Annotated in this window: 213 protein-coding genes, 6 tRNA genes, 2 pseudogenes and 1 other annotated feature (1 of these 222 cut by a window edge); of the genes and pseudogenes, 94 read left to right on the forward strand and 127 right to left on the reverse strand. The window is 54.8% G+C overall.

All coding sequences use genetic code 11. The features are described 5' to 3' along the window. Positions 1-37: 37 nt before the first annotated feature. Complete coding sequence (tal, locus tag C1N58_RS14615; protein ID WP_006117626.1) at positions 38-991, reverse strand: transaldolase; 954 nt, start codon at positions 989-991, stop codon at positions 38-40. Between the two features lie 207 nt (positions 992-1198). Between tal and yaaA the strand changes: the two genes are divergently transcribed. Next, positions 1199-1972 (forward strand): peroxide stress protein YaaA, encoded by a 774-nt coding sequence (gene yaaA / locus C1N58_RS14620; RefSeq protein WP_054634518.1) that lies wholly within the window; start codon positions 1199-1201, stop codon positions 1970-1972. A 52-nt stretch (positions 1973-2024) separates the two neighbouring features. Here the strand turns inward: yaaA and thrC are convergent, their stop codons facing one another. From thrC to C1N58_RS14645, 5 genes are all read right to left on the reverse strand, one after another. Beyond that, positions 2025-3308, reverse strand: coding sequence for a threonine synthase (gene thrC / locus C1N58_RS14625; protein WP_006117624.1), 1284 nt, complete (start codon positions 3306-3308; stop codon positions 2025-2027). 3 nt (positions 3309-3311) lie between these two features. Beyond that, the gene (gene thrB, locus C1N58_RS14630) at positions 3312-4241 is read right to left on the reverse strand and encodes a homoserine kinase (RefSeq protein ID WP_006117623.1); all 930 of its coding nucleotides are present in this window, start codon (positions 4239-4241) and stop codon (positions 3312-3314) included. Positions 4242-4243: 2 nt separating this feature from the next. Then, on the reverse strand, positions 4244-6706 hold the full coding sequence (thrA, locus tag C1N58_RS14635) for a bifunctional aspartate kinase/homoserine dehydrogenase I (RefSeq protein ID WP_205951269.1): 2463 nt from the start codon (positions 6704-6706) through the stop codon (positions 4244-4246). Positions 6707-6731: 25 nt separating this feature from the next. Further along, positions 6732-6851 (reverse strand) — a sequence feature (Thr leader region). Then, positions 6790-6858, reverse strand: a complete 69-nt coding sequence (thrL, locus tag C1N58_RS14640; RefSeq protein WP_071988721.1) for a thr operon leader peptide — start codon at positions 6856-6858, stop codon at positions 6790-6792. Its footprint overlaps the feature before it by 62 nt. 187 nt (positions 6859-7045) lie before the next feature. Beyond that, positions 7046-7750 carry a tRNA/rRNA methyltransferase gene (locus C1N58_RS14645; protein WP_006117621.1) on the reverse strand — a complete coding sequence of 235 codons (705 nt, stop codon included), beginning with the start codon at positions 7748-7750 and terminating at the stop codon, positions 7046-7048. A 601-nt stretch (positions 7751-8351) separates the two neighbouring features. On the opposite strand from C1N58_RS14645, the gene arcA reads away from it, so the two are divergent. Continuing rightward, positions 8352-9068 (forward strand): two-component system response regulator ArcA, encoded by a 717-nt coding sequence (gene arcA / locus C1N58_RS14650; RefSeq protein WP_006117620.1) that lies wholly within the window; start codon positions 8352-8354, stop codon positions 9066-9068. Positions 9069-9106: 38 nt separating this feature from the next. Here arcA and creA read toward each other — a convergent pair whose 3' ends face one another. Further along, positions 9107-9580: a protein CreA gene (gene creA / locus C1N58_RS14655; protein WP_006117619.1), complete on the reverse strand. Its 474-nt coding sequence runs from the start codon at positions 9578-9580 to the stop codon at positions 9107-9109. A gap of 197 nt (positions 9581-9777) precedes the next feature. Between creA and robA the strand changes: the two genes are divergently transcribed. Further along, the gene (gene robA / locus C1N58_RS14660; protein WP_006117617.1) at positions 9778-10644 is read left to right on the forward strand and encodes an MDR efflux pump AcrAB transcriptional activator RobA; all 867 of its coding nucleotides are present in this window, start codon (positions 9778-9780) and stop codon (positions 10642-10644) included. A 46-nt stretch (positions 10645-10690) separates the two neighbouring features. Here robA and gpmB read toward each other — a convergent pair whose 3' ends face one another. After that, positions 10691-11338 carry a 2,3-diphosphoglycerate-dependent phosphoglycerate mutase GpmB gene (gpmB, locus tag C1N58_RS14665; RefSeq protein WP_033740218.1) on the reverse strand — a complete coding sequence of 216 codons (648 nt, stop codon included), beginning with the start codon at positions 11336-11338 and terminating at the stop codon, positions 10691-10693. Between the two features lie 60 nt (positions 11339-11398). On the opposite strand from gpmB, the gene yjjX reads away from it, so the two are divergent. After that, entirely contained in the window at positions 11399-11914 is a 516-nt protein-coding gene (gene yjjX / locus C1N58_RS14670; protein WP_006117615.1) for an inosine/xanthosine triphosphatase, read from the forward strand. On the opposite strand, the gene trpR is transcribed toward yjjX, so the two are convergent. Together trpR and sltY are read right to left on the reverse strand one after the other, a co-directional pair. Continuing rightward, positions 11892-12239 carry a trp operon repressor gene (gene trpR / locus C1N58_RS14675; protein WP_033740217.1) on the reverse strand — a complete coding sequence of 116 codons (348 nt, stop codon included), beginning with the start codon at positions 12237-12239 and terminating at the stop codon, positions 11892-11894. The two genes, yjjX and trpR, sit on opposite strands and share 23 nt — an antisense overlap. Before the next feature lie 45 nt (positions 12240-12284). Then, positions 12285-14204 (reverse strand): murein transglycosylase, encoded by a 1920-nt coding sequence (sltY, locus tag C1N58_RS14680; protein ID WP_394564274.1) that lies wholly within the window; start codon positions 14202-14204, stop codon positions 12285-12287. Between the two features lie 270 nt (positions 14205-14474). Here sltY and atzF point away from each other — a divergent pair, with 270 nt between their 5' ends. The 9 genes from atzF to C1N58_RS14725 all read left to right on the forward strand — a co-directional run bounded on the left by atzF (position 14475) and on the right by C1N58_RS14725 (position 28509). Then, positions 14475-16271: an allophanate hydrolase gene (atzF, locus tag C1N58_RS14685; protein WP_394564275.1), complete on the forward strand. Its 1797-nt coding sequence runs from the start codon at positions 14475-14477 to the stop codon at positions 16269-16271. A 2-nt stretch (positions 16272-16273) separates the two neighbouring features. Next, positions 16274-19891 carry an urea carboxylase gene (gene uca / locus C1N58_RS14690; protein ID WP_394549915.1) on the forward strand — a complete coding sequence of 1206 codons (3618 nt, stop codon included), beginning with the start codon at positions 16274-16276 and terminating at the stop codon, positions 19889-19891. A gap of 9 nt (positions 19892-19900) precedes the next feature. Next, entirely contained in the window at positions 19901-20602 is a 702-nt protein-coding gene (locus C1N58_RS14695) for a GntR family transcriptional regulator (protein ID WP_394564276.1), read from the forward strand. A gap of 30 nt (positions 20603-20632) precedes the next feature. After that, entirely contained in the window at positions 20633-21901 is a 1269-nt protein-coding gene (urtA, locus tag C1N58_RS14700; RefSeq protein ID WP_033740212.1) for an urea ABC transporter substrate-binding protein, read from the forward strand. Positions 21902-21978: 77 nt separating this feature from the next. Next, a complete protein-coding gene (urtB, locus tag C1N58_RS14705; protein WP_394549917.1) occupies positions 21979-23544 on the forward strand; it encodes an urea ABC transporter permease subunit UrtB in 1566 nt (521 codons plus the stop codon). After that, positions 23544-24620, forward strand: a complete 1077-nt coding sequence (gene urtC / locus C1N58_RS14710; protein WP_033740211.1) for an urea ABC transporter permease subunit UrtC — start codon at positions 23544-23546, stop codon at positions 24618-24620. Before urtB ends, urtC begins: the two co-directional genes overlap by 1 nt. Further along, the gene (gene urtD / locus C1N58_RS14715) at positions 24613-25404 is read left to right on the forward strand and encodes an urea ABC transporter ATP-binding protein UrtD (protein ID WP_394549918.1); all 792 of its coding nucleotides are present in this window, start codon (positions 24613-24615) and stop codon (positions 25402-25404) included. Before urtC ends, urtD begins: the two co-directional genes overlap by 8 nt. Further along, positions 25405-26103, forward strand: a complete 699-nt coding sequence (gene urtE / locus C1N58_RS14720; RefSeq protein WP_325991656.1) for an urea ABC transporter ATP-binding subunit UrtE — start codon at positions 25405-25407, stop codon at positions 26101-26103. A 288-nt stretch (positions 26104-26391) separates the two neighbouring features. After that, positions 26392-28509 carry a TonB-dependent siderophore receptor gene (locus C1N58_RS14725; RefSeq protein ID WP_394564277.1) on the forward strand — a complete coding sequence of 706 codons (2118 nt, stop codon included), beginning with the start codon at positions 26392-26394 and terminating at the stop codon, positions 28507-28509. A 38-nt stretch (positions 28510-28547) separates the two neighbouring features. On the opposite strand, the gene C1N58_RS14730 is transcribed toward C1N58_RS14725, so the two are convergent. The 5 genes from C1N58_RS14730 to C1N58_RS14750 all read right to left on the reverse strand — a co-directional run bounded on the left by C1N58_RS14730 (position 28548) and on the right by C1N58_RS14750 (position 37095). Beyond that, entirely contained in the window at positions 28548-29780 is a 1233-nt protein-coding gene (locus tag C1N58_RS14730) for an MFS transporter (RefSeq protein ID WP_394564890.1), read from the reverse strand. Between the two features lie 79 nt (positions 29781-29859). After that, positions 29860-32211, reverse strand: a complete 2352-nt coding sequence (locus tag C1N58_RS14735) for a GNAT family N-acetyltransferase (RefSeq protein ID WP_394564278.1) — start codon at positions 32209-32211, stop codon at positions 29860-29862. Position 32212: 1 nt separating this feature from the next. Further along, entirely contained in the window at positions 32213-33505 is a 1293-nt protein-coding gene (locus C1N58_RS14740) for a lysine N(6)-hydroxylase/L-ornithine N(5)-oxygenase family protein (RefSeq protein WP_394564279.1), read from the reverse strand. Positions 33506-33515: 10 nt separating this feature from the next. After that, complete coding sequence (locus tag C1N58_RS14745) at positions 33516-35069, reverse strand: pyridoxal phosphate-dependent decarboxylase family protein (RefSeq protein WP_054634526.1); 1554 nt, start codon at positions 35067-35069, stop codon at positions 33516-33518. 439 nt (positions 35070-35508) lie between these two features. Beyond that, a complete protein-coding gene (locus tag C1N58_RS14750; protein ID WP_394564280.1) occupies positions 35509-37095 on the reverse strand; it encodes a methyl-accepting chemotaxis protein in 1587 nt (528 codons plus the stop codon). A gap of 550 nt (positions 37096-37645) precedes the next feature. On the opposite strand from C1N58_RS14750, the gene deoR reads away from it, so the two are divergent. Beyond that, positions 37646-38410 (forward strand): DNA-binding transcriptional repressor DeoR, encoded by a 765-nt coding sequence (gene deoR / locus C1N58_RS14755; RefSeq protein WP_033740198.1) that lies wholly within the window; start codon positions 37646-37648, stop codon positions 38408-38410. A gap of 197 nt (positions 38411-38607) precedes the next feature. Beyond that, positions 38608-40275 carry an energy-dependent translational throttle protein EttA gene (ettA, locus tag C1N58_RS14760; RefSeq protein ID WP_006118292.1) on the forward strand — a complete coding sequence of 556 codons (1668 nt, stop codon included), beginning with the start codon at positions 38608-38610 and terminating at the stop codon, positions 40273-40275. Positions 40276-40311: 36 nt separating this feature from the next. On the opposite strand, the gene C1N58_RS14765 is transcribed toward ettA, so the two are convergent. Beyond that, the gene (locus C1N58_RS14765; protein ID WP_394564281.1) at positions 40312-41208 is read right to left on the reverse strand and encodes a LysR family transcriptional regulator; all 897 of its coding nucleotides are present in this window, start codon (positions 41206-41208) and stop codon (positions 40312-40314) included. Between the two features lie 96 nt (positions 41209-41304). Between C1N58_RS14765 and C1N58_RS14770 the strand changes: the two genes are divergently transcribed. Next, on the forward strand, positions 41305-42306 hold the full coding sequence (locus C1N58_RS14770) for a zinc-binding alcohol dehydrogenase family protein (RefSeq protein ID WP_394549925.1): 1002 nt from the start codon (positions 41305-41307) through the stop codon (positions 42304-42306). Between the two features lie 43 nt (positions 42307-42349). Here the strand turns inward: C1N58_RS14770 and C1N58_RS14775 are convergent, their stop codons facing one another. From C1N58_RS14775 to serB, 10 genes are all read right to left on the reverse strand, one after another. Further along, complete coding sequence (locus tag C1N58_RS14775; RefSeq protein ID WP_394564282.1) at positions 42350-43105, reverse strand: fimbrial biogenesis chaperone; 756 nt, start codon at positions 43103-43105, stop codon at positions 42350-42352. A 1-nt stretch (position 43106) separates the two neighbouring features. Then, the gene (locus C1N58_RS14780) at positions 43107-44390 is read right to left on the reverse strand and encodes a fimbrial protein (protein ID WP_394564283.1); all 1284 of its coding nucleotides are present in this window, start codon (positions 44388-44390) and stop codon (positions 43107-43109) included. 14 nt (positions 44391-44404) lie between these two features. Beyond that, entirely contained in the window at positions 44405-46927 is a 2523-nt protein-coding gene (locus C1N58_RS14785; protein WP_394564284.1) for a fimbria/pilus outer membrane usher protein, read from the reverse strand. Next, complete coding sequence (locus tag C1N58_RS14790; protein ID WP_394564285.1) at positions 46924-47625, reverse strand: fimbrial biogenesis chaperone; 702 nt, start codon at positions 47623-47625, stop codon at positions 46924-46926. Before C1N58_RS14790 ends, C1N58_RS14785 begins: the two co-directional genes overlap by 4 nt. Before the next feature lie 39 nt (positions 47626-47664). Further along, positions 47665-48219: a fimbrial protein gene (locus C1N58_RS14795; protein WP_375124411.1), complete on the reverse strand. Its 555-nt coding sequence runs from the start codon at positions 48217-48219 to the stop codon at positions 47665-47667. Between the two features lie 244 nt (positions 48220-48463). Next, the gene (locus C1N58_RS14800) at positions 48464-48913 is read right to left on the reverse strand and encodes a hypothetical protein (RefSeq protein ID WP_394549931.1); all 450 of its coding nucleotides are present in this window, start codon (positions 48911-48913) and stop codon (positions 48464-48466) included. After that, on the reverse strand, positions 48913-49830 hold the full coding sequence (locus C1N58_RS14805; RefSeq protein WP_394564286.1) for a winged helix-turn-helix domain-containing protein: 918 nt from the start codon (positions 49828-49830) through the stop codon (positions 48913-48915). Before C1N58_RS14805 ends, C1N58_RS14800 begins: the two co-directional genes overlap by 1 nt. 322 nt (positions 49831-50152) lie before the next feature. Continuing rightward, positions 50153-51391 (reverse strand): multifunctional transcriptional regulator/nicotinamide-nucleotide adenylyltransferase/ribosylnicotinamide kinase NadR, encoded by a 1239-nt coding sequence (nadR, locus tag C1N58_RS14810; RefSeq protein ID WP_039338797.1) that lies wholly within the window; start codon positions 51389-51391, stop codon positions 50153-50155. Positions 51392-51483: 92 nt separating this feature from the next. Next, positions 51484-52866: a DNA repair protein RadA gene (radA, locus tag C1N58_RS14815; RefSeq protein ID WP_394564287.1), complete on the reverse strand. Its 1383-nt coding sequence runs from the start codon at positions 52864-52866 to the stop codon at positions 51484-51486. A gap of 13 nt (positions 52867-52879) precedes the next feature. Next, on the reverse strand, positions 52880-53857 hold the full coding sequence (gene serB / locus C1N58_RS14820; RefSeq protein ID WP_394549933.1) for a phosphoserine phosphatase: 978 nt from the start codon (positions 53855-53857) through the stop codon (positions 52880-52882). Between the two features lie 107 nt (positions 53858-53964). On the opposite strand from serB, the gene C1N58_RS14825 reads away from it, so the two are divergent. Continuing rightward, positions 53965-54633: a YtjB family periplasmic protein gene (locus C1N58_RS14825; protein WP_394564288.1), complete on the forward strand. Its 669-nt coding sequence runs from the start codon at positions 53965-53967 to the stop codon at positions 54631-54633. A 113-nt stretch (positions 54634-54746) separates the two neighbouring features. Here C1N58_RS14825 and yjjG read toward each other — a convergent pair whose 3' ends face one another. From yjjG to C1N58_RS14840, 3 genes are read right to left on the reverse strand one after another with little or no spacing between them, the layout of a single operon-like run. After that, positions 54747-55427 (reverse strand): pyrimidine 5'-nucleotidase, encoded by a 681-nt coding sequence (gene yjjG / locus C1N58_RS14830; protein ID WP_394549934.1) that lies wholly within the window; start codon positions 55425-55427, stop codon positions 54747-54749. A 19-nt stretch (positions 55428-55446) separates the two neighbouring features. Continuing rightward, positions 55447-55887, reverse strand: a complete 441-nt coding sequence (rimI, locus tag C1N58_RS14835) for a ribosomal protein S18-alanine N-acetyltransferase (protein WP_006121834.1) — start codon at positions 55885-55887, stop codon at positions 55447-55449. After that, the gene (locus tag C1N58_RS14840; RefSeq protein WP_006121833.1) at positions 55859-56269 is read right to left on the reverse strand and encodes a DNA polymerase III subunit psi; all 411 of its coding nucleotides are present in this window, start codon (positions 56267-56269) and stop codon (positions 55859-55861) included. Before C1N58_RS14840 ends, rimI begins: the two co-directional genes overlap by 29 nt. Positions 56270-56374: 105 nt before the next feature. Between C1N58_RS14840 and rsmC the strand changes: the two genes are divergently transcribed. From rsmC to C1N58_RS14860, 4 genes are all read left to right on the forward strand, one after another. Further along, the gene (gene rsmC, locus C1N58_RS14845) at positions 56375-57406 is read left to right on the forward strand and encodes a 16S rRNA (guanine(1207)-N(2))-methyltransferase RsmC (protein ID WP_394564289.1); all 1032 of its coding nucleotides are present in this window, start codon (positions 56375-56377) and stop codon (positions 57404-57406) included. A gap of 159 nt (positions 57407-57565) precedes the next feature. Beyond that, positions 57566-57652, forward strand: a tRNA-Leu gene (locus C1N58_RS14850). Positions 57653-57682: 30 nt separating this feature from the next. Then, a tRNA-Leu gene (locus C1N58_RS14855) sits at positions 57683-57769 on the forward strand. Between the two features lie 28 nt (positions 57770-57797). Then, positions 57798-57884: transfer RNA gene (locus C1N58_RS14860), tRNA-Leu, on the forward strand. 45 nt (positions 57885-57929) lie between these two features. Here the strand turns inward: C1N58_RS14860 and C1N58_RS14865 are convergent. Next, positions 57930-58163, reverse strand: a complete 234-nt coding sequence (locus tag C1N58_RS14865; protein WP_006121831.1) for a DUF1435 family protein — start codon at positions 58161-58163, stop codon at positions 57930-57932. Positions 58164-58420: 257 nt separating this feature from the next. Between C1N58_RS14865 and C1N58_RS14870 the strand changes: the two genes are divergently transcribed. Together C1N58_RS14870 and C1N58_RS14875 are read left to right on the forward strand one after the other, a co-directional pair. Next, the gene (locus C1N58_RS14870) at positions 58421-59515 is read left to right on the forward strand and encodes a GGDEF domain-containing protein (protein ID WP_039338799.1); all 1095 of its coding nucleotides are present in this window, start codon (positions 58421-58423) and stop codon (positions 59513-59515) included. A 192-nt stretch (positions 59516-59707) separates the two neighbouring features. Beyond that, positions 59708-60172 carry a YbaK/EbsC family protein gene (locus tag C1N58_RS14875; RefSeq protein WP_006121828.1) on the forward strand — a complete coding sequence of 155 codons (465 nt, stop codon included), beginning with the start codon at positions 59708-59710 and terminating at the stop codon, positions 60170-60172. Here C1N58_RS14875 and C1N58_RS14880 read toward each other — a convergent pair. The 4 genes from C1N58_RS14880 to C1N58_RS14895 all read right to left on the reverse strand — a co-directional run bounded on the left by C1N58_RS14880 (position 60169) and on the right by C1N58_RS14895 (position 65051). Continuing rightward, positions 60169-61389, reverse strand: a complete 1221-nt coding sequence (locus C1N58_RS14880) for an MFS transporter (protein ID WP_033740181.1) — start codon at positions 61387-61389, stop codon at positions 60169-60171. The genes C1N58_RS14875 and C1N58_RS14880 overlap by 4 nt on opposite strands. A gap of 200 nt (positions 61390-61589) precedes the next feature. Further along, complete coding sequence (locus C1N58_RS14885; protein ID WP_394549935.1) at positions 61590-62576, reverse strand: nucleoside hydrolase; 987 nt, start codon at positions 62574-62576, stop codon at positions 61590-61592. A 9-nt stretch (positions 62577-62585) separates the two neighbouring features. Further along, positions 62586-63611, reverse strand: coding sequence for a LacI family DNA-binding transcriptional regulator (locus C1N58_RS14890; RefSeq protein WP_394549936.1), 1026 nt, complete (start codon positions 63609-63611; stop codon positions 62586-62588). 45 nt (positions 63612-63656) lie between these two features. Further along, positions 63657-65051, reverse strand: coding sequence for an MFS transporter (locus C1N58_RS14895; RefSeq protein WP_006121824.1), 1395 nt, complete (start codon positions 65049-65051; stop codon positions 63657-63659). A gap of 585 nt (positions 65052-65636) precedes the next feature. Between C1N58_RS14895 and C1N58_RS14900 the strand changes: the two genes are divergently transcribed. Then, a complete protein-coding gene (locus C1N58_RS14900) occupies positions 65637-66191 on the forward strand; it encodes a histidine phosphatase family protein (protein ID WP_039338802.1) in 555 nt (184 codons plus the stop codon). Here C1N58_RS14900 and C1N58_RS14905 read toward each other — a convergent pair. Continuing rightward, positions 66188-67138, reverse strand: coding sequence for a YncE family protein (locus C1N58_RS14905; protein WP_054634545.1), 951 nt, complete (start codon positions 67136-67138; stop codon positions 66188-66190). The genes C1N58_RS14900 and C1N58_RS14905 overlap by 4 nt on opposite strands. Before the next feature lie 502 nt (positions 67139-67640). On the opposite strand from C1N58_RS14905, the gene C1N58_RS14910 reads away from it, so the two are divergent. The 3 genes from C1N58_RS14910 to C1N58_RS14920 all read left to right on the forward strand — a co-directional run bounded on the left by C1N58_RS14910 (position 67641) and on the right by C1N58_RS14920 (position 71887). Further along, positions 67641-68654 (forward strand): capsular polysaccharide synthesis protein, encoded by a 1014-nt coding sequence (locus C1N58_RS14910; RefSeq protein WP_054688182.1) that lies wholly within the window; start codon positions 67641-67643, stop codon positions 68652-68654. A 180-nt stretch (positions 68655-68834) separates the two neighbouring features. Next, positions 68835-71126 carry a phosphatidylglycerol--membrane-oligosaccharide glycerophosphotransferase gene (gene opgB, locus C1N58_RS14915; RefSeq protein ID WP_394564290.1) on the forward strand — a complete coding sequence of 764 codons (2292 nt, stop codon included), beginning with the start codon at positions 68835-68837 and terminating at the stop codon, positions 71124-71126. 233 nt (positions 71127-71359) lie between these two features. Then, a complete protein-coding gene (locus C1N58_RS14920; RefSeq protein WP_253275869.1) occupies positions 71360-71887 on the forward strand; it encodes a coiled-coil domain-containing protein in 528 nt (175 codons plus the stop codon). Between the two features lie 21 nt (positions 71888-71908). On the opposite strand, the gene C1N58_RS14925 is transcribed toward C1N58_RS14920, so the two are convergent. The 3 genes from C1N58_RS14925 to C1N58_RS14935 all read right to left on the reverse strand — a co-directional run bounded on the left by C1N58_RS14925 (position 71909) and on the right by C1N58_RS14935 (position 74501). Further along, positions 71909-72616: a GNAT family N-acetyltransferase gene (locus C1N58_RS14925; protein WP_039338805.1), complete on the reverse strand. Its 708-nt coding sequence runs from the start codon at positions 72614-72616 to the stop codon at positions 71909-71911. Positions 72617-72768: 152 nt separating this feature from the next. Next, a complete protein-coding gene (locus C1N58_RS14930; protein ID WP_394549940.1) occupies positions 72769-73284 on the reverse strand; it encodes an RcnB family protein in 516 nt (171 codons plus the stop codon). A 131-nt stretch (positions 73285-73415) separates the two neighbouring features. Then, positions 73416-74501: a serine hydrolase domain-containing protein gene (locus C1N58_RS14935; RefSeq protein ID WP_394564891.1), complete on the reverse strand. Its 1086-nt coding sequence runs from the start codon at positions 74499-74501 to the stop codon at positions 73416-73418. A gap of 442 nt (positions 74502-74943) precedes the next feature. Between C1N58_RS14935 and C1N58_RS14940 the strand changes: the two genes are divergently transcribed. Then, entirely contained in the window at positions 74944-75612 is a 669-nt protein-coding gene (locus tag C1N58_RS14940; RefSeq protein WP_039338808.1) for a YecA/YgfB family protein, read from the forward strand. Positions 75613-75662: 50 nt separating this feature from the next. On the opposite strand, the gene C1N58_RS14945 is transcribed toward C1N58_RS14940, so the two are convergent. The 4 genes from C1N58_RS14945 to C1N58_RS14960 all read right to left on the reverse strand — a co-directional run bounded on the left by C1N58_RS14945 (position 75663) and on the right by C1N58_RS14960 (position 79883). Continuing rightward, positions 75663-76403 (reverse strand): FadR/GntR family transcriptional regulator, encoded by a 741-nt coding sequence (locus tag C1N58_RS14945; RefSeq protein ID WP_033740167.1) that lies wholly within the window; start codon positions 76401-76403, stop codon positions 75663-75665. A gap of 102 nt (positions 76404-76505) precedes the next feature. Then, positions 76506-77903 (reverse strand): MFS transporter, encoded by a 1398-nt coding sequence (locus tag C1N58_RS14950; protein WP_394549942.1) that lies wholly within the window; start codon positions 77901-77903, stop codon positions 76506-76508. A 141-nt stretch (positions 77904-78044) separates the two neighbouring features. Further along, a complete protein-coding gene (idnD, locus tag C1N58_RS14955) occupies positions 78045-79073 on the reverse strand; it encodes an L-idonate 5-dehydrogenase (protein ID WP_394550892.1) in 1029 nt (342 codons plus the stop codon). A 42-nt stretch (positions 79074-79115) separates the two neighbouring features. Next, positions 79116-79883, reverse strand: a complete 768-nt coding sequence (locus tag C1N58_RS14960; RefSeq protein ID WP_394549943.1) for an SDR family oxidoreductase — start codon at positions 79881-79883, stop codon at positions 79116-79118. 325 nt (positions 79884-80208) lie between these two features. Between C1N58_RS14960 and C1N58_RS14965 the strand changes: the two genes are divergently transcribed. Continuing rightward, a complete protein-coding gene (locus tag C1N58_RS14965) occupies positions 80209-81462 on the forward strand; it encodes an enolase C-terminal domain-like protein (RefSeq protein WP_394549944.1) in 1254 nt (417 codons plus the stop codon). A 135-nt stretch (positions 81463-81597) separates the two neighbouring features. Here the strand turns inward: C1N58_RS14965 and C1N58_RS14970 are convergent, their stop codons facing one another. Both C1N58_RS14970 and C1N58_RS14975 read right to left on the reverse strand, forming a co-directional pair. Further along, complete coding sequence (locus C1N58_RS14970; protein WP_033740160.1) at positions 81598-82935, reverse strand: ABC transporter ATP-binding protein; 1338 nt, start codon at positions 82933-82935, stop codon at positions 81598-81600. 10 nt (positions 82936-82945) lie between these two features. After that, positions 82946-84682: an ABC transporter permease gene (locus C1N58_RS14975; protein ID WP_394564291.1), complete on the reverse strand. Its 1737-nt coding sequence runs from the start codon at positions 84680-84682 to the stop codon at positions 82946-82948. Between the two features lie 290 nt (positions 84683-84972). On the opposite strand from C1N58_RS14975, the gene C1N58_RS14980 reads away from it, so the two are divergent. Next, positions 84973-85311, forward strand: coding sequence for a hypothetical protein (locus C1N58_RS14980; protein WP_394564292.1), 339 nt, complete (start codon positions 84973-84975; stop codon positions 85309-85311). A 164-nt stretch (positions 85312-85475) separates the two neighbouring features. Here C1N58_RS14980 and C1N58_RS14985 read toward each other — a convergent pair whose 3' ends face one another. Continuing rightward, positions 85476-86816 carry an aspartate aminotransferase family protein gene (locus C1N58_RS14985; protein WP_394549947.1) on the reverse strand — a complete coding sequence of 447 codons (1341 nt, stop codon included), beginning with the start codon at positions 86814-86816 and terminating at the stop codon, positions 85476-85478. Positions 86817-86879: 63 nt separating this feature from the next. Then, positions 86880-88244 (reverse strand): ethanolamine permease, encoded by a 1365-nt coding sequence (eat, locus tag C1N58_RS14990; protein WP_394549948.1) that lies wholly within the window; start codon positions 88242-88244, stop codon positions 86880-86882. 244 nt (positions 88245-88488) lie between these two features. Between eat and C1N58_RS14995 the strand changes: the two genes are divergently transcribed. Together C1N58_RS14995 and C1N58_RS15000 are read left to right on the forward strand one after the other, a co-directional pair. Then, on the forward strand, positions 88489-89493 hold the full coding sequence (locus C1N58_RS14995; RefSeq protein ID WP_033740148.1) for a phosphotransferase enzyme family protein: 1005 nt from the start codon (positions 88489-88491) through the stop codon (positions 89491-89493). 138 nt (positions 89494-89631) lie between these two features. Beyond that, positions 89632-90699, forward strand: a complete 1068-nt coding sequence (locus C1N58_RS15000; protein ID WP_033740338.1) for an AraC-like transcriptional regulator QhpR — start codon at positions 89632-89634, stop codon at positions 90697-90699. A gap of 83 nt (positions 90700-90782) precedes the next feature. On the opposite strand, the gene C1N58_RS15005 is transcribed toward C1N58_RS15000, so the two are convergent. Both C1N58_RS15005 and C1N58_RS15010 read right to left on the reverse strand, forming a co-directional pair. Continuing rightward, positions 90783-91457, reverse strand: a complete 675-nt coding sequence (locus tag C1N58_RS15005) for an EAL domain-containing protein (RefSeq protein ID WP_233255761.1) — start codon at positions 91455-91457, stop codon at positions 90783-90785. Positions 91458-92078: 621 nt separating this feature from the next. Then, the gene (locus C1N58_RS15010) at positions 92079-93221 is read right to left on the reverse strand and encodes an alpha/beta hydrolase-fold protein (protein ID WP_054688471.1); all 1143 of its coding nucleotides are present in this window, start codon (positions 93219-93221) and stop codon (positions 92079-92081) included. 276 nt (positions 93222-93497) lie between these two features. On the opposite strand from C1N58_RS15010, the gene C1N58_RS15015 reads away from it, so the two are divergent. After that, a complete protein-coding gene (locus C1N58_RS15015) occupies positions 93498-93926 on the forward strand; it encodes a GNAT family N-acetyltransferase (RefSeq protein WP_394564293.1) in 429 nt (142 codons plus the stop codon). Positions 93927-94111: 185 nt separating this feature from the next. Continuing rightward, positions 94112-94324: a hypothetical protein gene (locus C1N58_RS15020; protein WP_033740144.1), complete on the forward strand. Its 213-nt coding sequence runs from the start codon at positions 94112-94114 to the stop codon at positions 94322-94324. A gap of 151 nt (positions 94325-94475) precedes the next feature. Here the strand turns inward: C1N58_RS15020 and acpT are convergent, their stop codons facing one another. The 19 genes from acpT to C1N58_RS15115 form a co-directional block, all read right to left on the reverse strand. Beyond that, on the reverse strand, positions 94476-95060 hold the full coding sequence (acpT, locus tag C1N58_RS15025; protein ID WP_039338821.1) for a 4'-phosphopantetheinyl transferase AcpT: 585 nt from the start codon (positions 95058-95060) through the stop codon (positions 94476-94478). A gap of 1 nt (position 95061) precedes the next feature. Further along, the gene (locus C1N58_RS15030; RefSeq protein WP_262959815.1) at positions 95062-96291 is read right to left on the reverse strand and encodes a beta-ketoacyl-ACP synthase; all 1230 of its coding nucleotides are present in this window, start codon (positions 96289-96291) and stop codon (positions 95062-95064) included. Then, complete coding sequence (locus C1N58_RS15035) at positions 96288-97019, reverse strand: 3-ketoacyl-ACP reductase FabG2 (RefSeq protein WP_058702122.1); 732 nt, start codon at positions 97017-97019, stop codon at positions 96288-96290. Before C1N58_RS15035 ends, C1N58_RS15030 begins: the two co-directional genes overlap by 4 nt. After that, positions 97016-97492, reverse strand: coding sequence for an ApeP family dehydratase (locus tag C1N58_RS15040; protein WP_394564294.1), 477 nt, complete (start codon positions 97490-97492; stop codon positions 97016-97018). The genes C1N58_RS15035 and C1N58_RS15040 overlap by 4 nt, the downstream gene beginning before the upstream one ends. After that, on the reverse strand, positions 97489-98658 hold the full coding sequence (locus C1N58_RS15045; RefSeq protein WP_039338825.1) for a beta-ketoacyl-[acyl-carrier-protein] synthase family protein: 1170 nt from the start codon (positions 98656-98658) through the stop codon (positions 97489-97491). Before C1N58_RS15045 ends, C1N58_RS15040 begins: the two co-directional genes overlap by 4 nt. A 1-nt stretch (position 98659) precedes the next feature. After that, the gene (locus tag C1N58_RS15050; RefSeq protein ID WP_394550897.1) at positions 98660-99265 is read right to left on the reverse strand and encodes a DUF3261 domain-containing protein; all 606 of its coding nucleotides are present in this window, start codon (positions 99263-99265) and stop codon (positions 98660-98662) included. A gap of 44 nt (positions 99266-99309) precedes the next feature. After that, entirely contained in the window at positions 99310-101628 is a 2319-nt protein-coding gene (locus C1N58_RS15055; RefSeq protein WP_394564295.1) for an MMPL family transporter, read from the reverse strand. Next, entirely contained in the window at positions 101597-102202 is a 606-nt protein-coding gene (locus tag C1N58_RS15060; RefSeq protein ID WP_394549953.1) for a LolA family protein, read from the reverse strand. The genes C1N58_RS15055 and C1N58_RS15060 overlap by 32 nt, the downstream gene beginning before the upstream one ends. Next, positions 102199-102621: an acyl-CoA thioesterase gene (locus tag C1N58_RS15065; RefSeq protein ID WP_039338828.1), complete on the reverse strand. Its 423-nt coding sequence runs from the start codon at positions 102619-102621 to the stop codon at positions 102199-102201. The genes C1N58_RS15060 and C1N58_RS15065 overlap by 4 nt, the downstream gene beginning before the upstream one ends. Before the next feature lie 3 nt (positions 102622-102624). Then, the gene (locus C1N58_RS15070; protein ID WP_394564296.1) at positions 102625-104316 is read right to left on the reverse strand and encodes a glycosyltransferase family 2 protein; all 1692 of its coding nucleotides are present in this window, start codon (positions 104314-104316) and stop codon (positions 102625-102627) included. Further along, the gene (locus C1N58_RS15075; RefSeq protein ID WP_394564297.1) at positions 104307-104660 is read right to left on the reverse strand and encodes an ApeI family dehydratase; all 354 of its coding nucleotides are present in this window, start codon (positions 104658-104660) and stop codon (positions 104307-104309) included. Before C1N58_RS15075 ends, C1N58_RS15070 begins: the two co-directional genes overlap by 10 nt. After that, positions 104647-106008, reverse strand: coding sequence for an AMP-binding protein (locus C1N58_RS15080; RefSeq protein ID WP_394564298.1), 1362 nt, complete (start codon positions 106006-106008; stop codon positions 104647-104649). The genes C1N58_RS15075 and C1N58_RS15080 overlap by 14 nt, the downstream gene beginning before the upstream one ends. Further along, positions 106008-106586, reverse strand: coding sequence for a COG4648 family protein (locus tag C1N58_RS15085; RefSeq protein ID WP_394564299.1), 579 nt, complete (start codon positions 106584-106586; stop codon positions 106008-106010). Before C1N58_RS15085 ends, C1N58_RS15080 begins: the two co-directional genes overlap by 1 nt. Before the next feature lie 6 nt (positions 106587-106592). Next, positions 106593-106844: an acyl carrier protein gene (locus tag C1N58_RS15090; RefSeq protein ID WP_039338833.1), complete on the reverse strand. Its 252-nt coding sequence runs from the start codon at positions 106842-106844 to the stop codon at positions 106593-106595. Positions 106845-106856: 12 nt separating this feature from the next. After that, a complete protein-coding gene (locus C1N58_RS15095; RefSeq protein ID WP_039338834.1) occupies positions 106857-107114 on the reverse strand; it encodes a phosphopantetheine-binding protein in 258 nt (85 codons plus the stop codon). Beyond that, entirely contained in the window at positions 107095-107928 is an 834-nt protein-coding gene (locus C1N58_RS15100; protein WP_394564300.1) for a lysophospholipid acyltransferase family protein, read from the reverse strand. The genes C1N58_RS15095 and C1N58_RS15100 overlap by 20 nt, the downstream gene beginning before the upstream one ends. After that, complete coding sequence (locus C1N58_RS15105) at positions 107907-108629, reverse strand: beta-ketoacyl synthase chain length factor (RefSeq protein ID WP_058702133.1); 723 nt, start codon at positions 108627-108629, stop codon at positions 107907-107909. Before C1N58_RS15105 ends, C1N58_RS15100 begins: the two co-directional genes overlap by 22 nt. Positions 108630-108669: 40 nt before the next feature. Further along, complete coding sequence (locus C1N58_RS15110) at positions 108670-109740, reverse strand: class I SAM-dependent methyltransferase (RefSeq protein WP_394549957.1); 1071 nt, start codon at positions 109738-109740, stop codon at positions 108670-108672. A gap of 66 nt (positions 109741-109806) precedes the next feature. After that, positions 109807-110196, reverse strand: coding sequence for a lipoprotein (locus C1N58_RS15115; protein WP_058702135.1), 390 nt, complete (start codon positions 110194-110196; stop codon positions 109807-109809). Positions 110197-110423: 227 nt separating this feature from the next. Here C1N58_RS15115 and C1N58_RS15120 point away from each other — a divergent pair, with 227 nt between their 5' ends. After that, positions 110424-110843, forward strand: a complete 420-nt coding sequence (locus C1N58_RS15120; RefSeq protein ID WP_394549958.1) for a hypothetical protein — start codon at positions 110424-110426, stop codon at positions 110841-110843. A gap of 72 nt (positions 110844-110915) precedes the next feature. On the opposite strand, the gene C1N58_RS15125 is transcribed toward C1N58_RS15120, so the two are convergent. The 5 genes from C1N58_RS15125 to C1N58_RS15145 all read right to left on the reverse strand — a co-directional run bounded on the left by C1N58_RS15125 (position 110916) and on the right by C1N58_RS15145 (position 115403). Continuing rightward, on the reverse strand, positions 110916-112208 hold the full coding sequence (locus C1N58_RS15125; protein WP_394549959.1) for an MFS transporter: 1293 nt from the start codon (positions 112206-112208) through the stop codon (positions 110916-110918). After that, entirely contained in the window at positions 112205-112696 is a 492-nt protein-coding gene (locus C1N58_RS15130) for a YhcH/YjgK/YiaL family protein (RefSeq protein ID WP_394549960.1), read from the reverse strand. The genes C1N58_RS15125 and C1N58_RS15130 overlap by 4 nt, the downstream gene beginning before the upstream one ends. A gap of 60 nt (positions 112697-112756) precedes the next feature. After that, positions 112757-113677, reverse strand: a complete 921-nt coding sequence (locus C1N58_RS15135; protein ID WP_394549961.1) for a dihydrodipicolinate synthase family protein — start codon at positions 113675-113677, stop codon at positions 112757-112759. A gap of 35 nt (positions 113678-113712) precedes the next feature. After that, positions 113713-114909, reverse strand: coding sequence for a PfkB family carbohydrate kinase (locus C1N58_RS15140; RefSeq protein WP_394550899.1), 1197 nt, complete (start codon positions 114907-114909; stop codon positions 113713-113715). A 278-nt stretch (positions 114910-115187) separates the two neighbouring features. Further along, a complete protein-coding gene (locus C1N58_RS15145) occupies positions 115188-115403 on the reverse strand; it encodes a hypothetical protein (RefSeq protein ID WP_394549962.1) in 216 nt (71 codons plus the stop codon). Between the two features lie 717 nt (positions 115404-116120). Here C1N58_RS15145 and C1N58_RS15150 point away from each other — a divergent pair. The 3 genes from C1N58_RS15150 (at position 116121) to C1N58_RS15160 (ending at position 119138) form a co-directional block, all read left to right on the forward strand. Continuing rightward, on the forward strand, positions 116121-117407 hold the full coding sequence (locus tag C1N58_RS15150; protein WP_394549963.1) for an MFS transporter: 1287 nt from the start codon (positions 116121-116123) through the stop codon (positions 117405-117407). A 238-nt stretch (positions 117408-117645) separates the two neighbouring features. Next, positions 117646-118272 (forward strand): LysE family translocator, encoded by a 627-nt coding sequence (locus C1N58_RS15155; RefSeq protein ID WP_394549964.1) that lies wholly within the window; start codon positions 117646-117648, stop codon positions 118270-118272. Positions 118273-118655: 383 nt separating this feature from the next. Then, complete coding sequence (locus C1N58_RS15160; RefSeq protein WP_152998366.1) at positions 118656-119138, forward strand: hypothetical protein; 483 nt, start codon at positions 118656-118658, stop codon at positions 119136-119138. A 108-nt stretch (positions 119139-119246) separates the two neighbouring features. Here the strand turns inward: C1N58_RS15160 and C1N58_RS15165 are convergent, their stop codons facing one another. Both C1N58_RS15165 and C1N58_RS15170 read right to left on the reverse strand, forming a co-directional pair. Further along, positions 119247-119654, reverse strand: coding sequence for an MFS transporter (locus C1N58_RS15165; protein WP_394551562.1), 408 nt, complete (start codon positions 119652-119654; stop codon positions 119247-119249). A gap of 2 nt (positions 119655-119656) precedes the next feature. Then, positions 119657-119971, reverse strand: coding sequence for a hypothetical protein (locus C1N58_RS15170; RefSeq protein WP_394551564.1), 315 nt, complete (start codon positions 119969-119971; stop codon positions 119657-119659). A 970-nt stretch (positions 119972-120941) separates the two neighbouring features. On the opposite strand from C1N58_RS15170, the gene C1N58_RS15175 reads away from it, so the two are divergent. Together C1N58_RS15175 and C1N58_RS15180 are read left to right on the forward strand one after the other, a co-directional pair. Continuing rightward, positions 120942-121268, forward strand: a complete 327-nt coding sequence (locus tag C1N58_RS15175) for a SymE family type I addiction module toxin (protein WP_394551566.1) — start codon at positions 120942-120944, stop codon at positions 121266-121268. Positions 121269-121344: 76 nt separating this feature from the next. After that, entirely contained in the window at positions 121345-122142 is a 798-nt protein-coding gene (locus C1N58_RS15180; protein ID WP_394551568.1) for a phosphotransferase family protein, read from the forward strand. 789 nt (positions 122143-122931) lie between these two features. On the opposite strand, the gene C1N58_RS15185 is transcribed toward C1N58_RS15180, so the two are convergent. Both C1N58_RS15185 and C1N58_RS15190 read right to left on the reverse strand, forming a co-directional pair. Next, the gene (locus C1N58_RS15185; protein WP_394564301.1) at positions 122932-123309 is read right to left on the reverse strand and encodes a putative T6SS immunity periplasmic lipoprotein; all 378 of its coding nucleotides are present in this window, start codon (positions 123307-123309) and stop codon (positions 122932-122934) included. Positions 123310-123314: 5 nt separating this feature from the next. Next, a complete protein-coding gene (locus C1N58_RS15190) occupies positions 123315-123854 on the reverse strand; it encodes a type IV secretion protein Rhs (RefSeq protein ID WP_210451692.1) in 540 nt (179 codons plus the stop codon). A 567-nt stretch (positions 123855-124421) separates the two neighbouring features. Here C1N58_RS15190 and C1N58_RS15195 point away from each other — a divergent pair. From C1N58_RS15195 to C1N58_RS15230, 8 genes are all read left to right on the forward strand, one after another. Then, entirely contained in the window at positions 124422-125255 is an 834-nt protein-coding gene (locus tag C1N58_RS15195) for a TerY-P anti-phage system-associated VWA domain-containing protein (RefSeq protein ID WP_394564302.1), read from the forward strand. A gap of 7 nt (positions 125256-125262) precedes the next feature. Beyond that, positions 125263-125982, forward strand: coding sequence for a TerY-P anti-phage system serine/threonine phosphatase (locus C1N58_RS15200; RefSeq protein ID WP_394564303.1), 720 nt, complete (start codon positions 125263-125265; stop codon positions 125980-125982). Positions 125983-125995: 13 nt separating this feature from the next. Beyond that, complete coding sequence (locus C1N58_RS15205; RefSeq protein WP_394564304.1) at positions 125996-127681, forward strand: TerY-P anti-phage system serine/threonine kinase; 1686 nt, start codon at positions 125996-125998, stop codon at positions 127679-127681. Between the two features lie 146 nt (positions 127682-127827). Then, positions 127828-129537 carry a class I SAM-dependent DNA methyltransferase gene (locus C1N58_RS15210; protein ID WP_394564305.1) on the forward strand — a complete coding sequence of 570 codons (1710 nt, stop codon included), beginning with the start codon at positions 127828-127830 and terminating at the stop codon, positions 129535-129537. Beyond that, the gene (locus C1N58_RS15215; RefSeq protein WP_394564306.1) at positions 129527-130870 is read left to right on the forward strand and encodes a restriction endonuclease subunit S; all 1344 of its coding nucleotides are present in this window, start codon (positions 129527-129529) and stop codon (positions 130868-130870) included. Before C1N58_RS15210 ends, C1N58_RS15215 begins: the two co-directional genes overlap by 11 nt. Then, the gene (locus C1N58_RS15220) at positions 130863-132038 is read left to right on the forward strand and encodes a DUF4268 domain-containing protein (protein WP_394551009.1); all 1176 of its coding nucleotides are present in this window, start codon (positions 130863-130865) and stop codon (positions 132036-132038) included. Before C1N58_RS15215 ends, C1N58_RS15220 begins: the two co-directional genes overlap by 8 nt. Further along, on the forward strand, positions 132038-135169 hold the full coding sequence (locus C1N58_RS15225; RefSeq protein ID WP_394551011.1) for a type I restriction endonuclease subunit R: 3132 nt from the start codon (positions 132038-132040) through the stop codon (positions 135167-135169). Before C1N58_RS15220 ends, C1N58_RS15225 begins: the two co-directional genes overlap by 1 nt. Positions 135170-135413: 244 nt before the next feature. Next, a complete protein-coding gene (locus C1N58_RS15230) occupies positions 135414-135686 on the forward strand; it encodes a type I restriction-modification system subunit M N-terminal domain-containing protein (RefSeq protein WP_394564307.1) in 273 nt (90 codons plus the stop codon). A 9-nt stretch (positions 135687-135695) separates the two neighbouring features. On the opposite strand, the gene C1N58_RS15235 is transcribed toward C1N58_RS15230, so the two are convergent. The 5 genes and pseudogenes from C1N58_RS15235 to C1N58_RS15255 form a co-directional block, all read right to left on the reverse strand. Beyond that, positions 135696-136816 (reverse strand): IS3 family transposase gene (locus C1N58_RS15235; RefSeq protein ID WP_394551013.1). Its coding sequence is split into 2 segments (ribosomal slippage): positions 135696-136558 and positions 136558-136816, totalling 1122 coding nucleotides; the frame shifts between segments, so codons are not numbered across the junction. Positions 136817-136874: 58 nt separating this feature from the next. Then, positions 136875-137201: pseudogene (locus C1N58_RS15240) on the reverse strand (tyrosine-type recombinase/integrase); the annotation flags it as partial. A gap of 8 nt (positions 137202-137209) precedes the next feature. Then, a protein-coding gene (locus C1N58_RS15245; RefSeq protein ID WP_394551015.1) for an IS3 family transposase occupies positions 137210-138378 on the reverse strand; the annotation gives its coding sequence in 2 pieces (ribosomal slippage) (positions 137210-138129 and positions 138129-138378; 1170 coding nt in all). 45 nt (positions 138379-138423) lie between these two features. Then, positions 138424-138912: pseudogene (locus C1N58_RS15250) on the reverse strand (tyrosine-type recombinase/integrase); the annotation flags it as partial. 199 nt (positions 138913-139111) lie between these two features. Next, positions 139112-139196: transfer RNA gene (locus C1N58_RS15255), tRNA-Leu, on the reverse strand. Positions 139197-139427: 231 nt separating this feature from the next. Between C1N58_RS15255 and C1N58_RS15260 the strand changes: the two genes are divergently transcribed. From C1N58_RS15260 to C1N58_RS15280, 5 genes are all read left to right on the forward strand, one after another. Further along, positions 139428-139919: a DUF2501 domain-containing protein gene (locus tag C1N58_RS15260; RefSeq protein ID WP_394551017.1), complete on the forward strand. Its 492-nt coding sequence runs from the start codon at positions 139428-139430 to the stop codon at positions 139917-139919. 181 nt (positions 139920-140100) lie between these two features. Continuing rightward, entirely contained in the window at positions 140101-140736 is a 636-nt protein-coding gene (locus C1N58_RS15265) for a hypothetical protein (protein ID WP_006121820.1), read from the forward strand. Between the two features lie 12 nt (positions 140737-140748). Continuing rightward, complete coding sequence (locus tag C1N58_RS15270) at positions 140749-141417, forward strand: MarC family NAAT transporter (protein WP_054634575.1); 669 nt, start codon at positions 140749-140751, stop codon at positions 141415-141417. A 129-nt stretch (positions 141418-141546) separates the two neighbouring features. Beyond that, entirely contained in the window at positions 141547-143115 is a 1569-nt protein-coding gene (locus C1N58_RS15275; protein WP_394551020.1) for an ABC transporter substrate-binding protein, read from the forward strand. Between the two features lie 91 nt (positions 143116-143206). Next, positions 143207-144709, forward strand: coding sequence for a helicase HerA-like C-terminal domain-containing protein (locus C1N58_RS15280; protein WP_394564308.1), 1503 nt, complete (start codon positions 143207-143209; stop codon positions 144707-144709). 32 nt (positions 144710-144741) lie between these two features. Here C1N58_RS15280 and C1N58_RS15285 read toward each other — a convergent pair whose 3' ends face one another. Beyond that, on the reverse strand, positions 144742-145236 hold the full coding sequence (locus tag C1N58_RS15285; protein WP_006121814.1) for a hypothetical protein: 495 nt from the start codon (positions 145234-145236) through the stop codon (positions 144742-144744). Between the two features lie 248 nt (positions 145237-145484). Here C1N58_RS15285 and C1N58_RS15290 point away from each other — a divergent pair, with 248 nt between their 5' ends. After that, positions 145485-146774, forward strand: coding sequence for a DUF445 domain-containing protein (locus tag C1N58_RS15290; RefSeq protein ID WP_205952555.1), 1290 nt, complete (start codon positions 145485-145487; stop codon positions 146772-146774). A gap of 623 nt (positions 146775-147397) precedes the next feature. On the opposite strand, the gene C1N58_RS15295 is transcribed toward C1N58_RS15290, so the two are convergent. Continuing rightward, positions 147398-148243, reverse strand: a complete 846-nt coding sequence (locus C1N58_RS15295) for a BtpA/SgcQ family protein (protein WP_205953989.1) — start codon at positions 148241-148243, stop codon at positions 147398-147400. A gap of 29 nt (positions 148244-148272) precedes the next feature. On the opposite strand from C1N58_RS15295, the gene C1N58_RS15300 reads away from it, so the two are divergent. Beyond that, complete coding sequence (locus tag C1N58_RS15300; protein ID WP_394564309.1) at positions 148273-149154, forward strand: PfkB family carbohydrate kinase; 882 nt, start codon at positions 148273-148275, stop codon at positions 149152-149154. On the opposite strand, the gene C1N58_RS15305 is transcribed toward C1N58_RS15300, so the two are convergent. Beyond that, a complete protein-coding gene (locus C1N58_RS15305) occupies positions 149147-150097 on the reverse strand; it encodes an ABC transporter substrate-binding protein (protein WP_394564892.1) in 951 nt (316 codons plus the stop codon). The two genes, C1N58_RS15300 and C1N58_RS15305, sit on opposite strands and share 8 nt — an antisense overlap. 324 nt (positions 150098-150421) lie before the next feature. Between C1N58_RS15305 and C1N58_RS15310 the strand changes: the two genes are divergently transcribed. The 7 genes from C1N58_RS15310 to C1N58_RS15340 all read left to right on the forward strand — a co-directional run bounded on the left by C1N58_RS15310 (position 150422) and on the right by C1N58_RS15340 (position 157095). Next, positions 150422-151444, forward strand: coding sequence for a LacI family DNA-binding transcriptional regulator (locus tag C1N58_RS15310; protein ID WP_054688220.1), 1023 nt, complete (start codon positions 150422-150424; stop codon positions 151442-151444). A gap of 376 nt (positions 151445-151820) precedes the next feature. Continuing rightward, complete coding sequence (locus C1N58_RS15315; protein ID WP_161784123.1) at positions 151821-152567, forward strand: ATP-binding cassette domain-containing protein; 747 nt, start codon at positions 151821-151823, stop codon at positions 152565-152567. Between the two features lie 22 nt (positions 152568-152589). Further along, positions 152590-153591, forward strand: a complete 1002-nt coding sequence (locus tag C1N58_RS15320; protein WP_161784121.1) for an ABC transporter permease — start codon at positions 152590-152592, stop codon at positions 153589-153591. Positions 153592-153594: 3 nt separating this feature from the next. Continuing rightward, on the forward strand, positions 153595-154674 hold the full coding sequence (locus C1N58_RS15325; protein ID WP_394564310.1) for a phosphotriesterase family protein: 1080 nt from the start codon (positions 153595-153597) through the stop codon (positions 154672-154674). A 12-nt stretch (positions 154675-154686) separates the two neighbouring features. Continuing rightward, entirely contained in the window at positions 154687-155442 is a 756-nt protein-coding gene (locus C1N58_RS15330; protein WP_033739233.1) for a glutamine amidotransferase, read from the forward strand. Continuing rightward, a complete protein-coding gene (locus tag C1N58_RS15335; protein WP_394550906.1) occupies positions 155442-156551 on the forward strand; it encodes a M20 family metallopeptidase in 1110 nt (369 codons plus the stop codon). The genes C1N58_RS15330 and C1N58_RS15335 overlap by 1 nt, the downstream gene beginning before the upstream one ends. A 211-nt stretch (positions 156552-156762) precedes the next feature. Then, entirely contained in the window at positions 156763-157095 is a 333-nt protein-coding gene (locus C1N58_RS15340) for an SH3 domain-containing protein (protein ID WP_241492924.1), read from the forward strand. A gap of 63 nt (positions 157096-157158) precedes the next feature. On the opposite strand, the gene lptG is transcribed toward C1N58_RS15340, so the two are convergent. After that, on the reverse strand, positions 157159-158235 hold the full coding sequence (gene lptG, locus C1N58_RS15345) for an LPS export ABC transporter permease LptG (protein WP_054634584.1): 1077 nt from the start codon (positions 158233-158235) through the stop codon (positions 157159-157161). Next, positions 158235-159335 (reverse strand): LPS export ABC transporter permease LptF, encoded by a 1101-nt coding sequence (gene lptF / locus C1N58_RS15350; RefSeq protein ID WP_033739230.1) that lies wholly within the window; start codon positions 159333-159335, stop codon positions 158235-158237. The genes lptG and lptF overlap by 1 nt, the downstream gene beginning before the upstream one ends. 268 nt (positions 159336-159603) lie before the next feature. Between lptF and pepA the strand changes: the two genes are divergently transcribed. From pepA to C1N58_RS15370, 4 genes are all read left to right on the forward strand, one after another. Next, complete coding sequence (gene pepA / locus C1N58_RS15355; RefSeq protein WP_033739229.1) at positions 159604-161115, forward strand: leucyl aminopeptidase; 1512 nt, start codon at positions 159604-159606, stop codon at positions 161113-161115. Between the two features lie 69 nt (positions 161116-161184). Then, positions 161185-161643, forward strand: coding sequence for a DNA polymerase III subunit chi (locus C1N58_RS15360; RefSeq protein ID WP_033739228.1), 459 nt, complete (start codon positions 161185-161187; stop codon positions 161641-161643). Between the two features lie 5 nt (positions 161644-161648). Then, positions 161649-164504 (forward strand): valine--tRNA ligase, encoded by a 2856-nt coding sequence (locus tag C1N58_RS15365; protein WP_394564311.1) that lies wholly within the window; start codon positions 161649-161651, stop codon positions 164502-164504. A gap of 81 nt (positions 164505-164585) precedes the next feature. Next, a complete protein-coding gene (locus C1N58_RS15370) occupies positions 164586-165083 on the forward strand; it encodes a GNAT family N-acetyltransferase (RefSeq protein ID WP_050504827.1) in 498 nt (165 codons plus the stop codon). A gap of 5 nt (positions 165084-165088) precedes the next feature. On the opposite strand, the gene C1N58_RS15375 is transcribed toward C1N58_RS15370, so the two are convergent. Both C1N58_RS15375 and rraB read right to left on the reverse strand, forming a co-directional pair. Then, entirely contained in the window at positions 165089-165850 is a 762-nt protein-coding gene (locus tag C1N58_RS15375; protein WP_394564312.1) for a tRNA isopentenyl-2-thiomethyl-A-37 hydroxylase MiaE, read from the reverse strand. 57 nt (positions 165851-165907) lie between these two features. Then, a complete protein-coding gene (gene rraB, locus C1N58_RS15380) occupies positions 165908-166330 on the reverse strand; it encodes a ribonuclease E inhibitor RraB (RefSeq protein ID WP_006121795.1) in 423 nt (140 codons plus the stop codon). A 163-nt stretch (positions 166331-166493) separates the two neighbouring features. On the opposite strand from rraB, the gene argF reads away from it, so the two are divergent. The 4 genes from argF to ridA all read left to right on the forward strand — a co-directional run bounded on the left by argF (position 166494) and on the right by ridA (position 169623). Beyond that, positions 166494-167501, forward strand: a complete 1008-nt coding sequence (argF, locus tag C1N58_RS15385) for an ornithine carbamoyltransferase (protein WP_006121794.1) — start codon at positions 166494-166496, stop codon at positions 167499-167501. A 242-nt stretch (positions 167502-167743) separates the two neighbouring features. Next, complete coding sequence (pyrB, locus tag C1N58_RS15390; protein WP_006121792.1) at positions 167744-168679, forward strand: aspartate carbamoyltransferase; 936 nt, start codon at positions 167744-167746, stop codon at positions 168677-168679. Between the two features lie 10 nt (positions 168680-168689). Further along, the gene (gene pyrI / locus C1N58_RS15395) at positions 168690-169154 is read left to right on the forward strand and encodes an aspartate carbamoyltransferase regulatory subunit (protein WP_054688225.1); all 465 of its coding nucleotides are present in this window, start codon (positions 168690-168692) and stop codon (positions 169152-169154) included. An 82-nt stretch (positions 169155-169236) separates the two neighbouring features. After that, a complete protein-coding gene (ridA, locus tag C1N58_RS15400) occupies positions 169237-169623 on the forward strand; it encodes a 2-iminobutanoate/2-iminopropanoate deaminase (protein ID WP_006121790.1) in 387 nt (128 codons plus the stop codon). Between the two features lie 98 nt (positions 169624-169721). On the opposite strand, the gene C1N58_RS15405 is transcribed toward ridA, so the two are convergent. From C1N58_RS15405 to C1N58_RS15425, 5 genes are all read right to left on the reverse strand, one after another. Next, positions 169722-171371, reverse strand: coding sequence for a methyl-accepting chemotaxis protein (locus C1N58_RS15405; protein ID WP_054688226.1), 1650 nt, complete (start codon positions 171369-171371; stop codon positions 169722-169724). A 307-nt stretch (positions 171372-171678) separates the two neighbouring features. Next, positions 171679-172872, reverse strand: coding sequence for a lysophospholipid transporter LplT (gene lplT, locus C1N58_RS15410; RefSeq protein ID WP_054688227.1), 1194 nt, complete (start codon positions 172870-172872; stop codon positions 171679-171681). Then, positions 172869-175019 carry a bifunctional acyl-ACP--phospholipid O-acyltransferase/long-chain-fatty-acid--ACP ligase gene (aas, locus tag C1N58_RS15415; RefSeq protein WP_110267940.1) on the reverse strand — a complete coding sequence of 717 codons (2151 nt, stop codon included), beginning with the start codon at positions 175017-175019 and terminating at the stop codon, positions 172869-172871. Before aas ends, lplT begins: the two co-directional genes overlap by 4 nt. A gap of 334 nt (positions 175020-175353) precedes the next feature. After that, entirely contained in the window at positions 175354-177093 is a 1740-nt protein-coding gene (locus C1N58_RS15420; RefSeq protein WP_054688229.1) for a penicillin-binding transpeptidase domain-containing protein, read from the reverse strand. A 274-nt stretch (positions 177094-177367) separates the two neighbouring features. Then, positions 177368-179641 (reverse strand): molybdopterin guanine dinucleotide-containing S/N-oxide reductase, encoded by a 2274-nt coding sequence (locus tag C1N58_RS15425; protein WP_039339105.1) that lies wholly within the window; start codon positions 179639-179641, stop codon positions 177368-177370. A gap of 187 nt (positions 179642-179828) precedes the next feature. On the opposite strand from C1N58_RS15425, the gene galR reads away from it, so the two are divergent. Then, positions 179829-180839, forward strand: a complete 1011-nt coding sequence (galR, locus tag C1N58_RS15430; protein WP_039338882.1) for an HTH-type transcriptional regulator GalR — start codon at positions 179829-179831, stop codon at positions 180837-180839. A 220-nt stretch (positions 180840-181059) separates the two neighbouring features. Here the strand turns inward: galR and C1N58_RS15435 are convergent, their stop codons facing one another. After that, complete coding sequence (locus tag C1N58_RS15435; protein ID WP_394564313.1) at positions 181060-183435, reverse strand: beta-N-acetylhexosaminidase; 2376 nt, start codon at positions 183433-183435, stop codon at positions 181060-181062. 247 nt (positions 183436-183682) lie between these two features. Between C1N58_RS15435 and nrdD the strand changes: the two genes are divergently transcribed. Both nrdD and nrdG read left to right on the forward strand, forming a co-directional pair. Then, positions 183683-185821, forward strand: a complete 2139-nt coding sequence (gene nrdD, locus C1N58_RS15440) for an anaerobic ribonucleoside-triphosphate reductase (RefSeq protein WP_394564314.1) — start codon at positions 183683-183685, stop codon at positions 185819-185821. Continuing rightward, complete coding sequence (gene nrdG, locus C1N58_RS15445; RefSeq protein ID WP_033739209.1) at positions 185818-186285, forward strand: anaerobic ribonucleoside-triphosphate reductase-activating protein; 468 nt, start codon at positions 185818-185820, stop codon at positions 186283-186285. The genes nrdD and nrdG overlap by 4 nt, the downstream gene beginning before the upstream one ends. Here the strand turns inward: nrdG and C1N58_RS15450 are convergent. Next, the gene (locus tag C1N58_RS15450) at positions 186277-186909 is read right to left on the reverse strand and encodes an NAD-dependent epimerase/dehydratase family protein (RefSeq protein ID WP_394564315.1); all 633 of its coding nucleotides are present in this window, start codon (positions 186907-186909) and stop codon (positions 186277-186279) included. The two genes, nrdG and C1N58_RS15450, sit on opposite strands and share 9 nt — an antisense overlap. Positions 186910-187054: 145 nt before the next feature. Here C1N58_RS15450 and C1N58_RS15455 point away from each other — a divergent pair, with 145 nt between their 5' ends. Next, positions 187055-187576, forward strand: a complete 522-nt coding sequence (locus C1N58_RS15455) for a type 1 glutamine amidotransferase domain-containing protein (protein WP_006121777.1) — start codon at positions 187055-187057, stop codon at positions 187574-187576. A 37-nt stretch (positions 187577-187613) separates the two neighbouring features. Here the strand turns inward: C1N58_RS15455 and C1N58_RS15460 are convergent, their stop codons facing one another. Then, positions 187614-188042, reverse strand: a complete 429-nt coding sequence (locus C1N58_RS15460; RefSeq protein WP_033739205.1) for a YhbP family protein — start codon at positions 188040-188042, stop codon at positions 187614-187616. 82 nt (positions 188043-188124) lie between these two features. Between C1N58_RS15460 and C1N58_RS15465 the strand changes: the two genes are divergently transcribed. Next, positions 188125-188412, forward strand: coding sequence for a GIY-YIG nuclease family protein (locus C1N58_RS15465; RefSeq protein ID WP_006121775.1), 288 nt, complete (start codon positions 188125-188127; stop codon positions 188410-188412). Here the strand turns inward: C1N58_RS15465 and C1N58_RS15470 are convergent. Together C1N58_RS15470 and C1N58_RS15475 are read right to left on the reverse strand one after the other, a co-directional pair. Then, positions 188396-188902: a GNAT family N-acetyltransferase gene (locus tag C1N58_RS15470; RefSeq protein ID WP_324029198.1), complete on the reverse strand. Its 507-nt coding sequence runs from the start codon at positions 188900-188902 to the stop codon at positions 188396-188398. The genes C1N58_RS15465 and C1N58_RS15470 overlap by 17 nt on opposite strands. Further along, positions 188896-189420, reverse strand: a complete 525-nt coding sequence (locus C1N58_RS15475; protein ID WP_006121773.1) for a ubiquinone anaerobic biosynthesis accessory factor UbiT — start codon at positions 189418-189420, stop codon at positions 188896-188898. Before C1N58_RS15475 ends, C1N58_RS15470 begins: the two co-directional genes overlap by 7 nt. Before the next feature lie 205 nt (positions 189421-189625). Here C1N58_RS15475 and C1N58_RS15480 point away from each other — a divergent pair, with 205 nt between their 5' ends. The 3 genes from C1N58_RS15480 (at position 189626) to C1N58_RS15490 (ending at position 192638) form a co-directional block, all read left to right on the forward strand. After that, positions 189626-190621: a ubiquinone anaerobic biosynthesis protein UbiU gene (locus C1N58_RS15480; protein WP_262959876.1), complete on the forward strand. Its 996-nt coding sequence runs from the start codon at positions 189626-189628 to the stop codon at positions 190619-190621. Between the two features lie 9 nt (positions 190622-190630). Then, positions 190631-191515, forward strand: coding sequence for a U32 family peptidase (locus tag C1N58_RS15485; protein ID WP_162286120.1), 885 nt, complete (start codon positions 190631-190633; stop codon positions 191513-191515). Between the two features lie 112 nt (positions 191516-191627). Beyond that, positions 191628-192638 carry a luciferase-like monooxygenase gene (locus tag C1N58_RS15490; RefSeq protein WP_006121770.1) on the forward strand — a complete coding sequence of 337 codons (1011 nt, stop codon included), beginning with the start codon at positions 191628-191630 and terminating at the stop codon, positions 192636-192638. Between the two features lie 181 nt (positions 192639-192819). Here the strand turns inward: C1N58_RS15490 and C1N58_RS15495 are convergent, their stop codons facing one another. The 17 genes from C1N58_RS15495 to rlmE form a co-directional block, all read right to left on the reverse strand. After that, positions 192820-194676, reverse strand: coding sequence for a DEAD/DEAH family ATP-dependent RNA helicase (locus C1N58_RS15495; RefSeq protein WP_054634600.1), 1857 nt, complete (start codon positions 194674-194676; stop codon positions 192820-192822). Continuing rightward, the gene (yrbN, locus tag C1N58_RS15500; RefSeq protein WP_100208641.1) at positions 194669-194749 is read right to left on the reverse strand and encodes a protein YrbN; all 81 of its coding nucleotides are present in this window, start codon (positions 194747-194749) and stop codon (positions 194669-194671) included. The genes C1N58_RS15495 and yrbN overlap by 8 nt, the downstream gene beginning before the upstream one ends. Positions 194750-194852: 103 nt before the next feature. Beyond that, the gene (gene nlpI, locus C1N58_RS15505) at positions 194853-195737 is read right to left on the reverse strand and encodes a lipoprotein NlpI (RefSeq protein ID WP_033739194.1); all 885 of its coding nucleotides are present in this window, start codon (positions 195735-195737) and stop codon (positions 194853-194855) included. 129 nt (positions 195738-195866) lie between these two features. After that, the gene (gene pnp / locus C1N58_RS15510; RefSeq protein WP_006121767.1) at positions 195867-197996 is read right to left on the reverse strand and encodes a polyribonucleotide nucleotidyltransferase; all 2130 of its coding nucleotides are present in this window, start codon (positions 197994-197996) and stop codon (positions 195867-195869) included. A gap of 305 nt (positions 197997-198301) precedes the next feature. Beyond that, positions 198302-198571 (reverse strand): 30S ribosomal protein S15, encoded by a 270-nt coding sequence (rpsO, locus tag C1N58_RS15515; RefSeq protein WP_006121766.1) that lies wholly within the window; start codon positions 198569-198571, stop codon positions 198302-198304. A gap of 123 nt (positions 198572-198694) precedes the next feature. After that, the gene (gene truB, locus C1N58_RS15520) at positions 198695-199639 is read right to left on the reverse strand and encodes a tRNA pseudouridine(55) synthase TruB (RefSeq protein WP_006121765.1); all 945 of its coding nucleotides are present in this window, start codon (positions 199637-199639) and stop codon (positions 198695-198697) included. After that, positions 199639-200046, reverse strand: a complete 408-nt coding sequence (gene rbfA, locus C1N58_RS15525; protein WP_006121764.1) for a 30S ribosome-binding factor RbfA — start codon at positions 200044-200046, stop codon at positions 199639-199641. Before rbfA ends, truB begins: the two co-directional genes overlap by 1 nt. Before the next feature lie 65 nt (positions 200047-200111). Further along, positions 200112-202796, reverse strand: a complete 2685-nt coding sequence (gene infB / locus C1N58_RS15530; RefSeq protein WP_028723648.1) for a translation initiation factor IF-2 — start codon at positions 202794-202796, stop codon at positions 200112-200114. A 17-nt stretch (positions 202797-202813) separates the two neighbouring features. Continuing rightward, complete coding sequence (gene nusA / locus C1N58_RS15535; protein ID WP_006121762.1) at positions 202814-204301, reverse strand: transcription termination factor NusA; 1488 nt, start codon at positions 204299-204301, stop codon at positions 202814-202816. A gap of 24 nt (positions 204302-204325) precedes the next feature. After that, on the reverse strand, positions 204326-204778 hold the full coding sequence (gene rimP / locus C1N58_RS15540) for a ribosome maturation factor RimP (protein WP_006121761.1): 453 nt from the start codon (positions 204776-204778) through the stop codon (positions 204326-204328). Between the two features lie 211 nt (positions 204779-204989). Beyond that, positions 204990-205066 (reverse strand) — tRNA-Met (locus tag C1N58_RS15545). Between the two features lie 59 nt (positions 205067-205125). Further along, positions 205126-205212, reverse strand: a tRNA-Leu gene (locus C1N58_RS15550). A gap of 48 nt (positions 205213-205260) precedes the next feature. After that, entirely contained in the window at positions 205261-205596 is a 336-nt protein-coding gene (secG, locus tag C1N58_RS15555; RefSeq protein ID WP_394564316.1) for a preprotein translocase subunit SecG, read from the reverse strand. 218 nt (positions 205597-205814) lie between these two features. Then, positions 205815-207149, reverse strand: a complete 1335-nt coding sequence (gene glmM / locus C1N58_RS15560) for a phosphoglucosamine mutase (RefSeq protein WP_033739188.1) — start codon at positions 207147-207149, stop codon at positions 205815-205817. A gap of 6 nt (positions 207150-207155) precedes the next feature. After that, positions 207156-207989 carry a dihydropteroate synthase gene (folP, locus tag C1N58_RS15565; protein ID WP_006121758.1) on the reverse strand — a complete coding sequence of 278 codons (834 nt, stop codon included), beginning with the start codon at positions 207987-207989 and terminating at the stop codon, positions 207156-207158. Between the two features lie 80 nt (positions 207990-208069). Continuing rightward, complete coding sequence (gene ftsH / locus C1N58_RS15570) at positions 208070-209998, reverse strand: ATP-dependent zinc metalloprotease FtsH (RefSeq protein ID WP_033739186.1); 1929 nt, start codon at positions 209996-209998, stop codon at positions 208070-208072. Positions 209999-210111: 113 nt separating this feature from the next. Continuing rightward, on the reverse strand, positions 210112-210741 hold the full coding sequence (rlmE, locus tag C1N58_RS15575; RefSeq protein ID WP_006121756.1) for a 23S rRNA (uridine(2552)-2'-O)-methyltransferase RlmE: 630 nt from the start codon (positions 210739-210741) through the stop codon (positions 210112-210114). 126 nt (positions 210742-210867) lie between these two features. On the opposite strand from rlmE, the gene yhbY reads away from it, so the two are divergent. Then, positions 210868-211161, forward strand: coding sequence for a ribosome assembly RNA-binding protein YhbY (yhbY, locus tag C1N58_RS15580; RefSeq protein WP_006121755.1), 294 nt, complete (start codon positions 210868-210870; stop codon positions 211159-211161). Between the two features lie 106 nt (positions 211162-211267). On the opposite strand, the gene greA is transcribed toward yhbY, so the two are convergent. Continuing rightward, positions 211268-211744, reverse strand: coding sequence for a transcription elongation factor GreA (gene greA, locus C1N58_RS15585; RefSeq protein ID WP_006121754.1), 477 nt, complete (start codon positions 211742-211744; stop codon positions 211268-211270). Positions 211745-211989: 245 nt separating this feature from the next. Here greA and dacB point away from each other — a divergent pair, with 245 nt between their 5' ends. Together dacB and C1N58_RS15595 are read left to right on the forward strand one after the other, a co-directional pair. After that, positions 211990-213423 (forward strand): serine-type D-Ala-D-Ala carboxypeptidase, encoded by a 1434-nt coding sequence (gene dacB, locus C1N58_RS15590; RefSeq protein ID WP_033739262.1) that lies wholly within the window; start codon positions 211990-211992, stop codon positions 213421-213423. A gap of 20 nt (positions 213424-213443) precedes the next feature. After that, the gene (locus C1N58_RS15595) at positions 213444-213605 is read left to right on the forward strand and encodes a hypothetical protein (RefSeq protein ID WP_205951111.1); all 162 of its coding nucleotides are present in this window, start codon (positions 213444-213446) and stop codon (positions 213603-213605) included. Positions 213606-213867: 262 nt separating this feature from the next. On the opposite strand, the gene cgtA is transcribed toward C1N58_RS15595, so the two are convergent. The 3 genes from cgtA to rplU form a co-directional block, all read right to left on the reverse strand. Beyond that, positions 213868-215040, reverse strand: coding sequence for an Obg family GTPase CgtA (cgtA, locus tag C1N58_RS15600; RefSeq protein WP_033739183.1), 1173 nt, complete (start codon positions 215038-215040; stop codon positions 213868-213870). Positions 215041-215283: 243 nt separating this feature from the next. Continuing rightward, on the reverse strand, positions 215284-215541 hold the full coding sequence (gene rpmA / locus C1N58_RS15605; protein ID WP_006121751.1) for a 50S ribosomal protein L27: 258 nt from the start codon (positions 215539-215541) through the stop codon (positions 215284-215286). Positions 215542-215556: 15 nt separating this feature from the next. Further along, entirely contained in the window at positions 215557-215868 is a 312-nt protein-coding gene (gene rplU, locus C1N58_RS15610; protein ID WP_006121750.1) for a 50S ribosomal protein L21, read from the reverse strand. A 255-nt stretch (positions 215869-216123) separates the two neighbouring features. Here rplU and ispB point away from each other — a divergent pair, with 255 nt between their 5' ends. Further along, entirely contained in the window at positions 216124-217095 is a 972-nt protein-coding gene (gene ispB / locus C1N58_RS15615; RefSeq protein WP_006121749.1) for an octaprenyl diphosphate synthase, read from the forward strand. 221 nt (positions 217096-217316) lie between these two features. Continuing rightward, on the forward strand, positions 217317-217598 hold the full coding sequence (locus tag C1N58_RS15620) for a helix-turn-helix domain-containing protein (RefSeq protein ID WP_006121748.1): 282 nt from the start codon (positions 217317-217319) through the stop codon (positions 217596-217598). A 73-nt stretch (positions 217599-217671) separates the two neighbouring features. On the opposite strand, the gene murA is transcribed toward C1N58_RS15620, so the two are convergent. From murA to mlaF, 7 genes are all read right to left on the reverse strand, one after another. Then, positions 217672-218931, reverse strand: a complete 1260-nt coding sequence (gene murA, locus C1N58_RS15625) for a UDP-N-acetylglucosamine 1-carboxyvinyltransferase (RefSeq protein WP_006121747.1) — start codon at positions 218929-218931, stop codon at positions 217672-217674. A 63-nt stretch (positions 218932-218994) separates the two neighbouring features. After that, positions 218995-219252 (reverse strand): BolA family iron metabolism protein IbaG, encoded by a 258-nt coding sequence (gene ibaG / locus C1N58_RS15630; protein ID WP_006121746.1) that lies wholly within the window; start codon positions 219250-219252, stop codon positions 218995-218997. A gap of 122 nt (positions 219253-219374) precedes the next feature. Continuing rightward, positions 219375-219671: a lipid asymmetry maintenance protein MlaB gene (mlaB, locus tag C1N58_RS15635; RefSeq protein WP_006121745.1), complete on the reverse strand. Its 297-nt coding sequence runs from the start codon at positions 219669-219671 to the stop codon at positions 219375-219377. Beyond that, complete coding sequence (gene mlaC, locus C1N58_RS15640) at positions 219671-220303, reverse strand: phospholipid-binding protein MlaC (RefSeq protein WP_006121744.1); 633 nt, start codon at positions 220301-220303, stop codon at positions 219671-219673. Before mlaC ends, mlaB begins: the two co-directional genes overlap by 1 nt. Before the next feature lie 15 nt (positions 220304-220318). Beyond that, complete coding sequence (gene mlaD, locus C1N58_RS15645) at positions 220319-220870, reverse strand: outer membrane lipid asymmetry maintenance protein MlaD (RefSeq protein WP_006121743.1); 552 nt, start codon at positions 220868-220870, stop codon at positions 220319-220321. A gap of 4 nt (positions 220871-220874) precedes the next feature. Continuing rightward, positions 220875-221657 carry a lipid asymmetry maintenance ABC transporter permease subunit MlaE gene (gene mlaE / locus C1N58_RS15650; RefSeq protein ID WP_006121742.1) on the reverse strand — a complete coding sequence of 261 codons (783 nt, stop codon included), beginning with the start codon at positions 221655-221657 and terminating at the stop codon, positions 220875-220877. A 4-nt stretch (positions 221658-221661) separates the two neighbouring features. After that, entirely contained in the window at positions 221662-222477 is an 816-nt protein-coding gene (mlaF, locus tag C1N58_RS15655; protein ID WP_006121741.1) for a phospholipid ABC transporter ATP-binding protein MlaF, read from the reverse strand. Positions 222478-222689: 212 nt separating this feature from the next. Between mlaF and C1N58_RS15660 the strand changes: the two genes are divergently transcribed. The 11 genes from C1N58_RS15660 to npr all read left to right on the forward strand — a co-directional run bounded on the left by C1N58_RS15660 (position 222690) and on the right by npr (position 230681). Further along, positions 222690-223670, forward strand: coding sequence for a calcium/sodium antiporter (locus tag C1N58_RS15660; protein WP_006121740.1), 981 nt, complete (start codon positions 222690-222692; stop codon positions 223668-223670). Positions 223671-223686: 16 nt separating this feature from the next. Then, positions 223687-224673: an arabinose-5-phosphate isomerase KdsD gene (kdsD, locus tag C1N58_RS15665; protein ID WP_006121739.1), complete on the forward strand. Its 987-nt coding sequence runs from the start codon at positions 223687-223689 to the stop codon at positions 224671-224673. Positions 224674-224686: 13 nt separating this feature from the next. After that, a complete protein-coding gene (gene kdsC / locus C1N58_RS15670) occupies positions 224687-225253 on the forward strand; it encodes a 3-deoxy-manno-octulosonate-8-phosphatase KdsC (protein WP_039338895.1) in 567 nt (188 codons plus the stop codon). Continuing rightward, positions 225250-225831, forward strand: a complete 582-nt coding sequence (lptC, locus tag C1N58_RS15675) for an LPS export ABC transporter periplasmic protein LptC (RefSeq protein WP_006121737.1) — start codon at positions 225250-225252, stop codon at positions 225829-225831. The genes kdsC and lptC overlap by 4 nt, the downstream gene beginning before the upstream one ends. Next, positions 225800-226354 carry a lipopolysaccharide ABC transporter substrate-binding protein LptA gene (gene lptA / locus C1N58_RS15680; RefSeq protein ID WP_033739170.1) on the forward strand — a complete coding sequence of 185 codons (555 nt, stop codon included), beginning with the start codon at positions 225800-225802 and terminating at the stop codon, positions 226352-226354. The genes lptC and lptA overlap by 32 nt, the downstream gene beginning before the upstream one ends. A gap of 5 nt (positions 226355-226359) precedes the next feature. Further along, the gene (gene lptB / locus C1N58_RS15685; protein WP_006121735.1) at positions 226360-227085 is read left to right on the forward strand and encodes an LPS export ABC transporter ATP-binding protein; all 726 of its coding nucleotides are present in this window, start codon (positions 226360-226362) and stop codon (positions 227083-227085) included. 48 nt (positions 227086-227133) lie between these two features. Beyond that, a complete protein-coding gene (gene rpoN, locus C1N58_RS15690) occupies positions 227134-228570 on the forward strand; it encodes an RNA polymerase factor sigma-54 (protein WP_033739167.1) in 1437 nt (478 codons plus the stop codon). A gap of 18 nt (positions 228571-228588) precedes the next feature. Beyond that, on the forward strand, positions 228589-228876 hold the full coding sequence (gene hpf, locus C1N58_RS15695; RefSeq protein WP_394564317.1) for a ribosome hibernation promoting factor: 288 nt from the start codon (positions 228589-228591) through the stop codon (positions 228874-228876). 152 nt (positions 228877-229028) lie between these two features. After that, positions 229029-229508, forward strand: a complete 480-nt coding sequence (gene ptsN, locus C1N58_RS15700) for a PTS IIA-like nitrogen regulatory protein PtsN (protein WP_033739256.1) — start codon at positions 229029-229031, stop codon at positions 229506-229508. A gap of 49 nt (positions 229509-229557) precedes the next feature. Further along, complete coding sequence (gene rapZ, locus C1N58_RS15705; RefSeq protein ID WP_006121731.1) at positions 229558-230412, forward strand: RNase adapter RapZ; 855 nt, start codon at positions 229558-229560, stop codon at positions 230410-230412. Next, entirely contained in the window at positions 230409-230681 is a 273-nt protein-coding gene (gene npr / locus C1N58_RS15710; protein WP_006121730.1) for a PTS phosphocarrier protein NPr, read from the forward strand. Before rapZ ends, npr begins: the two co-directional genes overlap by 4 nt. Positions 230682-230683: 2 nt before the next feature. Here npr and mtgA read toward each other — a convergent pair whose 3' ends face one another. Further along, a protein-coding gene (gene mtgA, locus C1N58_RS15715) for a monofunctional biosynthetic peptidoglycan transglycosylase (RefSeq protein WP_033739165.1) crosses the window boundary here: on the reverse strand, positions 230684-230686 show its end. 717 nt of this gene lie beyond the right edge of the window; the window shows 3 of its 720 coding nt (coding positions 718-720); its start codon lies off the right edge, out of view — the gene reads right to left on this strand; its stop codon occupies positions 230684-230686.

Here is a 230686-nt window from a genome sequence, read left to right on the forward strand (position 1 = left end):
GGGAAAACCGTGGCGACGGTGCCGCCACGGTGAACGATTACAGCATTTCTGCCAGCATCTTCTCAAGTTTGCCCTGGTCGATGGCAAAGTTGCGGATACCTTCCGCCAGCTTGGTCACCGCCATCGGATCCTGGTTGTGCTGCCACAGGAACTCTGACTCGGTCATTTTCTCCGGACGCGCTTTCACTTCACCGCTGTAGCTCAGCTTACGCTCCAGCGAGCCCTCGCTTTCAGCCAGCTCCTTCAGCAGCGCAGGTGAAATGGTCAGACGGTCACAGCCAGCCAGCTCAATGATTTCACCGACGTTACGGAAGCTTGCCCCCATAACCACCGTTTCATAACCGTGTTGCTTGTAGTAGTTATAGATTTCAGAGACGGATACCACGCCTGGATCTTCGTGTGGCGCGTACTCTTTTTTGTCGGTGTTCGCTTTGTACCAGTCGAGGATACGGCCTACAAAAGGCGAAATCAGATACACGCCCGCTTCCGCACAGGCACGCGCCTGGGCGAAGGAGAACAGCAGCGTCAGGTTACAGTTGATGCCTTCTTTTTCCAGCTGTTCTGCTGCACGAATACCCTGCCAGGTTGACGCCAGTTTGATCAGGATACGATCGTTGCTGATACCGGCATCGTTATAGAGTTTGATCAGGCTGCGTGCCTTGGCAATGCTGGCTTCTGTGTCGTAAGAAAGACGCGCATCCACTTCGGTCGAAATGCGGCCCGGGACCAGTTTAAGGATTTCCAGACCAATGTTTACGGCCAGTTTGTCAGAGACCAGTTGCAGTTGTTGCTCTTTATCGTTGCTCTGCTGACGTGCCCACGCGATCGCTTCATCAATCAGTTTACGGTATTCAGGGATTTGAGCAGCGTTAAGAATCAGAGAAGGGTTGGTGGTGGCATCCTGGGGTTGATACAGCTTCATCGCTGCGATATCACCGGTGTCGGCCACTACGGTGGTCAGTTGACGCAGGGAGGTCAGTTTGTCCGTCATGTTCTTTTCTCTTAGTTAACTGTCAGGGTGATAAAAGGCTGTTGGGATAATATCACGCGGCAACGGCGGTGCAAGGTCGGGGAATGCCGTTTACGATAGCGCGAACGAATGGGAGTGATTTGCCGATCCTTGCGGCTTTTTTGCTACACTCGCAGCAACAATGACTGGCTCTCCCCTTTCTGAAAGGGACTTACTGAGGACGCGACGATGTTGATGGTGATCTCGCCCGCCAAAACGCTGGATTATGAAAGCCCCCTGGCCACGCAGCACTTTACCCAACCTGCCCTGTTAGAAAAGTCACAACAGTTGATTCAGATTGCGCGTACGCTGTCGCCTGCGCAGATCGCGTCATTAATGAGTATCAGCGATAAACTGGCCCATCTGAACGCCGAACGTTTCAACAGCTGGCATCCCGACTTCAGCCTGGATAATGCCCGTCAGGCTATTCTGGCGTTCAAAGGCGATGTCTACACCGGTTTGCAGGCTGAAACCTTTAGCGAACACGATTTCGACTTTGCGCAGCAACATCTGCGGATGCTGTCGGGCTTATACGGTTTACTGCGTCCGCTGGATCTGATGCAGCCGTATCGCCTGGAGATGGGCATCAAGCTGGCGAATCCGGCAGGCCAGGATCTTTACAGCTTCTGGGGCGACCTGCTCACTGAAAAACTGAATGAAGCCCTTGCCCGCCAGGGCGATGACGTGTTGATTAATCTGGCGTCAGACGAATACTTCAAAGCGATCAAACCGAAAAAACTGCAGGCGCGCCTGATCAAGCCGGTGTTTCTGGATGAGAAAAACGGCAAGTATAAAGTCATCAGTTTCTATGCGAAGAAGGCCCGGGGATTGATGAGCCGCTTTATTATTCAGCAGCGCCTGACCCAACCTGAGCAGTTAACCCGGTTTGACCTTGAGGGTTATCGGTTTGCAGCAGAGGAAAGCAGAGACAACGAACTGGTGTTTAAACGCGCCGAACAGTAAACCTGCCCGACGCGCGACTGAATGCAGGAAGGTGGCACGAGCCACCTTTCTTTTATTTCAGCAAAAAGGCACGCAGTGAGGCAAAATCTGCCTTCATGGTATGCGACAGCAACGGCAGATCGGCACGCTCTGCCAGTTCAGTCGGCAGCGCCAGCTTCTGCTCCAGAATACTTTCCACGCTCTCCAGGAACTTCGCCGGGTGCGCCGTGCCAAGGAATAAGCCGTACTCGCCGTCCTGTAACTGGTCACGCAGCAAGCGCCAGGCAATCGCCGCGTGCGGCTCTGATACGTAACCCAGTTTCGCCAGATCACGCATCGCTTCGCGCGTCACCGCGTCGGATACCGCGCCGTAGGCTAAATCACTCAGGCGCCAGGTTTTGCGACGGAACAGCTCCTCAACGCGCGGCCAGTTATTCGGCTGGCTCACATCCATGGCGTTCGACAATGTCGCGACGGTCGCGTTAGGCTGCCATTCGCCGTTGCCAAGAAAGCGTGGCACCGTGTCATTGGCATTCGTTGCCGCAATAAACCGCTTGATCGGCAGCCCAAGTGACTTCGCCAGCAGACCTGCCGTCAAATCACCAAAGTTGCCACTTGGTACAGAGACGACCAGTTGATTACGTTTTTCCTGCGGCAGCTGCGCGACGGCTTCAAAGTAATAACAAATCTGCGCCAGCAGACGGCTGATATTAATGGAGTTGGCTGAGTTCAGGCCGATAGCTTTCTTCAGTTCCTGATCATCAAAGGCCTGTTTGACCAATGCCTGGCAGGCATCAAAATCGCCGTCAATCGCAATGGTTTCGATGTTGCCGCCCAGCGTACAGAACAATTTCTCCTGCAACGGGCTGATTTTGCCCTGCGGATACAGGATCACGACGCGCACATTTTCCATGCCGTAAAACGCATGGGCGACGGCGGCACCGGTATCGCCAGAGGTTGCCGTCAGAATCGTGATCTGCTCATCTGAACCACTTACATAGGACAGCATCTGCGCCATAAAACGGCCGCCAAAGTCTTTGAACGCCAGGGTTGGGCCGTGGAACAGTTCAAGACAGGCGACATCATCGGTCACCGCTTTGATCGGTGCCGGAAAGGTAAAGGCCGTTTTCAGGCGTTCGGTCAGATGCGCCGCCGGCACTTCGTCGCCAATATAGGCAGAGAGGATTTTGCTGCTGCGTGTAACAAAATCCATCTCCAGCATGGCATCGATGTCGGTCAGTTCAAATTCAGGCAGCTCAAGCGGGAAAAACAGCCCTTGCTGTGAACCCAGACCTTGTTTCACCGCCTGGGCGAAGCTGACCTGCTCGTTATGATCCTTAAGATTGTAGAGTTTCATGCGTTATCCCAGTTTACGTGCGCCAGCCGTATCAAGACGGCAGATATGGACGAAGCCTTCATCGTTCTGCAGATAGTGCTGGCTCAGCCAGTCGGCCATCTGCTGTGCCGTTTCCATCTGGTTGCAAATGGCAAAGAGCGTGGGGCCAGAGCCCGAAATACCGCAGGCCAGCGCCCCGATATCCTGAGCAGCTTGACGTGCCTGGGCAAAGCCCGGTAACAGCTGAGTCCGGTACGGCTCAGCAATCACATCCTGCATCAGTTTAGCCGCCAGCGCGGGTTGGCGCGTATGGCAGGCGTGAATGAATCCGGCCAGCAGTCGGCCGTGCTTGATGCAGTCCTGCTTCGCGTACTGCGCCGGTAAAATCGCCCGCGCCTCCGCTGTTGACACTTTGATGCCCGGATAGGCCATCACCCACAGCCAGTCGTCAAAGCCTGGCACCGCCTGGGTAATGATCCCATTTTCCTCGATCATCAGTTGAATACCGCCAAGGAAGCACGGCGCGACATTATCGTAATGTACGCTACCGGAAATGCGCCCTTCCAGCTCCCCCATTAACGTCAGGAGCTGGTTGTCATCCAGCGGTTTGCCACAAAATTCGTTCATGGCCATCAGACCCGCAACCACGGAACAGGCGCTGGAGCCCAGCCCCGAGCCTATAGGCATGTTTTTTTCCAGCGTGATCGCCACCGGCACGCTTTTGCCAATGGCTTCGCAGAACCGCTCCCAGCACTGATAAACGATATTCTCTTTAGGATCGCTGGGCAGTTTGCTGACAAAGCGGCCAGTATTGCTCAGGCTAAAGCTGTCGGCCGCCTCGACCGAGACGCAATCTCCCAGCAATGAACCATCCACTGGCGAGACCGCCGCGCCCAGCACATCAAAGCCCACGCTGACATTGCCTATTGAGGCCGGCGCATGAATTTTTACCATCATTACACTCCCAACTTCCACGACAGTGTGCGCAGCAGATCGGCGAACACGCCCGCTGCTGTCACGTCATTTCCTGCACCGTATCCGCGCAACACCAACGGAATGGGCTGATAATAGCGGCTGTAGAAAGCCAGTGCATTCTCACCGTTTTTCACTTTAAAAAGCGGATCGTTACTGTCTACTGCCTCGATCTTGACTTTGCACGCCCCGCCTTCTTCGATCACGCCGACCAGACGCAACACTTTGCCCGCCTCACGCGCCTGCGCCACTCGGGCGGCAATCGCCGCATCGACGTCGGGCAGTTGCTGCATAAACTGCTCGACATCGGCAATGGCGGTCAGGTGCGCTGGCAGCAACGGCTCAATCTCAATGTCGTGCATTTCGTGTTGATAGCCGGCTTCGCGGGCCAGAATGAGCAGCTTACGCGCGACGTCCGTGCCGGATAAATCGTCACGCGGATCCGGCTCAGTGAATCCCATTTCGCGCGCCATGCGCGTGGCCTCCGACAGCGAGACACCTTCATCCAGTTTGCCAAAAATATACGACAGCGATCCCGACAGAATACCGGAGAAGCGGATCAATTCATCGCCTGCATTCAGCAAATTTTGCAAATTTTCAATAACGGGCAAACCGGCGCCCACGTTAGTGTCGTACAGGAACTTACGGCGCGATCCGGCAGCGGCGGCGCGCATCTTTTGGTAATATTCCCATGACGCGGTATTCGCCTTTTTATTCGGCGTCACTACGTGGAAGCCCTCAGCCAGGAAATCCGCGTACTGGTCGGCCACCGCCTGACTTGATGTGCAGTCCACAATGACCGGATTGAGCAAATGATACTCTTTTACCAGACGAATTAAGCGTCCCAGATTGAACGGCTCTTTGGCCTGCTCCATCTCGCCTTTCCAGTTACTGAGATCAATACCGTGTACATTGGTTAACAGCGCACGGGAATTGGCGATACCGCATACGCGCAAGTCGATATGCTTCTGTTTGAGCCAGGCCTGCTGGCGATGCAACTGATCCAGCAGCGCGCCGCCCACACCGCCAACGCCCACCACGAAGACTTCAATCACCTGATCGGTGGCAAACAGCATCTGGTGCACCACGCGAACACCGGTGGTGGCGTCGTCATTGTTTACCACGACGGAAATTGATCGTTCAGACGAGCCCTGAGCAATCGCAATGATATTGATATTGGCCCGCGCCAGCGCAGAGAAGAACTTGGCTGAAATCCCGCGCAGGGTACGCATTCCGTCACCCACGACCGAGATCACCGCCAGATTTTCGATAACGTCCAGCGCATCCAGCAGACCATCTTTCAGTTCAAGATAGAATTCGTCCTCCAGCACGCGACGGGCGCGGGCCTGCTCGCTCTGAGGAACGCAGAAGCTGATGCTGTATTCAGACGAAGACTGGGTAATGAGCACCACAGAAATGCCGGTGCGCGACATGGTGGCAAAGACGCGGGCCGCCATGCCCACCATGCCTTTCATGCCCGGGCCGGAGACGTTAAACATCGCCATATTGTTCAGGTTGGTGATGCCTTTGACCGGATACTCATCCTGCTCGCCGTTGCCGCTAATCAGCGTACCTGGCGCCTGGGGATTGGCCGTGTTTTTGATCAGGCAAGGGATTTGAAACTGCGCGATAGGTGCGATAGTGCGAGGATGCAGAACTTTGGCCCCGAAATAGGACAGCTCCATTGCTTCCTGGTAAGACATGGATTTGAGCAGGCGCGCGTCCGGAACCTGGCGCGGATCGCAGGTATAAACCCCGTCCACATCGGTCCAGATCTCACAGCAATCGGCCCGCAGGCAGGCCGCCAGCACCGCCGCTGAATAGTCAGAACCGTTGCGGCCCAGCACCACCAGTTCACCCCGTTCGTTACCGGCGGTGAAACCAGCCATCAGGATCATGTTTTCTGTTGGGATCTGACTGGCTTCAATGCGGCGGGTTGACTCGGCGATATCCACGGTTGATTCCAGATAATGACCGATGGCCAGCAGTTTTTCGACCGGGTCGATCACGCTGACGCCATAGCCACGGGCTTCTAACAGCTTTTCCATAATGGCAATGGAGAGCTTCTCGCCCCGACAGATAATGGCCGCATTGACGCTGTCAGGGCACTGTCCTAACAGGCTGATGCCGTGCAGAACCTGTTTAAGTTGCGCAAATTCGCTGTCAACACGGCTTTTCAGCTCCTCATAGTCGAAACCGGGTTGTGCCTCGGCCAGCCCCTGCAGCAGTTCTGCGAAGATGCGCGTCGCATCACTCAAATTGGGCAACGCATCCTGACCGCTAATGGTTTTTTCAATCATCGCAACCAGGTGGTTGGTAATCTTTGCAGGTGCAGAAAGCACGGTAGCAACCTGTCCCTGTTGCGCATTACTTTCCAGAATATCGGCGACGCGCAGAAAACGCTCTGCATTGGCCACCGAGGTCCCACCGAATTTCAGCACTCGCATGATGTCAACTCTCCTGATTTTGAGTCAAAAAAAAACCCGCACTCGTGAGGTGCGGGCTTCTTTTTTTGTTTTTCCTGGATGCGTCAGCCCGCCCCGTTACCCATGGTAATGGTGGTGGTAATAATTGTGGTGTTCAGGCTGTGATTACGCATTCAGATTTATTTTCTGTCTGTCATTGATTGTCCGTCTGGTTCTAAGAAGTAAATCAAAGCGCACATCAAGTCAACGGTTTTATCCTTTGTGCAAAAAAAACTCGCCATGTTTAGCGTGTGATTGCAGGAAAAAAACCTGGCGAATCGTTTGGTATCGTGCGCTTAATTAACATCTGTCACTAAATAGTTACGCATTCCCCGAGGATTTCTCTGCGAGTTTTTTTTCCACATCATGTAACAGGCGATGCAGCATTGCACTGTCGCGCTGTTCCAGCAAACCAATACGCTGATTAATCCAGTCTGACATTTTGATGTCGTCGCTGACATCCAGTTGCTGGAGTAGCTGCGTCAGACGCTGGCGCAACGCATGCAATTGCTGCGCATCGGCAAGCGGCGTAACGGGTGCTGTGACCTGGTTAAGGGCCGCTAACTGATAACAGTACACCATCACCGCCTGCCCGAGATTTAATGAAGGATAGTCCTGCGCCATAGGGATCCCGGTGAGCAGGTCAACCTGATCCAGTTCCTCGTTGGTCAGCCCACTGTCTTCGCGACCAAACACCAGCGCCATGCTGTTTACCCACTGCCGCTTTTCAAGCAACCGGGCTTCAACCTGCTGGGGCGTGGCGTAGTAACGGAACCTGGCACGACTGCGCGCGGTGGTGGCGACGGAAAAATCAATATCCGCCAGCGCATCAGCCAGCGTAGCAAATGTTTTCACGTTATCCAGGATGTCCCCCGCGCCGTGCGCCACACGGCGTGCAGCCGGGTCCTGCCAGGCATCGCTGGCGACAATGCGCAGTTCACTAAAACCCATGGTTTTCATGGCACGGGCCGCTGCGCCGATATTTTCCGGCCGGGCGGGCGAGACGAGGATAAGAGGAAAAAGCATGATCATTCCATCAGTAAATGTAGACGGTGCAGTGTAACATGTAGCGTGATATTAAGAGGTATAAGCTTTGAGGTTAACACCCTGAAATACATGTTAAAACACGTTAAAAAAAGCCATTGCGTCCTTTTTTACCATAAAGTGCACATTATCAGAAACTTCAAAATAAAAGCCTTTCAATTCAGCCCCCTGTGATAGTAAGTTTCTAACATCCCGTTTTGTGCTGTGCTGTGCCTGTCGGTACAAAAATGACGTGTAATCGCCTTCTGCGTCAATTTTTCGGGATGTTTTTCACAGAAATGTTAACGTGCTACAATTGCATTTGATATAAGTCAACGAAGCGTTGTTTTTATGCTTAGCAGTTGTTGTTATTGCTGTTAGGTTGCTGTTAAGACAGTTAGTATATGTTTCAATTTATTATTCCGCAGGGCATGGAATTGTCGTTACGGCTGGCTGAGCGAACACGGTTGTTGACCTTGATAAAAGCTTATCACAATGACTTTCGTACAACGGTTCAGCAAAGCTTGCCGTTCTCCGCACTGGAGAGCACCTAACCGCTGTACGCCCTGTTTTCAATTTAGTTGGCAAAATTAGGTAGCTAAACATGCAGACCCCGCACATTCTCATCGTTGAAGACGAACTGGTCACGCGTAATACCCTCAAAAGTATTTTTGAGGCGGAAGGTTATGTCGTGTATGAAGCGACCGATGGTGCAGAAATGCATCAGGTATTGACCGACAATGATGTCAACCTGGTTATCATGGACATCAACCTGCCGGGCAAAAACGGCCTGTTACTGGCGCGTGAACTGCGTGAGCAAGCTAATGTGGCATTAATGTTCCTGACAGGACGCGATAACGAAGTTGATAAGATCCTTGGACTGGAAATTGGCGCAGACGACTACATCACGAAGCCATTTAATCCGCGTGAGTTAACTATTCGTGCACGTAATCTGCTGTTACGCACCATGAACTTACCGCTGCCTAATGAAGAGCGTCGTCAGGTCGAGAGCTATAAGTTCAACGGCTGGGAACTGGATATCAACAGCCGTTCATTGATCAATCCCAACGGTGAGCAGTACAAACTGCCGCGCAGTGAGTTCCGCGCCATGCTGCACTTCTGCGAAAATCCCGGCAAAATTCAGACCCGTGCTGATTTGCTGAAAAAAATGACCGGACGCGATCTGAAACCTCACGATCGTACCGTTGACGTCACCATCCGCCGTATTCGTAAACATTTCGAATCCACACCGGATACGCCAGAAATCATCGCTACCATTCACGGTGAAGGCTATCGTTTCTGCGGTGACCTGCAAGAGTAACGGCCTCAAAAAAACGCCCTTTCGGGCGTTTTTATGCGTTAATGCCAGGGCATAATCGGCACGGCACTCAGCGCATTTTTCGGCGAACCATCCACCACCTTATCCGAATACGCCAGGTAGACCAGCGCATTGCGCTTGCTGTCAAAGAAGCGAACAACCTGCAACTTCTTGAAAATCAGTGAAGTACGCTGGCGAAATACAACGTCACCCTGCGCTTTTCCTTTGGCGATCTTATCACTTAACTCAACCGGTCCGGTTTGCTGACAGGAAATAGCGGCGTCAGACGTATCCTCTGCGAGTCCCAGTCCGCCCTTAATCCCGCCCGTTTTCGCCCGACTGATATAGCAGGTTACATTTTTAACATCAGGATCATCGAACGCTTCCACCACAATTTTGTGGTCCGGCCCAAACATCTTAAATACGGTATCGACCGAGCCGATCTCTTCGGCCAGCAGCGAACTGGAAAATAGCAGACCAGCGAAGGTGGCGATCGCAAGACGAGTTATTGTCATGAGTTACCATTGCAAATGTAATAGATGAGCATGTAATGTACTGTCAATTGATACAATAACCAATGCAAAAAGGGTATAAACTCCCGCGTTAGTGAATAGTACAACTACCCCAATCAAAGCCGATCACGTCTTTACGCTATAAGTACTATTATTCGTCGACTTCATTTAGCTGCGCCACCAGAGTATGAGGATGTTTTATGGACCAAGCCGGTATCATTCGCGATTTGCTTGCCTGGCTGGAGAGCCATTTGGATCAACCCCTTTCACTGGATAACGTTTCCATTAAGGCAGGTTATTCTAAATGGCATCTACAACGGATGTTCAAAGATGTCACCGGGCACGCCATCGGCGCTTACATCCGGGCACGGCGTCTTTCTAAAGCCGCCGTCGCGCTTCGCCTGACCAGTCGCCCGATTCTTGATATCGCCTTACAGTATCGGTTCGATTCCCAGCAGACCTTTACGCGTGCCTTTAAAAAGCAGTTTAATCAAACCCCTGCATGGTATCGCCGTTCATCTGACTGGAACTCCTTCGGCATTCGCCCACCGATTCGCCTGGGCAATGACACGCTGCCGGAACACCAGTTCGTTACGCTGCCGGAAACCGTACTGTTTGGTCAGACACAGAGCTACACCTGCACGCTGGAACAAATTTCCAAATATCGTGATGAAATGCGCCTCCACTTCTGGCGGCAGTTTCTGCTGGAAACGGATACGGTGCCGCCAGTGCTTTACGGTCTGCACCAGGTCCGTGCCAGTCATGAAAAGGATGATGAGCAGGAGATTCTGTATACCACGGCGGTGCCTGTGGACAGCGCAACGAATATGCACTCCGGGCAGAACGTCAGCCTGGAAGCAGGCGACTATGTGCAGTTCAACTATGCAGGTCCCCGCGTAGATTTGCAGGAATTTATCCTGTTACTGTATGGCACCTGCATGCCGACACTGGGACTGACTCGCCGTCAGGGCCAGGATATTGAACGTTTTATTACCCATGGCGGAAAGAAACGGACCGAACCCCCAGCAGATATTAAGTGCGAGTATCTGATCCCGATTCGCCGTTAATCGCGTTTGTGATTATGCCGTCGCGATGACGGCATGATCTGTCAACTTACCGCTGAAGTTCGTCCAGCGCGGGCTCGTCAAGATGCGAAATATCTCCCGCCGTTTCGACCACCCAGCCCGCTGCCAGCCAGGCGCTTTGTTGATGATCAACGCGGGAAATCGAACAGTTACGCAGACGAAGACGACGTTCCGCATACGCAGGCAATCCCAGAATGGTGCTCACCAGCACGCCCAGCGCCATACCATGGCTGACAATCAAGGGGCGGCTGCCAGCCGGTAACGCCAGGCAGGCATTCAGGGCATCCTGCATACGCTGCGCCAGTTCTGTCATAGATTCGCCCTGCGGAATACGGCCACCCTCAGTGCCGTTAACCAGCGACGCGCGCCAGCCCTCTTCTTCCGCACTCAACTCGTCCAGCAGGCGTTTTTCCAGCACGCCCATATTCAGTTCGCGCAGGCGGGCGTCAAAGGTGACATCGCAGCCGCAGGCATCGGCAATGATTTCTGCCGTACGTCGGGTACGTCCTAAGTCGCTGGAAATGATATGGGTGATACCTGCGTGTTTAATCCGTTCACCGACCTGACGGGCCTGGTGCTCGCCTTTTGCCGTCAGCGGACTGTCGGAGTGCCCTTGAATGCGGCGTTCTGCATTCCATACCGTTTCACCGTGACGAACAAGATAGACCTGTAGCATGCGTAGTTTCCGTTATACTGCGACCAAAATCGCCTTTATTACCTGAGGGTTCAATTAATTATGTACCATGTCGTCGCAGCTACCACCAATCCAGCGAAGATTCGTGCGATTGCTCAGGCATTCAACGACGTTTTCGGCGAGGGATCCTGCCATACAGAAGGGGTGGAGGTCGAGAGCGGCGTGGCAGCACAGCCCCTCTCTAACCTTGAAACCCGCACCGGCGCACGTCAGCGCGTCATGAATGCCCGTCAGGTTCGCCCGGAAGCCGATTTTTGGGTCGCGATTGAAGCAGGCATTGAAGAAGAGAGCGCGTTTGCCTGGATAGTGGTGGAAAACCACAAGCAGCGGGGTGAATCACGTTCAGCCAGCTTTACGCTGCCGCCGCCCGTGATGGCGGGTTTACGTGAAGGCCGTGAACTGGGCGACGAGATGGCGCGCCTGACCGGCATAGAAAACATTAAACACAAAGGCGGTGCGATAGGCACGTTAACCCATGGTCTGCTCAGCCGCTCCAGTGTGTATCATCAGGCGTTAATTCTGGCGCTCTGCCCGTTTACACATCCTTATTACGCGTAATCGACTCCGGGTGGCGCAGTTGGGCCTCCAGCCAGCGCTTGAGTGCGGGAGGCGCCTCTTTCAGGCTGTTCGATCCCCGGGTGATGGTCGCGATGCCGACGCCAAGCTCATTTTTCAACTCACGCTGGCTCATGTCGCCGTTCAGCAGCGATTCGATGATACGCAGACGTGTGCCAAAGGCTTCACGCTCATCGGGCGTCATCATGAGTTGCAGGAGCGGTAACGCATGCTGGTCGGCAAACGCCTGCTGAATCAGATCAACAAAACGTAGCCAGTTCGACTCCGCAGCCTGTTCAGTTTCGGGTGGCACAGCAGGTTGGTTCATGAGAGGGCTTCCGTACTCACTAAAGAGTACGGAAGCTTAACACAGCTAGTAACGGCGATTCCACTCAGCATCTGACAGGATCTTGTCAGGCTGGCCCAGGAAGTAGCGATAGTAGGCATCATAAGCCAGCACATTCTTCACGTAACCCCGCGTTTCGGAAAACGGAATGGTTTCGATGAAGGCGACGGCACTCAGATTGCCCGCGGTGCTGTTTTGCCAGGTCCGTACGCGACCGGGCCCGGCGTTGTAGGCCGCCGAGGCGAAGATCCGGTTCTTATCAAACTGCTGATAGACATAATCCAGATACTGCGTGCCAATCTGGATATTGGTTTGCGGATCGAACAGCTGAGACGGATTCACATAGCCAGGAATGCTAAACATCTTCACGGTATGCGTGGCGGTGGCGGGCATAATTTGCATCAGGCCACTCGCACCGACCGGGGAACGCGCTTTCGGGTTCCACGCACTTTCCTGACGGGAAATCGCCATCGCATAGCTCTGCGGAATGGTTTTCCCCTGTGTGTTCTGCTTATAAAGATCCTGCCATGCCAGCGGGAAACGTTCTTTCAGGCTGTCCCACATTTTTGCGGTGATGGTGGCCTGTACGCTGAGATCCCACCAGTCCTGCTCGCTTGCGTAACGCGCCAGCATCTGCTGCTGGACATGGGTTTTGCTGTTAATCAGGTTGGCCCATTCGCTTCGCGCCAGATTATCCAGCCCCCAGTACATCAGCTCGCGTACCCGGGCCAGCTCGGGCCCCTGTATCGTGGCGCTGTCGGGTTTCGGTGCGGCATCTACCTGCAGAGGATAATTCACGCCCAGACGCTGTGCAGCCACCATCGGGTAAAAGCCGCGTGACGTCATCAGTTTGCGCAGAATCTCATCGGCTTCTTCTTTGCGATCTTTGGAATAGAGCAGATCGGCCTGCCAGTATTGCCATTCGTCTTTCTCTTTCGCTTCTACCGGCAGACGGGCAATCCAGGTATTCAGGCCACGACGGTCATTTTCACTCAGCGCCAGGCGGACGCGCCGCTCCAGCAAGGCAGTTGATTCGCTGTTCATCACCACCGCATCGCGCCAGCGCGCTTGCTCAGAAGTCAGATCGCTGCCCATCATGCGCCAGACCACAATCTCCTTCAGCGCCTGTTCATCCTCCGGCCCCATTTTTTGCGCCCGGACCAGTTCGGGAATCATGCTGCGGGCATTTTCCATATCGGCACGCGCCACACGGGCGAAGGCAAAGATAGTGGCCTGGCGCGTAAAGTCGGTGGCGCCAACGCCGTTGGCAAAAGTCGTTACGGACTGGGGATCTTTCTGCAGCGTCAGTAAGGCATCCGACATCGTCTTATAATCAGCGGGCAGCATCTTCGCCAGATAGCTGACCAGGCTGTCATTGCCCGCTTTCATCGCCAGACGAATGCGCTCCAGCACCGTAATAGGCGAGAGCTGCCCTGAGGCCTGCCAGACTGAAAACAGCTTGTCACAGTCATTCGGCAAGGCGGTGCCGCGCAGCCAAATCGCTTTTGCGCCCGCAAAGGCCGCCTGCTGCTGACCGGTAGACCATTTTGCATAATACCAGTTGCAGCGCGCCTGCACCGGCGTCGGTTCATCCGGGCTGAAATTCAGTACGCCTTGCCAGTCCTGACGATGGGCCAGCACGTTCACAAACCGTGTTTTCAGCGACCGTGCCGGGGGCAAGGTGGGGTACTTTTGAATGAAGTTCTGCACCGCCAGGCTGGTTTCCTGATCGAGATCCTGCGCCAGCAAACGGTATTCTAAGTAGGGATAAAGCGGATAATCCTGCAGCGTCGGTAACAGTTGATCGACTGTCGCCATCTGGTTACTGTCCCACGCCTGTTTAATCTGTTGATATCGTTGCCGTTGTTGATCAAGCGAATCAGCCCATGCGCTGCCGGCCATGCTCACCAGGCAGATCCCTATCATCCCGTTACGCCATTTCTCCACGTAAATCTCCTCTGTTGCTGGGCCCTGGCAGGGTGCCAGACGTTATTCATGCTAACCAGGGGAAGCCACTCTTGCCATGTTCTTCACAAAATTTACCTTTGCGCAGGCGTGGCGCACCGCGATATCACACGTTCTGCGCTACCGTTGTGCATTTTATCATCACATAAACTTATGGCATGCCGCTTTATCTCTTTGATTCATCAAGTTAAAAATCTGGCACAGCCTTTGCTTTGTTGAATGCCATCTTGTATACCAGTTGGAATTTATTGCATGGCTTCAACATCTGGCTTGACCCTTAGCGAATGGCAGCAACGCGCCCGGCTGCACCCACAGCAGCTTCACACGTTGCTGGCAACCCACCTGGCGGAACAGGAACCCAGTGATAATGCCTGGATCTGTCTTGCCAGTCCGGCGCAACTCGAAGCACAAATCACGCCGCTTCTGGCACGCTATCAGCAGGATCCCGACGCGCTTCCTTTGTTCGGTGTGCCGTTCGCGGTCAAAGACAATATTGATGTCGCAGGCTGGCCGACCACCGCCGCCTGCCCGGCGTTTAGCTACACCGCTGAAGAGGATGCCTTTGTGGTGGCGCGCCTGAAAGCAGCAGGTGCGGTGGTCATCGGCAAAACCAACCTTGATCAGTTTGCAACCGGCCTGGTGGGCACAAGGTCACCTTATGGCGCGGTGTGTAATACCTTCGATCCGGATTTTGTCAGTGGCGGATCCAGTTCCGGATCAGCCTCGGTACTGGCCCGTGGCCTGGTGGGTTTCTCACTCGGCACTGACACCGCCGGGTCAGGTCGGGTGCCGGCAGGGTTTAACAATATTGTCGGCCTGAAACCGACAAAGGGCTGGTTCTCTGCCCGTGGTGTGGTCCCGGCCTGTCGCCTGAACGATACGATTTCGGTGTTTGCGCTGACGGTTGAAGACGCCTTTACCGTGGCCAGCCTGGCCGGTGGCTACGACGAGAAAGACGCCTATTCGCGCGTGAATCCCCGTACGGCCCCAGCAGGCATGAAAGCCCGTCCTGATTTCGCCATTCCGGCTACACCGGAATTTTACGATGATACCGCCGCCGAAGCCGCCTGGGATGCCGCGCTCAGCGCACTGAAGGCGACCGGCGCGACGTTGCATCCCATTGACTTTACCCCTTTCCGCCAGCTCGCCGAGCAGCTTTATCAGGGTCCGTGGGTCGCCGAGCGCACCGTCACCGTAGGCGAGATGCTTAACCAGCCAGAGAACATGGATCCGGTGGTCCACGGCATTGTGGCGAATGGCCTGAAGTACAGCGCCGTAGATGCCTGGCAGGCCGAATATCAGCGTGCCGAACTGGCCCGGCACATTCAGCAGGTTCTGGCCTCGTTTGATGCGCTGGTGGTGCCCACCTCGCCCACCATTTACACGCTGGACGAAATGCAGCAGGAGCCGGTGCTGTATAACGCGCATTTTGGCACTTATACCAACTTCACTAATCTGGCCGATCTTGCTGCAATGGCCCTGCCCGCCCCGTTCAGAAACGACGACCTGCCGGCGGGCATTACGCTCATCGCTCCCGCCTGGCATGACCGCGCGCTGGCGCAGTTTGGCCTGCGCTGGCAGCAGGCTCTGGCCCTGCCTCTCGGCGCAACCGGCCTGCCACTGCCGCCCTCCCCGATGGCGCTTCCTCCATCCCACGATCATGTTCGGGTGGCCGTCGTCGGCGCACACCTGACCGGGATGCCCCTTAATTTCCAGCTCACCACGCGCCAGGCCGTTCTGGTGGAAGAGACGCAGACCGCCAGCCAGTATCGTCTGTTTGCCTTATTAGAGGGTCCGATTAAGAAACCCGGCCTGATGCGCACAGAACAGGGGGCGGCCATTACCGTTGAACTCTGGGATATCCCGCTGGCGCGCTTCGGTGAGTTTGTGGCGGAAATCCCTGCCCCACTGGGCATTGGCAATCTGACGCTTGCCGATGGACGTGTGGTGAAAGGCTTTATTTGTGAAGGTGCCGCGCTAACCGGCGCGCTGGAAATCACTGAATTTGGCGGCTGGCGTAACTGGCTTGCCTCGCCTGGGAGTAACTAATTATGTTCAGCACAGTCCTGATTGCTAACCGGGGTGAAATTGCCTGTCGCGCCATCCGCACGCTGAAACGTCTGGGCATTAAAAGCGTGGCCGTGTTTTCCGATGCCGACCGCAACGCACAGCATGTGAAAGAGGCGGATATCGCCGTGGGTCTGGGCGGCGGCAAAGCCAGTGACAGCTATCTGCGCATCGACAAAATTCTGGCGGCGGCGCAGGAAACGGGCGCCCAGGCGGTCTGGCCCGGCTATGGTTTTCTGTCAGAAAGTCTGCCCTTTGCTGCCGCCTGTGAAGAGGCCGGTATCGTGTTTGTCGGTCCCACGGCTGCGCAAATTGGTGAGTTTGGGCTGAAACATCGCGCCCGTGAGTTAGCCGCGCAGGCCGGAGTACCGATGACGCCAGGCACGCCGCTGCTCAACACACTTGATGACGCCCTCAGCGCAGCCGAATCCATCGGTTATCCGGTGATGTTAAAAAGCACGGCAGGCGGCGGAGGCATTGGGCTGACGCGCTGTGCCGACGCCGGGGCACTGCGCAATGCCTGGGAGAGCGTCCGTCGACTGGGCGAACAATTCTTTAGTGACGCAGGCGTTTTCCTCGAACGCTGTATCGATCATGCCCGCCACGTGGAAGTGCAGATCTTCGGTGATGGCAAGGGCACCGTGGTGGCGCTGGGTGAGCGCGACTGTTCGCTGCAACGCCGCAACCAGAAAGTGGTGGAGGAAACCCCCGCGCCCTGCCTGCCCGCGGCCACGCGCGCGGCGTTGCTTGCCTCAGCCGTTCGGCTGGGTGAGGTAGTCAATTACCGCAGCGCGGGGACCGTGGAATACATTTATGATGCACAGCAGGACGCCTTCTATTTCCTGGAAGTGAATACCCGCCTGCAGGTTGAGCATCCGGTCACCGAATGCGTCACCGGCCTCGACCTGGTGGAATGCATGTTGCGCGTCGCCGCTGACGAAGCGATCGACTGGCCGCGCCTGCAGCAGGCACCGCAGGGCGCGTCGATTGAAGTCCGTTTGTACGCCGAAGATCCGTTAAAAAACTTCCAGCCCAGCCCCGGCGTGCTCACGCATGTCAGTTTTCCTGACGATGTCCGTGTGGACAGTTGGGTGACGACCGGCAGCGAGGTTTCCAGCTATTACGATCCGATGATCGCCAAGCTCATCGTCCATGCGGACACGCGAGAGGCGGCGCTGGAAAAACTGCAATGCGCACTGAACGCCACACAACTGCACGGTATCGCCACCAATCTTGATTATCTGCGGCAGGTCGTGGCCACCGAGGCGTTCCGTAGCGGCAAGGTCTGGACACGTTTTCTGGACAGCTTTACGCCCGCGGCAGCCGTGGTCGAAGTGCTGCAGGCGGGCACGTTCAGCTCCATCCAGGACGTGCCGGGCCGGCTGGGTTACTGGAATATCGGCGTACCGCCGTCAGGGCCGATGGATGATTATGCCTTCCGCCTTGCCAACCGCATCGTCGGAAATCACGAGTCGGCGGCCGGGCTGGAATTTACCCTGCAGGGCCCAACGCTGCGCTTTCATTGCGCGGCGACCCTTGCTCTCACAGGGGCAGACTGCGGTGCCACGCTGGATGGCATCCCTGTCAGCAACTGGCAGCCGATAACGGTCAATGCTGGCCAAACGCTGACACTGGGTCGCGCCCAGCGCGGTTGCCGCTGTTATCTGGCTATCCGTAACGGCTTTGATGTCCCGGAATACCTTGGCAGTCGTTCCACCTTTTCTCTGGGCCAGTTTGGCGGGCACGCCGGTCGCACGCTTCGGGTTGCCGATATGCTGCCAGTCTCACAACCGTCACTGGCAGCCTGCACCACGCCCGCGCCGGTCAGCGCTCCGCAGGCACTCAGCCCGGCGCTGATCCCAACGTACACCAGCGAATGGCACATTGGTGTCCTGTACGGACCGCACGGCGCACCTGACTTTTTCACCCAGGCCGCCATCGATGAATTCTTTGCCAGCGACTGGCAGGTTCACTACAACTCCAACCGCCTTGGTGTACGTCTGGTCGGGCCTAAACCGACCTGGACGCGCGCTAACGGCGGTGAAGCGGGCCTGCATCCGTCTAACGTGCACGACTGTGAATACGCGATTGGCGCGATCAACTTCACCGGTGACTTTCCGGTCATCCTGACCCACGACGGTCCCAGCCTCGGCGGCTTTGTCTGCCCGGTGACGATAGCCAAAGCCGAACTGTGGAAGGTCGGCCAGGTCAAACCGGGCGATAAAATTCGCTTCCATCCCATCAGCGTCGAAGAAGCCGTCGCGCTGGAAAATGCCCGGTTGCAGGTCATCGCCACGTTGCGTCCGCACACGGCGCAGACGTTTGACGTACCGTCGCTGGCTGACAACCGCTTTGGCTCCGCTACCTTGCTCGCCGCCGTTGCCGCCACCGACACCACACCGCAGGCGGTATATCGTCAGGCCGGCGATAAATACATTCTGATCGAATATGGCGACAACGTGCTGGATCTGGCGCTCCGCCTCCGTGTTCATCTGCTGATGGCGTCGCTGCGTGAGCGACCGGTTGACGGCATCGAAGAGCTCTCCCCCGGCGTGCGTTCACTGCAAATTCGCTATGACAGCCTTACCCTGTCGCAGTCCCAGTTAATGTCCGAGCTGCTGGCCCGGGAAGCCATGCTCGGTGATGTCAGCACGCTGAAAGTGCCCTCTCGCATTGTCTGGATGCCGATGGCGTTTGAAGACAGCGCTACGCTCGGTGCCGTCGAACGTTATAAAGAAACCGTGCGCGCCAGCGCGCCCTGGCTACCCAATAACGTCGATTTTATTCAACGTATCAATGGATTATCCGATCGTGAACAGGTTCGCGATACGCTGTTCAATGCCAGCTACCTGATTTTGGGCCTGGGCGATGTTTATCTGGGTGCACCCTGCGCGGTGCCGATTGATCCTCGCCATCGCCTGCTCAGCTCCAAGTACAGTCCGGCCCGTACCTTTACCGCAGAGGGCACCGTCGGCATCGGCGGCATGTACATGTGCATTTACGGCATGGACTCTCCCGGCGGTTACCAGCTGGTCGGCCGTACGTTACCCATCTGGAACACCTTCCTGAAAAACCCGCAGTTCGGTGCCGGTGAGCCCTGGCTCCTGCGCTTCTTCGATCAGGTGCGCTTCTATCCGGTGAGCGAAGAGGAACTGGCGCAACTTCGTGATGATTTCCGCGAGGGCCGTGCTGCGCTGCGTATCGAAGAAACTGAATTCGATTTTGCCGCTCACCAGGCGTTTCTGGCGGCGAACGCCGACGACATTGCGGCGTTTCGCCAGCGCCAGGCCGCGGCATTTGAGCAGGAGGTTCGGCTCTGGTCGCAGGAGGAGCCGGAAGCCCCCGCTTCCACTGAGGCCGAGTCAGACGCGCCCGCTGAGGATAACAGCGCGCAGGCTGTACAGGCAGATATGAACGGCAACATCTGGAAAGTGCTGGTGCAGGCGGGCGAGACGGTGAGCGCCGGACAAACGCTGGTGATTGTTGAGGCAATGAAAATGGAACTGGCCATTACGGCTCCCTGCGCGGGTCGGGTGAAACGCGTGGCCTGTCAGGCCGGCCGCCCTGTCAGCCCTGGCGACACGCTGCTTTGGCTGGAATAAGGAGCGCCGATGACGACCCGATCAACACGAAGCAAAGCCCGCCCGGAAGCACTGGCAGAACGGGTTTACCAGGCACTGAAAAACGACATTTTTGAGTTCCGCCTGATGCCCGGCGACCGCTTCAGCGAAAGTGAGATTGCAGAGCGCATGGCGGTCAGCCGCACTCCGGTTCGCCAGGCCCTGTTCTGGCTGGAGAGTGAAGGCTATGTCGACGTGTGGTTTCGCAGCGGCTGGCAGGTGAAAGCCTTTGATTTTGCCTACTTCGAAGAGCTGTACGATTTGCGTACCGTCCTGGAGTGCGAGGCGGTCACGCGCCTGTGTGCGTTGCCGCCGACCCAATGCGCCGACCGACTACGCGAGCTGTATCAGTTCTGGTGCGAAGCCGCGCAGGTAGAAGATGGCAAACGGGTTTCACAGCATGATGAGGCGTTTCATATGACGCTGGTCGCCGCTGCGGGCAATGCGGAAATGGCGCGGATCCATGCCGAGCTGACAGAGAAAATCCGCATTATCCGGCGACTTGATTTTACCCGGGAAGATCGTATCGCGGCGACCTATCGCGAACACGCACATATTTTGCGAGCCATTTTATTGCAAGAGACCCGCGACGCCCGCCAGATCCTGACCGGGCACATTGCCGTCAGTAAAGCGGAGGTCAGAAAAATCACGCTACACATGCTCCAGCAGGCCCGGCTTCAACCCATTGAATAACGTATCCATACCATTAGGGGTTTACCATCGATGAAAAGACGTTCATTGCTTAAAGCTTTTGCTCTCTCAGCTACCGTCGCGGGCATGGGGTTCGCCTGGAGCGCTCAGGCGGCTGACACCATCAAAGTAGGCATCATGCACTCCCTTTCCGGCACCATGGCCATTTCTGAAACGCCACTTAAAGATGTCGCCCTGATGACCATCGATGAAATTAACGCCAAAGGCGGCGTGCTGGGGAAAAAACTGGAGCCCGTAGTGGTGGATCCGGCCTCAAACTGGCCGCTGTTCGCCGAGAAAGCCCGGCAACTGCTGACCCAGGACAAAGTGGCTGTGGTGTTTGGTTGCTGGACCTCGGTATCGCGCAAATCCGTGCTGCCGGTCTTTGAAGAACTGAATGGCCTGCTCTTCTATCCGGTGCAGTACGAAGGTGAAGAGATGTCGCCGAACGTCTTTTATACCGGTGCAGCACCAAACCAGCAGGCGATTCCGGCGGTGGAATACCTGATGAGCCAGGATGGCGGCGGGGCCAAACGTTTCTTCCTGCTGGGAACAGATTATGTTTATCCCCGCACCACCAACAAGATTTTACGCGCCTTCCTGCATTCAAAAGGCGTGCAGGATAAAGATATCGAGGAAGTGTACACCCCGTTTGGCTACAGCGATTACCAGACCATCGTCTCTAATATCAAGACGTTCGCCGCTGGCGGCAAAACCGCGGTGGTCTCCACCATCAATGGCGATTCCAACGTACCGTTCTACAAGGAACTGGCTAACCAGGGCATCAAAGCCACCGATATCCCGGTCGTAGCCTTCTCGGTGGGTGAAGAGGAACTTCGTGGGATTGATACTAAACCGCTGGTCGGTCAGCTGGCAGCCTGGAACTATTTTGAATCCTTAGATAACCCGACCAACGCGAAATTTGTTGCCGACTATCGGGCTTATGCAAAAGCGCACAATCTGCCGAATGCCAGCACCGTGGTAACCAATGACCCGATGGAAGCCACCTACGTAGGCATTCATATGTGGGCGCAGGCCGTCGAGAAAGCCGGTACGACCAATGTGGATAAAGTGCGTGCGGCCATGGCCGGTCAGACCTTTAAGGCCCCGGACGGGTTTACCCTGACGATGGATCAGACCAACCACCATCTGCACAAACCCGTGATGATTGGCGAAGTTGAAGAAAACGGTCAGTTTAACGTGGTCTGGCAGACGGACAAACCGGTACGTGCCCAGCCCTGGAGCCCGTATATTCCCGGCAATGATAAAAAACCGGATCATCCCGTGAAAACGACGCAGTAAAACTCAGACCGCCCTCGCGCTGGCTGTGAGGGCGGCCGTCAGGACATCCTATGCTCGCCCTTTTGATGAGGCTCACCATGATGCTTCGCCTGAATTTTTTAGCGTTATTGCTGCTTCTGCCGCTGTTTGCCAGCGCCGGACCCGCTACGGATTTTGCCGCCGCCAGCCGAACTCAGCAGGCCGATCTGCTGCAACAGTGGGCCGCTGCGCCAGATGCCCGCCGTTTACCCTTGCTGGAAGCGTTAAAAGCCGAAACCGTCGTAACGGATCAGAACCACCATCCCTTTAGTAAAACCGGGAATACGCTTCAGCCACTGGATGACGCCGCACAGCCCAACGGCGACGTTAAAAAGCTGTTTATGAACAACCGCCTGCGTGTACTGGTCGCCAGTGCTCTCGCCGCCCATCAGCTGGTAAGCCCTGATGCCGGCGTGCGCCTGCGCGCGGCGCAGCAGTTACAAAACGACGCGGCCGCTGACCTGCTTCCGCTCATAGAGAAACGCCTCAGTGTTGAAACGGATCCTCAGGTTCATGCTGCGCTGGCCATGACGGCGGCCAGTCTGCAGCTGACCAGCCCGCAGCCGATAGTGCGGCTGCGAGCGGTCAAACTGCTGGGCGAATCCAGCGATCCTAATACTCAGGCCAGCCTGCAGCGCCTGACGCAGCCCGCAGCCGAGCCCGATGAAACGGTGCGAGAGGCAGCGGCAGACAGCCTGAAGCAGATGAAAAGTCGCCTGATGTGGGGCGATCTGCTGGGGCAGGCATTCAGCGGGCTCTCGCTGGGATCGATCCTGCTGCTGGCCGCGCTGGGCCTGGCCATCACCTACGGTCTGCTGGGGGTGATCAATATGGCGCACGGTGAAATGCTGATGCTGGGCGCGTATGCCACCTGGCTGGTACAAAACCTGTTCCAGCAGTTTGCACCGCAGTATATCGCCTGGTATCCGCTGCTGGCGCTGCCGGTCGCGTTTCTGATGACGGCAGCCATTGGAATGGCGCTGGAGCGCACCATCATTCGCCATTTGTATGGCCGCCCACTGGAAACCCTGCTCGCGACCTGGGGCATCAGCCTGATGCTGATTCAGCTGGTGCGTATGCTGTTTGGTGCGCAGAACCTGGAGGTCGCCAATCCCGCCTGGCTGTCGGGCGGATTGCAGGTGCTGCCCAATCTGGTTCTGCCCTGGAACCGCATTGCAGTCATCCTGTTCGTGGTGTTTGTGCTGATACTAACCTGGCTGCTCCTCAACCGTACGCGGCTGGGGATGAACGTGCGCGCCGTCACCCAAAACCGGGCCATGGCCGACTGCTGTGGCGTGCCGACGGGCCGCGTGGACATGCTGGCATTTGGTCTGGGTTCCGGTATCGCGGGGCTGGGCGGCGTCGCTCTGTCGCAGTTAGGCAATGTCGGGCCAGAACTGGGCCAGGGCTACATCATCGATTCTTTCCTGGTAGTGGTGCTGGGCGGCGTCGGCCAGCTTGCCGGAACCGTGGTCGCCGCACTGGGACTGGGCATTCTCAACAAAGTGCTGGAGCCTCAGATGGGGGCCGTATTGGGGAAAATCCTTATTCTGGTGTTGATCGTGCTGTTTATTCAGAAACGTCCGCAGGGACTGTTTGCCGTGAAAGGAAGGGTGACTGACTGATGACGCAACCTCTCACCTTACGTCTGACGCGTCAGGCACCGCGCCTGACGCTGGGCATTGGCGCAGTCGTTACGCTGCTGCTGCTGATCATGCCGTTCCTGGCACTGCTGCCCGCCTCGCATCCGCTGGCGATCTCCACCTATACCTTAACGCTGGTCGGTAAAATTCTGTGCTACGCCGTGGTCGCGGTGGCGCTGGATCTGGTGTGGGGTTATGCGGGCTTACTTTCTCTGGGGCATGGCCTGTTTTTTGCGCTGGGCGGCTATGCGATGGGCATGTACCTGATGCGCCAGGCCTCCGGGGACAGCCTGCCCGCGTTTATGACCTTCCTGTCCTGGGATCGGCTGCCGTGGTTTTGGGCAGGCACGCAGCATTTCGCCTGGGCGCTGTGTCTGATTGTCCTCGTGCCGGGCCTGCTGGCGCTGGTGTTTGGTTTTTTTGCCTTCCGCTCGAAAATCAAAGGCGTGTATTTCTCAATCATGACCCAGGCGCTGACCTATGCCGGCATGCTGCTGTTCTTTCGCAACGAAACCGGTTTTGGCGGTAACAACGGCTTTACCGGTTTTACGACCCTGCTGGGCTTTAGTGTGACCTCAACCAACACGCGCATCGGCTTGTTTATTGCTACCGTCATGCTGCTGTTAGCAAGCCTGGTGCTGGGCTTCGCGCTGGCCCGCAGTAAATTTGGCCGGGTGCTGACCGCTGTTCGGGATGCCGAAAACCGCCTGATGTTCTGCGGTTACGATCCCCGGGGTTTTAAGCTGTTCGTCTGGACCCTCTCGGCCATGCTATGTGGCCTGGCAGGCGCGCTCTATGTGCCCCAGGTTGGCATTATTAACCCCAGTGAAATGTCCCCGACCAACTCCATTGAAGCCGCTATCTGGGTCGCACTTGGCGGGCGCGGTACGCTTATCGGTCCGTTGCTCGGGGCCGCCATCGTCAACGGCGCGAAAAGCGTCTTCACCGTGGCTTTTCCGGAGTACTGGCTGTTTTTCCTGGGGATGATGTTTATTTTGGTCACGCTGTTTCTGCCGCGTGGCGTGATGGGTTTACTGCGCCGGAGAAAAGATGACTGAGACCCTGTTCACCCAAACTCTGCCAGCCGATCGTTATCGTGCCCAGCGCGATCCGGTCCTGCAGTTGGCTAACATCACCGTAACCTTTGAGGGGTTTCGTGCGCTTAACAATCTCTCTTTACAGATTGGCGTCGGTGAACTGCGCTGCATCATTGGCCCTAATGGCGCAGGTAAAACTACGCTGATGGACGTTATTACCGGCAAAACGCGTCCCGACACAGGGCAGGTCATTTACGATCAGGATAAAAACCTCATCGCCCTGTCTCCGGTGGAGATTGCCCGTAGCGGAATTGGGCGCAAATTTCAGAAGCCGACAGTGTTTGAAGCGCTGACGGTATTTGAGAATCTGGAGATTGCCCTGAAAACCACCAAAACCGTCTGGGCCAGCCTGCGTGCGCGCCTTGACAGCGCGCAACGGGATCGGATCGATGAGATCCTGACGCTGCTGCGGCTTAGCGCCGCCCGCCAGCGAACGGCAGGTCTGCTGTCGCATGGCCAAAAGCAATTTCTTGAAATCGGCATGCTGCTGGTGCAGGAACCGCACCTGCTGCTGCTTGATGAGCCCGCTGCGGGCATGACCGATGCGGAAACTGACTACACCGCAGAACTGTTTCGCAGTCTGGCGGGCAAGCATTCACTTATGGTGGTTGAGCACGATATGGGCTTCGTGGAAACTATTGCCGATCACGTCACCGTTTTGCATCAGGGAGCCGTACTGGCAGAAGGTTCCCTGCGCGAGGTACAGGCCAACGAGCAGGTCATTGACGTTTATTTGGGGCGCTAAATGTTACAGGTATCTGAACTGCATCAGTATTATGGCGGCAGCCACATTCTGCGTGGCCTGTCTTTTGAGGTTAAACAGGGTGAAGTCACCTGCCTGCTCGGCCGCAACGGTGTGGGGAAAACCACGCTGCTGAAATGCCTGATGGGCTTAATACCGGCTAAATCGGGCGAGGTGTGCTGGCAGGACAATATCATCAACGGGCGAAAGCCCCACCAGCGCGTGCAGGCCGGCATGGCTTACGTGCCGCAGGGGCGGGAGATTTTTCCGCGTCTGACGGTTGAAGAGAATCTGCTGATGGGTCTGTCACGCTTCTCATCCTCGCAGGCAAAGCAGGTGCCTGAAGAGATTTACCAGCTGTTTCCGGTATTGTTCGATATGAAATCCCGCCGGGGCGGCGATCTGTCCGGCGGCCAGCAACAGCAGTTGGCCATTGGCCGGGCGCTGGCCAGCCGTCCACAGTTGCTGATCCTCGACGAGCCTACCGAAGGGATTCAGCCTTCAGTGATCAAAGAGATTGGCCTGGTGATCCGCCAACTGGCACAGCGCGGCGACATGGCGATTCTGCTGGTCGAGCAGTTTTATGATTTTGCCGCGGACCTGGCCGACCGCTATCTGGTCATGTCGCGCGGTGAAATTATCCAGCGCGGGCGCGGTGAAGAGATGGAAACGGATAACGTGCGGAGCCTGGTCGCCATCTGATTCTCCTCCTGTCAGGCAGGTCGGCGCGCAGGCTGACCTGCCTGGATCGCGGCACCCTGCGCTTTCTTCCCACCTGAGCCATGCACGCCCACGGTACGCATCCGTGACCGGCCCGTTTCTTTTCCGTCGTTAAATTCTTGTGTAATAACGCACAAGACATCTTGTAATAAATAACAGTAAGTATAATAATTCTCATTTGCATTCAATATGCATAACACCTTTGTCACATGACTTTCTGCGCCTTTCTTCTACCGGGCGCGTTGTATTTGCCTTTGTAAGGGATAAACAATGAGAATGCCTTTTGGCCCGAAACGGTTAGCGCTACTGTGTTCCATCGCCATTGCCGCCCCTGCGGTCTCCTTTGCCGCCGATACGCTGGTGGTGACAGCAAAGCCGGAAGAAACGTCGACCACGCCCACCGAAGGCTACACGGCGACCGTCAGTAAAGGGGCAACCAAAACCGATCGTCCTTTGATCACCACCGGTCAGTCCGTTTCGGTCGTGACGCGCCAGCAAATGGCCGATCAGGGCGCAATGGATGTGAATCAGGCGCTTAACTACACCGCCGGTGCCTTCACGAACTTCGCTGGCGCAGCCACCCGCTACGACACGGTCTCTCTGCGCGGCTTCCACGGCGGCGATGTCGATAACATTTTCCTGGACGGTCTGCGCCTGATGAGCGATCCCGGCAGCTATAACGTGCTGCAGGTCGATCCCTGGTTCCTCGACCGTATTGATGTGATTAAAGGCCCCTCTTCTGCCCTGTATGGACAGACGGTGCCGGGTGGTTTAGTGATCGAAAGCTCCAGACGTCCGCAGTATGCGCCTGAGGGACATTTCCGTTTGTCTACCGGCAACCATAACACCAACAGCGCTGCGTTTGATTACACCAATGCCATCAACGATCAGTGGGCGTTTCGCCTGACCGGCATAACACGCAACAGTGATACGCAGTACGATCATACACGCGAAGAAAAATATGCGATTTCGCCTTCACTGCTGTGGCAACCTGATGAGGATACGTCACTCCTGCTGCGCGCTTATCTGCAAAAAGATCCGTCCGGCGGCTATCACAGTGCCGTGCCAGGGGACGGCAGCATCACCGAACATAACGGGCGTAAGCTCAGCACCGGTTTCTATGATGGCGACAGCGCGCTGGATCAGTTTAAGCGGCGGGAGCAAATTTACAGCGCGGAATTCGCTCACCGCTTTAATGAAACCTGGGCGTTTCGCTCGAATGCCAGTTACTCCCATTCCAATGTCGATCTGGATCAGGTTTATCAGATTGGCTGGGCATCACCGCAGTCCGAACTGCTCAATCGCTACTATTCCGGCTCGCGTTCGTCGCTGCAGGCGTACGCGATTGATAACCAGCTGGAAGCCGACTTTGATACCGGTCCGGTGGATCACAAGGTGGTGCTGGGTGCGGAATACCATCAGTACACGAACGATTTACGGGATGCCAGCGGCCCAGCCAGTTCACTCAATGCGCTGACAGGTCAGGCCGTGGGCGTGAATCCGGCTTACGTGTTTACAAATTCACAGCGTCGTTACTATCAAACCGGCGTGTACCTGCAGGATGAGCTGAAATGGGACAAATGGCATCTGGATCTCTCAGGCCGCTACGATCGCATCGTGTCTGAAAACCGCCAGTACAGCACCGATACCCAATATCGTCGTCAGGATGATCACGTCAGTGGCCGGGCGGCGCTGCTGTATGCCTTTGATAACGGGATTTCGCCCTACGTCAGCTACAGCCAGGCGATTACGCCACAGTCCCTTTCCGGACGGGATGGCAACCTGCTGAAGCCAACGACCTCGGAGCAGTATGAGACCGGCATTAAGTACCAGCCCGTGGGCACGTCCGATCTCTACTCCGCCGCGATCTACGACCTGACACAGAATGATGTCGGTAACCGCGTGGTAGTAGGCTCCTATTATGAACCGGCTGGCAAAGTGCACTCTCAGGGCCTCGAACTGGAAGCGCATAATCAGCTCACCCCGCGACTGAGCACGCTGGCGAGCGTGACGGTGAACCATGTGCGCTTCAAAGATTCCATTGACGGCAATAACGGCCACACGCCTTACGTGACGCCTGACTCGATGGCGTCTGCCTGGGCGAAATACCAGTTTGATGCGGGAATCAGCGTCGGTGCTGGCGTGCGTTACATTGGTCGGCAGTGGGCAGACAATGAGAACATCACACGTCTGCCTTCCGCTACGCTGTTTGACGCCTCGGTCCGCGCTGATTTGGGTGCCTGGAACAGCAGCCTCAAAGGCGCGTTTGTGCAGCTTAATGCCAATAACCTGACCGATCGCGACTACGTTTCTGCCTGCTATGGCACGGGCTTCTGCTACTGGGGCGCAGAGCGCACCGTGGTGGCGACCGTCGGCTACGATTTCTGATCCCTGCCAGGGCGGCAATCCGTGCCGCCTGTCACCGCTTATGCCACAGCGGCGCAATATCGCCGCTGTTTTTCTCGCAGAAAAACACGTACCAGCCACAGCCACAGCACACCACAGATCAGATTCAACAGGCTGAAGCCTGCGGTACCGCCATGAAAATAGGCCGCTTTGCCTGCCTCAATCCCAAAAGCAAAGACCACCATACTGACCATGCCCAGCATCGCTGCCACGCTGCCCTTCCCTGCCTGACTGGAAAATAACGTCAGTCGGTACAGTCCGGCATTGACCATCCCGCTGCCGAAGCCGTACAGGCTGAGGCCTGCCGTGAGCCCAATGTAGCTGTCCGCCTGCCATAACGTGCTCAGCGCAGCGATTAAAAGCCCTGTAACCACAGGCCAGGCCCCCAACCGTAACGGCTGCTCGACGGAGAGACGGCTGGCCAGTCGTCCCAGCGTGAGATTCCCGGCAATCATTGCCATAAAGACCGGCAGTTGAAGCAGCGCGTAATCCAGTCGGCTCAGGCCCAGACCGTGGATCAGGATAACAGGCGAAAGCGCGACCCATGTCAGGCAGGGAATCGTCACCAGGCCAATAGCCAGCGAACCGCACATCACCTGGCGGTCTTTTAGTAACGCATAATAGCCCGCCGCCAGCGACGGCAGCGATACGGAGGTGCGTCTGTCACCGGCGGTTTCCGGCATCGACAGGCCCAGGCCAATGAGCGACAGCGCGGCCAGAGCAGCGAAAAACAGAAACAGTGTGCGCCAGTCTGCGACGGCCAGAAACGCCGTACCCGCCAGCGGCCCGGCCAGCGGAGCCAGCAGCGCAACGTTCGCCATCAGCGCCATCATCTTTACGCTGAGTGCCTCGTCAAAAGCCTCCTGAATGGCGGCATAGCCCACCGCACCGATAAAGCACAGGCTGATGCCCTGCAGAAAGCGCAGCAGGATAAATGGCCCGATGCCCTGCACCCAGTGCGTCGCCAGACAGGTCAGCATAAAAAACGCAACACCGGTCAGCAGGACCGGACGGCGGCCCAGCTTGTCGGACAGCGGCCCCAGGAGCCACTGTAACAGCATCCCGCCCATCAGATAGGCGGTCAACGAGGTGGCCACCCACTCCGGGCCCACGTGAAAAGCCTGTGTGACCCGCAGCATGCCGGGCTGAATCATGTCATGCGCGAGATAGGTGGCAAACTCAAACAGCACCAGCGATAAAGGAAATAACAGATGTCGTCGCGTCAGGCGCGAGACAGGTTGAAAACGAGCCATCGTCAGTATTATCCAGTAAAACGAGAAAAACGCGGCCGCCAGGGCGACCGCGCTGATGGGAAAGGCGATGATGATCCCGTTAACGCCACCGGGCGACAGGATTCTCCAGCGTGCCGGCAAACTTGAGGTTTTCGGCAGGATCGGACAGGTTGATCATCTGCTGATTATTGGCCAGCTGCAGGCGGTTCAGACAGGAGCGGGTAAAGGTGGGCGCAAACATATCGTAGCGGGCAAATTTACTGGCCAGCTGCGGATGCGCCTGCTGATAATCCTTCACGCACTGTGCCACCAACTGCCAGAACTGACTCTCGGGCAGCGTACCTGACTGGTGCAAAATCGCGCTGATAAAGCGGAAGATACAGTCAAAGACGTCGGTAAAAATCGACAACAGCTTCAGTTCTTCAGGCACGTCTACCGCCAGACGCTGGACGTTCTCCGGCAGTACCGCCTCCGGGTTCATGACGGCGATTTCTTCGCCAATGTCTTTCATGTAGGCGCTGACCGGCACATTGTTTTCCAGCAGCAGGATCAGATTTTCGCCGTGGGGCATAAACACCAGATCGTGTTGATAGAAGCAGTGCAGCAGCGGACTGAGGTAACAGTTAAGGTAACGTTCAACCCACTGTGCCGCGGGCAGGCCTGAGTCGGCGATCAGTGCGGGCAGTAACGGCTGCTGATGATGATCAACATGCAGGAACGCCGCCATGGTCATCAAGCGCTGGCCGGGCTGCAAATCAGGAACCGGATTATCGCGCCACAGGGCCGCAAACATTTTCTTATAGGCGGAATCGCCCTTAATGGCACGTTCGTAATGGCGGTTGTGATAGCCCACGGCGGCCACCTCGCGCAGGATGCGGAAGTTGCAGCGCTGAAGCCAGCTGTCGTTTGCCACCAGCGTTTCCAGCCATTCATTAATCGCAGGCGTGGTCGCCATATAGTACGGCGACAAGCCGCGCATAAAGCCCATGTTGAGCACCGACAGGGCAGTTTTCACATAACGCTTGTGGGGCTGGCTGCGGTTAAAGAAGGTACGAATCGACTGCTGCGCCTGATACTGGTCATCACCGATGCCCAGATAAATAATGTCCCGACTGGCAATATCCGCCGCAAACACCGTCAGCAGCTTGTTCTGCCACTGCCACGGATGCACGGGCATAAAGATATAGTCCTCGGGTTCCACCCCGTGGCTTGTCAGCTGAGCCGCGAACCGATCCAGAATGGACTGCCCTAGCTCCTCCTGCAGCAACTGCGTATAGCTCAGCGCGCTGAGGCTGGAGAAATGGGCATGACGACGGTGCACGGCTACCCAGATGAGATTTACCGGCGCGGCGGCCTCTGGAGCATAAGCCAGGTAATCCCGCGCATCGAAGCCGATGCGGCCGTTATTGGCGACGAAGCAGGGATGCCCTTCCGTCATGGAGGATTCCACGGTCTGGAAGTCCGCTTTTACCAGCGCCTGGCTGTCTGGATTCTGCTTCTGCAACTTAAATACGCTGCTGCATAAGGTGCTGCTGATCTCTTCCATGTAGGTGGCTAACAGCGCCTGAGGAATGCCGATCTGCGCATTAAACTCCTCAATAAACTGCAGCGCATCCAGCGGTAACGCCCGACCATTCTCCTGCTTTTCCAGTGAGGCAACGTCGATATCCCAGTGGTCCAGCGCCAGACGCTGAGCGGAAAAATGGTACTCTGCCTCGGCACCCGGCACGGCCAGGCGATAACGTCCTGGGTGCATTTCGTCGGGGACGATCAGCTTTTCATGCGCGAATTCGGCAATCGCTTTACGAATCAGTAAACGGTTAACCTGCAGCCAGTGAGGTCCGGTGAGATGGGCACCGGTTAACAGTGAGGTGGCGTGATTCATTCGTGAGTCCTGCAGTAAAGCCTGTTGATAATCGTCGCGCTGACAGAAGGCGAGCCAGGCGGTTTTGTGGCCCATATCAATGGTGTGCTGGTAGCGAAAACCCGCACGTTTGTTCAGGCGATGGATTTTGTCGTTGCGCACATCCGGTTCGACCACCACGCGACTGACCTCGGGGCGGCTGAACAGGTAGTCCATAACGGTGCTGAAGACCTGCCAGCTAAATTCCCTGACCGGGGTTTCCGCGGGCGCGATCAGAATATGCATGCCGTAGTCGTCCGGCTGAGCGGGATAGTATTTACCTACTTCATCCTCGCGGGCGCGATAGCATTCGACAAGGAAGGCCGGTTCACCATTGCAGCAGCCGATCAACGCCGCATGCGGATCCCTGGCCGTCAGCTGGTGGTAAAAGTCGGCGACCTGCTCTGGTGTGTCATTCTGCATTCCCCAGAAGCGGGCATAGTCGCGCGTCACCCAGCGATGAATCAGCGTGGCGTCAGCGGCCTGCATAGGGCGGAGGGTAAACTGGCCTGCCGGGCGGGCGGCAGTGAAAAGCGTTAACTGTGACATATTACGATTCCGATTGAGCCGGGAAAGTCTGGAAGGCAATCTGCCGTTCGACGGGATAGATCTCTTTGCCGGTGATTTCACGCAGCAGCACCGAATTGCGATAGCAGGCCATACCCAGATCCGGTGTAACGAAGCCGTGCGTGTGCAGCTCCGCGTTCTGCACGAAGATCTGGTTGTGGCGATCAATGCTGTAGTTACGCTGAACGTCGTAACGGCCCTTCTCGTCCCAGCGCAGACGCTGGCTGATGCCTTCAATAAACATCGGCGGACGATACTGATAGCCCGTTGCCATCACCAGACCGTGCGTACGGCGGGTAAAGGCACAATCCTGCTCCTGCTGATGCAGCGCGAGCTCGAACTCTCCGTTGGGTAATGCGCGCATTCCGGTCAGTTCTGAATGGGTGAACAGGTTAACGTTCAGCGCGCCATCCAGTTGCTTAACGTACATCAGATCGTAGATAGCGTTGATCAGCGTGCTGTTGATGCCTTTATAGAGATTTTTGTGGCGCGCATTCAGCACATCGCGTTTCTCACCCGGCAGCGCGTGGAAATAGTCCACCCATTCTGGCGAGGTCATCTCCAGCGTCAGTTTGGTATATTCCAGCGGATAAAAGCGTGGCGCACGGGTTATCCAGTTCAGCTGATAGCCAAACCGATCGATCTCCGTAAGCAGATCGTAATAGATCTCTGCCGCGCTCTGCCCGCTACCCAGTACGGTAATGGACGGTTTTTTCTGCAAATCCGCCTTATTCGCCAGATACTGACTGGAGTGCGTAAAACGCGACCGGAATGGATGGCTGCAGGCAGGCAGCCAGGCTTCAGGACCGGTGCCTAACACCAGCCTGCGGGTCAGCCAGTCCTGCTGCTGCCCACTGACCGTATCGACTGCCCGCACGCGGTAGCACTGCAACGCTTCGTCGTAGCTCACATAGTCCACGCGCGTGTTCCAGCGCAGGTTACTCAGCTTTGAACAGGCCCACTGACAGTACTGGTTGTACTCTTTACGCATCAGGAAAAAGTCTTCGCGGATATAGAACGAATACAGTTTTCCTTTCTGCTTCATATAGTTCAGCAGACTGTAAGGACTGGTGGGATCGGCCAGCGTCACCAAATCGGCCATAAACGGCGTTTGCAGATGCGCACTTTCCAGCATCATGCCGGTATGCCAGTCAAAGCCCGGATTCTGATCCAGAAAGAGGCCATTCAGCCCTTCAACAGGTTCACTCAGACAGGCCAGGCTGAGATTGAAAGGACCGATGCCAATTCCGATAAAGTCATAAATGTTGTCGTTCATCGTACCGTTCTCACTGGTTAGCGGCTTGCAAAGTCAGGTCACGTGCCTGCTCCCGGCCGTAATGGACAATCAGGGCAATGACGTCTTCCATGTCAGCCACCGTAGTGGTGGGATTCAGCAGGGTAAATTTGAGGTACTGGTGACCCTCGACTTTCGTACCGGCGATCACCGCGTTACCCGAGCGGAACAGCGCCTTGCGGATACCGGCATTGATGGCATCCAGCTGTGCGGCCCGCATGTCAGGCCGGGGTACGAAACGGAAGATTTGTGTGGTCAGTTCAGGCGCATGCAGCACCTCAATAGACGGATGGGCTTTCAGCAACTGATGGGTTGCCTCGGTCAACGTCAGGATGGTATCGAATGCTTCCCCCAGCGCCGCCGGGCCCATGATGCGCAACGTCAGCCACATTTTCAGCGCGTCAAACCGGCGCGTCGTCTGAATACTTTTGTTGACCAGGTTTGGCGTCCCTTCCTGCTGGGCGCTGAGCGGATTGAGGTAATCGGCATGGTGCGTCACATGGCTGAGGTGCTGTTTATCGCGCACGAAAAACGCCCCGCAGCTGACGGTCTGGAAAAATGACTTGTGGTAATCCACCGTCACCGAGTCCGCTTTTTCGATACCACTGAGGCGCTGCCGCTGCGTTTCAGATACCAGCAGGCCACAGCCGTAAGCCGCATCGACGTGCATCCAGATGCCGTACTGCTGACACAGATCCGCGATAGCGTTCAGCGGATCGATACTGCCAAAATCGGTGGTGCCACTGGTGGCCACGACGGCGATGGGAATCAGGCCCTGCGCATGGCAGTGCTCAATTTCGCGCTCAAGCTGTACGCTGTCCATGCGGTAGTGTTCGTCGTAATCCACGGAAATCACCGCATCGTAGCCCAGGCCAAGAATTGCCATCGACTTCTGAATACTGAAATGACTCAGTCGGGAGGTCAGCACGCGCCATTTCGCGGCCTCCGTCGGCAACCCCTTATGCTTGATCAGGTGACCCGGATGGTGCGTGGCGCACCAGCTGTCCCGCGCCAGCAGCATCGCCATCAGGTTGGACTGCGTACCGCCACTGGTAAAGATGCCGTCTGCGCTCGCAGGCAGGCCGATGCGGCCCAGCGTCCAGTCAATGACCTTCTGCTCAATCAGCGTGCCGCCCGCGCTTTGATCCCAGGTATCGACGGAGCTGTTTACCGCCGCCATGATCTGCTCTGCCAGCAGCGAGGGCAGCACAACCGGGCAGTTAAGATGGGCGACATATTTGGGGTGATGAAACCAGACGGCATCGCGCAGGTAAAGTGACCGCAGCTCTTCCAACGCGGCTTCGTTGCTGCCCAGAGGCTGATCAAGGTCGACGGCGCTGAACGCCGGGGCCAGCTCATGGGGCAGGATTCCGCTGAACGGCTTCTCCACGCGCTGCACCGTGCTGCTGATCAGCGCCAGCGCCGCGTGCGTTTGCTGCTGCCACGCCGTAATCTGCGCCTCGTTAAAGATGACGTCCTGAGCCGCAGGAATATCTTCAGACAGATGTCGGCGCGGGACCGACAGAGTTTGCTTACGTAACACCATATCCTGTTCCTTTGTTTAAGACGTAAGTCGCCTGGCCGCCCCGGTAAAAGGGCAGCAGATCGTGCCAGACCGCACGTGTCAGTTCAGATTCGGTAATCTTTAGCCGGTACAGCTAACCCATCAGCCCTGAAAAATTGAGAATTTATGTTCGCAAAAATCCAAAAAACTACATTTTGTGTGGTTTATTTGTATTTACTGAGTAATTATTAACGAAAATGACAACATAAATAATAATCATTATCATTCAATTTTTGGAAGTGTAACCATTCTCATAAGTATAACTAATATCTATTTACGTGATCTTGATCACAAAAAGTAGGCGAAAGGAGCCGCCAGGCTAACAAAACAGGCTTCCCCACGGCCTGATGCCGTAGGGAAGTGCTGTTTTCAAGATGTAAATACAGATGACGGGATGCAGAGGCTCAGCCCCGGCACGGTTCTACATTGCGGTCTGGGCATCAAGCCTGAATACACTGACGTTCTCAACCAGCGCGCTGACCTGCTGGTCTAATGCCCGTGCGGACTGGGCTGACTGCTGTGATAAGGTTGCGTTTTGCTGCGTCGCGGCATCCATATGCGTCACCGCCAAATTGACTTGTTCAATACCGGCACTCTGTTCAGCGCTGGCAGCAGAGATATTCTCCATGAGCGTACACAGCTGTTTTACGCTCTCAACGATCGCCTGCATGGATGCCCCCGCGCCTTTTACAAGTGAATTGCCTTGCGCAACCAGCGTCACCGATCGATCCGTGAGTCCCCGAATCTCGCGGGCCGCCGTAGCGGAACGCTGCGCCAGTGCACGGACCTCTGAAGCGACAACGGCAAAACCGCGTCCGTCGTTACCAGCACGGGCGGCTTCTACCGCCGCGTTAAGGGCCAAAATATTCGTCTGGAAAGCAATGCCGTCAATTACCGTAACGATGTCATTAATTTCGCGTGAAAACTGATGGATATCTTCCATGGCAATGACCACTTTTTCGACCACCTCACCGCCATCATCGGCGCGCTGGCGCGTATCACGTGCAATGATGCTGGCATGATGGGCATTTTCTGCATTGATTTTTACAACAGAGGTCAGTTGTTCCATTGACGCCGCCGTTTCTTCCAGCGCACTGGCTTGCGCTTCATTACGTGAAGAAAGCTCACGGCTGCCATGTGCCACCTGATCTGTCGTGGCCGCAATGGCCTCTGTTCCACCGCGAACACCGATCACAATGCGTGTCAGGCTCGTATTCATATCGCGCAGTGCGGCCATCAATTGTGCCGTTTCATCATATCCGCTGACGCTAATATGGGCGCGCAGGTCACCCGCTGCTACCGTTTTGGCTATCGTGATTGCCTGTTTCAACGGTTGCGTAATGCTCTGGATAAGCCACCATGTAATTCCCACGCCCACTAACAGGATGCATCCCATTGCGATCAGCAACAGCAGGCGCGTTTGTTGGTAATGCGCAAGGTTACTCGCATCAATGTCCCGATGCATTTCCTGCGCACGCGCTAAGGTCGACGTGACCAGCGCATCGATTTGCTGGGTGGGCGCACGATCAATGCCCGTTACCTGATGATCGACCCGCGCGGGGCTGCTGATGTCGTTGATAACAGAGCTGTTCAGCGCCGTCAGGTACTGGCGTTCCAGCCCGGCATGCGCCGCGCGCGCCTGCTCAACCGGGGCAACTGGCAGGTTCAGCATGGCCTGAATCTGACTGAGCCGGGTCAATAATTGCTGCGTTTTCTGGCTTTCATTCAAAAAGGCCGTTTTATATTTATCAAATGTATTTTGTCCTTGTGTTCCACGCAGCAGAATATTCTTCCACTCCTGCACTTGTATTTTGAACTGCACCTGCGCGCTGCGCGCAGTATCAATACTTTCTGCAATGAGCATCTCCTTTGCCATAACGGCCTGACTGTTCTCTAAAGCCTGTCCGTTAACACGTAATCCGTTCACCCCCATCAACAGGGTTGCAAGCAGCAGCAACGTGGCAAGAAAACCGAGTCTTTGACCAATTTTAAATCGATTGAGCTTCATAAAAACTGTTACCTGGTGAATAAATAGGAGAACAAACGTGACTTTCGTCACATTGATTATCGTCCTGGCGGGTAGCAACCTTTATGGAGCCGGATGAGGAAATAACGTGACACTTTTGTGACAGAAAGCCCCCAAATAGCGACATTTTGACCCATAATATCTTGCCTTGCGCTTTCACAGCCTGTGCGCTTTGACCTGTAACGGAGGTTGCTCAGCGGGCATTACCGGTGCGACCTGCGCACTGGCATATTGCGCTGCGGTACAAACCGTCCGATATCGCGCAAAGACATTGTTAAAATTTCAACATCACACATCGGCTTATTGCAGGTTACAGTACGGTTCCCCGGGTGGCATGCCAGCGATTTACGGGATAATCGCTTTGCAGGTAAGATAAAAAACGGATGCGTCGAGCATGCAACGCCTTCTTTTTTGCCTTTATCAAAGGTCACGAAGTGAAAACGGGCGAGTTGAACGCCCCCGTTACCGGCCACCTTCACGGTGTAACAGACATATGACGTCCTCCTCAAGGAATACAGGTTCAGAGATGACAATGGAAACCCGCCGCGACGAACGTCTGCGCAAACTCGCTCTGGCACTGAAGCGCACCGATAAACTTCACCTGAAGGATGCCGCCCGGTTGCTGGACGTCTCAGAGATGACGATTCGTCGGGATCTGAGCGAACCGACATCCAGCGTCGTCCTGCTCGGCGGCTATATCGTCAGCGATCCCAGAAGCCAACCCGGTCACTATTTTGTCTCCGATCAGCACGGGCAAAACGCCACCCGCAAACAGCAGCTGGCGCAGGCGGCGGCAGGTCTGATCGGGGAGAACGATACCGTCTTTTTCGACTGCGGGACGACCTTGCCCTATGTAGTGGATGCCATTCCGGATGCCCTGCCCTTCACCGCCATCTGCTGTGCCATGAATACTTTTCTGGCGTTAAAAGAAAAGCCCGCCTGCCATGTCATCCTGAGCGGCGGTGAATTCCATGCGGATAACGCCTTATTCACGCCGGTGGGCGGACAGTGCATTCTGGATGACCTGTGCCCTGACCTGGCCTTTATTTCTGCGGCAGGCGTCAGCCACGATCAGGGCGCGACCTGCTATAACCTCAATGAACTGCCCATGAAACACCACGCGATGCGGCGCGCCCGCCAGCGAATTCTGGTGGCGGACAGCAGCAAATACGGGAAAGTGTTACCGGCCCGCATTGGCGCACTTTCACGCTTCGACCTGCTGGTCAGCGACAGCGCACCAGATGCCACGCTGAGTCAGTGGTTAGCGCAACAGTCTATTCCCGTGCGCCTGCCCTGACTTCAGCCTGTCCACCGGCGTTCTGATGCGCGTTGCCCTTTGCCGGATCGGTCTGACAACGGACATAAATCAAACAGTTATTCTGAACCCGCGGCCGCCATCGAATAATCCCATCCCCTCGGCTGTGATTAGGCGGCGAAAAAGGCTAAACTTCGACATCATCCAAACGACAAACAGACCCAGAGGCTCAATACAACGTGGCTCAATTCGTCTATAGCATGCATCGCGTTGGCAAAGTGGTACCGCCAAAGCGTCATATTCTGAAAAACATCTCCCTCAGCTTCTTCCCCGGTGCGAAAATTGGCGTACTCGGCCTGAACGGTGCCGGTAAATCGACGCTGCTGCGCATCATGGCAGGCATCGATAAAGACATCGAAGGGGAAGCCCGTCCACAGCCCGGTATCAAAATTGGTTACCTGCCGCAGGAACCGCAGCTCAACCTTGAGCACACCGTGCGTGAATCCGTTGAAGAAGCGCTGTCGGAAGTGGTTGGCGCGCTGAAACGCCTTGATGAGGTTTATGCGCTTTACGCCGAAGAAGATGCGGATTTTGACAAGCTGGCAGCTGAGCAGGGACGTCTGGAAGAGATCATTCAGGCACACGACGGCCATAACCTGAACACACAGCTGGAACGTGCAGCCGATGCGCTGCGCCTGCCAGACTGGGACGCCAAAATCGCGAACCTGTCCGGTGGTGAACGCCGCCGCGTTGCGCTGTGCCGCCTGCTGCTGGAAAAGCCAGACATGCTGCTGCTGGACGAACCGACGAACCACCTGGACGCCGAATCGGTCGCCTGGCTGGAACGCTTCCTGCATGACTTCGAAGGCACCGTGGTCGCGATTACCCACGACCGTTACTTCCTGGATAACGTTGCCGGCTGGATCCTGGAACTCGACCGTGGTGAGGGGATTCCGTGGGAAGGTAACTACTCTTCATGGCTGGAGCAGAAAGATGCCCGTCTGGCACAGGAAGCCTCGACTGAAGCGGCCCGTCGTAAATCTATCGAGAAAGAGCTGGAGTGGGTACGTAAAGGGCCAAAAGGCCAGCAGTCTAAAGGCAAAGCCCGTCTGGCACGCTTTGAAGAGCTGAACAATACCGACTACCAGAAACGTAACGAAACCAACGAACTGTTTATTCCGCCGGGTGCCCGCCTGGGTGATAAGGTGCTGGAAGTCAGCCACCTGCGTAAATCCTACGGTGACCGCGTGCTGATTGACGATCTGTCGTTCTCGGTACCGAAAGGTGCCATCGTTGGCATCATCGGTCCGAACGGGGCCGGTAAATCCACGCTGTTCCGCATGATGTCCGGTCAGGAACAACCGGATTCCGGTGAGATCGTGCTGGGTGAAACCGTGAAGCTGGCCTCTGTCGATCAGTTCCGTGACAGCATGGATAACGCCAAAACCGTGTGGGAAGAAGTCTCCGGCGGCCAGGACATCATGCGTATCGGCAACACGGAAATGCCAAGCCGCGCCTATGTCGGGCGCTTTAACTTTAAAGGCGTCGATCAGGGCAAACGCGTCGGTGAGTTATCCGGTGGTGAGCGGGGCCGCCTGCATCTGGCAAAACTGCTGCAGGTTGGCGGCAACATGCTGCTGCTCGATGAACCGACCAACGACCTGGACATTGAAACCCTGCGCGCGCTGGAAAACGCCCTGCTTGAATTCCCTGGCTGTGCCATGGTGATCTCGCATGACCGTTGGTTCCTTGACCGCATCGCGACGCACATTCTGGACTACCAGGATGAAGGGAAGATCGAGTTCTTCGAAGGTAACTTTACCGAATACGAAGAGTACAAGAAACGCACGCTGGGCGCGGATGCGCTGGAGCCGAAGCGCATCAAGTACAAGCGTATTGCCAAATGATTCAGGGGCGGCAGCAATGCCGCCCTTTTCTTTTCCTCAGTGGTAAAAGTCGCGAAACACCGACGACTGCAACGCAAATTCAATAAACCTCATCAACGCGGGCGAATTCAGTTTACGACTGGGATAGACCAGCCACAGCTCGTTTCCCTCAACCGTCCATTCCGGTAACACCTGCACCAGGCGCGCATCGCGCATCTCCCCGTCCGTTAAGAAACGCGGCAGTAGCGTAATGCCGGCATGCCCCAGCGCCGATTCGCGGGCGTAGAGCAAATTGTCGGTCAGGTGCGCGGGCGGCAGCAGCCAGCGATGATACTGACTGTCGCGTTTAAGCACCCACTCGTTCCAGGCGCGGTGCGCGATACAGCGATGTTCAGCCAGCTGCTGCGGATGAGTAACCGGCGGATGCTGATCGAGATAAGTCTGCGAGGCCACCAGCAATCGCTCGCAGTACCCGACACGTCGCCCAATCAGAGACGATTCCTGTGGCTGGCCGGTGCGTAAGGCAAGATCAAAGCCATCCTGTACCAGGTCGCGAATCTCGTCTGAAACGGAAATGTCCAGCGTGACATCAGGATAACGCCGTAAAAACGCGGCGTTACAGCGCGCCAGTAAGGTTGCCCCAATGCCTGCCGGGCTGGTGATGCGCAGGCGACCGCTGGGATTTTCCCGCAGGTTGGCAATCGCCTGTTCGGCACGTTCGCTGGCCTGCATCATCTCCTGACAGTGCAGCAGATAACGCTCCCCGGCAAAGGTCAGGTTAAGCTGGCGCGTCGTTCGGTTTAACAGCCGGATGCCCAGCCGCTGCTCAAGCTGGCTGATACGTTGACTGACGCTGGATTTGGGCAAACCTGCCCGCTCTGCCGCAGCGGTAAAGCTGCCGCACTCCGCCACCAGCGCAAACAGCGCCATATCCTGCCACTCACGAAACGCCATTGTTCACCTCAGACGAACACTCTAATAACTATTGTCCATCTTATCAGCCTGGCGGTGGGGTTCTACACTTGAAGAAACACTAGAGGAGAATAAATTATGTCTGTCCGCGCGATTGCTGTTGATCCCGAAAACCCAAAAAACTTCACCGAAATTTTCCCGGAAACGCCTGTACCCGGCGAGTATGACCTGCGTGTCCAGGTAAAAGCCGCCTCGGTCAACCCGGTGGATACCAAGGTGCATAAAGGCGCGATCAAAAATGGTTTGCAGGTGCCGCGTATCCTCGGCTGGGATGCCAGCGGCGTGGTGCTGGAAACCGGCAGCAAAGTCACGGGCTTCAAGCCCGGGGATGAAGTGTACTATGCAGGCGATATTACCCGCCCGGGCAGTAACAGCACCGAACAGTTAGTCGATTCCCGTATCACTGGCCATAAGCCGAAAACGCTCGACTGGGCGGCCTCTGCGGCGATTCCTTTAACGGCGCTTACCGCCTGGGAAGGTTTGTTCGAGCGACTGGATATGGCAGCCGCGCGTGACGATCAAACGCTGTTGATCGTTGGCGGCGCAGGCGGTGTAGGCTCTCTGGCGATTCCGCTGGCGAAAATGCGCAGCAAGGCGAAAGTGATTGCCACCGCGTCACGGGAAGACTCTGCCCAGTGGTGCCGCGATCGCGGGGCCGACCTGGTGATCAACTATAAAGACATGCCCGCTGAGCTGGAAAAGCACGGCATTAAGCAGGTCGACTACATTTTCTGCCTTAACGACACTGACGGCCACTGGGAAACCATGAGCCAGTTCATCGCGCCCCAGGGTCATATCTGCACCATCGTCGAGAACGAACATCCGCTGTCAATGGATCAACTGAAGCTTAAGAGCGCCTCGCTGCACTTTGAGTTTATGTACACTCGCAGCATGTTCACCACGCCGGATATGGCGCAACAGGGTGAGATTCTGAATAGCGTTGCCCGCCTGTTAGATGACGGAAAACTGCAAACCACCCTGAGTGAAACCCTGCACGGGTTAAGTGTGGAAACCCTGGAAGCGGCCCACCAGCGTGTACTGGAAGGCCATATGCGCGGCAAAGTGGTCATGGTTTACTGATCACCTGCGGATGCCGGTCCGTGCGGCATCCGCTCGCCCCGTTTCACGGGGCTTCCTCGGAGGGAGCCACAGGCGCGGTAAAAGCCTGCGGGTTCCCCTCATCGTCCAGCGCCGTGTAATCAACAAGGATCTGGCTCGCCGCGGAAGGCGACGCGTTTCCCATCAGGGGATACTCTTTGCTGGAAAAAGGCGCGAGCGTTTTATCCCCGTCCAGATAAACGGTGTAGCCTTTTCCGCCTGCCCGCACGGTCATTTTGCCCGGCGTGAAAAAGTAGCCACTACGGTTGGTGGCACGAATGAAAACCTGCCCCTGCATTTTCCTGACCTGAAAGGTGACGGCGTTCACCCGTGCCGTAAACGGTATCGCCTTCTTAAACGGTCTGTTGATCACTTTAAGTTGGGTATTCAGCGCCATGCTGATCTTATCGCTGCCCGGCTGTATCGTTCCTTTTTTTACGGCGCTGATTTCGTACAGATTGAGCCAGTAAAGGGATTCCCGATCCTGTGGCAGCGTTGCGGCCAGCTCAGTGCGTAAAACGGTAATCTGTTTTTTTTCATCTTTGTTCAGCGTAAAAACGCCGGGAAGCGCGACAAAAGGAAAGGCTTTACTGCCCGGCGATTTTTCCGGTGCGCCGCTGTCGACCCAGGTCTGGATCAGCACGGGTGCGTCGCCGCTGTTAACCAGCAGTAACGGGGTTTGCACCTCGCCGGGATGGAAGATCAGTCGGCTTTGCTGCGGAATTACCGCGGCCTGGGCGTTAATCACGATACACATACATAACCAAAGAAACGTTTTCATCTTATTGCAGCCGAATGAGGATAGATGCGGTTGCATCAACATGGCCCGCCGTCACCGTTTTACCCGGGAGCTTTGCAAGACGGGCGTTGAAAGTACGCTGATACAGTTTCTCGTCATTCTGCTGGCTGCCGCTGATCACCTGCGCGTCCTCCAGCACCGGTCGCCAGCCCGCACTCCCGCTGAAGCTGCTCCAGCTTAAAAAGGAGACGGGCTGACCACCTGACGTTTCCAGCTCAATGCCCACGCCTTTCGCCAGCGACGGTAAACTGTCGTAATGATCGGACACCAGGTAGCGCGAAAGACCGTCTCCCGTCGTCAGTCCCAACTGCTGCGCCTGCAGCCACGCGGCGTAGCTCGGTTGAAACCCCAGAGACAGCTGACCCGACTGAACGCCAGAGAGGTTTTCGGTTCCGTTCGCACAGGCCAGCGTAATGCTGAGCGGCGCCGTCACCGCCTGGCCCTCATTGAGCGCATTGATGCTGATGCCGGGGAAAAGGACGTTTGCGGTATAATTCTCCACCCGGCAGCCCTGGGTCATATTTTGCGTCAGAGTGGCGACCGGCGCGGTATTCATCCCAAAGGCCATGTAACGTCCGGTTCCCCAGGTTTCAAAATGGTTCCAACTGTCCTGACCCGCTTCGGGCACATTCATCCCCGGCCCCATAAACACCACATAACCATTGGGCTGGTTGCAACTGTAGGAGCCAGTGTAATTATCGGCCGCCGCCCAGAGGCAGCCCCACGACCCGTAACCCGGCGTGCGGTTGTTTCTGTCGGTACGAATGAGCTCCGCACTGATGGGGCTGAAGTCGCGTCCCCGGATCAGGATTTTATTTCCCTGTATTTCATACTGGGTGAGCGGTACTTTTTGCCAGATACGGGTAAAGGGCCTGCCACTGCGCACGTGAACCAGTTTTAACGCGGTATAGGGAAAGTAGGTCTGGAAATAACTGTCCCCCATGTCCCAGGCGCCGCCAACGTTACTGTCGCCATTGGTGGCGAAGACCTCATACAGCTGATCTTTATCGGCAAGATCACACTGGTACAACACACGGTCGGGATTGCTGTTATTGACAGCCGGTACGACCCGGAACACCGAGCGGGCCAGCACCGTGCCGGCCGGCTGATAACGCAGATTCATTAATGCGATATTGCCGAAGTTAAGTGGCGCACCGCAGGCATCACAGCCCTGATCGACCGGGTTGACCCGGGTGCAGGTCGCGTAAGCCGGGAGCCATGCGGTCAAAAAAAAGAATGTCATTACCGCTAAAACGCGTTTCATCATTAACACCTTAGAATCTAAAAACGACAGACGGCATCCGCGTAGGTCATCACCGCGTCAGGTTCAGGTTGAGGAATGTGGTAATCCATCACACAGGACGATTGCGCATCGTCACCCCAGACGGCTTTCAGTCGGCCCTGGGTTTTCGCCACACGTAACCAGGCATTGCCGCCCTGGCCAAACGTGCCCACGCGCTTGCCCGTCTCATCCAGCAGATCCGCGCCCACAGGCACCATAGCATCGCGATTCGTGCGGGTTTTCAGCATCAGGGGATAACCGCGTAAGGTTCTGAACGACACCTTCACCATCGCACCGGCATAAGGCGCGACACTTTTTTCGCTGTCCTGAATTTCCACATGACCGTCGCTGCCGCTGGCACCCAGCGTAATGGTGTTGTAGTGATACGGGTTGAGCGAAGGGACCAGCGCATAGCCAAAGCGATCGATTTCACTGCCCTGGCTGTTCAGGATCCGTGCGCCCCTGGCCCCTTTCGCCTCGACGAGGGCGAAGGTATCGCCCAGATAATGGCCTAACGTCACACCACCGCTGTGGATCACCGCCGCCCCCATGGCGTTAACGGACATCTGATTAAACCGTGAAGAGGTCGAGGCAGTACCGGTCACGCTGGCCTCAGAAAAGGTTTTGCCCAGGCTGCCGCTTACTGTCGTGTCACGCTGCTGCTGATCGCGATTCACATTCAGGCTGTAGCTGGTGCCGCTCTCACCACTCAGCCCGCTGAGCGACGCTGTGTAATTACTGCCGTTCTGGCTTCCACGGGATCCCCCCAGAGCCAGGTAAGGTGAAGTGGCGTCCGTGCCCAGCGGCACAGAGACGCTGACCTGTAACTGGGTATCTTTATAAAACGTCTCGTCTGCGTACTGAGCCATGACAGCTCTGCGCGGATCGGTGGCATAGGCTCTACGCGAATACTGGCGGGACAGGGAAATATTCAGTGCGATGTTTTTGGGCAGCACCGTGCCATAACCGACCTGAAACTGTGTCGTCCGCGAGCGACCGTCATAGTAATTTTGCTTCGAGCCGGAGAGATAGATGTTGCCCCACTGCCCCAGCGTCTGATTCAGGGTCATCTGCAGGCGGGTACGCTGCATATATTCGCTGGTAATACTGTTGCGGCCCGGTGTTTCCGCATTATTCAGTGCAATCACGTCGTTGAGATCGCGGTAACCCTGGGTGGAATACTGGTAGCCCGCAAACGTCAGAGTGGTATTCGTGGGCTGAAAGGTTCGACTGTAACTCAGTGCGTAACGCCATCCCTGGGTCGACTCACCGCTGTTCAGAACCGCGCTGGAATACGCGCTGTTAAATCCCACGGCCCCTATGTCTGAAGCCCAGACGCCGCCAGCCAGCACGGCATGATAGCGTTCGCCCAGCCTGACGCCGCCGTTCAGCGTAATGGCATTGCTCAGGCCGTGCCTGACGGTTAACTCAGTAAAGGTGTTGGCTTTGCTGTAATCCCTGACTTTACCGGCGGCAAAGTTGTAGTCTGTCCGGCCTGGACGCAGCGACTGCGGTAAGACCGCATACGGCACGCTAAAACGATGCAGGCTGCCGTCAGACTCCTGAACCTCCACGCTGAGATCGCCGCCATAGCTCACCGGGCTCAGGTCATTGATCGTAAACGGCCCTGGCGGCACGGTTGTCTGATATATCCGTTGCTTGCCCTGCCAGACCGTCACGCGGGCATTGCTGTTTGCCACGCCGCGCACCAGCGGTGCATAACCCCGAACAGAATCCGGCAACATACGGTCATCAGAGTCCAGACTGACCCCGTTGAAACTGACCGCCGTAAACAGATCGCCGTTACTGAAAAGCTCGCCTATGCCCGCCTCACTTCGTAATGACGGCAGCGCACGTTGTACCCAGGCCCTGGCGCTTTGCCAGCGATTGCCGACCTCGTCATGCGTAAAGTTTCCCTGTTGACGAAAACGCCACATGCCGACATTGATGCCACTGTTAATACCCAGATACGTGGATTCGAAACGCTGCGCATTTTTATAATCGGAATAGAACTGGTTCAGGTTGTAATTCACGAACCCCATGGTCGTGCCCGCCGTCAGGTTTTCGGGCGCGATATAGCCGACGGGCCGCTGAACCCGCATCGCCTGTGGGACGGTAACGTCTACACGCAGGCTGCCCGTATTCACGTTAACTGACGCGCCCGTCAAAAGCGCATCGGGTCTGGCACAGTCTTTCGCCTTGAGCGCAGTGAGATAGTGGGCCTTGACGCCAAAGGCCTGATAAAAGGACAACGGCAGGCATACCGAAAGCGCTCTGCCCGCGCGAACGATATCAACCGACGTGGACCGTTGAAACTTACCGTTGAGATAAAGATCGACATCATAGCGGCCGGGCTGGAACCAGGCGTCCTGCACACTGTCAGGCATCGCAATCTGTCCAGGCAGCATTTCGCGCACTAAGGCAGGATCAAACAGATAGTCATCCTGACCTTCAGCCGCCTGACCGCCCCTGAGGAAAAGCAGACTCAAAGCGAACAATAAGAATAATGAGACTCTATTCATTTCTGCGATTTTTCGTTCACGTTGATTTTTTCGTCGGCACCGAAATCATTTATCAGGATGGCATTAAGCGCGTATCCCGAGAGCGCTGAGCGGTTTTGCAACGTGATGCGCTGTTCACTAAACGGCGCCAGCGTGACAGCATCGTCCCAAAGGACGGTGTTATTCCCTTTGACCAATGCAAAAGATCGAATATTGGCGTAAAAGGGCGAGGCATTGCGGAAGACGATGTCATGCCCCTGAATATGGTATGAGAGCGCATTCTTCAGGTTATCCATGGAAAAATTCAGGCCCTTTGGGCGAACGATAACCTTTACTCTGTTCTTAATAATCAAATAGAGTTTATTCTTATCCTCCAGCCCTTTTTTTAACGAGGGAATCTCAGTGTAATCCATATAAAACAGTGACTCTCTGTCCTGAGGAAGATTATTCTCCGTCACGTTGAGCTTTACCGTTTGGCCGGCCTCAGGAGCAATCCTGAATATTTGCGGCAACGCCACAAAAGGCGGGACAGAATGATTATTGAGATTGATCGCCTGAATCTGAATCAGCGCTGGCTGATCGCCAGTATTCGTAAACTGAAGCGTTTTTTCTTTTTTCGCACCGTCTACAATGACACGCGTGCCATTTAATACAACGCTTGCCTGACAAAACATGGCTGAAAAGGCCAGAAAGAGAAGAAGAAGAAGAGACTTCAACACAGGGTTCTCCTGCCCCCTTAAAATAAGGGGGCCTGATGATTAGGGATAGCTGACAGAATATTGCACACTACTTAAAACCGTACCGGCGGCCGCATTTCCAGAGTCGCTGTAATATTCGACCGAGAAATCCTGGGATGCGCTGGTGCTTCCACTTTCCAGCTTCATTCCGGAAACTGTTGCCGTTCCACCCGACAAATCGATCGTTTTGTCACTACTGTCCAGCAAACGCAACGCCACATTGTTGGCCGTTCCGGTATTGAGTAAATCGCCGGTGGACGAAATATTATTGCCAACCAGATTAATAGTTATTGCCTGTGTTGTTCCGGAAGCCGGTGCGACACAACCGGTTAAGTTAATCGTAAATGGCGTTTTTCCGGCGGTTGATTTTGCCGAACTCAGCGCGGCCGTTGAAACGGTCGGCAGCAGAATAATCGGGCTGCCGGTTGCATCATTAACATTAACGCTACAGGTTTGTGCATTTACCTCGCCCTGAAAGCGAATCGTATTTTCTGACGCAGAAAAAGCATTAAAAGAAATAAAACCCGCACCACACAAAAAAAGTGTCATGCAGCGTGATAAAGAGCTGGCTTTCATTGGATTCCCTCTTATGATTTTGGTAAGTAAAGATGCGCATTGGCGACGAGGATCATAAGGGGCACGGTGGGAAAACTGTGTGTGAAGTGTTCTGAGCTTTTGTGAAGAAAGACACCATCAAATATAAATATATTTAAATTCAATAGGATGGTGTTAGGACAGTGTTGCTGAAATGAGATAGTCCATAAGGTAACAACAGGCCAGGAATCCCCCTGCGGCGATAAAAATCGCCACGTTTACGGCATTATTTTTCGCAAAGATAAAGCGGAACAGGGCCTGAATAAAATGTCCAGGTGTCAATACCTGTCCTTTTAATGACAAACGGAAACGTCGCTCCCACGGTAATAAAAAATGCCGGCAGCCACTTTTGTTGTTCCTGCTGGGACATTTGGTTATCCGGTGAAGGTTCGATTAATGTTGACCGGGCAAGATACAGATCGCCCTCGCGCTGATAAGTAAACCGGATTATTTTACTCAAACTGATGACATTATGATTGCTATCGGTGAGTCGGCCGGTGATGGCGATAACACCGTGCCCCTCTCGCATATCGTGAGAGGCGATCACGGAAAATGTCTCACCATTTCTGATGTAGTTAATATTTGCAATACAATGGACAGAATCCTGTCTAAATAAAAACACGACAATGCCTGCTGCTGTCATCATTATTAAAGCCAACAGAAACGTTAACTTCACTACTTACTCCTTATATAATAATACGAAATACAGTCGGGGGAACCGAAAAGCGAGAGTGCATTTTTACATTGCAGTACCGAAATGCGTCCACCATTGGTAAATGCCGTGATATAAATCTTTCGTCGTTCTGTACAACTGACTTTACTGTCAACGGCGATGCGCGCGACCAGGCCATTACCGGCTTTATCATTGGCGTATATTTCACATCCATTCATCTCAAACCGTTTAATAAAAATCATCTCGTGGCGGTGAAGTGAAAAGGTCATGATGGCAAAACCACAAACCAGTATCGTCATCACCGCCAGTCCCGTGATAAAAAGATGCCGTGTCGAAATAGCATAGCGATAAGCGCCTTTGCTGGCAGTGAATTCAGCAGGCTCAGGACGGCTGATGGGCTGTTGAGATTCTGATTCAGAATACGGTGCGTTCTTAATAAGGTTTTCTGAAATATCCTCATCATCCTGAATAACGGATTCCGTTGTATCGCACGCACTCGCCTCTTCACCGGACGTAGCGAAGGGCGGAATATTCTGTTCGTCTTTCTGGTCGTTTTTTCCTGCCCCAGCGTCCTCATCAGCAGGCGCAATTGTCGACTCCTCAATAAGAATCGCATTTGCCAGCATGAAGCCACGGCGTGGAATGGTCCTGATCACATCCTGACGGATATTGCATGCCAACAGCGCTTTTCTGATGAGCGAAATACTTTGATATAACGCATTGGCACTGACCTCCATCCCAAACCGTCGCCAGGCATACTGATAAAACGCCTCATGATCGACAATTTCGCCCTGCCGCGCGATCAGCAATTCAAAACAATATGAGACTGAAGAATGCAGCTTCAGCACCTGATTATTACCAACAATTTCCCTTTTCCCAGGATAAAAAACCACTTCATTACCAATACTTATCTTTTTCATATTATTAAATCCGGATATATCCTTATTTCTGTCTTATGAATACTCCCTTAATATAAGCCAGTAAATAATATTGAACTTACATTTAACATAAACAAACAGAAGAAATAAAATAATTTCAGACTTTAAATACGAAATAATGTTACTCAGGAATTCAAAATTCTTTATTTTGTTTGTGTATGTTACGTACGTTATTTGGAGGGCGCGGTATTTTGCAAAGCATTATTTTTTGTAATCAAAAAGGCGGGAAAATAACAGGCGCAGAAAACAGGACGTGAGGAGCGGCAGGGTGTCCCCTCACCGCCCCGGCGTGCAGGCAAAAATCTCAAAGGGCGCTTTGTTCTCCCAGCATACCGTTCACCAGTTCAATACAGCGCAGGAAGCGCGCGTCATAATCTTCTTCCTGCACATGAACGAAGTCGATGTTGTTTTCACCCAGCATCGCTATCAACATGCTCTGGAACTCGCGGCGATCGACAGAGCTGCCCAGGCTGCGTAACCCGTCCGCTACCCAGGGTACGTTGTTTTCCAGCAGGATCACCAGATCGAAGCGATACTCGTCAATCATGGCCTGAACAAACGGATGCTCACGGCCTTCATACTTTTTACAAAATGCCTGGGTCGTGACGAAATCGGTATCAATAAATGCCACTTTATTGGCATATTTCACCGCAAAATCGATGTACTGTGCATGGCCCAGCGCGATCTTGTCGTAGTCCGAATACTGAAGCGCCATCTCATCGCCGCCCAGATGTGAAAAGACATAGTCGCGGCCATATTCCCAGGCGCTGGACGTGTTAAATATGTTCGCCAGCTTATTCACCAGCATAGATTTCCCACTCGACTCACCGCCCAGAATAGCCACGGTGCGCACAAAGAAGGGCTTCACTTCGGTGGGGATGTAATCCCAGAAGCGGAAAGGATCCTGACGAATCTGCGCGCCGCTGATATTCATAAACGATCGGTTCGGATCGATCAGTATGGTTTGAATGCCCAGATGCTGTTGATACATCTCTGCATCAGGCGCCTCACTGGTATAGACGCAGTCTGCCGCAATCCCCTGCTCTTCCAGAAAGATCTTTACCCCTGCGCTCCACACATCCCAGCCATGAGGATAGGGCTCAATCCCCTCTTCATCGAAGGCGTGAATGCGAATATTTTTCTGGTACTTAAAGGTTTGCAGTAACCAACGCAGACGATCACTGACGGTGGGCTGCTGCGACATGGCGCTGTTTTCAAACAGGCTCAGATCGCGCGGCTCGTCGTAGCCCATGATGATATGCAGCTCATCGACCTGGCTACAGGCACGCTGAATCAGATAGATGTGGCCAGTATGAAGCGGATAAAACTTGCCAAAGATCACCCCTATTTTTTTATCGCGACGGGGGAATTCCAGGCCGAGAAAACGGTGCAGTGCCTCCAGCTTTTGCGCGCTGGGGCTTTTAATTTTCGCGTTAAGCAGTTGGCTTAAATACCCTTTGGTCATGCCACTGGCATCGGCCACCTGTTGAAGCGTGTGGCCCTGCTGGCGAATCGCCGTTTTTAAATAATCAAACGCCGACATGTGGTGCCTCCTGCAAGCAATGTTCAACGAGGGGAAGAGCGTAGCCTGTCGCCTGCCCGGTGACCTTACGGCCTCCGGACAAACGGACTCGCTTAGAGATCATCAAGGATAGCCAACGCATCCGCCAGCTTCTTCGCGCTGTATACGCGCATGCCCTCAATCGGCTTTTTCGGTGCGTTACCCGCCGGCACGATCGCCCGCTTAAAGCCATGTTTAGCCGCTTCAGCAATGCGCTCCTGTCCGCTGGGCACCGGACGAATCTCTCCGGCCAGTCCGACCTCGCCAAAGATAACCAGATCCTGCGGCAAAGGGCGATCGCGCAGGCTGGACACCATCGACAGCATCAGGGCCAGGTCAGCACTGGTTTCCGTGACTTTCACGCCACCGACCACGTTGACGAACACATCCTGATCCGCCATTTGCAAACCGCCATGACGATGCAGCACTGCCAGCAGAATGGCGAGGCGGTTCTGTTCCAGACCGACCGCAACCCGACGCGGATTGCCCATCATCGAATGATCCACCAGCGCCTGAATCTCAACCAGTAAAGGACGGGTGCCTTCCCATAACACCATGACCGAACTGCCGGACGTGATCTCTTCACCACGCGACAGGAAAATGGCGGACGGGTTGCTCACCTCACGCATGCCCTGCTCGGTCATGGCAAATACGCCAAGTTCATTGACGGCACCAAAGCGGTTTTTATGGCTACGTAACATCCGGAAGCGGGAATCGGCATCGCCGTCCAGCAGGACGGAGCAGTCAATGCAGTGCTCCAGAACTTTTGGCCCGGCCAGCGATCCGTCTTTGGTCACATGGCCCACCATGATAATTGCCACGCCACGGGTTTTAGCGAAACGCGTCAGATAGGCGGCCGTTTCACGCACCTGTGCCACGCTGCCCGGCGACGACTGGATATCCGCCATGTGCATCACCTGAATCGAGTCGATCACCATGATTTGCGGCTGCTCCTGCTCCGCAATCAGGCAGATCTGCTCAATGCTGGTTTCCGACAGCATGTTCAGATTGTCACTCGGCAATCCCAGACGATGGGCGCGCATAGCGACCTGCTGTAATGACTCCTCCCCGGTGACGTAGAGGGTTTTCATGCTCTCGGCTAAACGGCACATCACCTGCAACAGCAGCGTCGATTTCCCGGCGCCGGGGTTACCGCCAATCAGAATGGCACTGCCCGGCACCACACCGCCACCCAGCACGCGGTCAAACTCTTTAAAACTGGTCGAAAAACGGGGCAAGGCTTCCAGACTGATTTCGGACAGCTTTTGCACCCGACTGGTTCCGGCATTGCCTGCATAACCGCTGAGGCGCTCATTGCGCGCCGCCGCCGGTGAAGCCGCAATACGCACCTCGGTAATCGTGTTCCAGGCGTGACAGGCGCTGCACTGCCCCTGCCAGCGTGGATAATCTGCGCCGCACTCGTTACAGACAAATGCGCGTTTTGCCGCTTTGGCCAAAACAACTCCTCAGTTAACGCTCTTCGTGAATCAGGCTACCGGTCAGGATGCAAAACACGCCCATCAAATCGGCATGGCGAATCGTGACGGCGGTTTGCTCATTGACTTTCGGTTTGGCATGGTAAGCAATGCCCAGCGCCGACGCTTTTATCATCAGCAAATCATTAGCACCATCGCCGATCGCCACGGTCTGCTCTGGCGCAATCTCAAAACGCTTCGCCAGCTTTTTCAACGTCTCTGCTTTGTACTGTGCGTTAACGACAGGACCCAGCACCTCGCCGGTGAGTTTTCCGTCCCGGATTTCCAGTTCATTAGCGGCTATTGCCGCCAGATGCAGCTTATCGCGCAGGAACTCGGCAAAATAGGTGAAGCCACCTGAGGCAATCGCGACCTGCCAGCCCAGCGCCTGTAATTTTTTGGTCAGCGTGGTCAGACCCGGCATTAAGGGCAGTTCGTCGCGCACCTGCTTAAGAATATTGGCATCCGCCCCTTTCAGCGTCGCCACGCGCTGGCGCAGGCTGGCGGTAAAATCCAGCTCGCCGCGCATCGCCCGCTCGGTGACTTCTGCCACCTGCTCGCCGCAGCCCGCCAGTTTGGCTATCTCATCAATACATTCGATTTGGATGGCGGTGGAATCCATGTCCATGACCAGCAGGCCCGGCGTTTTCAGGTGGGGGATTTTCCCCAGCGGCGCTACGTCCAGCGCCAGCTCGTGCGCCAGTTTGCTGGCAAACGGCGTCAGGGAGCCCGCCAGGCGGATGACCTGATAGTCGTCAACGTTCCAGGCGCTGACGATCACCATGGCGGCCCCAAGCTGATGCTGGTAATCGGTCAGACGCTGTTTATCCAGACCGCGACCATAGAGTAACCAGCCGGTTCGGCCAGCACGGTAATCCAGCGGCATGACTTCATCACCGCTCAGTGAAAGGGGCAACCCCGGCCATAGAGAGACATCAGCAGGCAGGTCGCACCAGGTAAGATGATTTGACATCAGGGCTCCTGTAGGAACAACAAAACCACGCAAGAGGCTACCTTGTCTGCGCTGCTTCTGGCAACATAATATCCAGGCTTTCTGTCGTCACGTGATTCGGATAATTAATGGCTAAAACCGCAATGAAATTTCGCTTACATCGCACGGTGATTGTTTTGATTTCACTGGCGCTGTTAGTGGTGCTTATGCAAGGCGCATCCTGGTTTAGCCTTGGCCATCAAATGGCCCGTTCTGAACAGGCAGAAGAGCTGGCCCAGACGCTGACCCGGCAAGTGGCTTTCAGTCTGAAACCCTTGATGGATAACAGCGAAGACAATCGTAGCCAGATTGAGGCCATCATCAGTCAGATGACCGACAACAGCCGTATTCTGGATGCGTCCGTCTATGCAGGCGATGGCAGCCTGGTGGCGCACAGCGGCGAAAATATCAACGTGCGCGATCGGCTGGCGCTGGATGGCAAGCGCGCGGGCAGTTACTTTAATCATCAAATTGTCCAGCCGCTCAGCGGCAGCAATGGCCCTGCTGGCTTTCTGCGCGTTACGCTGGATACGCACGTGCTGGTCACCGAATCACGCCAGGTAGATAACACCACCAATATTCTGCGCCTGATGATGCTGCTGGCGCTGGCCATTGGCATCATCCTGAGTCGCACGTTACTGCGCGACCGTCGCACGCGCTGGCAGCAGTCTCCGTTTCTGCTCACGGCCAGTACGCCTGTGAAAGAGGATGACGAAGAGGACGAGAAAAAAGACGACGCCGCGAAACCCTCCGCGTGACGGAAGGGTTTACAGGTCAACGTCTGACAGCCCTTTCCTGCCTTCCTTAACGCTTAGCCCAATGTAAAAGGCCCGTTTCACGGGCCTTACTGACGTTGCACTTCGGGCGAGAGTCAGCCTCTGAGCAGCGCTTCCAGCTCTGATAACGTGTTCACCCGCCAGTCGGGTTTAATTGCGTCAGGCAAGGGGCGCGTCCCATGGTCAACCCAACAGGTTTTAATACCGGCATTCATGCCGCCGAGGATATCGGATTCCGGCGTATCGCCGACCATCAGCACCCGATCGCGCGGTGGGTTTCCCAGTTGCGCGAGCGCATAGTCAAAGATTCTGGCTTCAGGCTTAGGCACGCCCACTTCTTCTGACACCACCAGCGCAGAGAAGTAATCAAGAAAGCCGGTACGCTCCAGACGGCGCTGCTGCAGGGCGGTAAAACCGTTGGTAATGATGCCCATTTTGACGCGGCCGTGCAGCAGCGTCATCAGGCTGTCTGCGCCCTCCAGCGGCAGGCAAATTTCCGCCATCGCTGACAGAAAGCCATCGTTAAGAATGGCCGGCGCCACGCTCAGCTTTTGCCCCCAGCCGGCAAAGCGGCGAGTCTGAAGCTCCAGTGCGGATAACTGGCCATTCTGGTATTCCACCCATAACGGCTTGTTGACCGCCTGGTAATCTGCAAAATCCTGGTCGGTAAACCGGACATCGTACCCGGCAAACAGGCGTTGCAGGCCGGCATACGAATCAAAGTGAAACAGCGTGTCATCTGCATCAAACAGAATGCAATCCCAGTTATCTAACATCGACATTCCTTACAAGCGGCTACAGCGTCAGCGCCATGATCAGGGCATCTTCACGGCCACTGGCGCAAGGGTAATAGTTGGGACGGCGGCTGACCTGGTTGAAATCCAGCTGTTCGTACAGCGCGATGGCCGGTGCATTGGACGCACGCACCTCCAGCCACAGCGTCATCACATCGCGTGCAAGCAGTTGATCGATTAAATGCTGCAGCAGCGCCCGCCCGAAGCCGCGCCGTTGATACGCCGGATCGACAGCGATATTAAACAGCGAAGCTTCATCCAGCACCACCTGGGTAATGGCAAAGGCGGCCATCTGGCCTTCGACATCCAGCCGCAGGTTGAGAAACCGCTCGCCCTGGTTGCTGATAAAGGTCTCTTCGCGCCATGGAAACGCATGGCTACGGCACTCAATCGCGAAAGCCTGGGGAATCGCGTCAGGCGTGAGAAAAGAAATGGCTGTCATGTTCACACATTTGTTGCCAGAGCGCGCGCCGGGCGGCACCGCTACTCAGGAGTTCATTGAAAGACGCGCTCGATAACGCCACGCCGTTAAAGGATTGCTCGCTCTCAACGCCCAGCAACCACCCTGCACAGTTCAACGTTTCCGGCAGCATTTGCAGCTGATCCGGCGTAACGGTCATGACCTGCGTGGGTTTCAGACCGAGCGTGTGCAGAACATCACGCAGGAAAGGCTCCTGCAAACCGGGCGGATTTTCCGCCACGATAATCAGTTGGGTATCCGGCAAAAGCCGCACGGCGATTTCGCCCTGGAGCACGCGCGGGCGGCGCAGTTGATACTGCGTTATCCCCATTTGCTGTAAAAGCCAGTCGCGCCTGGACGTCATGGTATACCTGCTTTGCTCGCGGAATGCGACGCTATGCTAGCAAACCCATCGAACATGCGCCAACAAACCACTATAATCTCCGCTCAGATCTTACAGGAGCCCGACATGTCTGCTTTTACCCCGGCCAGTGAAGTCATTCTGCGCCACAGTGATGAATTTTCCACCCGCCACGTTTTATTTGCTGGCGACCTGCAGGATGACCTGCCCGCACAGCTGGAGACCGCCGCTTCCCGTGTGCATACCCAACAATATCATCACTGGCAAAACCTGAGCCGCCGTCTGGGCGACCAGGCGCGTTATGGACTGGTTGCGCAGGCCGACGATGTGCAGGGTTGCGATACGCTGGTTTACTTCTGGACCAAAAACAAACCTGAAGTGCAGTTTCAGTTGCAGAACCTGCTGTCGTTACTGCCCGTCGGCTGTGATGTGTTTGTCGTCGGTGAGAACCGCAGCGGCGTGCGCAGCGCAGAAGGCATGCTGGAGCAGTGGGTGACCCTGGAAAAAATCGACAGTGCGCGTCGCTGCGGTCTTTATCACGGACGTCTGGAGAAGCAGCCCGCCTTTGATGCTTCGGCCTTTGGCAACCGCTATCAGCTGGATGACCTGACCATCCATACCTTACCTGGCGTTTTCAGCCGCGACGGCCTGGATGCCGGCAGCGCGTTACTGCTTTCAACATTCACGCCCCATACCAAAGGCAAAGTGCTGGATATCGGCTGTGGTGCAGGCGTGATTGCGGCGTCGTTACCGGCGCATTCGCCCAAAGTGCGCCTGTGGTTATGCGATGTCCATGCCGCCGCAATCGAGGCCAGCAAAGCCACCCTGGCCGCTAACGGTCTGGAAGGCGAAGTGTTTGCCAGTAACGTCTTTTCCGATGTCACCGGGCGCTTTGACATGATTATCTCCAACCCGCCGTTTCATGAAGGCACACAGACCAGCCTGGATGCAGCACAAACGCTGATTCGTGGTGCCGTTAAGCACCTTAACAGCGGCGGAGAACTGCGCATTGTGGCGAATGCCTTCCTGCCTTATCCCCAGGTGCTGGACGAAACCTTTGGCAATCATGAAGTGCTGGCGCAGACCGGTCGCTTCAAAGTTTACCGTGCCGTTTACGGTCGCGAAGCGAAAGCCCGTTAATCTTTTTTCTGCCTTTTTCGCCCTTTTTGCGTGTTGCCAGGCTGAAAACGTTGCTTTTTGCAGCGATCGTTTCCGTCTGGCGAAATATGTGTTGACGCATTGAGTAAAATCTCTAAAATGCGCCTCCGTGGTTGTAATACGGTAACGTATTACGGGTATGCGAAGGTGGCGGAATTGGTAGACGCGCTAGCTTCAGGTGTTAGTGTCTTAACGGACGTGAGGGTTCAAGTCCCTCTCTTCGCACCAAAATCACAGATTTCATATCGCGAGCACTGCGCGAAGGTGGCGGAATTGGTAGACGCGCTAGCTTCAGGTGTTAGTGTCTTAACGGACGTGAGGGTTCAAGTCCCTCTCTTCGCACCAATGCGGTGATATGAAAAGACAACAGGATGCGAAGGTGGCGGAATTGGTAGACGCGCTAGCTTCAGGTGTTAGTGTCTTAACGGACGTGAGGGTTCAAGTCCCTCTCTTCGCACCAACGTTGTCCTCCCTCTCTTTTTCTTCTGCTCCCTTTTTACTGTTACTATCCGGTTAATCTCACGCTAATCGCGGCCAGCACGCTTGCCAGCGCCAGACAGGAAGGCAGTAACACATAATGCCGCATCCGCTGATTAAACAGCATCAGCACTGTCAGCAGTAACGCCACCAACATCATCATACGCCACTGCCCGAAGCTGGGTTGCCACAGCGTCATAGCTGGTATTACCGCACAGGCCAGTACGCCCGCCCATGCACTGTCCAGTTTTATCCCGCGCATCATCGTCTCCTCATCTGTCATCGCTGTCAGGACAGTACCTGATCACATGGATGATAACCATTCCCATTATCATATGATAACTATTCTCAATGCGCAGCTTGTTTTTTGTGGCCCGGCGGGAAGATGACAGAGAAACAAGAAAATGCTAAATTGCGGCTGATTACACAATTTATAACAGCAATATTAAATCTGTCGATCGGCTGAAATCATTTGCCGGCTTTTGCTTTGTTATTTCAGGGCCGTCACGAGTATCAATAATGAAAATAGAATCTTATGATGAATTGAAACACAGCAAATACCGCCTTTCTTTCATGCTCTTTTTGTTTTTAAACGCTGCAGTTTCACTATTTTGTCTGCTCCCTTTAGCAGAAAACAATGAAACACAAGTTACTTTACCGGTGATTATGGTGGCTTTCTTCAGTATGACGATGCTGGCCACGTGTTTAATAAAGGCAAAACTAAAATTACCCCTGTTAAATCCTGTGGCGTTGATTTTAGGCGGGTTATGGGCGTGGCATATTCAGCACCGCTACCAATTTGTTTCTTTGACGGATGGTGGATTTCTGATTGTCAGTCTGCTGTGCGTTTTTTTTATCAGTGCGATTGCCTTAAGCGATTATTTAGTGGCGTTTTGTTTGCACATCACGCCCGCAATGCTCACCGTGCTGATGCTGGATCACGGACAGCATTTGCCCTTGATTTTATTGACCATTGCCCTGCCGCTGATCGGGTTTTCTTTACAACATTTAATGCGCCGACGTTCGGAAGATTTTACACTGCGCTTAATGTATCAATTATATGAAGAGAAAGAATCGTTTAGCGATCTCAGTATGCTCGATCCGTTAACCGGTTTATATAACCGCCGCGGACTGAAGAACCGCCTTGATAACATTCTGGATAATCATGCGGGTAGCCATTATGTGTTATTGCTTGATATCGACCATTTTAAGGCCTACAACGATAATTACGGCCACGCGATGGGCGATCAGGCGCTGGCCCGCGTTTCTGTCGCTATTCGTGACGCCGTTCGGTCACGTGATGTGGTAACCCGTTATGGCGGCGAAGAATTTCTTGTGCTGATGACCAATGTGAATGCCTCGATTGCCATGAAACTGGCTGAACGTATTCGGCAATATGTCGTCAACCTGGAAATACCGCATATGTTTAATGAGCGCGTTTCTACGCATGTGACTATCAGCGCAGGCATTGCCCCTATTTACGATGATGAATTTGATCAGGCGGTTGCGAACGCCGACCGTGCGCTTTACGTGGCAAAAAATCAGGGGCGCAATACCATCCTCGCCTGGGAAGATCTCCCCGTACTTCACAATACCGTCAGCGAGATCGGCTAACCGCCGAGCCGGGTCGCAGGACCACCAGCCGTCGGCACGTACATCACCGGGGGCTGTCTGTCCCCGGCCTGACGGCCATAGCTCTCTGTTAACGTACCGTTATGCATTCTGTTACCTATTCTTTCGCTCTGCCGTTTACACCACCGCGGGCTTATGGCAATTTCTACGCCTTCGATTAGTCGGGAGTAAAAAATGAGCCTGGAGTCTGTACGCCAGTTTTTTGCCGAGCGTGCGCCGGAAATAGACATCATTGAGATGCCATACAGTACGGCAACGGTAGAAATGGCGGCACGTGTTCACGGTGTTGAACCGGGACAAATTGCGAAAACGCTGTCACTCAAAGTGAAAAATGAGGTGATCCTGGTGGTCACACGCGGTGATGCACGGTTAGATAATCGTAAGCTGAAAGCGGTGATGGGTGCGAAAGCGCGCATGCTGAGTGTGGACGAAGTGATTAGCTGGACCGGGCATCCTGTGGGCGGCGTCTGCCCTTTTGGCCTGGAAAACCCGGTGACCGTGTATTGCGATATCTCGTTAAAAAGCTTTGATGAAGTGTTGCCTGCCGCAGGATCGATTCACAGCGCTGTCCGCATTTCGCCGCAGCAAATGGCTGAACTCACTGCGGCAAAATGGGTAGATGTCTGTGAAACGCGCTAGTGCGTCTGCTTTGCCACCGTTCCCGAAATTGTCATGCCGCGCGTTTCCCGGCCAAAGGCGACAAACAGGCAAATCAATACTGCCACCGTCCCGGCTACAATGGCCATACCGAGACCGTAATTGCCGCCATGCGCTTCAGCAATGCGCGACTGCAGCGTCGCGTTGACGGACGCAATGAGATTCCCCAACTGATAAACAAAGCCGGGCAACACTGCTCTTGCGTTTCCCGGAACCAGTTCGTTCAGGTAAGTCGGGATCACGCCCCAGGCGCCCTGCACCATAAACTGCATCAGGAAGGCACCAAGACCAATCGTCCAGGAACCGCTGGAAAAGGCCCACAACGGCAACACAGGCAGCGTCAGCAGCGCCGCGATAATAATGGCTCGCTTGCGCCCAATGCGTTCTGACAGCGTACCGAAGAAAATGCCCCCCAGCATCGCAGCAATATTGTAGGCGATAGCAATAATACTGACCGTGTGCGCATCAAACTGATGCTGCACTTTGAGGAAAGTCGGATACAGATCCTGCGTGCCGTGGCTGAAAAAGTTAAAACAGGCCATCAGCAGCACCATGTAAATACATATTTTCCAGTGCTGGCGCAGGACGGGCATCAGGGCACTGCTTTCTTTACGTTCACGCGCGGCCAGCCAGACCGGGGATTCCGGGACTTTAAAGTAGATGAACGGCAACAACAGAATCGGGACAGCGCCGATAAGAAACATGCCGCGCCAGCCTACCATGTCGAAAACCAGACCGAACACAATGGACGCCAGCAAATAGCCACAGGGATAACCCGCCTGGAACAGGCCCGACATCAGACCGCGTGAACGATCGGGTATTGTCTCCATCGCCAGCGAGGATGCCACGCCCCAGATTCCGCCCATGGCAATACCGTAGAAAACACGAAAGGCCAGAAATGCGGTGAAGGTGGGTGACCAGGCGGACAACAGCTCAAACGCCGAGAAAAAGACGATATTCAGCATCAGGATGGGCTTGCGGCCATATTTTTCCGCCATCCGGCCAAACAGTAAGGCACCCAGCGGGCGCACCGCCAGCGTCAGCATGATAGCGACCGACACGTCGGTGACGGAATTATGGAAGTACTGAGCAAGATTACTCAGGACAAACACCAGAATAAAAAAGTCGAAAGCGTCCAGCGTCCAACTGGCAAAACAGGCGAAAGCCACATTGCGCTGGGTCGATGTCCAGTCAAGCATACAAGTCTCCTCTCTGAGACACTCTGGCGCTCCGCCCAAAAATTTTCTGGTGGCTAACGAAGAGTGATGTGATTGTTAATCAAATGTATACATCATGTTTAGGAGGAGAGCGTATTGCGTAATTGTGAGGCAGTGGATCAGGCTGTAAGAAAGCGTGTCTGACTTCCTGCCAGCAGGTCAGGCGACGAATCGCCTGTACGTTATTCAGGAAGGTGTTGAAATGCCGACTCAATGATGGACAGCAAAAGAGCGTTATCCACACTGTGCAGCACATGTACCAGCGCACCGCTGTCCGGTGGGATACCGATATCCAGCCGCAGGGGTTGACGATAACGCCAGCTTTTCCCGCGTGTGGCTCCCGCACGAAGCTCAATATCGACCCGGTAATCCGTGCCCCAGGCGACACGCTGATTAAGCAACCAGGCGACAACCAGCGCATCATGAATCCAGCAACCTGGCAGATGCCGGGTCTGCATTGAATAATCTATCCAGGGCTGCAACGTCTCCCGCACGAAACGGGTCAGCGGATGAGCGTGCCGGGTAAGACGTTTGAGATCGGCCTGGGTCAGCATGGTTTGTGTTGTCACATCCATCGGCACCAGGGTAATGGCGGCACCGCTGTGCAACACCTGATGAGCCGCCTCGGGATCCACACCGAAATTCGTGTCTTTGATGTAATCTTCCAGCGCAAAGACACCCCCCATAATCACAATCTCGGCTACCGATTCGGCCATTGCGGGAAAACGCTGCATGGCCAGCGCCACATTGGTCAACGGGCCAATCGCAATCAGGGTGATCTCGCCGGGATTATCACAGATGAGCTGCCCCATCGCCACAGCAGCATCGTTTCCGTCAGCCGGTAATGCCGCAGGCTGAGGAACGCCCTGCCATAACGCCATCAGGTCGAGTTGTTCGACCCGCTTATCCAGTAGCGCGCGCCAGGGCGCAGGGTCTTCGCACAACGCCCGCGTAGCCCCCTGTACGACAGGAACCGCACAGCCCAGCCGCGCCATTAAGTCTTTAGCGACTCGTGCACCGACATCACTCGGGGTATTCCCGGCGACCGTCGTAATTAACTCCAGCGAGAGCCCTGGTGAGGCTAACGCCAGGGAAAGGGCCAGGCCATCATCAGTATTGGCCCCGGCAATCCCGTTCCCCGGATCACAATCAATAATCAGTCTTTTCATTAGGTCGCTTTATTTGTTTTGTTCTGATGGCCGACAGCCACAAGATTCACCAATCTCAAGTTGGTGTGGAAATGCTTCAATCCGTGCCTCGCCATTCCACGCTTTCAGCATATGAATCGCACAGCGTGCCATCTCTTTAACCGGCTGGCGCACGGTGGTTAATGCCGGAACATGGTAGGCGGATTGATCGGTTCCGTTAAAACAGACCAGGGCCACATCGTCCGGCACACGAAGGCCATGCTGGCTGAAGGCGCGAATACAGCCAATCGCCTGACCTTCGTTGCTGGCAAACAGGGCGCGCGGCACCCGTTTACTGGCAATCATACGTAAAGCAGCCTGATAGCCGCCCTCACGTGTATAGGTTGCGGGGAAAATGTTGGCATCATCGGCTGGTAAACCATACGCCCGCAGCGCATCGCGCCAGCCCTGAATACGATCCTGCGCATTCAGCATGTCCCGGGGACCGCTGATCATCCCGACCTGCTGATAGCCATGGCTGAGTAAATGCGACGTCACCTGAAACGCCGCGTCACGCTCATCTACCCGCAGCATGCTGACACCGGGTTGTGGGTTGACCCGATCCAGCATGACCAGCGGTGTCCCGCTGGCTTTGATGATATCGATGAAAGGATGGCGATCGACACTGGTGTAAAACAGACCGTCGACCTGACGGTTCAGCAGCCCCTGAATCAGCTCCAGTTCACGCTTGCGATCGTCGCCGGCATCACCCAGCAGCATCACATGGCCGTGGTTGAGCGACTCCTGAAGCAGCATATGCGCCATGGAGGCGACGAAGGGGTTACTGATATTGGGCACCACCAGACCAAAGGTTTTGGTATTCCCTGACGCCAGGGCACGCGCGGCGGCATTCGGGCGATAGCCGGTCTGCTCTATTGCCGCCAGTACCCGTTGCCGGGTCGCGTCCGCGACCGGACGCGGGCCATTATTGATGACATAACTCACCACAGCGACGGAGGTCCCGGCAGCTTTAGCAACGTCACTCCGCGTCACGGCGGTTTTCACCTGTTTCGCCACTTCCCCTTCCTCACTTAACGTGCACTGCCTTTAGCATAGCCTGTTTCAGATAGCGTCCTCTGGCAGGTTAAGGTCGCGCCCACGTGTTTCCGGTGCCACAAACGTAGTCAGGAAACCAATCGTGGCCATCACGGAAAAATAGACGGCGATCGACCACCAGTGTCCGGTATAAGAGAGCATGGCCGCCGCTACTAACGGGGCAGTGCCGCCTGAAATAATAGAACCCAGCTCTTTCGCGACCGCCATCTTGGTATAACGGTGATTCACGCCAAACATCTCCACGCCCCAGGCCGCCTGTACGCCAAAGATGCCCAGAGAAGCCAGCGCCATGCCGACCACAATCACCGGAATCACGATGGCCGGTTCACGCGTATCCAGCAGGGTAAAAGCAGGCCAGGCATAGATCATCAGCAGCAGGCAGAACATGCGATAGACCACACGGCGACCAAAACGGTCAGACAGCCAGCCTGCAAACGGAATAATCAGGAACCCCAGCAATGAGGCGATAAACACCGCCGTGGTGGGCACGGATTTATCTACCATCAGCACCTTGGCGACATAGCCCACAATAAAGCCCTGGGCCAGATAAGAGGGGCCGTTTTCACCGATGCGCAGCCCGACCATTGTCCAGAAGGCACGTGTGCGCTGAAAGAAGGGGCGTGTATCCGCTTCAGAACGATGCGCGGCAATCACCTGGGCGCGCGTTTCGGCAAGCTCTGCTTTCTTACGCTCGAATACCGGTGTTTCACGCAGATTACGACGGATCCACAAGGCCACCAGAGCGATCACCGCACTGCTCAGGAACGGAATGCGCCATCCCCACTCCAGCAGACTCTGCTTGTCCATTTGCACCACCAGCAGCCAGACCAGCGAGGCCAGCAACGTGCCGCTGTTAGAGCCGAGTGCAATGACCGATGACACCAGGCCACGGCGCCTGACCGGTGCATATTCACCCAGCATAACGGTTCCGCCTGAGAGTTCGGCGCCCGCCCCAAAGCCCTGACTGAAGCGTAACAGCACCAGGCAGGCCGGCGCCCAGATGCCAATCGAAGCATAGCTGGGAATCAGCCCAATCAACGTGGTGGAGGCGCCCATCAGGATAATGGTGGTGACCATGACGACCTTGCGGCCTTTACGATCGCCCAGCCAGCCGAAAAACAGGGCACCGATCGGACGGGCAATAAACCCAACGGACCAGGTGGCAAAACTGGCAAGCAGTGCCATCGCGGGCGTTTGTTCGGGGAAAAAGACATCACCAAAAATGATGCCCGCAGCCAGGCCATAGAGCGCAAAATCTGCATACTCCATTGCCGTGCCTAACCAACAGGAAACCGTAGCGCGCCAAAAATCTTTGCGGCCGGCTGAGGTGTTAAACCGCTCATCTGCGGCGGAGGTAGAAGGCAGTGATGCCTGTGTCGTAACGGAGTGCTGTGCCGTCATAAACGCTGTCCCTTGAAAACATGCAGATAGATAAATGCCATTCCGAGAGACAATTCCCTGACTGTAAGCAGAAGAATCGCTCTGGTGGCGACATTCAGTTGGCTAACCATGATGAAAGGAAAGTTAAAAGATTCCCTGGTGTTGGAATCCGCAGTATCGCGAGCTTCGCCGCTGTATTTTTCAGCGGTCGTATAAGTCTGGCGAATGTAACTTGTTCCTCGATCGGCCTACCGTGCATCGGGCACCGAGAGCAATCACTGGAAGCCAGTTTATCTACGCGCGTAGATAAATCAATAGCACTTGAGTAAATTTGTTAGATTTTCTTTAGTATCAAGCTGCATCAGATGCTATTTTTAACGCAAAATCAGTTGGTTAATTGTAACCTGACGCGCAAAAAAACAGCATAACGCTAGACCCGGTTCACTTTTCTTTTATCATTAAGCCAAACTGGCCGTCAGAACCTTTCATCAGATGCTGTTGTCGCATACTGGTGTGACTGCAAAATGACAACGCACCACGTTTGTATCGCGTACAGTCGCGCAGAGCCCTGTCCGCACCTGACCTGGAGGACGCTGTTTACACGTTATGACCATTATCCTGATGCGACACGGCAAACCCGCCCACCCTTTTGCCCGCCGTTTGAGTGCGCAGGGCATGGCGGACTGGTGCGAAGCCTATGATCTTTCGCTGGTCAGCGATGGGCCGCCTGAGCGCAGCATCAATATCGCGCGCAACGCCGCGGTTGTCGTCTGCAGTCCGTTACCCCGCGCCCACTCCTCGCTGGCGCACCTGGGGCTGCGCCCGCATCATGTCGATGCGCTGTTCAGTGAAGTCGGCATTCCGCTGCTGCGGGCCGATCGCCTTCAGTTACCCACCTTTGTCTGGCAGGCCATTCTGCGTGCGATGTGGTTGTGTGGTTACGCGGGCGAGACCGAATCACTGCAACATGCGCGCGCACGGGCGTCGCGCGCCGCTGACAGGCTGATCGCCTTATCGGAGAAAGGCACGGTTTTATTGCTGGGTCACGGCATTATGAACAAAATGATTGCCCGCGAACTGCGTAAGCGTGGCTGGCAGGCCGAAAAGCATGCCAGCAGCCGTCACTGGAGTTCCGCGATTTACCATCGCCCGTTTATTTAATCGATTTGGAAGTAGCTCAGCGTTTCATAACCCGCGCCCACTTCTGCGGTCATCACCACGGTCTGGCGCATCAAATCAATCACGCTTAACGTCTTATTGTCATCATGCGTGATCAGCAGCTTTTTTTTGTCCGGGCTGAAACAGCCATCGAGCGGTTGTCCAGCCAGCGTGATTCGCCCCAGCGGATTAAGCAACTCGTCAAACAGCGTCACAGTCGGCTCCTGATCACCCATCGCCATAAGGTAGTCTCCGTCCGGACTAAAGCGCACTTTCTGGCAGGGATGCTGATGATCGGGCAAAGCCAGCCGCTGGCGGATACGATGACTCTGGCGATCCACCACATACAGCAAGGGCGCATCGGCGGCGCTGGCGATCAGGTAGGGATGTTTGGGTGAGGCTGTCAGACCCGAAACGGGGCCCGGCATAAGCACCGTATCAATGACGCGCCCTTCCGCCTCACAGAGATCCACCACGGTGATAGTGGCGTCCTGCTCGTTGTCGGTAAATAATTTGCGGCCGCTCGGAGAGAGCGTCAGGCGATGGGTATTATCCAGCGGAATAGGAATGGTCTTTTCAACACGATGCGTTTGGGGATCGATCACCACGACGGCCGTTGGATTCTCGCAACACAAATAGACTTTGCCATCCCGCCCTAACTGACCGCTGTGGGGCGCTTTAGACGGCGACAGATCAATGTAGTCGGTAATTTCCCGCCGTCGAAGATCAATTACGGCGACTTTGTGCCCGGGATGCGGGAGTTCACTTCGCATCGCATCGCCGTACAAGGGCAAAAAAGCTTTTCCCCAGGGCGCAAGCATCAGCAGTTCATGCAGCCGCGTCGGAATCACGTCCACGGCCTGGCTGACGGCAAACGTGTCGGGATCGAGAAACAGCGCACGGCGGGTTTGTCTGTCGATCGCCAGTAATCCTCGAGAGTCAAACGACATGGCATCTCCTTTATCATCGGTAAGCTTAAAGCGTAGACAAGGGTTATCGGGCTGCGTACACCTGAGAATTGATAAAATATGCTAAATAATTTTTTTATCCCGATTTAGCCTGTATCCCTTTGACAGCTTCACAGTGTATCGGTTTTTTTTGAAGTTAAATGTTCAGCATGACGACAGACTCAGTTTGTCATAAACAAATAAACCATTAGCGTGAATAAATATTTATTTTTGTTTCCGGCTGAGCGTTATTTCCGTTTTATCCTAAAGTGTTTATCAGGCATAGCGAATGACTACATTGTGTTCTATTAAATAACCTGGCGTGGTTGATTTCGCCTGTTCAAAACGTCGTTGCCACGTGCCATCGTCACATCACCCGGCAAGACGAATAAGCATTGCAGTACAGCGATGTCTGCTTTAATAGCGGTTCAGATACAGGCTGGCAGTTAAGCACGTTATTTCGACGACCGGCATAAAACACAATAACCAAAATAACAGGTGAAATATGACTTCGCATCGCCGTTCTTTGCTTCCGCTCTGGCGCCATTGGGAAAAACTCGCCTTCACCAGCCGTATGCTGCTGACGATGAAACAGCACCGTGCACTCAGTGCGCCAGAATATGATCCTGGCCTTGAACACGATGTGGAACTGACCGCGGTGCCTAAGTCACTGCCTGCCATTGCCAGAACGGTCTGGCTCTATTGGCCTGGCGAGCGGTTACCTGCCTCTGTCGCCTTAACAATTCGCAAACTTCGTCGCGATAATCCGGATCATGATGTTCATCTGGTGACTCCGCAAACGCTGAGTCATTGGCTGCCTGAGTTGCAGTTCATCTCTTCAGATCTGACGCAGGCGCTGAAAAACGACATCATCCGGCTGGAACTGCTGCTCCGTTATGGCGGCATCAGCATTGATTGTCATACCTTACTGTTTGAAGATCTGGCGTGGATACATCAGGCCCACAGCCTCAGCCCCAGGGATTTGATCGGCTATTACCGCCAGGAATCCACCTGTCATTCACTCAGGCCGGTAATTGATACCAGCGTTCTCGCTGCGCCCGTCCAAAACCCGTTTATCCGGGAATGGCTCAAACAACTGGCACCGGTAAAATATGTCGGTATGCATAACTACCTGCTGGAGTTAAAGAAACGCAGTGACTTCCCTGCGCTGAGACAAAACCTCAGCCATCCTGATAGTGAGCTGCCGTCCCTGGCCCACCAGCTGGCGATGGACGAACATCGTCGGGTCAATTTTCTTTTGCGTAAAGCCGAAGCGAGCGCCGGGTATTATCACAGGGTTGATGCCGGTAACAGCACGGCGTTTGTCCGCTCTGTTTTATTCCAGCAACGTCCTCTGACGCCTCCTCCGGTGATCAAACTGAGTGCCCGCGAACGCACACATCTTGATTTCAACCTTAAGCTGCGCTTTTACAATCGCTCCAGCCTGATAGGTGAAGTCATGCATCAAACTCTGTCGTCGCCCGCCAGACTGCTGGCCCCCCAGGAGCAACGCGCGTAATCCGTCACGGGTTCTTCAGCATTCGCTATGGCGTGTTTTTATCTGTTGGCAATGTGAATCTGCCGCCAAAATGGCGGCAGACAGGTTGCAGCCCGATGACAGCCAAGCTAGATTGAGCCGCAATTTAATGAAAATGTCCCCCTTAGAAGAGACAGGTTCACATAATAAGAGGATGTGACGTTGCCCGAATTCGTGTCAGTGCTCCTTTTTCTGACCGCGATTGCTGTTTATTCCTGTAAAGCAGGCCGAAACAGAATCTGGTTTTGCCTCGTCCTGGTGTTGCTCATGCTGTTTGTCGTGCTGAATGCCACGCTGTTTGCCAGCAATTATTTTACGGGCGAGGGCATTACCGATGCCGTGGTGTATACACTGACAAACAGCCTGACCGGTGCGGGCCTGAGCAAATATGTTGTGCCCGGTCTTGGCCTGCTCATCGTGCTGTTTTTACTCTTTTGCGCCTTATCATGGCTGCTCCGACGCAGTAAGCGCCCTTTTCACCCTGGCTGGAGCCTGGTCGCATTTATCTGCGCCGCCGGTGCGGTGCAGACCACGCCGGCTTTTCATCAGGTCAGCACACTGATCACCTCTTACTCACTGCGGGACGACTCTGACTTCGACACCGTTTATAAGGTACCGAAGAACCGCATTGAGCGGCCTGCGCTTAATGTCGTGTATATCTACGCTGAAAGCCTGGAGCGCACCTATTTCGACCAGATGGCCTTTCCGGGTCTGGCCCCCGAATTGAATCGCGAGAAAGAGCAAAGCCTGGACTTCAGTCAGACCGAACAACTGCCCGGCACGGATTACACCATTGCCGGTATGGTCGCATCGCAATGCGGCATTCCCCTTTTTGCCCCTTTCGACGGCAATGCCTCCGCTTCCCTTTCCAGCTTTTATCCACAAAATATCTGCCTGGGCGATATCCTGAAGAACTCGGGCTATGAGAACTGGTTTATTCAGGGGGCCGATTTACGCTTTGCAGGCAAAGATGTCTTTTTGCATTCCCACGGTTTCGATGCCGCACATATGTACGGTGCACAGGAGCTAAAAGACCAGGTGCGCGATCCCACGTACCGCAATAACTGGGGATATTATGACGACACGGTGCTGGATAAGGTTTACGACACTTATGCCTCGCTGTCACGCCAGCAAAAACGGTTTGCGCTGTTTGCGCTCACCGTCGACACGCACCATCCCGACGGTTTTATTTCTCGCGGTTGCCAGCGCAAAAGCTATAGCTATGCGGGTAAACCCAACCAGTCGTTCAGCGCGGTATCCTGCTCACAGGAACATATCGCCCGACTGATCGCCCGTATCAAAGCGTCCCCGTGGTTCGCTGACACGGTGATTGTGGTTGCCTCCGATCATCTGGCGATGAACAATACTGCGCACCCTTTTCTGATAACGCATCCCCGCCACGATTTGTTTATGGTGATTCGCGGCGATCGGCCTGAGACCGACGTGATTGATATGAAACGCAGTACGCTGGATAACGGCGCCACGTTGCTGGATATCCTGGGCGGGGATAATGCGATTGGCCTGGGCCGCAGCAGTCTGTCAGCGGTGTCGTTATCCAGTCAGTTTGAGGACATGAAAACCAAAGTCTTAAGCTGGAAGCCCGATATTATTCAGCTCTGGAATTTTCCCAGCAAAATCGACAGTTTTATTATCAATCAGGCCAAAAATACTTTCAGCTTTTCCGGAACCAGCTTTAAATTGCCGATTCTGTTGCGCGTAACAGATAAACATATAGAGCCGCTGCCGGAAGGGGAATATTCCGCGCCGTTGCGTTTCCAGCTGGCCGATTTCAAAGCAGATGAGAAGTTTATCTGGGTCGATCGCTGTTTCAAAATGGGCCGCATCTGGCAACCTTCTCTGGCACTGTCCGGTGACTGGTGCGTTGCGATGGGGCAACCTGCGGGTCAGCCCACCGTCACACGCGTTGATACGCCTCAGTGGAAAGGTCAAGCCCGGTTCCCGGCAGACACCCTCAGCAATGCCCGCTACCAACTTGCTGTGGCACAGCTGCGCATCGAAGATAATGCGATTCGTTATGACGCTGAAAGCTTTCTGTTTGCGATCCCCGGCGCGCCAGCCAGTGTGAAGCAGTTTAGCGGCATTTCGCGCCAGGAAAGTTGGGGACGCTGGTCGAATGCCAGTCTTGCCCCCGACGTGACGATTGAGTTTGTCGATCCGTTGCCCGCGCACTTTGATCTGGTGATCACCGCTCGTGCCTACGGTCCGAACATCCACCGGCCAATACCGGTCAGGGTGGGCGATACTGAGCAGTTGCTGACGCTGGGGGAGATTCCCTCTACCCATACGCTACGTTTTGACAATCCTGAAGGAAGCCACCGGTTAACGCTCTCGCCGCCCGAGCCGCAACTCAGTAACCTCAACAACATCGCCGGACAAGATCCGCGCAAACTCGGTATTGGTCTGGTCGAGCTCAAGGTCGTTCCCCTTCCCTGAGTGGTCACGCCACTGACGTTGGCTGCCGACATTGAAATGGCGATGTTGGCAGCAGCAAAACGCTCATCTTTTTGCGAAGCGCCACGCAAAAAAATGATTATTACCTGTTTAACTAATTGATATTTTGGATTTAATCCGCAAGATGTTGCCTCTGTACTGTGACTGTTTCGGCTTGCCTGTCATGATGCCATCACGGTGTGATGAAACGGGAAGAGGCATGAATGGCGACCGCAATGATGAATACACATAAAGCGTTTAAACGTCTGCAACGGGCAGGCATCAATGACCGTCAGGCCGAAGTGATGGTCGATATTTTTGCGCAGATACAGCAGGACAACGCACTCTCGCGCGCTGATGTCATGCAGGCTTTTACGCGTCATAACCAGCATATTCTCAGGCTGAGTAAGCAGTCTGAGAATATGGAGACCGATCTCAGCGTGTTGAGAACGGACTTCGATAGCCTGAAGAGTGATGTCAGCATACTGAGAACGGACTTCGATAGCCTGAAGAGTGATGTCAGCGTGCTGAGAACGGACGTTGACAGCCTGAAGAGTGATGTCAGCGTGCTGAGAACAGACGTTAATAGCCTGAAAACCGATGTGAACAGGCTGACTATGGATGTCAGTACGCTGAGAACCGATGTGGATGAAATCAGGACGGATGTCGGCGGGTTAAAAAACGATATGTGCTGGGTTAAACGTCTGCTTATGGTCATGACCACCACTCTGCTTATGGCGGCCATGAAATACATGCTTGTCTGAACGACCAGGCAGGGGCAGATCTCAGCCCCGAAGCGTTTCCAGCTTTTCTCGTTGCTGGCCTTCACGGGTGAAGTTGGTCTCTGCCAGCCAGCGTTCAAAACCCGCTTTCACCTGCGGCCATTCGCTGTCAATGATCGAAAACCAACTGGTATCGCGCGTGCGACCTTTATAGATGCGGGCCTGGCGAAAATCCCCTTCAAACTGGAACCCCAGACGTAACGCGGCCCGGCGAGAAGGCAGATTGCAGCTGTCGCATTTCCATTCATAACGTCGGTAGCCAAGCTGTTCAAAGGCGTAACGCATTAGCAGAAAATGTGCCTCTGTTGCCATTCTTGTCTGCCGAAGTAAGCGGGAGAAGGTGACGAATCCCACCTCCATCACACCATTCGCCGCGTCAATACGCATCAGCGACAGCGTCCCCACAGCCCTGTCGGTTTTTCGATCAACCACACTGAAATGCAGTGGATCCCGACTCGCCTCCATGGTTCTGGCATGAGCTAACCATGCGGCCTCATCATCAAAAGGGCCATCTGAAAGGTAAGTCCAGTCACGACCATCTTCCGCCAGTGACCAGGCCTGCCAGAGTGCCGCCCCATGCGCAGCGACGCTAAAAGGTTCAAGCCGACAGACCTGTCCCTGAAAAATCTCGCGTTGTGGTAAAGGGCGTGACTGCCAGTCGGGCATTGATTGCCCTACCGGTTGACCATACTGATTGAGGTGCTGTGCCATCGTGCCTCCTGCGTTTCGGTTAATCAAAACACGTTGCCACGTTACGCAGAGGGTGAGAAGTCTTACTCTGATAAAACGAAAAAAAACGGCCCCGTGACGAGGCCGTTATTTCACATTCTCCGGTTGCGTCGTGCCAACGTCCGGCGACGGGCTTATCCGCGGAAGAAGATATCGCCTGATTTACCCATGACGATCTTACCGGTGTCATCGGTGATCAGGATATAATTGGCATTGATATAAGCCCAGTGCGTACCGGGCTGAGGCGCAGGCAGGTTACGTTTCTGCCACTCCGTGATGGTATAGGTCTTGCTGCGGTATTTATCTGGCACGGTATCACCGATTTTATGCTCTTTGTAATCAATGATGATGGTGCTGAGATCGTAGTTCGGCTTACCGGGATTACCCTCCGCATGCGATGGCGTGGTTGGCGTAATACCGTCGTTAGAGTCAGAACTCGCAGGTGCCTGGGACTGAACGGGTGCCGTTTCGGGTTGAGCCGCATTACTGCCTGGCTGTACATTCGTCTCGCCAGACGGCGCAACAGGCTGAACCTGTGGCGGCGGTGGCACGTAGTCGGTGGTTTCGCCTGCGGCCTGAACAGCAGGGATAAGGCTCAGCGAGCCGAACAGTAAACCCGCTGAAATTAAAGCAATTTGAGTTCTGCGCATAATAATTTCCACATTGAATTGATTTTAATAACAGTAGACCACTCTGAAGACAATCTGAACAGGATTACGGTTCCATCACTCATAAAGGTAAGTGTAAGGATTCGCAACGTATTCCGGCTCCTGCTTACACCTTACCTGTCTTTTTCTGCCAGGTTAAGCAGCAATGTGATACCCAGGTAGTTACTCCAGTTAAACGCGTTTTGCAGCACCACAATCGCATTGCCAGCCTCTCTGTCAAAACCGATAAATGCCGAATAACCACCAATATAGCCTACCTGGTAAGTGATGTTTCGCCCTTCCAGCCGATCCGTTACCCAGGCGATATTCTGCGTCTGGTTGCCCTGTTGGTACACGCGTTTATTCACTCCGGCAAACGCGCGATTGATTTCAGGATACGGACCGGGCGTCAAATACGCCCGCAGATAGACGCTGAGATCGCGTGCATTGCTGTACAGGCTGCCTGCAGCCATCATGTTACGTCTGAAGCGCCAGTCCGGTGTGATATCGCCGCGCGGAATAAACTTTGGCTGATCGCCAGCATGGCCCAGCGCCCGCGTGGGGAAACCGCTGAGGCGCTCAGGCACAAAACTCGTTTGCGTCATTCCCAGCGGACGAAAGATTTGCTGACGGGCCAGGCTGTCAATATCACAGTGGCATCGGGTGCGTAAGATGTAGCCCAACAGCGCATAACCCAGATTTGAATACTGCGGAATACGGTGACGGGGTGCCCTAAAGTCGGCCAGATAGCTGAGCACACGGTCATCGTCTAGATTGCCGTAAAAATTCTGCCCGGTGCGAAGATAAGTCATGAACTGCATAAACATGGCCAGGTCCATATCCTGACGCGGCAATCCTGACGTGTGCGTCACCAGTTGTAACAGCGTGATACGGCGGGCATCCGGGCTCAATGCCACCGTTGCGGGTAGCAGGGTTGCCAGCGTATCTTCCCAGCGCAGTTGTCCCTCATCGACTTGTTGCGTAATCACCTCTGCGGTTACGCCTTTACTCAAGGAGCCCAGCGCAAACAAGGTATCAGGCGTAATCGGATAACGATGGACATCGTCCGTCACGCCAGCGCTGTAGAACAACGTGGGCGCATTTTTGTGGATAATGGCAATGCTGATGCCGGAGACCTGTTTGCGCTGCATGTAATGGCGCACCAGGTCATCCAAATTATCGTGGAAGGCGCTGTGAGTCAGATAAAGCCTGTCGCCCATGGGGGCGGACGTTTGCGACAGTGTGCCGCAGGCGGTTAACCCTATCGCACCGAGTATTACTATGCCGCACCGGGTCAGCAAGCCGGATAACGTCCGGATGAGCGTCTTTTTTCTGGTCACGTCCTCGCGCCCGTCTTATTGTCGTATCAGGGCGCTGACGAAAAGCTTCATCGCGATCCTGCAAGATGATACCGCTGTGCTTATATCGGCACAGTCAGCTAAATCTTTATTCGGTTGCCCGGCGGCGTTCCGCCTGTCGTTCCCTCTGGCATCAGGCCTTGCGGGGCCGGGAGAGTAACATAGCGACAGAGAGAATGCCTCTGTCGTGTGCCTTATTGGGTTGTGCATCTGATGGCACTGCCATCGCATCCATAAGCGTGTACACTGCGCGCTTTTATATGCAGTCAATTTTCTGCTGAACCAGAAACGCCCGGAGAGAACCATGAAAGAAGGTCCATTAAGCGAGAAAGAACTGCAATGGCTTGATGATATGCTGGAAAAATACGGTAGCGAAGCATCTATTCTTGATGTGTCCGAACTGGATGGCCTGCTCACCGCCGTACTGTCAGGCCCGACAACGGTTGAACCCAGCCGCTGGCTGGTTGCGCTCTGGGGCGGCGAAAAGCATATCCCTAAATGGAGCAATGAGCGCGAAATGACGCGCTTTATGGAGCTCTGCTTTCAGCATATGAATGATATCGCTGACCGCCTGTCCGAGTTTCCGGAGCAATTTGAGCCGTTGTTTGGCGTGCGTGAAATGGAAGGTCTGGAATTCACCGTGGTGGAAGAGTGGTGCTATGGCTATATGCGCGGCGTAGCGCTGACGGACTGGTCTGCGCTGCCTGCCGAACTGCACGAATCACTGGACGTCATCGCGCTGCATGGCAAGGAAGAAAACCTCGAAAAAGTCGATGCGTTAACGCCGGAAGAGATGGAAAGCAGCATGGATGCCATACGTCCTGCCGCTCTTGCGCTGCACGATTACTGGATTGCGCAGCCTGAGGCGATTCCTCAGGTTCAACAGCCTGTCACGGCAGCAAAGCAGCCTGGTCGCAACGATCCCTGCCCGTGTGGCAGCGGTAAAAAATACAAGCAGTGCTGTCTGCACTAAGCCACCCGGGGCCGGTAACCGGCCCCATTCACTGTTACAGGTACATGACATTAACGCGGCGCGGGAACTGGCTGCGCAGGTGACAGACCTTCGCCGTTCTTAATCCTGTCGATAGCCACCACGTTGTGCTTCATCGCGTCATTCAGCACCTGCACTGCCGAAGACGCATCGCGGTTTTTAATCGCCATAAACACCTTAATATGCGCTTCCACGCTCTCAAGGGTGATACCCAGCGAGCGATTCAGCTCTTCCAGGTAATAGTAGTAAATGTCCTTAATTGACTTCATCACGTTGTAAAACACGCTGTTATGGGAAGCCCGGATAATCGCCAGATGAAATTCATAATCGGCCTCCGAGTATTTCTTGTAATCCCCTTTGTTGATGAGCATGTTATTCAGGGCCTGCTCAAGCAGGGTAATGTCGTCTTCCGTCGCGTGTTCAACTGCCAGCTCGACACATTTAAACTCGACGGTCTGACGAAACACCATCATGTCATTAAACGCTTCCCGACTCAGGTGCATCAGCGGTCTGGCACTGCTGTTCAGCATCTGCGGCGTGAAATCTTCGCACACATAGCTGCCGCTGCCCTGACGGGTGATGATAATGCCAAGATCACGCAACCGCTGCACCGCACTGCGCACACTCACCCGGCTGACATTGAAAGAGTGTGTCAGCTCCGCTTCAGAAGGCAAGCGAGCGCCCGCGGGCCAGCTACCGTCCAGTAGCCGGGCCTTGATTTGCTCGAACACTTCGTTAACAACGTTCTGTTTCTGAATGGATTTTATGCTCACAACACCTTCTCATATGATGTCCTACATGATGCCATTCTATCTCATCCTTTCAGACAAAGTCCTGTGTTGACACCGTAAAGCACGTCGTTCGAAAACAGGCCATTATTCGCCGCGACGCGGGCTGAGCGCGGACACCCTGTGCTGACTGATGGCAGACTGTGCCTCCACCGCATCGGCTTCTGCGGTCAGATCGCGATCGGCCACCTCAGGCATGATCAGTGACGCCAGCAGACCGATGCAGGAATAACAGATTAACATCACCGCAATCGGGTGCCAGGAGCCGGTAAGTTGACAAAATATCCCCGCCAGCAGAGGACCTAATCCGGTGGCAAACAACCCGCCAATTTCTTTTGAAATCGCCATTTGTGCGAAGCGGTTTTGCGAACCAAACATCTCTGCCATGGTGATCCCTTCAATAGCGGCCTGGCCCAGCACCGCGATGTTATGAATCACGATCAGGCACACCATAATGGTGCTGACAGCCTGGGACTTGTCGACGATCAGTGAAATCATCGGGTAGGCCAGGAGGATCGAGCCGACGGTCAGTATGCGATAGGGAATGCGCCGCCCGACCCTGTCTGAGAGCCAGCCGAGCAGGGGAATCGTCAGAAAACCAATCACGGAACTGACCATGATGGCATCGGTGGGAATCGCTTTATTAAATAACAGCGTTTGCACCATATAGCCTGCCAGGAAGGTCTGAATAATCCCCGAATTTCCGGCCTGGCCAAACCGCAGGCCGGTTGCTATCCAGAACGCTTTCCCCTGAATTAACTGAAAAATGGACTGACTTTTCTTCGACCGGAGCGTAACGGTTGCGGATGCTGCCACATTTTCAAACACCGGGCTTTCTTTCAAATTAAAGCGCAGCCAGAGCGCAAACCCCATCACGACAAAACTGGCCAGAAAAGGAACACGCCATGCCCACGCGACGACCTCTTCATTAGTGAAAAACAAGAACATGACGGCCCAGATAGCGGTGGCGCTCAAGGTGCCGCAGTTAGTGCCCATGGCAACCAGGGAAGCGATAAGGCCTTTTTTCCCTTTGGGCGCATATTCCGCCAGCATCGTACTGGCCCCGGCAATTTCTGCCCCTGCCCCTAATCCCTGTATTACGCGCAACGCGACCAGCAATAAAGGCGCCAGAATACCGACCTGCTGATAGGTCGGTAACACACCAATTAATGTGGTGCATATGCCCATTAATGCGATGGTCATAAACAGCACTTTTTTTCGGCCCACGCGGTCGCCCATTTTGCCAAAAAAGACGGCGCCCACAATACGCGCGATATAACCTGCGCCGTAGGTGCCCATAGCCAGAATTAACGCCATTGCGCCTGATTGCCCGGGAAAAAAGACTTCATGAAAAACCAGAGCCGCACCGAGGGAATATAACTGGAAATCCATAAACTCCAGCGTGGTACCCAACCATCCTGAAACAGAGGCCCTGACAAGATCAGACGTATTACGTTCTTTTGTACGCGTATGTGAATGACTCATGTTTTACCCCGAGGCCAACCCGGCGTTGACAGGTGAATAAAAGACAGGCGAGCGCAGTCCACGCGAGACGTGAGAGCATTTCACTCGCCCTGATCATTAAAGTTATTTGCACGCTGAATAACAGCGCTGTTGTGAATGAACTTAAAAGACGACTAACACTTTTGAATGCTGCGTTTTATCACTGGCGGCCTGCAAAGCCACTTCAATATCCTGATGCGCATACTGACCGGACAGGATCGGTCGCGGATCGATAATGCCTTTTTCCAGCCATTTCACTGCAACCGCAAATTCATCAATAAAACGAAAGGAACCTTTCCAGCTAATTTCTTTTACCAGCATCTGCGCGACGGGAAAATGAAGCGGGCTTTTTCCCATGCCAATTTGAACCATCGTGCCACCTGGCCGCGTCGCCAGGATACTGGTGCTGATGGCTGCCTCTGCCCCGCTGGCCTCCAGTGTGACGTCAAAGTAGCCCCGGTGTTCACAATAGCGGGCCATGGCCGCCGTATCGGCCGGGTCCACGGCGACATCGGCACCCATTTCACACGCAATACGACGACACCGCTCGCTGAGATCACAGGCCACTATTTCCGCTGCGCCCGATGCTTTTGCTGCGGCAATGGCTAACGCGCCTATGGGGCCAGCGCCCATTACCAGCACCTTTTTGCCCACGATACTGCCTGCCACATTAAGCGCATGAATGACGACCGCGGTGGGCTCGGCAACCGCCATCACGCTGGCCGGAACCTGCTCGTCGTAGGGCACACACTGCTGCGCGGACACCACGACATACTGTGCAAACCCGCCTTCCACATGCGGCGTGAACTGCGCACTGCCCATGAAGCGCATGGTTGGGCAGGCATTTTGTTTCCCGGCCTGACAATATTCACATCGCCCGCAGGGCTGCGACGGGTTAACCGCCACTTTCTGTCCGGGTTTGAGGGCAGAAGATTCCGGCGCATGATAAATCCGCCCCACAAATTCGTGTCCGATAATAAAAGGGTGCTGAATGACGGATAACCCGGCCCGCCCTTCGTGATAATAATGAATATCGGATCCGCAAATGCCGCCGCACTCCACTTTTATCACGACGTCATCCTCTGCGTAATGCAGCTCGCGCTCTTCTACCACAATGTCTTTTTTACCCTTTGCCACACAGGCCTGGGTCATTAAGCTATGCACGATGGGTTCCCCTTTGCAGGTCAGTAAGGCTCACAACACGGCCAGCCAGCCGCCATCAACGTAAATCATCTGCCCGTTGATATAATCTGACGCGCGCGAAGCGAGGAAAACGGCGGTACCGGCCACTTCGTCTGGCCGGCCCCAACGTTGAGAGGGATTGCTGCTTTTCACCCAGCTATCAAACCGGGCGTCGTCCACCAGCGCACGGTTCATGTCGGTTAAGATATAACCCGGCCCAATCGCGTTGGTCTGGATATTAAACTGCGCCCATTCGGCCGCCATTGAGCAGGTCAACATCTTGATTCCGCCCTTGGCCGCCGTATAAGGCGCAACCGTCGGACGCGCGGCCTGACTGGTTAACGAACCGACATTGATGATTTTTCCGCCCTGGTGACGGGCGATCATGCGCTTTGCCGCCGCGCGTGAAACCAGGAAGGCGCTGGTCAGGTTGGTATCAATGACTTTTTGCCACTGTTCAAGCGCCAGTTCCAGCATCGGTTTACGGTACTGAATGCCGGCATTATTGATAAGGATATCCACCGCAATCGCCTGCTCATCCAGCGCGGCAAATGCCTGTTCAATTTCGCCTTCATCTTTCACATCGAATACCCGCCCCGTGGCGTGATAGCCTTTCGCCACGAGTTGTTCAACCGCCTCATCCAGCCCCGCTTTACGCGTGCCGTTCAAAATCACCTGTGCCCCGGCCGCCGCCAGGGCTTCAGCATAGGCATAACCCAGCCCACGAGATGAACCGGTGATTAATGCCGTTTTCCCGGTCAGATCGAACAGTGCAGTCATATTCCACCCTTAAATATGTATGACAACTATCTTATTAAGGTGAATTTACGCGCAGATTAAATCAATACGTAATGATGCGTTATGAGGCGTCTATCACAAAGCCCTCACCCTGAAATTGATTAGGATGCTGTATTTTAAGAAAATAAATCTTAACTACGTGCATAAAGTTCAGTCATTAGATCCCCATCACAGAATCGAAAGCTAATAAGGGCAACGACCCGGCTTTGTGATAAAACAGTCATGTTGTATGACAACATACCTGTTAGCCATGAGCAGCAACGAGCACGACGGTGGCGGTAAGTGGCCTGATAAAAGAGGAGCGATTGTGAGTAATCTGTCCATCACGAATGTTAAAACCATTCTGACTGCGCCCGGCGGCATCGATCTGGTCGTGGTTAAAATCGAAACCAACGAGCCGGGCCTGTACGGCCTTGGCTGCGCCACCTTTACCCAACGCATCTATGCGGTACAAAGCGCCATTGATGATTACCTGGCGCCATTTCTGAGGGGCAAGGATCCGGCAAGAATCGAAGATATCTGGCAGTCTGCCGCCGTCAGTGGCTACTGGCGCAATGGTCCGGTCATGAATAACGCCCTGTCCGGTGTCGATATGGCGCTGTGGGACATTAAAGGCAAACTGGCCGGATTGCCGGTTTATGAACTGCTGGGCGGCAAGTGTCGCGATGGCATTGCGCTCTATGTGCACACCGATGGCGCAGACGAAGTCGAAGTGGAAGACAGTGCCCGGGCCAAAATGGAGGAAGGTTATCAGTATATCCGCTGCCAGATGGGCATGTATGGCGGTGCCGGTACCGACGATCTCAGGCTCATCGCGAACCGCATGGTCAAAGCGAAAAATATCCAGCCTAAGCGTTCACCGCGCAGCAAAACAGCGGGCATGTACTTTGATCCGGAAGCCTATGCGAAAAGCATTCCACGCCTGTTTGATCATCTGCGCAATAAGCTGGGTTTTGGCGTAGAGCTTCTGCACGATGCGCATGAACGCATTACGCCGATTAACGCTATTCATATGGCTAAAGCCCTGGAGCCGTACCAGCTGTTTTTCCTGGAAGATCCGGTTGCGCCAGAGAACACGGAGTGGCTGAAGATGCTGCGCCAGCAGTCCTCTACGCCGATCTCAATGGGCGAGCTGTTCGTGAATGTGAACGAATGGAAGCCGCTGATCGACAATAAGCTGATTGACTATATTCGCTGCCATATCAGTTCCATTGGCGGAATTACGCCGGCGAAGAAAATTGCTGTTTACAGTGAATTAAACGGTGTCCGCACGGCCTGGCACAGCCCCGGCGATATTTCACCGGTCGGCGTGTGTGCGAATATGCATCTGGACCTGAGCTCACCAAATTTTGGCGTTCAGGAATACACGCCGATGAACGATGCCCTGCGTGAAGTGTTTCCCGGCTGCCCGGACGTCGAGCAAGGCTATGCATACGTTAATGACAGGCCGGGATTGGGTATCGACATTAATGAAACGCTGGCGGCGAAATTCCCCTGCGAAGGCGGTAACCCCACCTGGACGATGGCCCGTACGCCCGATGGCACGGTCTGGCGTCCCTGAGTCCGTTAACGGGAAGCAAAGGCGCAACAGGGTGCCTTTGCTTTATTCTCTCCGGTCCTGTAAACGAAACGAGCTCGCGTTCTGACCAGGGACCGGGTCAGTACCCCCGAGTCGCTACCGGTTCATCCACCCCAATCAGAATTCGACGTCTTCCAGGCTAAAGTACTCGGTCTGGTCGTTATAAGAGAAGATCTCCGCATAACGGCCCCAGTTAATCACACTATCCAGCGTCTCTTTAGCCGCACTGTCGGAAAGCGAATCTTCCAGTTCCTGTTCAAAACGCACGCGCGGTGCACGATGTCCCGGACGCTCATCCAGTACCGTTTTAATCAGGGCGGCCAGCGGCACGTAACGCAGCAGATGATCGGCAAACATCACCTTACGCTGCTGCGTGTCTGACTCGGCAAACACCCGGGCGGGCGGCGTCAGGAAGATGTCCCCTTCCCGCACGTCCGCAAAGCCCAGCGACTGAAGCACTTCGGCTATCGGGAACAGTTCATCGACTTCCAGATGCAGCGAACGGGCCACCTCTGGCATGTCGGCGCGGCCGTGGTACGGTGCTGCTGCCAGGGTTTCGATCAACCCGGCCATCAGGTTGGTTGACACATGCGGCAGCCGCGTTCCCAGTCTGAGGCTCTTTTTCACATTATCGCTGGTAGGCCGTGCGGTCATTTGGGTATAAACATCATCGACCAGCCGACGAAAAGCCGGATCCAACCGGTTACGCGGATGGCCAAAGGGCACTTTGATTTCTGCCACTACGCGCCCGGGGTTAGAGGACAGCACCAGAATGCGGTCACACATAAAGACGGCTTCTTCGATATTGTGGGTGACGATAAGCACCGATTTCATCGGCATCTGTCCCTCATTCCACAGATCGAGTAAATCGGTACGCAGCGTTTCGGCGGTTAACACATCCAGCGCGGAAAACGGCTCATCCATCAACAATAAGGTGGGATCGACGACCAGTGCGCGTGCAAAACCCACACGCTGACGCATGCCGCCCGATAATTCACGCGGATAGGCGTTTTCGAAACCGTCCAGGCCGATAAGGTCAATGGCCGCCAGCGCACGCTTTCTGCGTTCCGCTTTTTCCACGCCCAGCGCTTCAAGCCCGGCTTCTACGTTCTGTAGCACCGTTAACCAGGGAAACAGCGCAAAGGTCTGGAACACCATCGCCACGCCTTTGGCGGGGCCGTTCAGCGGTGCGCCCAGGTAGTCAACGGAACCCGAGCCGGGCGTAATCAGACCAGAAATAATGCGCAGCAGTGTCGATTTTCCCGAACCAGAGCGGCCCAGCAGCCCCACTATCTCGCCTTCCTGCAGAGTCAGATTAACGTCATCCAAAATCAGCACTTCACCGTGCGCTTTATCGTAACCGTGCTTAATGTCTTTTACCGTCAGGACCGCCTGGCGACCGTCCGTTTTTTTGGTCGACACGTCTGCATGGTGTGTGGGTTGATTGTTTAACATCTCGGGTCCCTTAATTAGCACGGAATTTTGATTCAGCGTAGACGTACAGCGGCCGCCACAGCAGACGGTTGAACAAGGTGACAAACAACGACATCACGGCGATACCAAGAATAATCCTCGGGAAGTCCCCAGCGGCCGTGGTTTGCGCGATATACGCCCCCAGGCCGTGGGCGGTGACCTGCGTATTTCCCCATTGTACAAATTCGGACACGATGCTGGCGTTCCAGGCTCCGCCGGAAGCGGTAATGGCACCGGTAATGTAGTAGGGGAAAATGCCGGGCAGCATCACCTGACGCCACCAATGCCAGCCGCGAATATGAAAGTTTGCGGCAGCCTCTTTGTAATCATTGGGAAAGGCGGTGGTGCCCGCCACGACGTTAAACAGGATGTACCACTGCGTACCAAGCACAATAAGCGGAGACAGCCAGATATCCGGATTCAGCCTGAAGTGCACAATCATAATGACGAACACCGGAAACATCAGGTTGGCCGGGAACGCCGCCAGGAACTGGGCAACCGGCTGAATTTTTCCGGCCAGTGCAGGACGCAGGCCAATCATCACGCCCAGCGGGGCCCAAATCAGCGATGAAATCAGAATCAACACGGTGACGCGCAGAAGCGTAATCAGCCCCAGGCCGAAGACATGTTTCACGTCCGCCAGCGTGACACCGATTTGCACATAGGTAATAACCCGCCAGACCACATACAGGGTCAGTAAAATGACGAAGGCGCCCCAGATAAAGTCACCCAGACGCGAGCGGGATTCCGTGCTGCTTTCGGCCCGGACCGACCTGGAGGCAGGCCAGCGCCACGAGATACGCGCCAGCGCAGACAGCAGCAGGCGCAGCGGCGTAAAGATCTGGTGAATCAGGCGTGTACGGCGCATCAGATCACGCACCCATGAGGTCGGCGCACTCCCCGAACGTGTGTTTTCCATGCGGAACTTATCCGCCCAGGCCACCAGCGGCCTGAACAACAGTTGATCATAAGCCAGAATCACGATCACCATCGTAAGCAGTACCCAGCCCACCGCATGGATATCTTTATGCAGAATCGCCTGTGCCAGATAGCCGCCCACGCCCGGTAAGGTAAAGGTATTGTTACCCACCGTGATCGCCTCTGAGGCGACAATAAAGAACCAGCCCCCCGACATCGACATCATCATATTCCACACCAGTCCCGGCACGGCGAAAGGCGCATCCAGCTTCCAGAAACGTTGCCAGCCGGTCAGATGAAAGCCACGTGAGACTTCCACCAAATCGGCCGGTACGGTACGTAGCGACTGGTAAAAGCTAAAGGTCATGTTCCAGGCCTGACTGGTAAACAGGGCAAATATCGCCGCCAGTTCTACGCCCAGCACCTGCCCGGGAAACAGGGCAATAAAAAAGGTCACGGTAAAAGAGATATAACCCAGCACCGGAACGGACTGCAGGATATCCAGAATGGGCACTAACACCTTTTCTGCCCGGCGACTTTTGGCCGCCAGCGTGCCGTAGATCAGGCTGAACACCAGTGACGCCAGCATCGCCACCAACATCCGCAGCGTGGTACGCATGGCATATTCCGGCAGATTAGTCGGATCAAGGGAGATGGCCTGGGTTTTCAGGCTGTCAATCGGCATCAGCGTTTGATGAAAGCCCACCGCCACCATTGCAATCAGGCAAATAATCAGGGGAAATGCCACGGCATCCCAGACGTTTGGCAGCAACCGTCTGTTAGCCGCCAGCATGGTGAATCGGAAGTTCATGAGCCCTCTCTTCTTTTCATCACGGAGCGACTGAAGTATTTCAGGTGAGGGATTATCAGTCAGGATTATTAAACGTATGCTCACCTGATGGCGGGGTTTTTATTAATTTTTTATGAAAGCCCACTCCCGGTTTTTGCTGGCATACTCAATGCAGCCCTTTTCTTAATACAAACAGACTGAATAATTCGGCAAAGGCCCCAACAATTTACGCCCATGCCTGGCTGCCGCAGCGCTATTTCGATGAGATGCGCGTCTGTGAGCAACGCATTTTGCTCCGCAGCGGTAACGGCATGGTGCAAATCTCGGGCAACCAGCCTTTCCGGCTGACAACCCGCGGTCCCGCGCAGCACTGTGAAGCCCGCTTAGCGGGAAAAGAGACCTGCTGGCTGATTCGTCTGAATGACGATCCGCAACTCAGCACGTTGGAAGAATTTGACTCGCGCTTCGCCCAGATTAGTGTCGAACAGCGTGAGGACGGCACGATTTGCGTGAACGATCCCCTTTACGGCGACGTGTTCTTCCAGCCGAATGGTTGTGTCTTTGGCCAAGGCCGGTTGCGGGATCCTGACAGCGGGACCCTTGCGGGGGAAAGCCCTGAACTGGAGCTGCCTTCGGGCGCCCACGCTTAAGCTGAGAATGCGCAGGCCCGGCGGCAGCCAGGCCTGCGCGGCCACCTAAAGGACAGGACGCTCAGCGCCAGAGGATTTTTCTCTGGCGCTGCAAACGGATGGGACTCACTGTCGCAGACCGGTTGCGTTCCGTCTGCGCGGTCCCTGGTTTTTTGTAATCGCGTTCAGCTTTGTAATTTCCTCAGGCAGCGATCCATGGCACTGACCACCCAGTCGATATCGTGCGTCTGGAAACAGAGCGGTGGGCGGATTTTCAGCACGTTTCCGTATGGTCCGGCAACGGAGGTCAGCACAAAGGCCTCACGTAACGCCTCCACCAGATCGAGTGCCAGACGTTTGTCAGGCGCTTTGCTTTCTCTGTCCTTCACCAGCTCAAAGCCGATAAACAGCCCTGCTCCACGGACTTCACCGATGCACGGATACGTTGCCTGCAGGGATTGCAGCGCCGCCAGCAGTGCAGCGCCGGTTTTCAGGCTGTGCGCCTGAAGTTCTTCCTGTTCAATGACATCCATCACCGCGTGCGCCGCCGCCATGGAGACCGGGTTACCACCAAAGGTATTAAAGTAAGGTAGTGCATCGCTAAACGCCGCCATGACCGGCGCTTTCGCCATCAGCCCCGAGACCGGAATGCCGTTCCCCATCGGTTTGCCGGTAGTCACGACATCCGGAACCACGCCGTGTCGGGCAAAGCCCCAGAATGCCTCGCCGGTGCGGGCAAAGCCAGGCTGCACTTCATCGGCAATAAAAATGCCGCCGTTCTGATGCACCACATCAATCGCCGGTTTTAAAAAGCCGGGCTGACCGGGTAAAACGCCGTCTGACGAGAAAATCGAGTCGGCCAGGAACCCCGCAAATTTAATGCCGTGCGCAGCCATATCATCAATTTGCTTCTGAATTTCCTGCGCAAACCAGGCACCCTGATCCGCCGTCTGAATACGATAAAAGTCAGGCGGGGCCACCAGCCGCGTATGCGGTGATAACGGCTGACCGCTGCCCAGCGCGGGCGAAACGCCGGAGGTGAGCGCACTGGTGCCGTGATAGGCTTCTTTGGACACGATGATGCCCGTACCACCGCTCCAGCACTGGGCAATGCGGATCGCCAGATCGTTTGCCTCGGATCCGGTACACATATACATGGCCCGATCGATCTCGGCCGGCATCGTGGCCAGAATGCGATCGCTGTACGCAAGGATCGACTCATGCAGATAGCGCGTATGGGTGTTTAACTGCATCATCTGTTTATGTACGGCATCCACGACCACCGGATGACAGTGACCAATACTGGCAACGTTGTTATACATATCCAGATACTGGTTGCCCGCCTTATCCCACAGATACTGGCCCTTTCCGCGCACCAGATGCACCGGATTGCGGTAAAACAGCCGATAGGACTCGCCCAGTACCTGGCTGCGCTTATCGGTCAGTTGTCGAATGTCCGGTGCCAGCGTTTCCGCGTTTTCAGCACGAAAGCTGTTGGTATCCATTATGGTTGAACGTACCGTCATTGTGACTCCTTGGTCTTTGTGCTGCCCGGCGGCACGCTACGCACCGCCAGGCGGGTATAAACGTTAATCGGTTTCTGCGGCAACAGAGCGCTGCGCGACAGCACCGCGGCGGGAGTGCGTGGTCAGGAAGTAGAGATAGCCTGCCACCATAAAGCCCACGAACAGTGCGCCGATCTGTGGGTTAAACCACAGCATTGCGATCAGGCAGATCACCGAGCCACACAGGGCGATGGCGGGGATTACCGGATAACCCGGTGCACGGTAGCTACGTGCCAGTGTCGGATCCGAGCGACGCAGTTTAAACAGGCTCAGCATACTCATGATGTACATGACGATCGCCCCAAACACCGACATGGTGATCATCGCGGCGGTCAGGCTCATTCCCTGAAAGCTGATGCCATCAGAGAAAATGGCAACAATGCCGACCACACCGCCCGCCAGGATCGCCCGGTGGGGGGTATTAAAGCGCGACAGTTTTGCCAGTGAAGGCGGCAGATAACCTTCCCGCGCCAGCGCAAAGAACTGACGCGAATAGCCCATGATAATGCCGTGGAAACTGGCAATCAGGCCGAACAGGCCAATCCACACCAGCATGTGCATCCAGCGTGAATCGTTACCGACCAGCATTTTCATGGCCTGCGGCAGCGGATCGTTAATGCCTGACAGCGTGCGCCAGTCACCTGCCCCTCCGGCAAACACCATGACGCCCATCGCCAGCACCACCAGCGTTAAAATACCGCTGATGTAGGCGCGGGGAATGGTCCGGCGTGGGTCTTTTGCCTCTTCGGCCGCCATGGCAACGCCTTCAATGGCGAGGAAAAACCAGATGGCAAAAGGAATGGCGGCAAACATCCCGGATACCGAGGCCAGAGAGAACGTATCCTGCCCAGCCCAGCCGTGGGCGACAAAATTCGTCAGACTGAAGCCCGGTGCGACCACGCCCATAAACACCAGCAGTTCAATCACCGCCAGCAGCGTCACCAGCAGCTCAAAGGTTGCCGCAATGCTGACGCCGATGATGTTCAGTCCCATAAAGATCAGGTAGGCACAGACCGCAATGAGCTTAGGATTCACTTCCGGAAACTGCACATTGAGGTAGGCGCCTATCGCCATCGCAATGGCCGGGGGCGCAAACACAAACTCGATTAAGGTGGCAATGCCCGCAATCAGCCCGCCGGTATCACCGAAAGCACGGCGACTGTAGGCAAACGGTCCTCCGGCCTGCGGAATGGCGGTCGTCAGTTCGGTAAAGCTGAAGATAAAACAGGTGTACATGGCGGCGACAAAAAACGTCGTGACCAGAAAACCCAGCGTACCCGCGGCTCCCCAGCCATAGCTCCAGCCGAAATATTCTCCCGATATAACCAGTCCCACAGCGATGCCCCAGAGTTGCAGGGTACCAAGGGTGGGTTTCAGTTTCTCTTTCATCACTGCGTTCCCCGTCTGTGTAAAGTGAAAAGGCGATGCCTAAAAAGCTGACGGGTAGATGATGGACACAGCCGCAACAGAAAAACTTGACCGCAGAAAACAGAAACACGTCGGCTGGGGTCAAGTTGACCCGGGTCGGGTTGTGACGCCCCTGCCGAAGTCAATTTTTGCCTGCTCTCAGGTCAAGCGCGCCAGGCCGGTTCAGCGCCATGCTGCCTCCACACGCAGAGAAAGGGAGACAGACATGAGCATTAAGCAATATGACACCTTAACGAACGACAGCATTCTTCAGCTTGCCCACCAGGCGTTGCAGGCGTATCCGGCCTGTTTGCATGCAGAGGTCAAACTTCTGTGCCGTTCCGAGAACGCCACCCTGTCTGTCAGCACGCCGCAGGGCCGGTACGCGTTACGTATTCACCGCGGCGATTACCACGCTAAGCAGGATATTGAAAGCGAGCTGCACTGGCTGGATGCGCTTCAGGCCGCAGACATCTGCGTGCCGGTGGCGGTGCGCGACGGGCACGATAACCGCATTCAGACGCTGCCGCTGCCGGACGGCAGTGAACGCTATGCTGTGCTGTTTCACTGGATCGAGGGCGATATGCTCACCGATGCGGTCGATCCGGCCGCCTTTCGCCAGTTAGGCCGCATCACCGCGCAGCTCCACCACCACAGTCGGCGCTGGCAAAAGCCACAAACCTTTCGCCGTATCGTCTGGGATCATCACACGATGGTTTCCCCTACAGGTCACTGGGGTGACTGGCGCGATGTGGCCGGTTTAGCGCCATCACAACATGGCGTGATCGAAGAAACGCTGTCGCATGTCGGCCGTGAGATGGCAGCGTTTGGCCAGTCGCCCGACCGCTATGGTCTGATTCACGCCGACCTTCGCCTGACCAATCTGCTGGTACACAAAGGCGAAACGCGGGTCATTGATTTTGATGACTGCGGAATGGGCTGGTATCTGCACGATCTTGCCGCTGCGATCAGCTTTGTCGAACACCATCCCAGCGCCCCACAGTGGGTGGAAAACTGGCTAAACGGCTACGAACAGGTGGCGCACGTTAGCGATGAAGAGCTGGCGATGATCCCGTCCATGCTGATTCAGCGCCGCATTCAGCTGACCGCCTGGGTCGCTTCCCATCGCGAAACAGAAATGGCGCGCAGCCTGGGCGACGGTTGGGCGAACGACACGGTACGCCTGTGCCACCGCTATCTCGAAGGGGCCCGATTGCCGATTGGCGTCTAGCGCACTCTGGCGGTGCCTGAATGACAGATCGCGGTGCAATCTTCACGGGGGCGATGCTAAGTGCCTGTTAACTGGTGCCTGACGGCTGGTATGTTTCTTGCAGAAGCTAACGATGTTCAGTTGCAGGCGGAAAACATCATGACCAGCAGATTTCCAGAGGCCGCCATAACGGCCATGTCCAGCGCGGGTAGCAGTCACCGTGGCGTCCTGTCGGCCGCCGCGACGGGACTGGGTGATTTCATTAACGCCCAGGGTGGCGATGTGGATCGTATTTTCGGCATCAGCGGGATCGATCCGGATACGCTCGCCTGCCCGACGCTGAGCCTGGACCTGGTCAATTACTGTCGGGTGCTGGAAGAAGCGGCCAGCCAGGCGGGCGTGGACAACTTCGGTTTACAGTATGGTCATCAGTTCCGGCCACAGTCTCTGGGTCTGATTGGCTATATTGGTCTGTGCTCGGCCACGCTGGAACAGGCGCTGCAAAACGTGGTCAATGCTTTTCCCTACCATCAACACAACACCTGTATTCGTCTGACAGAGCGCAGCGACTGCTGGCAGCTGGATTATCAGGTGCGTCACGGCGCGATTCTGCAGCGCCGTCAGGATGCAGAACTGACGTTAGGCATGTTTCTTAACCTGATTCGCCACGCGGCAGGACGCCACTGGGCACCGCGTGAAGTGCATTTCGAGCATCCGCGCCCTGAGCACTGGCACGAACACTGTAAAGTCTTTGATGCGCCGGTCTATTTCGATCAGCCCTTTAACTCGATGATCATCGCCAAAACGGATCTGGGCCGCAAAATGCCGGATCACGATCCCATGCTGCTGCTGGTGATGCAGGATGCGATCCGTCGGCTCAGCCCACCCGTCATCATTCAGGATACCGTTAATCAAACCCGCACCGACATTCACCTTCAGCTACTCAATGGCGAACCCTCACTGGACATTATCGCCGAAAAACAGGGACTGTCTGCCTGGTCGTTACAGCGGCGACTGCGCGATGAGCAAACCAGTTTTTCCGCCCTGGTCGACAGCGTCCGCAAAGAGATGGCGACGCATTACCTGAAACAACACCATCTGTCGGTCTCTGAAATGGCCTTGCTGTTGGGCTATTCTGAAGTCAGCGCCTTCTCACGCGCCTTTCGCCGCTGGTTCGGTTGTAGCCCACGCGACTGCCGTAAATCGCAGGGCACGGTTTTTCTTTGACAGCATCAGGCTGTCTGGCCAACGCATTATGCGGGCCTTTCTTATTGAAGAAAGAAAACCCGGTATGAATTATCGCTGAGCGCTTACGCGAGCGTATCGAATAAAAACGCCTCAAACAGATAGCCCTGAAATGCCGCAGCGTGCGGTCTGGCGAATTCGAAGTGTTGCGCCGTTTCGACGCCTTCTACAATAATAAATTCACAATAGTGTTTAATTTCCGCCAGCGTGGCTTGCCAGACGGGGCTGTTTTGATGCCGCCAGAAAAAATGCTTATCCATTTTCACGGCTTCATACATTCCACGCTGTAAACAGGGAAAGTGGGAAGCCGCACTGCCAAAATCATCCAGCCATAACGTGTATTTATTATGTAGTTCCCGGAGTAAGGGATTATTTAATCCCTGCGCAAGATCGGGAAAGTGTTCCGCGACTTCAATGCGAAGAAAAGAGTGCGCTGTGGCGAGCTCAACAATATCCCGTTCTTCCAGCAGCGCAAAAGCCATTTCCAGATCGACATTTACAGAACACAGCAACTGGTTTTCTTCAAAAAAATGATGCTTCTTATCGATTAAAGAAAGTTGTTCTCGTAACAGCTTTATTTTCTGTTGTTTATTTAATTTCGCAATATGAAAACAGGGGGTTCCCGGTGCGGCGAATCGCGTCAGAACTTCTACTGCAATTAATGTCGACGCGTTGTTAACGACAGGTTCAGCAATGAACCACCAGGCACGGTTGTTATTATCGAGATTGTGGATTTCCATTCCCATGCTCTGATTCAACGCGATGAAGTAGCCTGATTATTGATCGCTACAGACTATCAATCAAATGTTATTTATCGGGTTAAGCTATGATTTAACCTATCAAAATTAAAAGATTGATCGTTAATCCCTTGTTATTTAATAAGGTTTCAGGAATTAAAATCTTTATTTTATGCTGGCCCGGATTGCGAAGCCTTTTACAACGCCTGCTGCATAAGGTATTGACCTCATTTCCTGCCCGCAGCTCAACGCGCCTGTATCCTTCGCGTGCTAAGAATTAAGCATTGCAGACCAGTGAAAAATGGAGACAGTGAGAGAAAATAAAAAGGATAATATTGCCGCATCCGGTTAACGGGTAACTTAAATACATCAATACCGGTCATTTTGAAAAATGGCTGACGCAGGTTTTTCCCACACGGCGTTTGCAGCATTTACTGTCGACATAGGCAGTGATTTTTTACTTACCTGACACGGCAAGCTGAAGAAATAAATAAAAACGCTTTTTAGAGGACGTGCAGGGTATTTCAGCGACGTTGTTTAGCGTCGCCGGAAAAAATGCTGTGAATAACGGTCATTCCGTAAATGCTGCCCTGAATCACCGTCACAGGAAGGGATCGGGCCTGACTATGGCTGCTGCGGTTTAAATACCTGCTGCACAAATTCGATATACGCAGGTCGCCAGACATCCATCTCATGCCCCAACCCCGGATATTGAGTGTAATGGAAGTTTACGCCCTGCTTTTCCAGCTCGGCTTTGAGTCCGGCAATGTCTTTGCCGGTCACGATATCTTTATCGCCCACCGCCAGCGTAACGTTTTTCAGCTGCTTATTCACCGCCTGCGCCTGACTCAGCTGGCGTGTCACAGCCTCATTCGGCACCGTACTGGTGGTCACGCCGCTAAAGCTGGCCAGCCAGCCAAAGTCGTTCAGGTGCGTCATGCCTGACACCAGCGCCTGATAGCCGCCCTGAGACAGTCCGGCAATCGCCCGGTCTGCCGGTTTGCGACTGACGGTAAAGCGCTTTTCCACCAGCGGGATAATGTCCTGCATCAGTTCCTTATCGGCGGCGGCGGCATTGAGGGGATAAAAGTCTTTGCGGCGGTCGGCTGGGGGAAAGTTTTCAGGAATGGCCTGCACGATGTCCGTTTCGGTATCGGGCACCACAACCAGCATCGGCGTGATTTTGCCTTCGGCCAGCAGGTTGTCCATGATCTGCGGCAGGCGGAGCTGCGAGATGGCGGACAGCCCGGTATCGCCAAAACCGTGATAGAAGTAGAGCACCGGTAACGGTTTGCCGTCTGCCTTATAGCCCGGCGGTGCCCAGACAAAGACCTGACGTTCGGATTTCAGTGCGGTGGAATGATACGTCAGCGTCAGCACATCGCCGTGCGCCACGTTACGCTCATCCAGAATGCTGCCCGGCACCAGAATCATACTGGTGTTCACCTGGCGCTGCGGTTTGGTAAAGCGGCTGCCGGTATCCGGCGTGCGGAAACCATCCACATCAAAATAGTACTCATATAAATCGGGCTTCAGCGGCTCGCTGGTCCACGACCAGATGCCGGCACTGTCCTTTTTCATATCATGGGATTGCTGACTCAGCGGCGTGGCCCCCGTGACCACAGCAACCTGCTTCGCGGCGGGCGCAAACAGGCGAAAGGTAATGGAGTGATCGGGATTCAGCGCGGTGATATAGCGGCTCACGGGGATGTGAGTATCCGGGGTTTGCGGTAACGGTGCGGCAAGCAGTGCGGGTCCATATCCCATCAGCAGGCTTCCGGCCAACAGAGATAAACAGGTTAATTTTTTCTTCATTTTGCGTCCCGATAATTGAATTGATCACGCGGTATTTATTACATTTTTTCTCCGGGAAGCGAGGTGATAGCGTCGCAAAAAGCGCAGGCTGTGATGAACGTCAAAGAATGGCGTTAACCTGCCGTCAGCCTCACCGGTACGCGATCGCCCCGGCGCGTTGAGATGCTGTTCAGGCGCAAACCGGTAAGGTCATGACATCAACGGTTCGATGATGATTTGCGAGGCACTATGCATATTACCTACGAAAAACTGGCCGATCGGCATCTGAAAGAGATGTATGAAATCCGCTTCTCGGTGACGGAAAACCGACTGCATGCTCACCAGATCCGCTATCTGCAGCGTGAGCAGGCGCTTGACGATATCCGCCAGGGCGGTGGCTGGATCGCCAACGTCGATGACGAGTACGTCGGTTACGGGCTGGGTATTTATGCGCCCGATCCGTTAATCGGTGGCCTGTTTATCAAGCCCGCGTTTCAGCGGCTCGGGACAGGTAGCCAACTGCTTGAAAACATCACCGACTGGTTCAGACAACAACAGGCCCGGTCGATGATGTTGACCACCGACACAGGTTCCCCTGCTGAACGTTTTTATGAAAAACACGGCTGGCGCGCGGCGGGCACTGACGAATATGGCCAACGAATTATGCGTAAGCCCTGAACCCGGTGTTGCCTGCGCAAACCTCAGTTATCGCAGACACCCGTTGTGCCAGAGCTTTGCCATCAGGTCTATCCACTTTTTTTACAACCGTCGTACAACAGCCCTGCACTTTTTTGCCCACTCATGCTTCATTACGGTTATTGTCGCAGCGTAAACACAGCACTCCTGATAAGGATTAAGAAACGATGCGTAAACTTCCCCTTTTTGTGGTCACGCTTGGCCTGTTAATGTCGGTTGCCTCTCAGGCACAGGCAGAAGGCTGCCTGAAAGGCGCGCTGGTCGGCGGCGTAGCCGGTCACCTTAAACACCATGCGGTTGCCGGTGCCGTGGCGGGCTGCGCGGCAGGACATTACCTGGCGAAGAAGCATAAAGACGAAGAGAGTAAGCAGAGCCATTAAAAGCGGCGACAGGGCTGACAGAGCAGCCCTGTGATTCACAACAGTATCTCCCTCTTACAGCCATGCTTATTGCGTCGGGGCACCGTTTTCCCTGTCAGGGAAAAGAACTGCATAAAGCCTGTTGACCTTTTCGATGTGCATCACGCAGGCGTCACAATGTTCCTGTCACCTTAATTGTCTCAGGCGTCAACTCAAACGGCGTTGGCGTGCAGACCGCCAGGCTCAGCTCGCCTGTCTGCAGCGCGCTGACCGACAGCGCTGACGGTGCGGTGCTGTCGATGCTGGCCATCTGCCAGGCACTCCCGCCGCGCTGCTTGATGATGGCCTCTTTGATCGTCCAGATGCGCCAGAAGGCCGCTAACTGCTGGGATACCGGTTTGGCCGCAATCTGCGCCCGCTCACCCGGACTGAAGAGATTTTCAGCCAGGCGCGGCCAGTGAGGTCGCGGTCGTATGACTTCAATATCACAGCCCACCTCCCCTTCATCACTGAACAGCAGAGCAATCGCATCCCCGCTGTGACTCAGGCTGAATCCCCGTTGTACCTCAGGGGCAAATGCGGGTTTGCCATTCACCCCATACCGCATCGCGGGAACCGGCGTTATTGCCGCAGAGAGCAGCGCACGCCCGGCAAGCCAGCTGGCACGGCGCGCGCCTGTGGGGGCCTGATCGGTCAGCTCGGGGGCAAGCGGTGCCACACTGAGTTGAGAAATCTTGCCCAGAAAGATCTGGTACATATCAGGCAACGCGCTTGATGATGAGGGACGTATTGATCCCACCAAATGCAAAGTTATTGCTCTGGAAAAACTCGCAGTCAATTTTGCGGGATTGTCCGATGATGTAATCCAGTTCGCCGCAGTTCGCGTCCGGTTTGGTCAGATTCAGCGTAGGCGCAAACCAGCCCTCGCGCATCATTTGCAGACTCATCCAGGCTTCCAGCGCGCCACAGGCACCCAGCGTGTGACCGAAATAGCTTTTCAGTGATGAGATCGGGACCTGATTGCCATAAATCGCGGCGGTGGCCTGACTTTCAGCCAGATCGCCGCGATCGGTGGCAGTGCCATGTGCGGAAATATAGCCGATGTCCTGCGGACTTAAGCCTGCCATAGCGAGCGCTTTTTCCATGCAGATTTGCATCGTCTCGCGCTGCGGCTGGGTTATATGGGCTGCATCACAGTTAGTGGTGAAGCTGACAATCTCGCCATAGATTGTCGCGCCGCGCGCTTTCGCATGTTCCAGCTCTTCCAGAATCAGCGTACCCGCACCCTCGCCAATCACCAGGCCGTCACGTTTTTCATCGAAAGGTGATGGCGTGGTGGTCGGCGCATCGTTGCGCTGACTGGTGGCAAAAAGCGTATCAAACACCGCCGCTTCCGAAGGGCACAGCTCTTCTGCGCCACCGGCCACCATCACCGTCTGGTAACCATGACGAATCGCTTCCCAGGCATAGCCGATGGCCTGGCTGCCGGAAGTACAGGCGCTGGATGTCGGGATAACGCGACCGCGCAAACCGAAAAACAGCCCGGTATTCACGGCGGTGGTATGCGGCATCATCTGGACGTAGGTGGTACCGGTAATGTTGTTGGTGTGCTTTTCCGTCAGCATGGTGGCGAATTCACTCACCGGGCCGGTGCTGCCGGTTGAGGAGCCATAAGCAATGCCGGTTTCACCGTTGGTCAGCACGGGATCGCCGATCAGGCCTGCATCTTCCAGCGCCAGCTCGCTGGCGCGGGTGGACATCAGAGACACGCGGCCCATGGAGCGGATGCGTTTGCGCGTGTAGTGCTCGGGCAACCGGAAGTCGTCGATGGGCGCGCCCAGCAACGTATGCAGCCCGTCATAGACCTGCCATTCCGGCATCCTGCGCACGGCGTTTTCGTATGCCAGCAGCCTGGCGGACACGTCCTGCCAGTTTTCACCAAAGGCGGTGACCCCGCCCATACCTGTAATCACGACACGCCGTGTCATAACATCCCTCCGTTGATGGAAATCACCTGCCGCGTTACATAGCCCGCAATATCGGACATCAGGTAGCGGGCAAGACCGGCCACTTCCTCCGCCTGCCCCATGCGTTTCATTGGGATCAGGGACATGGCTTCTTTCAGTGCGGTCTCTTCCATGTCGAGCATGCCGGTATCGATCAGCCCCGGCGCGATGCAGTTAACGGTGATTTTGCGTTTTGCCAGCTCAATCGCCAGGGCTTTGGTGGCCCCAATAATGCCCGCTTTCGCGGCGCTGTAGTTCACCTGACCGCGGTTGCCCATCAGCCCCGACACCGAGGAGAGCGTAATAATGCGTCCGCCCTGCCGGGCGCTGATCATCGGCATGATGCATGGCTGGATCACGTTGTAAAAACTGTCCAGGTTGGTGTGAATCACGCTGTCCCAGTCATCGTCGCTTAAGGCCGGGAAGGCGGCATCGCGGGCAATACCGGCATTGCTGACCACGCCATACCAGGCGCCATGTGCCTCAATATCCTGTTCCAGCACGTCGCGGCACTGTTGACGCTGCGCGACATCAAACTGCAGCAGACGGCCTGCGCCACCGGCCGCGAGAATGGCATCCAGTGTCTGCTGCGCGCCGCTGGCATCATGATGATAGTGGACGCCAATCACAAAGCCGTCCGCCGCCAGCTGGCAGGCGATGGCACGACCAATACCTTTGCTGGCACCGGTAACCAATACTGAACGACTCATGTGGACGCTCCTTGTTGAAATAAAGAATGAAGTTCGTCGGCGGTGGGTTGAAAGGTGTTCACGCGGCCCGTGGCCAGGACCACTTCATCCGCCGTTATCGTGCATTCGAAACTGCCAAAGCGCGCATCCTGCATTAACAGTCTGACCTGCACGTGCAGTGTTGCATCGGCGGGCAACCGGCCTGTAGCGCAGACTAACTCCCGTGCGCCCAGCACCATTCCCAGGGCGATGCTGCTCTGCCCCTGCTGATGGCGATGCCAGCCCGACCAGACGCCCACCGTCTGGGCCATTAACTCCAGCGCATACCAGCCGGGCAGATGACCGTACGCATCCAGAAACGGTGCCAGTACGCTCCGGGGCGACACCGTGACGCAACAGGTTGCGCTGTCAGCCGTCACGCTGCTGACCGTTTCAAGTAACAGCATCGGCGCATCGTGTGGCAAATACTCAGCGGGGGATAAGTAATGGCTCATGAAATCTTCCCAAGCAGGATACTGGCGTTGTTACCGCCGAAAGCAAACGAATTAGACAGGATTACCGGGCGTTCCAGCGGCTGAGGCCGGGAGAGAATGCCGCACAGTGGCAGATCAGGATCGCGCGGCGACTGGCTGAAATCCTGGGCCGGCAGCGGCAGATCGCGCTGCAGAATCAGCATGCTGAGCGCCGCTTCCGTAATGCCCGCCGCGCCTAACGTGTGCCCGGTCAGATGTTTGGTTGAACTGCACGGTACCGCCGTGCCGAACAAGGCATTCACAACGCCGGACTCAATCTGATCGTTAAGCGTCGTGGCAGTACCGTGCAGGTTGATATAGCCCACCTGCTCTGGCGTGAGACCGGCTTCGTTCAGCGCCTGCATGATGGCGCGAATAGCGCCTTCGCCCTGCGGATGCGGCGCAGAAATATGGTAGGCATCGCTGGATTCGCCCACGCCCAGCAGCGCAATCGGCTGAGGTTCACGGGTTAACAGCATCAGCGCCGCGCCTTCGCCAATCGTGATGCCACTGCGATCACGGCCAAAGGGCTGACACAGCGTAGGCGACAGCGATTCCAGGCTATGAAAGCCGTTAACCGGCATCCGGCTGAGCGTGTCCGCGCCGCCGACAATGGCCACATCGGCCAGCCCCGCGTCAATCAGGCGACGCCCGCTAATCATTGCCCGGGCGCTGGAGGAGCAGGCGGTCGAGAGCGTAAAGGCCGGACCATCCAGCGCCAGCCAGTGGCTGAGAAAGCGCGATGGATCGCCCAGTTCCTGCTGTGGATAGTGCCAGGCCGTGCTCGGCTGCTGGTTAAGCAGCCGGCTGACGTGCGTGTCCCCTTCATCCAGGCCGGAGGTGCTGGTACCCAGCACCACCGCCACCCGGTCGCGGCCATAGCGGGCTATCGCGTCATCCACCTGCGGCTGAATCTGCGCCAGTGCAGCCAGCAGCAGCTGATTATTGCGCGATCGGTGTGCGCTGAAGGCCGCCGGGATGGCGGGCAGTTCGCCCTCCACCCCCGCCAGCACTGCCTGCGGATGGTCATGCAGCCAGCCGGTACGCGCCCGCATACCGGGCGCCACGCCGCGTGTCAGGTTCGCCGCGATCGTGTCGTTATCGTTGCCCAGCGCGTTAATCATGCCGACGGCCGAAATGAAGATCATGTCAGTCATCCAGGTATTGAATGGTGATGTGGTAGTGAAAAACATGCTGCTGGATGCTGATCGGCTCGCGCCTGCCGTGCCGGTTCAGATAGGTAATCTCCGTCACCAACTTGCCGCTGGCATCGCGCAGTTCGCGCTTATCGCCCTTATCCACCAGCGTCCAGCTTTCAGGTAACTGCGTCAGCCAGGCGCTCACAGGCCAGTGGCTGAGCATGACGTCGGCCAGCACCTGACTGGCGGGCGGCAACTGCGGCACCACAATCGACTGCTCAGTGTGCACGCCCTGCTGGTCATAGGTCACCAGGAACAGGCGAATGCCGACTGATGACAGCCCCGCCAGCGTCAGCTTTTTATCATCTGCGTTGAGCATCACCAGCAGCGACTGGGTTTTACTGTTGAAACTGCCGGTGAGAAGCTGCTGCGAACTGACCGACGGCGAAATTCCCGGCGCAGGCAGCGTAACGCGCGCGCCCGGTGCCAGCCAGGCCTGCGGGCGCGATGCCTGCGGCTTGTGGACATGGCTGCAGCCGGCCAGAATCAGGGCGGCCGCCACTAACAGGCCGCTTCTGATCGCCCCGCGCGGCCGTGCTGGCCGCGTCGTGCGCATCAGACGCGACCCGCGTGTTTTCAGTAAACGCACAGTCAGGTTTCTCATCGTCTTTTCTTCTCTTTTTTTGTCGGCATCGCCAGGGGCGCAAGCAGCCAGGCGGTGAAAATCCCGCTGACCAGTACGATCCCGAAACTGCTGATGGCCTGGGTGGCGCTGAAAACCAGCATGCCAAGCGTCAGCAACGTCGTCATCATCGCCAGCGTGATGGCCAGCATAGAGGTCAGTGGCGTGCCGCGAGGATTACTGAAAAACAGCGTGTAATTGATGCCAATACCCAGCACCAGCACCAGTGCCAGCAGCGAAAACAGGTTCACCGCGTGGCCGCTCAACGCCAGTACGGCCAGGCCACAGCTCAACGATAATACGGACGGCACCAGGCTTATCGCCCCTTTGCGCCAGCCCAGGCGCGCGATGGCTCCGCAGGCGATGACCGCCAGCGCCACCAACAGCAATCCCGTCAGGATATGGCGGTACAGAGCAAACATCGCATCAAAGGTGCTTTTGCGGTCCACCCAGGCCACGCCGGGCGTCCCCTGGCTGAGCGCATTCAGCGCCGCGCTGTCTTTCACGCCGTCAACCGGCACCAGCACGCCGCTCTCGCCGTTCTGCAACGTCAGCCACAGCAACCGCCAGCCTTCGCTGGCCGGGCTGGCCAGCCAGTCCGCGACGGTCACCGGCATCGCATTCAGGTCCGGATTGACCGTGGTTATCCCGGCCGCCTTCAGCGCGCGGATTACCGTCGGCGCAGCCTCGGTTAACAGCACCCTGTCCTGTGTCTGACGGGCCAGAGAATTCAGCGGCACGGTGCGGTAACCCTTCAGCAGCCCCTGCGCTTTCGCCTTCTCCAGCACCGGCGTAAAGGCTTCCAGCCGCGTCAGCGTTTGCTGGGCGTTCTGGCCGTAAATCACAAACCATTTTTGATCCACGCTCTGGCCCGTCAGCGCGGTAATCGCTTTTTCCTGCGCCAGCACCGCAGCCGGTAATGCCTGCAACTGCGCAATATCATCATCTACGTGCAGCCGGGCAGCGCCCACCAGCGAAAAGAGTGCCAGCGCCAGCGGCAGGCCGAGCGACAGCTTTTTGTTGCGCCGCCAGGCCGCCAGCCAGCGCAGCATCAGCACCATGGCGGGCACCGGACGTACAGGCAGCCCGCGGCACAGCCACGGATGCCAGAACACTACCGTCAGGCAGGCGGCACTCAGGCCCACTGCGGCAAAAATCGCCATCTGGCGTATGCCCGGGAACGGCGCGAGCATCATAATCAGATAGGCGGCTACTGTCGTCAGCAGAGCCAGCAACAGTGCGTTACGTACTTTCGCCAGGCTCTGCCAGGGCGAGGCATCGGCTCCGTGCACCATGCGCTCGGTGAGATAATAGAGCGTGTAATCGGCAGAGATACCAATAATGCTCATGCTCATCACCAGCGTCATCAGATGCAGTTCGCCAAACACCAGCAGCGTGACAACGGTGCCTGCCAGCGCGCCCACACCAATCGAGAGCAGGCACAACAGAATCGGCCGTAGCGAGCGAAACACAGCCAGGATGAGCAGCAGCACGCCAAGCACGGTAGCCAGCCCCAGCGTCGAGACATCGTGCTTCGCCTGCTGACTGGCATAATCGCTGTAAAACACCGTGCCGCGCGATAACAGTTGAGCCTGTGGATGCCTGGCCTTGAGCGTTTTTTCCAGCGCGCCGAGCGTACGCACCAGCTGATGCGTGCGCTGCATATCAAATGATGAGCCAGCCAGCTCACCGTGCAGCAAATACCAGTAATTACCCTGGCTGTCCTGCGTCACCAGCCAGCCATCCATCAGGCGCAGCCGTTGGCCATTTTTCGCCATCGCCAGCTGCGATCCGCGCATCAGCATCAGCGGATCGTTTTGTAACTCTTTGCCGCTGACGCCGGAAAAAGCAGAGTAAAGCTGAGAGAGGATCCACTGCGCCTGTGCCTCGCCGCCGTTTTGCAGCCGCTGACGGGTTTCGCTGTCGATCATGCCGTTACGGTGCTGCCAGAAAAACGATCCCCAGGCCTGCTGACTGTCGGCATCCATCGGACCTTTCACCCCGGCCAGCATGCCGGATTGCTGCAACAGCGTCAGCCAGTCACGGGCAACCTGGGGATCGGCCTGCTTACCGGGGCTGACCAGCCAGACCAGTTGCCTGTCGAGACGCTGCATAAAGCCGTCGTTTAACGCAGGCGGAATCGTGCCCAGCGCCTGCTTTGGCAGCATCGCCAGCACGCTGCTGTTCAGTTGCGCTTTGGGCAGTAGCGTCAGGAGCAGCGTCACCATCACCAGACAGACGAAGCCCCACAACAGCGCGGGCCGTTTACTGGGCGGCAAAGCGTTGGCGTTCATCATCGGTCAGTTGTGCGGGTGTCAGTTGGTGGTGCGAAAGCGTGATGTCGGTGCGATCACCCTGCTTATCATTCAGTTGGATCTGCTCCAGAAAAGTTTTTCCGTCCAGATCGATGCGGGTGAAAATCTTGTCCAGCGGCGTCGTGATCGGCGTCAGGCGCAGCGTCCAGCGGCCCTCGCCTTTGTCGGCAAACGCGACGCGGAAGTTCTGCTCCAGCACCTTACGATCCGCCTGGAACAGCGCGCGCAGCAGGTGATTAAACTGGAACATCTGCGGATTGTTCTCGGCGGTGATAGTCTGCGGCGGCTGACCATTAATCACCTGCACCATGCGTTTATCATCCAGCAACAGTTGCATCGGGAACGGGCGGGTTTGATCCCACAGCAAGCCCTTGTCGCGGGCGATCAACATCGTCCCCTCGGATCGCAGCGGCTGCGGCATATCTTTGATCGTGCGCACCTGATCAAAGTGGGCGCGGATCACCGGCTGCGCAGTAAAGCGCTGCTGCAGATCGTCAAGCGTCAGGGCGCTGACAAAAGGACTGATCAACAGCGCCAGTAACAACAGCCCTCTCATGGCGTGACTCCCATACGTTCAAACAGAATAGCCGGGCAGACAAAGCACATCTCACGGCTTTGCTCATGTACCGCGACCTGAATGGTGTAGCCCGTCGTGGTGCGTTTGCCGCTGTCGGCATCGAAAATTTCATAACCAATGCGCAGACGGTTTTCGAATTCCTCTATGCGCGCCCGCACGCGAATACGCTGTTCAAAGGTGACGGCATGGCGGTATTTCACTCGCGTATCCACCACCGGCCAGACGTAGCCGGACGCTTTCATCTGGCGATAGCCATAGTCAAACTGATTTAGCAGCGCCTCACGGGCAATCTCGAAATAGCGAAAATAGTTGCCATGCCAGACCACGCCCATCACATCGACATCATGAAAGGGAATGGTCAGCTCGACATCGACAGTAAAACGGGGATCGTTAAGCACCCTTCACTCCTTGTCTTTGCTATCCGGCAGTTGCCAGAAATCGAAAAAGTTAAACCAGTCGAGCGGCGACTGGAGTGCGTAATGCTCAAGACGTTCAGCATAGCGATCGATAGTCTGCTGCAGCGCATTTTGCCGGTCGTCGCGCGGCAGCAACAGCGGATCGGCGAACGGCTCGCAGTGAATATGCAGTTTGCCCTGCTGACGCAGCGCGAAAATCAGATCGACCGGACAGCGCAGAATCGACGCCAGAATAAATGGCCCCTGCGGGAACGGTGCGGGTTGGCCCATAAACCGGCTCCAGCAAATGCGCCATTCCCCGCCGCGCTGCGGGTTGACCGCAATGCGGTCGCCCACAATCGCGATCCACTCGCCGCGATCCAGCTTTTCTTTCAGCAACATCGCGGTATCCGGGCCGATATCGGTCACCGGCATCAGGTTCAGGCCTGCCTGCGGGGCCATCTCTTCCATGATTTGCTTAAAACGCTTTGCGTTGTCGCTGAACACCAGCGCATTAATGACTTTACTGCTGTTCAGTTGCGCCAGCGCCCGACAGGCTTCCACATCGCCCAGATGCGAGGCCAGCAGAAGTTTGCCCTGCGGATTACGCAGATCGAGCAACGCTTCAGCGCCGGGGGCAAAGGTAATATCGCGCCCAACGTGCAGCTCGCCGCGCCAGCTGGCAATCTTATCCAGCATCACCTGACCAAAACGCAGGAAGTGTTGGTAGCTGGTCAGGTTGGCGGGCACCGGTTTCTGCCGCACACGCAGTTGCTCACGCACACGCGCGAGCCAGTGCTGTGAGGCGTGACGCGCGGTGGTGGCTGTCAGCCAGTACACACCGACGACCGGATACAGCAACAGCGTAAACGCCCTGCGGCCCAGTACGCGCCAGACCAGCAGCATCAGTCGCATCCCCCACAGCCCTTTGACCTCTTTCTGCCGCGCCCAGTGCTGCGGAGAACGGCGGCCCAACAGGGAAGGAATCCGCGGCAACATGCCGAAAAACAGTCGCGTGTGCATCAGGGAAATGCGCACGTTATCTTTGAAGGCATCAAAATGCGACAGGCCGTCCTGAGGATAAGTCACGCGGGTGGGCACAAAGTAGCTGGGATGGCCCTGCCAGTAGAGCCGCACCATCACTTCGGTATCGAAATCCATGCGCCTGCCGAGGGTGGCATGCTGTGCCAACTGTAAGGTGGGTGCGATGGGATACACGCGAAAGCCGCACATGCTGTCTTTTAACTGCAGGGACAGCGTTTCGATCCATACCCAGACGTGGGTAATCCAGCGACCATACAGGCGCGAGCGCGGAATTGACGCATCATAGACGGGCTGCCCGGAAATCAGCGCCTCGGGATGCTGTTGCGCCAGCGCCAGCAGCGCAGGAATATCCTCAATCGCATGCTGCCCGTCCGCATCCACCTGCACCGCATGGGTAAAACCGGCCTGCGCCGCGATCTGCATCCCGTGCATAACCGCTGCCCCTTTACCGGCGTTTTCCGCCAGGCGCACCAGCGTCAGCATGCTGTTTTCAGCCGCCAGCCGATCCAGCACCGTCTGGGTTGCGGCATCGCTGCCGTCGTCGACCAGGATGCACGGCAGGCCGAACGGTGCCAGGCGCGTCAGCACCGTGGCGATCATCGCACCGTGGTTATAGCAGGGAATCAGGATGCAGGGGGAAAAGGTCAGCGACATAACCGGATCTTACCGCTGCTGGCGGTATGGCGCGCGTCACCGGCGTGACGCTGATAGCTGAAACTCAGCATCTGGCGCGCGTCCTGCCAGCTAAGCGCGAGCGTCACGGTGCTGTCCGGCAGCAGCGGCGACTGAAACTTCACGTTCTGAATGCTGTGAAAACGCCAGCCGGGCACCAGCAGCGTGGTGGCGTAATGCATGACCCAGTCCATCTGTGCCACGCCGGGCAACAGCGGCTTCACGGCAAAATGTCCTTTAAACCAGAACAGTGACGGATCAAGGTGTAACACAATCTCAGCCTGATCGGGCTGCGACTGATGGCGCTCAATTTCATGGGGTTTCACGAAACCACTCCTGTAGCTGCGCATAAACACGCTTGTTCATACTGTTAACCGGGATCGCGTCAATGACGCGCCAGTAACGCGGCACGGCAACCGGCTCCAGCCAGGGCTGCAGCGCCCGCCGCCAGGCCAGTTCCTGCTGCTTCGACGGCTCACGCTGCCAGTGCTGGCGCGCCGCTGCATCCAGTACCAGCAGCGCCCCAATGGCCTGCCGTCCATGCCGTAACACCGGCACCGCCGCCGCCTCGCGGACTCCCGGCAGACTCAGCAGGCGCTGTTCGACCTCACTGAGTGAAATGCGCTTCTCTTCAATTTTCACGACCCGGCCACGACGGCCCGTCAGGCTGAACTGACCGTCTTCCTCGAAACGCAGAATATCGTCGAGCGTTATGCCCTCTTCTTCTGTAATCAGCGGCGAAAACACACGTAATGTCTCGTCCTGCTGATGAAAGCGCACGCCACGAAAGGGTTGCCAGCGCACCGCCTCCTGCTGGCGGTAACGCCAGGCCAGAATGCCGGTTTCGGTACTGCCATAGATCTCGTCGGGCCAGATCTGTAGCCACTCGGCGGCCTGCACGACATCCTGCCAGGGTAACATGCCGCCCGCGGACAGCACCATCGCCACCGGTGGCGGCGTCAACTGAGGATCCAGCCGTTTCAGGAAGGCCGGGCTGCTGATAAAAGCATAGCGATAATCATGACTCAGCGCGCTTAGCTGCTCGGCGTACCAGAGCATTGCCGCATGCAGCGGCAGCCCGAGCGCCATCGGCAGCATGATACGAAATGACAGGCCGTACTGATGCTGCGGGACAACAGAAGCCACGATCCGGCAGCCGGCCAGGCGTTCACCAAACTGCGCCGCCAGCAAGGCCGCTTCGTCATCAAGGCGTTTCACCGCCTTACGCACCCGTTTGGGCTGTCCGGTGGAGCCGGAGGTAAACAGTTCAATGGCGGCATCGTCGCGGATTGGCGGCAACGTCTCTGTCGCTGCGGTGGCGGTCATGGACGCGCTGATCACCAGCAACGGTCCCTGCCAGCCCAACGTTTTTTCACTCAGTACGCCATCAAACAATGCGCGCTGCTCATCGAGTAACGCCATGCGGCAGTGGCCGGGTATGACCGGCGTTTTGCCTGCGTGCAGGGTCGCCAGCAGGGCAACAATAAACAGATAGCTGTCCTCAAAGCACAGTGCCCAGCGGTCACCTTCCTGCTGCTGCAGTAAATGAACCAGGCGGGCAACGTCCTGCCGCAGATGGCCGAGCGTCCAGGTACGATCGTCCAGCCAGGCGACGGGCAGATCAGACGGGCGCGGAGCGCTGAGCCACTGAGACAGGGGAAGAGTCTGCGTCATTATCGTTCTCGTTTCATCAACTTACGGCGTACCAGCCACTCGCCCGCCATCAGCGTGCCCATCAGCAGATAGGCGATCATACCGTTCCAGGCCGTCCATAACCGCATATCCCCGTGCAGCGCCGTCCACAGCGCAATGCTGCCGTTGAGGATAAAAAAGAGGCACCAGATTTGCGTCACGCGCCGGGTATAACGCACGCCCTTTTCAGGCAGATTCGGCTCCGTTACCCTGGCGAGTCGCTCGACCAGCGGCATGGCTGACCAGAGCGATCCGCCAAACACCGCCAGCATGACGCCGTTCACCACCACCGGGTAGAAAAGCAGGAGCTGATGCGTTTTCAGCAGAGCGCTGGCCGCACACAGGGCAATGCCTGCCACCGCGACAGTCTGGGTGATCGCACGCATCGGCCCGGCGCGACGGCGGCTCTGATACAGCCGTGAAAGCAGCAGCAGCGCCATCAGGGGCAACAGCCAGTGCAGGCTGTGATGCGCCAGCCCTACGCTGATCAAAAAAGGCCACGCCACCAGCAGTAAGCCTGTCAGCAACGTGAGAACGGGCAGCGTGCGTTCGCTGGCCATCGCGACTCAGGCTTCTTTTAGCAGGCGTTCTACCGCGTCAACCACATCCTGCACGGTACGCACGGCTTTAAACTCTTCCGGTTTGATTTTCTTACCGGTTTTCTTTTGCAGATGGACGATCATGTCGACCGCGTCGATGCTGTCCAGTTCCAGATCTTCGTACAGCCGCGCCTGGGGCGTAATCGCCTCCGGATCCGTTTCAAACAGCTTCACCAACAGGGCGGAAACTTCTTCATAAATAGCGTTTTGTTCTGTCATTCTGGCGGCTCCTCAGGCACGTTGCGCGTCGATGAACGCTGCCAGCGTGGCAACGGAGAAAAAGTGCTGACGCATCTCTTCACTTTCAGCCGACAGCACCACGCCGTACGCATTTTTTACCGCCAGGCCCAGTTCGAGTGCATCGATGGAATCCAGGCCTAAGCCATCACCAAAGAGCGGTGCCTCTGCATCGATATCGTCGGCAGTCAGCTCGTCGAGATTCAGCGTGTTGATAATGAGATTTTTGATTTCAAGGTAAAGCGCTTGCATCATTCATTCCTGAAAAGGGTGGAGAACCTGGTTGTAATTGAAGCAAAAGATGCCGGTTCAACTGCCTTGCCGCCAGTGCCGGTTCTTGTGAGTTTGCTGTGTAAAATGAGTCGATTGCTATCTGCTCCCGCACCTCAACGCTAAACAGCGGTTTGGCGGGCGGCACGTTATACCATTTGCTCTGCTTATCCAGCAGATGCTCGCTGCAGTGAATGATCACCACACGTAAATCGCTGCCGCAGCGCACGGCAATATTGGCCGCGCCTCGCTGTAACGTCATCGGTTTATCCGGGCTGGTCCGCGTACCTTCGGGGAAGATCAAAATCGTGTCGCCCTGCGCCAGGCGCTGCCGACAGGCAGGCAACAGGGCATCCGCCTGACTGTTGATCAAATAATCCGCCGCCCGAATCACGCCGCCCACAAACGGGTTTTTCAGCAGCGCGCTCTTGACCAGGCAGTCGGTTTCCGGCATGACCGAGGCCAGCAGCACGTAGTCGATCAGCGTCGGATGGTTCGCCACCACCAGGCAGCCGCGATCCTGGCGCAGATGCTCAAGCCCGCGCATGCGGTAATCCAGTACGCCGACGCCTTTTGCCACCCATAAAAAGAAACGAAAGCTGGCGGCAATGCTGCATCGGGCGATACGGCGGCGACGGCCTTTGTCCCATACCACCAGCAGCAGCAGGTTAAACCACACCACAGAAAGCAGCAGTCCACCCAGTCCGAACAGAGCAAAACAGAAGCCGGTCATCACCAGCCGCCATGCCCGGTTTACCACCGCGAAAAGCCTGCTCATGCCCGTCTCCACTGCCACTGCATGCGCTCGCCCGCTAAGGCAAAGGTGGCGTCATCGTTCAGGTAATGTTGTAAAAACTGCAGACTCTGCGGCAAGGCGCTGTCCTGCCCTGTCTGCTGTGGCCGCGTTTCGCACTGCAGGGCCTGGCCGGCTTCAATCACCAGCGCCACGGCAAAGGGCCATGTCGCCATGGGGTTCGGCAGTTGCGGAAGATAAAATTCAGGCATGGTGCCGTCGAAATCCACCATCAGCACGCGCTGATAGCCTGCCTGCAGCAGACAGATCACCTCACACAGCCCCTGCTGAAACGTGTCTTTTCCCGCAGAGAGCGAAGAGGAAACAACAGGTTTCCGGGCGGCAATGGTCAGGCTGCCCACGGCGGAGTTATGAACGGACAGGGCAAAATCGGTGGGCGACAGCGCCTGTCCTGTCGCCAGGGCCTGCAAAATTCGGAAGTTGCGTTCCAGCTCACCGTGACGGCTGGTATACAGCACGGCATCAATCTCATGCTGTCGCAGCATGGCTAATCCACATTCCACAGCCAGCTTGCTGCCCGAACTGAGGCGACGCGCGGTCATCATCGGCAGTTCTCTCAGCTTCGCCTGCGGCGCGGCCGGATCGATGGCGAGCGACAGCCGTGCCCAGTCGAGCCACTGTGGTGTTTCGCTTAATCCTGGGGCCCTGGCCTGCCAGTCAATAATGTTTAATGCAAATTTCATCAACGCGCGTCCGCGATATTCAGGTGATACTCAGGGCGCTTTACGCCGCTTTGTTATTTTTTTGACACTGCAACAACGTATGCCCAACGCCCAGGTTGTCATGACGTTCATCCACCTGGAACCCTGCCTTCTCCAGGCAGTCATAAAACGTTTCTACGCTGTAGAACCGGCTGTTGCCGTTTGCCGTACAGGTGAAATAAAGCGAAGACGCATTGAGACTAAATGAGGCCGCTTCAAACTTCTGTGCATCCCAAAACAGTTCCATGATGAACAGCGTTGCGCCGGGTTTCATGACGCGGGCAACCTTGCTCAGTACGGCGACGATCTGCGCCGGTGAAAAACAGTCCAGAAACTGACTCATCCACCAGATATCCGCCTCTGCCGGTAACGACGCGTCGGCAAGCATATCTGCTTCATGGAAAGCGATGCGATGAGAAAAGCCTGCATTTTCGATATTTTCACGGGCCAGCGCAATTTGTTGTGGCAAATCAATCAGGGTGACCGCGACGTCACGGTTGTATTCACAGCACCGTATTGCCCATTTACCCGTATTGCCGCCCACATCGTTGATGGCGGCAGGACGGCTGGCGAACACATACGGGAGTGCGGCGTGAAACGCGCTGTCCGAGTAATAGTGGTCGAAGGCAAACCAACTGTTCCGCGCGGCCTCAGGAAGCTGTGACAACCCCGGATAAATCGTTGGCCAGTCGCCAAACACCTGTAACCCCGCAGGTTTGCCGGTTTCCAGCGACGCCTGAAGATGGAACAGCCCCTGATAACAAACGTCCTGGGTGAAATCCATATTCACGCGCGTCATCGCGTCATGCAGCAGATAATGCCCCACTTTCGCCAGAACATAGCGTCCGTCCTGCTGGGTGACGATGCGCCCACTCAACCCCATATCCAGCATCACGCCCACGGCATAGACATTGATGCTGCTGTTTTCCGCAATGGCGTCCAGCGTAGCACCGGTTTTCCCCTGTTTATCCAGATACGCAAGTACACCGGTATTACGCAGACACAGCGCCGCCTGAAAAAGCATGGGCGCAAACGCAATGCGTTGCGCTTCCGTAATGGCATCCAGGGCACTGAGCGTATCCGTTTCGTACATAAGCGGGAAAACCTGCTGAGTCAAAATAGGTTTATCGGGCCATGACGGGCCCGACTTTAAAAATAATTACGGTTTTGCGCCTGCCGACAGCGTGGCCTTGATGTCGTTATCCAGGGTTTGTACCCAGCGGTTATAGGTTTTATGGATCTCGCCGCCTGATGCCATCAGGTTATTGCTGCGCGCATAGGTAATGTCATAACCACCCGCCGAGTAGTTAATGCGCACTTCGGCTCTGTGATCACGGCTCTGGTGACTCGCGTTGATGACGTCCGGACCGGCCTGCGTCATGGTCCACTGGCGCAGTGCGCCCGCTTTCAAAATCGCGGTTTTAACCTGTTCCTGCGTGTAGCCTGCCGCCAGCGTGGTGTGAATCTGGGCAATTGGTGCCGTACGGGCACAGCCTGATAACGCACTCACAACCGCTATCGCGGCGAACCACTTCATATACTTTTTCATTCAACATACCTGTCTGTGTGAAGTTAATAAGAACAAAATCATTAGCGTGAAAATAATTATCATTATTACCATGCAGGACTTATTTGCGTTAAATTAAACGCAACCAGTGTTGGCTGATGGCCCGATAAACGGCCGCAATGGTCTTATATTTACTCTTTCACTTCAACAAAATTAATTAAAGAAGCGAATAGGCGGATTGGGGTTCTGCTGTAATTACGTGCGGCGGGATGTTTTCTGCCAGCCGCGCCTCACCGCGTGATTATGACAATGTCCCGAGACAGGAGACGAGCCTGTTTGCCTGCGCCCGGAGAGTGACAGCGCACTGCGCCAACTCAGCCGTACTCGTTTCCCCCGTAGGTACTGCCGGTATCCACGCGCTGAGGCTGTCGGGCGATCTTGCGTCTTTCTCACTTAATCCGGAAGCCGGTTTACTGCGCGCAGGCAACGTTATCGGGTGGACAATTCATCCGACAGAAAATAGCACTGGGGAATATTGTGTCTTTATCAGGGCGTTATTGCCCGTCATTGCTAAAAAGCGCGGAAATAGCCCAACGGCTTTTTCATTTAATAAGGATCAGCCAGATGCGAAATACCCCGGCGACCTCTCCGCCGGTTATTTCCGCCTGCGTCCTCATCACGCTGCCTGATCAATGGCAAGACCTGACGGTCTGTGACCGTCAGTTGTGACAGGTGAATCATCCTGGCCTGAGCCTGATGGTTTACGTCGCCTGAAGAGGTTTACGAACACATAACCCGTAGCTCAGCGCGCCCAGCATTAACAACGCCGCCCCCAGCAAAAACACATTGGTGAATTTCCCCGTGCTGTCCAGAATGATGCCCGTCACGATGGGCGCCATTGCCGCGCCGAGGAATCCGCCAAAATTCTGGATAGCGCCTAAGGAGGCGACCTGCGATCTCGGAGCAATATCACTGGCCAGTGTCCAGAGTGCGCCCTGCGGCATCTGCGAGAAGAAATAGCCCAGCGCCAACAAGCCAATCGCCAGCGGCGTACTGTTCACAAACGGGATGGGGGCTACGAAGCAGGCGGCCAGTGCCGCGCCGGAGACGATGGGCACTTTGCGCGCGGTGATGGCCTTAACGCCCCGCCGCACCAGATTGTCCGAGAGCATTCCGCCCACCAGCACGCCCAGTATACCGGCCAGAAAAGGAATTGAGGCAATCCAGCCCGTGGCTTTCAGGCTAAAGCCCAGCGATTTTTCCAGATAGCCCGGTAGCCAGGTGAGATACACCCAGATCGTGAACATAATCGAGAAATTCCCAATGACCATGAACCAGGTGGTGCTGTGACGGAACAGCGCGCCCCAGCGAGCCGGTGTTTTCGCCTCGGGGGAGGCGCGGTGGGGCTGGCCACCATGAAGCAGAGCCTCTTCCCGGGCATCGGGATCGCGGTAAAACCGCCACCAGGCCAGAAGTAACGGCAAGCCCATTACGCCAATCGCGATAAACATGCCGCGCCAGCCCAGCGTCAGCAACAGCACCGTGAGAATCGGCGGCGCTATCGCATTGGCGATTTGGGAGCCCGTGTTGATGATGGCCGTGGGTAAGCCGCGTTCACTGTCGCCAAACCAGCGATGGGTGATTTTGATGCCAGAGGTGAAAAAAGGCGATTCTGACACGCCCAGCAGCATACGCAGACCATAGAAATAGCTGTAACTGTTGGCAAATGCCGTCAGCACGGTAAAGCCAGACCACAGCCCCAGTGCCCAGGAGAACATCCGTTTCGGCCCCAGCTTATCCACCAGCCAGCCCGCAGGCAGGTTCGCCAGCGCATACGGCCACAGAAACGCCGACAGCAGCAGTCCCATCTCCGTTTGTGAAAAGCCAAACTCTGCGGCGATTGTCGTGTTGGCAATGCTCAGATTGGCGCGGTCGAGATAGTTCACTATCGCCGCCAGCAGCAGCAACGTGACAATGCCCCAGCGGAGCCGGCTTTTCAGCGTCACGTTTCCATGACTGACCGTCGACTGCGCCATTGTTTCAGCCAGCTTCATGGCGCCTCCTGCACAGCAAACAGATCAAGATGGATTTTAATGACCGCTTTACGGATGGCCTGCGCGCGCGGCGCGGCGCAACCGGGCCGGTGCAGATCGTGTGGGAAAAACAGCGCAAACTGGCCGGGGGTCAGCGTAATGCGGCTTTCATCCGTGATGCCCTGATAAAACACCACGTCGTGTTCCTCGCGTCGGTCTTCCGCTATCACCAGGTCTGGATGGGCACGTGCGACGCCAATGGTTTCGCACCCGGCAAGCAGGTACTGAATATCGACATAGCGAAAATGGGATTCTGCGCGACGGACGCTGGCAGGTTCTGTCTCCATCTCCTGAAGCAGGCAGAACATCTGGTCGTCAGGCAGTATGGCGTATTTCCCGGTTGCCATCTGGCTGAGATCGTTGTCGGTAATCCAGCGAATCGCCTGGTCAACGATGGGATGAAACGCATGGCGCTCGCGCGCCCAGTCGTGAAGATCACATACAATCATGTTCTTTCCCCGTGTGATTAATCGGCGTTGAAACAGCGCAAGGACAGACGATGTCCTTTTTTAGCCAAGACGTTGCTGCCACAGCGTGCTGCCATCACGAATCTGATCGAGCAGCACATTGAGGCCCCAGAATTTCTCCAGCACGTTGTCCCCGTTTACCCGGCAGTGCTCACTGCCGAACGTCCCCAGACGCTGGTGATAAATTTTGGCGTTTTTGGGATAGCCCAGCGTTTCGGTGACCGCACTGAGTGACAGGAACAGCGACAGCTCGTGCGCGTTTTCAGGCTGCTGTGCGCCCTGGTGATAGAGCCAGCTGTACAGACCGGGATGAAAGTTAGTGAACACACCGCTGAACCCCCGCGAGCCCGCCTGCATGGCGGGCCAGGCAATAGCCGCATTCGCGTTGATCACCGCCAACGGCGTGCCCTCTGCCAGCGCGACACGACGCGCAACCGTCGGCAGATCGCAGCTCACGTCTTTCAGCACCACAAAGCGTCCGCTGTTGGCACAAAAACGGAATTCGTCATCGCTGAGCAAGCGGCGATACGGCGCCGGGCACTCGTACAGCCCTAAAGGCAGATCGGCAGGTAGCGCATCCAGCAGCGGATGCAAGTGATCATAAAACGCCTGCTCACCCTGGTTCTGAGGATCCAGGTGGTTGGTCACCAGGACCAGCGCATCAATGCCCGTCTGCGCCATCGCCTGCAGTTCCTGGATCTGTTCGTCCAGTCCGTCACTGATGTGCCCGGAGGCAATCACCGGCACGCAGCCCCTAACCTGTTCCATAACGAAACGCGCCAGCGCCACGCGCTCATCCAGACTGAGATACTGCATCTCACTGGACTGACACACTGCGAACAGCGCGTCCACGCCCTGCGACAGATACCAGTTAATCAGCCGTGTCAGGCCAGGGTAATCGATGTGATTATCCGGCGTGAAAGGGGTTAACATGACGGGCACAATCCCTTCGATCTTTTTCATGGTTTCTCCTGCAAGCGCGCACGCGCCAGGTTGGGTTATCGTTGGTTGAGTCGGGTCACGACCTGATGCCGGGCGGGCATATTGCTTGCGCCCTCCCGTTCTACAGCCAGTGATGCAAAAGCCGAGGCCCAGGTAGCGGCCTGCAGTAAAGGCTGTCCCTGTGCCAGTGCAGCGGCCAGCGCCCCGTTAAAGGCATCGCCTGCGCCGGTGGTATCTACGCTCAGCGCCGGAAAGGCCGGGATAACATGAAACTGCCCCTCATCAAGCAGCAGCGCGCCGCGCGCTCCCATCGTGATAATCACCCGCCAGGCACCCTGCGCCACAATCGCCTGTGCGGCCTTGCGTGCGCTGTCCATGTCACGGATATCTATGCCCGACAGGCGTGACGCTTCCGTTTCATTCGGCGTGAGGACATCGATCAGAGGAAGACAACTGACGACGTCTGCTGAAAACGGCGCGGGATTCATGATGATGCGCACGCCCAACGCATGTGCCAGGCGGATGGCACTCTGTGTGGCCGGGAAGTTATTTTCCAGTTGCAGCAACATGACCTGCGCATCGGCGAGTTCGTGGGTCATTTCCGCGATTTCCGCATCCGTTAACGTGGTGTTCGCCCCGGAATAGATCGCAATCATGTTCTCGCCATTGTCCTGTGAGACATAAATGATGGCGCTCCCCGTGGGTTCGGTATCGGTCTGGTATAAACGAAAAGAGTGAATGCCTGATGAAGCGAGGTGATTGAAGGCAAACTGGCTGAACGAGTCGGTGCCGACTTTGGCAACGAAATGAACGCGAGCCCCGGCACAACTGGCGGCCATCGCCTGGTTGGCCCCTTTGCCGCCCGGCCCCAGGGTGCTGCCCTGCGCCATCAGCGATTCACCGCTTTGAGGGAAACGCGCGACTTTCGCCACGATATCGACATTAAATGCCCCGAGGATACAGACCTTGCCCTGCCTGCTCGCCGTTTTTACCGTGGTTTTGCGCGCCGCTAACCGCTGCAACAGGACGTCAAAGTGGCTGCTTTCGCTGATCAGTTTTTCCTGCAAATTGCGACGACGCGCAATGGCCCCGCCATAGCAGCGCTGCACCAGCCCCTGTTCTGCCAGCGCGCGCAGATCGGTGCGAATGGTTTCACGCGTTACATTCAAGTGGTTCGCCAGCCCATTGACCGTGACGCGTTCATGTTCGTCCAGCCATTGCAAAATCTGATTGCGTCGCTCTTCCAGAAACATCATCGTCCCTCCGCCCTGGGCTTAAAGCCTAAGTGAGCCCACGCCGGATGTAAGTGATGCAGATCTCAGCACTTTGGGAAAAACGGAAGCAAACAGAAGTGAAGTGGGGATCTCAGCGATACAGGCCGTGCGGACGTGAGAGATCGGTAAAGCCGAAAAGCGGCGAAGGTTTATGTCACGAGACAGGACTGGGAGGGCATTTTGAGGATTCGTGCAAGGGGGATTAAGGCGTCTCTCCTTTCAACCCACGTTTGAGGATTTCGGTGAGGCAGGACAGGTTAGCGTCGGCGTTTTGGGCATCCCAGCATAGCCAGCGAAGCCAGAATAAACGACAGCGCGAACTTCACAGCATTAAGCGTAAAGGAATAGCTGTCTATCGCCTCTTTGCCATTGCCTGCCAGCGTGATGTGGCTCATCAGTAAGGTGTGGATCCAGCTATCCGGCACCAAAATAAACACCGCCAACAACACAATCAGGAATACCGCAATTTTCATCTCACCCCACACTGACTGAAATCTGGCGTCCCCCTTACGGTAAGACGGTCCTGAGCCCGACACGTTAAAAATCATACTGGAAACCCCTGCTGGTTCAAGCGCTGCCTTGACAGGATTCGTCTTATAACGCCAGGCGGAGTGACTACGCTGTTTTATCCTCTCGCCCCTCCCCGTTATAACGGTTTTGTATATTTTCATTCACTCTTAGTGAAAATAAAGCCCTGTTTAATGAATACGTGAATGCGCCAGTACAGCTGATATCCCCGCTGTTCATCGACATTCATTAACAGGACGTCTTACGTATTGCCGTTATTTTGAAAGCGGCATGAATAACAATCCGCCCTCATTATTCAACGTCTCCTGCTTAAAATTCGACGACACGGGAGAACACAAAACACATTTTTATTATTACGTTTTACATCGTATTTTCCCTTTATCATTTCAGCGCAAATTAATTCCATATTTCTTAGCAAATTTAAATTTTTAACGCATCCTGTTGATTCTGCCACCGCCATTCCAGATAACCCGCTCACATTATTCACAGATCCTTATTCAGAAAACATTAATCATTGGGTTTGCTCACATCTTCACCTCGCCCTTTTGATAGAGAATCGCGCACCGACTGAGACGGGAGAAATGTTATTTTCATGCTTTTATTACGCCTTCACCTTATTCATCTTACGAAACCATTCTGGGACGGTTAAAACGGGATTGCTTATGAAAACGATCAAGCATTACAGATGGCATATGATTTTCCTGGTGTGCTTTATTACGATCATTAATTACCTCGATCGCACCGCATTGGGTGTGGCTGCGCCCACCATCATGAAAGAACTGGATATCAGTAAGGAGCACTATTCCTGGGTGGTCAGTGCTTTTCAGTTGGCGTATACGATTGGCCAGCCCATCATGGGCTATTTTATTGACACCATTGGCCTGAAACTGGGCTTTTTTCTCTGTGCCATGATTTGGGGCCTGGCGACGCTGGCGCATTCCCTGATGGGCTCCTGGCAGGGCCTGGCGGCGGTGCGCGCGATTATGGGCTTCAGTGAGGCCTCGGCGATTCCGGCTGGCGTCAAAACCGCCTCCACCTGGTTTCCGGCGAAGGAGCGCGGCATTGCCACTGGCGTATTTAATATGGGCACGTCGTTCGGGGCGATGCTGGCACCGCCGCTGATTGCCTGGTGCATCCTGTTTCACAGCTGGCAGTTTGCGTTCATTGTGGCAGGCATACTGGCGATTCTGGCAGCCTTCGTGTGGCTCTTCTTTTATAAAGATCCCAAAGAGGCCAAACGACTGTCGGCAGAGGAACGCGCCTATATTGAACGCGGGCAGGAAAAACACCTTCATGTCACGAAAAAAGCAAAGACCTCGGTTATTCATATCTTAAAGCAGCGTAATTTCTGGGGCATCGGCATCTCACGGTTTCTGGCCGATCCGGCTTGGGGCACCATTAACTTCTGGGTACCGATCTTCTTTGTTGAAACCCTGCACTTCAGCCTGAAAGAGATTGCGATGTTCGTCTGGCTGCCCTTCCTGATGGCTGATTTGGGTTGTCTGGCCAGCGGCTTTGTTGCGAAGTTCCTGAACGATCGCGGCACCAGCCTGATTAATTCCCGCCGTATTACCTTTACGATTGGCGCGATTCTGATGACCACTATCGGCCTGGTCAGCATCGTTGAAAACCCTTATGTGGCCGTATTGCTGATCAGCATCGGCGGCTTCTCCCACCAGTTGCTTTCGACTGTAGCCGCCACCCTGGGTGCCGATCTGTTCAGAAAAAACGAGGTGGCCACCGCGGTCGGTATGGCGGGTGCCTGCGCCTGGTCCGGTCAGTTGATCTTTAACCTGTTTATTGGCGCCTTCGTCAGCCTTATCGGCTTTGGTCCGTTCTTCGTTGCGCTGGCGGTGTTTGACCTTATTGGTGCGGCGGCACTGTGGATATTGATTCGGGAGCGTAAGGAGGTCGATGAAGGAGAGGCCGGGCTGGCGGCATCGCATTAAAACTTCTTTTGTATTGCTGAAGGCACGCTGCATCGCGTGCCGCTTCTCACTTCTCCTGATCGCAGAGAATACTGCATCCATCCCGTGAAAATGGGCTTCAAAAAACTGATTAGACTATGGAAAATGCCCTCACCCTGTACAGAGAGATTAAGACGTGCGAACGACAACAGATATTAGTGGCCCGGGCGAATTACAAAAGTTATGTTAATACATTCTCTTCTCAGGTCAGGGATGCGATATGTGGGATATGTCTTCATTTTTAGCTGCTTTACTGGTTTACACCATTGGCACCGCCTCGCCCGGACCGGGCAATCTGTCCATCGCGAATGCAGCCATGAATGATGGCCGTCAGGCCGGACTGGTGCTGGCAACCGGCGTTATCTCCGGCTCCCTGTGCTGGGGCCTGTTAACCGCCTTTGGCATCTCTGCGATTTTGGTCTCCTTCCACGGTTTTATCGTCTGGCTAAAACTGCTCGGCGCGGCCTATTTGCTCTGGCTGGCGTCAAAAGCCCTGCGCAGTGCCTTTCGCCCTGGCGACCTTGCGGCACGTCCCGCCCGTTCTCACACGCGTTTACGCGGCTACTATCTGCAAGGCCTGGGGTTGCACCTTACGAATCCTAAAGCCGCCCTGACCTGGTTCACCGTCACCAGCGTAGGCCTGACCCGCAGCGCCCCACAGTGGCAGAGCTATGTTCTGGTTGCCACCTGCGCACTGACCGGGGTGATGATATTTAGCCTGTATGCGCTGATTTTTGCTTCGCAAACGGCGGAGACGTATCTCAATCGGGCGCGGCGCAGTTTTGATGTCATTTGTGCGGGGTTTTATGCGTTGGTGGCGGTGGGGTTTTTGGTGTCGCTGAGGTGAAATCAATTACGTGCCGTCACAAACCGTCTTAACACTTTAATAGGAATGATTTAGATAGATATAAAGCAGAATTTACGTGCGACTCAAATCAGGTTTAACGCTTTGATTAAAGAGTGGTATGGGGAAACAATTTAATGCCAATGCGCTGTTGACCTTTAAAGTGAAACGGATTGCCCTGGTGATATAAAACGTTAAGACACGCTTTCTTGTCGACAAAAAATCAGGAATCCATGGCAGACCGTCACTGCAGGTTGTCATTAAGGATGGAGCCTTTAGTCTGCCATTGGAAAAAGAGCGTCCCCCATTCGCATTGAGAATGCGTTGCCTTGCTGCACGCAATACGATGTGATGAATTCTGAAAAAATCGGAAATGACTGATAAAAATGGAATCTGACGATTCTATACCTTACCCTCAAGCATTAATATTTTTTAATGTTAATGGAGTAGTAACTGTGTTTAGTAAAGATCATCGCCTCGAAATGCACATCGATAATGGCATGTTTAACGGGAAAACGGTTTACATCCATTACACATCTAAGGAAGGATTTGATGCGATAAAAAGTCAGAGAAAAATCTCATCGAATCCAAATCCTGACCGCAGAGGGACTAAGGCCAAAAGTGGGGTTTATCTGACCTACGCTAAAGATGCTATGAACGGCAGGGATGCTCACGTCTCATTGTTTCTCGGCGCGGAGCGCTATGTTTTGAGTGCTATGTATTGTATCGTTTTTATTTTCAATAGCCCTCGTCATCTTGAAACTCACCCTATTTCTTCTACAAGCCCAGTAACAGAGGTTATTTCATTGCAAGATATCCATTTTCATCAGATAAACATCATCTACGATGGTCAAAATCCTTTTATCTGATTTACACAATATCTGCCTACGATTGGCAGTGGGCAATATAATACCGGGATGGCGGGAGGAAACATCTGTGATGTCGTTTATTAGCACATCTCCCTTCCCTTAACTGTATCACTTTTGCCACATGAACCCGCCTACTATCATCAACGGAAGACCATGAAAGATGATAATAAGCAGCTCAGGATCAAGCCATACATAATACAGGGTAACTATGAGCATGCCCACACCAAAGCCCGTCATCTGCAACAAGGTCATCAGGCTAAAGACCGGCAGTCTCAGCGTGTCCGGTTCGCGCTGAATAGGTGAAATCAGACACACATCCGCAATGCCATCACTCATGGCCGCCACAATGATGAACGCTAGCGCCAGATTCAATGCTGTCTGCTGAAAGGTGGCAATAAAGCCCAGAGACATCAGAGCCGCACCGATAAAGAACAGCCTCTCGATACCTGGCCCCAGGTGATGACGTGATAAAGAGCTGACCAGCCGCGTACCTAAAAATTTACCGCTTGCCCACACGGTCAGCCGCGCTGAGCGCTTCTGAAACGCCAGGCTTTGTAAGTGACAACAGGTGGCTGGGAGAATGCTGCAACGGCAGCGCCACAGGCCAGACCGAGAGCACCCGGGATAACCGATTGGGCTGATCCAAAAACAAGCAGGATAAAGAACACGACCAGGCAAAATGTCACGGCGACAGCAGCAATAATAAAGCGCCGGGCCAGGTCGTTAATCGCTTCGCCCAGTGTATCGCCAGAGCGTTGTGACATGTTTTTTATTCTGCCCAGCTCACGTAACGTGAAACCGGCCTGCATAAGGGTTTCTTCGCTGACTTTCAATTTTTATCCTGACGTTAAGAACGTTACGGGTCTGTATACCAGATTATCAAGAACACGGCGACACAGGGGGATAAAGTAATAACGGAGCCTTACTGCATCTTCGTAATCATCAACAGACTTCACATTTGCAAAGCATTCTGCGTAATTACAGGATTATTCGAAAGGATTTCAATATCAGGCGACGAGCCTATCTCTCTTGCTGTCCATCTGGCTTCAGCTATTTGGCTGCGGGTCGGATAATAAAGGTTTAATAACCATTTCGATGATTTCATCTATTTAAAAAGGCAGATGCGTTTTTCACTGCAAATATCACGCTGGACAACATATTCCGGCATGCAGGCAATCCCAGCCCCTGAAAGCACCGATTTTCGTAACGGCGTACGGTCACAGACCGCAAGCGATTTGGGAATGTTGAAAAAGTGACATTCGTTAGTGATCTCATAAGCCCAGTCATTGCTGCCGGTCAGCAAGCTGGCATCAGTAAGTATTGCGGTGAGGCAACGGTCACGAACGGCTCGGCGATAAGATTACGCTTCACCAGCGGAAGCGCCTGATCCTGTGGCTAGCTAAGGCGTTAACAGTGCCGATGTGGAAATTGTTATGGCGATCCCAGGAGAGTGCGAGTGGCTGATAAAGGATTTCGGGGTCAGGGTTTGGTGACGCGGTGAAAGTCCCGGAGGCGGTTTAGGCCAGGGCAACAGGACAACGGATTGACGCTGAGGACGCGTGAAATGGTCGGGTATTTCCCTCTTCTTTTCGCCATTATCAGAATTCAGATCTGCCACTAAAAATGATGGATTACGTTGCGATTTGCGTGAAATTTCTGCGTATGTTTTCGCAGTTTGCTATTTTCTCTCTCGCTGCGTTTTCGCCTGCCTGATTAAATGTTCCGGTCATTTAGCGCGATACGAATGTGTTGCCCCACATCCGCATCGCTGATCACAATCACTATTTACGAGGAATAGTAATCATGACTGCCTTTGATTGTATTTCAGGCCACACTGAACCTAAAGCACCAAACTATACGCAGCGCTATGCGACCGTGGGTTATGTGACCCGCACTCCAAATTATCGCCGCGTTCCAGCGATTACGCTGAAGGGCTGCTGGCTAAAAGAAGCGGGTTTTCCGATTGGTGTGCAACTGGATGTGAAGGTCACCTGGTGCCAGATTATTATCAGCTTTAAACCCAGGGATGTGATAAACGGGACGCGGGTGGGATCGATTAAGGATCTGGCTTCGCTGTCCGTGCAGCAGAGAAAGCAGGTGATGAAGGCGATTGGGCTGACTGAGTGGTAAGAGGTTGAGGGGGCTTGCTCCTGCGGAGGTGGGAGCAGGCTGTATTCGTTACGCTTAGAGTAAATGCAGAGTTACTATGTCCAACGCCGATTTAGCCCAAATGGGCATTGCACGCGTAAAACGCCTTGCGGATAAAGATGGTAAGCCCTGCGCAATTGAAAAAGCGCCGGTAAGCGAGGTGGAATATGCTTTCTACTGCGATGCCGCTCCCCTTCAGGCTCAGCATGGCATTCTGACGCCCGTTGTGAAATCAGCCTGCTACGAACAACGAAAGCTCATACTCGAATATATTCCTGAACCCATCCAACAAGACGCTGTTACGGACAATACATTCCTGTCCGTTCTTGCACGATTACATTCTGTACCGCCTGATCCCTCATGGACGTTCAGCACACATCGGTGGGACGAGGCAGCACTGGAAGGCTGCCTCGATCTGCTTCGCCTGCCTGCTGAGTCGGAACGGCAGTTTCGGGTAATGCAGAAGCACAGCAATGTGCTTTTTGAACCGCATTGCGTGATCTCCGGTGATACCAATGCAGGTAACTGGGGAAAGAGAAAAAATGGCGAACTGGTGCTGTTCGACTGGGAACGCTTTGGCCTGGGTAGCCCGGCGATAGATTTAGCGCCTTTGATCAAAGGGATGGGCAGAGAAGAGGATTATCGGGCGATAGCGCGACGCTATTGTCAGTTGAATAGCAGGTTTAATGCGGATGTGCTGGCGAAAGAGATAGCCCTTGCTAAAGCGTGGATTGTGAATGAGGTGGTGGTGATATTGAGTGAGCGGAGGAAGCCGGAACTGGCGAAATATTTGGGATGGTACGGGGAGGTGCTGCCTGAGTGGTTGGCATCATTGAGAACAGGCAAAAAATATTAGAGTCCTTAAAATATTATACTTTAAGTCAAAATGTGAACTTATCGATTAAGCTCAGTACACCGCCAAAAGAAATTAGGAACACAAAACATCCAAAGCTTAATAAAAAAATATTAAAGAAAGGAATCATCCACCGCATCAATTCGACATTACTCTCATCAACAAACTGATATGCCTCACTGTTTTTATCCAAGAAAAATATACTTTTATTTCTTTTAAGTCTGATAAAGAAATATGCCATCGTGACAGCACCAAAGAAGCCAATCATACTGCTGTAAAGATATGGTGCAGGAAGCGTATATTTTTTCTGAAAAAGACTAATAATCTCATAATATTTTCTTCTGTTTATTGCGTAGAGAAGGACAGACAGGATGAGGCCCACATTGGCAAGCATTATGATAACAAGAATAAATATTTTCATTTCAATATAAAGCTAAAATATTCAAACAAGACATCCTTCTCCTATTCAACCAGCATACTTAAAAACCAGCGATGCCATAAAGATAACATCATTTTATTGCCCGAAAATCAAGGTACAGTCAGAACCTTTGCCCTTACGACTTATAAATATCTGATTTAATAAACAAACGAGATGGCTCTGATGGCTTGGTCTTCAACACTTAGTTTAGTGCTACTATCATTCGCAGTCGGGAACGTAACCAGTTTCTCCACTGATACCACCCTCGACTCCGCGCCTTGCATAGCCCATTTAGGCACATATTTTATCGATATCGATTTGTACAAAGGTACCTATGGTCTTATACGCATATGCGCGCTTGTAAGATCATCGTGTTAAAAGATCTTGATGACGCCTTTGTCGATTTGAGTTGAAAACTCAGCCGTTACCAAATGCGATTGTGATTTCTGATTCATGACGTCATAAGCGATTGAATATCTCTCACCCGGTGAAAATGTAAATCCAAATAGTGGCAGGCATTCCCCTTTAGCTACATAAACAGGTTTATCGTCAAAAACTTTATGAAGCGTATCGTCTTTATCCCCGTTTATTTGAATGGCAGTAATTCTTTCCTCTGCTTTCAGTGGCGACACTACACAAACTTGATTATCTTTGATAATCGCTGAGGTTAACTCTCGCTCAGCCATTCTGTCTCCTGGTCCAGGGCATCCGGCTAAAATAAATACTGAAGCCAATAATACTTTACTATTCATGGTTATCATCCTTTTCCCGTAACGATTTTCTGATAAAGCGACGATACATCCTGAATCCTGTCGTTTCCCCTGTACATCCCCATTCGCCCTTGTCTTTGGTAATAGCGCCATTTATCAGGGCCATATACCAGTAACAACCAGTAATCAGCTAAAATGGATGCTTGTTGTTCAAGAGAGTAATCAGTGAGCTTATTTTTATCAAGTTTATAGGTATATTCAGCAGCCCAGCTAAAAGCGCCACGCAGTCTGACCCACTGCCCGTTTTGATGCTGCCAGACGTGTCCAAGCTCATGGATAAAAACGTATTTATCTTCAATAAAAACAGCGTTTGAAGAGAAATCCTCTTTATACATTGGTTTTCTGTACCATAACTCTCCATTTGGCGTCATAGCATAGTTTTGCTTTTGCAAACCAAACGGTAAATAGCTGTCACAATGAATCCAGACGCGATTATAGGCTATTGAATCACCAAAAATCCGGCGAGCCATTGCAATCTCACCTAACGTCATACGGCGTTGTGTCCCTTCTTCAGCTTGTGTGCTCATAATCAACCCTCCTTATGCATCAGCTCATCAATGATAGCGAGTCGTCCAATTCCCATCACGCCTTAGATTTGGCTTGATCTAATAGTTTTAGGCAGTTTGATGAAAAATAACATACTTTACTTCAATTTTTTGCAACAAGTATTTTACTTTGAATGGTTCAGGATTTTGCGCCCAGCCCATAATCGTGATGAAAATATGACTAACATCCTAGTATATTCATCAGCAGGGAATAGGTCACTCCGCCTACTCTCTTGCCAAACTACGATACAAAACTGGCAATGCTGCTGGTGCCGTATCTGTTAGAATGGCGAAAAGGTATGTCCGCAATGTGCGGACTGGATATACGCCATTACTTGTAGCGATCAATAAGCAGGCTGGATCATTTGATAAAATCTAACTATTAAAATCCTAATAATCAGCACGGTATGTTAATCCTCCCCTAAAGAGCATGGCTTAGTGTGATTTTAGTCAAGACCCAACTAAAAATTTAAACTGTTGTTCGGGCATTTCTCGCAATTGTCTAACAAATTGATATGATGGAAATAATCTTTAAGAGGAAAAAGACATATGGCATACGAAGCTCAGATCAGCCGTACTAATCCAGCAGCATTTCTTTTCGTCGTCGATCAGTCTGGTTCAATGTCAGACAAAATGTCCTCCGGTCGAAGTAAGGCTGAGTTTGTCGCCGATGCGCTTAATCGAACTTTAATGAACCTAATCACTCGCTGTACTAAATCGGAAGGTGTACGTGACTATTTCGAAATTGGTGTTTTAGGTTATGGCGGTCAAGGGGTTTCTAATGGCTTCTCTGGTCCACTTGGTGGACAAGTCCTCAATCCAATTTCGGCTCTCGAACAAAATCCAGCCAGAGTAGAAGATCGCAAACGGAAGATGGATGATGGAGCTGGCGGAATCATCGAGACAGCAATTAAGTTTCCAGTATGGTTCGATGCTATTGCTAATGGTGGCACGCCTATGCGTGAAGCCCTGACCAGAGCCGCCGAAGAGTTGGTGACTTGGTGTGATGCCCATCCGGATTGCTATCCTCCGACTATCCTGCATGTAACTGACGGCGAATCAAACGACGGTGATCCGGAAGAGATTGCCAATCATCTACGACAAATTAGCACCAATGACGGTGAAGTTCTGGTTCTTAACATCCATGTCAGTTCCCTCGGAAATGATCCTATCAGATTCCCCTCCTCTGACGCAGGTTTACCGGATGCCTACGCTAAGCTGCTCTTCCGTATGTCCAGCCCTCTTCCGGAACATCTGGTGCATTTCGCACAGGAAAAAGGTCATACGGTCGGAATCGAATCTCGTGGATTCATGTTCAATGCTGAGGCTGCCGAACTCGTCGATTTCTTCGACATCGGAACCCGCGCTTCTCAGCTGCGTTGATTCAGTAATGAAACTGGAGTTCTTAGGGACAGTTCCAAAAGATCCTGTATACCCTGAGGCGAATGAAGATAAATTTGCCTTCTCCGAAGATGAGAGAAGGCTGGCTCTATGTGATGGTGCGAGCGAGTCCTTCAACTCCAAGTTATGGGCTGATCTTCTTGCTCGTAAATTTATTGCAGATCCGAAAGTAAATCCTGAATGGGTAGCATCTACTGTAGCGGAATATTCTGCCTCGCATGACTTCCCTTCTATGTCTTGGTCACAGCAATCGGCATTCGAAAGAGGCAGTTTTGCGACACTAATAGGTGTAGAGGAATTTGAAGACCATCAGGCGGTAGAGATTATTGCTATTGGAGATAGCATCACCATGCTGGTTGATTGCGGGAAACTCATTTGCGCATGGCCTTTCGATAATCCAGATAAATTTAATGAGCGGCCAACACTCCTTGCTACGTTGTCCGCTCATAACGATTTCGTCGGTGGAAGCACTTTCTGGACACGGCATGGGAAAACTTTTTACCTTGAAAAACTCACCCAACCCAAACTCCTCTGTATGACAGATGCCCTCGGCGAATGGGCACTGAAACAAGCGCTGGCAGAGGATTCTGGTTTTATCGAATTACTTTCGCTGCAAACTGAGGAACAGCTTGCAGAGTTAGTACTGAGAGAGCGCGCAGCAAAACGTATGCATATCGACGACTCAACGCTGCTTGTACTATCGTTTTAACGCGGAAAGAAAGATGCCTTACCCATCTCTTGAACAATACAACCAAGCGTTTCAGCTACATAGTGAGCTGCTAATCGATCCTGAATTGAAATCTGGCTCTGTTGCCACGACAGGGTTGGGTCTACCCCTAGCCATCAGCGGTGGCTTTGCACTGACCTATACGATCAAATCAGGCGTTAAGAAATACGCCGTTCGTTGTTTTCATAGAGAGTCAAAGGCTTTAGAACGCCGTTATGAGGCTATCTCGAGGAAAATTTCTAGCCTTCGCTCCCCCTATTTTCTCGACTTCCAGTTTCAGCCCCAAGGGATCATAGTCGAAGGAATATCTTACCCTATTGTCAAAATGGCATGGGCCAAGGGAGAGACACTTGGAGAATTCCTAGAGGTCAACAGGCGTTCTGCGCAAGCAATAGCGAAACTATCTGCATCGATTGAATCACTTGCTGCCTACCTTGAAAAAGAAAAAATAGCACATGGTGATTTCCAGACCGGAAACCTGATGGTTTCCGACGGAGGTGCAACCGTCCAGTTAATCGACTATGACGGAATGTTCGTTGATGAGATTAAGACATTAGGAAGCTCGGAGCTGGGGCATGTCAATTTTCAGCATCCCCGCCGTAAAGCAACGAATCCGTTCAATCACACTCTGGACCGTTTCTCACTTATTACGCTCTGGCTAGCTCTTAAAACCTTGCAAATCGATCCGTCCATTTGGGATAAATCAAATTCGGAACTGGATGCAATCATTTTTCGAGCTAATGACTTTGTAGACCCCAGTTCATCTTCCATCTTAGGGATGCTATCGCGCATTCAACAGCTTTCCCCCTATGTAAAGAATTTTGCCGCAGTCTGCACTTCAGCGATGGAAAAAACGCCTTCCCTTGATGACTTCATTGCTGGTAGAAACATTCCTGTATCTTTGGCAACTATTAGTATAAATGGGAATATACCAAGCAGCAGACTGAAACCTGGTTACATTGGTGCTTACACCGTCCTGTCAGCCATGGATTACAATTCTTGCCTTCAGCGAGTTGGTGATAAAGTTGAAGTCATCGGTAAAGTTATTGATGTCAAACTTAGTTATGCCCGAAATGGAAAACCATATATCTTTGTCAATTTTGGTGATTGGCGCGGTAATATATTCAAAATATCAATATGGAACGAAGGCATTAGCGCTTTGCCTTCAAAACCTGATGCCTCATGGATCGGGAAATGGATTAGTGTAATCGGTCTTATGGAACCGCCCTACGTCAGTGGAAAATACAAATATTCACATATATCAATAACAGTTACGACCATCGGGCAAATGACCGTTCTTTCAGAAACAGATGCCCGCTGGCGCCTTGCTGGACCAAACGATAGTCGACAAATATCAACTTATACTAACAGCAATCAGGAAGCCTTGGAGCGCATTAAGGGTAAGAGCATCACTTCAACTCCTAAGCCTGTGAGCACTAACGCCACAACTGCAAACCAGGCAATCCTCAACAAGTTACGGGCTTCTACACAAACTGTAGCACCAGCAAAACCGCAAACTCAGCATGTAGTACCTAATAAATCATCAACGCATTATGTAGCACCGACGAGAACATCTGCTTCGCAGCCAGTTCAAAATATTCCGAGCCCTGCTAGCACCTCAAAGCAGCAAACCTCTCAAAAAAATATAATTACAAAGATTTTGAAATGGCTTTTTGGATGATTGGTACTTGTAAAGAACAAGCGCAATTTCAGTGGCTGTATCGCTTGCGCTTGAGGTGCCTGCGGGTATGATCTTGCAACATACACAACTAAAACGAATTCGTGGCAGCACTTTTAGCCTGCCCCTGTGTTTTCCCGAGGATTTTCATGAACAACGCCGAACAACAGTTCCTGAACGAACTGGATAACAAATTCTGGAAGGCCGCCGATAAACTGCGCGCCAACATGGATGCCGCCAATTACAAGCATGTCGTGCTAGGCCTTATTTTCCTGAAGTATGTGTCCGATGCCTTCGAGGCGCGCCAGCAAGAGCTGATGACGTTATTTCGTGATGTCGGCAACCCGGACAACATCTACGCGATGTCACACGACAATTACAGCAGTGACGAAGAGTACGCCCAGGCGCTGCTGGATGAGCTTGAAGTAGAAGATTACTACACCGAGAAAAACGTCTTCTGGGTGCCGAAAGCGGCGCGCTGGGAAACGCTGAAAAACAAAGCTATGCTGCCAACCGGCACCGTGCTGTGGGTGGATGAAACCACCGGAAAGGATGTGATACTGCGCTCCGTCTCCTGGCTGGTGGACAACGCGCTGGATGAAATTGAAAAAACCAACCCGAAACTGAAAGGCATTCTCAACCGTATCAGCCAGTATCAATTGGGCAACGAGGTGTTGACCGGGCTGATTAACACTTTCTCTGACGCCAACTTCAGCAACCCGGAATACAAGAGCGAGAAACTAAACCTTAAGAGCAAGGATATTCTCGGCCACGTTTACGAATATTTCCTCGGGCAATTCGCACTGGCAGAAGGTAAACAGGGCGGCCAGTATTACACGCCAAAAAGCATCGTGACCCTGATTGTCGAAATGCTGCAGCCCTATAACGGCCGCGTGTATGACCCGGCGATGGGCTCCGGCGGGTTCTTTGTGTCCAGCGATCGTTTTATTGAAGAACATGCGGGCGAGAAGCATTACAACGCTGCTGAACAAAAGCAGAAGATCTCCGTCTACGGCCAGGAATCTAACCCGACCACCTGGCGTCTGGCAGCCATGAACATGGCGATCCGGGGCATCGACTTTAACTTCGGCACCAAAAATGCCGACACTTTACTCGACGATCAGCACCCGGATCTGCGTGCCGACTTTGTAATGGCTAACCCGCCGTTCAACATGAAGGAGTGGTGGAACGCGAAGCTGGAAAACGACGTGCGCTGGAAGTACGGCACGCCGCCGCAGGGCAACGCCAACTTCGCGTGGATGCAGCACATGATCCACCACCTGGCACCGAAAGGCTCGATGGCGCTGCTGCTGGCTAACGGCTCGATGAGTTCCAATACTAATAACGAAGGTGAAATCCGCCGTAACCTGATCGAAGCCGATCTGGTGGAGTGCATGGTGGCGCTACCGGGTCAGCTCTTTACCAACACCCAAATCCCGGCCTGTATCTGGTTCCTGACCAAAGACAAATCTGGCGGTAACGGCAAAGCGCACCGTAAAGGTGAAGTCCTGTTCATTGATGCCCGTAAGATTGGCTTTATGAAAGACCGCGTGCTGCGTGATTTCACCCGCGAGGATATCGCGAATATTGCTGACACCTTCCATAAATGGCAGGCGGATAAAGACTACGAAGACGAAGCCGGATTCTGCTTTTCGGCAACGCTGGAAGACATTCAGAAAAATGACTTTGTGCTGACCCCAGGACGCTACGTCGGTGCTGCCGAGCAGGATGAAGACGATGAATCCTTTGCTGAGAAGATGGCGCGACTGACGGCACAGCTGAAAGAACAGCTGGAAGAGAGTGCGAAGCTGGAAGCGCAGATTAAGGCGAATCTGGGGGGGCTGGGTTATGGGTTTTGAGTGGATTAATATTACATTAGGGGATTTTTTAAACCTTAAACGTGGTTACGATTTGCCAAAAGCAAAACGTAAAGATGGTGATGTTCCTATCATTTCGTCCTCTGGCTACTCTGGTGTTCATGATATATCAATGGCCAAAGGACCTGGGGTGGTGACTGGTCGATATGGTACGATTGGTGAGGTTTTTTATATTCCTAAGGATTTTTGGCCACTAAACACAACACTTTATGTCGAGGATTTTAAAGGGAACTCACCACTTTTTTCTTATTATTTACTACAGACAATTGATTTTCACGCTTACAGTGATAAAGCTGCTGTTCCTGGCATCAATAGAAATCATGTCCATATGGCAAATGTTAGAGTGCCTAATACTATTGTTGCTCAGGAAAAAATTGCATCAATCTTAAAAAGCCTTGAAGATAAAATAACTTCCAATAAAAAAATCAACCAAACCCTAGAGCAAATGGCGCAAGCCCTGTTCAAAAGCTGGTTTGTCGATTTTGAACCGGTAAAAGCCAAAATGGCAGTGCTGGAAGCGGGTGGTTCGCAGGAAGACGCTACGCTTGCGGCTATGGCAGCAATTTCCGGGAAAGGCACTGATGCGTTGGCGGTTTTTGAGCGTGAACAACCTGAACAATATGCCGAATTAAAAGCCACGGCAGAGCTGTTTCCTTCTGAGATGCAGGATAGTGAGTTGGGGGAGATTCCGGAAGGTTGGGAACTATCGTCGTTATCAGAAAAAATTAAATTAATTGGGGGAGGGACACCTAAACGTTCAGAGCCAGAATTTTGGAATGGCGACATTTGTTGGTACTCAGTGAAGGATGCTCCTGCAGATAGTGATGTTTTCGTTATTAAAACCACAGAGAAGATAACGAAAAAAGGGCTGGATAAAAGCTCGGCAAAATTACTTCCTATTGGCACAACAATAATTTCTGCAAGAGGGACTGTAGGGAAATTAGCGTTAACGGCCATTGAAATGACAATGAACCAATCCTGTTATGCAATATCTGGTGGTGAGTTTTCTGGCCCGCTGCTGACCTATTTGAAAGTTAAACAGTGTGTGGATGTACTAAAACGAAATACCCACGGTGCAGTGTTTGATACCATTACAAAATCTACTTTTGATACCGTAGTTACACTCACAGCTTCTAAAATCGTAAATCACCGATTTGAGAAAATCGTTACCCCTTTGTTCAGTGATATTGAAAATAATCTAAGAACAAATGCCAGCTTAACCCAACTCCGCGACACCCTTCTCCCTAAACTCCTCTCGGGCGAAATCACTCTGCCGGAAGCCGAGCAGGCGGTCAGCGAGGCGGAAAATGTATAAAGTCGATAAGCCCACCAACAGCCTGCACTCTTTGCAGGAAGTGTCGTTCAGCAGCCTCGGCTTTCGCGAGCGCGACCATCTGCAGGAGTGGCTGGCGAAGAATCCCCAAGCGCTGACCCGCGATAACGACGACGAACTGCTGATTATCCAGAAAGAGTTCGCCAGTTTTGACGACACCAAAGAACGCCTCGATCTGCTGGCACTCGATAAAAAAGGCAATCTGGTGATCATCGAGAACAAGCTTGATGACTCCGGGCGCGACGTGGTCTGGCAGGCGCTGAAATACGCAGGCTACTGTGCCAATTTGCGTCAGGAAAGCGTGGTTGAGATCTTCCAGCTCTATCTGGATCAGCACGAGCCCAACGAGAACCGCCAGGCGGCGGACGTCATCGCCGAATTTATGGGTTGGGAAAGCCTCAAAGAAGGGGTGCTCAACCGTAAAGGCACCCAGCGGGTTATCATGGTTGCGGCCAATTTCCGCAAAGAGGTCACCAATACCGCGCTGTGGCTGATGCAGTTTGGTATCCGGGTTCAGTGCTTTAAAGTCACGCCTTATCGTTTCGGTGAAGACGTGTTCGTTGATATCCGCCAGGTGATCCCGACGCCGGAAGCGGAGTCGTACATGATCGGTATGGCGCAAAAAGAGGCGGAAGAACAGTCCACCTCCAGCAGTAGCGAACTGCAGCAACGCCATTATCTGCGCCGCGAGTTCTGGACGATGACGCTGGAAAAATTCCGTGCCAGTCCCTGTTCACTGTTTAACAACCGCGCTCCCTCAACCGATCACTGGCTGGCTGCCGGATCGGGTGTCAGCGGCGTGCCGTTTGAGCTGATCTTTTCCCAGAAAGATGCTCGCGTGCAGCTCAATATTTCGCGTGGGGATGCGCTGGAAAACACCTGGTTATTTGAGCGCCTGCAGGAACGTAAAGCGCAAATTGAATCGCTGTTTGGCGAGCCGCTCGACTGGCGACTACTGCCGGAGCGAAAAAGCTGCCAGATCGTCTGTTCAAAGGCGTTTGACGGCGGCAATAAAGAGATCTGGCCTGCCATTATCGACTGGATGATGGATAGCATGAACCGTCTGGAAAAAGCGATTCGCCCGAGCCTGCTGGAGCTGGCGATGGAACTGAAACAGAGCGGGATGATTACCGAGGGAGAGGAAGAGTAATGCTGAGCGAAGACGATTTAGAACAGCAATGCCTGAAATGGTTTGCTGAACAGGACTGGGAAGTGCTGCACGGGCCCGATATCGCGCCGGATGGCAACAACCCGCTGCGTGCTTCATTTCATGATGTGTTTCTGCGCCCGGTGATGCTGGAACAGCTACAAACCATCAATCCTCATCTTCCTGTTGCCGTGCTCGAAGAGGTGATACTGCGTATCGCCCATGCGCAAAGCCCGGATCTGGTCGTCAGCAACAAAGCATTTCACCATTTGTTTCTCGACGGTGTGCCCGTTGAGTACAAGCGTGAAGAGAAAGTCGTTCACGATAAAGCGCTGCTGATAGATTTTAACCATCCAGCCAATAACCGCTTTATGGTGGTGAACCAGGTTGCCATTCAGGGCACAAAGCAGGTGCGGCGCCCGGATGTGATTGGCTATATCAACGGCCTGCCAGTTGCGGTGATTGAATTGAAAAGCCCGATTGATGTTAATGCCGATATCTGGGCTGCGTTTAATCAGTTGCAGACCTATAAAAACGAACTCAGCGATCTGTTTATCTGCAACGAAGCGCTGGTGGTGAGCGACGGGCAGAATGCGCGTATCGGCTCGCTGACCGCTGATGAAGAGCGTTTTCTGCCGTGGAAAACGGTGGCTAACGAAGATGATAAACCACAGTTTGACTGGCAGTTAAAAACCGTCGTTCAGGGCTTTTTTAACCGGGAACTTTTGCTCGACTATATTCGTTACTTTATTTTGTTCGAGAATGACGGCAAAAGACTCATCAAGAAAATAGCCGCCTATCATCAGTTTCACGCGGTGCGCGAAGCCGTCGCGGCCACGATTGTGGCCTCTACCGGTAAACACTTGCCGCTGCGCAGTAACATTACCCCCGGCAGTAAAAAAGCGGGTGTTGTGTGGCACACCCAGGGCTCCGGCAAAAGTATCTCTATGTGCTGCTACGCCGGAAAACTGCTGCAACAGGCGGAGATGAACAACCCGACCATTGTGGTGGTGACGGATCGTAACGATCTCGATGGGCAGTTATACGCCACCTTCTGCCAGGCACAGGATTTATTAAAGCAGACACCATTGCAGGCCAACGATCGCGATGAATTGCGCGAGCTGCTTAATGCTCGTGAATCAGGCGGCATCATCTTTACCACCGTGCAGAAGTTTGCGCCGCTGGATGGTGAGCAGAGTCATCCGGCGCTCAACTTGCGCGGCAACATCGTGGTGATTTCCGATGAAGCACACCGCAGCCAGTATGGCCTGAGTGCCACGCTGGACCGCGAAACGGGCATCTATAAATACGGCTACGCCAAACACATGCGCGACGCGCTGCCGAATGCCTCGTTTATGGGGTTTACTGGTACGCCGATTGCGTCTGAAGATAAAGATACCCGCGCCGTGTTCGGTGATTACGTCTCTATCTACGACATTCAGGATGCAGTCGATGATGGCGCCACGGTGCCGATTTATTACGAATCCCGGCTGGCAAAACTCGACCTGAACCATGAGGAGCTGGAAACGCTCTCCGATCAGGTGGATGAACTGGTGGAAGATGAAGAGACAGGGCAGCAAGAGAAAACGAAAGGTGACTGGAGCCGTCTGGAAAAGCTGGTAGGTTCAGAGCCTCGCATCAAGCAGGTCGCCGCCGATCTGGTTCAGCACTTTGAAACGCGCAATGCGGCCATGAACGGTAAAGCGATGATTGTCGCCATGAGCCGTGATATTTGCGTCAAACTTTATGATGCCATTGTGGCGATCCGCCCGGACTGGCACAGCACTGATGTCGAACAAGGTGCTATCAAAGTCATCATGACGGGCTCGGCATCCGATAAAGACCATCTTCAGCCGCACATATATAACAAGCAGACTAAAAAGCGGCTCGAAGCCCGTTTTAAGGATTTGAACGATCCGCTGAAGCTGGTGATTGTCCGCGATATGTGGCTAACCGGTTTTGATGCGCCCTGCTGCCACACCATGTACATCGACAAACCGATGCGCGGCCATAACCTGATGCAGGCCATTGCGCGTGTTAACCGCGTATTCCGCGATAAGCCCGGCGGGCTGGTGGTGGATTACATCGGCATTGCCAACGAGCTGAAGCAGGCTCTGAAAACATATACTGATTCGAAAGGGAAAGGGCAGACCACGGTGGATGCGCGGGAAGCCTTTGCCATTCTGTTGGAAAAAATCGATGTTATTCACGGGATGTTTGCGCCGTCAGCAGGAAAACCCGGCTTTAGCTACGAGGGCTTTTCTCGCGATCCATTAGCGTTTTTACGCGATGCCGTTAACTACATTCTGGAGCTGGATGACGGTAAAAAACGCTACCTTGATGTCTCACTGGCAATGACTAAAGCGTGGTCGCTTTGTAATACGCTGGATGAAGCGAAACCACTGCAAGAAGAGTTCGCCTTTCTTTCTGCAATCCGTGTCGCGCTTCTAAAACTGAATCCGGCAGCAAAGTTTAGCCAGTCAGAGAAAAACTCCCTCTTGAGCAAGATCCTCGATAACGCCGTTGTCGCTACAGGCGTTGAAGATGTTTTTGCTCTGGCCGGGTTGGACAAGCCAAACATAGGGTTGCTGTCCGATGAGTTCCTGGAAGAGGTGCGGGAAATGCCGCAACGTAATCTGGCGGTAGAGTTGCTGGAAAAACTGCTCAATGACGGCATTCATGCTCGCTCCGGTAATAACGTGGTGCAGCAGAAGAAATATTCTGACCGCCTGAAAGCCGTGCTGCTCAAATACAATAACCGGGCGATCGAAACTGCACAGGTGATTGAAGAGCTGATCCAGATGGCGAAGGCGTTCCAGGAAGCAATGGCGCGCGATGACGCATTGGGGCTGAACCCGGATGAAATTGCTTTCTACGATGCGTTAGCTGAAAACGAAAGTGCCGTGCGTGAGCTGGGAGATGACATCCTTAAAAAGCTAGCGATTGAAGTGACAGCTCAATTACGAAAATCCACAACTGTTGACTGGCAGGTCCGTGAAAGCGTGCGTGCAAGACTGCGTGTTCTAGTACGCCAAACGCTACGTAAATATAAGTATCCACCGGATAAAACGCCTTACACAGTTGAATTGATACTTAAGCAAGCTGAAGTCGTTTCGAATAGCTGGACAGTCTGAGAGAATGCAGCAAAGCTCAATAACCGAAACACTATGAACTTACTGGAAACAGAAATGATCAAAATAGGTTTCTGGATCGTCTTTCGTTGGAGCTAGATCATGAGCATCTATCGTGTAAAAACAAAGCAAAACTTAAAAAGTAATTTAAAATCAAATCGTTAATCATCTAAAAAGTTAATGTAGCGGTATTGACACCGAAGATGCTTTAATAGGTTCTATGCAAAAAGTCAACCATGAGCACATTATGACTAACAATGATATCGTACAAAAACTCTGGAACCTTTGTGATGTCTTACGTGACGATGGTATTAGTTACAGTGATTATGTGACTGAATTAGTGTTTCTACTATTCATAAAAATGGCTCATGAGAATACTGCAGCCGGCATCATCAAGGAACACCCACTCCCAGCAGGTTGTCGCTGGGAGGATATCGCTGGTAAATCGGGAATAATCCTGCTAAATGATTACAAGCGAATTCTACGATGCTTATCTACAGTGACCTGCCCCCAGTATTAGATACAACCATCAGTTAGTAATGTCGGTTTGTTTACCTTCACATTTTCCATTCCGCCATCGTGCTGCAAACTCTGATGGCGTCTGATAATTTAGTGCTGAATGTGGACGACACTCGTTATAATCCTGCCGCCAGTCATTAATGACTTTCCTGGCGTGAACGATATCGCTGAACCAGTGCTCATTCAGACATTCATCGCGAAAGCGTCCGTTAAAGCTCTCAATAAATCCGTTCTGCGTTGGCTTGCCCGGCTGGATTAAGCGCAACTCAACACCATGCTCAAAAGCCCATTGATCCAGTGCGCGGCAGGTGAACTCCGGCCCCTGGTCAGTTCTTATCGTCGCCGGATAGCCTCGAAACAGCGCAATGCTGTCCAGAATGTGTGTCACCTGCACGCCTGAAATCCCAAAGGCAACAGTGACCGTCAGGCATTCCTTCGTGAAGTCGTCCACACAGGTCAGGCACTTGAGCCTGCGACCGGTGGCGAGCGCGTCCATGACAAAATCCATCGACCAGGTCAGGTTGGGCGCCGCCGGGCGGAGCAGCGGCAGACGTTCTGTTGCCAGCCCTTTACGACGCCGTCTGCGTTTTACGCCCAGCCCTCTCAGATGATAAAGGCGGTACACGCGCTTGTGATTAACATGAAGGCCTTCACGGCGCAGTAACTGCCAGATGCGGCGGTAGCCAAAACGCCTGCGCTCCAGTGCCAGCTCAGTGATGCGCTCTGATAAATGCGCATCAGCCGCCGGACGCAGAGCCTCGTAGCGGCAGGTCGACAGGGACAAACCTGTCAGCCTGCAGGCACGACGTTGCGACAGACCGGTCACATCACACATCAACATCACGGCTTGCCGCTTCTGGTCTGTCGTCAGTACTTTCGCCCCAGAGCCACCTGAAGCGCCTCCTTATCCAGCATGGCTTCGGCAAGCAGCTTCTTGAGCCTGGCGTTCTCTTCCTCAAGCGACTTCAGCCGCTTAACCTCGGGCACCTCCATACCGCCATACTTCTTACGCCAGGTGTAAAAGGTGGCATCGGAAATGGCGTGCTTGCGGCAGAGTTCACGGGCAGAAACCCCGGCTTCAGCTTCGCGGAGGATACTGATGATCTGTTCGTCGGAAAAACGCTTCTTCATGGGGATGTCCTCATGTGGCTTATGAAGACATTACTAACATCGCGGTGTGTTAATCAACGGGGAGCAGGTCACACATTGCCGTATCGAAATCGATCTCAGACCAGCGGGCAAAGCGCAATTCACTGGAACGAATGAAGATTAACAAGGTTAGCTCAACAGCCAAGCGGGTCAAAGGGCGCCCCGTGTAACCGTCAATTCGGTGGAGCAGTTCAGGTAGGCGTTTCAGCTCAAGTGCAGGGCGATGGACACGGTTAGTGGAAGCTACTGCGCCAGCCATTTCTTGGGCTGGGTTGTAATCAATCAAGCCACTTTGGACGGCATACCGCATGATGGCGGTTGTTCGTTGCTGAAGACGCGAAGCAATTTCAAGGCGGCCTGTTGCTTCTGTAGTGGTCAACAAAAACTGGCCACCACTTTAGAGTTTTTCCAGTATCGACTTTCTGATTCGTTTGGTGGCAATCCACCGTTATATTCATGCGGCCTGAACGTGCTGTAATAACCCACGATGTAATCTGTGATCGCATGAGAGGCCTCACTGAAGTTCATGTATCCCGTCACTGAAACCCACTCATTTTTCAGGCTTCGGAAGAACCGCTCCATTGGGCTGTTATCCCAGCAGTTCCCGCGCCGACTCATGCTTTGCCTGATCCGGTATCTCCACAGTAACTGCCGGAACTGCCTGCTCGTATAATGACTGCCTTGATCGCTGTGGAACATCACACCTTCTGGCTTGCCGCGAGTTTCCCACGCTATTTTCAGCGCTTTGATAGTTAGCCTGCTGTCCGGAGAGAACGACATTGCCCAACCCACCGGTTTTCTCGCGAACAGGTCGAGAACAACGGCAAGGTATGCCCAACGTGTTCCGGCCCAGATATAAGTCACGTCGCCGCACCACACCTGATTAGGCGCTGTCACTGCAAACTGCCGCTCAAGATGATTCGGGATGGCGATGTGTTCATGGCCACAGCGCTTATAACGATGAGTCGGTTGTTGACAACTCACAAGTCCCAGTTCTCTCATGAGCGTGCCAGCAAGCCATCGCCCCATCGGCAAGCCTCTCTGCGTTGCCATGGCCGCGATGCTTCTTGCGCCAGCAGAACCATGACTGATGTTATGCAGTTCCAGAACCTTGCTGCGTAATACAGCCCGTCTGCCGTCTGGCTTTTCAGGACGGTTTTTCCAGTATTTGTAGCTGCTGCGATGAACCCCAAACACGTGGCAGAGTGTGGCCACAGGATAATGCGCTCTGAGGTTTCCGATTAACGAGAACTGTTCAGGGAGTCTGACATCAAGAGCGCGGTAGCCTTTTTTAATATTTCATTTTCCATTTCAACACGTTGCAGTTTTTTCTTCAGTTCACGTATTTCGATTTGTTCCGGGGTAATCGGGGAAGCTTTTGGCGTATTGCCCCGGCGTTCATCACGCAACTGTTTTACCCATCGGGTCATTGTGGAGAGACCTACATCCATAGCACTGGCCGCATCAGCAACAGTGTAGTTTTGATCAACAACGAGTTGAGCGGATTCGCGTTTAAATTCTGCGCTGAAAATTCTTTTTTTCATTAAGGCACCTGTCATGTTCTGAGATGAGCATATCACCTCTGTTCAGGTGGCCAAATTTAGTAAACCACTACATTCTACAACTTTAATGGGTGCAAGCAGGTCGCGAGTCTTTAGCTCTTCAATACTACGCTTGCCAATCGCGGCGAATAGATTGTCTTCCAAACTCTTCAATACCCTCCGACTGTGATCCTCTGACCATTTCTTGTTAGTTGCATGCCAAGCTCTGGCAACTGACTCAAAGGTGATAGCTTCTTTCGTCTGTTCTTCTTTCACAGCACGTTTGTATTCGCGAGGATCGATTCCAGCAGCAACAAGCTTTCTGGCCTCTTCCCTTTTTTGACGAGCATCAGCCAGTGACGTTTCAGGGTAAACCCCAAACGCCATCAGGTGCTGCTTACCCCCAAAGCGAAAACGGAACCGCCAATATTTTGAGCCGTTAGGGTGAATAAGCAAAAACATGCCATCCCCATCGACAAGGGTGTACTCCTTTTCCTGCGGTTTTGCAGAACGCACTTTAGTATCTGTCAGAGCCATAAAAGTTCTCCTTCCATGTGCCGCTGTGAGTATACAACCATTATCGAACCAGCATATATACTCGGTTCTATACTCACAAGCGACTTGATGTGGGTTGACTCAGATTGACTTCTATTGAAAGGAAAATCGCGGAAAGCCTTGTGTGGCGCGGATTTCAGGCACAAAAAAAGACGTCCGTTGACGTCTATTGATGTTCCGATGGTGCCGAAGGCCGGACTCGAACCGGCACATCTTTCGATGGTTGATTTTGAATCAACTGCGTCTACCGATTTCGCCACTTCGGCACTGAAGAGGATGCGGAAAACGTTGGCGATTATACCGTTACGTGCCCGGCGCGCAACTCTATTCCGCTGTGATGTGCGCTAAGCGGCGAAAAAACACACGGAACCCGGTAAACCGGCCCTGCGCCGCCCCCAGAATCCTCCCAAACCGCCTTCCCCTCACCTTTCCGTCGGAACTTTCTCATCCGCACCGCCTCTTAGCAACATGAAGCACAAAACCCAACCGAGGTCGAAATGAAAAAGCGCCATATCGCCTGCGCCCTGGCAGCCCTGCTGCTGGCGGGCAATGCGTCAGCCGCAAGCTGGCAGGATCAACTGAGCAGTGCCGCCAACCAGCTCAGCCAGCAAAACAACGGTACAGCAGGTCAGCAGAACGGCGGGCTGTCGATGTCCTCCATTACCAGCCTGCTGAACAGCAACGACAAAGCCATGAGCGCCAACAGTATGACCAATGCCGCCGGCGTGATGCAGTACTGCGTGGAGCACAACGTGGTGAAAAACAACGTGCAGTCGGTAAAAGACCAGGTGCTGAGCAAACTGGGCCTGAACACCACGGCGGCACAGGCGCAGAAACCGGATTACACCCAGGGCGTAGCCGGGCTGCTGAACACCGGCAATGGCCAGCAACTGAACCTGCAAAGCCTCAGCAACTCGCCGATGGGCGAGAAGCTCAAAACCAAAGCCTGCGATGTGGTGCTGAAGCAGGGTAAAAACTTTATCTCCTGACCGTCGCCTGCCAGCCCCGCGCTGGCAGGTTTTTCGCCCTTCTCTTCCGCCTGTTTACCGCCTGTCAGTCCCACGCCCGCTGTCTGTATCATCTTGTATCGCAACACGTTAAGTCATAAGTTTTCCTTCCTAATGCGTTGAGCGTTATAGTGATGTTTTGGATTTGAACAGGACGGCACGCATGAAAGGTATCAACATCGCAATTTACTTTGATCCAGACCTGATCACAGCCTGCGTAAATGCGTCAGAAGGGAGCTATGTAAACAAAAAGTTCGAGTACGACGACGGCGTGATCGAAGAGATCTACCAGTGGCTCGAAGAGTACGATCCCAACCGCACGCATATCTGCCTGATTGAAAACGAAAGCGCTGAGCTGCTGGCCGACGAACTGGTGGATAACGGTTATCACGTCCATCAGGTCACCATCCACCAGCTGCTGACCTGGTTCGCCGCCGAACCACCTAAGTCCCCGGATGGCACGCCGATGCGCCTGATGCTGCGCTACATGGCCGAAGAGCATCCGCGCGAATATGAATCCCGCACGCCTCAAACTGAAGCGTTGATGGAAATGTTCGATGAGCTGGATGCGCTGGAGATGGTGGAAGACAATGAAGACGAAGACAACCTGCCCGCCGACCTGCTGCGCAGCATGAAGAAGCACAAAATCAGCGCCAGCGATGCGGCACAGCGCCTGATCCCGGACGTGAACGAACGCATCCGCGAGCACCTGATGCAGTACCCGGAGCTGATGACGCCGGAAATCCTGCAAGACTTCTTCCCGGAGCTGCTGGAAGCGCTGGAACGGCCTAAACACTAAGCGGAATAAGGCATGCTGGAGTTAATCAAAGCTGTCGGGTTGGGACTGGTGGTAATCCTGCCGCTCGCCAACCCGCTCACCACTGTGGCGCTGTTTTTGGGCCTGGCCGGTGAGATGAATTTTCGTGAGCGCAACCGTCAGGCCCTGCAGGCGAGCATCTATGTGTTCGCTATCATGATGGTGGCCTGGTACGCGGGCAGCGCGGTGCTGCACACGTTCGGCATCTCCATTCCGGGGCTGCGCATCGCGGGCGGACTGATCGTGGCATTTATAGGTTTTCGGATGCTGTTTCCGGCGAAGCCGGTGGGCCATTCGGTCGAAGCCAAACACAAGCACGATGAGCTGGAAACCGCGCAGGAGCCGGTGAACATCGCCTTTGTGCCGCTGGCGATGCCCAGCACCGCCGGGCCGGGGACGATAGCGATGATCATCTCCTCGGCGTCTACCGTGCGCAGCGGGGTGGATTTTCCGGCCTGGGTCATTAACGTCGCGCCGGTGCTGACGTTCCTGGTGGTGAGCGTGATTTTATGGATTTCCCTGCGCAGTTCAGGGGCGATCATGCGCCTGGTGGGCAAAGGCGGCATCGAGGCGATCTCGCGTCTGATGGGCTTTCTGCTGGTGTGCATGGGCGTGCAGTTCATTATTAACGGCGTGCTGGAAGTGATTCACACCTTCCACTGACGATCTGAGCCGCCCTTAACGGGCGGCTTATCAGCTAAGACGAAACTGGCAAAGCTCAGAACAAACCGGCATTTTGACCTGCTCTGGCGCGGGTTACAGTAGGGTTATCAATCATTAAGGATAACCGCCATGCGCAAACCGCTGCTCCTGCTTACCGCCCTTGCTCTCTCCTCAGCCGCCCAAGCGGCAACGCCGAAAGATACGTTCGTGGTCGCCGTGCCGCTGGACGGCATTATCAGCTTTGACCCGGCGGAAAGCTTTGAAACCGTCAGCAACAGCAGCCTGCGCAACATCTACCAGACGTTACTGGAGCCGGACCATCAGGATCCGCAGAAGCTGTCCCCGCTGGCGGCGCTGCGCTGGCAGCCGGGTAAAACCCCAAACAGTCTGGTGTTTGACCTGAATCCGCAGGCGCGTTTTGCCAGCGGTAACCCGTTGACGGCGAAGGACGTGGTGTTCTCCTTTACCCGCGCGGTGAAGCTGAACAAAGCGCCCTCATTTATCCTGAGTGAATTTGGCTGGACACCGGAGAACATCGACCAGCAGTTCACCGTCATCAACGATCATCAGCTGGAACTGCGCTGGCCGGCACAAATCGGGCAGGATCTGGCCCTGCGCCTGTTGACCGCGCCGGTCTCCTCCATTGTCGACAGCAAGCTGGCGCAGTCGCATGCCGCCAGTAATGACTACGGCAACAGCTGGCTGAAAACCCACTCGGCGGGCAGCGCGGCCTATGCGATCAAACAGTTCGTGCCCCTGCAGGCGCTGGTGCTGGAGGTCAATCCCAACAGCACCCAGAAAGCGCACCTGAAACGGGTGCTGCTGAAAGGCGTGGCCGATCCGGGCACCCGTCGGCTGTTGATCCAGCAGGGCGATGTGGATGCGGCCTACCAGTTGGGGCCGGATCAGCTGGCCTCGCTGAAAAGCGATCCTGACGTGCACATCGCGGCCTTTCCCTCCAGCCTGATCTACTACCTGGGCTTTAACACCAAAAGCACGCAGCAGCCTGCGCTGGGTAATCCGGCCTTATGGCAGGCAGCGCGCTGGCTGGTGGACTACGACAGCCTGGCGAATCAGCTGCTGAAGGGGCAATATCGTGTGCACCAGAGCTTCCTGCCGCAGGGCTTTGACGGCGCGCTGGAGACCAAACCGTTCCACTACGATGTCGAGAAGGCCAAAGCGATTTTAGCCAAAGGCGGCATTAAGCCCGGCGCGCATATCGCGCTGTCGGTGGTGAATCAGCCGCCGTATATCGATATTGCCCAGGCGCTGCAGTCGAGCTTTGCCAAGGCGGACGTGAATCTGGATATCCAGCCGGTGGCGGAATCCGAGCTGTGGAGCAAGATGCGCAGCCGTCAGTTCGAATCCATCTTCACCTACTGGGGCGCGGACTATATCGACCCGAACACTAACGCCAGTACCTTCGCCTATAACGTGCCAAACGGCAGCAAAACGCTGGCCTGGCGCGTGGGCTGGGATATTCCAGAGCTGAGCGCCCTGACCCGCAAAGCCGCCGGAGAAAGCGATGCCGCGAAGCGCCGGGCCGATTACGTCTCGCTGCAACAGCAGCTTCAGCAGAACTCGCCTTACGTGGTGATGCTGCAGGGCGAGGTACAGGTCGCGCTGCGCAAGAACGTAACGCATGCGCAACAGGGCATTGGCGTGACGCTGCTGAATTTTGAAGAGGTGCAAAAGTAAATTTCCGGGCGGCAGCACGCAAACTTTACTGACGGCTGCCGCTCCGCTGGCTATGCTTGACGCATGACTGACTATTTGTGAGTACTGCGCTATGACCGATCCCCTGCTTATCGCCCAAACCCCTGACGTTCAGCTGCATTTGCTGCCGCAGATGGCAAACCGCCACGGTCTGATCACCGGTGCGACCGGCACGGGAAAAACCGTGACGCTGCAAAAGCTGGCGGAATCCTTTTCGTCGATTGGCGTGCCGGTATTTATGGCGGATGTGAAAGGCGATCTGACCGGTGTGGCGATGGCAGGCCAGAGCAGCGAGAAGCTGCAGGCGCGACTGGCCAGCATCGGCGTGACCGACTGGCAACCGCAGCGCAATCCGGTGGTGCTGTGGGACATTTTTGCGGATAAAGGCCATCCGGTGCGCGCGACCGTGTCGGATCTGGGCCCGCTGATGCTGGCACGGCTGCTGAACCTGAACGAGGTACAGAGCGGCGTGCTGCAGATCATCTTCCGCATCGCCGACGATCAGGGCCTGCTGCTGCTGGATTTTAAAGACCTGCGCGCCATGACGCAGTACATCGGCGATAACGCGAAAAGCTTTCAGACGCAGTACGGCAATATCAACAGCGCCTCGGTGGGTGCGATCCAGCGCGGGCTGCTGGCGCTGGAAGAACAAGGCGCGGAGCACTTCTTTGGCGAGCCGATGCTGGAAATTAGCGACTGGATGCGCGTCGACAGCGACGGCAAGGGCATCATTAACATCCTGTCGGCCGAGAAGCTGTATCAAATGCCAAAGCTATATGCGACCAGCCTGCTGTGGATGCTGTCAGAACTGTATGAATACCTGCCGGAAGCGGGCGATCTGGACAAACCGAAGCTGGTGTTCTTCTTTGACGAGGCGCACCTGCTGTTTAACGATGCGCCGCCGGTGCTGCTGGAGAAGATTGAGCAGGTGATCCGCCTGATCCGATCCAAAGGCGTAGGGATCTGGTTCGTGACGCAGAATCCGGCGGACATTCCGGATACGGTGCTGGGCCAGTTAGGCAACCGGGTGCAGCATGCGCTGCGCGCTTTTACGCCGCGCGATCAGAAAGCGGTAAAAACCGCCGCCGAAACCCTGCGCGCCAATCCGGCCTTTACGACCGCAGAGGCGATCCAGGCGCTGGGCACCGGCGAAGCGCTGATCTCCTTTCTGGATGCCAAAGGCAGCCCGTCGGTGGTGGAACGGGCGATGGTGATCGCTCCCGGCTCACGCATGGGGCCGGTGAACACGGACGAGCGCAACGGACTGATCAACCATTCTCCGCTGTCGGGCAAATACGACACGGAAATCGATCGGGAATCGGCTTACGAACGTCTGCAACAGGGCGTGCAGGCCGCGAGTGACAAGGCCAATGCGCCCGAAGCCAAAGGCAATGCCGTGGCCGTCGATGACGGTATTCTGGGGGGATTAAAAGACATCCTGTTTGGCAGCACCGGTCCGCGTGGCGGCAAGCGGGATGGCGTGGTGCAAACCATGGCAAAAAGCGCGGGACGACAGATTACTAACCAGATTATTCGCGGCGTGCTGGGCAGCCTGTTTGGCGGTCGCCGTCGCTAAAGGTTGGTGGCAGCCTGGCTGCCACCTTAACGCTACTTGTGTTTCCAGCTGGTAGACACCGGGTTGGTGACGGTGTTCTTTTCCTGCGTGTAGGTGCCGTTCTGCTGGGCAATCGCCTCGCCGGTATCGACAATCGCGTTCTGGATAAACACGTTCTGCTTATCGCCGCGCACAAAGGTCAGCTGATGGAAGGCGGTCTTGTTACCCCAGTCGGTGGACGGCAGCGAGATAAAGCGCACCGTGAAGGTCTCATCATCGAACTTGCCCTGCATCACGTACACGCCGTAATGGTTTTCCCCCTGCGAGATGATTTTATAGGTGCCGTTGTCGTAGTAATAAATTTCGGCATCGGGGAAGGGTTTTTTGTCGTACATTTTACGGTAATGCAGGACCTGCTTAATGGTGGGCTTTCCGAAGCTGACGGTCAGATTTTTTCCATCGGCAGAGGTGGTCAGCCCTTCTGCGTGCGCGCCGATGCCACTCATTAACATCAACAGACTTGCGGTTGCCGTTGCGATTGCTTTCACGTGAATTCTCCTGGTCTGGTTCCATGGATAGGGTGCGTCAACGTACGGAGACTGCTCCCGAAATGTACACTGCTGTAACTGTTTATAAGAGTGGTAATTTTTAATGTTATTAGTTTTTAGGAACAGTCTGATCAGCACATCGCCCGACATGTTAAGACAGAGCGGTTTAGTACCAGACTTAACTGCGCTTTTCGGCCTGCATCGGGCAACGTTGACTTACTCAGCAGGCAAGCTGCTAAGATCAGGATATGGATAAACAACGCGAATTAAAACGGACCAAACGCCTGGCGCTCTCGCTGCTGCTGCTGGCCGCCATCACTTTTGTTGTCACGCTGTTTCTGCCGCCCAACTTCTACGTCAGCGGTATCAAAGCCATTGCCGAAGCCGCGATGGTCGGGGCGCTGGCCGACTGGTTTGCGGTGGTGGCGCTGTTTCGCCGCGTGCCGGTGCCGTTTATTGCCCGTCATACGGCCATCATTCCGCGCAATAAAAATCGCATCGGTGAGAATCTGGGCCGCTTTGTGCAGGAAAAATTTCTGGATACCGATTCGCTGCTGAATCTGATCCGCCGCCACGATCCGTCGCAGATGCTGGCAAGCTGGCTGAGCGTGCCGGACAACGCCGATCGGGTCGGTCGTCATCTGTTGCAGGTGATGCGCGGCTTTCTCGATCTGACGGATGACGCACGCATCCAGCACTTTATGCGCCGGGCGGTGCACAAGGCGATCGACAAGGTGGATCTCAGCCAGACCGGTGCGCTGATGCTGGAAAGCCTGACCAAAAATAACCGCCATCAGGAGCTGCTGGATGCCGCGGTCGATCAGCTGCTGCGGCTGCTGGATAAACCCAGTACCCGGGAATTTATTGCTAACCAGCTGGTGCGCTGGCTGAAGCGCGAGCATCCCATCAAGGCCAAAATGTTACCGACCGAGTGGCTGGGCGAGCACAGCGCAGAACTGGTGGCGAATGCGGTGGATTCGCTGCTGGATGATGTGGCGCTGGATCAGGGCCATGAACTGCGGCTGGGCTTTAACCGCGCGGTAGATCGCCTGATTGAGAAGCTGAAAAACGATCCGGAAATGGCGGAACGCGCCGAGGTGATTAAAGGCTGGCTGAAAGACGATCCTACGCTGAACCGCTATATCGGCGAGCTGTGGGGCGATCTGCGCGACTGGCTGAAAGCGGATCTCAACAGCGAGGCGTCAAAAGTGCAGGACAAGGTCCGTCAGGCGGCGCTGTGGCTGGGCGAAACCCTGGCCGCTGATGAAGGGCTGCGCAGCTCGATGAATCAGCATCTGGAAGACGCCGCCCGCAGCGTCGCGCCGGAGTTCGCAGCGTTCCTGACGCGCCATATCAGCGACACGGTGAAAAGCTGGGATGCGCGCGATATGTCGCAGCAGATCGAGCTGAATATCGGTAAGGATCTGCAGTTTATCCGCATCAACGGCACGCTGGTAGGCGGCACCATCGGGCTGGTGCTGTATTTGCTGTCGCAGATTCCGGCGCTGCTGCCGGTGGTGAAAGGCTGGCTGGCCTGATTTAACACTGCCCTGTTCTGCTTAATTCAACGACATGATTAAAGGGAGGTAAACATCACCTCCCTTAGGTGCGGCCTGAACGTGATTTACCTGAAGGACTTCACGATAATTTCAAGCAGTTGCAGTAGTGCAACCATGAGCTTCAGAAATACGCGGGCGATTTCTATCCATCTCATACGCTGGCTCCTGTGGTCAGGAGCACTTACAGCCTGCGTACCTTTCCGCTGCCTGTAACAGGCTGATTAGGTTGATAATGCATGATGTGCCCCTGGAGGTTAAGGCACTGACGGCACCACCCGTTGCAGCCAGGACTTGTCAGTCATGAAACGCATCTTTCACAGCACGGTGCGGCCTCAGAGCACATCAACATCAACCTGGAAAAGCATAACAAAAACACTGTATAAATAAACAGAAAAATACAATGATTGCGAGCGAAGCCTCAAACCAATCCAGTCAGAGCGTACAATAAAGCATCACCTGCTTGCACCATGCCGGATTAATTCGTATAGTTCAAAACGTTGATAATGCATGATGTGCACCGCACGCAATCGTGCTGACGTAAACAAAAAACCTCGCCTCACCCGCGGGGTTTTTTGTTGTCTGCGCCAGAGAATAAACGGCGGTTATGCCTGATCCAGCGCCGCCTGCGCCACGGCCATAAACTGTTTTACCCTGTCCCGATCCACATCATTCCACCAGACGCCGTCCACCTTGAGCGCACTGGCCACAATCACGCCCTGGGTGCGCCCCAGAATCTGGCAGACATTGGCGGGCGTGACGCCCGAACCCACCAGCAGCGGTAAGGCGGTGGCGGCGCGGATCTCGTCGATTTCGTCCAGCGTGGCGCTGTCGCCGGTACGCTGTCCGGTGGCGATAACCGCGTCGGCTTCAAAGAAATCAACGTCGCGGGTCAGTTCCTGAATGGAGCGGTCGGCGACTATCGCATGGCTGCCGTGTTTAACGTGGCTGTCGGCAAACACCCGAATATGTTCGGCACGTAGCTGGCTGCGGTAGCGCAGCGCTTTGGCGGCGGCCCCTTCAATAAAGCCTTCGTTGGCGATGTAGGCATTCGCCCACTGGTTGACGCGGATAAAATCCGCCCCGCCCGCCAGCGCGGTGGCAAAGGCAGGCAGCGCGGCATTCGCCAGCACGTTAATACCCAGCGGTACGCCAAAACGTTCGCGCACTTTTTCCGTAATTACCGCCATTAATGCCGGCGTTTCCGGGCCAATATCCTCGGGTTTTGAAAAGGGAATATCGCCATGGTTTTCCACGATCAGGCCGTGAACACCGCCGAGAATATAGTTTTCGGCATCGCGTAAGGCGCGCTCAATGATCGCGCTGACGGATTTGCCGCGATATTTTGGCGAGCCCGGAAACGGGTCACAGTGAATCACGCCAATAACGGCTTTGGGGCGGGAAAATATCGCTTGTATTGCGTCATTTTTTTCTGCTGATATAGCAACCATCGCGTCTTTATCCTGTTCAGGAAAACACTATGCGTGTTTATGTGGCTGGTAATATTACTGTCGATGAAACCTGGTCTGTCACGGATATTCCGGCTAAGGGCGCCTCTGTGCATGGTTATCACCGTTCGCAGGATATCGGCGGTAAAGGTGCGAATCAGGCGATCGTATTATCCCGCTGCGGCATTGAGACGGTTTTACTTGCCGCGACCGGTCATGACAGTAAAGGAAACTGGATCCGTCAGCAGCTTATAAACGAGCCGGTGACGTTACTGCCTGCACAGCCTGTTGCGGCCCTGAGCGATACTTCACTTATTTTAAACAGCGCCGACGGCGATAACGCCATTATTACCAGTACAGCGGCGGCTGAGGCGCTGGATATCGCGACGCTCAGTCACCATCTTACCGGCGCGCGTCCGGGCGATCTGCTGGTTCAGCAGGGTAATTTCTCGCCCGGGAAAACCCACGCGCTGTTCAGCCTGGCGAAATCCCTTGGTCTGATCACCGTCTTTAACCCCTCGCCGGTGCACGCCGGTTTTCGCGCGTGCTGGCCGCAGGTGGATATCGCGGTAGTGAATCAGCATGAAGCCCAACAGTTAGCGCCCGGCGCCGTTAAAACGTTAGTGGTTACTCACGGCAGCGCCGGGGCCTGGCTGATTCAGGGCGAGCAGCGGACGTTTTGCCCGGCGCAGGTCGCCAGTGCCGTGGATACCACCGGTGCAGGCGATACCTTTCTTGCCGTGATGCTGGCATCCGCACTCCTCCGTGGGGGCGAGATTGATAAGTTAGCACTTACTCATGCCAGTAAGGCTGCCGCGCTGACCGTCAGTCGGCATGGCACACGTCAGGCCTTTCCCACCGCAGAGGAGCTCGCCGCGCTGCTCCAGGCAGGCGGCGAGTCAGCGGTTATTTAAACATCGCGCGATAGCTGTCCACGTTAGCTTTGGTCACTACTGTGGCCGGCACCAGAATGGTTTTCGACACGGTTTTGCCTGCGGTAATCGCGTTCAGAGCCTTCACCGCCTCTTCACCCATCTTTTTCGGGTCCTGTTGCAGGACAGCCGTGACATACCCGCCATCAATGCCGCTGATAGCTTTAGAGGTCAGATCCCAGCCAAAGACTTTGATGTCTTTCTGGCGGCCCTGGTTTTCCACCGCCGCAATCGCGCCCAGCAGGGCCGGTTCGCCGGTCGCGTAGATGGCGGTTAAATCCGGGTTGCCGGTGATCAGGTTTTCTGCCGCCGTCATCGCCGTATCCTGCACGTTCTGGCCATCAACCACATCCGTGACGGTGATGCCTGGATGACTTTTAATGGTTTCTTCAAACCCTTTTTGACGCTGGTTCTGCACGGCTGAGTTCAGCGCGCCCACAATGCCCAGTCGCGCTTTGCCGCCCATATTTTTCGCCACGTAGTCGACAAAATATTTACCAATAATTTTGCCGCCTTCCAGGTTATCCACGCCCACCTGTGCCGCCTGTGGGCCCGCCGGTAATACCGCATCAATCGCAATGACCGGTATTTTGGCGGCGGCCGCTTCTTTAATAGCAGGCATAATGCCGTTGACGTCAATCGCGTCCACCATAATGCCCTTCACGCCCTGCTGAATATAATTTTCGATCGCGTCGTTTTGCGATACGGGATTATCGTTGGCGTTAAAGATTACTAAATTTTTACCGCTGGCTTTCGCGGCTTCCTGTGCGCCCTGATTCATCTGATTAAAAAACAGGGCCTGCTGATTAATCTGAACCAGCGCATACGTCGTGGCGGCGTGCGCCAGTGAAAATAACGAACCCGCAGACAGTAAGCCGGTAGCCAGCGCAACCACGCGCAGTTTTCTGGTGTTAAATGCCATCATCATAAAATTCCTCGTCGGGAATGTGCGATAACCAGTCGATCTCCGCATCGTAATGCAGAGGGATTATTGTTGGCGGGCAAATATCGTCTGAATGGCTGATTCAGCCAGGACCTGAATAACCGACTTTCTGTTCGCCGTCCATTATGGTGAACTTGTGAAAGGGATTAATCGGGTTTGGGAGTGACTCCCGGGTCATGCGGTAAACTGTCTCTACCATTCGCTTCCGGCAAAATTTTGTCAAGCGATTATTTTATCGTCAGCGGTCAGGGAAAACACTGTATTCGCTGCGCGTAACTGTGTTACTGATAGCCGATTCCGGGCAAGATGGCAGAAGATATGAGTAAAAAACGGGTGTTGTTATCCGACGTCGCAGCGCTGGCCGGGCTGTCAAAAGCGACCGTATCCCGCTATATGAATCAAAGCATTATGCTGCCGCAGGAAACCATCGACCGGATTGAAGCAGCGATTCGTCAACTGGATTATCGCGGTAACAGCCTGGCACGCCGTCTGAGCAAGGGCGGCAGCGAAACCTTAGGGCTGGTCTTGCCCGATATTACCAACCCCTTCTTTGCCGAACTGGCCGATGCCGCCGAAGAAGCCGCCTCGGCACACGGCTACAGCCTGGTGCTGTGCCTCACCCGCAACCATCCTGACAAAGAGAGCCAGTTTATTCGCTGGCTGGATACCTGCCAGGTGGATGGCCTGCTGTTTACCACTAACCATCCTGATAACGGCCTGTTACGCAAAGAAATTAACCGCCACCAGCGCATCGTACTGCTGGATGAAGACATTCCCGGCAGCATGGTGCCCAAGGTCTTTGCCGATAACGTACAGGGCGGCCGGATTGCCACCGAAAACCTGATCGCCGCCGGTCACCGCCATATCGCCTTTGTCGGCGGGCCGGATGAGCTGATGAGTGTGCGCGAACGCTATCAGGGCTTTTGCACCGCGATGACGCAGGCGGGCCTGCACGTGCCGCCCGAATGGGTGATGTACGGCGAATACCAGCGTGAATTCGGTGAGCAGGCGCTGGAACGGCTGTTCAGCTGCGATGAGCGCCCTACCGCTGTCTTTGCCGCCAGTGATTATCTGGTGCTAGGACTGCTGGATGGCCTGCGCGCACGCGGACTCACAGCCCCTGAGGCGCTGTCGCTGGTGGGCTTTGATGACGCGACCTATGCCGACTTTACCCAACCGCGCATTTCTACCATCCGCCAGCCCGCGCGGGAACTGGGCCGCACGGCGGTTCACATCATGTTGCGCATTCTGAATGACGACCTCGCCGTGCCCGCCGAAACCCGCCTGCCGGTGGAATGGGTGGCGCGCGATTCAATACAAATGTGTTAACAACGTCCCAAAATGGCGCAAAAGCGCACAATTTTAGCGCAAATAACGCGCTTTTTAATTTCACAGCGTTATAGTGAGTAAACCGGTTTACCTGAAATTAACATTTAAATGTTTTGCATTACAAAAGGTTAGACCGTGAATGTCGCGCCTGTTCCCAGGCTGGCACGGAAGCTGCAATGTCGTACCCGGCAAACAAATATCGTTGTAGCGCGTTGTTCTGTATGTAATGACAAAGGGTTTATCTTGCAGGTAAACCGGTTTACAAGGGCGTAAACCGTGCCGGATAACCTCTTTTTACCCACAGAACAACTTTCCCGTTAGCGGTGATGGGAGTGATCACATGCAGCAAATACAACCTGCCCCGGCACGGGTAGAAATGGTGAATATTACCAAGACTTACGGCGCGATACGGTCCCTGCGCGGCGTCAATCTGCAACTGGCCCCGGGCGAAGTGCTGGGCCTGGTGGGCGATAACGGCGCGGGTAAATCCACGCTGACCAAAGTGCTGTCTGGCGCAGTCGTGCCCACCAGCGGCACGATTCGTATCGATGGTGAAGACCAGCATTTCAGTAACCCGGCGGATTCCCGCCGCTGCCATATCGAGATGGTGTATCAGGACCTGTCGCTGTGCGACACCGTCGATGTGGCGGGCAACCTGTTTATGGGACGTGAGCCGATGAAGTCAATTCTCGGCATTCCGTTTCTGGACGAAGAAAAAATGCACGCTGACGCGCGGGAAATGCTGAAAGGCCTGGGCATTTCAATCCCCGACACGCGCTTACTGGTGCGCAATCTCTCCGGCGGTCAGCGCCAGGCGATTGCCATTGCGCGCGCCGCCGCCTTCGATCCCAAAGTGCTGATTATGGATGAACCCACCGCCGCGCTGGCCGTCGCCGAAGTCGAGGCGGTGCTGGAGTTGATCCGTCGGGTCTCGGCGCGTGGCGTGAGCGTCATCCTGATCACCCATCGCTTACAGGATCTGTTCCTGGTGTGCGATCGCATCATGGTGATGTACGAGGGCACCAACGTAGCGGAGCGCCGCGTGGCCGACACGGATCTGACCGAGATCGTCAATTTGATCGTGGGTGAGAAGTTTGTCGCCCGCTCGGCCGCCGCGCACTGAGCGAGGTAACAGGATGACTATTATGAATCTGAGCAGTTCCCGTATGGCGCAACACTCGTTGCCACGCCGCCTGCTGCACAACCACTCTGGCGTGGTGAGCATCGCGCTGTTTTTTGTGTTCTGCTGCGTGGTGTTCTCCCTGATCACCGGCAACTTTCTCAGCAGTGCTAACTGGCTGAATATCATTCGCCAGAGCGCGCCGCTGCTGATCGTCGCCACGGCGATGACGCTGGTGATCACCACGGGCGGCATCGATCTTTCCGTAGGATCGACGCTGGCGCTGGTCGGCGCGTTGTCCGCTATCGCGCTGAATAACTGGGGCCTGCCCTGGCCGGTGGTGTTGCTGGGTGGCCTGCTGCTGGGCGCGCTGGTAGGAGCCATCAACGGCTTCTTTATCGCCTATGAAGGCATTCCGGCCTTTATCGTCACGCTGGCGACGCTGGCGGTGGTGCGCGGCGTGGCGCTGCTGATTACGCAGGGCTATTCCATTCCCATCCCTGCCGACAGCCCGTTCGCTTTTATGGGCCGCGCCTGGGTACTGGGCGTGCCGATGCCCGCGCTGATCGGCATCGTAGTGCTGATCGTCGGCCATATCGTGCTGAATCATATGCGCTTTGGTCGCTATGTCACGGCGATCGGCGCGAATGCGGAAGGCGCGCGCCGGAGCGGCATTAACACCAAAGCCGTGACCATGAAGGTTTACATCATCAGCGGCATGGCGGCGGCGCTGGCGGGCATGATCATCACCGCGCGTCTGGGCAGCGGCTCCTCCAACCAGGGCGAAGGCTTCGAGTTACAGGTTATCGCTGCGGTGGTGCTGGGCAGTACCAGCCTGTTCGGTGGTTTCGGTACCGTTATCGGCACGCTGCTCGGCGCGCTGTCGATTGCCATCATCCAGAACGGCCTGATTTTGTCGCATATCTCCCCGTTTTATACGCAGATCGCCACCGGTACGATTATTTTGCTGGCCATCTGGCTGAACACCCGCATTCTCAACCCGACGCGATCGGCGGCGAAAGGATAGCTGATGAAACATTCTATTTTTCGCCATCCCGATCCGCTGCCGCTGGGCATCAACAGCGGCTATGTGATGACCGTACTCGGTCCGCTGCCGGTGAATGAAATGGGCGTGACGCTGATGCACGAACATATTCTGCTGGATGCCTCCGGCAAGTGGGTGCCGCCCTGCTGCTGTGGCGATCGTCACCTGGCGGAAATGCCGGTCAGCATCGAAAACCTGGGCGAGCTGTCGCTTAACCCGCTGATCAGCCGCGATAACTGTCAGCTGTTTGATGTGGATTTGGCGATTGAAGAGCTGATGAAGTTTCGGGCACTGGGCGGCGAGACGGTGGTGGATCCCACCAATATCGGCATTGGCCGTGACCCGAAAGCGCTGCAGCGCATCGCGCGCCTGACCGGGCTGAACATCATTATGAGCACCGGGCTGTATCTGGAGCCATCTCATCCGGACTGGGTCAAAACGATCAGCATCGAAGCGCTCGCTGACAAGCTGATTTACGACCTGGGCGGCCGGGAAGAAAAACCCGAGGTGCTGGCCGGTTTGATCGGCGAAATCGGCGTCTCCAGCCGCTTTACTCCCAACGAGGAGAAATCCCTGCGGGCCGCGGGCCGCGCCAGTGCCGCGACACGGGTGCCGGTTGAGGTGCATCTGCCCGGCTGGGAGCGATTAGGCCATCGGGTGCTGGATATTCTGGAAGAAGAAGGCGCTGACCTGCGTCACGTGGTGCTGTGCCATATGAACCCCAGCTTTGCCGATAAGCGCTACCAGCGCGACCTGGCGCAGCGCGGGGTCTTTCTGGAATACGACATGATCGGCATGAGCTATTACTACGCCGATGAGTCCGCGCAGTCACCGTCCGATGAAGAGAATGCCCGCGCCATTCGCGAGCTGATCGATGACGGCTTTATCGAACAGATTTTGTTATCGCAGGACGTGTTCCTGAAAACCATGCTGACCCGCTACGGCGGTCATGGCTATGGCTACATCCTTAAACATTTTGTCCCGCGCCTGAAACGCCACGGCGTCAGCGGCGAACAACTTGAAACCTTACTGATTGCTAACCCACAGCGCGTTTTTGGTGGGTAAGGGAGAAGCGTAATGCAGAAGAAAATTTTACTGGTCGGGGAATCCTGGACCAGCACATCCGTTCACGTCAAAGGCTTCGATCAGTTTGCCACCGCGACCTGGCACAATGGCGCGACCGACTTTATGGCGGCGCTGGCCGACAGTGATTATGCCATTACCTACATGCCCGCCCATGCCGCCGCGACCGAGTTTCCGCTGACGCCTGCCGGGCTTCAGCAGTGGGACGCGATTATTCTGTCCGACATCGGCGCCAATACGTTGCTGCTGCACCCGGATACCTGGCTGAAGAGCCAGCGCACGGCAAACCGCCTGACGCTGATCCACGACTACGTGGCGGCGGGCGGCGCGCTGATGATGATTGGCGGCTATTTTAGTTTTCAGGGCATCAACGGCGGCGCGCGCTATCGCAACACGGCGGTCGAGAAGGTGCTGCCGGTGCGCTGCCTGGCCTGGGATGACCGCATCGAAACGCCCGAAGGGGCCTATCCCAGTGTGACCGAATCTCACGCGCTGTTTACCGATATGCCGGGCGACTGGCCATGGTTACTGGGCTATAACGAAGTGGAAATGCACCCGGAAGGTAAACTGCTGGCGACCATTGCCGGAACGTCACATCCGCTGCTGGCGGTGCGCGAATATCAGCAGGGCCGCTCGCTGGTCTGGACCAGCGATATGTCTGCCCACTGGCTGCCGCAGGAATTTGCTCAGTGGCCGGGTTATCGCCAGCTGTGGATCAACTGCCTGGACTGGTTAACGGTGCGCGGCTGATGAGCGAGAGCCAGACGCTGGCGCAGCAGCTGTTGCGCTTTGACACCATTAATCCGCCGGGCAACGAAGCAGCCTGCATGCATTTTCTGGCGGACTGGCTGGCGGAACGGGGCTTTGACGTCACCCTGTCCACCTTCGGCGAAAACCGCCTGAACCTGATTGCCAGCCTGCCTGGCCGCCAGCCCGGACCGCAACTGGGATTTACCGGCCATCTGGATACGGTTCCGCTCGGCAATGCCGACTGGCAGCACGATCCGTTCGGTGAAATCGTCGGGGATAAACTGTATGGGCGCGGTTCGAGTGATATGAAGGCCGCCGTTGCGGCCTTTGCCGTCGCCTGCGTTACGCACCAGCAGGCGATTCGACAGGGTTCCGGCGTGGTGATGTTGATTACCGGCGGCGAAGAAACAGGCTGCGATGGTGCGCGGGCGCTAATCGACAGCGCTGACCTGCCCGAAGTGGGCGCGTTGATCGTCGGCGAGCCCACCGCCAACTATCCGGTTATCGGCCATAAAGGCGCACTCTGGCTGCGCTGTGAAACCCGGGGCAAAACGGCCCACGGCGCGATGCCGGAGCTGGGTATCAATGCCATTTATCTGGCGGCGGACGCGCTGGGCAAAATTCAGCATTTCTCACCCGGCGCGCCGCATCCGCTGATGAAGCAGCCGACCCTCAACGTCGGCCGCATCGTGGGCGGTCTGAACATTAACTCCGTGCCCGATCGCACGCAGTTTGACGTGGATATCCGCAGCGCCCCCAATCTGCAGCACGCCACCATTCGTCAGCAGCTCACGACGTTACTGGGCGACAGCGTAACGGTGACCACGCTGGTGGATCTGCCCGCGGTGCTGAGCGAAGACAATCAGGCCTGGATTCAGTCGGTTTATCAGCACTGCCAGCCGTTACATGATGCCCCGCTGACACCGCGCATTGTGCCCTACTTCACCGATGCGTCCTTGCTGCTGCCCGCGCTGGGCAATCCGCCCTGTATTATCCTCGGCCCCGGCGAGCCGTCGATGGCGCACCAGACCGATGAATACTGTCTGCTGAGCCGGTTAGCGGAAGCGGAGGTGCTGTATGGTGCGTTGATTCACGACTGGATGACGTGATGAAGAGATGATGCATGCGCGGAGCGGTGTCAGCCCCGTTTTCCTGAGGCTTAATCTTTTCCTGCACGGCTGTTTTTTTCACTTCAAACCTTTCCGCCTTTACGCTGCGCCGACACGGTCTGATATGGACGTAAAAGCCATCAGGGATTTCCCCTCTATAATGATTGCGGTGTTTCAGGCCAGAGAGAACATGATGAGACGGCGAGCATGCGTGATAAAGCGTTATGTTTCTGCATATCCTGATCCCCTTTTCGTGGAGGCAGGCGACGTTGCGGTGGTCAGCCACTGTGATCTGGCATGGCGAGGCTGGCTGTGGATAATTTTGCCCGGTGGAAAAGCAGGCTGGGCACCTCAGCAATACTTTTCGCTACGTAGTCCAAATCAGGTTATCTGTCGGCAAACCTACAGTGCGCAGGAACTGACGGTTAGTCCTGGTGAGCGGGTGAGCGTAACGACATCGCTGAACGACTGGTACTGGGCTGAACGCGCATCGGGCGAGTGCGGCTGGGTGCCTGGAGAATGCATCAGGCTGTTGGATGACTGACCGATGCGTAGTAGCTGCAAACAAAAAGGCCGCCCGAAAGGCGGCCTTTTTCACGGCAGGCGATTAGCGCCGTTTTACCAGCATAAACAGACTGATGGCAAAGAAGACGAAACTTGGCAGTATCGCGCCGAAAATCGGCGGCAGGCCGTAAACCAGGCTGAGCGGGCCGAAAATCTGGTCCAGCACATAGAACAGAAAGCCGAAGCTGATGCCGGTCACCACGCGAACGCCCATTGAAACGCTGCGCAGGGGGCCGAAGATAAACGACAGCGCCATCAGCATCATCACCGCAACCGACAGCGGCTGGAAGATCTTGCTCCACATGTTCAGGCGGTAACGACCGGATTCCTGGCCGCTCTGCTTCAGGTATTTACTGTAATCGTAAAGGCCGGTAATCGAGAGCGCATCCGGATCCAGCGCCACCACGCCCAGCTTGTCAGGCGTCAGATTTGTTTTCCATTCGCCGCCCAGGCTTTGTGAGCCGGTAATTTGTTTGGGATCGGTGAGGTTCGATTCATCCACCTGCGACAGCACCCACAGCTTTTTGTCTTTATCCCACTTGGCCGAGGCCGCGTAGCGGACATTCTCTAAGCGGCGCGCGTCGTTGAAGCTATAAATACTGACGCCATCGATCTCATCGTCGCCTTTAATGCGCTCAATGTAGATAAAGCTGTTGCCGTCTTTTGCCCACAGGCCGTTTTGTGTTGAAACCAGCGCGCCGCCGTAGAGCTGCTGCGCGCGGAAATTACGCGCCATCTGCTCGCCCTGCGGGGCAACGAACTCGCCGATAGCCATGGTCAACAGGACCAGCGGAATCGCCGTTTTCATCACCGACAGCGCCACCTGCATGCGGGTAAAACCCGCCGCCTGCATCACGACCAGCTCACTGCGCTGCGCCAGCGTTCCCAGTCCCAGCAATGCGCCTAACAGGGCGGCCATCGGGAAGAAGATTTCGATATCTTTTGGCACGCTCAGCAAGGTGTAGTAGCCCGCATCCAGCGCGCTGTATGCACCCTGCCCGGTCTTACGCAACTGATCGACGAACTTGATGATGCCGGACAGCGAGACCAGCATAAACAGCGTGAGCAGAATGGTATTAAAGATGGTTTTACCAATGTAGCGATCAAGAACGCGAAACATCAGATCGATCCTCCGCGTGAAAAGCGCGCGCGAATCCGGCGCGCAGGCACCGTATCCCACAGGTTGAGCACAATCGCTAACGCCAGGTAGCTGAGGTTAACCACCCACATCCAGATGGCCGGATCCAGGCGGCCTTTGGCTCCACTTGAACGCAAAGAACTCTGCAGCAGGAAGAAAATCAGGTACAGCAGCATGGCGGGCAGCATGGACAGTACGCGCCCCTGACGTGGATTGACCACGCTGAGTGGTACCACCATCAGGGCCATCACCAGCACAGAGAACACCAGCGTCAGACGCCAGTGAAACTCGGCCTTAAATTCCGGCGTGTTGTTGGCGTAGAGCGTGCTCAGGGGAGCCTGATCCACATCGTTAGGATCCAGCGTCGCCTGCTTATAGCCTATATAGGCCTGGTAGTTGGTGAAATCCGTAATGCGGAAATCACGTAACAACGCTGTGCCCTCAAAGCGAGTACCTTTGTCCAGGGTGACGATCTGCGAACCGTCTTTTTCCTGTTGCATATGGCCGCTGTCGGCCAGTACGACGGACGGGCGGGCATTGCCTTTTGGCCGTAGCTGCGCCAGGAAGACATGGCCGAAATGGTTGCCTTTTACGTCTTCCACGAACAGCACATTATTGCCGTCGCTGGAGGTCTGAAACTGCCCGGCCGCCATGGCCGCTGCGCCGGGGTTGGCCTTGGCGTTTTGCGTAACCTGATCCTGATAACGTGACGACCAGGGGCCGAGCCAGATGACGTTAATCGCGGCCACAATCGACGTGAACAGCATCAGAATCATCGCCGCTTTGACCAGCACCGCTTTGCTCAGCCCGCAAGCGTGCATCACGGTGATTTCACTTTCCGTATACAGCCTTCCCAGCGTCATTAAAATCGCCAGAAACAGGCTAAGGGGCAGAATAAGTTGCGCCATTTCAGGCACACCGAGTCCTAACAGCGTCAGAACAAGGTTTGTCGGCACTTCGCCATCCACCGCAGCCCCTAAAATCCTGACCAACTTCTGGCAGAAGAAGATCAACAACAGGATAAACAGGATAGCCAGCTGGCTTTTGAGCGTTTCCCGAACCAGATATCTAATAATGATCACGCTTAATACGCCTGTGAAAACTTGTCTTTTTGCAGGAAAATCGCTAATTTCAACGCTTATTAGCCATTTTTCTTCATAAATGGCCGAAGCCAGCGCTAAAAATGTATACGAATTGCATGTGGGTGGTGAAAAAACAACACGTTGTCACCCTGATTCATTACGACCGTCGACAGCATGCTAGCATGTTGCACCGATTAATAAATGAGTCATGAATGCGCTACATTCTAGCGGCAGCTACGGCTGTTGTCTTTAAGATTCAGGAGAGTGCATGGAGTTCAGTGTAAAAAGCGGTAGTCCGGAAAAACAGCGCAGTGCATGCATTGTAGTTGGTGTTTTCGAACCGCGCCGTCTGTCACCGATTGCCGAGCAGCTGGATAAAATCAGCGATGGCTATATCAGCGCCCTGCTGCGCCGCGGTGAGCTGGAAGGTAAAGTGGGTCAGACGCTGCTGCTGCATCATGTGCCGAATATCCTGTCAGAACGTATTTTGCTGATTGGCTGCGGCAAAGAACGCGAGCTGGATGAGCGTCAGTACAAGCAGGTGATTCAGAAAACCATTAACACGCTGAATGACACCGGCTCGATGGAAGCCGTGTGCTTCCTGACCGAACTGCACGTCAAAGGGCGCAACACCTACTGGAAAGTGCGTCAGGCTGTCGAAACCTCTAAAGAGGCGCTGTATAACTTCGACCAGTTGAAGAGCAACAAAGCCGAACCGCGCCGTCCTTTGCGCAAGCTGGTGTTTAACGTGCCGACCCGCCGTGAGTTAACCAGCGGAGAACGGGCGATTCAGCACGGCCTGGCCGTTGCGGCGGGCGTGAAAGCGGCCAAAGATCTGGGCAACATGCCGCCAAATATCTGTAATCCGGCTTACCTGGCTTCTCAGGCGCGTCAGCTGGCGGATGCCTACAGTAAACACATCTCAACCCGCGTGATTGGCGAGCAGCAGATGAAAGAGCTGGGCATGAACGCCTATCTTGCCGTCGGGGCCGGTTCGCACAATGAATCCCTGATGTCGGTGATTGAGTACAAAGGCAACCCGGATACCGATGCACGCCCCATCGTGCTGGTCGGTAAAGGGCTGACCTTCGACTCCGGCGGTATTTCTATTAAGCCTGCGGACAGCATGGATGAAATGAAGTACGACATGTGCGGTGCGGCATCCGTTTATGGCGTGATGCGCATGGTCGCCGAGCTGAACCTGCCGCTGAACGTCGTGGGCGTACTGGTCGGCTGTGAAAACATGCCGGACGGCAAATCCATGCGCCCGGGCGATGTGCTGACCACCATGTCTGGCCAGACCGTTGAAGTGCTGAATACCGATGCCGAAGGTCGCCTGGTGCTGTGCGATGCCCTGACCTACGTCGAGCGTTTTGATCCGGAAGTGGTCATCGACGTGGCGACGCTGACCGGCGCCTGCGTGATCGCGCTGGGCCATCACGTCAGCGGCCTGCTGTCGAACCACAACCCGCTGGCCCATGAGCTAATCAGCGCGTCAGAACAGTCGGGCGACCGCGCCTGGCGCCTGCCGATGGCCGATGAGTACCAGGAACAGCTGGAATCCAATTTTGCCGATATGGCCAACATCGGTGGCCGTCCGGGCGGCGCGATTACCGCCGCTTGCTTCCTGGCGCGTTTTGCGCGCAAATATAACTGGGCGCACCTGGACATCGCCGGCACCGCGTGGCGCTCCGGCAAGGCCAAAGGGGCCACCGGCCGTCCGGTGCCGATGCTGTCACAGTTCCTGCTGAACCGTGCAGGTCTGAACGGCGACGACTAAACGCCCGGGCAACCGAACCAACCGGGGTGGACGCCATGTCGCCCCGCTTTTCTTTTAGCAGGCAATTCGATGAAAAACGCAACCTTCTACGTGCTGGAAACCGATGCATCCCGCGACGGCTTAACCGCTGTGGAAGCGCTGGTGTGCGATCTGGCGGAAACACGCTGGCGGGCCGGTAAGCGAGTGCTCATCGCCTGTGAAGATGAGCAGCAAGCCATTCGGCTGGATGAGGCGCTCTGGCAGCGCCCTGCCAATGCCTTTGTGCCACATAACCTGGCTGGCGAAGGCCCGCGCTACGGCGCACCGGTCGAGCTGGCCTGGCCTCAGCGTCGGGGCAATTCACCGCGCGACCTGCTGATCAGCCTGCTGCCGCAGTTTGCAGATTTTGCTACTGCTTTCCATGAAGTGATAGACTTCGTTCCTTATGAAGAATCGCTCAAACAGTTAGCGCGCGATCGCTATAAAGCCTATCGCAGCGTTGGCTTCCAATTGAATACGGCAACGCCACCACAGCCGCAAACGACATAGCAGAAATGGATAAGACATATAACCCGCAAGATATCGAGCAGCCGCTTTACGAGCACTGGGAAAAGCAGGGCTACTTCAAACCGAATGGCGACACCAGCCAGGAAAGCTTTTGCATCATGATCCCGCCGCCGAACGTCACCGGTAGCTTGCACATGGGTCACGCCTTCCAGCAAACCATCATGGATACCATGATTCGCTACCAGCGCATGCAGGGCAAAAATACCCTGTGGCAGGCCGGTACCGACCATGCGGGCATCGCCACGCAGATGGTGGTTGAGCGTAAGATCGCCGCAGAAGAAGGCAAAACCCGTCAGGATTACGGTCGTGATGCCTTTATCGACAAAATCTGGCAGTGGAAAGCCGAATCCGGAGGCACCATTACCCGCCAGATGCGCCGCCTGGGCAACTCTGTGGACTGGGAGCGTGAACGCTTCACCATGGATGAAGGCCTGTCCAATGCTGTAAAAGAAGTGTTTGTGCGCCTGTACAAAGAGAACCTGATTTACCGCGGCAAGCGCCTGGTGAACTGGGATCCGAAACTGCGCACCGCGATTTCTGACCTGGAAGTGGAAAACCGTGAGAGCAAAGGCTCCATGTGGCACATCCGCTATCCGCTGGCCAACGGCGCCAAAACCGCCGACGGGAAAGATTATCTGGTTGTCGCCACCACGCGTCCGGAAACGCTGCTGGGCGATACCGGCGTGGCCGTGAACCCGGAAGATCCGCGTTATAAAGATCTGATCGGCAAGTTTGTCATGCTGCCGCTGGTTGATCGCCTGATCCCGATCGTGGGTGACGAGCACGCGGATATGGAAAAAGGCACCGGCTGCGTGAAAATCACCCCAGCGCACGACTTCAACGACTATGAAGTGGGCCGTCGTCATAAGCTGCCGATGATCAACATCCTGACCTTTGACGGGGATATCCGTGAAAGCGCGCAGGTTTACGATACCAACGGCGAAGCCAGCACCGTCTACAGTGACGCGATCCCGGCTGCGTTCCAGAAGATGGAACGGTTTGCGGCGCGTAAAGCCATCGTGGCCGCGGTGGACGAACTGGGCCTGCTGGAAGAGATCAAACCACACGATCTGACCGTTCCTTACGGCGACCGCGGCGGTGTGGTCATCGAGCCGATGCTGACCGACCAGTGGTACGTCCGCACGGCACCGCTGGCAAAAGTGGCCGTTGAAGCCGTTGAGAACGGCGATATTCAGTTTGTACCAAAACAGTACGAGAACATGTACTTCTCCTGGATGCGTGACATTCAGGACTGGTGTATTTCCCGTCAGCTGTGGTGGGGTCACCGCATTCCGGCCTGGTACGATAACGACGGCAACGTATACGTAGGTCGCACCGAAGACGAAGTGCGTAGCGAAAACAACCTGGCCGCCGATGTGGCGCTGCGCCAGGACGATGACGTACTGGATACCTGGTTCTCTTCAGGTCTGTGGACGTTCTCAACGCTGGGCTGGCCGGAAAACACCGAGGCCCTGCGGACCTTCCACCCGACCAGCGTGCTGGTCAGTGGCTTTGACATTATCTTCTTCTGGATTGCCCGCATGATCATGCTGACCATGCACTTCATCAAAGATGAAAACGGCAAACCGCAGGTGCCGTTTAAAACCGTCTATATGACCGGTTTGATCCGCGACGAAGAAGGCCAGAAGATGTCCAAATCCAAGGGCAACGTGATTGACCCGCTGGATATGGTTGACGGCATTTCGCTGGAAGATCTGCTGGAAAAACGCACCGGTAACATGATGCAGCCGCAGTTGGCCGAGAAAATCCGTAAGCGCACCGAGAAACAGTTCCCGAACGGTATTGAGCCATCCGGTACCGATGCGCTGCGCTTTACGCTGGCCGCGCTGGCATCAACCGGTCGTGATATCAACTGGGACATGAAGCGCCTGGAAGGTTATCGCAACTTCTGTAATAAGCTGTGGAACGCCAGCCGCTTTGTGCTGATGAACACCGAAGATCAGGATTGTGGTCAGAATGGTGGCGAGATGACGCTGTCGCTGGCCGATCGCTGGATTCTGACCGAGTTCAACCATACGGTGAAAGCTTACCGTGAAGCCCTGGACAGCTATCGCTTCGATATCGCCGCCAACATTCTGTATGACTTCACCTGGAACCAGTTCTGTGACTGGTACCTGGAGCTGACCAAACCGGTGATGAACAGCGGCAGCGAAGCAGAACTGCGCGGTACGCGCCATACGCTGGTTCATGTACTGGAAGCGCTGCTGCGCCTGGCGCACCCGATCATTCCGTTCATCACGGAAACCATCTGGCAGCGCGTGAAAGGCCTGAAAAATATCAGCGATGACACCATCATGCTGCAGCCGTTCCCGCAGTTTGATGCGGCGAAAGAAGATGCCGACGCCAAAGCCGACATTGAGTGGATGAAGCAGGCGATCGTCGCGGTGCGTAACATCCGTGCGGAGATGAACATCGCGCCGAGCAAGCTGCTGGATGTGCTGCTGCGTGACTGCTCGCCGGCGGCCCAGCGCCGCGTTGAGGCCAACCGTAACTTCCTGTCGCGCCTGGCGCGTCTGGAAAGCCTGACCATTCTGCCTGCGGGCGAGAAAGGGCCGGTTTCGGTGACCAAAATTGTCGAAGGCGCCGAGCTCCTGATCCCGATGGCGGATCTGGTGGATAAGGCCGCCGAGCTGGAACGTCTGGCGAAAGAGCTGGTGAAACTCGATGTTGAAATCGAGAAGATTCAGACCAAGCTGGCCAACGAAGGCTTTGTGTCCCGTGCCCCGGAAGCGGTCGTCGCCAAAGAGCGTGAACGCGTTGCCGACATGGAACAGTCCAAAGCAAAACTGATTGAACAGCAGGCGGTGATTGCGGCATTGTAATGCGTCGTAGTCCGATAGCTTGAACCTGAAGCCGGGCTTTGCCCGGCTTTTTTATTGCGCTGACTTTGTACCGGAATCCTGATGAGAACCACTGCCGATATTCAGCTGCGGCCCATTACTGCCGCCGACAATCTCCATATCGCCCGGGTCATCCGCGACGTCTCTGCGGAATTTGGCCTGACGGCGGATAAAGGCTACACCGTTGCCGATCCTAATCTGGATCAGCTGTTTGAGCTGTACAGCGCTGAACACAGCGCTTACTGGGTGGTGGAACATCAGGGGAAGGTGATGGGCGGCGGCGGCATTGCCCCGCTCGCCTGCAGCGCGCCGGATATCTGTGAACTGCAAAAGATGTATTTCCTGCCCGCTATCCGCGGCTTCGGCGTGGCGCGCGAACTGGCGCTGTTAGCCATGGATCATGCGCGCCAGCGGGGCTTTCGCCGTTGCTATCTGGAAACCACCGGCAGCCTGACGCGCGCCATTAAGCTTTATGAATCGCTGGGCTTTGCGCGCATCGACCATGCGCTGGGCTGCACCGGCCATGGCGACTGCGAGTTCAGGATGCTGAAAACGCTGTAACGCCGTCAAAAAGCCGGGACGCCGCTGTGAAAGCGCAGCTCCGTGTCCGGCTCACTAATCAGCCTGGCCTCCGCTTCACCAATCGCCCGTACGCGCGCCGTAATGTCTTTGGGTGATATCTGTGCCGCCAGCTCCAGGTAATCCTGGTAATGGCGGGCTTCAGAACGCAGCAGCGAGATATAAAACTTCTCGAGTTCACTGTCCAGGAAAGGCGCCAGGCTGGCAAACCGTTCGCAGGAGCGCGCTTCGATATAGGCACCGCAAATCAGCTTATCCACCAGCGTATCGGGTTCGTGCGTGGTCACTTCGCGCAGCAGCCCTTTGGCGTAACGACTTGAGGTGATTTTCTCGTACACCAGACCACGCGACTGCATAATTTCCCACACCTGATAAAAGTGATGCAGCTCTTCTTTAATCAGCAGCACCATTTTCTCTACCAGATCGTCCGCCCACGGTAGCGCATTACGTACGATGATCGTTTTAGTCAGATTTTTATGGGCGTTGATAAAATCGCTGTCGCCGTCTTCGCGAAAGATAAAATTCTCGTAAGGCCGCAGCCACGCCAGAATCCGGTCTCCACTTGGCTTGTCGGCGACATATTTGCGAATCAGCCAGACGGCGGTCTGTGCGGCTTTCAGTTCACACACCAGGTGGTCGGTCAGGAGCAGCGTGAGGTTTTCAGGTTTGCGCGCTTCATCAATCCAGGCCTGCGGCGTGCGGCAGTGTAAAAATTGCTGTATCGGTTCAAGTAAGGGTGCGTAATTCATGAATGTCAGACAGGGCCGGAAAACAGAAAAGGCGGAGCAGACTCCGCCCTCGTCAGATTAGTGGCGAATGCCGTTATCGTCTTCGTCGATGACATCGCCATCGTCTTCATCGTCATCCTGGGCATTCGGATCTTCAAAGTAGGTGCCCCAGCCATCGTAGTCGACGTTATATTTTGCCACCAGATTCACCAACTGCTCTACCTGCGCGTCGATCAGCTCCGCTTTCAACGCGCCTTCGCTGAGAATATCCACGCACATGACGGTGGTGCCGTCTTCCAGCTCCAGCTCTTCCGGCTCGGTGACTTCATAGCCCAGCTTAAACGCGTCCACCGCCGCTTTTTCCAGCGAGTCAAAGTTGTTACAGGAGAGATGGTGCTCAATGGTATAGAGCGCATCGGGATCGCTGCCATCCTCTAACAGTTCTTCGATGATCAGCCGCGTCTCTTCACGCTGCTCTTCCAACAATGCTTCAAATGCCATGGCGATATCCTCTCTGAGTTCGGCAATAAGTCATTATTTTCCCATACTGCCTGTCGCGCCACTACACAAAACAGAAAAGATTATTCTCGCCAGGGTTGAAAATGCATATTCATACGGTTAAATTGAATTTTAATTCATTACGAAACCCGTACCGGAGTGCTGTATGAGTCAGTTGTATCACCGTCATTTTCTCAGGCTGCTGGATTTTACCCCGGCCGAGATCGATTACCTGCTTGCCCTGTCTGCCGAATTAAAACACGCCAAAAAAACCGCCAGCGAAACCCAATACCTGAAAGGCAAAAACATCGCGCTCATCTTCGAAAAAGACTCGACCCGTACCCGATGCTCTTTCGAAGTTGCCGCCTACGATCAGGGAGCTAACGTCACGTATCTTGGCCCGAGCGGCAGCCAGATCGGCCATAAAGAGTCGATGAAAGACACCGCGCGCGTGCTGGGTCGCATGTATGATGGCATTCAGTATCGGGGTTACGGTCAGGCACTGGTGGAAACGCTGGCCGAGCACGCGGGCGTGCCGGTCTGGAACGGCCTGACCACCGAGTTTCACCCTACCCAGTTGCTGGCTGACCTGCTGACCATGCAGGAGCATCTGCCCGCTACACCGCTGAATAAGATGACGCTGGTATACGTTGGCGATGCCCGCAATAACATGGGCAACAGCATGCTGGAAGCCGCCGCGCTGGTCGGGCTGGATCTGCGCATGGTTGCGCCGCAAAGCTGCTGGCCGGAAGCCGGGCTGGTCGCAGAATGCCGTCAGGTCGCCGAAAAGACCGGCGGTAAAATCACCCTGACGGCGGATATTGCCGAGGGCGTAAAAGGTGCCGATTTTATCTATACCGACGTCTGGGTTTCCATGGGCGAAGCCAAAGCGGTGTGGGAAGAACGGATTGCCCTGCTGCGCGACTATCAGGTGAACCGCGCGATGCTGGCGCTGACCGGCAATCCGGCGGTGAAATTCCTGCACTGCTTACCGGCTTTCCATGACGATCAGACCACGCTGGGCCGCCAGATGGCAGAACAGTATGGCCTTAAAGACGGCATGGAAGTCAGCAATGAGGTCTTTGAGTCGGCACACAGCATCGTGTTTGACCAGGCTGAAAACCGGATGCACACCATCAAAGCGGTAATGGTCGCCACGCTGGGACAGCGCTAATCATACAGACGCAAACGGTTACCTGTTACGCGATTTTTCCTTGATGCCAACCCGCGATGGCGTATAATGCGCCACAATTTGCCGGAGGAAACATGCAACAGCATCGTGGACAATGTGACGCGCTATCTCGCCTGACCGCAGGCGGCACCGCTGTTTCTTTCCGTCATCGAACCGATCTCAAAAAAGCCCCTTTCTAAGGGGCTTTTTTTTGTCCGCAATCCGGCCGCGCAGAGGAGAGAGCTATGGCTAACCCGCTATATCGCAAGCACATCATTTCAATTAACGATCTCAGCCGCGACGAGCTGGAGCTGGTGCTGCATACCGCCGCCCGGCTCAAAGCCAACCCTCAGCCGGAACTGCTGAAACACAACGTGATCGCCAGTTGCTTCTTTGAAGCCTCCACCCGCACCCGGCTGTCGTTTGAAACCGCCATTCATCGCCTGGGTGCCTCCGCCGTCGGCTTTGCCGATGGCAGTAACACCTCGCTGGGCAAGAAGGGGGAAACCCTGGCGGATACCATTTCCGTCATCAGCACCTATGTGGACGCGATTGTGATGCGTCATCCGCAGGAAGGGGCAGCCCGGCTGGCCACGGAGTTCTCCAACGGCATTCCCATTCTGAACGCGGGCGACGGCGCGAATCAGCACCCAACACAAACGCTGCTGGACCTGTTTACTCTCCACGAAACCCAGGGTCGTCTCAGCAATCTGAACGTGGCCATGGTGGGCGATCTCAAATATGGCCGTACCGTTCACTCGCTGACCCAGGCGCTGGCCAAGTTCGACGGCAACCGCTTCTTCTTTATCGCGCCGGATGCGCTGGCAATGCCTGCCTATATCACCGATATGCTGGACGAGCAGAATATTGCCTGGTCGCGCCATGACAGCTTTGAAGAGGTGATGCCTGAGCTGGATATTCTCTATATGACCCGCGTGCAAAAAGAGCGGCTCGATCCCTCAGAATATGCCAACGTCAAAGCCCAGTTTATTTTACGGGCAGCCGATCTGGCCGGAGCCCGCGATAACATGAAAGTGCTGCATCCGCTGCCCCGTATTGATGAAATTACCCCTGACGTGGACACCACGCCGTACGCCTGGTATTTCCAGCAGGCAGGTAACGGTATTTATGCGCGCCAGGCCCTGCTGGCGCTGGTACTGAACAGCGACATCGCCCTGTAAGGAGTGAACAATGAGCCACGATAACAAACTGCAGGTCGAAGCCATCAAAAACGGCACGGTTATCGATCATATCCCGGCGCAGGTGGGCTTTAAGCTCCTGTCGCTGTTTCGCCTGACCGAAACTGACCAGCGCATCACTATTGGTCTGAACCTGCCGTCAGGTGAAATGGGCCGTAAGGACCTGATCAAGATCGAAAACACCTACCTGACCGACGATCAGATCAATCAGCTGGCGTTCTATGCGCCGCATGCGACGGTCAACCGCATCGACGACTATGAAGTGGTGGCCAAGATCGCCCCGACGCTGCCGGATTACATCGATCGGGTGCTTACCTGCCCGAACAGCAACTGCATCAGCCGCAGCGAGCCGGTGTTCTCCAGCTTCGCCGTTAAGCACCGCGCCGATGAGGTGCACCTGAAGTGCAAATACTGTGAGAAAGAGTTCGCCCGCCATGTCGTGCTGGGCCACTTTTAATCGTCCCGGGCGCGCCTATAATGGAACGCGTTCTGTTGCGGGCGGCATCGTTGCTGCCCCGGCCTTACTTTAAGGAGAAATGATGTCTCGTGAAATCAGTACGGAAAAAGCCCCTGCGGCCATTGGCCCTTACGTACAGGGCGTTGATCTCGGCAACATGATCATCACCTCGGGCCAGATTCCCGTGAACCCGGCCACCGGTGAGGTCGCCGATGATGTGTCTGCGCAGGCACGTCAGTCGCTGGAAAACGTGAAGGCAATCGTGGAAGCGGCGGGACTGACGGTAGGCGATATCGTTAAAACCACCGTGTTCGTGAAAGATCTGAATGACTTTGCGACCGTAAACGCCACCTACGAAGCGTTCTTTACTGAGCACAAGGCAAACTTCCCGGCGCGCTCGTGCGTGGAAGTCGCCCGTCTGCCAAAAGATGTGAAGATTGAAATCGAAGCGATTGCACTGCGTCGCTGATAAAACGCGTGCGCACCGGGTGCGCACGCGGCTTTCGGTCTGCCATCAAGCCAGGAATTTGCCCTGCTTACCGCCGACCGTTCACGGTGTGATCAACCTTAAAAGCTTTGCCAGTTATCCTGTCCGCCTGTCGCCAGAGCCATTACGGGTTTGGGCGCAACAACGGCTGTGGGTTGACGCTGAGGCGTCACATCAGCCGCCTGCTGGCCCGCGAGCGTAAACCTGCGCACCAGCGCAGCCAGGCCGTCGGCCTGCTCCTGTAGTGAGAGCGATGCGGCCGAGGCTTCTTCCACCAGGGCCGCATTCTGCTGGGTCACATCGTCCATCTGATTGACCGCCTGATGCACCTGCGCGATCCCCTGGCTCTGCTCTGTGGCCGCAGCGGCGATTTCGTTAACCAGATCGGTAACCTGACTGACCGCACCGCGCATCGTCTCCATATTTTGATTCACGTTATCCGCCTGCGACGTTCCCGATTCAATCAACGCATTTGACGACTGAATCAGCGTTTTGATTTCACGGGCGGCGGTGGTGGAACGCTGCGACAAATTGCGCACTTCCCCTGCCACGACCGCAAAGCCGCGCCCGTGTTCGCCGGCTCGCGCCGCTTCAACCGCCGCGTTCAGCGCCAGAATATTGGTCTGAAACGCAATGCCTTCAATCAGGGTGATAATGTCGCCCACCTTGCCCGCGCTGTCACGGATCGACGTCATGGTATCCAGCATGGTAGTGAGTGCCGCAGAGCTGGTTTCGGAGAGGTTACGCGTATTTTCGGCCAGATTGCTCGCCTGGCGCGTGTTGTCGGCGGTCTGTCTGACGGTTTCGCTGATTTGCGTCATGCTGGCAGCCGTTTGCTCCAGCGAGGCAGCCTGCTCTTCTGTACGGGCAGACAAATCCTCATTCCCTGCCGCAATCTGTGCCGACGCACTGCTGACGGACTGCGAGGCACTGCTGACCGCATACATTGCGGACGAAATACTTTCCATAAGACGATTATAAGAACGCGCCATGACACCGACTTCATCACGGCGGCTGTCATCGGCCTTCAGGGAAAGATCAAGCGTATTGCTGGCGCGTTCCATCAGCCCACCCATGGCATTCAGGCTGCGGCGGACGCGCATGATGGTCAGTATCGTCAGCATCCCCAGGCCAGTAATCGCCAGGGCAATACCGGCGGCCATGCCCCATTTGGTCAGCCGATAAATATGTTGGTTTTGCAGGCGTAACGCTTCACCCATTTTGCTGTTAAATTCAAACTGATCGCGGTAACTGTTTTTTAGCTGGGTGATGGCGCCGCCAATGCCTTCATCATCACTTAACAGCGCCAGGCTGCGTTCATTCTGATGTGCCCGGGAAGCCGTGAGAAATGCCGGAAGATTTTGTTTAACGGCATCGATTAGCCGGAATGACTTTTCTGTCATCACCCGATCGTCGTCGTTGGTAATATCGTTATCGAAATAATATTTCGTCAGTGTCGAAATGTCCTCAATGCGTTTTTGAATAACCGCTTCGAGACTGGCCAGCTTGCCGCTCTCATCCTCTGTCTGATGACGATATAACGCCACAGAGAGGCGATTACTTTCATCCACCAGCCGGTTTAATACCTTGAGCGAATCAATCGTGTTTACCTGCACATATTCAAATCTCGCCTGAAAACCGGCGAGAAGTGAAAGTGTTACGATCCCCAGAATAATTAATGAACCTGCTAAAAGCGAAAAAGCCAGAGAAAGTCTTTGCGTCATATTCATTAAACCGAGCTCCTTTCTTTCCTCCGAGCCTATTCCCGAAGGAAGCCAGAAATTAATCGGCAATAATAAATAAAAATTTATTTCAATTTTTTTAAACCTGAATTCGATTTCAAGTTTAAATTAATTATTCATTGCAAAAACTTATCGAAATTAAATAAACGACCGGATAAAAACAATAACAAAATAAACTATATTTTTTTGAATAGTAAATTTCTGGTGATACATCAAAAAAAGGCGTAATACCCTCGGGGCCAGCATAAAGGAGAAAAGCGGAACCGCGGGGACAGCGCGCCCCGCGGTTGTTGCATCAGGCGCGGGAAGACGGACGCCACAGCCACAGGAGGGTAATCGCCAGCGCGAACAAGGCGCCAAAGCCAATGCCGGTCGCCACGGCGGGCGCACCGGCGCGAATGGCCAGCGTATACAGCCCCAACATGATGAGCATGGCGGTGTTTTCAATCAGGTTCTGCACTGCAATCGCATTGCCCGCGCCGACGCTCTGTTGACCGCGTTCCTGAAGCAGCGCGTTGAGGGGTACAACAAAGAAACCGCCCAGTACGCCGATGATCATCAGCAGCAGGTAAGCATTCAGCAGGGTATGTTGCAGGGCGAAAATCACCACCATCACGCCGATCAGAACGCCCGCGGGCATACAGCGGCGCACGGTTTCCAGCGTCACCAGCTTTGCCGCCAGTGCCGCGCCCACCACAATTCCTACCGCGACCATAGCATTCAGCATGGTCGGCGTTTTGTTATCGCTGATGCCCAGCGCCACGGGTACCCACAGCACCAGCAGAAAACGCAGCGTTACACCTGCGCCCCAAAACAGACTGGTACCGAGCAGAGAAAATCGGGTTTCGGCATTGTTCCATAGCAGGCGCGTCGCGCAGAGAAAACGGCCCAGCATGGCCGCCACATTCCAGCTCTGCCCCGGACGCGCGGCGCGCAGTCTGGGAATAAACAGGTTCGCCACCACCGCCACCGCATAGGTCAGAGCACAGGCGGCCAGTGCGGCAACCAGATTCCAGTCCGACAGGATGCCGCCCGCCACCGAGCCCAGCAGAATAGCCGCAATGGTGGAGGCTTCCATCAGCCCGTTGGCTTTAACCAGCTTTTCGCCATGCGCAATTTCAACCAGAATGCCGTACTTCGCCGGGGAGTACGCGGCAGCCCCGATTCCCACCAGGGTGTAACCCAGGAAAGGATTAAAACCGAAGCAGATCACCATCGCACCGAGCAACTTCAGGCTGTTGGCAAACATCATGGCCCGGCCTTTGGCGATGCTGTCTGCCATCTGGCCGACAAAGGGCGCAAGCAGAATATAAGTGGCAACAAACAGCATCTGCAGTACCGGCTGGCTCCAGACGGGATAGAACTGGTTTTTCAGCAACGCCAGCGTGGCAAACAGCAGGGCGTTATCGCCGAACGCGGAGAAAAACTGCGCCACGATTACCGCTATCATGCCGCGCGACAGTAAAGGCGCATCACGTTCTGGGATCATGCCTGGTCCTCTTCCGCCATTTTCTTCAGGGTGACATAGTCAGGTTTGCCACTGCCCAGCAGCGGCAGCTGTTTGACCACACGGATATCGCGCGGTACGGCCAGATCCGCGGCACCCAGCGACCGGGCCGCCTTTTGCAGATCCTCACGCGCTAAGGCGCTGTCGGTAGTAAACAGCACTAATGCTTCACCCCGATTACCGTCGGGCCGCAGCGAGGCCGCGTGCTGTTTCTCCGGCGACGCGCTCAGGGCGATCTGCTCGACCACTTCCAGCGAGACCATTTCCCCGGCAATTTTGGCAAAGCGCTTCGCCCGGCCCTGGATCTGGCAGAAACCGCCGTCATCAAAGCTGACGATATCGCCGGTATCGTACCAGCCCGCTTCCATCTGCCCTTCCCCGTTGTCCGCAGCCGGGGTTTCCAGTACGCCGGGATTCTCCACCCGCAGGTAGCCTTTCATAATATTTGGACCACGCAGTTGCAGCCGCCCGCCCTGTTCAATGCCCGGCACGGACATCAGGCGCGAATCCATTCCCGGCAGAATACGACCTACCGTGTGCGCTTTGGCGGCCATGGGCACGTTGATGGCGACAACAGGCGCGCATTCGGTGACGCCATAGCCTTCCAGAATCCGGATGCCGTATTTTTCCATGTACAGCTGGCGCGTGTTCTCCTGCAGTTTTTCTGCCCCCGCGACCACATAGCGCAGACGGGCAAAGTCATAAGGTTGCGCAAAACGGGCGTAATTCCCCAGGAAGGTTGAAGTGCCAAACAGCACGGTACAGTTGCGGTCGTACACCAACTCAGGCACCACGCGGTAGTGCAGCGGACTGGGATACAGAAAGACCTGCGCCCCGGTCATCAGCGGCGTAAACAGCCCCACAGTCAAGCCGAAGGCATGGAACAGCGGCAACGCTGACATAAAGCGATCGCGTGGCGTAAAGTCGGCCACCGTGCGAATCTGCTCAACGTTCGCCAGCAGGCTTTTATGAGAATGCACCACGCCTTTCGGATGCCCTTCGGAGCCAGAGGTAAACAGCACCATCGCGGCATCTTCCGGCTGTTGCGTCACCTGCGCCTGACGCGGCGCCAGCAAATGCGCCAGTATCCAGAGCTTATCCTGCAACGTGACGGTATCTTTCAGATCTTCCAGATAGATCCACCGCACCTCGGTCAGCGCCTGCGGCAGATGCCACAGGTTGCCTTTATCCAGGAACTGCCGCGACGTGAACACGGTCTTTACCTGTGACGCAGTCAGCGCCGCACGCAGGCCCGTTACGCCCGCAGAGTAGTTCAGCATGGCGGGCACACGCCCACGTAATGATGCGCCCAGGATCGCCGCCGCCGTGACCGTGGCGTTGGGCAGCAGCAACCCGACGTAATCGCCAGGCTGGCTGTACCGTTCCAGAATGCGTCCAACGCCCAGCGCTTTTTTCAGCAAGCCGGTATAGCTGTCGGGTTTGAAATTCACGTCTTCGATGCATCGCTTAAACGCGCCATAGCGCTGACGGGCACTCAGGAAAGCCTCATACAGGGTTTCCCTGGGTCGCACCGCCATGCGTGCTTCCATCATAATATGATGCAGGTGCTCACCGGCCAGCACGCGACGGTCGCGGGCGCGCTTCGCCTCGGGCATCGGAATATGGGTGCCGGGTAAAATGCTCAGGGTAATACGGGGAAACAGGCGACGCTTGAAAACGCCCGCCAGACGACCGAACGGCGTAAATTCTGCCCCTTCAATGCGCATCGGCACCACGGTCGCGCCAGATTTTGCTGCAACAAAGCCCGCGCCGCTGTAAATCTTCATCAGCGATCCGGTCACGGTAATGCGGCCTTCGGGGAAAATAACCACCGGGCGGCCGCTGTCGATGAGCCGCACCAGCTGCTTCAGCGCCATCGGCTTCATAGGATCGAGCGGCACAAAATCCGCATAGGGTTTTATCAGGCGTAAAAACCAGTGTTCGCTAATAGACGAGTAGATTGCAAATACTGGCTTAACGGGCAGAAACAGCGCCAGTAGCGCGCCATCCAGGAATGAGGTGTGATTGGGCGTAATCAACACTTTCTGCTTGCGCAGCTCAGCGGTATCGCCCCGCAGTTCAACCCGCCACAGCAGGCGAAAAAGCAGACGGAAAAAAGTGAATAACATGCCGGCTCCTTAGCATGGTGAAAACAGCCACTCACGATGCAGGATTTAGCGGTAATCGACAACTGATTATTGGCGGATGCGCCGGAGAAAGCTGACGCAGATCATGACAAGACCAGGCCAGATTTCAGGCAAAAAAAACCCACGCATCTGCGTGGGTCGGTGTAATAACGACTGGCCTTGCCGGAGCAGTGCCCGTTTTCACACCCATCAATACCTCTGGGATTTCTATCCTCTCACCCTTTAGTCGGTCAGAGACAGGTGAAAAAAGAAAATGAATTCGCCGAAATGAAACGAGGTGTAAAAACATCCACACCTCGCTTACAGTTTGATTTGATTAGGATTTATCTGAACCGTTATCCACAGGCTTACTGTAGATAGCATCGGGGGCGATATTCATGTGCTTCAGCACCGGCCCCATGATGTTGCCGAATACCGGCGCGGCCACGGAGCCACCAAAGTGATCGCCAGCGGTCGGGTGGTTAATCATGACGACCAGCGCCACTTCAGGATGGCTGGCGGGAGCAATACCAGCGGTGTAGTTCACATAGCCGCCGTCATATTTACCGCTGTTGCCCATTTTCTCCGCTGTCCCGGTTTTGGTAGCCAGACGATAGCCGGGTACCGCCGCCTTCACCCCGGTCCCGCCCGGTAAGACGTCACTTTCCAGCATGTGCACCACTTCTTTCACCGTTTCAGGATTGGCCACCTGCTTGCCCAGCACGGGTGGCGTGACCTTGGTGATCGACAGCGGACGATAAACCCCATAGGAACCCAGCGTGGCATATTCCCGGGCAATCTGAAGCGGTGTCACGCGTAAACCATAGCCGAAGGAGAAGGTCGCGCGTTCGATATCGGCCCAGCGCGTGCGGTGCAGCGGGAAGTAGCCGACGCTTTCGCCGGTTAAGCCCAGTCCGGTGGGTTTACCGAGGCCAAAGGCATAGTAGGTGTTCACCAGGGCTTCCGCAGGCATTGCCAGGGCAATATGCGAGACGCCGATATCGCTCGATTTTTGCAGGATGCCGGTCATCGTCAGACGCGGCCAGTGCCCGACGTCACGGATCAGGTGGCCGTTCACGCGATAAGGCGTGGTATCCAGTACAGAATCCGGTCGCACCAGGTGGCGCTCCAGCCCTTCCATCACTACCAGCGGTTTCACTGTCGAACCCGGTTCATAACTGTCGTTGATGGCGGTATTGCGCATCTGTGCCGGTGTGGCACCCTGGTAGTTGTTGGGGTTGAACGACGGATAAGAGGCCATTGCCAGAATCTCGCCGGTATCAATTTTGACCAGCACCGCCGCACCGGAGTCGGCCTTGTTGAGCAGCACGCCGTCACGCAGTTTGCTGTACAGCGTGTACTGGCTGAATTTATCAATGCTGAGCTGTACCGTCGGCGGCTGCGTCGGCGGCTGATAGCTAATCATCGAAATGATATTGCCGGCCGCATCCTGGCGATACACTTCTTTGCCCGGCTGACCCTGCAGCACTTTATCGAAGCCTTTTTCCAGGCCATTCAGTCCGGTATTGTCAGCACCGACGATGCCGATAAGCGGTGCCGAGGCTTCACTCATCGGATAGAAGCGGCTGTCGTCATAGACCTCACTGATGCCCTTCAGCTTGAGATCTTTGATGTCTTTGGCGATCCCCAGCTCCACTTTACGTCCCAGATAGAGAAAACGACGTTTAGGATTGGCGGTGATCTGTGACGCGACCTCTTCGGGCCGCATGCCCAGCGCCGCCGCCAGATAGGCCCATTTGGCGCTGGTAAAGTCGGGGTTACTTTCCAGTACGCGCTGCGGATCGGCGATCACGTCACGAGAGGGCACGCTGAGTGCCAGTGCCTCACCATTGCGATCCAGTAAGGTGCCCCGGCTGGTGGGCAGTGTCACGGTACGCAGGGAGCGCTGATCCGCCTCATGCTCCAGCATCGGCTGATTCAGGAACTGCAAATCGGCAACGCGCGCCAGCAAAACGACCATGCAGGCAAATACGCCCAGACAAATCAGGCGAAAACGAAACGGGTTAAACGGGGCTTTTATCTGGTCTTTACCCAGTAATTTTTTTATCCGGGGCATAGCAATCCGCTGCGCTTAAAAAAAAGAGGTCAATCCAGCAGTTATAATCAAAGCGCGGGTGAAAACACAGGAAAACTGTGTATCAGTTCGTTATTGATCGTTTTCCTCGGGGCAAAAAAAACCTGCGTATCTACGCAGGTTGGTGTAATCAAAAAAATCAGTTGATGTTCACCCATCAATACCTCTGGGATCCTGACTGTAGCAAGCGGCGATCCCGTTCTGCCACGACAGAAACGCAACAGTTACCTGCAAAATGTAACCAGCCGTGTGATCCTTACGTATTTGTGCAAACGACATGTTTTTTGATGTCCACGAGGCAACTCATGGCGTTCGGTCCCTGGGTCAGTGACGAGGTGCCGATATCCAGCGTTAAGACATTGGGATTGCCCGCCCGATCAAACGGCTGCCAGGCGTTGCCAAAGCCGGGATCAAACCAGGCACCGGTAGAGATGATCACCACGCCCTGCTTCAGGCCGTCGGTTAAACGCACCCCAGCCAGAATCCTGCCGCGCGCATTGCTGACTTCAATCTCGTCACCATCGACAATGCCGCGCGCGTTCGCATCCTCAGGATGCATGTACAGCGTTTCATGGCCGGCGGTTTTATTGCCCTGCACGGTGGCGGTGGCATCCAGCTGACTGTGCAAGCGATCCGAGGGCTGAATGGAGATCATATGCAGTGGATAGTCCTGACTTGCCGGCGCTCCCAGCCATTCCCTCGGCTCACGCCATTCCGGGTGACCGGCCATATCCTCCAGCTGATAATCCGCAATCGTCTGGCAGAACAGCTCAATTTTGCCGCTGGCGGTCTGGATCGGATGCGCGAGGGGATCGGCGCGGAAGTCCGCCATAAAGACGTAGGGTTTACCGCCTTCGGGGATTTCAACGAAGCCGCGCTGCCAGAATGCCTCAAATTCGGGGAAAGCAATGCCGCGACGACCATGGGCGACGGCGCATTGTTGGTAAAGATGCGCGATCCACTGCATCTCGTTGCGCCCTTCCGTGAAGGTATCCCGATAGCCCAGTCGCTCGGCCAGATCCGCAAAGATATCAAAGTCGTTACGTGCCTGATGCTGGGGTTTAATCGCCTGATGCATCGCCAGCACAAAGCGATCGCGTGACGAGCCCCCGATATCATTGCGCTCCAGCGTGGTGGTTGCCGGCAGTACGATATCGGCCATCTGTGCAGCCGGTGTCCAGACGATATCCTGCACCACGACGGTATCCGGCTTTTGCCAGCCTTCCACCAGCCGGTTCAACTGCTGATGATGGTGGAACGGGTTGCCGCCCGCCCAGTGCACCATGTGAATGTCCGGGTAGTGCAGGGTTTCGCCCTGGAAGCTATAAGGCTGGCCGGGGTTAAGCAACATGTCACTGATGCGCGCCACGGGAATAGAGAGGCCCGACGGATTGGGTCCGGTACTCATCATTGGCGCGGGCCCTTCCTGGCGCGGATTGCCCACGCTGTTCATGGAGCCGTGACCAAATGAGAAGCCCGCGCCCGGCAGGCCTGGCTGTCCGAGCATGGAGGACAGCGCGATCATCATCCAGTAGGGCTGTTCGCCGCGATGAGCACGCTGGACAGAGTAGGAGCAGGTGATAAAACTGCGTTTGCCGATCAGCTGCTGCGCCAGTTGCACAATGCGCTCCGCCGGGACCGCGGTGATCCGGCTCGCCCAGCCCGCCGTTTTGGCGATGCCATCGCTTTCGCCCAGCAGATAAGCACGCAGCTGCGGCCAGCCGGTGCAGTGACGGGCAAGGAAATCCTCGTCGGTCGCACCGCGCTGATAAATTTCATAACCGAGGGCCAGCATCAGCGCCACATCGGTATTCGGCCGGATCGGGATCCAGTCCGCGCGAACAAATTCAGGGCAGTCGTCGCGCATGGGGCTGATGTTGATGACGGGCGTGCCTTTCGCGGCCAGCTGTTCCAGCGCCGGTTTCAGGCTGTGCTGACCTGCACCGCCGGAAGCCACCTGGGCATTTTTTAGCGCCAGTCCGCCAAAGGCGACAAAAATCTCGGCGTGTTCCACCACCTGCGGCCAGTCGGTGACGCGCCCGGTGAGCGGCATGTAGGTGCCCATGACATAAGGGAGGAAAAACTGCGCTGCGCCCCAGCTGTAGTTGCCTTGCTGATCGACCCCGCCGCCGCCCTGAAAATAGAAACGCCGTACCAGCGTGCGCGCATGGTTGACGCGCCCTGCCGATGACCAGCCGTAAGAGCCATTAAAAATGCCGGAGGCACCGTAGCGTTCACGAATGCGGCGATTTTCCTCAGCCACCAGATCCAGCGCCGTATCCCAGTCAACGGCGACAAAATCTTCGCGTCCACGCAAGGTGCGATCGCTGTTCTCGCGGGATGTTAACCACGAACGCCGCACCATAGGTTGGCGGATGCGTTTATCCGAGTAGACCAGTTCAGGAATGGTGTTGAGCATGGGCGACGGATCGGCGTCGGCAAAAAAAGGTTCGCAACCGATAAGACGGTCGTTTTCGCTTACCGCGGTAAAGGCGCCCCAGTGCGCCAGATGTGGCACTTTTATTTTCATGGTCATCGCTTCGGCAGGTGTTGGGATAAGCAGCATACCATGGGCTGTGACCGTAGCAGAAGGCATCACCCATCGTCTGATTTTGCCCTGTTTGCGACCGCACTGGCATTCTGTTGGCTTGATGTGCGTACGCTTTTCCGTAACACTGGAGCGATGTGTAAACGTTTCCCCAAAATCAGGTAAACCCATGGCTACCATTAAGGATGTTGCCCGGCTGGCGGGTGTTTCTGTCGCCACGGTTTCCCGCGTGATCAACAATTCGCCTAAGGCCAGTGACAGTTCGCGCCAGGCGGTGAATCAGGCCATGGAATCGCTCCAGTACCATCCAAACGCCAATGCACGGGCGCTGGCACAGCAGTCAACCGAAACCCTGGGGCTGGTGGTGGGCGATGTATCCGACCCGTTCTTTGGCGCGATGGTGAAAGCGGTAGATGAAGTGGCAGGCCAGACAGGCAACTTTTTGCTGATTGGTAACGGTTACCATAATGAGCAAAAAGAGCGCCAGGCTATCGAACAACTGATGCGCCATCGCTGCGCGGCGCTGGTGGTTCACGCCAAGAAAATCCCCGACAGCGAGCTGGAAGTGTTGATGAAGCAGATGCCCGGCATGGTGTTAGTAAATCGCCTGCTAAAGGGGTTTGAACAACGCTGTATTGCGCTTGATGACCGCTACGGTGCCTGGCTGGCCACGCGCCATCTGATTCAACTGGGCCATCAAAATATCGCGTTTATCTGTTCCACTCACACCATTTCGGATGCGGAAGACCGCCTGCAGGGCTATTACGATGCCCTGGAAGAGCACGGCCTGCCCTGCAATGACAGGCTGGTCGCCTGGGGCGAACCGGATGAAGTCGGCGGCGAGCAGGCGATGACGGAATTACTGGGACGCGGCAGAAACTTTACTGCCGTAGCCTGCTATAACGACTCCATGGCTGCCGGGGCGCTGGCGGTCTTAAGCGATAATGGCGTACAGGTTCCCGAAGCGATGTCCCTGATCGGTTTTGATGACGTGCTGGTTTCCCGCTACGTTCGCCCGCGCCTGACGACGGTGCGTTATCCCATCGTCACTATGGCGCAGCAAGCCGCCGAACTGGCGCTGGCGCTGGCTCACCACCAGCCCGTTCCTGAAGTGACCAATATGTTCAGCCCGACGTTAGTCCGCCGTCACTCGGTCAGCGGCCCGGCCACCTCGTCCTGAGTTCCTGCCTTGCCGCGACCTTTGGCGCGGCATGCGTTGATGGTGCAGGATGATACCCACCATTTTTTGCATCTTTTCTCTCTCTGTCTGTTCTGCGAAATAAGCCGGGCCTTCGCGCTGCAGGAAGGCGGCAAGATGAGCCATCCCCGGGAGCTTACTGTTGTCAGTGACCGTGATAGCGAACCGCAAACAATGCGCCTGCTGCGCGCAGGTCGCCAGCTTATTTGAAAGCATGGAGGAGGCGTTCAAGCGGCCGTACGAGCGCAATGACCGTCTCATCCTGCACCTGTGCCGCTGCATCCAGCTTCGCCTGCATCTGCGCCACCTCGCCCGCCCCAAAGGCCTGGTTACGTACATAGGCATCCACCATCGCCATGCCCATCACGCTTAGTGCATCAACCTGCCTGGCGCTGCCCGCCAGCGCATGGAGCGGCTGGGTGGCATTCAGTAGCGGCTGAACCTGCGAATAATTTTCGTGCCAGCGTTGTAACTGTGCACGAATCGCCGTCGCGGCGGCAGGATCGGTTCGGTCTTCAATCAGCAGGGTAACCTGCTTCTCCAGCGCCCGGACGGTATCACTTTCAGCCGGTAAGACGTCCGCCAGGCGATTCAGCGGTTCAAAGTAGTTGTAATGCCCGGCCTTAAACTTGAGATGCTGACGCGTATAGTACTGTGCCGGTTCCAGCGCCTGGGCCAGGACGCGCAGCGGCTCGATATGGGTACTGTTGGCCAGCCGCATCATCTGTCGTTCCGTCTGATCGTGCTGTTGCAGGCCGACGGAGATCGTTGTCCAGCGATCCATCGCCGCCAGCCGTTGATACATGCTGTCAGGGTCGGTGACGTTCTGCGCTGACCATAACCGTTCGGCCACCACAAAAGCGCGCGGCCAGAGTTTGGTATCAATGATCGTGCTGTTGACGTTTTCAGCCCACAGCGCGGCCTCGCCGCCCAGCAGGTTTTGCTGCTTCTGCCGCGCATCGGGCAGCACCGGCTGAATACCGGCTGGCACGGCATCAAGGCGTCGGCCTTCGGTGGCATAGCGTACGTTCCCTACCCGCATATACCCGCTGAGCTGGTTACCGGTCAGCGTCACCACGGGCTGGAACGGTCCCATCCACGTATCGACCTCGAACGTCAGACGATCGGGTGCCAGCCACGCAATCCCTTTCACCAGACGGCGCGACTTACCCGCGAAATCAATAAACCCGCGCCAGCCGTCACGACCTTTAATCAGCGTAAAGCTGCCCGTCACCGGACTGCCTTTTAACCGCGGCATAGAGAACGACCAGCTCTGCGCCTGGTCACCCGGCTGAATGACATCTTTGCCATCAAGCCCCTGGGGATAGATTTCATTGCGATAGTGATAGCTGGCCGGTTGAGGCTGATCCAGATAGAAACCGGTGGAGAGAATGCCGCGATAGCCATTTTTGGCGACGGTACCCAGCGCATCCTGGCCCTGCCAGGACTGGATCAGGATGCTGTGGGGCAGATCCGGATGGGCGATCTCATCCCAGCCCACCATGTGTCGTTGGTGTTTTTCGAGAATTTTTTCAAGGCGCTGATTAAAGTACGCCTGAAGCGCGTGACTGTCGGCAAGACCACGATCGTGCATAAATTGCTGAATGCGGGATGATGCCTGCCACTGGCTGGGATCGACCTCATCGCCGCCAATATGCACATACGGATCGGGAAAAATGGCGGCGACCTCCCCGATTAGCGCATCAATGACCTGGTAAACCTGCTCATTACTGGGATCCAGTAGCGGCTTAAAGACGCCCCAGCCGCGCTCCATCCGATAAGGACCGGGGGCGCTGATCAGTTCCGGCATCGCCACTGCCAGCGCAGAGGCATGTCCGGGAAAATCGAGTTCCGGCACTACGCGCACGCCACGTTCCGCCGCATACTGCACCACGTCGCGCATCTCTTCCTGGGTATAGAAAAGGCCGTCGCTGGCGTTTTGTTGTAGCTGAGGATAGCGGCTGGAGGCGAAACGCCAGCCCTGATCGTCTGTCAGATGCCAGTGCAGCACGTTCATCCGTGCCGCCGCAATGCCATCAATCTGCCGCTTAATCGTTCTGACCGGCATGAAATGGCGGGCACTGTCGATCAGGATGCCGCGCCACGCGAAGCGCGGTTTATCCTGGATCGTCACCCAGGGAATGCGGGTGCCTTCGGGCGTGTTTTCAATCAGTTGCAGCAGCGTTTCCATGCCGCGCATCGCGCCAAAACGGGTAGTAGCCCGTAGCAGAACGCCATCACTGTTGACGTTAAGCTGGTAGCTTTCATCGCTGTCTGGCTGCGGAATGGGATCGGTGACCGTTGCAATCTGCACGCGAATCGTAGGCGGGGTCACGGCCTGATCGATGGGCAGTAAAGGCCAGCCGGTTTGTCGGGCAATGCGTGACAACCAGCGCGTTTCGGCACCGGGTAACCTGTCCCCCTCGATGCGCAAGGTGAGCTGTGGCGTCAACGTCAGCCAGCCTGCGTTGGCAGGTTGCTCTACCTGCTGTGGCCATGGCATTAACGGCAACGTGTCCGCTGCGGCAGAAAAGGACAAAGCACAACAACAGATAAGCACATTTCGGCGTAGCGACATTGGCACGGTACCCTGCAAGTCGATGGCAAAAAAGGTCGGTCACCAGAGTAATGTCATTTTGCGTGGCTAATCAAATCAGTCCGTCCGAAAAGGCGCCCCCGGGGCGATTTTTTTGTCGTGCTGATTTTCTGCGCGTGTTTACGGCTTCTTTGTTTCAGGTCAAAACGAGACGAATTAATTCGCTGCAGTCACTACATGTTGAGCCTAAAATCCGAAACAACACCTATATGTAGTTAACGGAGAGAGCATGGCAACGGTGGTGATAAAGCGCGACGGATGCCGCGTAAGCTTTGATGCACAACGTATCGCAGCGGCCGTTATGGCGGCTGCGCGGGCAGCGAACGTCGACGATGCCGCCTGGTGCGACGCGGTGGCCGGACAGGTTAGCGCACAACTGGTGGAGCGTCAGGACGTCGACATTCAGGATATTCAGTGTGCGGTGGAAGAGACGCTGATGGCCGGACCTTATCCACAACTGGCACGGGCTTATATTGCCTATCGTCACGATCGTGACGTCGAGCGCGAACGCCGCAGCCAGCTGCATCATGCCATCCGTGGCCTGGTCGATCAGACCAATGCCGCCCTGCTTCATGAAAATGCCAATAAAGACAGCAAAGTGATCCCGACCCAGCGCGATTTACTGGCCGGAATTGTGGCGAAACATTACGCCCAGCAGCAAATCCTGCCTCGTGATGTGGTTCAGGCGCATGAGCGCGGCGAGATCCATTATCACGATCTCGATTACTCGCCTTTCTTCCCCATGTTTAACTGCATGCTGATCGATTTGAAAGGCATGCTGACCAACGGTTTTAAAATGGGTAACGCGGAGATCGAGCCGCCCAGGTCGATTGCTACCGCCACTGCGGTGACCGCGCAAATCATTGCCCAGGTTGCCAGCCATATCTATGGCGGAACCACGCTGAATCGAATTGACGAGGTGCTGGCACCCTATGTTGAAAAAAGTTTTGCCCGGCATAAAGAGGTAGCGCAGCACTGGGATATCCCGCAGGCGGAAGCCTATGCCCGCCAGCGTACCGAAAAAGAGTGTTATGACGCCTTTCAGTCGCTGGAATATGAGGTGAACACGCTGCATACGGCAAATGGTCAGACACCGTTTGTCACGTTTGGGTTCGGGTTGGGGACAAGCTGGGCCGCCCGTCTGGTGCAGACATCCATCTTGCGTAACCGTCTGGCAGGACTGGGTAAAAATCGCAAAACGGCCGTCTTCCCGAAGCTGGTGTTTGCGATTCGGGAAGGCGTTAACCGTCGTCCCGGCGATGTGAACTATGACATTAAGCAACTGGCGCTGGCCTGTGCCAGCAAACGAATGTATCCCGATATTCTCAATTATGATCAGGTCGTTAAGGTTACCGGCTCCTTTAAAACGCCGATGGGCTGTCGCAGTTTTCTGGGCGTTTACGAAGAAAATGGCGAGCAGATTCATGAAGGGCGCAACAATATCGGCGTCATCAGTCTGAATCTGCCACGTATCGCGCTGGAAGCACGGGGTGATGAGGCGCGTTTCTGGGCGTTACTGGATGACAGGCTGATGCTGGCGAAACGGGCATTGATGACGCGTGTTGCCCGGCTGGAAAAAACCAAAGCTCGGGTTGCGCCCATTCTTTATATGGAAGGTGCCTGCGGCGTGCGTTTGCAGGCAGACGATGAGGTGGGGTCGATTTTCCGCAATGGCCGCGCCTCCTTGTCTCTCGGTTTCATCGGCTTGCACGAAACACTGAATGCGCTGAGCGGCGCCTCAGTCCATCCTTTTGATGATGCAACCCTGCGCGCCAAAGGCGTGGCCATCGTGGCACGTCTGCGCGCGGCGACCGACGCCTGGAAAGCGGAAACGGGCTATGGCTTTAGCCTCTACAGTACCCCCAGCGAAAACTTATGTGACCGTTTCTGCCGTCTGGATGCGGCTGAATTTGGTGTGGTAAAAGGCGTGACCGACAAAGGTTATTACACCAACAGCTTCCATCTGGACGTTGAGAAGAAGGTGAATCCTTACGAAAAAATCGATTTTGAAGCCCCCTATCCGCCACTCTCCAATGGCGGTTTTATCTGTTACGGCGAATATCCCAATGTGCAGCACAACCTTAAGGCGCTGGAAGACGTCTGGGATTACAGCTACGACCGCGTGCCTTACTACGGCACCAACACGCCAATTGACGAATGTTACGACTGTGGCTTCAACGGGGAGTTCACCTGTACCAGCCGCGGATTTACCTGCCCGAACTGCGGCAATCACGATCCTGCACGGGTTTCGGTCACACGGCGGGTTTGTGGCTATCTGGGCAGTCCGGACGCGCGCCCGTTTAATGCGGGAAAACAACAGGAAGTGCAGCGTCGGGTGAAACATCTTAATAGCGGCCAGCTGGAATGATGCGCATCCATCGTTACTACGATGTCGATATCGTGAACGGCCCCGGCACCCGCTGTACGCTGTTTGTCTCTGGCTGCGAGCACCAGTGCCGCGGCTGTTACAATCAACGTACCTGGCGGCTGGATTCCGGGGTGCCGTTTACCCTGGCGATGGAAGAACAACTGCTGGCCGATCTGAACGACACGCGCATCCCACGACAGGGCTTATCGTTAAGCGGCGGCGATCCCCTGCATCCACAGAATGTGCCGCATATTCGTCGTCTGGTGAAACGCGTCAAACAGACCTGCCCGGGCAAAGATATCTGGCTATGGACCGGCTATGAAATGGCGTCACTGACGTCCGCGCAGCGTGAAGTGCTGCCCTGGATTGACGTTCTGATCGACGGGCGCTTTGAAGAGGCCGAAAAAGACGCCACCCTCTTATGGCGCGGCAGTCGTAATCAGCACATCTGGTATTTACGCTGAAGAGCGGGGAATCGCCCCGGATTCAATGAGGGTGACGCCGGCTTTATCCATGAAGGCCTGCTGATGCAGACAGCGGGCCACATCCTGTGCTGACACTGCACGCCAGTTGCCGGGCAACCAGGAAAACAACGGTGCCATCAGGCTTTCTCCGCGGCGTTTCTCTTTTCTTTCACCGAGCAATAAAGATGGCCGGACGAAAACCAGGCGTGCCCAGTTCTGGTGGCGCAGCGTATTCTCCATCTCACCTTTTACGCGGCTGTATAAAAAGGGCGAATGGCAATGCGCGCCGTGCGCACTCACCACCAGCATCTGCGTGGCACCCAGTCGTAAGCCATTCAATGCGGTGTCCACCACCAGCGTGTAATCCACATGGATAAAGGCCGCTTTACTGCCTGCCTGTTTGCGCGTGGTGCCCAGACAGCAAAATACCGTGGTCAGTGGCCCATCCAGGGGCTGAAGCACATCGGTCAGATCGTCCTCAACCGGATTGATCACCTTGTTCATAACAGGCAACGCACGGCGCGTCGGAGCGATAATCTCATCGATGCGAGGATCATCAACCAGTAAACGCAGCAGATATGACCCGACTAACCCGGTTGCGCCGGTCACTAAAACACGATTCATCTCAGAATTGTCCCTGTTTCATCACCAGCCGTGCAAAATCTGGTCAATGTGCGCCGTCTGGCTTGCTTTCCTGATGTCGGCAGCCAGGCTTAATGCGTATCAGGATAGCGCATTAAGCGCCTAACATGCCTACAGGAGGGTAAAGATGAGCACCAAAATTGCGGTATTGATCACCGATGAATTTGAAGACTCTGAGTTTACCTCGCCAGCGGAAGTGTATAAACGCGCTGGCTACGAGGTGGTGACCATTGAGGAGCAGGCGGGTAAAACCGTTAAAGGCAAACAGGGTGATGCGGAAGTGAAGATTGACCGCAGCATCGACGATGTCAGTGCGGCTGAGTTTGACGCGCTACTGCTGCCTGGCGGCCATTCACCTGACGCCCTGCGCGGCGACGACCGCTTCGTCGCTTTCACCAAAGATTTCGTGGCAAGCGGCAAACCGGTGTTTGCGATCTGCCACGGGCCACAGTTGCTGATCAGTGCCAATGGCGTCCGCGGCCGAAAAATGACCAGCGTAAAAGCCATTGCGGTCGACCTGATTAATGCCGGGGCTGATTTCCGCGATGAAGAAGTGGTGGTGGACAGTGACAAGCTGGTAACCAGCCGCACCCCGGCTGACCTGCCTGCTTTTAACCGTGAGTCCCTGCGCATTCTGGAAGCGCTGTAACGCGTTGGCGCCCTTTTCCGTCAGGGATCAGGGCGCACTACTCTTCCCGCAGCCAGGCAATCTTTTTGCCAAATCCCAGCGCGTTATCGGTCATTTTCAGCTCATCGAGCGTGATTTCCCACAGCGGTGCAGACACGCTGCGTGACATCGGGAAACGTCGCTGATAGGCATGGCGAGCTTCAACCGCCTCCTCCTCACGCAGTTGCCTGATGCGTCCACGATACTGCACCCCTTTTATCAGTAAGACCGTTTTCGGCTGACCATTGATCGTTCCGGCCACGTGAGGATTTTTGCTGGCCAGAAGGCCATGACGTGTATCCGGTTCCGTCATCAACCAGAATGCCATACGTGCCTCATCAAACACGTAGTAACAGTTTGCACACCACAGTTCATTTCCGGCACTGCAGCACAGTGACAGGACATGTTGCTTCTTCAGGTAGCGAATAAGATGGGAAAGATCAGACACAATCAACTCCGGATAAGGGCAACGGATAGCGCACGATGGGGAAGCGCGTTACACTGCCGGGCAGGCATTTCTGGGACAGATTATGAGTCAGCACTGGCAACTTTACCTGATAAAAACGGCCGCCGGTCTGTTATATACCGGCATCACGACCGACGTCACGCGCCGCCTTGCGCAACATGAGTGTGGTCGAGGAGCCCGGGCCCTGCGCGGAAAAGGCCCACTGGCGCTGGTTTATGCCTGCGCGGCAGGTGACCGCGCGCAGGCATCCAGGCTGGAATATCAGGTCAAGCAACTTCCCCGGCAACGCAAACTGCAACTGGTTGCCGAGCAACCGCAGAGTCTCGAAACCTGGCTTAGCGCAGTGCGTTAAAGGGGGCTGAATACTCAATGCGCCCTTCCGCGTCGTCGAAGGCATTATCGGCCAGACGGTAAACCTGGAAAGCGGCTTCACTGTCCGGCCAGCGACAGTGCAATCCCCGGCGCGCCGCAGGTTCAAATCCCAGCGGATGAAACAGCGCAGGCTCGCCAAGTACGACTACCGCGCTGTAACCAAACTCATTGAGCGTATCCAGACCTTCGTAAATGAGGCGTTTCGCAATGCCCTGCCCCCGTAAAGGTTCATCAACGGCCAGCGGCGCAAGGCCGACCCAGCCGCGATCCTCGCCCTGCATCGTGACCGGACTAAAGGCAGCATAACCCAGCACTTGTCCTTCATCATCGGTTGCCACGACGCCAAGCGTTAACAGGCCATCTTCGCGCAGTGCTTGTGTCAGTTCCGCCTCGTCCGATGTAGGGAAACAACGTCGGAGCAGTGCATCGATTCCGGCGGCGTCAACGCCAATTTCCGTTCGTATTAACATGAAACACCTGCGCGTGCCTGTGCGGCGTTCGCGTCCTGTTGCATCGTTGTTTCCACAATCGCAGCCATGTGCTGAATGGCGGTACGTAACCCTACGGGCATGGTGTCGAGTTCTATTGCATCCATTACGTTCTTAACCTCCAGTCCCAGTTCAGTATCCCCTTCAATCAGCAATCGACGCTGAAAGAAAAGCATATCAGGATCCGCTTTACGCGCGGCTACCAGCAACAAATCATTGGCATTGCCCCGGAACCAGACATCTGCTTCGGCATGCTGCAACACCTTCAGTCGACCATCCTCTAGCGTGGTCATCCAGGTGAGATGCATATCAAGGATCTCAATGCCTAAAAAGCGTCCCTGAAGGAAGTCTAACTCACCTTCAGCCAAAACATGACGAAATTGCCAGTTTAAGAGTTGCTGCAAGAGGGGCTTCTTCAAGGTAAACGGGGCAATCTTCGCCGGTAAACCAATAATTTTAGGACCATTTTTCACTAAACTGGCTGAAAACCGCTGAAGCACGCTCGTCACTCCTGTTAAAAAAATTTTAGCTATATTGCCACAGACACCGGTTATCGCCGTCGGTGAGATCAATAAAACCAACAGCTGACCGATTAAAAATACGTCAGCCTCACGCATCAAAACGGCTTTCCCTGCCCCAAATCAAGATTTGCGCAACGCGGCATGACTAGACTCGGGCTCCATCTGTATGTCGAGAGGATTGGGTATGGAGTTGCTGTGTCCGGCCGGGAGCCTGCCAGCCCTGCGCGCCGCCGTTGAGAATGGGGCCGATGCGGTCTATGTCGGGCTAAAAGACGATACCAATGCGCGTCATTTTGCCGGGCTAAACTTTACGGATAAGAAATTACGTGAAGCAGCCTGTTACTTACATCAGCATCGTCGCAAACTGCACGTTGCCATTAATACCTTTGCACACCCTGATAGCGTGCATCGCTGGCAGCGGGCCATTGATGTGGCGGCGGACTGTGGAGCGGATGCGCTGATACTGGCCGATATCGCCACGCTGGCCTATGCCCGCGAACGCTATCCACACATAGCGCGACACTTGTCCGTTCAGGCCTCGGCCACCAATCTGGAAGCCATCCATTTTTATCACCGTCATTTCACTTTGCATCGCGTAGTGCTGCCCCGTGTTTTATCCCTCCATCAGGTAAAACAACTGGCGCGCAGTTCGCCAGTCCCGCTGGAAGTATTTGCCTTTGGCAGCCTGTGTATTATGGCCGAAGGTCGCTGCTACCTGTCCTCCTGGCTCACAGGGGAATCGCCAAACAGCAAAGGTGCCTGCTCGCCGGCGAAGTTTGTGCGCTGGCAGCAAACGCCTGCCGGAATGGAGGTGCGCCTGAATGACGTATTGGTTGACCGCTACGGTGCGGATGAAAGCGCGGGTTATCCCACCCTGTGTAAAGGGCGTTACGAGATCGACGAACAGCGCTACCACGTGCTGGAAGAGCCCACCAGCCTGAATACCCTGGAACTGCTGCCTGAGCTGCTGCGGGCGGGCATTGCCTCAGTGAAGATTGAAGGCCGTCAGCGCAGCCCCGCCTATATTTCTGAGGTGGCGCGCGTCTGGCGTCAGGCGATCAATCGCTGTCAGGCCGCGCCGGATAGCTTTGATGTCAGCGAGAAATGGATGCAGACATTAGGGGCGCTGTCTGAAGGAACGCAAACCACGTTAGGTGCTTACCATCGTGACTGGCAATAAGGAGGCAGCATGAAATATTCCCTTGGCCCGGTGCTGTGGTACTGGCCTGGCGACACACTGCAACACTTTTACCATCTCGCCGCTCAAAGCAGTGCCGACATCATTTACCTGGGCGAAACCGTATGCAGCAAGCGCCGCGCAACCTCGTTTGCCGCCTGGATGGATTTAGCACGTGAGCTGGCTGCCAGCGGCAAGCAGGTTGTCGTGAGCACGCTGGCGCTGCTGCAATCTCCATCCGAACTGAAAGAGTTACAGCGTTATGTCGAAAATGGCGAGTTTCTTATCGAGGCCAACGACATGGGGACGGTCAACATGGCGGCGGAGCGCAAGCTGCCCTTTGTCGCCGGTCCTACCCTGAACGTTTATAACGCTGACACCTTACATCTGCTGGTGAAAGAAGGTATGACGCGCTGGTGCCTGCCCGTTGAAATGCCACGAGACTGGTTGTTAACTCTGCTGGCGCAGTGCGAAACACGCGGTATTCGCGAACAGTTTGAAGTCGAGGTGCTGGCCTATGGGCATTTACCGCTGGCTCTGTCAGCGCGATGCTTTACGGCCCGCTCGGAGAATCGCGCTAAAGATGACTGCGAAACCTGCTGCCGTCATTATCCGAACGGACGCAGGGTGCTTTCGCAGGAGCAACAACAGGTTTTCGTTCTGAACGGTATTCAGACGCTGAGTGGCTACTGTTACAACCTGGGCAACGATCTGGTAAGCATGCACAATTGTGTCGATATTGTGCGACTTTCACCACAAAGCGAGGAAACCTTAAGCCTTGTTGACCGTTTTCGCGACAACGAAGCGGGCCAGGCCCCGTTAGCGATCGAGAAAAACCGGGACTGCAATGGCTACTGGCGTAAACTGCCGGGGATGGTTTTACAGACCACCGACTGAAACGCACATACAGGCAACAGAGAGTGGGCGTAAAGCGTTTTAATATAGCGAATGTTGCGCAATACTTAATAGTGCAGGGTATGAAACCTGCGCTATAACCTCTGGAGTACCCATGTCTGAGAAAAAAAACGTTCGCCTCTCTGTACTCGATCTTGCCCCTGTTCCTCAGGGCGCTACGCCACGTGATGCGTTTCAGAATTCACTTGCGCTGGCACGTCAGGCCGAAGCTCTGGGATTTGAACGTTACTGGTTAGCTGAGCACCATAATATGACCGGCATCGCCAGCGCCGCCACAGCCGTGTTAATCGGCTATCTAGCCGCAAACACCACGACGCTGCGTCTGGGCTCTGGCGGCATTATGTTGCCCAATCACGCGCCGCTGGTGATCGCAGAACAGTTCGGCACCCTGGCATCGCTGTATCCCGATCGCATCGATCTGGGATTAGGCCGTGCGCCAGGATCGGATCAGCGCACAATGCTGGCTTTACGTCGCAACCTGTCAGGCATGCAGGCCGATACGTTTCCGGATGATGTGGCCGAGCTGATTCACTGGTTTGATGCAGAAGCTGGCGCACAGCCGCCTGTTCAGCCGGTACCTGGTTTAGGGATGAAAATTCCCGTCTGGTTACTGGGTTCCAGCCTGTACAGCGCCCAGCTCTCGGCCAAAATGGGGCTGCCGTTTGCGTTTGCCTCGCATTTCGCACCGGACCAGCTGTTCCAGGCTCTGCATGTTTATCGTGAAAACTTTACACCGTCAGCCCGCCTTGCTGAACCTTATGCTACCGTCTGCATTAACATCGTGGCGGCGGATACGGAAAGCGACGCCCGTTTTCTGTTTACCTCAATGCAGCAGCAGTTTATTAATTTGCGTCGCGGCAAGCCCGGTCCGTTACCTGCCCCGGTGCAGAACATGGACAGCCTCTGGTCGCCGTCAGAACAGTATGGCGTCCAGCAGGCTCTGAGCATGTCGCTGGTCGGGGACGTGGATAAAGTGCGTCACGGTCTGGCCTCGCTGCTGCGTGAAACGCAGGCCGATGAGATCATGGTTAACGGTCAGATTTACGATACCGATGCACGTCTGCACTCCTTTAAGCTGGCGATGGAGGCGGCACGCGGGCTGTAAACGCCTCGCTCTGTTTCGCGCCAGGTAAAAGACAAAGACAAAAAGGGAAGCCTGCTGGCTTCCCTTTACTTATCTTGCTTCCCCGCTGTCTCAGCCGGTCTGCCCTGACAGGGATTTACCGCAAGGGCAAAAAAAAGGGAAGCCCGCAGGCTTCCCTTTTTATCATGCGAAATCGTCTCGCTTATGCGTCACGACGACGAGGTGCAGCAGCACCGTCTTCACGACGTGGACCACGACCGCCTTCACGGTTAAAGCTGCGTCCACCTTCACGGCGCTCAGAAGAGAAACGACGGCCCTGACCTTCAGGACGAGGACCACGACGCTCGCCAGAACCTGAACGACGCTCACCACGGCCACCTTCATGCGGCTGTGCATCACCCAGCAGTTGCATATTCATCGGCTTGTTGAGAATACGCGTACGGGTAAAGTGCTGCAGGACATCGCCCGGCATGCCTTTCGGCAGTTCGATCGTCGAGTGCGTACCAAACAGTTTGATGTTACCGATGTAACGGCTGCTGATGTCGCCTTCGTTAGCAATCGCGCCAACGATGTGACGAACTTCAACACCGTCATCACGGCCCACTTCAATGCGATACAGCTGCATGTCGCCAACATCGCGACGCTCACGACGTGGACGATCGCCATCACGGCTGTCACGTGGACCACGGCTGTCGCGACGATCATCACGCTCACGGAATTCGCGGCGCGGAGGACGCGGTGCGTCAGCAGGTACGATCAGCGGACGCTCACCCTGTGCCATTTTCAGCAGGGCGGCAGCCAGCGTTTCGATATCCAGCTCTTCTTCAGGCTGCATTTTGGTCAGCAGTGCACGGTACTGTTCCAGATCGCTGCTTTCCAGTTGCTGCTGAACTTTCGCGGCAAACTTAGCCAGACGACGCTGACCCAGCAGCTCTGCGTTTGGCAGCTCAACTTCCGGAATAGTCAGCTTCATGGTGCGTTCGATGTTGCGCAGCAGACGACGCTCGCGGTTCTCAACGAACAGCAGTGCGCGCCCCGCACGACCCGCACGACCCGTACGGCCAATACGGTGAACGTAAGATTCGGCGTCCATCGGGATATCGTAGTTAACAACCAGGCTGATACGCTCAACGTCCAGGCCACGAGCCGCAACGTCAGTCGCGATCAGGATGTCCAGACGACCATCTTTCAAACGCTCCAGCGTCTGCTCACGCAGGGCCTGGTTCATATCACCGTTCAGGGCCGCGCTGTTGTAACCGCTACGCTCCAGCGCTTCTGCGACTTCCAGAGTGGCATTTTTGGTACGAACGAAGATGATCGCCGCATCAAAATCTTCTGCTTCCAGGAAGCGAACCAGTGCATCGGTTTTACGGCCGTAAGCCGTCCAGTAGCTCTGGCTGATGTCAGGACGCGTTGTCAGGCTCGACTGAATACGCACTTCCTGCGGATCTTTCATGAAACGCTTGGTGATGCGACGAATCGCTTCTGGCATGGTGGCAGAGAACAGCGCGGTCTGATGACCTTCCGGGATCTGCGCCATGATGGTTTCAACGTCTTCGATGAAGCCCATACGTAACATTTCATCTGCTTCGTCCAGCACCAGACCACGCAGATTAGACAGATCTAACGTGCCACGCTTCAGGTGATCCAGCAGACGACCTGGGGTGCCCACAACAACCTGGGGTCCCTGGCGCAGAGCACGCAGCTGCACGTCATAACGCTGGCCGCCGTAAAGGGCAACTACGTTCAGACCGCGCATGTGCTTAGAGAATTCGGTCATCGCTTCAGCAACCTGAACCGCCAGTTCGCGGGTCGGAGCCAGCACCAAAATTTGCGGTGCTTTAATAGTCGGATCAATGTTGTTTAACAGCGGCAGAGAGAACGCTGCCGTTTTACCACTCCCGGTCTGCGCCATGCCTAACACGTCACGGCCCGCCAACAGGTGAGGAATACACTCAGCCTGGATTGGGGATGGCTTTACGTAGCCCATGCCGTTCAGTGATTCAAGGATGTCGGCGTTCAGGCCAAGGTCTGCAAAAGTGGTTTGAATATCAGTCATGTAGTACACGTGCCTCGTTGATTGCGGCGGCCAGTCTACATAACTCGTCGTGAAAACTTTCAGTCATTTTCATCAAAAAGTGTGAACCGGCTCAAATTAGAAGTTTTGACGAACAGAAAAGCCCTCATCCCTGAAGATGATGACTTGACAGGTTTACAGGCAAAAAAGTTCGTCAGCTATTGCTGGTCAGATTCTGATAAATCGTCTTGTGCCTGGCCGAGTAGCGCCAGTTCCAACAATGCGTATCGGTGTTCAACAAAGTTATTCACGTTGTTGGCGACCGCCAGTTTGAACAACGCTTCTGCGTTGTCCTTCTCCCCCAGACTTAGGTAATACTTACCTAAATAGAAGTTGGTTTCACTGAGATGTTCAGCGAGCGAGGTGTTATCCGTTGCGTCCGCCTTGAGACGTTCCATCAGTGTTGCTTCGCTGATGTCGCCCAGGTAGAACTCGACAATATTCCATCCCCATTGGTCCTTAACCGCTTTATCGTAACGCTGTTTAAGCGCCACTTTTGCTTTGGCTGCGTCCATCTTGCTTTCAACAAGATAGAGCCACAAGCTACGGAAAGGATCGTTAGGATCGTCTTGATAAAACGCCAGCAGATCATCTTGCGCTAACTTGTATCGACCACCGTAATAGAGGGCGATACCACGATTTAAATGCGCATAGTTGTAAGTTGGATCAAGCTCAAGTACAGAATCAAACGCTTCATAGGCGGCATCATAGTTGCCCGCCTGCGTTAAGTATATACCAAGATAGTTAAACACTTCTGGCATATCAGGTCTTATAGACAGCGCTTGCGAAAAATCGTTCCGCGCTAATGCCCTCAGACCCAGACTATCATACAACACTCCGCGCTCATATAACAGCTGTGCGCGTTCATCATCGGTAAGGGCTCGACTGGCAAGAATTTGTTCCATGCGAGCCAGAATCACTTCCTGCTGCAGTGTGGGCTGTAAAGGTACTGCAAGAACTTCGTTCTTACGCCAATTGGAGTTGCTGCATCCTGCCAGCGTCAAAGCTGTCGCAACAAAACACCAGCGCAAAAAAGGCTTCATTTCCCACTCCCGAATACAAACATTGGGACAACCGTCCTGTTATCCGCCTGCTGTGCACAAGGATTCCTGCCCTCGCGATGACACAAAAGCCTCCCCCTGCCAGGCAAGGAGAGGCAAATCAGGAAAGACTTATTCAGCGTCAGGTGCGCTCTCAGCTGCAACAGCCTCAGGCTTGGTTTCTGTCGCTTCTTTGATGCTCAGACGGACACGGCCCTGGCGATCCACTTCCATCACCTTCACCGGTACTTCCTGACCCATCTGCAGATAATCCGTCACTTTCTCAACGCGCTTATCAGCGATTTGTGAAATGTGCACCAGACCTTCTTTACCGCCGCCGATAGCAACGAAAGCACCGAAATCGACAATGCGCGTGACTTTACCGCTGTAAATGCGGCCCACTTCGATTTCAGCGGTGATCTCTTCGATGCGACGAATCGCTTCTTTCGCTTTCAGGCCATCAGTTGCTGCGATTTTCACCGTACCGTCATCTTCGATTTCGATGGTGGTGCCGGTTTCTTCGGTCAGCGCACGGATAACAGAACCGCCTTTACCGATCACATCTTTGATCTTATCTGAACTGATCTTGATGGTGTAAATGCGCGGTGCGAACTCAGAGATTTCCTGACGCGGCGTGCTGATAGCCTGCTCCATCACGCCCAGAATGTGCAGACGTGCACCTTTGGCCTGATTCAGCGCTACCTGCATGATCTCGCGGGTGATGCCTTCAATTTTGATGTCCATCTGCAGCGCGGTGATACCGTCACGGCTACCCGCCACTTTGAAGTCCATATCACCCAGGTGATCTTCATCACCCAGAATGTCAGACAGAACAACAAATTTGTCGTCTTCTTTTACCAGGCCCATCGCGATACCGGCAACAGACGCTTTAATAGGTACGCCCGCGTCCATCAGCGCCAGAGAAGCACCACAGACGGAAGCCATAGAAGATGAACCGTTTGATTCAGTGATTTCAGACACGACACGAACGGTGTAAGGGAAATCTTCCACTTTTGGCATTACGGCCAACACGCCGCGCTTCGCCAGACGACCGTGACCAATTTCACGACGCTTAGGCGAGCCCACCATACCGGTTTCACCTACTGAGTAGGGAGGGAAGTTGTAGTGGAACAGGAAGCTGTCGGTACGCTCACCCATCAGTTCATCCAGGTTCTGCGCATCGCGGGTGGTACCCAGCGTTGCGGTCACCAGCGCCTGTGTTTCACCACGGGTGAACAGGGCTGAACCATGGGTACGCGGCAGTACGCCGGTCCGCACGTCCAGACCACGAATCATGTCTTTTTCACGGCCATCGATACGCGGCTCGCCGTTCAGAATACGGGTACGAACAACCGTCTTCTCCAGGCTGTGCACGATATCACCGATTTCAGCCGCATCCAGGGATTCGTCTTCCGCCAGCAGCGCCGCGATGGTTTCGTCTTTGATGGCGTCAACCTGGGCATAACGCGCTTGCTTGTCAGTGATACGGTACGCATCGCTGATACGCGCTTCAGCCAGGGCCGCGACACGTGAAATCAGTGCGGTATTGGCCGCTTCTGGCTGCCAGTCCCAACGCGGTTTGCCCGCTTCAGCGACCAGTGCATTAATGTTTTCAATCACCACCTGCTGCTGATCGTGGCCGAACACCACAGCACCCAGCATTTGTTCTTCAGACAGGATTTCTGCTTCAGATTCCACCATCAGAACGGCGTTCTGCGTACCAGCAACCACCAGATCCAGACGTGACGTTTTCAGTTCGTCAGCCGTTGGGTTCAGTACGTACTGGTCATTGATATAACCCACACGCGCCGCACCGATTGGGCCATTGAAAGGCAGACCCGACAGCGCCAGCGCGGCAGAGGCACCGATCATCGCAACGATGTCTGGGTGAACCTGTGGGTTGACCGAAACAACGGTCGCAATCACCTGAACTTCGTTAACAAACCCTTCCGGGAACAGAGGACGCACCGGACGGTCAATCAGACGTGAAATCAGCGTTTCACCTTCGCTTGGACGACCTTCGCGACGGAAGAAGCTGCCCGGGATACGACCAGCAGCGTAAGTACGCTCCTGATAGTTAACGGTCAGTGGGAAGAAGTCCTGGCCTGGTTTGGTTTTTTTCTGGCCAACAACGGTGACAAAAACAGCGGTGTCATCCATGCTCACCATAACGGCGGCAGTCGCCTGGCGAGCCATCATGCCGGTTTCCAGCGTGACGGTATGTTGACCATATTGGAATTTGCGTACGATCGGATTAAGCAAAATCAAAGTCCTTAACATCGGGGCAGTGCTATCTTGAGCCTGCCATTAATTACCGATCTCCGTTGCATCCTCGCGACTAATGACAACCCTTAACCGCCCCTGCGGTAAAGCCTCTCATTAGCCGCGCGAACCTCTGCAAACAAAGATCACACCCAACAACAATACATGAGTTTGCTCAGGATTGCTGCGCATTGCTCGAAAAAAGGGGCCATAAAGGCCCCCTTTTCATGAAACTCGCACAAATCTGATCGCCAAAGGGGTTTTAGCACACATTTGTGGCATCCCAGACGATCCGATTTTAAGACTTAGCGACGCAGACCGAGGCTTTCGATCAGGCTGCTGTAGCGTGCAACGTCTTTACGCTTCAGGTAGTCCAGCAGCTTACGACGCTGAGATACCATGCGCAGCAGACCGCGGCGGCTGTGGTGGTCTTTTTTGTGCTCAGAGAAGTGGCCCTGCAGATGGCTGATCTGCGCGGTCAACAGTGCAACCTGAACTTCAGTTGAACCGCTGTCGTTAGCACCACGACCATATTTAGCAACGATCTCTGCTTTAGCTTCTACGCTTAGAGACATAATAAACTCCAGTTAAATGAATGTATGGGCGCCGATCTCTAATTCAGCATCCCGCTTTAAAGCCGCGCTATTCTACTCTTCGCCAGAAGGCAACGCAAATGCCCTTAATGAAAAGCGCACAACTTAATTCTGATACTCAACCACTAAACGGCGTGGAGCAATCCGGCCATCGTCGGCCACTTCTGCCATACCGATAAACTTGCGTGTTTCACCTTCGGTGACCCGAACCAGCCCCTGGTCAGGTGCCTGACTTGCATGCACCGGCTGGCCCTGTTTAAAGTAGGCCGCCACATCCGCTGACAGGTTGACCGCAGGAAAATCCGCAGCCGGACTGTCCATGGGCAGCAGCAGAGGATCGAGCTGTAACGCCAGATCGTCGCCTGAGGCGTTCGCCTCTGCCTGCAACGCCTGAAGCTGCTCCAGCGTGACCATTCTTTCGAAGGGATAGCGTGCTACCTGCAAACGACGCAGCATGATGACATGCGCACCGCAGCCCAGCTTTTCACCCAAATCGTCAATAATGGTACGGATGTACGTACCTTTAGAGCAGTGAATTTCCAGCTCAAGCTCACTGCCCTGCCAGCGAATAAACTGCAAGTCATACACGGTGATCGGCCGGGGCTCACGTTCGATAGTGATGCCTTCGCGGGCATATTCATACAGTTTCCGGCCCTGATGTTTCAATGCTGAAAACATCGACGGCACCTGCATAATGTCACCACGAAAACTGTCCAGTGCGGTATCCAGATCGGCCTGGGTAAAGGTCACGGGACGAGTTTGTACCCGGTTCCCGTCCGCATCGGAGGTATCGGTACGTTCACCTAACCGGGCAATCACGCGATAACGCTTATCGGAATCCAGCAGATACTGCGAGAACTTGGTGGCTTCACCCAGACAGATCGGCAACATGCCGGTTGCCAGCGGATCAAGTGCACCTGTGTGTCCTGCACGGTTAGCGTTAAAAATGCGCTTCACCTTCTGCAGAACATCGTTAGACGACATGCCTTGTGGCTTATCCAGCAACAAAACGCCATGGACGTCGCGACCGCGACGACGAGGACGACTCATTACGCCTCCTCGTCATCATCCGTGGTTTCTGGACCACGACGCTCAACGTCTTTTTTCACCACGTTAGTCACGAGGTTGGACATGCGCATCCCTTCAATCAACGAGTTATCGTAGAAGAAGGTCAGTTCAGGCACGATACGCAGGCGCATGGCTTTACCCAGCAGCGTACGGATATAACCCGAGGCTTCTTTCAACGCTTTCAGGCCATTTTTTACGGCTTCTTCATCTTGATCGTTGAGGAATGTCACAAACACTTTGGCGTAAGCGAGGTCACGTGATACCTCAACACCCGAAACGGTCACCATCATGCCAAGGCGTGGATCTTTAATCTCACGCTGCAGAATCATCGCAATCTCTTTTTGCAGCTCCTGTGATACACGCTGCGGACGGCCAAATTCTTTCGCCATTTTTATTTCTCCCAAATAATTCGGGAGGCCAGCGGCCTCCCAAATTGCATCATCAACGCCAGGACTTAAGCGATGGTGCGTTTAACTTCAATCACTTCGAAGACTTCGATCATATCGCCGACACGAACGTCATTATAGTTCTTCACGCCGATACCGCACTCCATGCCGTTACGCACTTCGTTAACGTCATCTTTAAAGCGACGCAGTGATTCAAGCTCACCTTCGTAGATCACCACGTTATCGCGCAGGACGCGGATTGGGTTGTGACGCTTGATGTTACCTTCCGTCACCATACAACCTGCGATAGCACCAAATTTCGGTGATTTGAACACGTCACGCACTTCAGCCAGACCGATGATCTGCTGTTTGTACTCTGGTGCCAGCATACCGCTCATTGCGGCTTTCACTTCGTCAATCAGGTTATAGATGACGGAGTAATAACGCAGATCCAGGCTTTCAGCGTCGATGACGCGACGCGCAGATGCGTCCGCACGGACGTTAAAGCCAAGGATAATCGCGTTAGATGCGGCTGCCAGCGTCGCGTCGGTTTCGGTGATACCACCTACGCCTGAACCCACAATCTTCACCTTCACTTCGTCGGTGGAGAGTTTGAGCAGGGAGTCGGAGATCGCTTCCACAGAGCCCTGAACGTCGGCTTTCAGCACGATGTTCAGTTCAGATACTTCGCCTTCGGTCATGTTAGCAAACATGTTTTCCAGCTTAGATTTCTGCTGACGTGCCAGTTTCACTTCGCGGAATTTGCCCTGACGATACAGTGCCACTTCACGGGCTTTCTTCTCGTCACGCACCACGGTCGCTTCATCACCTGCCGCCGGAACACCGGACAAGCCGAGGATCTCAACCGGGATAGACGGGCCCGCTTCCATGACTTCACGTCCCAGTTCGTCACGCATTGCACGAACACGGCCGTATTCGAAGCCACAAAGAACGATATCGCCTTTGTTCAGCGTACCTTCGCGTACCAGAACGGTCGCAACCGGACCACGACCTTTGTCGAGGAACGATTCGATCACAACGCCGCTGGCCATACCGGCACGAATGGCCGTCAGCTCAAGCACTTCTGCCTGCAGCAGAATCGCGTTCAGCAGATCGTCAATACCGGTACCCGCTTTCGCAGAGACGTTGACGAACATGTTTTCGCCGCCCCACTCTTCCGGAATGATGCCGTACTGTGTCAGTTCATTTTTAACACGATCCGGATCGGCTTCTGGCTTATCGCACTTGTTGACAGCAACCACAACCGGCACTTTCGCGGCTTTGGCGTGCTGAATCGCTTCGATGGTTTGTGGCATCACACCGTCATCTGCCGCCACCACAAGGATAACGATATCCGTTGCCTGCGCACCACGTGCACGCATCGCGGTAAACGCGGCGTGGCCCGGGGTATCCAGGAAGGTGATCATACCGTTGTCGGTTTCGACGTGGTATGCACCGATGTGCTGTGTAATCCCGCCCGCTTCGCCAGAGGCGATTTTGGTCGAGCGGATGTAATCCAGCAGTGAGGTTTTACCGTGGTCAACGTGGCCCATAATGGTCACGACCGGCGCACGCGCTTCCTGCGCTGCATCGGTATCACGATCGTCCATTACCGCTTCTTCCAGCTCGTTTTCACGACGAAGGGTCACCTTGTGGCCCATTTCTTCGGCAACCAGCTGTGCGGTTTCCTGGTCGATAACCTGGTTGATGGTCGCCATAGCGCCCATTTTCATCATCGCTTTGATGACCAGTGAACCTTTAACGGCCATTTTGTTAGCCAGTTCAGCAACGGTGATGGTTTCGCCAATCACCACATCGCGGTTAACCGCCTGTGCTGGCTTGTTGAAGCCCTGCTGCAGAGCGCTTGGCTTACGATGCTTACCACCTTTACCACCACGAACCTGCGCACGGGCTTCTTCGCGGTCGGTTTTGGCTTCTGAATGCTTGTTGCCTTTTTTCACCGGACGCGCGGCTTTAGCACTGCGCGTGCGGGCACGACCCGCTTCGACCTGACGATCGTTCTCGTCTTCGGCCTGACGGGCATGTGTTGAGGTGGTGACGTGATAGTCGCCCTTATCCTCTTCTTCAGGCTTTTCCCATTCAGCCGCTTTTTCTTCGGCTAAACGGCGGGCTTCTTCCGCGGCGAGGCGGGCAGCCTCTTCCAGCTTACGACGCGCTTCTTCTTCCGCTTTACGCTTCAGTTCAGCGGCTTCAGCTTCACGACGTGCTTTATCGGACTGGGCGGCCTTGGTCACTTCGTCGGTAGGTTGATTAGTCACTTTCTCATTTTCCGCTGCTGCACGCTTAGCCTTTTCAGCGGCTTCGCGCCTGGCTTTCTCTTCGGCTTCACGTTGCGCTTTTTGTTCCGCTTCACGACGCGCCTGTTCAGCGGCCTCGCGTTGCGCCTGCTCTTCCGCTTCACGCTGCGCCTCGGCTTCTGCTTCTGCCTGAGCTTGCTCAGACTCTGCATCACCTTTTACATACGTGCGCTTTTTGCGGACTTCGATTTGCACCGATTTACTTTTACCCCCGGTGCCAGGAATATTCAAGGTACTACGCGTTTTGCGCTGCAGGGTCAGTTTGCCTGAACCGGCCTGACCATGCTTCAGGTGAGACAGTAAGGTTTCTTTCTCATGCTGGGTCACCGCATCATTTTCAGACTTTGGGATCCCCGCATCAGCAAACTGCTGTACCAGGCGATCGACCGAAGTCTGAATTTCTGCTGCCAGCGATTTTACGGTTACATCTGTCATGCTGTTCCTTCCTGTTATTACGCGTCATCGCCGAACCAGCAGATATTGCGTGCGGCCATAATCAGCGCGCCAGCTTGCTCATCAGTCAGCCCTTCAATATCAGTCAGATCGTCAACACCTTGCTCAGCAAGGTCTTCCAGCGTGCAAACGCCTTTGGATGCCAGGCGGAAAGCCAGTGCACGATCCAGACCCTCAAGATTCAAGAGGTCTTCTGCAGGTTCCTGATTCCCCAGGCTCTCTTCTTTAGCCAGTGCCAGGGTGGTTAACGCATTTTTTGCTCGTTCACGCAGGGCTTCAATGGTCTCTTCGTCGAGGCCGTCGATTTCCAACAGCTCGTTAATTGGCACATAGGCCAGTTCTTCCAACGATGAGAAGCCCTCTTCCACCAGAATGGTGGCGAACTCTTCGTCGATGTCGAGATGTTTAGTGAACATATCGATCGCTGCATGGGCTTCAGCCTGATGCTTCGCCTGCAGATCATCGACGGTCATCACGTTCAGCTCCCAGCCACTCAGCTGTGAAGCCAGACGCACGTTTTGGCCATTACGGCCGATCGCCTGGGCCAGATTGCCAGCCTCAACGGCGATATCCATCGTGTGGTTGTCTTCATCAACCACGATTGACGCCACATCAGCCGGAGCCATGGCGTTAATAACAAACTGTGCCGGGTTGTCGTCCCACAGCACGATATCGATACGCTCGCCGCCCAGTTCACTGGACACGGCCTGAACACGCGCACCGCGCATACCGACGCAGGCACCCACCGGATCAATACGTTTGTCGTTCGTTTTTACTGCAATTTTAGCGCGTGAACCCGGATCGCGGGCTGCGGCTTTAATTTCAAGCACTTCTTCGCCAATTTCTGGTACTTCAATGCGGAACAGTTCGATCAGCATTTCTGGCTTTGAGCGGGTCACAAACAGCTGTGCACCACGCGCTTCCGGGCGAACGGCATACAGAACACCACGAATACGGTCACCAGGGCGGAAGTTTTCGCGCGGCAGCATATCCTCACGCAGGATTACCGCTTCAGCATTGTTGCCCAGATCCAGTGAAATATTGTCACGGTTAACTTTTTTCACCACGCCGGTGATGATTTCGCCTTCCTGCTCACGGAACTGATCCACGACCATTGCGCGCTCGGCTTCACGTACTTTTTGCACGATAACCTGTTTTGCGGTCTGGGTAGTAATGCGGTCAAAGGTGACAGATTCAATCTGATCTTCAACGTAGTCGCCCAGATTGAGGGACTCATCTTCGTAGCGAGCCGCATCCAGCGTGATCTCACGCGTTGGCTGAGTGACCTGCTCTACGATTTCCCAACGGCGGAACGTATCAAAGTCGCCACTTCTGCGGTCGATGCTGACGCGGACGTCAATTTCCTGCTCGTACTTTTTCTTGGTCGCAGTCGCCAGCGCGCTCTCCAGCGCTTCGAAGATTTTCTCACGCGGCAGGGCTTTTTCGTTAGAAACGGCTTCTACAACAGCTAAGATCTCTTTGTTCATCCTGGTTAGCCTCAATCCGGACTTTTAAAAGTGGGGGACCAGGTTCGCTTTCTGAATATTACTCAGCGCGAACACCTCGTCATTACCCTCAACGTTTACCGTTATCATCTCGCCTTCTACAGACTTGATGATTCCCTGCCATTTACGGCGGTTTTGAACGGCCATACGCAGCACCAGGCTCACCTCATCGCCGGTAAAGCGTGCATAATGTTCTGCAGTGAACAGAGGACGGTCGAGCCCCGGTGAGGACACTTCAAGGTGGTAAGGGACGGTGATGGGATCTTCCACATCCATCACGGCACTCACCTGGTGGCTGACGTCCGCGCAATCGTCAACATTGATGCCATCTTCACTGTCAATATAGATGCGCAGGGTTGATGTGCGACCACGAACGAATTCAATTCCGACCAGTTCGTAGCCGAGCGCTTCTACCGGAGCAGATACCAACTCTGTCAATTTTTGCTCTAATGTGGACAAGCCCACCCCCAAGACATAAAAAAAGGGCCTATAGCCCAGTATTACGATTCGCTAATAACAAAAAACCCCGAATAGTCGGGGCTTTTTATCACTGGACCCTGTATGCCGCATTGCGGCCCGGACGCCCATCCAAAAGAATTTTTTTCAAAATTCGCTGCTAATGCGCCCGTCGATGCATACAGTATATTTGAAAAAGAACTCTAAGGGAAAGTGGTTGCGGGGGCCGGATTTGAACCGACGACCTTCGGGTTATGAGCCCGACGAGCTACCAGGCTGCTCCACCCCGCGTCCGAAAACGTGGCGAATGTTACGCCGATCATGCATAAAATGCAAGTCTAACTAAGATTTGGTACCGAGGACGGGACTTGAACCCGTAAGCCCTTTCGAGCACTACCACCTCAAGGTAGCGTGTCTACCAATTTCACCACCTCGGTACTGCACTGACTGCGACGCTGAACTGCCGCTTATGACGCTTAACGCTATTAATGCGGGATATCGTTGCCCGGCGTAGCCGGTTTAGCTGGCTGAGTCTGCTGTTGAGACTGAGCTGGCGCAGTGAGGCTATCCCACTCACTTCCTTTGGCTGTTTTATTACTGTTCAGGTTACCCAGAATCAAGCTAATGACGAAAAACAGCGTAGCCAGTACGGCGGTCATACGAGTCATGAAATTACCTGACCCGGTTGAACCGAACAGCGTACCTGACGCGCCTGCACCGAATGATGCACCCATATCAGCGCCTTTTCCTTGCTGCAGCATGATAAGACCTACCAAGCCAATTGCTACAATAAGGAAAACAACCAACAGAGCTTCGTACATAATCAACCTGTTTCCTTGCGCGTAATCCGCACAGTTAAAGCTTCAACCAATTTGACGGGGAGTTTCTTCATCACCCATCAGAAGCGGGTGTGAATACTAACCAATGGCGCATACCTCTGCAAGTGCAATTTACATGCGGCACGCTGATTGCAGAAAAAAGCGCCAGTGCGATGATTTTGCAGGCAGGTTCACTGCGATGTCCCCGCCTGCCAGCTGCCTCAGACGGCTTTAACCGCATCGGCAATTCGATTCGCCAGCGCCGTCACCTGGGTTTCATCCTCACCCTCTACCATTACGCGGATTAGCGGTTCCGTGCCCGATTTACGCAGCAGCACGCGTCCTTTTCCGGCCAGGGCTTTTTCCACGTCCTCGGCTACCGCTTTAACGGCATCGCTTTCCAGCGGATCGTGCTCGCCGGCGAAGCGGACATTTACCAGCACCTGAGGCAGCATTTTCATGCCGGTGCAGAGATCATGCAGGCTCATATGGTTACGAACCATAGCTGTAAGTACTTGCAAACTTGCAACGATACCGTCACCCGTAGCGATCTTATCCAGCAGGATCACATGACCGGAGTTTTCCGCTCCCAGGCGCCAGCCTTTTTCCTGCATTTTTTCCAGTACATAGCGGTCGCCCACTTTTGCACGAACAAACGGAATACCCAGCTGTTTCAGCGCCAGCTCCAGCCCCATGTTGCTCATCAGCGTGCCGACCACACCACCGCGCAACTGTCCCTGACGCAGACCTTCGCGGGCGATGATATACAGAATCTGGTCCCCATCCACTTTCTTGCCAAGGTGGTCGACCATCATGATGCGATCGCCGTCACCGTCATAGGCCAGACCGATGTCCGCTTTTTCAGCCAGTACGCGTTCCTGCAGCATCCTGAGATCGGTCGCGCCGCATGCTTTATTAATGTTCATGCCATCAGGCTGGACGCCAACTGCAATCACCGTCGCACCGAGTTCACGCAGGACATTAGGCGCAATGTGATAAGTGGCACCGTTTGCACAGTCGACGACAATTTTCAGGCCACTGAGGCTGAGTTCGCTGGGGAACGTACCTTTACAAAATTCAATGTAACGCCCGGCCGCGTCAACAATACGGCTGGCACGCCCCAACTGGGCGGATTCCACGCAGGTAAGCGGTTTTTCCATTTCCAGTTCGATCGCCTCTTCCACGTCATCGGGCAGTTTCGTCCCTTCGGCGGAGAAAAACTTAATGCCGTTATCATCAAACGGATTGTGCGACGCGGAAATCACGATGCCGGCTTCGGCACGGAACGTGCGGGTCAGATAGGCAATAGCGGGCGTGGGCATTGGGCCGGTAAACGCCGCAGACAACCCTGCGGCTGCGAGACCGGCTTCCAGCGCGGATTCCAGCATATAGCCTGAAATGCGCGTGTCTTTACCAATGATAATTTTTTTGGAGCCGTGACGGGCCAGCACTTTACCCGCCGCCCAGCCGAGCTTTAATACAAAGTCAGGGGTAATCGGTGACTCACCGACTTTGCCGCGAATCCCATCAGTACCGAAATATTTACGTTCGCTCATGCTCTGTCATCCTTTCGCTCTTTGTGTCGCTTCAACCACCCGCATCGCTTCGACGGTTTCTTTTACATCGTGGGCGCGAATAATGTGCGCGCCCTGCATGGCGGCAATAACCGCACAGGCCAGGCTGCCCGTCAGGCGCTGGGAAGGCCCCACATTCAGCAGTTGTCCAATCATTGATTTGCGTGACATGCCAACCAGCAGCGGCAGCGCAAAACGGTGAAATTTACTGAGGTGGGCCAGCAGTTCATAATTGTGGCTGAGATTCTTACCGAAACCGAAGCCCGGGTCGAGTAACAGATTCTCTTTTTTTATGCCTGCGGCTTCGCAGCGGGCCAGTTGTTCAACGAAGTAAGTGTCCACTTCGCTTACAATATCCTTATAGGCTGGTGCCTGCTGCATCGTACGCGGTTCGCCCTGCATATGCATCAGACAAACCGGTAAGCCCGTTGCCGCTGCCGCTGCCAACGCGCCAGGCTCAGACAGCGAGCGCACATCATTGATAATGTGAGCCCCTGCGCTGGCGGCTTCACGAATCACGTCGGCTTTGGACGTATCGACTGATATCCATACCTCAAAGCGTTGAGCGATAGCTTCGACCACCGGAATCACCCGTTCAAGCTCCTCCTCAACGCTCACTTCATCAGCGCCCGGACGCGTGGACTCGCCCCCCACGTCAATGATTGTTGCGCCAGCGTTCACCATCTCGTTAGTGTGCGTTAACGCATCGACCAGCGCATTGTGTTTACCACCATCGGAAAAAGAGTCCGGCGTGACGTTGAGAATGCCCATCACATGTGGAAATGACAAATCGAGATGGGAATCACGGGCGAACAGTTTCATGGTGAAAAACTCCTTGTGGCTCAATGTATAGATGTAAAAAACCCCGGACCAGCCGGGGTTTTATTAAAAGACCTGACGTCTTATTTGTCGAACTGTTCTGACATGGTATTGCCTGGATTCGGCGTACGCGGTTCATCGACCGGACGCGGGGCCTTTGGCGTACCGTTACTGTCTGAATTGCTGCTGCCCGGATCTTCCCAGCCTGCTGGCGGACGCACTTCACGGCGTGCCATCAGGTCGTCAATCTGCGGTGCATCAATGGTTTCATACTTCATCAGCGCATCTTTCATCGCGTGAAGAATGTCCATGTTTTCGCCCAGAATCTGGCGAGCGCGCTGATAGTTCGTATCGATCAGGTGTTTAACTTCCTGGTCGATAATACGGGCAGTTTCATCTGACATATGCTTGGCTTTTGCCACTGAACGGCCCAGGAACACTTCACCGTCTTCTTCAGCATACAGCAGCGGGCCCAGTTTCTCAGAGAAGCCCCACTGGGTAACCATGTTACGGGCCAGGTTGGTCGCCACTTTGATATCGTTAGAGGCACCGGTAGAGACATGTTCTGCACCGTAGATGATCTCTTCCGCCAGACGACCGCCGTACAGGGTCGAAATCTGACTTTCCAGCTTCTGACGGCTTGCGCTAATCGCATCGCCTTCAGGCAGGAAGAAGGTCACACCTAATGCACGACCGCGCGGAATAATGGTCACTTTGTGCACCGGATCGTGTTCCGGTACCAGACGACCAATAATCGCGTGGCCGGCCTCATGGTAAGCCGTAGACTCTTTCTGTGCTTCGGTCATCACCATGGAACGGCGCTCTGCACCCATCATGATTTTGTCTTTGGCTTTTTCAAATTCCACCATCGACACAACGCGTTTATTGCTGCGTGCAGCAAACAGCGCCGCTTCGTTCACCAGGTTCGCCAGATCGGCACCGGAGAAGCCTGGCGTACCGCGCGCAATGATGGCCGCATCAATGTCGGTTGCCAGGGGTACACGACGCATATGCACTTTCAGAATCTGCTCACGACCACGTACGTCTGGCAAGCCCACGACAACCTGACGGTCAAAGCGGCCAGGGCGCAGCAGCGCAGGGTCAAGTACGTCTGGACGGTTGGTCGCGGCAATCACGATGATGCCTTCGTTACCTTCAAAGCCATCCATTTCAACCAGCATCTGGTTCAGGGTTTGTTCACGCTCATCGTGCCCTCCCCCTAAACCGGCACCACGCTGGCGACCAACGGCATCGATCTCATCGATGAAGATAATGCACGGTGCCGCTTTCTTAGCCTGTTCAAACATGTCACGGACGCGAGACGCACCCACACCGACGAACATTTCAACAAAGTCAGAACCTGAAATGGTAAAGAACGGTACTTTCGCTTCACCGGCAATGGCTTTCGCCAGCAGGGTTTTACCGGTACCCGGCGGGCCGACCATCAGAACGCCTTTCGGGATTTTACCCCCCAGCTTCTGGAAACGGCTCGGTTCACGCAGGTATTCGACCAGCTCACCGACTTCCTCTTTCGCTTCGTCACAGCCTGCTACGTCAGCAAAAGTGGTTTTAATCTGATCTTCCGTTAGCATGCGGGCTTTGCTCTTACCAAAGGACATTGCGCCTTTGCCGCCACCGCCCTGCATTTGCCGCATGAAGAAAATCCACACACCAATCAGCAGTAACATTGGGAACCAGGAAATGAAGATCGACGCCAGCAGGCTTGGCTCTTCAGGCGGCTCACCAACCACTTTAACGTTCTTGGTCAACAGGTTATCGAGTAACTTGGGATCATTGACAGGAATGTAGGTGGTGTATTTATTACTGTCTTTTTTGGTTACGTTAATTTCACGCCCGTTAATACGTGCCTCGCGGACCTGATCCTGGTTCACTTCCGACAGGAAGGTTGAATAATCAACCCTACGGCCATTTGACTCGCTGGGCCCAAAGCTCTGGAAGACTGACATCAGTACAACCGCGATGACTAGCCAGAGAATCAGGTTTTTCGCCATGTCACTCAAGGGATTAACCTCATATTACAACGGTGTTAACAGATAGCGTAGGGTACTATAGATCCTTCGTACATGGAATCGCAGCGGGAAGGCTGGATGATCCACCACGTTGGCTACAGCTTGCGCCCAGTCGCCACAATATAAACTTCACGTGAACGTGAACGTGAAGCGTCAGGCTTACGTATTTTCACTTTCGTGAACAGGGATCGAATTTCCCGCAGGTATTCATCAAAGCCATCCCCCTGGAACACTTTCACTACAAAACTCCCGCCGGGAGCCAAAATGTCACGACACATCTCTAACGCCAGCTCAACCAAATACATCGACCGGGGAATATCTACGGCAGGTGTACCACTCATATTCGGTGCCATATCAGACATGACGACCTGGACTTTCTGATCGCCCACACGCTCAAGCAACGCGTTAATCACCGATTCTTCACGAAAATCGCCTTGAAGAAAATCGACACCAACAATAGGATCCATAGGCAGGATATCACATGCAATGACACGCCCTTTGGACCCAATTTGCTGTACCACATATTGCGACCAGCCACCGGGTGCAGCACCCAGATCTACCACGGTCATACCGGGTTTGAAAAGCTTGTCACCCTGTTGTATTTCATCAAGTTTAAACCAGGCGCGCGAACGCAACCCTTTTTTCTGTGCCTGGAGCACGTATTTATCGCTAAAGTGTTCCTGTAGCCAGCGGCTGGAGCTGGCTGAACGCTTTTTACCGGTCATAAAATTTCCAACTAAATCGTCATCGTAGCGATAAATCTGCACGCAGTAGGTTGCGTCGATTTGGCGATATACCCGAGATGGCGGTAGAATGAACCGTTTTCAATCCCCGAGTAAGTAAATAATACGATGAATCTAAGTACCAAACAAAAACAGCACCTGAAAAGCCTCGCCCATCCGCTCAAGCCAGTCGTCATGCTCGGAGGCAATGGCCTGACCGAAGGTGTGCTGGCAGAGATCGAACACGCGCTGGGACACCACGAGTTAATCAAGGTGAAAGTCGCCTCTGAAGATCGTGAGACCCGTCAGCTGATCGTCGACGCTATCGTACGTGAAACTGGCGCCGTCAACGTTCAGTTGATAGGTAAAACGCTGGTGCTGTATCGCCCCGCTAAAGAGAGCAAGATTTCTCTGCCACGTTAAGTGGGCAAAGAAAGTGCCATGCTCTTACATGGGATAAAAGGCCGCAGCGCGGCCTTTTTCCTTTCTTTACATTGTACTGCAACCCGTTACAAAAGGTTGCCACCTGTCAGATGTATTCCACCTTCAGGATTTCGTACTCCACATCGCCGCCCGGCGTTTTAATAATCGCCACGTCATCGGCTTCTTTCCCCACCAGGCCACGCGCCATTGGCGAGTTAACAGAAATCAGATTTTGCTTAAAGTCTGCTTCGTCATCACCTACGATGCGGTACGTAAACTCTTCATCCGTATCCACATTCAGGACCGTCACCGTCGCGCCAAAAATGACGCGGCCGGTTTTAGGCATTTGGGTGACGTCGATAACCTGCGCATTAGAGAGTTTGGCCTCAATCTCCTGAATGCGTCCCTCACAGAACCCCTGTTCTTCACGCGCAGCGTGGTATTCGGCATTCTCTTTCAAATCGCCGTGCTCGCGGGCCTCCGCGATGGAGGCAATAATGCGCGGGCGTTTCACCGTTTTCAGCTCATGCAGCTCTTCGCGCAGCCTTTCAGCGCCTCTTAACGTCATCGGAATCTGGTTCATTTTAGCTCCTCGTCATCAATCCTGTTTCACGGTGCATCCTGACCGGTGACTGCAGAAAAAAGCGTTCTGCGGCGCCATGCCTCATTTTGCAAATAAAAGAAGACTGACCCGGAAATGTTCCAGGCCAGAAAAGGTTTTGCAATTTGATACGTATTTTACCCCAGAGTTCCCTGCGGGTCATCGTTTACTTTGCACCGTCCAGGGACGTAGTATTGTCGCCTTCACCTGTCAGTTGCCGCGAGATTATGCGATTTTCACGACTTGTTACCGGATTAACCTGTGCGTTTATGCTGCAGGCACAAGCAGCACCCGTTGATGAATACATGCAGTATCTGCCAGATGGTGCCAACCTGGCTTTACTGGTGCAAAAAGTGGGCGCAACTACGCCGATCATTGATTACCACGGGAAACAGATGGCGCTTCCCGCCAGTACCATGAAAGTCATCACCGCGCTGGCGGCATTACTGGAACTGGGCGGTGATTATCGTTTTCAAACGACCTTTGAGACCAAAGGTGCGCTGATCGATGGCACACTGAATGGCGATCTTGTTGCCCGTTTCGCTGGCGATCCCACATTGGGCCGCCAGGATCTGCGTAATATGGTCGCAGCCTTAAAAAAACAAGGCATCACACATATCAAAGGCAATCTGGTCATTGATACCTCGGTGTTTGCCAGCCATGATGCGGCGCCGGGTTGGCCGTGGAACGATATGACGCAGTGCTTTAGCGCACCGCCCGCTGCGGCTATCGTCGATAAAAACTGTTTCTCCGTGTCGCTCTACAGTGCGGATAAGCCCGGCGAAAACGCCTTCGTGCGCATCGCCTCTTATTATCCGGCGCACATGCTGAGCCAGGTGCGCACCATTGGGCGCAACAGTGGCGAGGGTCAGTATTGCGAACTGGATGTGGTGCCAGGTGAGCTGAACCGCTATACCCTGACCGGCTGTCTGCGTCAGCGTAGCGATCCCCTTCCGCTGGCCTTTGCCGTTCAGGATGGTGCCGCCTGGGCCGGCGAGATTCTGAAATCTGAACTGCGTTCCGCCGGTATTGATTACAGCGGACATCTGCTGCGCCAGACACAGGTCACTGAGCCGGGCACCGTGCTGGCCTCAACCCAGTCTGCGCCGCTGCATACGCTGCTGCATATGATGCTGAAGAAGTCCGACAATATGATCGCCGACACGGTGTTCCGCACCATTGGCCATCATTACTTTAATGTGCCGGGCACCTTCCGCGCCGGGTCAGACGCGGTGCGCCGTATCCTGCGTGAAAAAGCGAATATCGATTTGGGTAACAGTATTCAGGTTGATGGTTCCGGCTTGTCGCGCCACGATCTCATCTCTCCTGCCACCATGATGCAGGTGCTGCAGTACATTGCGCAAAATGACAGCAAGCTGGATTATATTTCCATGCTGCCCCTGGCGGGTCATGACGGCACGCTGCAATATCGCGGCGGCCTGCATGAAGCCGGTCTGGATGGCAAAGTCTCTGCCAAAACGGGTTCACTGCAGGGCGTTTACAACCTTGCCGGTTTTATCACCACGTCCAGCGGGGCGCGCGTCGCGTTTGTGCAGTTCCTGTCCGGCTATGCGGTACCGCCGGAAGATCAGCGCACGCGCCGTATTCCACTGGTGCGGTTCGAAAGTCGGCTCTATCGCGATATCAACAAGAACTACTAACTGATGTCGATAAAAGCGCAGTGGGATTAACGCTGCTGCGCTTTTTTATTGCCCTGACAGGCGTTCGCCCTTCCCCTTTCCCTCACTGTTTTATTCTTACTGCCATCGCGTTAGTGACGTTCCTCGGGCTGACGCCACGAGCCATTAAACACGCCGTGAGCCGCGATACGTTAGCCACGTAAGCGAACCTCAGGCTTTTATGCGAAGGAGGGAAAGCATGGTGAAATGTAGGCTGTATGAAGAAACTGGCAGGCATATGCCAGGGCTGCGCGGGTGAACCCAGCGCCTGCCCGCTGGATTTCGGCGTATACGTCGAAGCGGGTAGCAGGCGGTTTGTCCCCTGCCTGCGGCATTTGAGTTATCAACGGCAAGGCGTGATAGCGGGCAAAGACAGGCCGGAAAGAAAACTGCCCCCATTCCGGCAGAAGGGGGCAGCAAAGTGTGTTAACGCTGATAAATGATTTCGACGCCTTCGTCGTCATCTTCATCCCAGTCGTCATCCCACTCTTCATCGTCTTCAACAGCCGCGTTCTCGAGGGCTTCTTTGTGGTAGTCGTCCCACATGAATTCCACTTTCTCAGGCTGTTTTTCTTCAACGTCCGCTTCTTTCGGATTGGCGTTGATAAAGCTCATCACATCCCAGCACAGGTCGGTCACGCCCTGACGGCTGGCCGCCGAAATAAGGTAGTACTTCTCTTCCCAGCCCAGCGCCTCAGCAATGGCTTTTGCGCGCGCCTGTGCTTCTTCTTCATCAATCAGATCGACTTTGTTAAACACCAGCCAGCGCGGCTTGTTGAATAACTTATCGCTGTATTTTTCCAGCTCACCCAGAATAATACGGGCGTTCTCAACCGGATCGCTCTCGTCAATCGGGGCGATGTCAATCAGGTGCAACAGAACACGGCAGCGTTCCAGATGTTTCAGGAAGCGAATCCCCAGACCGGCGCCTTCTGCAGCACCTTCAATCAGCCCCGGAATATCGGCGACGACGAAGCTCTGCTCGCTGTCCATACGTACAACGCCCAGGCTGGGTACCAGGGTGGTAAAAGGATAATCAGCCACTTTCGGCTTGGCAGCGGAAACCGCACGGATAAAGGTGGATTTACCGGCATTCGGTAAGCCCAGCATGCCCACGTCAGCCAGCAGCATCAGCTCCAGTTGCAGGTCACGTTTCTCGCCTGCGGTGCCCATGGTTTTCTGCCGTGGGGTACGGTTGACCGAGGATTTAAAACGGGTGTTACCCAGACCGTGCCAGCCGCCTTTTGCCACCATCAGCGTCTGCTGGTGACGCGTCATATCGCCCAGTGTCTCGCCCGTTCCCTGGTCAATAACGCGGGTTCCGACGGGGACTTTAATCGTAATATCTTTGCCGCGTTTACCCGTACAGTCGCGACTCTGACCATTCTGACCACGCTCAGCGCGGAAAGATTTTTCGAAACGATAATCGATCAGGGTGTTAAGGTTTTCGTCAGCGACTAAATATACGTCACCGCCGTCACCACCATCACCGCCGTCCGGGCCGCCTTTTGGGATATATTTTTCACGGCGGAAACTGACACAGCCATTACCGCCATCACCTGCGACGACCAAAATTGTCGCTTCATCAACAAACTTCATTTTCTTTCTCCGTCACACAATCGTCTGCAACAGGCTGCAAACGGGTCCGCCAGGGTCGTTCTGCGCTGACCAGCGGCGGATAAATCAAAACTGGCTCTCGCCAGCATGTACATAAAGTGTACAACACGCAGCCAGGCTATGTCGCCTGTCTGGCGACAGGTCGCAGAATGTAAAAAGCCCCACAAGAGTTGCGGGGCCTTCAATTCGTGCGTTCAGACGGTAACCGTCTGCGTCACGACAACCTTACTCAGCAACGATGCTGATGTATTTACGGTTGTTCGGACCTTTAACTTCGAATTTTACTTTGCCGTCTGCGGTAGCAAACAGAGTGTGGTCACGACCACAACCTACGTTGTTACCGGCGTGGAATTTGGTACCACGCTGACGAACGATGATGCTACCTGCCAGAACAGATTCACCACCGAAACGTTTTACACCCAGACGTTTTGCATTGGAGTCACGACCATTTCGAGTCGAACCACCAGCCTTTTTATGTGCCATTTGTCAGATCTCCTCTTACGCCGTGATACCAGTGATTTTCACATCAGTGAACCACTGGCGATGGCCAGCTTGCTTACGGTAGTGCTTACGACGACGAAACTTAACGATTTTAACTTTCTCGCCACGACCATGAGCAACAACTTCTGCCTTGATCACACCGCCTGAAACCAGTGGCGCGCCGATTTTCACGTCTTCGCCATTTGCAATCATCAGAACCTGGTCAAACTCGATGGTTTCACCGGTTGCGATGTCCAGCTTTTCCAGGCGAACGGTCTGACCTTCGCTTACTCGGTGTTGTTTACCACCACTTTGGAAAACCGCGTACATATAAAACTCCGCTTCTGCGCTTGCCTTTTAGTTCATCAGGCGGCGCGCTAAATATTCACAATAGGGCGCGAATTCTACGCAAAACTCAAACAGAAGACAAGAGCACTTTGCACACTCTTGCAGAAAAAAAACACAGGCTCAATGCAAACGTTTCTCAACCTGAAAATTCAAGTACAATCAGTAACAGATTACTGAACGCTGGCTGGGTAAAACCGCTTACCATGGCAGAGAAACGAGTCATAGCTGAAAAGACGAATGAACTTAGAACAGATTAACGAATTAACCGCACAGGACATGGCTGCCGTTAACCAGACCATACTCGACCAGCTGAATTCAGATGTCTCGCTCATCAACCAGCTGGGTTATTACATCATCAGTGGCGGCGGTAAACGCATCCGGCCCATGATTGCCGTGCTGTCTGCTCGCGCCATGGGTTACCAGGGCGATTTACACGTGACCAACGCGGCGCTAATCGAATTTATCCACACCGCCACGCTGTTGCATGACGATGTCGTGGATGAATCCGATATGCGCCGTGGAAAAGCCACCGCGAACGCCGCATTTGGTAACGCGGCCAGCGTACTGGTCGGTGATTTTATTTATACCCGCGCTTTCCAGATGATGACCAGCATGGGCTCGTTGCGCATTCTGGCGCTGATGTCCGAGGCGGTGAACGTGATCGCCGAAGGAGAAGTGCTCCAGCTGATGAACGTCAACGATCCCGACATCACCGAAGAGAGCTATATGCGGGTGATATACAGCAAAACCGCGCGCTTATTTGAAGCCGCCTCTCAGGCCTCGGCGATTCTGGCGGAAGCGACGCCAGCGCAGGAAAAAGCGCTGCAGGATTACGGACGTTATTTGGGAACGGCTTTCCAGTTAATCGATGATTTACTGGACTACAGTGCCGATGGTGAAACCCTGGGCAAAAATACCGGTGACGATCTCAGCGAAGGTAAACCCACGCTGCCTCTGCTTCATGCTATGAACAACGGATCGCCTGAACAGGCTAAAATGATCCGTGAGGCGATTGAACAGGGGAACGGCCGCCATTTACTGGCTCCCGTTCTGGAAGCAATGAACCAGTGCGGCTCTCTGGAATGGACGCGCAAGCGTGCTGAGCAGGAAGCGGATAAGGCCATCGCGGCATTACAAATCCTGCCTGAAACCCCATGGCGCACAGCGCTGGAATCTCTGGCTCACATGTCGGTTCAACGCGATTTCTAATCGCTGACGGGGCCTGACGGCCTCGTCTTCTTTCTTTCCCCCGCCGCTGTTGCAGTCATTACCATCCTTTTGCGTCAGGCCGCGCAGTTCTGTCTGCTTACGGAAATATTACTGGAACCTTATGGAAACTTTCTGATATAAACCACCATAAGTTTCCAGATGTATTTTAAAGCACGTCAGAATCCCCCCGCGCGCTTCGCACTGACAAGGAGAAAACAGTAATGCAAAAAAGGACAGAGGACTGGCATCCTGCCGATATTATTGCCGCACTGCGCAAACGTGGTACAACGCTGGCGGCATTGTCCCGCCAGGCAGGATTAAGCTCATCAACACTGGCTAACGCCCTTTCACGGCCATGGCCAAAAGGGGAATGGCTGATTGCTGATGCGATCAATGTCCACCCATCAGAGATATGGCCAAGCCGCTATTACGATCCTGAAACGAACAGCCTACTGGATCGAAAAAAACGTGTGCGATCGTCCGATCAGACGACCAAAAACTAACATCGGGTTAGTGCCAGACGAAAAAAAACCAGCCCGTATGCCAGGCTGGTTTTTTACAGGCCTGTCCGAAACACTATTCGCCGCTGACGCGCTCGATGTTTGCGCCCATCGCTTTTAGCTTATCTTCGATATGCTCATAACCCCGATCGATGTGGTAAATGCGATCGACCAGCGTTGTGCCTTCCGCAATACACCCTGCCAGCACCAGGCTTGCCGATGCACGGAGATCCGTCGCCATCACCTGCGCGCCCGACAAGGTTTCCACACCGTGACAGATTGCGGTATTGCTCTCAATTTCTGCGTGAGCACCCATACGAATCAGTTCAGGGATGTGCATAAAACGGTTTTCAAAAATGGTTTCGGTGATTAGCCCCGTGCCTTCCGCGACCAAATTCAGCAGGGTGAACTGCGCCTGCATATCGGTCGGGAAACCCGGATGAGGAGCGGTACGCACGTTGACCGCTTTAGGGCGCTTACCGTGCATATCCAGGCTGATCCAGTCTTCACCGGTTTCAATGTCTGCACCGGCATCACGCAGTTTCGCCAGCACTGCGTCCAGGGTGTCAGGCTGCGCATTGCGGCACAGCACTTTCCCCCCCGAAATAGCAGCCGCCACCAGGAAGGTGCCGGTCTCAATACGGTCTGGCAGGACGCGATAAACCCCACCGCCCAGACGCTCAACGCCTTCAATGGTGATTTTATCCGTGCCTGCGCCCGAAATTTTTGCACCCAGCGTATTAAGGAAATTGGCGGTATCCACGATTTCAGGTTCACGCGCCGCGTTCTCAATCACCGTGGTCCCGGTTGCCAGCGTCGCGGCACTCATAATAGTCACCGTCGCGCCTACGCTGACTTTATCCATCACGATCAGCGCCCCTTTCAGGCGACCGTTAACTGAGGCTTTTACATAGCCTTCTTCCAGCTTAATCTCGGCACCCAACTGCTCAAGACCCGAGATATGCAGGTCTACCGGGCGCGCACCGATGGCGCAACCACCAGGCAGTGAGACTTCGCCCTGACCGAAACGGGCCACTAACGGACCAAGCGCCCAAATAGAGGCACGCATGGTTTTCACAAGGTCATAGGGTGCACAAAAAACGTCTACGCCGCTGGCATCGACGTGAACGGAACCGTTGCGCTCAACCTTCGCACCTAACTGGGTTAACAGCTTCATAGTGGTGTCGATGTCACGCAGCTTCGGCACATTCGTAATCTCAACCGGCTCTTCGGCCAGTAAAGCTGCAAACAGAATTGGCAGTGCGGCGTTCTTCGCCCCGGAAATGGTGACTTCACCACTTAAACGGGTGGGGCCTTGCACACGAAATTTATCCATTAACACGGTTCTCAATTAACTGGCTATTAAACGGTCGCGCAGGTGGCGCAGCCCTTGCGGGGATCAGAAACCGTTCAGTTTACGGTCACGCGCCCACTCTGCAGGCGTGTAGGTTTTGATGGATACCGCATGAATGCGGTTATCCGCAATGAATTCCATCAGCGGCGCATAAACAGCCTGCTGTTTCTTAACGCGGCTTAACTCACCAAACAGTTCGCCCACGGCGATCACCTGGAAATGGCTGCCATCGTTGCTCATGACATGAACTTCTTCTAAAGGCAGTGCTGCCATCAGCACAGCCTGAATTTCACTGTTTTCCATCGCTCTTAACTTCACTTAATAATAATAAGGCTGACATAGTAGAGGAAAGTGCCTGATTCTTAAATACGCAAAAGCCCCTGTCGGCGACCGGGGCTAAGGCTGAGAAGGCGAATACAGGCGCTTTAATCCGCAGAAACAATAATTTGTTGCAGGTTGTAAAGGGTGATCAACGACTGCAGTTTGTCACCGATACCAACAAACTGCAGCGCGCCGCCCTGCTGCGAGACGATTTCCCGCAGGTGGACCAACAGCGCCAGGCCTGAGGTATCCACCCGTTCCAGAGCTGAAACGTCGATCAGCGTCGCCCCGCTAATCAACGTTTCACGCTGCTCCCAGAGATCCAGCAGCGTGTCACGATCCAGCTCACCTTCCAGCCGTAGCGTGTTCGCCTCGCGGCTCCAGTGCAGTGAGGGCTGCATTATTTGTTTTGATCCAGTGTGATTGGCTGTTTCGCTGACGCTTCAAGTTGCGCAGTCAGTGCATCAATCCCTTTCGTACGTAACAGATCGCCCCACTCATTTTGTTTCGTGGTGATCATGCTGACCCCTTCTGCGATCATATCGAACGCCTGCCAGTTACCGGTCTGGCTGTTTTTACGCCACTGGAAATCCAGGCGCACTGGCGGACGGCCCTGAGGATCGATGATCGTCACACGGATGGCGACAATATTGGCGTTGCCCAGCGGTTTCGCAGGTTCAATCTGGTAAGTCTGACCGTGATAAAGCGCTAACGCCTGGCCATAGGCCTGAGCCAGATAATCACCAAAAGCCTTAAAATAGGCTTCGCGCTGTGCCGGTGTGGCTTCCCGATAGAAACGGCCCAGGACTAACGCCCCCGCATATTTAATCTGCACATAAGGCAGCAGCTCCTGGCGGACGATATCACGCAGGTAGTTGGGATCCTGCTTGATTTTCGCCTGCTCGCTTTTCAGGCGGGTAAAAGTTTTGTTAGCCGCTTCATTCATCAACGTATAAGGATTGCTTTGATCGGCTGCTGTCGCCGCCAATGGCGCGATCGCCAGCATGGCAATCATCAGAAAACGTTTAAACATCATGTTATCCCTCTGTTAAGGTTGAGCGGCTGCGGGAGCGGCAGTATCGCCACCCTGCGCATCCTTACTGTCACCGGTTTGCTTGTTACCTTTGTTGTCGCCGCTTTTATACAGGAACTGGCCTATCAGGTCCTCCAGTACCATCGCCGACTTGGTATCACGTATCGTGCCACCATCGTTTAACATCGCCGAGCCCAGCTCAGGATCGTCAAAGCCAACGTTTAACGACAGAAACTGCTCGCCCAGCAAGCCCTGAGTACGGATGGCCAGCGAACTGGTGTCCGGAATCTGGTTGGCATACTTGTCGCTGATATCCATCGTGACGCGTGGCAGTAATGTTTTCGGTTCAAGTGAAATATCTGTCACCCGACCAATCACGACACCACCAATTTTAACAGGCGAACTGACTTTCAGGCCGCCGATATTATCGAAGGTGGCATACAGCTTCCAGGTGGGTTCTGTCCCCAGCGATTTAAGATCCGCCACGCGCAGGCAAAGGAACAGCACCGCTAACAGTGCCATGATCATAAAAACGCCAACCCAAATTTCGCTTTTTTTGCTTTGCATCGCATCAATTCCCAAACATCAGTGCTGTCAGCACAAAATCTAAACCGAGGACCGCCAGTGATGCATGCACCACGGTGCGCGTCGTGGCGCGACTAATACCTTCAGAGGTCGGAATCGCATCGTAACCATTAAACAGCGCGATCCAGGTAACCGTGACGGCAAAAACGGCGCTTTTAATAATGCAGTTAACCACATCGCTACGAAAATCGACGGCATTTTGCATCGCCGACCAGAAGAAGCCAGGGTCAATACCTTTCCAGCTCACGCCCACCAGCGCGCCGCCGGTAATCCCTACGGCGGTGAAGATGAGTGCCAGCAGCGGCATGCTGATAAAGCCTGCCCAAAAACGTGGTGAGACAACACGGCGCAGAGGATCGACCGCCATCATCTCCATGCTGGACAGCTGTTCCGTGGCCTTCATCAGCCCAATCTCAGCCGTTAACGCCGACCCTGCCCGACCTGCAAACAGCAGGGCTGTGACAACCGGCCCCAGTTCACGTAGCAATGACAGTGCCACCAACATGCCCAGGCTGGTTTCTGCACCATAGGTGTTTAATACCAGATAGCCCTGCAACCCCAGCACCATGCCGATAAATAACCCGGAGACCACAATGATCACCAAAGACAGGACGCCAATGCTGTAGAGTTGTTTGACTAACAGCGGGAAGTGTTTGCGAAACGCGGGTTTACCGACCAGCGCATGAAAAAGCATCAATCCGGCACGCCCAAAGCTGGCGCAGGTTCCAATCCCCCGACGTCCTAATGACGCCAGTGCTTTTAACAACATCAGCTTAGCTTCTCCCTGACCCGGTTAAATCGGCCAAATAATCGCCCGCCGGAAAACGAAACGGTACGGGCCCGTCCGCAATGCCGTCGATAAACTGGCGCACGCGTGGGTCATTGTTGGCACGCAAATCGGGCGTGGTCCCGTGCGCGATAATTTTTTGTCCCGCCACGATATAAGCATAATCGGCAATACTTAACACTTCAGGCACGTCATGCGACACCACAATGCATGTCAGTCCCAGTGCATGGTTAAGCTCATCAATCAGTTTAACCAGTACGCCCATCGTAATAGGATCCTGACCTACAAACGGCTCATCGAACATAATTAACTCAGGCTCCAGAGCAATAGCCCGAGCCAGGGCCACCCTGCGCGCCATTCCGCCCGAAAGCTCCGCAGGTTTCAACTGCGCGGCACCCCGTAACCCCACGGCTTCCAGCTTCATCATGACTGTGCTGTGCAGAAGCGCCGCCGGCAACCGTGTGTGTTCACGAAGCGGCCAGGCCACATTTTCGTAGACGGTTAAATCGGTAAAAAGTGCACCGGACTGAAACAGCATGCTCATCTTTTTACGCGCTTCATACAATCGGGTGCGCGACAATGTCGGAATGTTCTCGTCCCGGAACCAGATCTCGCCGCTGTCAGGCTGAAGTTGCCCGCCAATCAAGCGCAGCAGCGTTGTTTTCCCGATCCCTGACGGCCCCATGATCGCCGTCACTTTGCCTTTGGGTACCGTAAGGGAAATATCGTCGAAAATTTTGCGATCGCCACGTGAGAAACTCACGCCACGAACCTCAACCAGGTTCGTTTTTTGTTGGATCATTATCACCTCTATTACGGATCGGGCGTAAACATAGGGTACGATGGTAGCCTGTTAAGGTTAAACGCACGATAGCTTTACAGAAACTTAATGCAAAGATTTGGCGAAAACGGTCATAAAATTTACTTTTGTCGCTCGGACGGTCAAAATCAGCGCCTGTTTTGTCACATCGAACCTGAAGGCAAGCCAACAGGGGTTTTAAGCAAGGATTTTTCATGTTCGTCGCAACCGCACTGCTGATTATCGGACTGCTTTTACTGGCTTATGGTGCCGATCGTCTGGTGTTTAGTGCTGCAATACTTTGCCGATCGTTCGGGATCCCGCCGTTAATCATCGGCATGACCGTCGTCAGTATCGGTACCTCGCTTCCGGAGATCATCCTTTCCTTCTCCGCTGCGCAGTATGGCCAAATGGATCTGGCGGTGGGCACCGCGCTTGGTTCGAACATCACCAATATACTTTTGATTCTCGGCGGCGCGGCGCTGTTGCATCCGCTCAGCATCCATTCCAACTTAATTCGCCGTGAACTGCCGCTGATGGTGCTGGTCTCATTACTGAGCGGTATTACGCTGTTTGATAACTATCTTAGTCGACTGGACGGTATCGCCCTGATTGCCATCGCCGCGATTTATCTGATTGTGACTATTCGCATCGCGCGTAAAGCAGAAAATGACAATAACGATACGCTGACGCGTGAACAACTGGCTGAGCTGCCACGCGAAGAGACGGGTAACACCGTGGCCTTTCTCTGGCTGGCTGTCGCCCTGATTATCCTGCCCATGTCGACACACATGGTGATTGATAATGCGACGGTCTTTGCCGACTACTTTGGCGTGAGTGAACTGGTTATGGGGCTGACGCTTATCGCCGTCGGCACCAGTCTGCCGGAGCTGGCCACGGTCATCGCCGGTGCGTTGAAAGGCGAAGATGATATTGCGATTGGCAACTTGATTGGGGCCAATATTTATAACCTCGCTATCGTGTTGGGCCTGCCGGCACTGATTCACCCCGGCAGCGTCGATTATCACGCTTTTGCACGCGATTACTGGATAATGCTTGGCGTAAGCGTACTGTTCGCCATGCTTTGTCTGTTGCGCCACCGCCGCATTGGCCGTACGGCGGGGACGCTTTTACTCTGTGGTTTCTTCGTCTGGGTAACGTTGCTGTGGCTACAGCCAGCGTTTATGGGCGGCTAAAAAGGACAGATTTGCCATGTCACATCAGCAACCAACGGTAGAGTTTGATTTTCAGCGAGCCGGTAAAACGGTTCTGCGCATTGAGCGCGAAGGCCTTGAGCAGCTTGACCAGTATATCAACGAGGCTTTTTCCGACGCCTGCGCCATGATTTATGCCTGTAAGGGCAAAGTGGTGGTTATGGGCATGGGCAAGTCAGGTCATATTGGTAAAAAAATGGCGGCGACCTTTGCCAGCACCGGCACGCCGGCTTTCTTTGTGCATCCAGCGGAAGCCAGCCACGGCGACCTGGGAATGGTGGGTAAAGACGACGTGGTACTTGCCATTTCCAATAGCGGCGAATCCAGCGAGATTCTGGCGCTGATTCCGGTGGTGAAACGCCAGCAGATTAAACTGATCTGCCTGACCAGTCGACCTGAAAGCGCCATGGCTCGGGCCGCCGATATTCATCTTTGCGTCAAGGTGCCGCAGGAAGCCTGTCCAATGGGCCTTGCCCCTACAACCAGTACCACCGCAGCTTTGGTGATGGGCGATGCACTGGCGGTCTCCCTGCTGGAGGCACGCGGCTTCACGCCTGAAGATTTCGCGCTGTCGCATCCGGGCGGTGCGCTGGGCCGTAAACTGCTGCTGCACGTGAGCGATATCATGCACAGCGGTGATGAGTTACCGCACGTCACGCGGGATGCATCATTGCGGGATGCGTTGCTGGAGATAACCCGTAAAAATCTGGGCCTGACCGTGATTGTTGACGATTTGATGAAGATTGAAGGCGTTTTTACCGATGGTGACCTGCGCCGCATCTTTGACATGGGCATCGATTTTCAAAAAGCGACCATTGCAGAAGTCATGACGCGTGGCGGCATCCGCGTACGTCCGAACGTGCTGGCCGTCGATGCGCTGAATTTAATGCAAACCAAAAACATTACCTCCCTGCTGGTAGCCGATGACGACCATCTGCTGGGTGTGGTACATATGCATGACATGCTGCGCGCAGGCGTAGTGTAAACAGGAAGACACAATGCAGTCTGAGATTGCCGCTATAGAAACATGTTACGGCCCGGTCAGTGCCGACATTATGGCCCGTGCCGGGCACATTCGCCTGCTGATTTGCGATGTGGACGGCGTGATGTCTGATGGCCTGATCTACATGGGTAACAGTGGAGAAGAACTGAAAACCTTTAATGTGCGCGACGGTTACGGCATTCGTTGCCTGCTGACCTCGGACATTGAAGTGGCTATTATTACCGGCCGCACGGCCCGGTTACTGGAAGACCGCTGCAAAACGCTGGGGATTCGCCATCTTTATCAGGGGCAATCAGATAAGCTTTTGGCCTATCGCGAACTTCTGGATACACTGTCGCTCTCTGACGAGCAGGTGGCTTATATTGGTGACGATCTGATCGACTGGCCAGTTATGGCAAAAGTAGGGCTCAGCGTAGCGGTGGCCGATGCGCACCCGCTGCTGTTAGCACGAGCGCGTTACGTCACACGTATCGCCGGTGGGCGCGGCGCAGTGCGTGAACTGTGCGATCTCATTTTGATGGCGCAAAATAAATTTGAGGATGCCAAAGGGCAATCAGTATGAGTAAAAGCAGGCGTTGGATAACGTTGGGGCTGGCCTTGATTGCGCTGGTGCTCATTGGCTGGAATTTCACTAACCGGGACAGCGACGATGGCGCACCGGTAATGAATAATGATCAAACGCCAACCTACACCAGTGCCAATTCGCATACCGTAGTTTACAACCCTCAGGGTGGCCTGGCTTATAAGCTGATCTCGGACAAAGTTACGTATTTCGAAAATACGGGAACCAGCTGGTTTGATAATCCGGTCATGACAACCTACGACGAGAATAAAATGCCGACCTGGACGGTACGTTCAGATAAAGCAAAGCTCACTAAAGATCGTATGCTGTATTTATATGGTCATGTTGAGCTGAATGCGCTGGCGCCAGATTCTGAACTGGAGCGCATCAAAACGGATAACGCTCAGGTCAATCTTGTCACTCAGGACGTCGCCTCGGACGATCAGGTGACGTTATATGGCCGCAGTTTTAACTCTACCGGCATGAAAATGCGTGGAAATTTACGGACAAAGCAAGCCGAGTTACTCGAAAAGGTCAAAACCTCTTATGAAATTCAAAATGAACAAAAACAGCATTAAGTTTTTACTGGCCAGCCTGCTGCTTGCAGCCAGCCTGCCGGCGCTGGCGCTGACCGGTGACTCGGACAAACCCGTTAATATCGACTCTGAAAATCAGTCGCTGGACCTGCAAGGCAACGTCGCGACCTTTACCGGTAATGTGGTCGTAACTCAGGGGTCGATCAAGATTACGGCAGATAAAGTCGTGGTGACCCGTCCGGGCGGCGACAGCAAAAAAACTATCGTTGATGCCTACGGCAATCCGGCGACCTTCTATCAGATGCAGGACAACGGTAAACCGGTACAGGGACACGCGTCCAAACTGCATTACGAGCTTGCTAATGACTTTGTTGAGCTGACGGGCAATGCGTACATTGAGCAGTTGGACAGCAATATTAAAGGCGACCGCATTACTTACCTGGTCAAAGAGCAAAAAATGCAGGCTTACAGCCAGGGCCAGAGCAAGCGCGTGACCACAGTTCTGGTGCCGTCGCAGTTGCAGGACAAGCCCGCGTCAACCAATAGCGAAAAAAAGAGTAACTGATCACTATGGCCACATTAATCGCAGAGAACCTGGCGAAGGCGTACAAAGGCCGTCGCGTGGTTGAAGACGTCAGTCTGCAGGTAAAATCCGGTGAAATCGTCGGCCTGCTCGGCCCAAACGGTGCCGGTAAAACCACCACCTTCTATATGGTGGTCGGGATTGTTCCGCGCGATGCGGGCCGCATTGTCATCGACGATGAAGACATCAGTATTCTGCCGCTCCACGCGCGTGCGCGTCGCGGTATCGGCTACCTGCCCCAGGAAGCGTCAATCTTCCGGCGTCTGAGCGTTTACGACAACCTGATGGCCGTGCTGCAAATTCGTGATGATTTAACCGAAGAACAGCGACAGGATCGGGCGAATGAGCTCATGGATGAGTTCCATATTGCACATCTGCGCGACAATATGGGACAGTCACTGTCGGGCGGTGAACGTCGCCGTGTGGAAATTGCCCGTGCGCTGGCCGCAAATCCCAAATTCATTCTGCTGGATGAGCCTTTTGCCGGTGTTGACCCGATTTCCGTTATTGATATCAAAAAGATTATTGAACATCTGCGCGACAGTGGGCTTGGCGTGTTAATCACTGACCACAACGTGCGTGAAACGCTGGCGGTCTGTGAACGGGCCTATATTGTCAGCCAGGGCAACCTGATTGCTCACGGTACGCCGAATGAAGTCCTTGCAGATGAGCAGGTTAAACGTGTTTATTTGGGTGAAGAGTTCAGACTCTGATAAGGTGTCGTTAATACTGATGGTTACCCGGGAATATTCATCCTGTCTATGAAGCAAGGTTTACAACTCCGGCTCAGCCAGCAACTGGCGATGACCCCACAACTGCAACAGGCGATACGTCTGTTGCAGCTTTCTACGCTTGAACTTCAGCAAGAGCTACAGCTGGCCCTGGAAAGTAATCCCCTGCTTGAACAGACTGAACAGCATGAAGAAATAGACGCAAAAGAGTATCAGGAAGGCGAAGCGGGACTTGATACGCGTGAAGCGCTGGAACAAAAGGATATGCCCGAAGAGCTGCCGCTCGACGCGACCTGGGATGAAATCTATACCGCGGGAACGCCATCAGGAACCGGTACGGACTATCAGGATGACGAACTGCCCATCTACCAGGGCGAAACCACCCAGTCGCTGCAAGATTATCTGATGTGGCAGGTTGAGCTGACGCCGTTTAGCGATACCGATCGGGCGATCGCGACGTCTATCGTCGATGCCATTGACGATACGGGTTACCTTACCGTTTCGCTTGAAGACATTCTCGACAGTATCGGCGACGATGAGCTGGAAATGGACGAAGTTGAGGCCGTTTTAAAGCGCATTCAACATTTTGATCCGATCGGCGTAGGTGCACGTGATTTGCGTGATTGCCTGCTGGTACAGTTGTCGCAGTATGCGCCTGAAACGCCAACGCTCTCTGAAGCCCGCCTGATCGTCAGCCATCATCTTGATCTGCTGGCCAACCATGATTTCCGCAGCCTGATGCGCGTCACGCGTTTAAAGGAAGACGTACTGAAAGAGGCAATGCTGCTGATTCAGTCGCTCGATCCACGTCCGGGCCAGTCGATCAATACTGGCGAGCCTGAATACGTTATTCCTGATGTGCTGGTCCGTAAAGTTGCGACGCGCTGGACGGTAGAACTTAATACCGACAGTCTGCCGCGGCTTAAAATCAACCAGCACTATGCCGCCATGGGCGGTGCTGCGCGTAATGACAGTGACAGTCAGTTTATCCGCAGTAATTTGCAGGAGGCGCGCTGGCTGATCAAAAGTCTGGAAAGTCGCAATGAGACGCTGTTAAAAGTCTCACGCTGCATTGTTGAACAGCAACAGGCCTTTTTTGAGCAGGGCGAAGAGTTTATGCGTCCGATGGTGCTGGCCGATATTGCCCAGGCGGTGGATATGCATGAATCCACGATTTCCCGCGTCACCACGCAAAAATATCTTCACAGCCCGCGTGGCATTTTTGAACTGAAGTATTTTTTCTCCAGTCATGTTAATACTGAAGGAGGAGGCGAAGCCTCATCTACTGCGATACGGGCACTGGTAAAAAAATTAATCTCGGCGGAAAATCCCGCTAAGCCCTTGAGTGACAGTAAACTGACCTCCATGTTATCTGATCAAGGGATCATAGTGGCACGTCGTACCGTTGCAAAATATCGAGAGTCTTTGTCCATACCGCCTTCAAACCAACGTAAGCAGTTGGTTTAACAGAGAGAAGGAAGACCTATGCAGCTGAACCTTACCGGGCAAAATGTTGAAATCACCGAGCCACTGCGTGAATTCGTCACGGCGAAATTTTCCAAACTGGAACACTACTTTGATCATATCAACCAGGTATATGTTGTCCTGAACGTTGAGAAGGTGACACAGGTTGCTGATGCCACATTGCACGTGAACGGGGGCGAGCTGCACGCCACATCGGAAGCGGAAGATATGTATGCGGCAATTGACGGACTGATTGACAAGCTGGCCCGTCAACTGACCAAATATAAAGACAAGTTAAAAAAACACTAACCTTCACGCTGGCAGGCGCGCCGGGCGCGCAGAGCTGAAAGGATGGGGCGGATTAACCGCCCCGTTTTGTCATCTGTGCCAGCGCCATGATTCCGCTACGTGATTACCGCGTACCGGTTTACTGGCTAAGTGAACTCGCAAGTGAAACGAAAATGAACAATGATTTAACACTGGAACTGAGCACAGTGCTTTCGCCAGACTGCACCCGCAGCAGCGTACACTGCCAAAGCAAAAAACGGGCGCTGGAAATTATCAGTGAACTGGCCGCTAAGCAGCTCAACCTGCCGCATCAAACGCTGTTTGAAGCGATACTGACCCGCGAGCGCATGGGAAGTACCGGTATTGGCAACGGTATTGCTATTCCGCATGGCAAGCTGGAGGAGGATACGTTACGTGCCGTCGGTGTCTTTATCAGCCTTGAGCAACCCATCGCATTTGATGCCGTGGATAATCAGCCTGTCGATCTCCTTTTTGCGCTCCTCGTGCCCGCGGACCAGTGTAAAACTCACTTACATACACTGTCGTTAGTCGCCAAACGGCTGGCGGATAAAACGGTTTGCCGCCGTCTGCGTGCTGCGCAGAGCGATGAAGAGCTGTATGCCATCATTACCGAAGAACAAACAGAGCAATAAAGCGCGTGATTTACCGGCGTGAGCCGGCTTTAAAACGGGAGAGAAGGTCATGGTGCTGATGATCGTCAGCGGTCGGTCAGGCTCAGGAAAATCAGTGGCGCTGCGCGCGCTGGAAGACATGGGTTTTTACTGCGTGGATAACCTGCCGGTCGTGTTGTTGCCTCAGCTGGCAGAATCACTGGTTGAGCGCAATATCTCAGCGGCGGTGAGTATCGATGTGCGTAACATGCCTGAGTCGCCTGAAATTTTTGAAACCGCGCTCAATAATCTGCCTTCCGGATTCTCGCCCCAGTTGCTGTTTCTTGATGCCGACCGCAATACGCTGATCCGCCGTTACAGTGATACGCGTCGCCTCCATCCCCTGTCCAGCAAAAATCTGTCGCTGGAAAGCGCGATTGATGAAGAGAGTGACTTGCTCGAGCCGCTGCGCTCGCGTGCCGATTTGATCATTGATACGTCAGAGATGTCGGTGCATGAACTGGCTGAGATGTTGCGTACCCGTTTACTGGGTAAACGCGAGCGGGAGCTGACTATGGTGTTTGAGTCGTTTGGCTTCAAACATGGTATTCCCATTGATGCGGACTACGTCTTTGACGTGCGTTTCCTGCCCAATCCACACTGGGATCCCAAACTGCGCCCGATGACGGGGCTGGATCGTCCCGTCGCGGCTTTTCTGGATCGTCATACCGAAGTCCATAACTTCATTTATCAGACACGCAGTTATCTGGAACTCTGGCTGCCCATGCTGGAAACGAACAACCGCAGCTATCTCACCGTGGCGATTGGTTGCACCGGTGGCAAACACCGCTCGGTGTATATTGCAGAACAGCTCGCTGATTATTTCCGCTCCCGGGGTAAAAATGTACAGTCCCGTCATCGCACACTGGAAAAACGTAAATCATGACCGTTAAGCAAACCGTGGAAATCAGAAACAAGCTGGGCATGCATGCACGCCCCGCCATGAAGCTGTTTGAACTGGTGCAAAGTTTCGATGCCGAAGTGCTGTTACGCAACGAGGCCGGCACAGAAGCCGAAGCCAGCAGCGTTATCGCGTTGCTGATGCTGGATTCCGCCAAGGGCGGCCATATTGAGATCGAAGCCAGCGGCCCCCAGGAAACTGACGCGCTGGCCGCCGTCATTGAACTCTTCGAAGCCGGTTTCGACGAAGAGTAACGTCA

Source organism: Pantoea sp. SGAir0180 (assembly GCF_043546245.1).

Excerpts from the sequence above, each read along its gene's own strand:
- glmM (WP_033739188.1), bottom strand. The coding sequence starts at position 207,149 with ATGAGCGAACGTAAATATTTCGGTACTGATGGGATTCGCGGCAAAGTC.
- yaaA (WP_054634518.1), top strand. The coding sequence starts at position 1,199 with ATGTTGATGGTGATCTCGCCCGCCAAAACGCTGGATTATGAAAGCCCC.
- C1N58_RS15295 (WP_205953989.1), bottom strand. The coding sequence starts at position 148,243 with ATGGTTGCTATATCAGCAGAAAAAAATGACGCAATACAAGCGATATTT.
- C1N58_RS14805 (WP_394564286.1), bottom strand. The coding sequence starts at position 49,830 with ATGAAAAAGATAAGTATTGGTAATGAAGTGGTTTTTTATCCTGGGAAA.
- folP (WP_006121758.1), bottom strand. The coding sequence starts at position 207,989 with ATGAAACTGTTCGCCCGTGATTCCCATCTCGATTTGTCATTTCCACAT.
- thrC (WP_006117624.1), bottom strand. The coding sequence starts at position 3,308 with ATGAAACTCTACAATCTTAAGGATCATAACGAGCAGGTCAGCTTCGCC.
- eat (WP_394549948.1), bottom strand. The coding sequence starts at position 88,244 with ATGAAAGAGAAACTGAAACCCACCCTTGGTACCCTGCAACTCTGGGGC.
- serB (WP_394549933.1), bottom strand. The coding sequence starts at position 53,857 with ATGTCAAATCATCTTACCTGGTGCGACCTGCCTGCTGATGTCTCTCTA.
- C1N58_RS15465 (WP_006121775.1), top strand. The coding sequence starts at position 188,125 with ATGAGTCAGCACTGGCAACTTTACCTGATAAAAACGGCCGCCGGTCTG.
- C1N58_RS14745 (WP_054634526.1), bottom strand. The coding sequence starts at position 35,069 with ATGGTGTTACGTAAGCAAACTCTGTCGGTCCCGCGCCGACATCTGTCT.
- acpT (WP_039338821.1), bottom strand. The coding sequence starts at position 95,060 with ATGTACCAGATCTTTCTGGGCAAGATTTCTCAACTCAGTGTGGCACCG.
- C1N58_RS15105 (WP_058702133.1), bottom strand. The coding sequence starts at position 108,629 with ATGAAATTTGCATTAAACATTATTGACTGGCAGGCCAGGGCCCCAGGA.
- C1N58_RS14910 (WP_054688182.1), top strand. The coding sequence starts at position 67,641 with ATGACTTCGCATCGCCGTTCTTTGCTTCCGCTCTGGCGCCATTGGGAA.
- C1N58_RS15470 (WP_324029198.1), bottom strand. The coding sequence starts at position 188,902 with ATGTTAATACGAACGGAAATTGGCGTTGACGCCGCCGGAATCGATGCA.
- C1N58_RS15160 (WP_152998366.1), top strand. The coding sequence starts at position 118,656 with ATGGAATCTGACGATTCTATACCTTACCCTCAAGCATTAATATTTTTT.
- C1N58_RS15220 (WP_394551009.1), top strand. The coding sequence starts at position 130,863 with ATGTATAAAGTCGATAAGCCCACCAACAGCCTGCACTCTTTGCAGGAA.
- tal (WP_006117626.1), bottom strand. The coding sequence starts at position 991 with ATGACGGACAAACTGACCTCCCTGCGTCAACTGACCACCGTAGTGGCC.
- ptsN (WP_033739256.1), top strand. The coding sequence starts at position 229,029 with ATGAACAATGATTTAACACTGGAACTGAGCACAGTGCTTTCGCCAGAC.
- C1N58_RS15290 (WP_205952555.1), top strand. The coding sequence starts at position 145,485 with ATGGATAAACAACGCGAATTAAAACGGACCAAACGCCTGGCGCTCTCG.
- C1N58_RS15215 (WP_394564306.1), top strand. The coding sequence starts at position 129,527 with ATGGGTTTTGAGTGGATTAATATTACATTAGGGGATTTTTTAAACCTT.
- lptC (WP_006121737.1), top strand. The coding sequence starts at position 225,250 with ATGAGTAAAAGCAGGCGTTGGATAACGTTGGGGCTGGCCTTGATTGCG.
- C1N58_RS14980 (WP_394564292.1), top strand. The coding sequence starts at position 84,973 with ATGGTGCAAATCTCGGGCAACCAGCCTTTCCGGCTGACAACCCGCGGT.
- C1N58_RS14950 (WP_394549942.1), bottom strand. The coding sequence starts at position 77,903 with ATGAGTCATTCACATACGCGTACAAAAGAACGTAATACGTCTGATCTT.
- C1N58_RS14645 (WP_006117621.1), bottom strand. The coding sequence starts at position 7,750 with ATGCTTTTTCCTCTTATCCTCGTCTCGCCCGCCCGGCCGGAAAATATC.
- rpmA (WP_006121751.1), bottom strand. The coding sequence starts at position 215,541 with ATGGCACATAAAAAGGCTGGTGGTTCGACTCGAAATGGTCGTGACTCC.
- urtA (WP_033740212.1), top strand. The coding sequence starts at position 20,633 with ATGAAAAGACGTTCATTGCTTAAAGCTTTTGCTCTCTCAGCTACCGTC.
- C1N58_RS15260 (WP_394551017.1), top strand. The coding sequence starts at position 139,428 with ATGAAAAAGCGCCATATCGCCTGCGCCCTGGCAGCCCTGCTGCTGGCG.
- C1N58_RS15185 (WP_394564301.1), bottom strand. The coding sequence starts at position 123,309 with ATGAATAGTAAAGTATTATTGGCTTCAGTATTTATTTTAGCCGGATGC.
- argF (WP_006121794.1), top strand. The coding sequence starts at position 166,494 with ATGAGTCAGTTGTATCACCGTCATTTTCTCAGGCTGCTGGATTTTACC.
- lptB (WP_006121735.1), top strand. The coding sequence starts at position 226,360 with ATGGCCACATTAATCGCAGAGAACCTGGCGAAGGCGTACAAAGGCCGT.
- C1N58_RS15035 (WP_058702122.1), bottom strand. The coding sequence starts at position 97,019 with ATGAGTCGTTCAGTATTGGTTACCGGTGCCAGCAAAGGTATTGGTCGT.
- C1N58_RS14985 (WP_394549947.1), bottom strand. The coding sequence starts at position 86,816 with ATGACGGTACGTTCAACCATAATGGATACCAACAGCTTTCGTGCTGAA.
- yhbY (WP_006121755.1), top strand. The coding sequence starts at position 210,868 with ATGAATCTAAGTACCAAACAAAAACAGCACCTGAAAAGCCTCGCCCAT.
- C1N58_RS14960 (WP_394549943.1), bottom strand. The coding sequence starts at position 79,883 with ATGACTGCACTGTTCGATCTGACCGGGAAAACGGCATTAATCACCGGT.
- mlaB (WP_006121745.1), bottom strand. The coding sequence starts at position 219,671 with ATGCAGCCCTCACTGCACTGGAGCCGCGAGGCGAACACGCTACGGCTG.
- C1N58_RS14900 (WP_039338802.1), top strand. The coding sequence starts at position 65,637 with ATGACCATTATCCTGATGCGACACGGCAAACCCGCCCACCCTTTTGCC.
- urtE (WP_325991656.1), top strand. The coding sequence starts at position 25,405 with ATGTTACAGGTATCTGAACTGCATCAGTATTATGGCGGCAGCCACATT.
- gpmB (WP_033740218.1), bottom strand. The coding sequence starts at position 11,338 with ATGCTACAGGTCTATCTTGTTCGTCACGGTGAAACGGTATGGAATGCA.
- rraB (WP_006121795.1), bottom strand. The coding sequence starts at position 166,330 with ATGGCATTTGAAGCATTGTTGGAAGAGCAGCGTGAAGAGACGCGGCTG.
- rapZ (WP_006121731.1), top strand. The coding sequence starts at position 229,558 with ATGGTGCTGATGATCGTCAGCGGTCGGTCAGGCTCAGGAAAATCAGTG.
- C1N58_RS15330 (WP_033739233.1), top strand. The coding sequence starts at position 154,687 with ATGCAGAAGAAAATTTTACTGGTCGGGGAATCCTGGACCAGCACATCC.
- pyrB (WP_006121792.1), top strand. The coding sequence starts at position 167,744 with ATGGCTAACCCGCTATATCGCAAGCACATCATTTCAATTAACGATCTC.
- C1N58_RS15435 (WP_394564313.1), bottom strand. The coding sequence starts at position 183,435 with ATGTCGCTACGCCGAAATGTGCTTATCTGTTGTTGTGCTTTGTCCTTT.
- C1N58_RS14840 (WP_006121833.1), bottom strand. The coding sequence starts at position 56,269 with ATGACGTCCAGGCGCGACTGGCTTTTACAGCAAATGGGGATAACGCAG.
- C1N58_RS15050 (WP_394550897.1), bottom strand. The coding sequence starts at position 99,265 with ATGCGCACGACGCGGCCAGCACGGCCGCGCGGGGCGATCAGAAGCGGC.
- C1N58_RS14920 (WP_253275869.1), top strand. The coding sequence starts at position 71,360 with ATGATGAATACACATAAAGCGTTTAAACGTCTGCAACGGGCAGGCATC.
- C1N58_RS15335 (WP_394550906.1), top strand. The coding sequence starts at position 155,442 with ATGAGCGAGAGCCAGACGCTGGCGCAGCAGCTGTTGCGCTTTGACACC.
- C1N58_RS15270 (WP_054634575.1), top strand. The coding sequence starts at position 140,749 with ATGCTGGAGTTAATCAAAGCTGTCGGGTTGGGACTGGTGGTAATCCTG.
- C1N58_RS14825 (WP_394564288.1), top strand. The coding sequence starts at position 53,965 with ATGGCTAAAACCGCAATGAAATTTCGCTTACATCGCACGGTGATTGTT.
- C1N58_RS15190 (WP_210451692.1), bottom strand. The coding sequence starts at position 123,854 with ATGAGCACACAAGCTGAAGAAGGGACACAACGCCGTATGACGTTAGGT.
- C1N58_RS15230 (WP_394564307.1), top strand. The coding sequence starts at position 135,414 with ATGACTAACAATGATATCGTACAAAAACTCTGGAACCTTTGTGATGTC.
- C1N58_RS15135 (WP_394549961.1), bottom strand. The coding sequence starts at position 113,677 with ATGAAAAAGATCGAAGGGATTGTGCCCGTCATGTTAACCCCTTTCACG.
- C1N58_RS15310 (WP_054688220.1), top strand. The coding sequence starts at position 150,422 with ATGGCAGAAGATATGAGTAAAAAACGGGTGTTGTTATCCGACGTCGCA.
- yjjG (WP_394549934.1), bottom strand. The coding sequence starts at position 55,427 with ATGTTAGATAACTGGGATTGCATTCTGTTTGATGCAGATGACACGCTG.
- C1N58_RS15325 (WP_394564310.1), top strand. The coding sequence starts at position 153,595 with ATGAAACATTCTATTTTTCGCCATCCCGATCCGCTGCCGCTGGGCATC.
- idnD (WP_394550892.1), bottom strand. The coding sequence starts at position 79,073 with ATGACCCAGGCCTGTGTGGCAAAGGGTAAAAAAGACATTGTGGTAGAA.
- urtC (WP_033740211.1), top strand. The coding sequence starts at position 23,544 with ATGACGCAACCTCTCACCTTACGTCTGACGCGTCAGGCACCGCGCCTG.
- kdsC (WP_039338895.1), top strand. The coding sequence starts at position 224,687 with ATGCAGTCTGAGATTGCCGCTATAGAAACATGTTACGGCCCGGTCAGT.
- C1N58_RS15040 (WP_394564294.1), bottom strand. The coding sequence starts at position 97,492 with ATGAGCCATTACTTATCCCCCGCTGAGTATTTGCCACACGATGCGCCG.
- greA (WP_006121754.1), bottom strand. The coding sequence starts at position 211,744 with ATGAACCAGATTCCGATGACGTTAAGAGGCGCTGAAAGGCTGCGCGAA.
- C1N58_RS14785 (WP_394564284.1), bottom strand. The coding sequence starts at position 46,927 with ATGAATAGAGTCTCATTATTCTTATTGTTCGCTTTGAGTCTGCTTTTC.
- C1N58_RS15320 (WP_161784121.1), top strand. The coding sequence starts at position 152,590 with ATGAATCTGAGCAGTTCCCGTATGGCGCAACACTCGTTGCCACGCCGC.
- C1N58_RS15030 (WP_262959815.1), bottom strand. The coding sequence starts at position 96,291 with ATGACACGGCGTGTCGTGATTACAGGTATGGGCGGGGTCACCGCCTTT.
- C1N58_RS15140 (WP_394550899.1), bottom strand. The coding sequence starts at position 114,909 with ATGTTTCTGGAAGAGCGACGCAATCAGATTTTGCAATGGCTGGACGAA.
- C1N58_RS15000 (WP_033740338.1), top strand. The coding sequence starts at position 89,632 with ATGACCAGCAGATTTCCAGAGGCCGCCATAACGGCCATGTCCAGCGCG.
- C1N58_RS15360 (WP_033739228.1), top strand. The coding sequence starts at position 161,185 with ATGAAAAACGCAACCTTCTACGTGCTGGAAACCGATGCATCCCGCGAC.
- C1N58_RS15095 (WP_039338834.1), bottom strand. The coding sequence starts at position 107,114 with ATGCAAGCGCTTTACCTTGAAATCAAAAATCTCATTATCAACACGCTG.
- rlmE (WP_006121756.1), bottom strand. The coding sequence starts at position 210,741 with ATGACCGGTAAAAAGCGTTCAGCCAGCTCCAGCCGCTGGCTACAGGAA.
- C1N58_RS15210 (WP_394564305.1), top strand. The coding sequence starts at position 127,828 with ATGAACAACGCCGAACAACAGTTCCTGAACGAACTGGATAACAAATTC.
- C1N58_RS15200 (WP_394564303.1), top strand. The coding sequence starts at position 125,263 with ATGAAACTGGAGTTCTTAGGGACAGTTCCAAAAGATCCTGTATACCCT.
- C1N58_RS15090 (WP_039338833.1), bottom strand. The coding sequence starts at position 106,844 with ATGACAGAACAAAACGCTATTTATGAAGAAGTTTCCGCCCTGTTGGTG.
- C1N58_RS15660 (WP_006121740.1), top strand. The coding sequence starts at position 222,690 with ATGTTCGTCGCAACCGCACTGCTGATTATCGGACTGCTTTTACTGGCT.
- secG (WP_394564316.1), bottom strand. The coding sequence starts at position 205,596 with ATGTACGAAGCTCTGTTGGTTGTTTTCCTTATTGTAGCAATTGGCTTG.
- C1N58_RS15055 (WP_394564295.1), bottom strand. The coding sequence starts at position 101,628 with ATGATGAACGCCAACGCTTTGCCGCCCAGTAAACGGCCCGCGCTGTTG.
- C1N58_RS14735 (WP_394564278.1), bottom strand. The coding sequence starts at position 32,211 with ATGTCACAGTTAACGCTTTTCACTGCCGCCCGCCCGGCAGGCCAGTTT.
- urtD (WP_394549918.1), top strand. The coding sequence starts at position 24,613 with ATGACTGAGACCCTGTTCACCCAAACTCTGCCAGCCGATCGTTATCGT.
- mlaD (WP_006121743.1), bottom strand. The coding sequence starts at position 220,870 with ATGCAAAGCAAAAAAAGCGAAATTTGGGTTGGCGTTTTTATGATCATG.
- atzF (WP_394564275.1), top strand. The coding sequence starts at position 14,475 with ATGGCTTCAACATCTGGCTTGACCCTTAGCGAATGGCAGCAACGCGCC.
- C1N58_RS14895 (WP_006121824.1), bottom strand. The coding sequence starts at position 65,051 with ATGACGGCACAGCACTCCGTTACGACACAGGCATCACTGCCTTCTACC.
- C1N58_RS14875 (WP_006121828.1), top strand. The coding sequence starts at position 59,708 with ATGAGCCTGGAGTCTGTACGCCAGTTTTTTGCCGAGCGTGCGCCGGAA.
- C1N58_RS14775 (WP_394564282.1), bottom strand. The coding sequence starts at position 43,105 with ATGAAAACGTTTCTTTGGTTATGTATGTGTATCGTGATTAACGCCCAG.
- C1N58_RS15175 (WP_394551566.1), top strand. The coding sequence starts at position 120,942 with ATGACTGCCTTTGATTGTATTTCAGGCCACACTGAACCTAAAGCACCA.
- C1N58_RS14970 (WP_033740160.1), bottom strand. The coding sequence starts at position 82,935 with ATGTTAAACAATCAACCCACACACCATGCAGACGTGTCGACCAAAAAA.
- robA (WP_006117617.1), top strand. The coding sequence starts at position 9,778 with ATGGACCAAGCCGGTATCATTCGCGATTTGCTTGCCTGGCTGGAGAGC.
- hpf (WP_394564317.1), top strand. The coding sequence starts at position 228,589 with ATGCAGCTGAACCTTACCGGGCAAAATGTTGAAATCACCGAGCCACTG.
- rplU (WP_006121750.1), bottom strand. The coding sequence starts at position 215,868 with ATGTACGCGGTTTTCCAAAGTGGTGGTAAACAACACCGAGTAAGCGAA.
- ibaG (WP_006121746.1), bottom strand. The coding sequence starts at position 219,252 with ATGGAAAACAGTGAAATTCAGGCTGTGCTGATGGCAGCACTGCCTTTA.
- C1N58_RS15495 (WP_054634600.1), bottom strand. The coding sequence starts at position 194,676 with ATGACTGATATTCAAACCACTTTTGCAGACCTTGGCCTGAACGCCGAC.
- C1N58_RS15365 (WP_394564311.1), top strand. The coding sequence starts at position 161,649 with ATGGATAAGACATATAACCCGCAAGATATCGAGCAGCCGCTTTACGAG.
- C1N58_RS14905 (WP_054634545.1), bottom strand. The coding sequence starts at position 67,138 with ATGTCGTTTGACTCTCGAGGATTACTGGCGATCGACAGACAAACCCGC.
- C1N58_RS15045 (WP_039338825.1), bottom strand. The coding sequence starts at position 98,658 with ATGATCTTCATTTCGGCCGTCGGCATGATTAACGCGCTGGGCAACGAT.
- C1N58_RS14940 (WP_039338808.1), top strand. The coding sequence starts at position 74,944 with ATGAAAGAAGGTCCATTAAGCGAGAAAGAACTGCAATGGCTTGATGAT.
- yrbN (WP_100208641.1), bottom strand. The coding sequence starts at position 194,749 with ATGAAAATGACTGAAAGTTTTCACGACGAGTTATGTAGACTGGCCGCC.
- C1N58_RS15275 (WP_394551020.1), top strand. The coding sequence starts at position 141,547 with ATGCGCAAACCGCTGCTCCTGCTTACCGCCCTTGCTCTCTCCTCAGCC.
- C1N58_RS15145 (WP_394549962.1), bottom strand. The coding sequence starts at position 115,403 with ATGAAAATTGCGGTATTCCTGATTGTGTTGTTGGCGGTGTTTATTTTG.
- C1N58_RS15020 (WP_033740144.1), top strand. The coding sequence starts at position 94,112 with ATGCGTAAACTTCCCCTTTTTGTGGTCACGCTTGGCCTGTTAATGTCG.
- C1N58_RS15195 (WP_394564302.1), top strand. The coding sequence starts at position 124,422 with ATGGCATACGAAGCTCAGATCAGCCGTACTAATCCAGCAGCATTTCTT.
- C1N58_RS14995 (WP_033740148.1), top strand. The coding sequence starts at position 88,489 with ATGAGCATTAAGCAATATGACACCTTAACGAACGACAGCATTCTTCAG.
- C1N58_RS14770 (WP_394549925.1), top strand. The coding sequence starts at position 41,305 with ATGTCTGTCCGCGCGATTGCTGTTGATCCCGAAAACCCAAAAAACTTC.
- nrdG (WP_033739209.1), top strand. The coding sequence starts at position 185,818 with ATGATGCGCATCCATCGTTACTACGATGTCGATATCGTGAACGGCCCC.
- yjjX (WP_006117615.1), top strand. The coding sequence starts at position 11,399 with ATGTACCATGTCGTCGCAGCTACCACCAATCCAGCGAAGATTCGTGCG.
- rpsO (WP_006121766.1), bottom strand. The coding sequence starts at position 198,571 with ATGTCTCTAAGCGTAGAAGCTAAAGCAGAGATCGTTGCTAAATATGGT.
- C1N58_RS15455 (WP_006121777.1), top strand. The coding sequence starts at position 187,055 with ATGAGCACCAAAATTGCGGTATTGATCACCGATGAATTTGAAGACTCT.
- cgtA (WP_033739183.1), bottom strand. The coding sequence starts at position 215,040 with ATGAAGTTTGTTGATGAAGCGACAATTTTGGTCGTCGCAGGTGATGGC.
- pyrI (WP_054688225.1), top strand. The coding sequence starts at position 168,690 with ATGAGCCACGATAACAAACTGCAGGTCGAAGCCATCAAAAACGGCACG.
- nusA (WP_006121762.1), bottom strand. The coding sequence starts at position 204,301 with ATGAACAAAGAGATCTTAGCTGTTGTAGAAGCCGTTTCTAACGAAAAA.
- npr (WP_006121730.1), top strand. The coding sequence starts at position 230,409 with ATGACCGTTAAGCAAACCGTGGAAATCAGAAACAAGCTGGGCATGCAT.
- C1N58_RS15420 (WP_054688229.1), bottom strand. The coding sequence starts at position 177,093 with ATGCCCCGGATAAAAAAATTACTGGGTAAAGACCAGATAAAAGCCCCG.
- thrA (WP_205951269.1), bottom strand. The coding sequence starts at position 6,706 with ATGCGAGTGCTGAAATTCGGTGGGACCTCGGTGGCCAATGCAGAGCGT.
- C1N58_RS14765 (WP_394564281.1), bottom strand. The coding sequence starts at position 41,208 with ATGGCGTTTCGTGAGTGGCAGGATATGGCGCTGTTTGCGCTGGTGGCG.
- C1N58_RS15005 (WP_233255761.1), bottom strand. The coding sequence starts at position 91,457 with ATGGAAATCCACAATCTCGATAATAACAACCGTGCCTGGTGGTTCATT.
- C1N58_RS14930 (WP_394549940.1), bottom strand. The coding sequence starts at position 73,284 with ATGCGCAGAACTCAAATTGCTTTAATTTCAGCGGGTTTACTGTTCGGC.
- C1N58_RS14730 (WP_394564890.1), bottom strand. The coding sequence starts at position 29,780 with ATGGCTCGTTTTCAACCTGTCTCGCGCCTGACGCGACGACATCTGTTA.
- C1N58_RS15225 (WP_394551011.1), top strand. The coding sequence starts at position 132,038 with ATGCTGAGCGAAGACGATTTAGAACAGCAATGCCTGAAATGGTTTGCT.
- C1N58_RS14725 (WP_394564277.1), top strand. The coding sequence starts at position 26,392 with ATGAGAATGCCTTTTGGCCCGAAACGGTTAGCGCTACTGTGTTCCATC.
- C1N58_RS15125 (WP_394549959.1), bottom strand. The coding sequence starts at position 112,208 with ATGAAGCTGGCTGAAACAATGGCGCAGTCGACGGTCAGTCATGGAAAC.
- arcA (WP_006117620.1), top strand. The coding sequence starts at position 8,352 with ATGCAGACCCCGCACATTCTCATCGTTGAAGACGAACTGGTCACGCGT.
- C1N58_RS15120 (WP_394549958.1), top strand. The coding sequence starts at position 110,424 with ATGTTTTCTGCCAGCCGCGCCTCACCGCGTGATTATGACAATGTCCCG.
- galR (WP_039338882.1), top strand. The coding sequence starts at position 179,829 with ATGGCTACCATTAAGGATGTTGCCCGGCTGGCGGGTGTTTCTGTCGCC.
- aas (WP_110267940.1), bottom strand. The coding sequence starts at position 175,019 with ATGTTATTCACTTTTTTCCGTCTGCTTTTTCGCCTGCTGTGGCGGGTT.
- rimI (WP_006121834.1), bottom strand. The coding sequence starts at position 55,887 with ATGACAGCCATTTCTTTTCTCACGCCTGACGCGATTCCCCAGGCTTTC.
- C1N58_RS14975 (WP_394564291.1), bottom strand. The coding sequence starts at position 84,682 with ATGAACTTCCGATTCACCATGCTGGCGGCTAACAGACGGTTGCTGCCA.
- C1N58_RS14740 (WP_394564279.1), bottom strand. The coding sequence starts at position 33,505 with ATGAACGACAACATTTATGACTTTATCGGAATTGGCATCGGTCCTTTC.
- C1N58_RS15060 (WP_394549953.1), bottom strand. The coding sequence starts at position 102,202 with ATGAGAGGGCTGTTGTTACTGGCGCTGTTGATCAGTCCTTTTGTCAGC.
- C1N58_RS15015 (WP_394564293.1), top strand. The coding sequence starts at position 93,498 with ATGCATATTACCTACGAAAAACTGGCCGATCGGCATCTGAAAGAGATG.
- C1N58_RS15425 (WP_039339105.1), bottom strand. The coding sequence starts at position 179,641 with ATGAAAATAAAAGTGCCACATCTGGCGCACTGGGGCGCCTTTACCGCG.
- deoR (WP_033740198.1), top strand. The coding sequence starts at position 37,646 with ATGGAAACCCGCCGCGACGAACGTCTGCGCAAACTCGCTCTGGCACTG.
- C1N58_RS15010 (WP_054688471.1), bottom strand. The coding sequence starts at position 93,221 with ATGGGATATGGACCCGCACTGCTTGCCGCACCGTTACCGCAAACCCCG.
- C1N58_RS15405 (WP_054688226.1), bottom strand. The coding sequence starts at position 171,371 with ATGAATATGACGCAAAGACTTTCTCTGGCTTTTTCGCTTTTAGCAGGT.
- creA (WP_006117619.1), bottom strand. The coding sequence starts at position 9,580 with ATGACAATAACTCGTCTTGCGATCGCCACCTTCGCTGGTCTGCTATTT.
- C1N58_RS15115 (WP_058702135.1), bottom strand. The coding sequence starts at position 110,196 with ATGAAAAAGTATATGAAGTGGTTCGCCGCGATAGCGGTTGTGAGTGCG.
- mlaE (WP_006121742.1), bottom strand. The coding sequence starts at position 221,657 with ATGTTGTTAAAAGCACTGGCGTCATTAGGACGTCGGGGGATTGGAACC.
- uca (WP_394549915.1), top strand. The coding sequence starts at position 16,274 with ATGTTCAGCACAGTCCTGATTGCTAACCGGGGTGAAATTGCCTGTCGC.
- C1N58_RS15130 (WP_394549960.1), bottom strand. The coding sequence starts at position 112,696 with ATGATTGTATGTGATCTTCACGACTGGGCGCGCGAGCGCCATGCGTTT.
- infB (WP_028723648.1), bottom strand. The coding sequence starts at position 202,796 with ATGACAGATGTAACCGTAAAATCGCTGGCAGCAGAAATTCAGACTTCG.
- mlaC (WP_006121744.1), bottom strand. The coding sequence starts at position 220,303 with ATGTTTAAACGTTTTCTGATGATTGCCATGCTGGCGATCGCGCCATTG.
- C1N58_RS15080 (WP_394564298.1), bottom strand. The coding sequence starts at position 106,008 with ATGACGCAGACTCTTCCCCTGTCTCAGTGGCTCAGCGCTCCGCGCCCG.
- C1N58_RS14695 (WP_394564276.1), top strand. The coding sequence starts at position 19,901 with ATGACGACCCGATCAACACGAAGCAAAGCCCGCCCGGAAGCACTGGCA.
- lptA (WP_033739170.1), top strand. The coding sequence starts at position 225,800 with ATGAAATTCAAAATGAACAAAAACAGCATTAAGTTTTTACTGGCCAGC.
- C1N58_RS15205 (WP_394564304.1), top strand. The coding sequence starts at position 125,996 with ATGCCTTACCCATCTCTTGAACAATACAACCAAGCGTTTCAGCTACAT.
- dacB (WP_033739262.1), top strand. The coding sequence starts at position 211,990 with ATGCGATTTTCACGACTTGTTACCGGATTAACCTGTGCGTTTATGCTG.
- C1N58_RS15265 (WP_006121820.1), top strand. The coding sequence starts at position 140,101 with ATGAAAGGTATCAACATCGCAATTTACTTTGATCCAGACCTGATCACA.
- C1N58_RS15490 (WP_006121770.1), top strand. The coding sequence starts at position 191,628 with ATGTCTGAGAAAAAAAACGTTCGCCTCTCTGTACTCGATCTTGCCCCT.
- C1N58_RS14795 (WP_375124411.1), bottom strand. The coding sequence starts at position 48,219 with ATGAAAGCCAGCTCTTTATCACGCTGCATGACACTTTTTTTGTGTGGT.
- C1N58_RS15300 (WP_394564309.1), top strand. The coding sequence starts at position 148,273 with ATGCGTGTTTATGTGGCTGGTAATATTACTGTCGATGAAACCTGGTCT.
- C1N58_RS15480 (WP_262959876.1), top strand. The coding sequence starts at position 189,626 with ATGGAGTTGCTGTGTCCGGCCGGGAGCCTGCCAGCCCTGCGCGCCGCC.
- C1N58_RS15305 (WP_394564892.1), bottom strand. The coding sequence starts at position 150,097 with ATGATGGCATTTAACACCAGAAAACTGCGCGTGGTTGCGCTGGCTACC.
- lptG (WP_054634584.1), bottom strand. The coding sequence starts at position 158,235 with ATGTTTCGCGTTCTTGATCGCTACATTGGTAAAACCATCTTTAATACC.
- ftsH (WP_033739186.1), bottom strand. The coding sequence starts at position 209,998 with ATGGCGAAAAACCTGATTCTCTGGCTAGTCATCGCGGTTGTACTGATG.
- C1N58_RS14935 (WP_394564891.1), bottom strand. The coding sequence starts at position 74,501 with ATGGGCGACAGGCTTTATCTGACTCACAGCGCCTTCCACGATAATTTG.
- C1N58_RS14865 (WP_006121831.1), bottom strand. The coding sequence starts at position 58,163 with ATGCGCGGGATAAAACTGGACAGTGCATGGGCGGGCGTACTGGCCTGT.
- C1N58_RS15620 (WP_006121748.1), top strand. The coding sequence starts at position 217,317 with ATGCAAAAAAGGACAGAGGACTGGCATCCTGCCGATATTATTGCCGCA.
- C1N58_RS15280 (WP_394564308.1), top strand. The coding sequence starts at position 143,207 with ATGACCGATCCCCTGCTTATCGCCCAAACCCCTGACGTTCAGCTGCAT.
- C1N58_RS14870 (WP_039338799.1), top strand. The coding sequence starts at position 58,421 with ATGAAAATAGAATCTTATGATGAATTGAAACACAGCAAATACCGCCTT.
- rbfA (WP_006121764.1), bottom strand. The coding sequence starts at position 200,046 with ATGGCGAAAGAATTTGGCCGTCCGCAGCGTGTATCACAGGAGCTGCAA.
- C1N58_RS15180 (WP_394551568.1), top strand. The coding sequence starts at position 121,345 with ATGTCCAACGCCGATTTAGCCCAAATGGGCATTGCACGCGTAAAACGC.
- ispB (WP_006121749.1), top strand. The coding sequence starts at position 216,124 with ATGAACTTAGAACAGATTAACGAATTAACCGCACAGGACATGGCTGCC.
- kdsD (WP_006121739.1), top strand. The coding sequence starts at position 223,687 with ATGTCACATCAGCAACCAACGGTAGAGTTTGATTTTCAGCGAGCCGGT.
- thrB (WP_006117623.1), bottom strand. The coding sequence starts at position 4,241 with ATGGTAAAAATTCATGCGCCGGCCTCAATAGGCAATGTCAGCGTGGGC.
- ridA (WP_006121790.1), top strand. The coding sequence starts at position 169,237 with ATGTCTCGTGAAATCAGTACGGAAAAAGCCCCTGCGGCCATTGGCCCT.
- lplT (WP_054688227.1), bottom strand. The coding sequence starts at position 172,872 with ATGATCCCAGAACGTGATGCGCCTTTACTGTCGCGCGGCATGATAGCG.
- C1N58_RS15315 (WP_161784123.1), top strand. The coding sequence starts at position 151,821 with ATGGTGAATATTACCAAGACTTACGGCGCGATACGGTCCCTGCGCGGC.
- murA (WP_006121747.1), bottom strand. The coding sequence starts at position 218,931 with ATGGATAAATTTCGTGTGCAAGGCCCCACCCGTTTAAGTGGTGAAGTC.
- C1N58_RS15450 (WP_394564315.1), bottom strand. The coding sequence starts at position 186,909 with ATGAATCGTGTTTTAGTGACCGGCGCAACCGGGTTAGTCGGGTCATAT.
- nadR (WP_039338797.1), bottom strand. The coding sequence starts at position 51,391 with ATGTCGGCGTTTGATTATTTAAAAACGGCGATTCGCCAGCAGGGCCAC.
- C1N58_RS15085 (WP_394564299.1), bottom strand. The coding sequence starts at position 106,586 with ATGGCCAGCGAACGCACGCTGCCCGTTCTCACGTTGCTGACAGGCTTA.
- C1N58_RS15150 (WP_394549963.1), top strand. The coding sequence starts at position 116,121 with ATGAAAACGATCAAGCATTACAGATGGCATATGATTTTCCTGGTGTGC.
- nlpI (WP_033739194.1), bottom strand. The coding sequence starts at position 195,737 with ATGAAGCCTTTTTTGCGCTGGTGTTTTGTTGCGACAGCTTTGACGCTG.
- C1N58_RS15110 (WP_394549957.1), bottom strand. The coding sequence starts at position 109,740 with ATGTACGAAACGGATACGCTCAGTGCCCTGGATGCCATTACGGAAGCG.
- C1N58_RS15375 (WP_394564312.1), bottom strand. The coding sequence starts at position 165,850 with ATGAATTACGCACCCTTACTTGAACCGATACAGCAATTTTTACACTGC.
- C1N58_RS14880 (WP_033740181.1), bottom strand. The coding sequence starts at position 61,389 with ATGCTTGACTGGACATCGACCCAGCGCAATGTGGCTTTCGCCTGTTTT.
- C1N58_RS15155 (WP_394549964.1), top strand. The coding sequence starts at position 117,646 with ATGTGGGATATGTCTTCATTTTTAGCTGCTTTACTGGTTTACACCATT.
- C1N58_RS15485 (WP_162286120.1), top strand. The coding sequence starts at position 190,631 with ATGAAATATTCCCTTGGCCCGGTGCTGTGGTACTGGCCTGGCGACACA.
- trpR (WP_033740217.1), bottom strand. The coding sequence starts at position 12,239 with ATGAACCAACCTGCTGTGCCACCCGAAACTGAACAGGCTGCGGAGTCG.
- nrdD (WP_394564314.1), top strand. The coding sequence starts at position 183,683 with ATGGCAACGGTGGTGATAAAGCGCGACGGATGCCGCGTAAGCTTTGAT.
- mlaF (WP_006121741.1), bottom strand. The coding sequence starts at position 222,477 with ATGATCCAACAAAAAACGAACCTGGTTGAGGTTCGTGGCGTGAGTTTC.
- urtB (WP_394549917.1), top strand. The coding sequence starts at position 21,979 with ATGATGCTTCGCCTGAATTTTTTAGCGTTATTGCTGCTTCTGCCGCTG.
- C1N58_RS15070 (WP_394564296.1), bottom strand. The coding sequence starts at position 104,316 with ATGTCGCTGACCTTTTCCCCCTGCATCCTGATTCCCTGCTATAACCAC.
- rsmC (WP_394564289.1), top strand. The coding sequence starts at position 56,375 with ATGTCTGCTTTTACCCCGGCCAGTGAAGTCATTCTGCGCCACAGTGAT.
- rpoN (WP_033739167.1), top strand. The coding sequence starts at position 227,134 with ATGAAGCAAGGTTTACAACTCCGGCTCAGCCAGCAACTGGCGATGACC.
- C1N58_RS14885 (WP_394549935.1), bottom strand. The coding sequence starts at position 62,576 with ATGAAAAGACTGATTATTGATTGTGATCCGGGGAACGGGATTGCCGGG.
- C1N58_RS15370 (WP_050504827.1), top strand. The coding sequence starts at position 164,586 with ATGAGAACCACTGCCGATATTCAGCTGCGGCCCATTACTGCCGCCGAC.
- C1N58_RS14750 (WP_394564280.1), bottom strand. The coding sequence starts at position 37,095 with ATGAAGCTCAATCGATTTAAAATTGGTCAAAGACTCGGTTTTCTTGCC.
- pepA (WP_033739229.1), top strand. The coding sequence starts at position 159,604 with ATGGAGTTCAGTGTAAAAAGCGGTAGTCCGGAAAAACAGCGCAGTGCA.
- C1N58_RS14780 (WP_394564283.1), bottom strand. The coding sequence starts at position 44,390 with ATGATGAAACGCGTTTTAGCGGTAATGACATTCTTTTTTTTGACCGCA.
- C1N58_RS14925 (WP_039338805.1), bottom strand. The coding sequence starts at position 72,616 with ATGGCACAGCACCTCAATCAGTATGGTCAACCGGTAGGGCAATCAATG.
- truB (WP_006121765.1), bottom strand. The coding sequence starts at position 199,639 with ATGAGTCGTCCTCGTCGTCGCGGTCGCGACGTCCATGGCGTTTTGTTG.